219 protein-coding genes, 1 tRNA gene, 1 other RNA gene and 3 pseudogenes (2 of these 224 cut by a window edge) are annotated in these 228,669 nt (G+C 66.6%); 115 read left to right on the top strand and 109 right to left on the bottom strand.

Translation table 11 applies throughout. The features are described from left to right. On the top strand, positions 1–407 hold the 3' end of the coding sequence (locus tag BN973_RS18965; protein WP_051641345.1) for a hypothetical protein. Its footprint begins 475 nt before the window's first position; 407 of the gene's 882 nt are visible here — the last part of the coding sequence; its start codon lies off the left edge, out of view; the stop codon is at positions 405–407. Here the strand turns inward: BN973_RS18965 and BN973_RS18960 are convergent. Further along, complete coding sequence (locus BN973_RS18960; protein WP_036470127.1) at positions 394–1,014, bottom strand: TIGR03085 family metal-binding protein; 621 nt, start codon at positions 1,012–1,014, stop codon at positions 394–396. The genes BN973_RS18965 and BN973_RS18960 overlap by 14 nt on opposite strands. 71 nt (positions 1,015–1,085) lie before the next feature. Here BN973_RS18960 and htpG point away from each other — a divergent pair, with 71 nt between their 5' ends. Together htpG and BN973_RS18950 are read left to right on the top strand one after the other, a co-directional pair. Then, positions 1,086–3,011 (top strand): molecular chaperone HtpG, encoded by a 1,926-nt coding sequence (htpG, locus tag BN973_RS18955; protein ID WP_036470126.1) that lies wholly within the window; start codon positions 1,086–1,088, stop codon positions 3,009–3,011. A 74-nt stretch (positions 3,012–3,085) separates the two neighbouring features. Further along, on the top strand, positions 3,086–3,325 hold the full coding sequence (locus BN973_RS18950; protein WP_036470124.1) for a hypothetical protein: 240 nt from the start codon (positions 3,086–3,088) through the stop codon (positions 3,323–3,325). On the opposite strand, the gene BN973_RS18945 is transcribed toward BN973_RS18950, so the two are convergent. Further along, positions 3,322–5,091: a DUF3556 domain-containing protein gene (locus BN973_RS18945; protein WP_036470122.1), complete on the bottom strand. Its 1,770-nt coding sequence runs from the start codon at positions 5,089–5,091 to the stop codon at positions 3,322–3,324. The two genes, BN973_RS18950 and BN973_RS18945, sit on opposite strands and share 4 nt — an antisense overlap. A 175-nt stretch (positions 5,092–5,266) precedes the next feature. Here BN973_RS18945 and BN973_RS18940 point away from each other — a divergent pair, with 175 nt between their 5' ends. After that, on the top strand, positions 5,267–6,103 hold the full coding sequence (locus BN973_RS18940; protein WP_232232111.1) for a class I SAM-dependent methyltransferase: 837 nt from the start codon (positions 5,267–5,269) through the stop codon (positions 6,101–6,103). Between the two features lie 71 nt (positions 6,104–6,174). Here the strand turns inward: BN973_RS18940 and BN973_RS18935 are convergent, their stop codons facing one another. Continuing rightward, positions 6,175–6,894 (bottom strand): GntR family transcriptional regulator, encoded by a 720-nt coding sequence (locus tag BN973_RS18935; RefSeq protein ID WP_051641344.1) that lies wholly within the window; start codon positions 6,892–6,894, stop codon positions 6,175–6,177. 79 nt (positions 6,895–6,973) lie between these two features. On the opposite strand from BN973_RS18935, the gene BN973_RS18930 reads away from it, so the two are divergent. Then, entirely contained in the window at positions 6,974–8,278 is a 1,305-nt protein-coding gene (locus BN973_RS18930; RefSeq protein ID WP_036470121.1) for an MFS transporter, read from the top strand. Positions 8,279–8,301: 23 nt separating this feature from the next. On the opposite strand, the gene BN973_RS18925 is transcribed toward BN973_RS18930, so the two are convergent. Beyond that, the gene (locus BN973_RS18925; RefSeq protein ID WP_036470120.1) at positions 8,302–9,921 is read right to left on the bottom strand and encodes a GMC family oxidoreductase; all 1,620 of its coding nucleotides are present in this window, start codon (positions 9,919–9,921) and stop codon (positions 8,302–8,304) included. 128 nt (positions 9,922–10,049) lie between these two features. Here BN973_RS18925 and BN973_RS18920 point away from each other — a divergent pair, with 128 nt between their 5' ends. After that, positions 10,050–10,667 (top strand): TetR family transcriptional regulator, encoded by a 618-nt coding sequence (locus BN973_RS18920; protein WP_036470118.1) that lies wholly within the window; start codon positions 10,050–10,052, stop codon positions 10,665–10,667. A 3-nt stretch (positions 10,668–10,670) separates the two neighbouring features. Here BN973_RS18920 and BN973_RS18915 read toward each other — a convergent pair whose 3' ends face one another. The 5 genes from BN973_RS18915 to BN973_RS18895 all read right to left on the bottom strand — a co-directional run bounded on the left by BN973_RS18915 (position 10,671) and on the right by BN973_RS18895 (position 14,566). Beyond that, positions 10,671–11,525 (bottom strand): GNAT family N-acetyltransferase, encoded by an 855-nt coding sequence (locus tag BN973_RS18915; protein ID WP_036472693.1) that lies wholly within the window; start codon positions 11,523–11,525, stop codon positions 10,671–10,673. A gap of 152 nt (positions 11,526–11,677) precedes the next feature. Continuing rightward, positions 11,678–12,187 carry a hypothetical protein gene (locus BN973_RS18910; RefSeq protein WP_036472692.1) on the bottom strand — a complete coding sequence of 170 codons (510 nt, stop codon included), beginning with the start codon at positions 12,185–12,187 and terminating at the stop codon, positions 11,678–11,680. 98 nt (positions 12,188–12,285) lie between these two features. Continuing rightward, positions 12,286–12,792, bottom strand: coding sequence for a DUF2505 domain-containing protein (locus BN973_RS18905; protein WP_036470116.1), 507 nt, complete (start codon positions 12,790–12,792; stop codon positions 12,286–12,288). A 70-nt stretch (positions 12,793–12,862) separates the two neighbouring features. Beyond that, a complete protein-coding gene (locus BN973_RS18900; protein ID WP_036470114.1) occupies positions 12,863–13,624 on the bottom strand; it encodes a sensor domain-containing protein in 762 nt (253 codons plus the stop codon). 177 nt (positions 13,625–13,801) lie between these two features. Further along, the gene (locus BN973_RS18895) at positions 13,802–14,566 is read right to left on the bottom strand and encodes a sensor domain-containing protein (RefSeq protein WP_036470111.1); all 765 of its coding nucleotides are present in this window, start codon (positions 14,564–14,566) and stop codon (positions 13,802–13,804) included. Between the two features lie 92 nt (positions 14,567–14,658). Between BN973_RS18895 and BN973_RS18890 the strand changes: the two genes are divergently transcribed. Next, a complete protein-coding gene (locus tag BN973_RS18890) occupies positions 14,659–15,021 on the top strand; it encodes a bleomycin resistance protein (RefSeq protein WP_139830128.1) in 363 nt (120 codons plus the stop codon). An 11-nt stretch (positions 15,022–15,032) separates the two neighbouring features. Here BN973_RS18890 and BN973_RS18885 read toward each other — a convergent pair whose 3' ends face one another. Beyond that, positions 15,033–15,422, bottom strand: coding sequence for a DoxX family protein (locus tag BN973_RS18885; RefSeq protein ID WP_036470108.1), 390 nt, complete (start codon positions 15,420–15,422; stop codon positions 15,033–15,035). Positions 15,423–15,463: 41 nt separating this feature from the next. Next, positions 15,464–16,594 carry an NDMA-dependent alcohol dehydrogenase gene (locus BN973_RS18880; protein WP_036470106.1) on the bottom strand — a complete coding sequence of 377 codons (1,131 nt, stop codon included), beginning with the start codon at positions 16,592–16,594 and terminating at the stop codon, positions 15,464–15,466. 146 nt (positions 16,595–16,740) lie between these two features. Here BN973_RS18880 and BN973_RS18875 point away from each other — a divergent pair, with 146 nt between their 5' ends. Then, complete coding sequence (locus BN973_RS18875; protein ID WP_036470104.1) at positions 16,741–17,916, top strand: thiolase family protein; 1,176 nt, start codon at positions 16,741–16,743, stop codon at positions 17,914–17,916. Positions 17,917–17,998: 82 nt separating this feature from the next. Here the strand turns inward: BN973_RS18875 and BN973_RS18870 are convergent, their stop codons facing one another. Next, a complete protein-coding gene (locus BN973_RS18870; protein WP_051641343.1) occupies positions 17,999–18,559 on the bottom strand; it encodes a hypothetical protein in 561 nt (186 codons plus the stop codon). Positions 18,560–18,747: 188 nt separating this feature from the next. Here BN973_RS18870 and BN973_RS18865 point away from each other — a divergent pair, with 188 nt between their 5' ends. From BN973_RS18865 to BN973_RS18855, 3 genes are all read left to right on the top strand, one after another. Further along, positions 18,748–19,476: a 3'(2'),5'-bisphosphate nucleotidase CysQ gene (locus tag BN973_RS18865; protein WP_036470102.1), complete on the top strand. Its 729-nt coding sequence runs from the start codon at positions 18,748–18,750 to the stop codon at positions 19,474–19,476. A 153-nt stretch (positions 19,477–19,629) separates the two neighbouring features. Further along, positions 19,630–20,529 (top strand): metal-dependent hydrolase, encoded by a 900-nt coding sequence (locus BN973_RS18860; protein WP_036470100.1) that lies wholly within the window; start codon positions 19,630–19,632, stop codon positions 20,527–20,529. A 13-nt stretch (positions 20,530–20,542) separates the two neighbouring features. Beyond that, positions 20,543–21,667 (top strand): DUF7802 domain-containing protein, encoded by a 1,125-nt coding sequence (locus tag BN973_RS18855; protein WP_036470097.1) that lies wholly within the window; start codon positions 20,543–20,545, stop codon positions 21,665–21,667. Here BN973_RS18855 and BN973_RS18850 read toward each other — a convergent pair. Next, the gene (locus BN973_RS18850; RefSeq protein ID WP_036470096.1) at positions 21,639–22,895 is read right to left on the bottom strand and encodes a sulfotransferase family protein; all 1,257 of its coding nucleotides are present in this window, start codon (positions 22,893–22,895) and stop codon (positions 21,639–21,641) included. The two genes, BN973_RS18855 and BN973_RS18850, sit on opposite strands and share 29 nt — an antisense overlap. 79 nt (positions 22,896–22,974) lie before the next feature. Here BN973_RS18850 and BN973_RS18845 point away from each other — a divergent pair, with 79 nt between their 5' ends. Continuing rightward, positions 22,975–24,123, top strand: coding sequence for a DUF1214 domain-containing protein (locus BN973_RS18845; RefSeq protein ID WP_036472689.1), 1,149 nt, complete (start codon positions 22,975–22,977; stop codon positions 24,121–24,123). Here the strand turns inward: BN973_RS18845 and BN973_RS18840 are convergent. From BN973_RS18840 to BN973_RS18830, 3 genes are all read right to left on the bottom strand, one after another. Next, entirely contained in the window at positions 24,077–24,742 is a 666-nt protein-coding gene (locus tag BN973_RS18840; protein ID WP_036470095.1) for a TetR/AcrR family transcriptional regulator, read from the bottom strand. The genes BN973_RS18845 and BN973_RS18840 overlap by 47 nt on opposite strands. A gap of 85 nt (positions 24,743–24,827) precedes the next feature. Then, positions 24,828–25,283: a hypothetical protein gene (locus BN973_RS18835; RefSeq protein WP_036470094.1), complete on the bottom strand. Its 456-nt coding sequence runs from the start codon at positions 25,281–25,283 to the stop codon at positions 24,828–24,830. A gap of 63 nt (positions 25,284–25,346) precedes the next feature. Further along, positions 25,347–25,976 (bottom strand): TetR/AcrR family transcriptional regulator, encoded by a 630-nt coding sequence (locus BN973_RS18830; protein ID WP_036470093.1) that lies wholly within the window; start codon positions 25,974–25,976, stop codon positions 25,347–25,349. Between the two features lie 127 nt (positions 25,977–26,103). On the opposite strand from BN973_RS18830, the gene BN973_RS18825 reads away from it, so the two are divergent. From BN973_RS18825 to BN973_RS18810, 4 genes are read left to right on the top strand one after another with little or no spacing between them, the layout of a single operon-like run. Continuing rightward, positions 26,104–27,693 (top strand): bifunctional 3-(3-hydroxy-phenyl)propionate/3-hydroxycinnamic acid hydroxylase, encoded by a 1,590-nt coding sequence (locus BN973_RS18825; protein WP_036470090.1) that lies wholly within the window; start codon positions 26,104–26,106, stop codon positions 27,691–27,693. Continuing rightward, complete coding sequence (locus BN973_RS18820; RefSeq protein ID WP_036470088.1) at positions 27,690–28,541, top strand: alpha/beta fold hydrolase; 852 nt, start codon at positions 27,690–27,692, stop codon at positions 28,539–28,541. Before BN973_RS18825 ends, BN973_RS18820 begins: the two co-directional genes overlap by 4 nt. Further along, complete coding sequence (locus BN973_RS18815) at positions 28,538–29,542, top strand: VOC family protein (protein ID WP_036470086.1); 1,005 nt, start codon at positions 28,538–28,540, stop codon at positions 29,540–29,542. The genes BN973_RS18820 and BN973_RS18815 overlap by 4 nt, the downstream gene beginning before the upstream one ends. Before the next feature lie 26 nt (positions 29,543–29,568). Then, positions 29,569–30,600 carry an amidohydrolase family protein gene (locus BN973_RS18810; protein ID WP_036470083.1) on the top strand — a complete coding sequence of 344 codons (1,032 nt, stop codon included), beginning with the start codon at positions 29,569–29,571 and terminating at the stop codon, positions 30,598–30,600. Positions 30,601–30,606: 6 nt separating this feature from the next. Here BN973_RS18810 and BN973_RS18805 read toward each other — a convergent pair whose 3' ends face one another. Then, positions 30,607–31,512 carry a haloalkane dehalogenase gene (locus BN973_RS18805; RefSeq protein ID WP_036470081.1) on the bottom strand — a complete coding sequence of 302 codons (906 nt, stop codon included), beginning with the start codon at positions 31,510–31,512 and terminating at the stop codon, positions 30,607–30,609. 114 nt (positions 31,513–31,626) lie between these two features. On the opposite strand from BN973_RS18805, the gene BN973_RS18800 reads away from it, so the two are divergent. Beyond that, positions 31,627–32,355 carry a DUF2652 domain-containing protein gene (locus tag BN973_RS18800; protein ID WP_036470079.1) on the top strand — a complete coding sequence of 243 codons (729 nt, stop codon included), beginning with the start codon at positions 31,627–31,629 and terminating at the stop codon, positions 32,353–32,355. Positions 32,356–32,378: 23 nt separating this feature from the next. Here the strand turns inward: BN973_RS18800 and BN973_RS18795 are convergent, their stop codons facing one another. Together BN973_RS18795 and BN973_RS18790 are read right to left on the bottom strand one after the other, a co-directional pair. Further along, positions 32,379–33,572, bottom strand: coding sequence for a MalY/PatB family protein (locus BN973_RS18795; RefSeq protein WP_036470077.1), 1,194 nt, complete (start codon positions 33,570–33,572; stop codon positions 32,379–32,381). Positions 33,573–33,605: 33 nt separating this feature from the next. Next, positions 33,606–34,703, bottom strand: a complete 1,098-nt coding sequence (locus BN973_RS18790) for an NAD(P)H-dependent amine dehydrogenase family protein (protein WP_036470076.1) — start codon at positions 34,701–34,703, stop codon at positions 33,606–33,608. Positions 34,704–34,914: 211 nt separating this feature from the next. Between BN973_RS18790 and BN973_RS18785 the strand changes: the two genes are divergently transcribed. From BN973_RS18785 to BN973_RS18775, 3 genes are read left to right on the top strand one after another with little or no spacing between them, the layout of a single operon-like run. Continuing rightward, positions 34,915–35,895 carry an LLM class flavin-dependent oxidoreductase gene (locus BN973_RS18785; RefSeq protein WP_036472688.1) on the top strand — a complete coding sequence of 327 codons (981 nt, stop codon included), beginning with the start codon at positions 34,915–34,917 and terminating at the stop codon, positions 35,893–35,895. Then, a complete protein-coding gene (locus BN973_RS18780) occupies positions 35,895–36,956 on the top strand; it encodes an NAD(P)H-dependent amine dehydrogenase family protein (RefSeq protein WP_036470075.1) in 1,062 nt (353 codons plus the stop codon). Before BN973_RS18785 ends, BN973_RS18780 begins: the two co-directional genes overlap by 1 nt. Before the next feature lie 19 nt (positions 36,957–36,975). Continuing rightward, positions 36,976–37,950: an LLM class flavin-dependent oxidoreductase gene (locus tag BN973_RS18775; RefSeq protein ID WP_036470074.1), complete on the top strand. Its 975-nt coding sequence runs from the start codon at positions 36,976–36,978 to the stop codon at positions 37,948–37,950. 82 nt (positions 37,951–38,032) lie between these two features. Here the strand turns inward: BN973_RS18775 and BN973_RS18770 are convergent, their stop codons facing one another. Further along, on the bottom strand, positions 38,033–38,818 hold the full coding sequence (locus BN973_RS18770; RefSeq protein WP_036470072.1) for a spirocyclase AveC family protein: 786 nt from the start codon (positions 38,816–38,818) through the stop codon (positions 38,033–38,035). A gap of 208 nt (positions 38,819–39,026) precedes the next feature. On the opposite strand from BN973_RS18770, the gene BN973_RS18765 reads away from it, so the two are divergent. Both BN973_RS18765 and BN973_RS18760 read left to right on the top strand, forming a co-directional pair. Next, a complete protein-coding gene (locus BN973_RS18765) occupies positions 39,027–39,668 on the top strand; it encodes a TetR/AcrR family transcriptional regulator (RefSeq protein WP_036470071.1) in 642 nt (213 codons plus the stop codon). A 15-nt stretch (positions 39,669–39,683) separates the two neighbouring features. Then, positions 39,684–40,886, top strand: a complete 1,203-nt coding sequence (locus BN973_RS18760) for a cytochrome P450 (RefSeq protein WP_036470069.1) — start codon at positions 39,684–39,686, stop codon at positions 40,884–40,886. A 29-nt stretch (positions 40,887–40,915) separates the two neighbouring features. On the opposite strand, the gene BN973_RS18755 is transcribed toward BN973_RS18760, so the two are convergent. The 7 genes from BN973_RS18755 to BN973_RS18725 all read right to left on the bottom strand — a co-directional run bounded on the left by BN973_RS18755 (position 40,916) and on the right by BN973_RS18725 (position 47,977). Next, on the bottom strand, positions 40,916–42,130 hold the full coding sequence (locus BN973_RS18755) for an MFS transporter (RefSeq protein ID WP_036470068.1): 1,215 nt from the start codon (positions 42,128–42,130) through the stop codon (positions 40,916–40,918). 54 nt (positions 42,131–42,184) lie between these two features. Next, positions 42,185–43,684: a PPE family protein gene (locus BN973_RS18750; RefSeq protein ID WP_036470066.1), complete on the bottom strand. Its 1,500-nt coding sequence runs from the start codon at positions 43,682–43,684 to the stop codon at positions 42,185–42,187. 247 nt (positions 43,685–43,931) lie between these two features. Beyond that, on the bottom strand, positions 43,932–44,921 hold the full coding sequence (locus BN973_RS18745) for an alpha/beta fold hydrolase (RefSeq protein ID WP_036470064.1): 990 nt from the start codon (positions 44,919–44,921) through the stop codon (positions 43,932–43,934). 59 nt (positions 44,922–44,980) lie between these two features. Next, the gene (locus BN973_RS18740; protein ID WP_036470063.1) at positions 44,981–45,499 is read right to left on the bottom strand and encodes a lipoprotein LpqH; all 519 of its coding nucleotides are present in this window, start codon (positions 45,497–45,499) and stop codon (positions 44,981–44,983) included. A gap of 98 nt (positions 45,500–45,597) precedes the next feature. After that, positions 45,598–46,323 carry a hypothetical protein gene (locus BN973_RS18735; protein WP_036470061.1) on the bottom strand — a complete coding sequence of 242 codons (726 nt, stop codon included), beginning with the start codon at positions 46,321–46,323 and terminating at the stop codon, positions 45,598–45,600. Beyond that, complete coding sequence (locus BN973_RS18730) at positions 46,320–47,198, bottom strand: LLM class F420-dependent oxidoreductase (RefSeq protein WP_036470058.1); 879 nt, start codon at positions 47,196–47,198, stop codon at positions 46,320–46,322. Before BN973_RS18730 ends, BN973_RS18735 begins: the two co-directional genes overlap by 4 nt. Next, entirely contained in the window at positions 47,195–47,977 is a 783-nt protein-coding gene (locus BN973_RS18725; RefSeq protein ID WP_036470056.1) for an SDR family NAD(P)-dependent oxidoreductase, read from the bottom strand. The genes BN973_RS18730 and BN973_RS18725 overlap by 4 nt, the downstream gene beginning before the upstream one ends. A gap of 172 nt (positions 47,978–48,149) precedes the next feature. Here BN973_RS18725 and BN973_RS18720 point away from each other — a divergent pair, with 172 nt between their 5' ends. Next, positions 48,150–48,662 (top strand): TetR/AcrR family transcriptional regulator, encoded by a 513-nt coding sequence (locus tag BN973_RS18720; protein ID WP_232232110.1) that lies wholly within the window; start codon positions 48,150–48,152, stop codon positions 48,660–48,662. 9 nt (positions 48,663–48,671) lie between these two features. Here BN973_RS18720 and BN973_RS18715 read toward each other — a convergent pair whose 3' ends face one another. After that, a complete protein-coding gene (locus tag BN973_RS18715) occupies positions 48,672–49,505 on the bottom strand; it encodes an alpha/beta hydrolase (protein WP_036470055.1) in 834 nt (277 codons plus the stop codon). 68 nt (positions 49,506–49,573) lie between these two features. Here BN973_RS18715 and BN973_RS18710 point away from each other — a divergent pair, with 68 nt between their 5' ends. Further along, a complete protein-coding gene (locus BN973_RS18710; protein ID WP_084163453.1) occupies positions 49,574–50,461 on the top strand; it encodes a 5'-methylthioadenosine/S-adenosylhomocysteine nucleosidase family protein in 888 nt (295 codons plus the stop codon). Position 50,462: 1 nt separating this feature from the next. On the opposite strand, the gene BN973_RS18700 is transcribed toward BN973_RS18710, so the two are convergent. Further along, entirely contained in the window at positions 50,463–51,317 is an 855-nt protein-coding gene (locus tag BN973_RS18700) for a sulfurtransferase (protein ID WP_036470052.1), read from the bottom strand. Between the two features lie 112 nt (positions 51,318–51,429). Here BN973_RS18700 and BN973_RS18695 point away from each other — a divergent pair, with 112 nt between their 5' ends. Beyond that, positions 51,430–51,894 (top strand): hypothetical protein, encoded by a 465-nt coding sequence (locus BN973_RS18695; RefSeq protein WP_232232109.1) that lies wholly within the window; start codon positions 51,430–51,432, stop codon positions 51,892–51,894. Between the two features lie 154 nt (positions 51,895–52,048). Here the strand turns inward: BN973_RS18695 and BN973_RS18690 are convergent, their stop codons facing one another. The 5 genes from BN973_RS18690 to BN973_RS18670 all read right to left on the bottom strand — a co-directional run bounded on the left by BN973_RS18690 (position 52,049) and on the right by BN973_RS18670 (position 58,916). Further along, positions 52,049–53,179 carry a glycosyltransferase gene (locus BN973_RS18690; RefSeq protein ID WP_036470050.1) on the bottom strand — a complete coding sequence of 377 codons (1,131 nt, stop codon included), beginning with the start codon at positions 53,177–53,179 and terminating at the stop codon, positions 52,049–52,051. A gap of 291 nt (positions 53,180–53,470) precedes the next feature. Further along, entirely contained in the window at positions 53,471–54,619 is a 1,149-nt protein-coding gene (locus tag BN973_RS18685) for an AAA family ATPase (RefSeq protein ID WP_036470049.1), read from the bottom strand. 34 nt (positions 54,620–54,653) lie between these two features. Then, positions 54,654–56,243: a Na+/H+ antiporter gene (locus tag BN973_RS18680; protein ID WP_036470047.1), complete on the bottom strand. Its 1,590-nt coding sequence runs from the start codon at positions 56,241–56,243 to the stop codon at positions 54,654–54,656. Between the two features lie 91 nt (positions 56,244–56,334). Next, on the bottom strand, positions 56,335–57,408 hold the full coding sequence (locus BN973_RS18675; RefSeq protein ID WP_036470045.1) for a DUF5685 family protein: 1,074 nt from the start codon (positions 57,406–57,408) through the stop codon (positions 56,335–56,337). Between the two features lie 50 nt (positions 57,409–57,458). Next, positions 57,459–58,916, bottom strand: a complete 1,458-nt coding sequence (locus tag BN973_RS18670; protein WP_036470044.1) for a thioredoxin family protein — start codon at positions 58,914–58,916, stop codon at positions 57,459–57,461. Between the two features lie 68 nt (positions 58,917–58,984). Here BN973_RS18670 and BN973_RS18665 point away from each other — a divergent pair, with 68 nt between their 5' ends. The 3 genes from BN973_RS18665 to BN973_RS18655 are packed head-to-tail and all read left to right on the top strand — an operon-like array spanning position 58,985 to position 60,674. Next, the gene (locus BN973_RS18665; protein WP_036472684.1) at positions 58,985–59,419 is read left to right on the top strand and encodes a protease inhibitor I42 family protein; all 435 of its coding nucleotides are present in this window, start codon (positions 58,985–58,987) and stop codon (positions 59,417–59,419) included. A gap of 39 nt (positions 59,420–59,458) precedes the next feature. After that, the gene (locus BN973_RS18660) at positions 59,459–59,938 is read left to right on the top strand and encodes a hypothetical protein (RefSeq protein WP_139830120.1); all 480 of its coding nucleotides are present in this window, start codon (positions 59,459–59,461) and stop codon (positions 59,936–59,938) included. Between the two features lie 43 nt (positions 59,939–59,981). Beyond that, positions 59,982–60,674, top strand: coding sequence for a mycothiol-dependent nitroreductase Rv2466c family protein (locus BN973_RS18655; RefSeq protein WP_036470042.1), 693 nt, complete (start codon positions 59,982–59,984; stop codon positions 60,672–60,674). Between the two features lie 237 nt (positions 60,675–60,911). On the opposite strand, the gene BN973_RS18650 is transcribed toward BN973_RS18655, so the two are convergent. From BN973_RS18650 to BN973_RS18635, 4 genes are all read right to left on the bottom strand, one after another. Then, positions 60,912–61,925: a TIGR03617 family F420-dependent LLM class oxidoreductase gene (locus BN973_RS18650; RefSeq protein ID WP_036470041.1), complete on the bottom strand. Its 1,014-nt coding sequence runs from the start codon at positions 61,923–61,925 to the stop codon at positions 60,912–60,914. Positions 61,926–61,950: 25 nt separating this feature from the next. Continuing rightward, a complete protein-coding gene (locus BN973_RS18645; RefSeq protein WP_169718185.1) occupies positions 61,951–64,215 on the bottom strand; it encodes a putative bifunctional diguanylate cyclase/phosphodiesterase in 2,265 nt (754 codons plus the stop codon). Between the two features lie 228 nt (positions 64,216–64,443). Beyond that, the gene (locus tag BN973_RS18640; protein WP_036470039.1) at positions 64,444–65,829 is read right to left on the bottom strand and encodes an FAD-binding oxidoreductase; all 1,386 of its coding nucleotides are present in this window, start codon (positions 65,827–65,829) and stop codon (positions 64,444–64,446) included. Further along, the gene (locus tag BN973_RS18635; RefSeq protein WP_036472683.1) at positions 65,829–66,674 is read right to left on the bottom strand and encodes a phytanoyl-CoA dioxygenase family protein; all 846 of its coding nucleotides are present in this window, start codon (positions 66,672–66,674) and stop codon (positions 65,829–65,831) included. Before BN973_RS18635 ends, BN973_RS18640 begins: the two co-directional genes overlap by 1 nt. A gap of 70 nt (positions 66,675–66,744) precedes the next feature. Here BN973_RS18635 and BN973_RS18630 point away from each other — a divergent pair, with 70 nt between their 5' ends. Further along, entirely contained in the window at positions 66,745–68,079 is a 1,335-nt protein-coding gene (locus tag BN973_RS18630) for an adenylate/guanylate cyclase domain-containing protein (protein ID WP_036472681.1), read from the top strand. Here BN973_RS18630 and BN973_RS18625 read toward each other — a convergent pair. Beyond that, the gene (locus tag BN973_RS18625; RefSeq protein ID WP_051641341.1) at positions 68,076–69,326 is read right to left on the bottom strand and encodes a cytochrome P450; all 1,251 of its coding nucleotides are present in this window, start codon (positions 69,324–69,326) and stop codon (positions 68,076–68,078) included. The two genes, BN973_RS18630 and BN973_RS18625, sit on opposite strands and share 4 nt — an antisense overlap. Positions 69,327–69,373: 47 nt before the next feature. Here BN973_RS18625 and BN973_RS18620 point away from each other — a divergent pair, with 47 nt between their 5' ends. From BN973_RS18620 to BN973_RS30630, 3 genes are all read left to right on the top strand, one after another. Continuing rightward, complete coding sequence (locus BN973_RS18620; protein ID WP_036470038.1) at positions 69,374–69,835, top strand: VOC family protein; 462 nt, start codon at positions 69,374–69,376, stop codon at positions 69,833–69,835. 414 nt (positions 69,836–70,249) lie between these two features. Beyond that, entirely contained in the window at positions 70,250–73,618 is a 3,369-nt protein-coding gene (locus BN973_RS18615; protein ID WP_169718184.1) for a DEAD/DEAH box helicase, read from the top strand. Further along, positions 73,615–75,561: an AAA family ATPase gene (locus BN973_RS30630; RefSeq protein ID WP_084163451.1), complete on the top strand. Its 1,947-nt coding sequence runs from the start codon at positions 73,615–73,617 to the stop codon at positions 75,559–75,561. The genes BN973_RS18615 and BN973_RS30630 overlap by 4 nt, the downstream gene beginning before the upstream one ends. Before the next feature lie 176 nt (positions 75,562–75,737). Here BN973_RS30630 and BN973_RS18595 read toward each other — a convergent pair whose 3' ends face one another. After that, positions 75,738–76,214, bottom strand: a complete 477-nt coding sequence (locus tag BN973_RS18595) for a hypothetical protein (protein ID WP_139830118.1) — start codon at positions 76,212–76,214, stop codon at positions 75,738–75,740. Then, positions 76,196–76,423: a C-terminal helicase domain-containing protein gene (locus tag BN973_RS32100; RefSeq protein ID WP_330981741.1), complete on the bottom strand. Its 228-nt coding sequence runs from the start codon at positions 76,421–76,423 to the stop codon at positions 76,196–76,198. Before BN973_RS32100 ends, BN973_RS18595 begins: the two co-directional genes overlap by 19 nt. A gap of 277 nt (positions 76,424–76,700) precedes the next feature. On the opposite strand from BN973_RS32100, the gene BN973_RS18585 reads away from it, so the two are divergent. The 15 genes from BN973_RS18585 to BN973_RS18520 all read left to right on the top strand — a co-directional run bounded on the left by BN973_RS18585 (position 76,701) and on the right by BN973_RS18520 (position 96,732). Then, positions 76,701–77,468, top strand: coding sequence for a hypothetical protein (locus BN973_RS18585; protein WP_036470030.1), 768 nt, complete (start codon positions 76,701–76,703; stop codon positions 77,466–77,468). Further along, positions 77,465–78,028: a hypothetical protein gene (locus tag BN973_RS18580; RefSeq protein ID WP_036470028.1), complete on the top strand. Its 564-nt coding sequence runs from the start codon at positions 77,465–77,467 to the stop codon at positions 78,026–78,028. Before BN973_RS18585 ends, BN973_RS18580 begins: the two co-directional genes overlap by 4 nt. Beyond that, positions 78,025–81,492 (top strand): BREX system P-loop protein BrxC, encoded by a 3,468-nt coding sequence (brxC, locus tag BN973_RS18575; protein ID WP_036470026.1) that lies wholly within the window; start codon positions 78,025–78,027, stop codon positions 81,490–81,492. The genes BN973_RS18580 and brxC overlap by 4 nt, the downstream gene beginning before the upstream one ends. Positions 81,493–81,503: 11 nt before the next feature. Further along, a complete protein-coding gene (locus BN973_RS18570) occupies positions 81,504–84,680 on the top strand; it encodes a DNA methyltransferase (protein ID WP_036470025.1) in 3,177 nt (1,058 codons plus the stop codon). Further along, positions 84,677–86,992 carry a BREX-1 system phosphatase PglZ type B gene (gene pglZ, locus BN973_RS18565; RefSeq protein WP_036470023.1) on the top strand — a complete coding sequence of 772 codons (2,316 nt, stop codon included), beginning with the start codon at positions 84,677–84,679 and terminating at the stop codon, positions 86,990–86,992. The genes BN973_RS18570 and pglZ overlap by 4 nt, the downstream gene beginning before the upstream one ends. Beyond that, positions 86,989–89,451, top strand: a complete 2,463-nt coding sequence (brxL, locus tag BN973_RS29985) for a BREX system Lon protease-like protein BrxL (RefSeq protein ID WP_051641339.1) — start codon at positions 86,989–86,991, stop codon at positions 89,449–89,451. Before pglZ ends, brxL begins: the two co-directional genes overlap by 4 nt. Before the next feature lie 543 nt (positions 89,452–89,994). Further along, positions 89,995–90,135 carry a hypothetical protein gene (locus BN973_RS31115; RefSeq protein WP_156959182.1) on the top strand — a complete coding sequence of 47 codons (141 nt, stop codon included), beginning with the start codon at positions 89,995–89,997 and terminating at the stop codon, positions 90,133–90,135. 382 nt (positions 90,136–90,517) lie between these two features. Continuing rightward, positions 90,518–91,279, top strand: a complete 762-nt coding sequence (locus BN973_RS30620; RefSeq protein WP_330981740.1) for a uracil-DNA glycosylase — start codon at positions 90,518–90,520, stop codon at positions 91,277–91,279. 11 nt (positions 91,280–91,290) lie between these two features. Next, complete coding sequence (locus tag BN973_RS18550) at positions 91,291–91,974, top strand: 8-oxoguanine DNA glycosylase OGG fold protein (RefSeq protein ID WP_139830116.1); 684 nt, start codon at positions 91,291–91,293, stop codon at positions 91,972–91,974. 589 nt (positions 91,975–92,563) lie between these two features. Next, positions 92,564–93,601 carry an EcsC family protein gene (locus tag BN973_RS18545; protein WP_036470015.1) on the top strand — a complete coding sequence of 346 codons (1,038 nt, stop codon included), beginning with the start codon at positions 92,564–92,566 and terminating at the stop codon, positions 93,599–93,601. Between the two features lie 64 nt (positions 93,602–93,665). After that, a complete protein-coding gene (locus tag BN973_RS18540; RefSeq protein ID WP_036470013.1) occupies positions 93,666–94,136 on the top strand; it encodes an HD domain-containing protein in 471 nt (156 codons plus the stop codon). A gap of 36 nt (positions 94,137–94,172) precedes the next feature. Next, complete coding sequence (locus tag BN973_RS18535; protein ID WP_036470011.1) at positions 94,173–95,045, top strand: dioxygenase family protein; 873 nt, start codon at positions 94,173–94,175, stop codon at positions 95,043–95,045. Further along, the gene (locus BN973_RS18530) at positions 95,042–95,563 is read left to right on the top strand and encodes a carboxymuconolactone decarboxylase family protein (RefSeq protein WP_036470009.1); all 522 of its coding nucleotides are present in this window, start codon (positions 95,042–95,044) and stop codon (positions 95,561–95,563) included. Before BN973_RS18535 ends, BN973_RS18530 begins: the two co-directional genes overlap by 4 nt. Beyond that, positions 95,560–96,114: a carboxymuconolactone decarboxylase family protein gene (locus BN973_RS18525; RefSeq protein ID WP_036470007.1), complete on the top strand. Its 555-nt coding sequence runs from the start codon at positions 95,560–95,562 to the stop codon at positions 96,112–96,114. The genes BN973_RS18530 and BN973_RS18525 overlap by 4 nt, the downstream gene beginning before the upstream one ends. An 18-nt stretch (positions 96,115–96,132) precedes the next feature. Then, positions 96,133–96,732 carry a TetR/AcrR family transcriptional regulator gene (locus BN973_RS18520; RefSeq protein WP_051641338.1) on the top strand — a complete coding sequence of 200 codons (600 nt, stop codon included), beginning with the start codon at positions 96,133–96,135 and terminating at the stop codon, positions 96,730–96,732. Here the strand turns inward: BN973_RS18520 and BN973_RS18515 are convergent, their stop codons facing one another. Together BN973_RS18515 and BN973_RS18510 are read right to left on the bottom strand one after the other, a co-directional pair. After that, positions 96,733–97,902 carry an acyl-CoA dehydrogenase family protein gene (locus BN973_RS18515; protein ID WP_036470001.1) on the bottom strand — a complete coding sequence of 390 codons (1,170 nt, stop codon included), beginning with the start codon at positions 97,900–97,902 and terminating at the stop codon, positions 96,733–96,735. 39 nt (positions 97,903–97,941) lie between these two features. After that, on the bottom strand, positions 97,942–98,700 hold the full coding sequence (locus tag BN973_RS18510; protein WP_036472675.1) for a cutinase family protein: 759 nt from the start codon (positions 98,698–98,700) through the stop codon (positions 97,942–97,944). A 207-nt stretch (positions 98,701–98,907) separates the two neighbouring features. Here BN973_RS18510 and BN973_RS18505 point away from each other — a divergent pair, with 207 nt between their 5' ends. Next, on the top strand, positions 98,908–99,687 hold the full coding sequence (locus BN973_RS18505; protein ID WP_051641616.1) for an Rv3717 family N-acetylmuramoyl-L-alanine amidase: 780 nt from the start codon (positions 98,908–98,910) through the stop codon (positions 99,685–99,687). A 30-nt stretch (positions 99,688–99,717) separates the two neighbouring features. On the opposite strand, the pseudogene BN973_RS18500 reads toward BN973_RS18505, so the two are convergent. The 3 genes and pseudogenes from BN973_RS18500 to BN973_RS18490 all read right to left on the bottom strand — a co-directional run. Continuing rightward, positions 99,718–100,440, bottom strand: a pseudogene (locus tag BN973_RS18500) (lysophospholipid acyltransferase family protein); the annotation flags it as partial. Between the two features lie 163 nt (positions 100,441–100,603). Then, positions 100,604–100,936, bottom strand: a complete 333-nt coding sequence (locus tag BN973_RS18495) for a DUF202 domain-containing protein (protein ID WP_036469998.1) — start codon at positions 100,934–100,936, stop codon at positions 100,604–100,606. Continuing rightward, entirely contained in the window at positions 100,933–101,244 is a 312-nt protein-coding gene (locus tag BN973_RS18490; protein WP_139830127.1) for a YidH family protein, read from the bottom strand. Before BN973_RS18490 ends, BN973_RS18495 begins: the two co-directional genes overlap by 4 nt. Positions 101,245–101,415: 171 nt before the next feature. On the opposite strand from BN973_RS18490, the gene BN973_RS18485 reads away from it, so the two are divergent. Then, a complete protein-coding gene (locus tag BN973_RS18485; RefSeq protein ID WP_169718182.1) occupies positions 101,416–102,138 on the top strand; it encodes a haloacid dehalogenase type II in 723 nt (240 codons plus the stop codon). Between the two features lie 6 nt (positions 102,139–102,144). Here BN973_RS18485 and BN973_RS18480 read toward each other — a convergent pair whose 3' ends face one another. Both BN973_RS18480 and BN973_RS18475 read right to left on the bottom strand, forming a co-directional pair. Then, a complete protein-coding gene (locus BN973_RS18480) occupies positions 102,145–102,708 on the bottom strand; it encodes an ester cyclase (protein WP_036469991.1) in 564 nt (187 codons plus the stop codon). 40 nt (positions 102,709–102,748) lie between these two features. Next, entirely contained in the window at positions 102,749–103,789 is a 1,041-nt protein-coding gene (locus tag BN973_RS18475; RefSeq protein ID WP_036469989.1) for a phosphotransferase family protein, read from the bottom strand. An 87-nt stretch (positions 103,790–103,876) separates the two neighbouring features. Here BN973_RS18475 and BN973_RS18470 point away from each other — a divergent pair, with 87 nt between their 5' ends. After that, complete coding sequence (locus BN973_RS18470; RefSeq protein WP_036472671.1) at positions 103,877–104,752, top strand: alpha/beta fold hydrolase; 876 nt, start codon at positions 103,877–103,879, stop codon at positions 104,750–104,752. On the opposite strand, the gene BN973_RS18465 is transcribed toward BN973_RS18470, so the two are convergent. Further along, positions 104,712–105,272, bottom strand: a complete 561-nt coding sequence (locus BN973_RS18465; protein ID WP_036469987.1) for a TetR/AcrR family transcriptional regulator — start codon at positions 105,270–105,272, stop codon at positions 104,712–104,714. The two genes, BN973_RS18470 and BN973_RS18465, sit on opposite strands and share 41 nt — an antisense overlap. 86 nt (positions 105,273–105,358) lie before the next feature. Between BN973_RS18465 and BN973_RS18460 the strand changes: the two genes are divergently transcribed. Together BN973_RS18460 and BN973_RS18455 are read left to right on the top strand one after the other, a co-directional pair. After that, positions 105,359–106,255, top strand: a complete 897-nt coding sequence (locus tag BN973_RS18460; protein ID WP_036469985.1) for a metal-dependent hydrolase — start codon at positions 105,359–105,361, stop codon at positions 106,253–106,255. Positions 106,256–106,261: 6 nt separating this feature from the next. Then, positions 106,262–107,425 carry a hypothetical protein gene (locus tag BN973_RS18455; protein ID WP_036469984.1) on the top strand — a complete coding sequence of 388 codons (1,164 nt, stop codon included), beginning with the start codon at positions 106,262–106,264 and terminating at the stop codon, positions 107,423–107,425. 24 nt (positions 107,426–107,449) lie between these two features. Here the strand turns inward: BN973_RS18455 and BN973_RS18450 are convergent, their stop codons facing one another. Then, positions 107,450–108,742 carry a cytochrome P450 gene (locus BN973_RS18450; protein ID WP_036469982.1) on the bottom strand — a complete coding sequence of 431 codons (1,293 nt, stop codon included), beginning with the start codon at positions 108,740–108,742 and terminating at the stop codon, positions 107,450–107,452. Continuing rightward, positions 108,742–109,089, bottom strand: coding sequence for an MmpS family transport accessory protein (locus BN973_RS18445; protein ID WP_198048948.1), 348 nt, complete (start codon positions 109,087–109,089; stop codon positions 108,742–108,744). Before BN973_RS18445 ends, BN973_RS18450 begins: the two co-directional genes overlap by 1 nt. A gap of 98 nt (positions 109,090–109,187) precedes the next feature. On the opposite strand from BN973_RS18445, the gene BN973_RS18440 reads away from it, so the two are divergent. After that, positions 109,188–110,273 carry an NAD(P)H-dependent amine dehydrogenase family protein gene (locus tag BN973_RS18440; RefSeq protein WP_036469978.1) on the top strand — a complete coding sequence of 362 codons (1,086 nt, stop codon included), beginning with the start codon at positions 109,188–109,190 and terminating at the stop codon, positions 110,271–110,273. Between the two features lie 135 nt (positions 110,274–110,408). Next, entirely contained in the window at positions 110,409–112,190 is a 1,782-nt protein-coding gene (locus BN973_RS18435) for an Hsp70 family protein (protein ID WP_036469976.1), read from the top strand. Positions 112,191–112,193: 3 nt separating this feature from the next. Here the strand turns inward: BN973_RS18435 and BN973_RS18430 are convergent, their stop codons facing one another. Next, a complete protein-coding gene (locus BN973_RS18430) occupies positions 112,194–112,523 on the bottom strand; it encodes a hypothetical protein (RefSeq protein WP_036469973.1) in 330 nt (109 codons plus the stop codon). 146 nt (positions 112,524–112,669) lie between these two features. After that, positions 112,670–113,626, bottom strand: coding sequence for an SDR family oxidoreductase (locus BN973_RS18425; protein WP_036469971.1), 957 nt, complete (start codon positions 113,624–113,626; stop codon positions 112,670–112,672). A 114-nt stretch (positions 113,627–113,740) separates the two neighbouring features. Between BN973_RS18425 and BN973_RS18420 the strand changes: the two genes are divergently transcribed. After that, positions 113,741–114,412 (top strand): SHOCT domain-containing protein, encoded by a 672-nt coding sequence (locus BN973_RS18420; protein WP_407067553.1) that lies wholly within the window; start codon positions 113,741–113,743, stop codon positions 114,410–114,412. A 141-nt stretch (positions 114,413–114,553) separates the two neighbouring features. On the opposite strand, the gene BN973_RS18415 is transcribed toward BN973_RS18420, so the two are convergent. After that, positions 114,554–115,177, bottom strand: a complete 624-nt coding sequence (locus tag BN973_RS18415; RefSeq protein WP_036469967.1) for an MBL fold metallo-hydrolase — start codon at positions 115,175–115,177, stop codon at positions 114,554–114,556. Then, positions 115,178–116,263 (bottom strand): S-(hydroxymethyl)mycothiol dehydrogenase, encoded by a 1,086-nt coding sequence (locus BN973_RS18410; RefSeq protein ID WP_036469965.1) that lies wholly within the window; start codon positions 116,261–116,263, stop codon positions 115,178–115,180. 78 nt (positions 116,264–116,341) lie between these two features. Between BN973_RS18410 and BN973_RS18405 the strand changes: the two genes are divergently transcribed. The 3 genes from BN973_RS18405 to BN973_RS18395 all read left to right on the top strand — a co-directional run bounded on the left by BN973_RS18405 (position 116,342) and on the right by BN973_RS18395 (position 118,864). Further along, the gene (locus BN973_RS18405) at positions 116,342–117,400 is read left to right on the top strand and encodes a class I SAM-dependent methyltransferase (RefSeq protein WP_036472669.1); all 1,059 of its coding nucleotides are present in this window, start codon (positions 116,342–116,344) and stop codon (positions 117,398–117,400) included. Continuing rightward, a complete protein-coding gene (locus BN973_RS18400) occupies positions 117,397–118,224 on the top strand; it encodes a serine hydrolase domain-containing protein (RefSeq protein ID WP_036469964.1) in 828 nt (275 codons plus the stop codon). The genes BN973_RS18405 and BN973_RS18400 overlap by 4 nt, the downstream gene beginning before the upstream one ends. Positions 118,225–118,351: 127 nt before the next feature. Next, complete coding sequence (locus tag BN973_RS18395) at positions 118,352–118,864, top strand: DUF3145 domain-containing protein (RefSeq protein ID WP_036469963.1); 513 nt, start codon at positions 118,352–118,354, stop codon at positions 118,862–118,864. Between the two features lie 52 nt (positions 118,865–118,916). On the opposite strand, the gene BN973_RS18390 is transcribed toward BN973_RS18395, so the two are convergent. From BN973_RS18390 to BN973_RS18380, 3 genes are read right to left on the bottom strand one after another with little or no spacing between them, the layout of a single operon-like run. Beyond that, positions 118,917–119,438 (bottom strand): Rv2253 family sensor-like surface protein, encoded by a 522-nt coding sequence (locus tag BN973_RS18390; protein WP_036469961.1) that lies wholly within the window; start codon positions 119,436–119,438, stop codon positions 118,917–118,919. Positions 119,439–119,494: 56 nt separating this feature from the next. After that, a complete protein-coding gene (locus BN973_RS18385) occupies positions 119,495–120,403 on the bottom strand; it encodes a diacylglycerol kinase (RefSeq protein WP_036469960.1) in 909 nt (302 codons plus the stop codon). Continuing rightward, positions 120,400–121,977, bottom strand: a complete 1,578-nt coding sequence (locus BN973_RS18380; protein WP_036469959.1) for an FAD-binding oxidoreductase — start codon at positions 121,975–121,977, stop codon at positions 120,400–120,402. Before BN973_RS18380 ends, BN973_RS18385 begins: the two co-directional genes overlap by 4 nt. Positions 121,978–122,033: 56 nt before the next feature. Between BN973_RS18380 and BN973_RS18375 the strand changes: the two genes are divergently transcribed. Both BN973_RS18375 and BN973_RS18370 read left to right on the top strand, forming a co-directional pair. Continuing rightward, positions 122,034–122,597, top strand: a complete 564-nt coding sequence (locus BN973_RS18375; RefSeq protein ID WP_036469956.1) for a TetR/AcrR family transcriptional regulator — start codon at positions 122,034–122,036, stop codon at positions 122,595–122,597. After that, positions 122,597–124,135 (top strand): glycerol-3-phosphate dehydrogenase/oxidase, encoded by a 1,539-nt coding sequence (locus BN973_RS18370; protein ID WP_036469954.1) that lies wholly within the window; start codon positions 122,597–122,599, stop codon positions 124,133–124,135. Before BN973_RS18375 ends, BN973_RS18370 begins: the two co-directional genes overlap by 1 nt. A 59-nt stretch (positions 124,136–124,194) precedes the next feature. Here the strand turns inward: BN973_RS18370 and BN973_RS18365 are convergent, their stop codons facing one another. From BN973_RS18365 to aceE, 7 genes are all read right to left on the bottom strand, one after another. Beyond that, positions 124,195–125,616 carry an acyl-CoA carboxylase subunit beta gene (locus BN973_RS18365; protein WP_036469952.1) on the bottom strand — a complete coding sequence of 474 codons (1,422 nt, stop codon included), beginning with the start codon at positions 125,614–125,616 and terminating at the stop codon, positions 124,195–124,197. 48 nt (positions 125,617–125,664) lie between these two features. Then, the gene (gene kasB / locus BN973_RS18360; protein WP_036469950.1) at positions 125,665–126,918 is read right to left on the bottom strand and encodes a 3-oxoacyl-ACP synthase KasB; all 1,254 of its coding nucleotides are present in this window, start codon (positions 126,916–126,918) and stop codon (positions 125,665–125,667) included. Between the two features lie 26 nt (positions 126,919–126,944). After that, the gene (kasA, locus tag BN973_RS18355; RefSeq protein ID WP_036469949.1) at positions 126,945–128,195 is read right to left on the bottom strand and encodes a 3-oxoacyl-ACP synthase KasA; all 1,251 of its coding nucleotides are present in this window, start codon (positions 128,193–128,195) and stop codon (positions 126,945–126,947) included. Beyond that, positions 128,192–128,536 carry a meromycolate extension acyl carrier protein AcpM gene (acpM, locus tag BN973_RS18350; protein ID WP_036469947.1) on the bottom strand — a complete coding sequence of 115 codons (345 nt, stop codon included), beginning with the start codon at positions 128,534–128,536 and terminating at the stop codon, positions 128,192–128,194. Before acpM ends, kasA begins: the two co-directional genes overlap by 4 nt. 78 nt (positions 128,537–128,614) lie before the next feature. Further along, positions 128,615–129,523, bottom strand: coding sequence for an ACP S-malonyltransferase (locus BN973_RS18345; RefSeq protein ID WP_036469944.1), 909 nt, complete (start codon positions 129,521–129,523; stop codon positions 128,615–128,617). A gap of 140 nt (positions 129,524–129,663) precedes the next feature. Next, a complete protein-coding gene (locus tag BN973_RS18340; RefSeq protein ID WP_036469942.1) occupies positions 129,664–130,989 on the bottom strand; it encodes a PucR family transcriptional regulator in 1,326 nt (441 codons plus the stop codon). Between the two features lie 206 nt (positions 130,990–131,195). Beyond that, complete coding sequence (gene aceE, locus BN973_RS18335) at positions 131,196–133,985, bottom strand: pyruvate dehydrogenase (acetyl-transferring), homodimeric type (RefSeq protein ID WP_036469939.1); 2,790 nt, start codon at positions 133,983–133,985, stop codon at positions 131,196–131,198. 162 nt (positions 133,986–134,147) lie between these two features. Between aceE and BN973_RS18330 the strand changes: the two genes are divergently transcribed. From BN973_RS18330 to BN973_RS18315, 4 genes are all read left to right on the top strand, one after another. After that, a complete protein-coding gene (locus BN973_RS18330; protein ID WP_051641337.1) occupies positions 134,148–134,738 on the top strand; it encodes a hypothetical protein in 591 nt (196 codons plus the stop codon). A gap of 84 nt (positions 134,739–134,822) precedes the next feature. Further along, positions 134,823–135,245, top strand: a complete 423-nt coding sequence (locus tag BN973_RS18325; protein WP_036469938.1) for a DUF3052 domain-containing protein — start codon at positions 134,823–134,825, stop codon at positions 135,243–135,245. Continuing rightward, positions 135,245–135,706: a peroxiredoxin gene (locus tag BN973_RS18320; RefSeq protein ID WP_036469936.1), complete on the top strand. Its 462-nt coding sequence runs from the start codon at positions 135,245–135,247 to the stop codon at positions 135,704–135,706. Before BN973_RS18325 ends, BN973_RS18320 begins: the two co-directional genes overlap by 1 nt. A 48-nt stretch (positions 135,707–135,754) precedes the next feature. Further along, positions 135,755–135,829, top strand: a tRNA-Val gene (locus BN973_RS18315). A 19-nt stretch (positions 135,830–135,848) separates the two neighbouring features. Here the strand turns inward: BN973_RS18315 and phoU are convergent. Then, a complete protein-coding gene (phoU, locus tag BN973_RS18310; protein ID WP_036469935.1) occupies positions 135,849–136,496 on the bottom strand; it encodes a phosphate signaling complex protein PhoU in 648 nt (215 codons plus the stop codon). A 146-nt stretch (positions 136,497–136,642) separates the two neighbouring features. Between phoU and BN973_RS18305 the strand changes: the two genes are divergently transcribed. The 4 genes from BN973_RS18305 (at position 136,643) to BN973_RS30615 (ending at position 139,831) form a co-directional block, all read left to right on the top strand. Then, positions 136,643–136,945, top strand: a complete 303-nt coding sequence (locus BN973_RS18305; RefSeq protein ID WP_036472665.1) for a DUF3349 domain-containing protein — start codon at positions 136,643–136,645, stop codon at positions 136,943–136,945. A 131-nt stretch (positions 136,946–137,076) separates the two neighbouring features. Beyond that, positions 137,077–138,204 (top strand): glycosyltransferase, encoded by a 1,128-nt coding sequence (locus BN973_RS18300; protein ID WP_036469934.1) that lies wholly within the window; start codon positions 137,077–137,079, stop codon positions 138,202–138,204. A gap of 68 nt (positions 138,205–138,272) precedes the next feature. Next, positions 138,273–138,518 carry a hypothetical protein gene (locus tag BN973_RS18295; RefSeq protein ID WP_051641336.1) on the top strand — a complete coding sequence of 82 codons (246 nt, stop codon included), beginning with the start codon at positions 138,273–138,275 and terminating at the stop codon, positions 138,516–138,518. 440 nt (positions 138,519–138,958) lie between these two features. Continuing rightward, positions 138,959–139,831, top strand: coding sequence for a DUF732 domain-containing protein (locus tag BN973_RS30615; RefSeq protein ID WP_084163448.1), 873 nt, complete (start codon positions 138,959–138,961; stop codon positions 139,829–139,831). A 34-nt stretch (positions 139,832–139,865) separates the two neighbouring features. On the opposite strand, the gene BN973_RS18285 is transcribed toward BN973_RS30615, so the two are convergent. Next, positions 139,866–140,279 carry a hypothetical protein gene (locus tag BN973_RS18285; protein ID WP_036469933.1) on the bottom strand — a complete coding sequence of 138 codons (414 nt, stop codon included), beginning with the start codon at positions 140,277–140,279 and terminating at the stop codon, positions 139,866–139,868. 94 nt (positions 140,280–140,373) lie between these two features. On the opposite strand from BN973_RS18285, the gene BN973_RS18280 reads away from it, so the two are divergent. Continuing rightward, positions 140,374–141,486 carry an epoxide hydrolase family protein gene (locus tag BN973_RS18280; RefSeq protein WP_036469932.1) on the top strand — a complete coding sequence of 371 codons (1,113 nt, stop codon included), beginning with the start codon at positions 140,374–140,376 and terminating at the stop codon, positions 141,484–141,486. A gap of 92 nt (positions 141,487–141,578) precedes the next feature. Here BN973_RS18280 and BN973_RS18275 read toward each other — a convergent pair whose 3' ends face one another. The 3 genes from BN973_RS18275 to BN973_RS18265 are packed head-to-tail and all read right to left on the bottom strand — an operon-like array spanning position 141,579 to position 143,563. Further along, positions 141,579–141,980, bottom strand: a complete 402-nt coding sequence (locus BN973_RS18275; protein WP_036469931.1) for a VOC family protein — start codon at positions 141,978–141,980, stop codon at positions 141,579–141,581. Continuing rightward, positions 141,977–142,750, bottom strand: coding sequence for an SDR family NAD(P)-dependent oxidoreductase (locus tag BN973_RS18270; RefSeq protein ID WP_036469930.1), 774 nt, complete (start codon positions 142,748–142,750; stop codon positions 141,977–141,979). Before BN973_RS18270 ends, BN973_RS18275 begins: the two co-directional genes overlap by 4 nt. Then, positions 142,751–143,563: an oxygenase MpaB family protein gene (locus tag BN973_RS18265; RefSeq protein WP_036469927.1), complete on the bottom strand. Its 813-nt coding sequence runs from the start codon at positions 143,561–143,563 to the stop codon at positions 142,751–142,753. Positions 143,564–143,758: 195 nt separating this feature from the next. Here BN973_RS18265 and BN973_RS18260 point away from each other — a divergent pair, with 195 nt between their 5' ends. Next, positions 143,759–144,706, top strand: coding sequence for a cobalamin biosynthesis protein (locus tag BN973_RS18260; RefSeq protein WP_036469925.1), 948 nt, complete (start codon positions 143,759–143,761; stop codon positions 144,704–144,706). A 192-nt stretch (positions 144,707–144,898) separates the two neighbouring features. Here BN973_RS18260 and BN973_RS18255 read toward each other — a convergent pair whose 3' ends face one another. From BN973_RS18255 to BN973_RS18245, 3 genes are read right to left on the bottom strand one after another with little or no spacing between them, the layout of a single operon-like run. Then, on the bottom strand, positions 144,899–145,708 hold the full coding sequence (locus BN973_RS18255) for an SURF1 family cytochrome oxidase biogenesis protein (RefSeq protein WP_036469923.1): 810 nt from the start codon (positions 145,706–145,708) through the stop codon (positions 144,899–144,901). Beyond that, entirely contained in the window at positions 145,708–146,232 is a 525-nt protein-coding gene (locus BN973_RS18250; RefSeq protein ID WP_139830114.1) for a low molecular weight protein-tyrosine-phosphatase, read from the bottom strand. Before BN973_RS18250 ends, BN973_RS18255 begins: the two co-directional genes overlap by 1 nt. Then, on the bottom strand, positions 146,189–146,860 hold the full coding sequence (locus tag BN973_RS18245) for an HAD-IA family hydrolase (protein WP_198048946.1): 672 nt from the start codon (positions 146,858–146,860) through the stop codon (positions 146,189–146,191). Before BN973_RS18245 ends, BN973_RS18250 begins: the two co-directional genes overlap by 44 nt. 151 nt (positions 146,861–147,011) lie before the next feature. On the opposite strand from BN973_RS18245, the gene BN973_RS18240 reads away from it, so the two are divergent. Genes BN973_RS18240 through BN973_RS18215 form a run of 6 tightly spaced genes read left to right on the top strand, consistent with a single transcriptional unit; the run spans position 147,012 to position 152,545 of the window. Further along, positions 147,012–147,866: an alpha/beta hydrolase gene (locus BN973_RS18240; protein WP_036469919.1), complete on the top strand. Its 855-nt coding sequence runs from the start codon at positions 147,012–147,014 to the stop codon at positions 147,864–147,866. Between the two features lie 49 nt (positions 147,867–147,915). Continuing rightward, a complete protein-coding gene (gene cobC / locus BN973_RS18235) occupies positions 147,916–148,953 on the top strand; it encodes an Rv2231c family pyridoxal phosphate-dependent protein CobC (RefSeq protein ID WP_036469918.1) in 1,038 nt (345 codons plus the stop codon). Continuing rightward, complete coding sequence (locus tag BN973_RS18230) at positions 148,950–150,098, top strand: Nif3-like dinuclear metal center hexameric protein (RefSeq protein WP_036469916.1); 1,149 nt, start codon at positions 148,950–148,952, stop codon at positions 150,096–150,098. Before cobC ends, BN973_RS18230 begins: the two co-directional genes overlap by 4 nt. Further along, positions 150,095–150,832 carry a zinc ribbon domain-containing protein gene (locus tag BN973_RS18225; protein ID WP_036469914.1) on the top strand — a complete coding sequence of 246 codons (738 nt, stop codon included), beginning with the start codon at positions 150,095–150,097 and terminating at the stop codon, positions 150,830–150,832. Before BN973_RS18230 ends, BN973_RS18225 begins: the two co-directional genes overlap by 4 nt. Then, on the top strand, positions 150,829–151,938 hold the full coding sequence (locus BN973_RS18220) for a bifunctional RNase H/acid phosphatase (RefSeq protein ID WP_036469913.1): 1,110 nt from the start codon (positions 150,829–150,831) through the stop codon (positions 151,936–151,938). Before BN973_RS18225 ends, BN973_RS18220 begins: the two co-directional genes overlap by 4 nt. Before the next feature lie 16 nt (positions 151,939–151,954). Next, the gene (locus BN973_RS18215) at positions 151,955–152,545 is read left to right on the top strand and encodes a TetR-like C-terminal domain-containing protein (protein WP_051641335.1); all 591 of its coding nucleotides are present in this window, start codon (positions 151,955–151,957) and stop codon (positions 152,543–152,545) included. Positions 152,546–152,642: 97 nt separating this feature from the next. Here BN973_RS18215 and BN973_RS18210 read toward each other — a convergent pair whose 3' ends face one another. Both BN973_RS18210 and BN973_RS18205 read right to left on the bottom strand, forming a co-directional pair. Beyond that, on the bottom strand, positions 152,643–152,837 hold the full coding sequence (locus BN973_RS18210; RefSeq protein WP_036469911.1) for a ferredoxin: 195 nt from the start codon (positions 152,835–152,837) through the stop codon (positions 152,643–152,645). After that, positions 152,834–154,009, bottom strand: coding sequence for a cytochrome P450 (locus BN973_RS18205; protein ID WP_036469910.1), 1,176 nt, complete (start codon positions 154,007–154,009; stop codon positions 152,834–152,836). Before BN973_RS18205 ends, BN973_RS18210 begins: the two co-directional genes overlap by 4 nt. A 123-nt stretch (positions 154,010–154,132) precedes the next feature. Between BN973_RS18205 and rnpB the strand changes: the two genes are divergently transcribed. Continuing rightward, positions 154,133–154,542: RNase P RNA component class A (rnpB, locus tag BN973_RS30135), an RNA gene on the top strand. A gap of 80 nt (positions 154,543–154,622) precedes the next feature. Here rnpB and BN973_RS18200 read toward each other — a convergent pair. Both BN973_RS18200 and BN973_RS18195 read right to left on the bottom strand, forming a co-directional pair. Beyond that, a complete protein-coding gene (locus BN973_RS18200) occupies positions 154,623–156,200 on the bottom strand; it encodes a CYTH and CHAD domain-containing protein (protein ID WP_036469909.1) in 1,578 nt (525 codons plus the stop codon). A 166-nt stretch (positions 156,201–156,366) separates the two neighbouring features. Then, positions 156,367–156,609: a hypothetical protein gene (locus BN973_RS18195; RefSeq protein ID WP_036469907.1), complete on the bottom strand. Its 243-nt coding sequence runs from the start codon at positions 156,607–156,609 to the stop codon at positions 156,367–156,369. A 125-nt stretch (positions 156,610–156,734) separates the two neighbouring features. Here BN973_RS18195 and BN973_RS18190 point away from each other — a divergent pair, with 125 nt between their 5' ends. Next, on the top strand, positions 156,735–157,085 hold the full coding sequence (locus BN973_RS18190) for a heme-binding protein (protein ID WP_051641334.1): 351 nt from the start codon (positions 156,735–156,737) through the stop codon (positions 157,083–157,085). A gap of 1 nt (position 157,086) precedes the next feature. On the opposite strand, the gene panB is transcribed toward BN973_RS18190, so the two are convergent. Continuing rightward, positions 157,087–157,926 (bottom strand): 3-methyl-2-oxobutanoate hydroxymethyltransferase, encoded by an 840-nt coding sequence (gene panB, locus BN973_RS18185; RefSeq protein WP_036472655.1) that lies wholly within the window; start codon positions 157,924–157,926, stop codon positions 157,087–157,089. Between the two features lie 377 nt (positions 157,927–158,303). Between panB and BN973_RS18180 the strand changes: the two genes are divergently transcribed. Both BN973_RS18180 and BN973_RS18175 read left to right on the top strand, forming a co-directional pair. After that, positions 158,304–159,860, top strand: a complete 1,557-nt coding sequence (locus BN973_RS18180) for an alpha/beta hydrolase (RefSeq protein WP_036469905.1) — start codon at positions 158,304–158,306, stop codon at positions 159,858–159,860. Between the two features lie 83 nt (positions 159,861–159,943). Further along, positions 159,944–161,503: an alpha/beta hydrolase gene (locus tag BN973_RS18175; protein WP_139830113.1), complete on the top strand. Its 1,560-nt coding sequence runs from the start codon at positions 159,944–159,946 to the stop codon at positions 161,501–161,503. Between the two features lie 13 nt (positions 161,504–161,516). On the opposite strand, the gene BN973_RS18170 is transcribed toward BN973_RS18175, so the two are convergent. Both BN973_RS18170 and BN973_RS18165 read right to left on the bottom strand, forming a co-directional pair. Next, positions 161,517–161,699, bottom strand: coding sequence for a hypothetical protein (locus BN973_RS18170; protein WP_036469903.1), 183 nt, complete (start codon positions 161,697–161,699; stop codon positions 161,517–161,519). A gap of 123 nt (positions 161,700–161,822) precedes the next feature. Further along, entirely contained in the window at positions 161,823–162,020 is a 198-nt protein-coding gene (locus BN973_RS18165) for a hypothetical protein (RefSeq protein ID WP_036469901.1), read from the bottom strand. Between the two features lie 481 nt (positions 162,021–162,501). On the opposite strand from BN973_RS18165, the gene glnA (BN973_RS18160) reads away from it, so the two are divergent. The 6 genes from glnA (BN973_RS18160) (at position 162,502) to BN973_RS18135 (ending at position 169,376) form a co-directional block, all read left to right on the top strand. After that, a complete protein-coding gene (gene glnA, locus BN973_RS18160) occupies positions 162,502–163,842 on the top strand; it encodes a type I glutamate--ammonia ligase (RefSeq protein WP_036469899.1) in 1,341 nt (446 codons plus the stop codon). Positions 163,843–163,893: 51 nt separating this feature from the next. Beyond that, positions 163,894–166,878 (top strand): bifunctional [glutamine synthetase] adenylyltransferase/[glutamine synthetase]-adenylyl-L-tyrosine phosphorylase, encoded by a 2,985-nt coding sequence (locus BN973_RS18155; RefSeq protein ID WP_036469898.1) that lies wholly within the window; start codon positions 163,894–163,896, stop codon positions 166,876–166,878. Next, positions 166,875–167,516: a PaaI family thioesterase gene (locus BN973_RS18150; protein WP_036469896.1), complete on the top strand. Its 642-nt coding sequence runs from the start codon at positions 166,875–166,877 to the stop codon at positions 167,514–167,516. Before BN973_RS18155 ends, BN973_RS18150 begins: the two co-directional genes overlap by 4 nt. After that, entirely contained in the window at positions 167,513–168,373 is an 861-nt protein-coding gene (locus BN973_RS18145) for a TIGR03619 family F420-dependent LLM class oxidoreductase (RefSeq protein WP_036469894.1), read from the top strand. Before BN973_RS18150 ends, BN973_RS18145 begins: the two co-directional genes overlap by 4 nt. Positions 168,374–168,406: 33 nt before the next feature. Then, entirely contained in the window at positions 168,407–168,628 is a 222-nt protein-coding gene (locus tag BN973_RS18140; RefSeq protein WP_036469893.1) for a hypothetical protein, read from the top strand. A gap of 151 nt (positions 168,629–168,779) precedes the next feature. Beyond that, positions 168,780–169,376, top strand: coding sequence for a hypothetical protein (locus BN973_RS18135; RefSeq protein WP_036469892.1), 597 nt, complete (start codon positions 168,780–168,782; stop codon positions 169,374–169,376). Between the two features lie 54 nt (positions 169,377–169,430). On the opposite strand, the gene glnA (BN973_RS18130) is transcribed toward BN973_RS18135, so the two are convergent. Further along, entirely contained in the window at positions 169,431–170,867 is a 1,437-nt protein-coding gene (glnA, locus tag BN973_RS18130) for a type I glutamate--ammonia ligase (RefSeq protein WP_036469891.1), read from the bottom strand. Positions 170,868–171,083: 216 nt separating this feature from the next. Between glnA (BN973_RS18130) and BN973_RS18125 the strand changes: the two genes are divergently transcribed. Next, positions 171,084–171,500, top strand: coding sequence for an RDD family protein (locus BN973_RS18125; protein WP_139830125.1), 417 nt, complete (start codon positions 171,084–171,086; stop codon positions 171,498–171,500). On the opposite strand, the gene BN973_RS18120 is transcribed toward BN973_RS18125, so the two are convergent. Genes BN973_RS18120 through lipB form a run of 3 tightly spaced genes read right to left on the bottom strand, consistent with a single transcriptional unit; the run spans position 171,501 to position 173,919 of the window. Then, the gene (locus BN973_RS18120) at positions 171,501–172,253 is read right to left on the bottom strand and encodes a DUF4191 domain-containing protein (protein ID WP_036469889.1); all 753 of its coding nucleotides are present in this window, start codon (positions 172,251–172,253) and stop codon (positions 171,501–171,503) included. Between the two features lie 32 nt (positions 172,254–172,285). Then, positions 172,286–173,230, bottom strand: a complete 945-nt coding sequence (gene lipA, locus BN973_RS18115) for a lipoyl synthase (protein WP_036472654.1) — start codon at positions 173,228–173,230, stop codon at positions 172,286–172,288. A gap of 2 nt (positions 173,231–173,232) precedes the next feature. Further along, positions 173,233–173,919, bottom strand: a complete 687-nt coding sequence (gene lipB, locus BN973_RS18110; protein ID WP_036469888.1) for a lipoyl(octanoyl) transferase LipB — start codon at positions 173,917–173,919, stop codon at positions 173,233–173,235. A 179-nt stretch (positions 173,920–174,098) separates the two neighbouring features. Between lipB and BN973_RS18105 the strand changes: the two genes are divergently transcribed. After that, the gene (locus BN973_RS18105) at positions 174,099–175,475 is read left to right on the top strand and encodes an HNH endonuclease signature motif containing protein (protein WP_036469887.1); all 1,377 of its coding nucleotides are present in this window, start codon (positions 174,099–174,101) and stop codon (positions 175,473–175,475) included. Positions 175,476–175,546: 71 nt separating this feature from the next. Here BN973_RS18105 and BN973_RS18100 read toward each other — a convergent pair whose 3' ends face one another. The 3 genes from BN973_RS18100 to sucB are packed head-to-tail and all read right to left on the bottom strand — an operon-like array spanning position 175,547 to position 179,139. Continuing rightward, positions 175,547–176,446, bottom strand: coding sequence for an NAD(P)H-binding protein (locus tag BN973_RS18100; protein WP_036469886.1), 900 nt, complete (start codon positions 176,444–176,446; stop codon positions 175,547–175,549). Positions 176,447–176,448: 2 nt separating this feature from the next. Next, positions 176,449–177,360: a TIGR01777 family oxidoreductase gene (locus BN973_RS18095; RefSeq protein WP_036469885.1), complete on the bottom strand. Its 912-nt coding sequence runs from the start codon at positions 177,358–177,360 to the stop codon at positions 176,449–176,451. A 15-nt stretch (positions 177,361–177,375) separates the two neighbouring features. Continuing rightward, entirely contained in the window at positions 177,376–179,139 is a 1,764-nt protein-coding gene (gene sucB, locus BN973_RS18090) for a 2-oxoglutarate dehydrogenase, E2 component, dihydrolipoamide succinyltransferase (protein WP_036469884.1), read from the bottom strand. A 199-nt stretch (positions 179,140–179,338) separates the two neighbouring features. Here sucB and BN973_RS18085 point away from each other — a divergent pair, with 199 nt between their 5' ends. Beyond that, positions 179,339–181,105, top strand: a complete 1,767-nt coding sequence (locus tag BN973_RS18085; RefSeq protein ID WP_036469883.1) for an SDR family oxidoreductase — start codon at positions 179,339–179,341, stop codon at positions 181,103–181,105. 98 nt (positions 181,106–181,203) lie between these two features. Here the strand turns inward: BN973_RS18085 and BN973_RS18080 are convergent, their stop codons facing one another. Then, on the bottom strand, positions 181,204–182,751 hold the full coding sequence (locus BN973_RS18080) for a leucyl aminopeptidase (protein ID WP_036469881.1): 1,548 nt from the start codon (positions 182,749–182,751) through the stop codon (positions 181,204–181,206). Between the two features lie 40 nt (positions 182,752–182,791). After that, positions 182,792–183,877, bottom strand: coding sequence for an adenylate/guanylate cyclase domain-containing protein (locus tag BN973_RS18075; protein ID WP_036469880.1), 1,086 nt, complete (start codon positions 183,875–183,877; stop codon positions 182,792–182,794). 31 nt (positions 183,878–183,908) lie between these two features. Between BN973_RS18075 and gcvT the strand changes: the two genes are divergently transcribed. Next, a complete protein-coding gene (gcvT, locus tag BN973_RS18070; protein ID WP_036469878.1) occupies positions 183,909–185,012 on the top strand; it encodes a glycine cleavage system aminomethyltransferase GcvT in 1,104 nt (367 codons plus the stop codon). Positions 185,013–185,067: 55 nt separating this feature from the next. Further along, entirely contained in the window at positions 185,068–186,174 is a 1,107-nt protein-coding gene (locus tag BN973_RS18065; protein WP_036469876.1) for a branched-chain amino acid aminotransferase, read from the top strand. Positions 186,175–186,369: 195 nt separating this feature from the next. Here the strand turns inward: BN973_RS18065 and BN973_RS18060 are convergent, their stop codons facing one another. The 4 genes from BN973_RS18060 to BN973_RS18045 are packed head-to-tail and all read right to left on the bottom strand — an operon-like array spanning position 186,370 to position 189,379. Then, a complete protein-coding gene (locus BN973_RS18060) occupies positions 186,370–187,122 on the bottom strand; it encodes an adenosylcobinamide-GDP ribazoletransferase (protein WP_036469875.1) in 753 nt (250 codons plus the stop codon). After that, the gene (gene cobT, locus BN973_RS18055) at positions 187,119–188,183 is read right to left on the bottom strand and encodes a nicotinate-nucleotide--dimethylbenzimidazole phosphoribosyltransferase (protein WP_139830112.1); all 1,065 of its coding nucleotides are present in this window, start codon (positions 188,181–188,183) and stop codon (positions 187,119–187,121) included. Before cobT ends, BN973_RS18060 begins: the two co-directional genes overlap by 4 nt. Beyond that, positions 188,180–188,716: a bifunctional adenosylcobinamide kinase/adenosylcobinamide-phosphate guanylyltransferase gene (locus BN973_RS18050; RefSeq protein ID WP_036472648.1), complete on the bottom strand. Its 537-nt coding sequence runs from the start codon at positions 188,714–188,716 to the stop codon at positions 188,180–188,182. Before BN973_RS18050 ends, cobT begins: the two co-directional genes overlap by 4 nt. A gap of 27 nt (positions 188,717–188,743) precedes the next feature. Further along, entirely contained in the window at positions 188,744–189,379 is a 636-nt protein-coding gene (locus BN973_RS18045; RefSeq protein WP_232232215.1) for a DUF3043 domain-containing protein, read from the bottom strand. Between the two features lie 243 nt (positions 189,380–189,622). On the opposite strand from BN973_RS18045, the gene BN973_RS18040 reads away from it, so the two are divergent. Beyond that, positions 189,623–190,699: a glycerate kinase family protein gene (locus tag BN973_RS18040; protein WP_036469872.1), complete on the top strand. Its 1,077-nt coding sequence runs from the start codon at positions 189,623–189,625 to the stop codon at positions 190,697–190,699. Positions 190,700–190,769: 70 nt separating this feature from the next. Further along, on the top strand, positions 190,770–191,126 hold the full coding sequence (locus BN973_RS18035) for a HesB/IscA family protein (protein ID WP_025735110.1): 357 nt from the start codon (positions 190,770–190,772) through the stop codon (positions 191,124–191,126). 10 nt (positions 191,127–191,136) lie between these two features. On the opposite strand, the gene BN973_RS18030 is transcribed toward BN973_RS18035, so the two are convergent. Continuing rightward, a complete protein-coding gene (locus BN973_RS18030; protein ID WP_036469871.1) occupies positions 191,137–191,808 on the bottom strand; it encodes an Rv0361 family membrane protein in 672 nt (223 codons plus the stop codon). A 193-nt stretch (positions 191,809–192,001) separates the two neighbouring features. Between BN973_RS18030 and BN973_RS18025 the strand changes: the two genes are divergently transcribed. Beyond that, the gene (locus tag BN973_RS18025; RefSeq protein ID WP_036472647.1) at positions 192,002–192,976 is read left to right on the top strand and encodes a carbohydrate kinase family protein; all 975 of its coding nucleotides are present in this window, start codon (positions 192,002–192,004) and stop codon (positions 192,974–192,976) included. A gap of 149 nt (positions 192,977–193,125) precedes the next feature. Here BN973_RS18025 and asnB read toward each other — a convergent pair whose 3' ends face one another. Beyond that, the gene (asnB, locus tag BN973_RS18020; RefSeq protein WP_036472645.1) at positions 193,126–195,096 is read right to left on the bottom strand and encodes an asparagine synthase (glutamine-hydrolyzing); all 1,971 of its coding nucleotides are present in this window, start codon (positions 195,094–195,096) and stop codon (positions 193,126–193,128) included. A 153-nt stretch (positions 195,097–195,249) separates the two neighbouring features. On the opposite strand from asnB, the gene ctaC reads away from it, so the two are divergent. From ctaC to BN973_RS18000, 4 genes are all read left to right on the top strand, one after another. Then, the gene (gene ctaC, locus BN973_RS18015; protein ID WP_084163446.1) at positions 195,250–196,350 is read left to right on the top strand and encodes an aa3-type cytochrome oxidase subunit II; all 1,101 of its coding nucleotides are present in this window, start codon (positions 195,250–195,252) and stop codon (positions 196,348–196,350) included. A gap of 8 nt (positions 196,351–196,358) precedes the next feature. After that, entirely contained in the window at positions 196,359–196,778 is a 420-nt protein-coding gene (locus BN973_RS18010; protein ID WP_036469870.1) for a cytochrome c oxidase subunit 4, read from the top strand. A 182-nt stretch (positions 196,779–196,960) separates the two neighbouring features. Next, positions 196,961–197,914, top strand: a complete 954-nt coding sequence (locus BN973_RS18005; RefSeq protein ID WP_036469869.1) for an MmpS family transport accessory protein — start codon at positions 196,961–196,963, stop codon at positions 197,912–197,914. Continuing rightward, entirely contained in the window at positions 197,914–198,546 is a 633-nt protein-coding gene (locus BN973_RS18000) for a DUF2561 family protein (RefSeq protein WP_036469868.1), read from the top strand. Before BN973_RS18005 ends, BN973_RS18000 begins: the two co-directional genes overlap by 1 nt. 11 nt (positions 198,547–198,557) lie before the next feature. Here the strand turns inward: BN973_RS18000 and BN973_RS17995 are convergent, their stop codons facing one another. Then, positions 198,558–198,791, bottom strand: coding sequence for a hypothetical protein (locus tag BN973_RS17995; protein WP_036469867.1), 234 nt, complete (start codon positions 198,789–198,791; stop codon positions 198,558–198,560). Between the two features lie 212 nt (positions 198,792–199,003). Here BN973_RS17995 and BN973_RS17990 point away from each other — a divergent pair, with 212 nt between their 5' ends. Next, positions 199,004–199,450 (top strand): DUF5994 family protein, encoded by a 447-nt coding sequence (locus BN973_RS17990; protein WP_036472641.1) that lies wholly within the window; start codon positions 199,004–199,006, stop codon positions 199,448–199,450. On the opposite strand, the gene qcrB is transcribed toward BN973_RS17990, so the two are convergent. The 4 genes from qcrB to ctaE are packed head-to-tail and all read right to left on the bottom strand — an operon-like array spanning position 199,447 to position 203,789. Beyond that, positions 199,447–201,093, bottom strand: coding sequence for a cytochrome bc1 complex cytochrome b subunit (gene qcrB / locus BN973_RS17985; RefSeq protein ID WP_036469866.1), 1,647 nt, complete (start codon positions 201,091–201,093; stop codon positions 199,447–199,449). The two genes, BN973_RS17990 and qcrB, sit on opposite strands and share 4 nt — an antisense overlap. Next, on the bottom strand, positions 201,090–202,268 hold the full coding sequence (qcrA, locus tag BN973_RS17980) for a cytochrome bc1 complex Rieske iron-sulfur subunit (RefSeq protein ID WP_036469865.1): 1,179 nt from the start codon (positions 202,266–202,268) through the stop codon (positions 201,090–201,092). The genes qcrB and qcrA overlap by 4 nt, the downstream gene beginning before the upstream one ends. After that, entirely contained in the window at positions 202,265–203,137 is an 873-nt protein-coding gene (gene qcrC / locus BN973_RS17975; protein WP_036469863.1) for a cytochrome bc1 complex diheme cytochrome c subunit, read from the bottom strand. The genes qcrA and qcrC overlap by 4 nt, the downstream gene beginning before the upstream one ends. A gap of 40 nt (positions 203,138–203,177) precedes the next feature. Beyond that, positions 203,178–203,789 carry an aa3-type cytochrome oxidase subunit III gene (gene ctaE, locus BN973_RS17970; protein ID WP_036469861.1) on the bottom strand — a complete coding sequence of 204 codons (612 nt, stop codon included), beginning with the start codon at positions 203,787–203,789 and terminating at the stop codon, positions 203,178–203,180. Between the two features lie 138 nt (positions 203,790–203,927). Between ctaE and trpD the strand changes: the two genes are divergently transcribed. Then, the gene (gene trpD, locus BN973_RS30610) at positions 203,928–205,031 is read left to right on the top strand and encodes an anthranilate phosphoribosyltransferase (RefSeq protein ID WP_232232108.1); all 1,104 of its coding nucleotides are present in this window, start codon (positions 203,928–203,930) and stop codon (positions 205,029–205,031) included. Here the strand turns inward: trpD and BN973_RS17965 are convergent. After that, positions 204,969–206,822 (bottom strand): annotated as a pseudogene (locus BN973_RS17965) (DEDD exonuclease domain-containing protein); the annotation flags it as partial. The gene trpD and the pseudogene BN973_RS17965 sit on opposite strands and share 63 nt — an antisense overlap. Positions 206,823–206,836: 14 nt before the next feature. Further along, positions 206,837–207,907, bottom strand: a complete 1,071-nt coding sequence (locus BN973_RS17960) for an IS110 family RNA-guided transposase (RefSeq protein ID WP_198048944.1) — start codon at positions 207,905–207,907, stop codon at positions 206,837–206,839. Between the two features lie 348 nt (positions 207,908–208,255). On the opposite strand from BN973_RS17960, the gene BN973_RS17955 reads away from it, so the two are divergent. The 4 genes from BN973_RS17955 to pimB all read left to right on the top strand — a co-directional run bounded on the left by BN973_RS17955 (position 208,256) and on the right by pimB (position 211,960). Then, positions 208,256–208,510, top strand: coding sequence for a hypothetical protein (locus BN973_RS17955; RefSeq protein WP_036469858.1), 255 nt, complete (start codon positions 208,256–208,258; stop codon positions 208,508–208,510). Positions 208,511–208,695: 185 nt separating this feature from the next. Continuing rightward, positions 208,696–209,868, top strand: coding sequence for a peptidoglycan hydrolase RipC (ripC, locus tag BN973_RS17950; protein WP_036469856.1), 1,173 nt, complete (start codon positions 208,696–208,698; stop codon positions 209,866–209,868). Between the two features lie 49 nt (positions 209,869–209,917). Continuing rightward, positions 209,918–210,766, top strand: coding sequence for a hypothetical protein (locus tag BN973_RS17945; protein ID WP_169718168.1), 849 nt, complete (start codon positions 209,918–209,920; stop codon positions 210,764–210,766). Positions 210,767–210,820: 54 nt separating this feature from the next. Then, positions 210,821–211,960: a GDP-mannose-dependent alpha-(1-6)-phosphatidylinositol monomannoside mannosyltransferase gene (gene pimB, locus BN973_RS17940; protein WP_036469854.1), complete on the top strand. Its 1,140-nt coding sequence runs from the start codon at positions 210,821–210,823 to the stop codon at positions 211,958–211,960. A gap of 12 nt (positions 211,961–211,972) precedes the next feature. On the opposite strand, the gene BN973_RS17935 is transcribed toward pimB, so the two are convergent. Continuing rightward, complete coding sequence (locus BN973_RS17935; RefSeq protein ID WP_036469853.1) at positions 211,973–213,775, bottom strand: AMP-dependent synthetase/ligase; 1,803 nt, start codon at positions 213,773–213,775, stop codon at positions 211,973–211,975. Positions 213,776–213,926: 151 nt separating this feature from the next. Between BN973_RS17935 and BN973_RS17930 the strand changes: the two genes are divergently transcribed. From BN973_RS17930 to BN973_RS17910, 5 genes are all read left to right on the top strand, one after another. Beyond that, positions 213,927–214,316, top strand: coding sequence for a hypothetical protein (locus BN973_RS17930; RefSeq protein ID WP_036469852.1), 390 nt, complete (start codon positions 213,927–213,929; stop codon positions 214,314–214,316). Between the two features lie 105 nt (positions 214,317–214,421). Beyond that, positions 214,422–214,859 (top strand): SRPBCC family protein, encoded by a 438-nt coding sequence (locus BN973_RS17925; protein WP_036469850.1) that lies wholly within the window; start codon positions 214,422–214,424, stop codon positions 214,857–214,859. Continuing rightward, entirely contained in the window at positions 214,852–216,129 is a 1,278-nt protein-coding gene (locus tag BN973_RS17920; RefSeq protein ID WP_084163444.1) for an ArsA family ATPase, read from the top strand. The genes BN973_RS17925 and BN973_RS17920 overlap by 8 nt, the downstream gene beginning before the upstream one ends. Further along, entirely contained in the window at positions 216,126–216,512 is a 387-nt protein-coding gene (locus tag BN973_RS17915) for a hypothetical protein (RefSeq protein ID WP_036469844.1), read from the top strand. Before BN973_RS17920 ends, BN973_RS17915 begins: the two co-directional genes overlap by 4 nt. An 87-nt stretch (positions 216,513–216,599) precedes the next feature. Beyond that, entirely contained in the window at positions 216,600–217,337 is a 738-nt protein-coding gene (locus BN973_RS17910) for a lysophospholipid acyltransferase family protein (protein WP_036469842.1), read from the top strand. Between the two features lie 33 nt (positions 217,338–217,370). Here BN973_RS17910 and BN973_RS17905 read toward each other — a convergent pair. Further along, positions 217,371–218,649 (bottom strand): annotated as a pseudogene (locus BN973_RS17905) (glycosyltransferase 87 family protein); the annotation flags it as partial. Positions 218,650–218,754: 105 nt separating this feature from the next. Here BN973_RS17905 and BN973_RS17900 point away from each other — a divergent pair. The 3 genes from BN973_RS17900 to BN973_RS17890 all read left to right on the top strand — a co-directional run bounded on the left by BN973_RS17900 (position 218,755) and on the right by BN973_RS17890 (position 221,628). Next, positions 218,755–219,630 carry a hypothetical protein gene (locus tag BN973_RS17900; RefSeq protein ID WP_407067545.1) on the top strand — a complete coding sequence of 292 codons (876 nt, stop codon included), beginning with the start codon at positions 218,755–218,757 and terminating at the stop codon, positions 219,628–219,630. A 20-nt stretch (positions 219,631–219,650) separates the two neighbouring features. Further along, entirely contained in the window at positions 219,651–220,166 is a 516-nt protein-coding gene (locus BN973_RS17895; RefSeq protein WP_036469837.1) for a polyadenylate-specific 3'-exoribonuclease AS, read from the top strand. A 73-nt stretch (positions 220,167–220,239) separates the two neighbouring features. After that, on the top strand, positions 220,240–221,628 hold the full coding sequence (locus BN973_RS17890) for a class II 3-deoxy-7-phosphoheptulonate synthase (protein WP_036469835.1): 1,389 nt from the start codon (positions 220,240–220,242) through the stop codon (positions 221,626–221,628). Here the strand turns inward: BN973_RS17890 and BN973_RS17885 are convergent. Further along, the gene (locus tag BN973_RS17885) at positions 221,625–223,067 is read right to left on the bottom strand and encodes an FAD-dependent oxidoreductase (RefSeq protein ID WP_036469832.1); all 1,443 of its coding nucleotides are present in this window, start codon (positions 223,065–223,067) and stop codon (positions 221,625–221,627) included. The two genes, BN973_RS17890 and BN973_RS17885, sit on opposite strands and share 4 nt — an antisense overlap. A gap of 226 nt (positions 223,068–223,293) precedes the next feature. Here BN973_RS17885 and BN973_RS32020 point away from each other — a divergent pair, with 226 nt between their 5' ends. Continuing rightward, positions 223,294–224,520 carry a PPE family protein gene (locus BN973_RS32020; protein ID WP_051641331.1) on the top strand — a complete coding sequence of 409 codons (1,227 nt, stop codon included), beginning with the start codon at positions 223,294–223,296 and terminating at the stop codon, positions 224,518–224,520. 125 nt (positions 224,521–224,645) lie between these two features. On the opposite strand, the gene BN973_RS32015 is transcribed toward BN973_RS32020, so the two are convergent. Then, on the bottom strand, positions 224,646–224,768 hold the full coding sequence (locus BN973_RS32015; protein WP_269147646.1) for a hypothetical protein: 123 nt from the start codon (positions 224,766–224,768) through the stop codon (positions 224,646–224,648). A gap of 183 nt (positions 224,769–224,951) precedes the next feature. On the opposite strand from BN973_RS32015, the gene BN973_RS17875 reads away from it, so the two are divergent. Then, positions 224,952–226,037, top strand: a complete 1,086-nt coding sequence (locus tag BN973_RS17875) for a methyltransferase (protein ID WP_036472634.1) — start codon at positions 224,952–224,954, stop codon at positions 226,035–226,037. Between the two features lie 7 nt (positions 226,038–226,044). On the opposite strand, the gene BN973_RS17870 is transcribed toward BN973_RS17875, so the two are convergent. Both BN973_RS17870 and BN973_RS17865 read right to left on the bottom strand, forming a co-directional pair. Continuing rightward, positions 226,045–226,680: a TetR/AcrR family transcriptional regulator gene (locus BN973_RS17870; protein WP_036469830.1), complete on the bottom strand. Its 636-nt coding sequence runs from the start codon at positions 226,678–226,680 to the stop codon at positions 226,045–226,047. Positions 226,681–226,747: 67 nt separating this feature from the next. Then, positions 226,748–227,971, bottom strand: coding sequence for a protein kinase domain-containing protein (locus tag BN973_RS17865; RefSeq protein WP_051641330.1), 1,224 nt, complete (start codon positions 227,969–227,971; stop codon positions 226,748–226,750). An 82-nt stretch (positions 227,972–228,053) separates the two neighbouring features. On the opposite strand from BN973_RS17865, the gene BN973_RS17860 reads away from it, so the two are divergent. Next, the gene (locus tag BN973_RS17860) at positions 228,054–228,458 is read left to right on the top strand and encodes an Rv2175c family DNA-binding protein (RefSeq protein ID WP_036469827.1); all 405 of its coding nucleotides are present in this window, start codon (positions 228,054–228,056) and stop codon (positions 228,456–228,458) included. On the opposite strand, the gene BN973_RS17855 is transcribed toward BN973_RS17860, so the two are convergent. Continuing rightward, positions 228,455–228,669, bottom strand: the end of a protein-coding gene (locus BN973_RS17855; RefSeq protein WP_036469825.1) for an alpha-(1->6)-mannopyranosyltransferase A. It continues 1,321 nt past the right edge of the window; the window shows 215 of its 1,536 coding nt (coding positions 1,322–1,536); its start codon lies off the right edge, out of view; the stop codon is at positions 228,455–228,457. The two genes, BN973_RS17860 and BN973_RS17855, sit on opposite strands and share 4 nt — an antisense overlap.

Here is a 228,669-nt window from a genome sequence, read left to right as displayed (position 1 = left end):
TCACGCACCTCGCGCTCACCCTGGGTGATCAGCAGACGCACCAGCCACTGCAACCGTTGTGGGACTGGGCGAACCGGCTGCTGATTCCGCTACCGCTGGCGGTCCTGGTGGTGTGCGCCGCCGCGTGGTACCTCGGAATGTCAAGGCGGGGTTCGGAATCACCGCCCAGCCGGCTTACCCGACGCGTGCGCACGGTCGTCCCGTACATCACGGTCGCGGTCGTCGGCGTCGTGGTCGTTCGGTCCGTCGAGGCCTTGGGTTATGCCAACACGGCCACGCATATCGCCCCGGCCGAGGCCTGGCTGTGGGTGTCCGTGCTGACCGCCGCGTTGACGATTCAGAGCGCGGCGCTGTCGTTCCAGAAGGGGGTCGAAGTCCCGTTCGCTGCCGAGCCTACAAACCCTTAGGTGCATCGCGGACGGTCTGCACCGCCGACGGATCGCCGTCGAACTCCACGCGGGCCTCTCGCCCGACCGAGAACAGCAGCAGCTCTTCGGGCGCACCGGTCACCGTGACCGCCGGGCCGCTGCCCGCGATCAGCACCGTCTTGCCCTCCGGCAGGCGTAATGCGACCCGGCCGGGAACCTTCGCCAGCGTCATCCGGGCCATCAGCGGAAGCGTGCGGCGCAGGCTTTTGGCCAGGGCCGGCTCCAGCGCGCGCGGCGCCCAGTCCGGCTGCGCGCGACGCACGTCCTCGTGGTGGATGAACATCTCGCCGATGTTGGCCACCGGGTCGAGCAGCTTCAGCGGTGAGTACAGCGGCGGACCGGACGCGACCTTGTCCAGCAGCGCCTCCCACTCCGTCTGCTCAGCCACCGCGTTTTGCACCTTGGCGGTGTGGGCGGCGAAGAACGGGATGAGAATGCCGGGCGCGGCATCCGCGCGATATTCGCGAATCACGAGGTGGGCGGCCAGATCTCGGGTGGTCCAGCCGTCGCACAGGGTGGGCGCATCCGGTCCGACGGTGCGCATGGTGTCGACGAGGGCGGCACGTTCGCGTTGGGCAACAGACACCAGATGTCCCTTCGTCGGTGGGGCTGACCTGTTCAGGGTAGAGCCCGAGCGCAACGGTAGATTTGAATGCCATGAATGCCGGTGTTGAGCAATTGGAATTCCAGGCCGAGGCCCGCCAACTCCTCGACCTGATGGTCCACTCGGTCTACTCCAACAAGGACTCGTTTCTGCGGGAGTTGATCTCGAATGCCTCCGACGCGCTGGACAAGCTTCGGCTGGAGGCGTTCCGGAACAAGGACCTGAACGTCGACACGTCCGACCTCCACATCGAGATCGACGTCGACAAGGGCGCGCGCACCCTGACCATCCGCGACAACGGGATCGGCATGACCCGCGACGAGGTCATCGGCCTGATCGGGACGCTCGCCAAATCGGGCACCGCCGAGCTGCGCCAGCAGCTGAGGGAGGCAAAGAACGAGGCCGCGTCGGAGGAACTGATCGGCCAGTTCGGTATCGGCTTCTACTCGTCGTTCATGGTGGCCGACAAGGTCGAGCTGCTGACGCGCAAGGCCGGCGAGAGCGAAGCCACCAGGTGGGAGTCGACGGGTGAGGGCACTTACACGATCGAATCGGTCGAAGACGCCCCGCAGGGAACCGCGGTCACCCTGCACCTCAAACCCGAAGACGCCGAGGACGAGCTGCACGATTACACCTCGGAGTGGAAGCTCCGCAGCCTCGTCAAGCAGTACTCCGACTTCATCGCGTGGCCCATCCGGATGGAGGTCGAGCGGCGCACTCCTTCCGGAGAAGAGGGTGGCGAAGAGGTCGTCACGCTCGAAACCGAGACGTTGAACTCGATGAAGGCGCTGTGGGCCCGGCCCAAGGACGAAGTCTCCGACGAGGAGTACAAGGAGTTCTACAAGCACATCGCCCACGCCTGGGACGACCCGCTCGAGGTCATCGTGATGAAGGCCGAGGGCACTTTCGAGTACCAGGCCCTGCTTTTCATACCGTCGCATGCCCCGTTCGACCTGTTCACCCGGGACGCCCACGTCGGGGTCCAGCTGTACGTCAAGCGGGTGTTCATCATGGGCGACTGCGACCAGCTCATGCCGGAGTACCTGCGATTCGTCAAGGGTGTGGTCGACGCACAAGACCTGTCGCTCAACGTCTCTCGCGAAATCCTGCAGCAAGACCGGCAGATCAACGCGATTCGTCGCCGGCTGACCAAGAAGGTGCTGTCCACGATCAAGGATCTGCAGTCCGAGCGGCCCGAGGACTATCGCACCTTCTGGACCCAGTTCGGCCGGGTTCTCAAAGAGGGCCTGCTGTCCGATGTCGACAACCAGGACACCCTGCTGCAAATCTCCTCGTTCGCGTCGACGCACAGCGAGGAGGACGCCACCACTCTCGCCGAATACGTCGAGCGCATGAAAGAGGGGCAAGAGCAGATCTTCTACGCCACCGGCGAAACCCGGCAGCAAATCCTGAAGTCGCCGCATCTGGAGGCCTTCAAGGCCAAGGGCTACGAGGTTCTGATCCTCACCGACCCCGTCGACGAGGTCTGGGTGGGCACCGTGACGGAGTTCGACGGGAAACCGCTGCAATCGGTGGCCAAGGGCGAAGTGGACCTCGATTCCGACGAGGAATCCAGCGACGCCGAGCGCGAGGAGCGGGAGAAAGAATTTGCCGACCTGCTGACCTGGTTGAAGGAGACGTTGAGCGACCACGTCAAGGAGGTCCGGCTGTCGACTCGCCTGACCGAATCGCCGGCCTGCCTGATCACCGACGCCTTCGGGATCAGTCCGGCGCTCGCACGCATCTACCAGGCCTCCGGGCAGAACATCCCGATCGGGAAGCGGATTCTGGAACTCAACCCGGACCATCCGCTCATCACCGGATTGCGCCAAGCCCACCACGAGCGCGCCGACGATCCCACGGTCGCCGAGACCGCGGAATTGTTATACGGAACGGCGCTCTTGGCCGAGGGCGGTGCTCTCGAGGACCCGGCCAGATTCGCCGAATTGCTGGCTAGTCAGTTGACGCGCACGTTGTAAGCAGGCAAAACGCGGCCCCTTCGGTCGAAAATTGCGGGCGATTGAAACTTGACCGAAGTGGATAATTACTTCGCATGACCACCTTCCGAGCTATCGACCCGCATGGCGAGATAGTCGGGGCGAAGAATTTCGACAGCGCAGAAGCCGCATACGCATGGTTTGTGGACACCGTCGCGGACAGTTCTGAGCTGGGCTGGCGCATGGAAGTCGACGACGGCGGCGCATGGGCGCATTTCGACGACACCGGCGGGTTCACCGCCCCGGCCAGCCGTCGCCCCCGCAACGGTCGGATGCAAGCACCCAGGTACCGCTAGTCGGCCGTGGATAGCCGCTTGGCGTCGTCGCCGCGGGTCCGGTGGACGGGGAACTCGTCCCCGGGCTCGGGCCACGGCTGACGCGTCAGCATGTCCGCCACCGTGACGTAACCCTCCTCGATCACGCCGGCCTTGGCGTCGGCGATGCGATACCACTGCCGTTGGGTCGCAATGGGCTGGCCCTCCAGGATGACCACCCGGACATCGCCTTCCTCGAACTGACAGCGGCGCTGCAAGGCCTCCAGCAGTTGCTCGTTGTGCAGGTGGCCTTCGCCGAAGTTCCAGCCGACCAGGGGACCGGCCACGATTTCACCCTCGCGCATGCGATAGTCGGCTTCGTCGTCGATGGCGCGAGGCAGCAGCCCGTTGAGCGCGCGGCCGTGAGTGTGCATCGACCGAAACGCGCCGGCCTTGTCGATGGTGATCTCGGCGGTCGCGGCGTCGTAGAGCTTGGTCAGTTGTTTGGCGGCCAGCGCAGAGCTTTTCACGACGGTGGCTTCGATCTTCTCCTCGGCACCCGCACGGAAGCACCACACGCTGGTCGCCCAGTTACCGGCGTAGTAGCGCATCGCGGGCAGGAACGAAAACTGCTGAGGGAACAGGTTTCCCAGGATCGGCACCACGGCCAGCGCGACGACGAGGATCGCCAGCAGCAGCGGTGACTGGAGGTCGGTCACGTGAATCGAGCCGTAGTGCCCGAACAAATAGAACAGCGAGAAGATCAAGAAGACGTTCCACTCCAACGGAACTCCCATCGGGAGGTTGGAAATGATGTTGAGGTGGAAGATCACCATGAAGGCGATCAGGAACCAGGCCCAGCGGTGGCCGTCCGCGAAGAAGACCAGAACCAAGGGCACCAGGAACTCGGCCGTGGTGCCGCCGACGTGTGCCATGATTTTCGGCACCCACGACGGACGTATGTCGTTGACCGGGTCGCGGTAGAGCCGGTGTTTGACCCAGTTGAACAATTTGCTCCGCAACAGCGGATGGTTGCTGGTCATCACCGCCACGACGTACGGGAAATGATGATTGAGCTTGGAGGTCGCCGCGCCCCACCACAGCGCCAGCATGACGATTTTGAAGCCGGCTATTTGATCGGTGAAACCAAAGAAGAACACGAACAGGGTCAGCCAGTAATGCTCGCCGCGCGCCGCCAGGAACACCGTCTTGTCACGCAGGCCCAGCAGCGCCAGGGCGATGATCGCCGGCACCACCACCATCGGATCGAGCAGACCGACGTCGCCGTCCGAGGTGACCGGGCCGCCGCGACCGGGCGACAGCAGCGCCCAGATGCCCGAAGCCAGCACGACCGCGTAGAGGGCGACGTCGACCATCGAGCGACTATCGCCGCGGGTGAACGGAACCACACGCGGCCATGGTGGCAGACGAATCGTGTTGGGCCGCAACCAAAACAGAAAGCCCCCGATCGGCGGCCAGAACCTGGCCGTGAGTGGGCCGGACCCGCACCCCAGGCCGAGGACCTCGAACAGCAGCGTGAAGACGACGAGCTTCTGGTACACGATCGGTTGCGTCCACCACTGTTGGATGCGGTCCAGGCCGCCCAGACCCGGGGTCGACGCGATGACCGCTGCGGCCCCACCGGCGTAAGCCGCCATCTTCAGCACGTACAGCAGGTAGATCGCCGACGGGGTGCCGAAGCCGTGCTCCACCCAATGCCGGGTCACCACTTGCATTCGCGTGGACCGGGGCAGCGTGGGCCAGGTGTCGTGGTCGACATCTGGAAGGTCCGGCGTGATGAATCCCATGATGGCCTCGTTCCGCGTTGAACCTGGTAGGCGATGACTCAATGTAGCGCAACAGATCTGCGGCCGGAATTACCTTCGGCCGACGACACGGACCCGGCCGGCCACCTCACGCAGGCTTGTGGCCGGGACGCGCAGGATATCGCTTCGGCGTTCTCGTTGCGGCATACTTGGGAGCGTGCTCGACGACGGCACTCGCGCGAAAATGCATGCAAATATCCGCAATTGGGATGCGCGCACACCGATCCACGTGAACAGCGACTTCTACGGAATCGGCGATCGGGACCCGACGACGTGGTTCGCGCCGTTCGAGTGGCGCGACCTCGGTGGACTCGAGGGAAAAGAACTTGCGCACCTGCAATGCCATTTGGGCACGGAGACGTTGGCATTCGCGCGCAAGGGTGCTCGCGCCACCGGGCTGGATTTCTCCTCCGTCTCGGTGCGGGAGGCCCGGCGCATCGCGCGCCAAGCGGGTCTGACGATCGACTACGTCACCGCCGATGTCTACGACGCGGTGGCCGCCCTCGGGCCAGAACGGTTCGACATCGTCTACACGGGCAAAGGCGCCCTGTGTTACCTGCCTGACCTGACCGCATGGGCGCAGACGATATCGCGCTTGCTCAAGCCTGGCGGCTTCTTGTATCTGATGGAATTCCACCCGATGTTCAACGCCCTCGGTCCCACTCGAAAGCCTGATGCCCCAGACCATTTGGTTGTCAGCCACGACTATCTCGCCGGCCGTGGGGCCGTCGAGCGTGACAGCACCCACAGCTACACCGATGGCCCGGCGCTCGCTAGCGACACCGTGCACTACGAGTGGTCCCATGGCCTGGGCGAGGTCGTTACCGCGGTTGCGCGATCCGGACTGGTCGTCGAGAGCCTCACCGAAACGGAGATGCTGCCGTGGCGGCGCTGGCCGCTGATGGTGCAACGACCGGATGGGTGGTGGGCGATGCCGCCGGAAGAACCTCGATTCCCTGTCATGTATGGCCTGAAGGCCAGCAAGGTTTGCTGACCGGCACCGTGGTGCGGTCCGTCAAAAACTCTGTCTACTACCGCGATTCGGTATCGATCTTGGCGTTCCGGTCAACATTGCTCCCGGTTCGAGGACTCGGAGAGGAAGCGGTAGAGCAGCTCTCCGGTGTCGAGGAGATGCTGGGTGACCAGCGACTGGGCGGTGTCGACATCGCCCTGGCGGACCGCCTTGAGCAGCGCGGCGTGTTCGCGGTCGGAGGCTCGCTTGTAGGAGGGCAGCCCGAACTTGAGCCGAAGATAACGTTCACCCCGGACATGCAGCATGTCGATCATCTCGAAGAGCTGCGGTCGCGCGGCAGGCACATACAGGCTCAAATGGAAAGCCTGGTTGCGTGCGACGTAGAGCGCCGGATCCTTCTCGGCCGACGCCGCCTTGCAGAGTGCGGCCGCATTCCGCAGCGATGCCGGCGTGTGAGCGGGTATGGCCAGTCCGATCGCAAGGCTTTCCAGTGCGGCGCGGATTTCGTATATTTCCCGCGCTTCCTGCGCCGACAGCGGCGCAACGGTGGCGCCCTTGTTGATCTCGGCCTTCACCCAGCCTTCGCTTTCGAGCTGGCGCAAGGCTTCCCGAACGGGGATTGCGCTGACCGAGAAGTGCCGCGCGATCGTGTCCTGGCGCAACGGCGTGCCCGGGGCGAGGCTGCCGTCGACGATCGCGGCGCGCAACGCGTTGGCGATCATCCGCGACGTACTGCCGCGCTCCGCTAACGCGAGCGAAGCCGGCAGCGCTACCGGTCTGGCTAGGAGGGAATGAGTCGTAGCGTCGGACATCACTATATTATATATAATTTGGTACTCGCTCTAACGCACAAACTCGCGAGCCAATTCCGCTTCAGCCCGGGGGCACGGTATGAGTTCAACGACAGAACAGCGCACGGTGCCGAAACGCAACCGGACGCCACTGGATCGTTCGCAAATCCTCGGTTTTTGGGGGGCCTGGACCGGTTGGACACTCGATGGGATGGATTCGTTCATTTATGCGCTGGTGCTCACGCCGGCGCTGACTGAACTGTTGCCACGGTCGGGCATGTCCGCGACGCCGGCCAACGTCGGGGTCGCGGGATCGATCCTGTTCGCCCTGTTCTTGGTGGGCTGGGGGCTTTCCTTTATCTGGGGTCCGATCGCCGACCGCTTCGGGCGAACGAAGGTGCTGGCCGCGACGATCTTCACTTTCGCGATCTTCACCGGGCTTTCGGCGATGGCGCAAAACGTCTGGGAACTCGCCACCTTCCGCTTCATCGCGGGGGTCGGAATCGGCGGCGAATGGGCCCTCGCCGGGACCTACGTGGCCGAGGCATGGCCAGAGGATCGACGCAAGATGGGTGCCGGTTATCTGCAGACCGGCTACTACGCCGGCTTTTTCCTGGCCGCGGCGCTCAACTACACTATCGGCGTCCATTTCGGTTGGCGCGCAATGTTTCTGACCGGCGCCGTGCCCGTCGTGGTCGCGATCCTGATCTTGACGCGCGTGAAGGAGACCGAGAAGTGGCAGCGGGCCGATTCGGGCAGCTCCGTTCGCGTGAACCCCCTGCGCGAAATCCTGGGCGCGCGCTACCGGCGCCGAACCTGGGTGGCCTGCGCGTTGTTGACGATCGCGATCGTGGGCTTGTGGGCGGGCGCGGTGTACGAGCCGACGGCCGTGATTCAGCTGGCGCAGCACGCGGGAATGGGCAAGAGCGACGCCACCAGAACCGCATCGTGGGCAACGGGCTTGTTGTCGATCGGAACGATCCTGGGTTGTATTGCGCTGCCGGCGATCGCCGAGCGCATCGGACGCAGGAAGACGGCCGCGATCTATTTTGCGGGAATGGCGGTCGCGATCACCGGCAGCTTTGGTTGGGCGTTCTATCTGCCTAACGGCCTTGCGCCGTTTATCGCTTGGCTGTTCGTGCTCGGCTTCTTCGGCGGCAACTTCGCGCTATTCAGTCTGTGGCTGCCCGAACAGTTCGAGACACGGGTGCGCGCAACGGCGTTCGCGTTCTGCACATCGCTCGGCCGCTTCGTCGGCGCGGGCGTGAACTTCATGCTCGGCGCGGCGGTGCTGCACACCCATACCCTGGGCTTACCCGTTGCCCTGACGGCGATCGTTTTCGTGATCGGGCTGTTCATCATTCCGCTGGCGCCGGAGACGCACGGCGAGATGCTGCCGCAGTAGAAAAGTCGTCACCTAGCGCACCGTCAGCAGCGATTACCGGATTTCGGGCGCCGGGAATTCTTGATCAGGTCGGCGCCTTTCTCGGCGATCATGACCGTTGCCGCATTGGTGTTCCCGCTGATGATCGCGGGCATCACCGACGCGTCGACGACCCGAAGTCCGTCGATACCGCGAACGTTGAGATCGGGATCGACGACGGCTCGTTCGTCGACACCCATTGCGCAGGTGCCGACCGGGTGGTATTCGGTCTGCGACCAGTTTCTCGCGTGAGCGGCCAAAGCGGCCTCGTCCGGTTTCGCCTCGGTGGGGAGATTTAGTTCCTTGAGGAACTTCCGCAGCGAGGGCTGCTGTGCGATCTCGATCGCCGCGCTCAGGCCGGCGATGACGTCGTGCACGTCGGCCGGGTCGGAGAAGTAGGCGGGATGGATGCGCGGAGGCGCCAGTGGATCGGCAGAACCCAGCCAAAGCCGGCCTCGGCTCCGGGGGTGGGTTACCGCGGCGTTCATCGTGAAGTTGGGCAGTGGCGGGGCGAAGTGCCCATGGTCGACGAATGACGTTGGGCCACCGATGAATTGAACATTCGGAATGCCGTCCCCGGTGGTGCAGAGAAACCCGCCCACCTCGCCGCCGTTGGATGCGAAGGGGCCACCGCGCCGGCTTTGCCAGAGCGCAAAATTTTCCGGGCTGGCCAGCTCCAGCAGATCCGTTGAGCCCTCAGTCGCCCAGACGATCGGGGTCATCGTGTGATCGTGCAGGTTCTCCCCGACACCCGGCAGGTCTGATCTGACATCGATGCCCAGTGCGCGCAGTGGGCCGGCCGGACCGATGCCCGACAGCAGCAACAGTTGCGGGGAGTTGATGGTCCCGCCGGCCAGAATCACCTCGGACCCGGCATGCGCGTTGGCTTCCGCGCCATCGTGCACATAGGCCACACCGATGGCGCGGGTGCCATCCAACAGGATCCGGGTTGCCTGGGCATTGACCTGCACGGTGAGGTTGGGTCGGTCCAGCGCTGGTCTCAGATAGCCATCGGCACCCGACCACCGCCAGCCTTCGTGGCAGCTGACTTGGTAAGCGCCAGAACCGATCTGGGCGGCGCCGTTGAAGTCGTCGGTGTTCGCCAAGCCCCATTCACCGGCCGCGCTGACCCAGCTGTGCGACAGCTCATGGGTGAACATCCGGTCCTCGACGTGCAGGGGACCGCTCTGCCCATGCAACGGTTCGCCAAGGCGGCTGTTGTTCTCGGCTTTGATGAAGTAGGGCAGCACGCTGTCGTAATCCCAACCAGCGCAGCCACGTTCGCTCCAGGCATCGAAGTCGGCGCGGTCTCCGCGGATGTAGACCATCAGGTTGATCGAAGACGAACCACCCAGCGTCTTGCCGCGAGGATAGGTCATCGATCCCTGATAGTGCGTCTGCGGTTCGAGGCGATAATCCCAGTCGACTTCGGTTCCGAACAGGGAACCGAAGATCGCGGGGACCCGAATGGCGTCCTGTGTGTCCTCGGGTCCCGCCTCAAGCAAGAGCACTTGAACCGACGGGTCTTCGGACAGCCGATTGGCCAGCACGCAACCAGCGCTGCCGGCACCGACGATGACGTAGTCGAACGAATTATCTGGCGAAACTTGCCGTGAAGATGTCATAGGCCGAACGTACCTGTATCTGGAGGCAAGCGCAATCAGATGGTGATTGCCCTCACATTGCGTAGAGGAAAGACTGCAGGTTGGCCTACGCTTTGCATCATGGGACGCGTGCAATCAGAAGGTCTTGAATGAGGGATTACGACGGAAAGACCGCGGTGGAGCGGGTCGCCGAGCGCCGTGCCCGATTGGTCGATGCAGGCATCGAGCTGTTCGGCGAGCATGGCTATGCCGGCACCTCGATCCGCGCGGTGCTGCGACAGGCCGAACTGCGCGATCGTTACTTCGGCGAGAGTTTTGCCGACCTGGACGCGCTGCTGGCGGCCGCCTACGACCAACTCATCGACGAGGAAGTCAGTGCTTGCCGGGTCGCGATCGACGCCACCGCCGGAGCCTCCGAAGGTGCCCGGGCGATGATCGACGCGATCAGCCGCGCGCTGGACGGCAACCCCGGCCATGCGCGCATCAAGCTTCGCGAGGTGTTTTCCGGGGGGCCGACGGTTGCGGTCCGACGCCAAGAAGGACTGCGCAAGCTGGCCCAGCTCGTGGCCGACCTCTTGCCGACGGTGGACGGCGTCGATGACCGAACGCGGCTGTTGCTCGGCGTCGGTGTGGTAGCCGCCGCCGACGCCTACCTGCTCGCTTGGCTGGATGGGGCATTGGACGTGACGCGCGAAGAGGTGGTCGACCTCGTGACGCAGGTGTTCGACTCGGTGGCGGCCGGAATGACGGTCAGCACTTCGGGTTAGCCGTCAATAGCCGATGGACGCCAAGAAGGAACCGTGCGGCTCCTGGTAGTACCCCAGCGCCATCATGTTCAGCATGTAGACGATGCGCAAGCCGTGGTCGAAACACCAGCGCAGCAGGTCGGCGTTGCGCAACGGAACAAGGAATCCATTCCAGGAGAATTCGTCCGCGGCGGCGATCAACGCCATCAGATCTTCGTTGCTCACGGCAACCGAGTGACCGGTGAACCCGACATCGGTGGTATATCCGGTGATCTGGCCGTCGCGTTCGACGACCTTGGCGGATCCGTGTGCGATCGCATCGCGCAGCTCGCCGCTCCGGTCGTGGCCGTGCACCTGCAAACAGAGCTTGTCGCAGTCGGCCAAGTCCGCTTCGTGGGCTGCTCGCACGTCAAATCCGCTGATCTGCATCGACAATGGCTTGCCCTGGATCGCGGCCAGCGGTTCGCGGGTCTGAAATCCGAGCTTGGTGTAGAGGCTCATCGAACGGTTGTGATACGCGACCTGCACGAGTCGTACACCCAGTGCCTGCCGCTCGGCGCTTCGGTCCAACACGGCCTGCATCAAGGCGCGGCCGACGCGGCCGTCCTGAACGTCGGTGGCCACGCTGACCGGGCCCACCCCGAAGATCGCCGACCGTTCGTCGAGAAAGTTGCTGCCGACGACGCGGCCATCGGAGTCGGCTACGACGCTGAAGTATCCGGGGTGGGGCGCCAACGCGTTGACGAGATCGTGAGCATGTTGCACCGAGGGGAAATCGGACGGAAAGTTGTGCCGGGCGGCGATCGCGTTGAAGGCTTTGTAGCAGATCCGCGCGCACTCGTCGGTGTCTGCCTGCGTCATGATGCGTATGCGGGTCATCTGGTGTTCCTTCATCCGTCGCCTGCTCTAACGACGAAGCCTACCTAGTTGACCGGCGGCTAAACACCCTGCGGCTGAAAGGCTTACGCTTCCAGCAGGAAGCCGTTGTCTTTCACCGGATGCGAAAACGCAAGGGGGAGAATCGGATACGTTTAACCGCCGATCACGAAGCAGCGACCACCGCTCGTGACCAGCAGGACCTCTTGAACCGCGGACTTGTCGACCGTCGGGAACTCGAAGCGATGCGTTTGTTGGCCGGCCTCGATGGCGGCATCTTGAGACTCGGTGGTGCCGTCCTTCTTACGGACCACTGCCGTGACCTTGTCGGGTTTCGACAGATTCTGCGGCTCATGGAAATACCAGATTTCGATCCCGGCCCCGGCTGAATTGGCTTGCCAGCCATCGGAGTAGTAACACGCCGGGTTGCCCTCGGCGTCCGGTGGTGGTGGTGTGCAGATCGACAATCCGACGCAGTCGGGCGGTGCGCTACTCGTCCCCGCCGGTGCGACGGCCGTGTTGGGAGTCGGAGAAGCGGTCGTGCTGTTGCTCGCCGGCGGTTTCGCCGAACCCGATGTGGTCGGTCCCGACGCCTGGTGCGCGCCGCACGCCGCGGCGGCAATCCCTAGCGCCATTGCTGCTGGGGCGTACAAGCTACGAAGCATCGTCTTCGGCTTTCTGTCTGCCAAGCGGCGTTGGTTGCTGACGAATACAGAGCTAACACCTCGACGCACTCGCATGGCAACAGGCATCAGGCGAAGCGCTAGGGGTGTTCGGCAATCCAGCTGGTGGTGAAGCGCTGCACCGCGGGGATGCTCTCAGACAGATTCGCGCCGAGAGTCTTCTCGAGTTTGCCGCCCACCAAGGGGATTTTGACGTGCACCTTGATCGCGAATCGCAACTGCGTGCCGTCGCCGGTGGGCTCCATCCACGCCTCCGCCCGGGCGCCGCCGACCCCGGGCGAGGTCGAGACGTTGACCTGGCCGAGAACGTGACCGCCTCCGTTCGGTTTCCATGTCTCCTCGTGCACGAGTTTCAGCTCGCCGGGCGCGAATTTGGCAACCGGGCCGGGCAACAGCTGGCGACCCACATGCTGAGTTACCCGCACGGTCAGCCTGCCGTCGGGGTCGACATTCAGTGAATCCAGTGTGGTGGTCGCGGCGTCCCCCAGCGCGATGCGTGCCAGCCAATATTCCTCGCGACTGAACGCCGCATAAATCTGTTCAACGCTGGCAGGCGATTCGGTCGAGACATCGAAATTGCGCGGCATAGCAACCCATTCTTACCAAAGTCGCGGGCGTCGTCTCGGGCTTGCTCGAATCGCCTGAACGTCAAGGGAACTACTGCTTGTCGACCTTGCCGGCGATCTGTTTGGCGACGCTGACGCCCGCGTCCCCCGGATCCTTGCGGCAGGCCTCGACGTCGATCACAACATTGTTGCGTACCGTCAGCGCCCGTTGGCAGGTCTGGGAAATGGTGTCGCTGCCCTTGCCCAGGGTCACGCTCACGGTGGTGCTCAGTATTCCGTTGGCGTTGGAAACCGGACCCGCCTTCCACTGAATGTCCGGGCCGTCCGGGTCGCCGCTGGGAACGGTCTCCTGGTGGTTCGCGCAGGCCGGCCAGTGCTGGGACGACGTGTTGAAGAAAGCATTCGCCTGGTCGGCGGAGGGAAACAACACCACAAACTGGGTTACGTCGGGGTTGGGATCATTCGAATTCGGGGGAATGGGCGCAAGGTCGCGCTCACCGTGCACCGCGGTGTTGCCGCTGCCGGTGTAAATGGGTGTCAACGCCTCGCCGGTGATGTAGAGGCAATCGGCGGGGAACTTGTAATCCTTGGGAAACACCTCGGCGCTTTTGTCCTCTTGCAGCGCGTCGAACGTTTTGTCGACCTTCGAACCCGTGACACCCAGCACGCTGTCGACGTCGGCCGGGGTGAGCAGCAGGCTCGCCAGCGCCGCCTGCGCCAGTGGAGGCTTGGACGACGTCGTCGTGGTGGTCGTGGTCGAAGACGAAGCGGTGCCACCCCCGTTGCTGCCACCGCAGGCAGCGACCAGTATCCCGGTAGTGGCGACGGCGACGGCGACTGCACATTGGCGCATCGTTTGATGCCTTCCTGCTCGAGGCGGCTCGACAGCGTTTCGCGCATCCTGCGCGCGGGCTATTGAGAGGTTGTTTGCGGATGGAGCATACGACAGCGGCGAGGGTCCCGGGGCGTTTGCGGGAAGCGCCGCGAGATCCCGGTGGGAGCTGCTGAATTCGTGCGGACGGCGCGACGCCTACTGTTTGTCGACTTTGCCGGCGATCCGATTGGCGGCGTCGACGCCCACGTCACCGGGGTTTGGGCGGCAACCGACGACATCGATCGCGACGTTGTTGCGTACGGTCAGCGCCCGCTGACAAGTCTTGACGATGTTCTCGCCATTCTTGGTGAGGCTGACGGACACGGAAGTGCTCAGAACCCCGTTGGCGTTCGAAACCGGTCCCACCTTCCATTGGAAGCCCGGTGACTTGGGGCCGTCGGGAACCGTGCCTTGGCGGTTGGCGCAGGCCGGCCAGCGCTGGGCGGAGGTGTCGAAGAAGGTGCTCGCCTGCTGGGCGGACGAAAACATCACCACATATTGGTTGACGTCGGGCCTGGAATCACTCGACCCCGACCCTCCGGGCGAGGGCGGTGCGGAAATCCTCTCACCGTATGCCGAGGTGCTCCCGCTGTTGGCGTACACCGGCGCGAGGGCAGGACCGGTGATGTACAAGCATTCTTCGGGGAATCTGAAGCCGCTGGGGCCGACTCCGGCGGTTTGGTCCTCTTGCAGCGAGTCGGACAGTTTGTCAGTCCTCGAGCCGGTGACTCCCAGGATGGTGTCGACTTCGGCGGGGCCGAGCATCAGATCCTGTAGCGCGCCCGGCGCGAGCGCCTGTTTTGTAGAAGTCGCGGACGGCGGCCTTGACAACGTGGTGCCGGTGCCGCCCCCGTTGCTGTCGCATGCCGCCACTACCAGCGCGGTAGCAGCGACCGCGACGAAGCCCGGTAGCTGACTCATCGTTGAGCGCCTTCCTGCTGAGTCGACTCGGGTGGAGCATACGACAGCATTCGTCCGGCGCCGGCGAACTGACAGACTGTGGTGTGCCCGAAATCGATTTCGCCTCGGTCGCCCCGATCATCCCCGTCAGAGATCTCGACATCGCGTTGGATCGCTATCGCCGACTGGGGTTCGATGCCCGTGGCTACGAAGGTCCCGAGCGTTACGGCTTCGTCGACCGCGGCTCGGTGTCGATGCATATCAGCGAGTGGGCCGAACACGATCCGCTGCGCACCGCGGCCAGCGTGTACCTCTATGTCAGCGACGCCGACGCCCTTTACGCGGAATGGGCGGCGCTGCAGGATCTCGACGGCCGCTTGCTGCAACCGGTCGATACACCTTACGGCTTAAGGGAATTCGCCTACGTCGATCCCGACGGCACCGCACATCGCGTGGGTTCGCCGCTGTCGCGATGACGGCCCGCGGGCTAGCTGTTGCGCAAGATCTTCAACGCCGTGGTGATCATCGGAAGCTGCAGCGGCAACCGGGCGAAGGCGGCGATGCGCATCGGCCACGGCTTGTTCCACCACAACCGGCACATGTTGACGTTGGCCGGGAAGACCCCGATGAACAAAAAAATGGCGGCCAGCGCGGCGAACCGCCGTGTCTGTCGCGGTACCAGCAAGGCGCCGGTGGCGATCTCCGCGACGCCCGACGCGTAGGTGTAGAAGCGCGGATCGCCCGGCAGCTCGACCGGGACGATCGTGTCGAACGGCTTGGGAGCGAGGAAATGCACGGTGCCGATACCCATCAGCATCGCTGCGACTCGGTAAGCGGCGGTCTGGGCGTCACGCTGGGCTGCGGGGGTGGTGGTCATGGACTCATTGTGTCTGGTGCGCTGACGCGAGTTTGAGCGGGTTAGGCGCGGTCGGCGTCGGTGAATCGGATGACGCCTCGGATGTTGCGGCCCTCGAGCATGTCGCGATAGCCGTCGTTGATCTGCTCGAGGCGGTATTCGCGGGTCACCATGTCGTCGAGGTTGATCTGACCCAGCTGGTAGAGCTCGAGGATCGCCGGGATGTCGTGTTGCGGGTTGCCCCCGCCGAAAATGCTGCCCTGCAAGCTTTTCTGCAGCAGCGATAGTCCCGCGAGGTTGAGGGTCACGTCGGTGTCCAGCACGCCGCCCATCGCGGTCAGGCAGCAGACCCCGCCCTTGGCGGTCAGGCCCATCCATGATTCGACCTCGCTGCCGTCGGTGCGGCCGACGGTGACGATGACCTTGTGGCACATGAACCCGCGCGTGACCTCGGCGATGCGGGCAAAGGCGTCGGCGACATCGGCGAAAGTCTCTGCGGCGCCGAACTTCAACGCCTGCTCGCGCTTCCACTCGAACGGGTCGACGGCGAATATCCTTCGGGCCCCGGCGATTCGGGCGCCCTGCACGGCAGCAACGCCCACGCCGCCGATCCCGATCACCGCGACGTCTTCGCCGGGTTTGACCGCCGCGCTGCGCACCGCGGAGCCAAAGCCCGTGGTCACCCCGCAGCCCACCAGGCAAGCGACTTCGAAGGGGATCGTCGGGTCGACCTTGACCACCGAGGTGTGATGCACGACGACATAGGGCGCGAAGGTGCCCAGCAGCGACATCGGCAGCACATTGTGTCCCTTCGCCGTCACGCGAAAGGACCCGTCGGACACCGACTGGCCCGACAGCAGGCCCATCCCGAGGTCGCACAGGTTGCGCAGCCCGGTCTGACACGGCTTGCACGTCCCGCAGGACGGAATGAACGACATCACCACGTGGTCGCCGACGGCCAGATTCTCGACGCCCTCGCCGATCTCGGTGATGATCCCGGCGCCCTCGTGACCGCCCAGCACCGGAAAGCTCGGGATCGGGAAGTCACCGGTCAACAAATGTTGGTCGGAATGGCACAGGCCGGCCGTCTCCAGCTGGACGGTCACCTCACCGCGACGAGGATCGCCGATCTCGATCTCGTCGATCGACCACGGCTTGTTCAATTCCCAGACCAGCGCACCTTTGGTCTTCAACGGTTGGCCTCCGTGTTTACCCGAAACGCTTAATTGTTAGCGCCGTCACAGACCCCGGCGTACCGAATTTAGACCATTACTATTGCCTATACAGTATTTGATACGATTCGCGTCGTCTGACCGCCCACCGCAGCGAGGTTTAGAACATGGGTACACCCGTCATCGTCGGAGCTGTCCGGACGGCCATCGGCCGTTCGTTCAAGGGGACGCTGGTCAACACGCCGCCGGAGACCCTGATCACCGCGGTGCTCCCGGAGGCGGTCCGCCGGTCCGGCGTCGACCCATCGGACATCGATGACATCATCTTCGCCGAATCGCATTACGGCGGTGGTGATTTGGCCCGTTATGCCGCCACCGCCACCGGTCTCGAGCACGTTCCCGGCCAGTCGGTCAACCGCCACTGCGCGGGCAGCCTGACCGCCATCGGCAACGCGTCGGCCCAGATCGGCTCGGGTATGGAGCGGGTGCTGATCGCCGGCGGTGTGCAGTCGCTGTCGATGACGCCGCTGACGAACTGGCGCATCCCGGGGCCCGAGCTGCAGTTCGAGGAGCGGTGGATGCCGCCGACGCACGTCGAGACGCCGGATGCGCCCGCCAAGGACATGTCGATCACGGTGGGCTGGAACACCGCCCAGACCGTCGGCATCACCCGCGAGGAGATGGACGCCTGGGCGGCCCGCTCGCATCAGCGCGCCGTCGCGGCCCAGGACGCCGGCAAGTTCGCCGACGAGATCCTGCCCCTGAAGATCACCCAGTTCGACGGCTCGGTCACCGAGTTCGCCGTCGACGAGCACCCGCGCCGCGACACCACCATCGAGAAGCTCGCCGGCCTGAAGGTGTTGCACCCGGAGATCGAGGGCTTCTCGATCACCGCGGGCAACAGCAGCGGCACCAACGACGCCGCGGCGGCCGTCGCGCTCGTCGACAGCGACTACGCCAAAGCCAACAAGCTCAACGTGATGGGCACCGTCAAGGCCTGGGCCGCGGCGGGCGTGCCAGCTCGGGATTGCGGTCTGGGCGCGGTCAAGGTAATCGGAAAGGTGTTGCAGCGGGCCGGCTTGTCGCCGTCGGACGTGGCGCTGTGGGAGATCAACGAGGCATTCGCTTCGGTGCCGATCGCGGCCTGCCGCGAGTACGGCCTGGACGAGGAGAAGGTGAACTTCTCCGGTAGCGGCTGCAGCCTCGGCCACCCCATCGCCGCCTCGGGCGCGCGCATGGTCACCACGCTCGTCTACGAGCTGGCCCGTCGCGGTGGCGGCATCGGTGTCGCGGCAATGTGCGCCGGCGGTGGTCAGGGCGGCGCGGTCGTCGTCGAGGTCTAAGCGAGTTTCCACTTCGCCGAACGTGCTCTAGTGGCGGGATTTTGGGCCGACTTTTCCACCCTGAGAGCACGTTCGGCGCGTTTCAATTGCAGAACGTGTAGCCGATGAACTCGGTTTCGCGGGTGTCGCTGGGCGAGTAGTTGACGTAGTGCACCGCGGGCATCCCCTTGTACTGTGTGTCGATTCGTTGCGCGTTGGGCGGCGGGACGCCCTTGGGGAAGGCCAGGATCATGTCGCTGAAGATCTTGAGGCCCACCACGCAGATGGCGTCCGAGCGCGGCTGCTGCGCATTCCACGCGTGCACCACGACCGGCTCCGTGACTTGGGTGCCCGTCGCGCAATTCGGATCGCACAGCTTGAAAACGGCGGTGCCGGTCCCGTCCGCGCCCTGCGGCCCCCACTCACTCCATGACATGTCTTGCAGCGCAACGGCAACGCTCGCACAACCGAGGACATTGAGCTTTTTCGGGCGTGCGGTGGGCTGGACCGAAAGGTTGTAGCAGCCCGGAATGGCGTAGCTGTCCGGTGGCGGCGGTGGTTGGCTGGTGGACTGGGCTGTCGTGCTGTCCTGGCCATGGCCCAGCTTCACTACGGCGGTGATCAGCACACCTACCAGCAGAAGGGCCGCGGCGATGCCGATCACCGCTAGCCGCCCCCGCGGAATGTGCCGCAACCCGCCCGATGGGGGGACGTTGCCGCTCACGTCCTCCAGGTTATGTCAGATGTCCGTGTCGGGGCGCCGACCGCGCGGAGGATCGTGGCACGGTAAATTTGGTCAACGCTACCAACATAGGGAAGTATTGAGTGTCTCGCGACGTGTTAGGAGTAACGATGAATGACCACGCCCTGGCCGCACGCCTGGCCACCGAAGCGGGGCAGCTGTTGCTCGGGGTGCGGCAGGAATTCGCCGACGCGGACGCGAGCGAACGGAAAGCCGCGGGGGACAAGCGATCCCACGACTTTCTGATGCAAGCGCTCGGCGCCGAGCGCCCCGGGGACGCGGTGTTGTCCGAGGAGGGCGCCGACGACCCGGTGCGGTTGCGCTCGGAGCGGGTGTGGATCGTCGACCCGTTGGACGGCACGCGGGAATTCTCCGAGCTCGGGCGCGACGACTGGGCGGTGCATGTCGCACTGTGGCAGGCCGGCGAGCTGGTCGCGGGTACCGTGGCGTTGCCGGCCCAGGGTGTCACGCTGGCGACCCCCGAGGTAGCCGCACCTCCCGCCGCGCCGGCCAAGCCACGCATCGTGGTATCGCGCACCCGGCCACCGGCCATCGCGCTGGCGGTTCGCGACGCGCTGGACGGCACGCTGGTGGAAATGGGTTCCGCCGGAGCCAAAGTCGCGTCCATCGTCCAGGGTTTGTCCGACGTCTACGTGCACGCCGGTGGGCAGTTCGAGTGGGACTCGGCGGCTCCCGTGGCGGTGGCCCGGGCGGCCGGATTGCACACTTCCCGCATCGACGGGTCGGCACTGCTCTACAACCAGGCCGATCCGAAGTTGCCGGACGTGGTGGTGTGCCGCCCCGAGCTTGCGCAAGCGGTACTCGCCGCCACGGGCTGACACACCCGTCGAACTGATTAAGCGCCAGGTGATCTCCGCCCGGCGGCTGATTATTACGCCTCATGAGGCCTTGACTCATCCTCATGAGGCCGCAACAATCTGATCTTACACCAGATGCAACTCTGTATAATCACGTTCGGCGGGAATGGACCAGTGACTGATCTCGAGGTGCGACGGCCGAAGTTCGACTTCACCGACGACGTTCCCTGGGCTTGGCATCCGGAGAACCCGGCCTTCTCCTTCTTCATGAACGCCACGTCGATCATTGCCATCTGCTTCGAGCAGATGATCGTCGCCGCGGTGCAGGAGGCCAAACCGCTGATCACCGACGCCGATGCCGCGGCCGAGGCGACGGCGTTCCTGCGCCAGGAGGCGCAGCACTCCAGCTCGCATCGCAAACATGTCAACGCACTGATCAAGCGATATCCCGGTCTGCAGCAGACCTTCGACGATGCGATGGCGCGGTTTGACGCACTCACCGCGACGACATCGCTGAAATTCCGGTTGGCCTACATCGCCGATCTGGAGGCCACCTTCACGCCGTCGTTCAAACTCATGCTGGACAACGAGGCGACGCTGTTCCGTCCGGGAGACGACCGGGTGGCGTCATTGTTCTTGTGGCACTTCGTCGAAGAGGTCGAGCACCGCAGCTCGGCACTGCTGATCTATGACGCCGTGGTCGGCGACAACTGGTACCGCATCCGCGCGCTGCCCGGCGTGGTCAAGCATCTGTTGCAGGTGATGGCGGTCATCGCCGACGGTGTCAACGCGCACGTGCCATTGAGCGATCGCAAGGTCGACGCCCGAACGCTGCTGCCCGCCTACGGGGTGTGGCAGAACCTCAAAGGCAAGCTGTCATCGGGCAGTGAAGTGGCGTCGGCCTTCGCCAGTGTGCCGCGCAAGCAGATACTCGTCGCGGCCGGCCGGGTGCTGATGAGTCAAACCCCTTATCACAAACCGGAACACGAGCCGCTGCCGCGCTTCGCCGATCAGTGGTTCGAGCGCTGGCGGCGCGGCGAGGACGTCGCCCGCTGGTACACCGCGGTCGGCTAGGGAGGGTCGAGCGATGTCGCAGTGCAACGCGCGATTCGACGAAATCGCAGCGACGCTAGGCCATTTCACGTGTCAGGACGCGCCGCCCGTGGTCCACATCCGCAACCCGTTCGCATTGTCGCACCCGACGATGCCGGTGCTCGAACTGATGATGGTTGGCGGCGCGGCACTCGCGCTGTGGTGGGCGATACGACGGCTGCGGCGCGACAACGACCCCACCAACCTGGTGCTGTGGTTCGCGTCCATCGTGTACCTGCTCGTCACCGAGATTCCGCTGTACTTTCCCAACCTGTTCATGGTCGAAGATCAGATCGGCGTGGTCTTCGACCACAACGTCTTCACCGTTCAGTTCATGTACGAACGGCTGCCGCTCTACATCGTGGCGTTGTATCCCGCGGTCACCACGCTGGCGTTCGAAATCGTGCGCACGCTAGGGGTTTTCCGCTCCCGCGGGATTCTGGCCGGCTCGGTGTGCGTCGGCCTGGTGCACCAGTGCTGCTACGAAGTGTTCGATCAGCTGGGCCCGCAGCTGCGCTGGTGGGCCTGGAACACCGAAAACCCGCTCAACCGCCCGATGTTCGCGTCGGTGCCGATGACGAGCATCTTCATCTTCGCCACCCTCGGTCCGGCCGTACTCACCCTGCTGGTGATGCTGCTGGTCGGACGCAGGGCCGAAAGCGGTCTGAGCACGGTGAGCCTGCTGTGGCGCACCCTGGCCGCGGGCGCACTGGTCACCGTGGGCGTCGCGATCCTGAGCATCCCAACCTCGATTTTCGGTGGCAGCCATCCGAACACGACCGCTCAGGCCGTCGTCTTCGTTGTCGAGCTCGCGGCTTTCGCGGCATACGCGATTCCGGCCTTGATCGCGGCGTGGCGCGGTGGCGAAGCCCACGGGGAGCCAAACCAGTTCGTGCGGATCTTCGGGCCGATCTATCTGGCAGTGCTCGGAACTCTCTGGATCACAGCACTTCCCGACTACTTCGCCGCGAAGGACGGCATCACCGGCGGGGGAACCCCGACCGGCAACCTGCCCTACGCCGCGCTGTGTTTTGCGCTGGCGGTGCTGTGGGTGGCGCTGGCCGCCACCGCGACGGTGTCGCGCGACGTGGCTACGCCGAGCTCGCGCCGGCCGGCTTGACGAACCGCTCGACATACGGGGCGAAGCGGCGACGCAGATCGTCCTTGTCCAGCCCCAGGTCCTCGGCGTGGTACTCGACGCGGCCCAACCGGCCGCGCCCGTGGCTGGCCATGTATTGTGCCACAGCCTTTTTCGAATCCTCGGACGGTGAGTACCCGGCCGTGTCCCAGACCCGCTGCACCATGGCCAGGTCGTCGGCCATGAACTCGTCGAAGCGGACGTCGATGGTGCGGTCGGCCGGCAGCCGGTCATGGTCGCGCATGCAGGCGCTGAGCAGCTCGTCGATCCGGGTGATCCAGTACTCGGCCACCGTGTGCACGTCGACCTCGTCGACGCTCATGCGCATGGTGTAGGTCATCATCGTGGCCATCGACACGGCGACATCGACGGGGTCGCGGTGGGTGACGATGAACGTCGCGTCGGGAAATACGTTGAGGATTGGGATGAACTGCTCGAGATGCTGCGGCGACTTGAGCACCCAGCGGCGGTGGTAGCCGTCCTGGTGCTGCAGCACTTGCAGCATCATCCGCAGAAACTGGTAGCCGGGGGTCTGGTCGTGGTCGCGCAGGTAGTCCGACCAGCGGGGCAGATGGGTGAGCGTGGTGAAGAAACCGCTCGAGAAATCCTGGACCATCAGCCCGATGTCTTCGTGGATATGGTCGATCGTCATCTCGTGCATCAGCGTGAAATACGGCATCAGCGTGTTGGAGATGTTGAGGGCGTCGCCGGTGCGCTGGCGGCGAGGCTCGATGGTGCCCTCCTCTCCGGGCGCCGGCAGCGGTTCCTGGGCTTCCCAATACGGAAGTGACCGTAGCGCGGGGTCGGCCGCCAACAGGCTGTGCAGGTGCGTGGTCCCGGTGCGCGGCAGCCCGGCGATCACCAGGGGCGCTTCAATGCTGACATCGAAGATCTCGGGGTGTCGCTTGAGATGGTCGATGACCCGCAGTCGGCCCTTGAGAAAGGTCAGCATCAGCGAGAACGCATACGTGCGGCCGAACGGTGTCAGCCGCGGCAACTCGTGGAAGGCCTCGAGCAGCACCGCCATCCGCTCGCGATAGTCCTGCTCGCCGAAGTCGGTCAATCCGGTCTGCGCAGTGGCCTGCTCGTGCAGCGCGTCGGTGGTCAGCGGGCAGTAGTCGGCCATCGCGGCCATGCCGTCGATGATCGCCTGCGCTTCGGGGGAGAATGTCGGCTTGGCGAGATCGGTGATGTGGATGGCGTCGCTCACATCCGGACCATACCTACGTCGTTACACATTTTACAAGAGACGTTGTGCTGTATTTTGATGCGCGCATATGATGCTGCTCATGGCCAATTCCCAGAGCTCAGATGCGTGGCGCGAACTACTCACCGCCTTCGCGGATTTCGAGAATCTGTTCCTCGAAGGACCCAAGGCGGTGCGCGGAGAAATGGCCGTCGCCGAGGGCTACGAATTCCTCGCCACGATGCTGGGTTTGTCGTTGGACGTGACCTTGTTCGCGGACCCGGTGGCGCCGCGATTCCACGATGTGCTGACGCCGTTTCGCCGGGACCGCCGCTGGGGCGGGGATAACACCGACGCGTACTACAGCTACGTCGTCATCGACCCGCGGCGCACCTACCGCATCAGCGGAACTCCGAACGAGAGCGTGATGTACTCGGTCGCCGTCTACAACGAACCCGAACCCGGGGCATGGCCCAATCGCACCGTCGGCGTGCTCTACGACGAGGACATGCCGCTGCACGAGGACGGGCGCTTCTCCTGCGTCTTGGGCCCCGAACGGCCGCGGGACTACGACGGGCCCTTCATCGCTCTCGACGAGGACGCGCATGGCGTGCTCACCCGGGACTACCACGAAGACCCCGCGCACAGCCGACGCGTGGACTGGTCGATCGAGGTCATCTACCATGGCGGCTTGCCGGTGCGGCCGCCGAAAACCGATGCGGGAGTGGCGCAGTCGTTGCGTGCGGCGCTGCGCTACACCCAGGACATGCTCGCGATCGTGCCGTTGGTGCTACAGGAACGCAAACCGACCGAACTCGCCGACGGGCAAAACCTCTCCCACAATGTTCTTGCCCCGCCCTACCGGGCCGGTGCCGCCACGCACGGGTACTCGATGCAAAACGCCGTCTACAGCTTGGGCGCGTACGCCCTCGAGCCCGGCGAGGCGCTGGTGATCACGTCGCACCACCCGAAGTGCCGGTTCTGGAACCTGACGCTGTGGAACCAGTACATGGCGGCGCCCGACCTCGAATACGGCCGTGGCGGTATCAATTCCGGCACCGCCGTCCCCAACCGGGACGGCAGCATCACCATCGTGATCAGCCGCGAGGAGCTCGACCACCCCAACGCCATCTCGACCAAGGATCATCCGGAAGGGTTGATGTCGTTTCGCTGGTTCCACGCCGACGACCTGCCCGAACAGCCCGTCACCGAGGTCGTCGCGGTCGGCGACGCGCCGCGCGCGGTGTCCTAGCCCTGCTCGCGACCGAACGCGGGGGAGTCTTCACCACCGGACCGATCCAATGCCGCAGCACCGCACGCAATTCCGCTGCCGACCGGGGCGGGTCCGGGGGAACCAGCACCATCGACTGGATGATGCGCAGCAGATACTCGACGAGATCGTCGAAGTCCTTGCCGCGATAACCCAATGCGGCCCAGTCGATTTCGGTGCGCTCCAGAATCACCCGCGATCGCCGGATGGATTCACCCAAGACCATCTGCCGACTCATCAGCCGGCTCTGATCGGTTTCGAGCAACATCATCAGCACGGGCTCTTCGGGTAACTGCTCGACGAGGTAGGCGACGGCTTCCACGAGCAGCTCGACCGGATCACCATTGCCGGCGGTGAGATCGGCGATCCGGGCGGTCCAGCCGCCGAGGGCGACGTCGCTTGCCGCCGTGACCAGCTCGTCGAGGGTGGCGAAGTAGCGGTAGATGGTGGGGCGGGTGACGCCGAGGTCGTCGGCGATCACCGACAGGCTGGTGTGCTGCGGTCCGCGCCGTTCGATGCTGCGCAAAGCGGCATCGATGATGCGCTTGCGCGCTTCCTCGTCGTCAGCGGGTGGTGCTCCGCCCCAACCCTTTCGGCCCATCGCGAATGGTCCTAACGCAGTCCGGCACGGGAATCAGTGATCATACAGAGAGTTTAGTGTTGTCAAATTGATCTGGCCAACCGTGCTATCGCTCCCGGTTTCGCCTGCGGCGCCGACGCCCCTTCGCCTCTTCGGTCCACTCCGTTTCCACCCGTCCGATCTCGAGCGAAAGCCGCATCAGGGTCGGATTGTCGCAGTGCACTTCGTGAGCGGTGCGGAACTTGGCCGCTTCGCCGGTGGTGGATATGTGGGGCCGCAACCCTTCGAACCACTCGTCGCCCACGACGTTGGGCGGCTCGTCGACGCGAGGTCCGCAGGACCACTGCCGGTAGGCATCTCGCGCGCCGGCCAAGCCGCTGCGCCACTGTTGGATCGCTTCGCATCGCTGCGAATGTATTTGGCTGCGCATCTGATGCTTGTTGGTGCCGTTCATCGCCATTCCGGGGAGCAGGTTGTCGGCGGCCGACCTTGCGATGCCCGCGATGCCCATGGCCGACGCGCCCACGACCGTGCCCATCAGGCCCATCGTCATCATGTCCATCTGCTGATCGTTGCACTCGGGGACCCGCGACGACAGAAAAATTGTCGCATTCGGCGATCGGGATTACCGCTCGGCGACCATGCGGGTGGCGAGGTCGTAGAGGGCGCACGCGTGCATCTCGAACAATGCCGGGAGGTCGACCGAGTCGCCGCCGATCTCCTTGGCGACGAGGAGCCCGTCGGCTCCGGCCACCGCATAGGTAATCAATTGCTGCAGTTGCACATCGGTGAGGCCGGGGACGAGGTCGCGGAGATCGACGGAAAGCGTGGTCTGCATCTGTGTGCGGACATCGATGAACATCGCTCGTGCGCGCGGTTCGACGGGACGCCGCTCGAGGGCAAGCATCAGCCCAATGCGGAGGAAATCGGGGGAGTCCAAGAAGGCCTGGGCGATCTGCAGCGCCACCGCGGCGAGGCGCTCCGGGGCCGTGCCCTCGGCGGGCAGCTGCCATGCCGAACGCCAACGCGCGAAGCTGTGTTCGATGACGGCGGCCAGTAGGTCGTCCTTGTCCTTGAAGTGCCAGTAGATCGAGCTGGCCGGCAGGCCCGATTTGGCGCTGACCAGCGCGATGCTGGTGCCTTCGTAACCGCGCTCGCTGGCAATTTCGGTCGCCGCATCCAGGATGCGGATCCGGGAGGCTTCACCGTCGACCCGGCGGCGTCGCGGGGACGTCTGCGGCTTGGTGTCGGCCATCGGGACTCCTTGCGTTTGGGTCTTGACTCCGGCGGGTCTCCACCTTAGTGTAATAAACACTACATTACTGTAGTGATCACTACAGGTTCAGGCCCCGGTTACCGGGCGATGCGAATGAGAGACAGCGATGATCTCCAGCTACGACGTCGCAGTTATCGGCTACGGGCCGACCGGCGCTACCGCCGCCAATCTGCTTGGCGGCCTTGGCCTCAACGTGATCGTCGTCGAGCGCGATCCCGACGTGTACGGGCGGGCCCGCGCCATCTCCACCGACGACGAGGTGATGCGCATTTGGCAGTCGATCGGCCTGTCCGACCGACTGCAACGGGACATGTTGCCGGATCGGCCGCTGGCCTGGGTCGACGCCAACGGGGTGCCGTTCATCGAGACCACCATGACGCCGCGCGGCTGCGGGCACCCGGCGCAACAGTTCCTCTACCAGCCGGCGGTCGACCAGGTACTCCGCGAGGGCGTTGCGCGCTTCGGCAACGTCGAGATCCTCCTCGAGCACGAATGTCTGCGGGCGTTGAATGTTGTTGACGCACAATCCCGATACGTCGAACTCTTGCTGGCCGACCTGCGGTCCGACACCCTCGCGCGGATTCGGGCGTCGTATGTGATCGCCGCCGACGGCGGATCCTCATCGACGCGCGGCATGCTCGGAATCGGATACACGGGGCGCACCTATCGGGAGCGCTGGGTGGTCATCGACACCAAGATGATTCGCGAGTGGGACGCTCACGACCGGATGCGGTTTCACTGCAATCCGAAACGCCCGACCGTGGACTGCCCGACGCCGCTGGGGCATCACCGATGGGAATACCCGGCCCGCGCCGGTGAGGACGAGAAAAAACTCGTGACCGACGAGGCCGTGTGGGAGGTTCTGCACGAACAAGGTGTCACCGAAGACCAGGTGAAAATCCTGCGGGCCGTCGTCTACAGCCATCACGTGCGGGTGGCCGAACGCTGGCGCGTCGGCAACATCTTCCTGGCCGGCGACGCGGCGCACGCCATGCCGCCCTGGCTCGGGCAAGGCATGGCGGCCGGTGTGCGGGACGTGGCCAACCTGTGCTGGAAGCTCGCGGCGGTAGTTCGCGGCCACGCACCCGACTCGCTGCTCGACACCTATCAGGTCGAACGCCAACCGCACGTCACCGAGATCACCCGTCGGACGGTTCGTAACGGGCGGCTGATCACCGAACGACGAAAGCCGCTTGTGTTCCTGCGAAATCACCTGCTGCGCACGTTGACGCGCATACCCGGCGTGCTCGAAGCGGGGCGCGCGCTGATCTGGATTCCCGACGCGCACTACCGCGACGGGTTTCTCGCGCCGGATGCGCATGCCGCCACGGGCTGGCAGCTGCCACAGCCGTGGGTGACCGATACGACCGGGAACAAACTCCTGCTGGACGACGTGATCGGCGGGCGTTGGGCGGTACTGCATTTCGGTGCACGACCGGACGGAGTGGATGTCTGGGAGAGGTTGGGTGCCGTCTCGATGAGCATGACCAAGTACCACCCTCGCGCGGGTGCCATCTGGGACCACGACGGCGTACTGACTCGTTGGTTTGCGGACAAGAACGCCGCCGCAGTGGTGCCTCGACCGGACGGTTTTATCTACGCCGCCGCCGCTGCCGGGCAACGACTTCCGGCACCGCCGACCGGTTTCACAAATCTGGGTGTGGCCGCGCCGGAGACGATCGGAGTCAGCGCATGACCGCCGTCCAGCTCGCCGAGCGCATCGTCGACGTCGCGGGCAAACCGATCTTTCTGACCGAAGCCGGGACCGGGCCGCCCGTCGTCCTGCTGCACGGCGGCGGCCCCGGCGCGTCGGGCCTGTCCAACTACTCCCGCAATGTCGATGCCCTCGCGGCGCACTTCCGGGTGATCGTGCCCGACATGCCCGGCTACGGCAGGTCGGTCAAGGGCGTCGAACGGGACGACCCGTTCGGCTACCTGGCCGACATGATGCGCGGTCTCGTCGACGAACTCGGCATCGGCACAGCCCATTTCGTGGGGAACTCCTATGGCGGCGCGGCGGCACTGCGGCTGGCGCTGGACACCCCGGACCGCATCGGCAAGCTGGTGTTGATGGGGCCGGGCGGAATCGGAACCACCCGGAGCCTTCCCAGCGCCGGGCTGAAAAGCCTGCTGTCCTACTACGGCGGCGACGGCCCGAGCCGGGACAAACTCGCCACGTTCATCCGCCGCTACCTGGTGTACGACGGCGCGTCGGTGCCCGACGAACTGATCGACCTGCGTTACCGGGCGTCGATCGACCCGGAGGTGGTGGCGAATCCGCCGCTGCGCCGCCCGTCCGGCTTGCGCAGCCTGTGGCGGATGGATCTCAGTCGCGACCGCCGGCTTCGGCACCTCATGACGCCGACCTTGATCCTGTGGGGCCGTGACGACAAGGTCAATCGCCCCGCCGGTGGCCCGATGCTGCTGAACCTGCTGCCGAACGCCCAGCTGGTCATGACCGCGCGCACCGGGCACTGGGTGCAGTGGGAACGCGCCGAGTTGTTCAATCGGCTGGCCATCGATTTCCTGGACGGCGAACGATGACTCCGACGGTATTCGGCAACGTTCATTTGGGCTATGTCGTGATCGAGACCCAAAAGTTCGGCGACTGGCGTCGATTCGGCCGCGACGCGATCGGCATGCACCTCGACGAGGCGGTAGCGGGCGCGATGCGATTCCGCCTCGACGACCACGAGTGCCGCTTCCTGCTCGACCGCGGCGACGCCGAGGATGTCACCGCACTCGGTTGGCAGCTCGATGACCACGAGTCATTCGAGACGGTCCTCGCCCGTGTCCGGCAACACGGCGTGCCCGTCACCGAGGGCACTGACGACCAGGCCGCGCTGCGCGGGGTGGAGCGTCTGGTCCGCTTCCCCGGACCCAACGGTCTGGCCCAGGAGGTGTTCACCCGCGCTCGGCGCGCGGCCGCGCCGCCCCGGCTGGCCGCGAGCGGCGGATTCGTCACCGGGGCGGCAGGCATGGGCCACGTCGCGGTGACCACCACGCGACCGCATCAGGTCCGTGGGTACTACAGCACCGTGTTCGACGCGCGGCTGTCCGACTACATCGACGAGACGATCAGCGGCCTCAAGCTCAAGATCCGGTTCCTGCGGGTCAACGAGCGCCACCACTCCGTGGCGATCGCCGCGGTGAACCGGTTGCGGCTCAACCCGATTCGCACCCGGGTGCAGCACGTCAACATCCAGGTAGCCGCGCTCGACGACCTGACCGACGCATACCAGCGGGTCAAGGAACTCGGCTTCCGCATGGCGCTGGGGGTCGGCCAGCACACCAACGACAAGGAACTGTCCTTCTACGCGGTCACGCCATCGGGATTCGAATGGGAACTCGGCTGGAACCCCATCGTGGTCGACGAGGCGACCTGGAAGCCCACCACCCATCGGGGCATCAGCATCTGGGGCCACACCCCCGAGGGGCCTACGATCAGCGACAAGCTCGCCCAACTCAAAACCGGCGCCGCTTCGCTACTGCACAGCGAGGATGTCGTTCCCGCACTCGCCGGTGCGGGCATTCCGGACCGCTGAGCACGCCGATTACGTAAGGAGCCACGATGCCGCGTATCGACACCCACCATCATGCCGTACCGCATTTCTATCGAGAGCTGTTGCGTAAAGCGGGTATTGACGAAGCCGGTGGGCGCGCCGTGCCGGACTGGAGTCCGGAGGCATCGCTGGCGGCGATGGCCGACCTCGACGTGGGGACGGCGATTCTGTCGGTGTCCGCGCCGGGCACCACGTTCGTGCCGAATCCGGCCGACGCCGCGGCGCTGGCCCGCGAGGTCAACGAATACCTGGCCGCTGTCGTTACCGCTCAACCCGATCGGTTCGGGTTCTTCGCGACGATCCCGATGCCACATGTCAAGGAGTCCGCCGACGAGGTGGCGAGATCCCTCGACGAATTGCACGCCGACGGCGTGATCCTGCTGGCGAACGCGGCGGGCGTCTATCTGGGCCAGGACGGACAAGACGACTTGTTCGCCGCGCTGGATGCACGGTCGACGGTGGTCTTCATCCATCCGGCCGACCTGCCCGGGCCCGCGGTGCCCGGGGTGCTACCGTTCGCGACCGATTTCCTGCTCGATACCACCCGCGCGGCATACCTGTTGGTCCGCAACGAGATTCGCCGCAAGTACCCCAACATTAAATTCATCCTGAGTCATGCGGGCGGGTTCGTGCCCTACGCGTCGCACCGAATGGCGATCGGGATCACGAGCGACACCGGACGGGGCCTGACCGACATCCTGGACGACCTCGCCGGTTTCTACTTCGACACCGCGTTGTCGTCGACCGCCGCGGCACTGCCGAGCCTGCTTGCGTTCGCTCAGCCCGGGCATGTGACCTTCGGTTCCGACTTTCCCTTCGCGCCGATCGTGGCGGCAAAGCTGTTCACCGCGGGCCTGGAAACCTACCCCGGCCTGGACGCCGATGCCCGTGCGGCGATCGAGCGCACCAACGCGCTTCGCCTGTTCCCCCGTCTCGGGACGGCGGGCCCGCCGGCGGCCGCGTCGACGGTCGACCAGGTCCGCCACGCGGTCAGTCGTGCCGTCATGCGCGGCGTCGCGCGACTGGCCAACGCCCGGTGACGGGTTTCAGAGCAGGGGCTTCTGCCAGGCCAGGACGCGCTCGGCCAGTTCCGGTCCGCTGTCCTCCTGGATGAAGTGACTGGCCCTGATGCGGGCGTGCGGCTGGCCCGCCGCACCGGGGACGTGCTTGATCAGGGGACGGTCGGCCTGCCCCAGGATCGGGTCGCGAGCGCCGAAGATCGCCAGGAACGGTTTCTCCCATCGGCCCAGGGCATCCCAGGCCGCGCGATTGGCCGGAATGGCCGGGTTGTCGGGCGAAGTCGGCACCAACTGCGGAAATGCCCGGGCCCCGGCCTGATACGTCTTGTCCGGAAAGGGGGCGTCATACCCGGCTCGCACCTTGGGCGGCACCCTGCGGACGGTGCCGGCCGCGACGATGCGACCGGCCGGCAGCACGGGGGAGTAGCGCGCGAAGGCCCGCCACGCCAGAAACCCCGGAGACGGCTTGCGCTGCGCCGCGGGTAGAAAGCCGTTCGCGACCACGATGCGCGCGATCCGCTCGCCCTGTTCGGCGGCGATGCGCAGACCGATCAGCGATCCCCAGTCCTGGACGAACAGCGTGACTTCTTTCAGGCGCAGGCGCTCGAACCACGCCGTCACCCACTCGACATGCCGCAAGTAGGTGTAATCCTCGATCCGGCTGGGCTTGTCGGAGCGGCCGAACCCGATCAGGTCGGGTGCGAGCACGCGATTTCCCGACTCGACCAGCGGCGGAATCATCGTGCGGTACAGGTAGCTCCAGGTGGGTTCGCCGTGCAGCAGCACGATCGGCGGCCCGTCGGCCGGGCCCTCGTCGAGAAAGTGCATGCGCACCGGCGGGGTGTCGCTTGCCGCCACGTCGATGTAGTTCGCTACGAACGGATAGCCTTCCAGGTTTTCGAATCTGGAGTCCGGGGTTCGCAGCACATCCATATTCAGCTCCTCCGGTGGACGGGCACCCCTGCTAGCCTCTCTCCGCGACGCCACTTCGTCCAGTACGAAGTTTCATCGGGGAAGAACCTGGCAGGCCACTAAACTAGCGAATTTATGGCGATCCGGCGCGGCGTTCTGCTCATCGCGGATATCAGCGGGTACACGCACTACATGAACTGGAACCGGATGCACCTGGCGCACGCGCAATTGGCGGTGGCGCAGCTGCTGGAATCCGTCATCGACGCTGGCAAGGGCCTCAAAGTGGCCGAACTCGAGGGCGACGCGGTCTTCTTCTGGGGACCCGGCGGTGACCCCAAAGTGCTGGTTTGCGAGCGACTGTCGCAGATGCGCCAGTCGTTCTTCGCCCGACGCGAGCGGATCAAGAAGGACTTCGACTGCGGCTGCGACTCGTGCGCGCAACTGGACAATCTGACGATCAAATTCGTCACGCATGAGGGTGAGGCGGCCGAGCAAAAGATCAAGCGCCAGCGCAAGCTCGCCAGCGTCGACGTCATCCTGGTGCATCGCATGCTCAAAAACCAGGTGCCCGTCTCGGAGTATGTGCTGATGACGGACGCCGTCGTCCAGGGCCTCGACGACTCGGTACGGCAACGATGCCTGCCGTTGACGCACGATTTCGAGGGGATCGGAGAAACGCCGACGCACTACATCGACCTGTCGGACTCCGAAATGCCACCGTTGGTTCCGGAACGCAACCTGCCGGGACGCCTCGGCGCCAAGGCGAAATTCGAGTTGAATTCGTTGCGCGTCATGCTGGGCTTCCGGAAACCGGCCGGGGGATTCCGCAACCTGGGCCGCGGCGCCGAGGAAGTCAGCGCCTAGTCGAAAAGCATTGTTGCGCAGTGCTACTGGGTGAGCGCACGGCCCATCCGCGACACGGCCTCGGTGAGAATGGCCTGCGAGGTAGCGAAATTCAGCCGCACGTGCCCGGCTCCGCCGCTGCCGAAGACGTGGCCGGAGCTCAGCGCGACGCGGGCGTGGTCGAGAAACCAGCGAGCCGGCCCCGACAGGTCGGCCACCACCGCCAGGCCGTCGGCGGCGTCTTCGGTAAAGCCGAGCTGTCGGCAATCCAGCCAGGCGAGGTACGTGCCTTGGGTGCCTTGATATTTCACCTTCGGAAGGTGTTCAGCGATCAGGTCGCTCAGCAACGTCCGGTTGGTGTCCAGCCCTCGCAGCAGCGAGTCGAGCCAGTCGTCGCCGGTCCGGAACGCTTCGGCGTGCGCGATGATGCCCAGGTGGCTCGGCCCGTGGCTGACCTCCTCCGGCATCCGCCGCAGATCCGCGGCCGCCTCCGGCCCGGCGATCGCCAGGGCCGCCTTGAGCCCGGAAAGATTCCACGCCTTGGAGGCGGAGGTCAGCGCGAACGCGTCCTCGGCACCGGGGATGCTCAGGTACGGCGTGAATCGCGATCCGGACAAGACCACCGGTGCGTGAATCTCGTCCGCGACCACCCGCACCCGCGACCGCCGGGCGCATTCCGCCACGCTGCGCAGTTCGTCGACGGTGTGCACCGTCCCGGTCGGGTTGTGCGGATTGCACAGCAGGTACGCGACCCTTCGGCCCGACGCCCGCGCCCGGGTGAACGCTTCCTCCAACGCGTCCAACGCAATTCGTCCTTCGGCGTCGAGTGGCGCCTCGATCACCCGCCGGCCCGAGTGCGTCACGAACGCGTAAAACGGCGCATAAACCGGAGGATTGACGACAACCGCGTCGCCCGGGTCGGTGATAAGCCGCAGCGTCTCAACGATTCCGAGCATTACGTCGGGAACGATCGTCGTGCGGCCGACGTCGAGTCCGTGCCATTGCCAACGCCGCGAAGCGAATTCACCGACCGCCTCGGCGAGTGCGGTGCCCGACGGATAGCCGGTATCGCCGTTGTCGATCGCCCTACGCAGCGCTTCGGCGACGGTGGGCGGCAGCATGACGTCCATCTCGGCAACCCACAACGGCAGGACATCGGCCGGGTGCGCACGCCACTTCATGCTGGTGCGCAGCCGCAGTTGCTGCAGCGTGAGTTCCTCGAGTGGATTCGGCGTCACTCCCGCAGACTAGGCCGCGCGGTTGGGTCCTGGTTACCCGGTCACAAACGCGCCCTTGGGGATCGTCAAGGGCAGGTCGACCGAACTCAACAGGCCCGGCTCGGCGGCGACGACGTAGGGCACGGCGTTGACGACGCGCATCGCGGTGGCGACCATGGCGCCCGCCCCGGACGTCATGCCGCCCACCCCGGCCCGCTGCGGATCCTTCAGTGTTGCCGCCAGCGTGCAGTCGATATCGGGATCGCCGCTGATCTGGACGCGGTAGGACAGGTCGCCGATGCCTTCCGGCCAATCCGGGGCGACGTCGTGTGCCAGGCGGGTGACGTGCTCGATGATGATCGCTTCGCGGCCGTCGACCACGCCGGTCGCCCGCATCCGCAGCGCGCCGCAGGTTCCGGCCTCGACGGTGCCCATCGCGACCTCGAGCGTCCGGTCGGTGACCGCGCGGTCGAAGAACTCGCGGACTTCCTGGACCTCGACTCCCAGCGCGTCGGCGATCAATCGGATCTGTCCTTGCCATTCGCCGGCGATTGCGCCCGGGAAGCCGATCCACGGTTGGTAGTCGAGCGGGCGGCCGAAACCCAATGCGTCACTCATGATGTCGGGCACGCCGTAGTCGTCGTACAGGCCGATCTCCCACGCGTGCACCTTGTCGATGGACGACGATTGGGTGGAGAGCACCAACGGCAGATAGTCGGCGGCGAAGCCCGGCTCGATGCCCGACGCGTAGAGCGACACCTGCCCCTGTTTGGCCGCGGCGGCCAGCTGGTCGCGCCACTCCGCGGGTTCGTAGGCGTGCGGGTTGACCAGACGCGTGGTGCTCGTCGTGACGACGTTGATCCCGGCCTCGAGCAGCCGGACGTAGTCGGGGATGGCCAGGGCGTCGCGTTCCGGACCGCTGGCCGCATAGATCACGCAGTCCGGTTTCAGGGCGATCAGCGCGTCGGCGTCGGTGGTGGCCTTCAGCCCGATCGGCTCGCCGTTGGCGAGTTCGCCGGCGTCCTTGCCGTCCTTTTCCGGGGAGTGCACCCACACCCCGACCAAATCCAGATTGGGGCGCCGATCGACGGCGCGGATGGCGATCGAACCGATTCCGCCCGTCGCCCATACCACTACCCGCTGAGCTGTCATGTTGCTCCTCCTCAGTTGCGTGCGCGATGAAAGCTGAGGCGGCCGTTGCCCTTACGCCGGCAGTTACCCAACGTTCGACTCGGAAGCTAACAGCCGCGAGCCCGCACGGTCAAGGGTTTAAGAGAGTAACTACTATCCTAATGAACAAATTTTAGGTTAGGGTGCGGGATGTGAGGGCCGACCCCCGTTTTGCCCGCCGCCGGACTCGATGATGTTCACGCTGAGGTTCGACATGCGCGCCCCGGCGTGGGCCGGACCGGCCGCCGACCTGTACGCCGCGGCCATCGACATGTGCGCGTGGGCCGAGACCCGCGGCGCCGTACTGGCCGTGCTGTCCGAGCACCACGGTGCCGACGACGGCCACCTGCCGGTACCGCTCACGCTGGCATCGGCGATCGCGGCCAGGACGAACACTTTGGCGATTCTGCTGGCCGCCGTGCCGATTCCGCTGTGGGATCCGGTTCGGCTCGCCGAAGAGATGAGCGTGCTGGACCTGATCAGCCGCGGACGGGTGTCCTACGCGCTCGGCGTGGGACATCGACGCGAGGAATACGACCACTTCGGCATCGACATGAGCACGCGCGGCCGAACCGCCGACGAGATGCTGGACGTGCTGGGCCCGCTGGTGCGGGGCGAATCGGTCCAGTACCGGGGCCGTGAAGTTCGCGTCACCCCGCCGTGCGCGTCGCCGAACGGGCCGATGATGTTGATCGCCGGTGGCAGCAAGGCCGCCGCGCGGCGGGCCGGGCGGCACGGGCTTGGGTTCATCTCCCAGACCGCCTCGCCCGGGCTCAAGGATTACTACGAGGCGCAGTGCCGTGCGCACGGGCACCACCCCGGAATCATTCAGTTCCCCCAACCAGGTTCTCCGACAGCGGTTTTCGTAGCCGACGATGTCGATCAGGCGTGGGACGAGCTGGGGCCACACCTGCTGCACGACGCGAAAACAGCGGCGTCCTACCGGCCGCACGACGATTCGGTGGCCAGCATCACCCGCGCCGACAGCGTGGCGGCGCTGCGCGAGGACAACGGCCCGTACCGCATCTTCACGCCCGAGCAGGCGACCGACTACGTGCGCGGCGGGCAGCTGCTGCCACTGGCCCCGCTGTGCGGCGGCGTCGCGCCGGAGGTGGCGTGGCCGTATCTCGAGCGTGCCGCGGCCGCCGCCAAGATAGGTGAGGAGAACTCCTGATGCGGATCGTGGTGTGGTCGACCGGCGGAGTGGGATCGATCGCCATCGATGCCATCAGGCGTCGACCGGATCTGGAACTCGTTGGCGTCTGGGTACATTCGCCCGAGAAGGTCGGCAAGGACCCCGGCGAACTGGTCGGCGGCGAGCCGATGGGCGTCATCGCCACCAACGACGCCGACGCGCTGATCGCGCTGGCGCCCGACTGCGTGGTGTATGCGGCCAGCGGCCCCGACCGCGACGGCGCCGCCGTGCCCGACTACGTGCGGCTGCTGGCGGCGGGCATCAACGTGGTGTCGACGTCATCGACCAGCCTGGTGTACCCGCCGTCCTACTTCGCCCCCAACTGGCGTGACGATCTGGACGAGGCGGCCAAGGCCGGCCGGGCGTCGTTCTACGTGTCGGGCATCTTTCCCGGTTTCGCGTCCGATCAGCTGGCGTTGCTGATGACGACGCAGTCCAAGCGCATCCGCCGGATCACCGCCAGCGAGGTCGCCCTCAACGATCACTACCCGGTGGCCGACGTGATGATGGACGGGATGGGCTTTGGCCGGCCGCTGGATTTCGAGCCGATGCTCAAGACGCCGGGGTTCATCGAAATGGCTTGGAAAGCACCGATTTACCTGATCGCCGCGGGCCTCGGCGTCGAGGTGGAACAGATCCGCGGTTCGCTCGATCGGGAGCTGACGAATAGGGACATCGAGGTCGCGTTCGGCACCATCAAGGCGGGCAGCTGCGGTGCGGTCCGCACCCGGGCGGCGGGCGTCGTCAACGGTGCCGAGGCCATCGTCATCGAGCACGTCATCCGGATGGCGCGCGACGTCGCACCCGACTGGCCGACGTCGGACTGCGACGCTACGTATCGGGTCGACATCGAGGGAGATCCCGACATCCACTGCGAGATGACGCTCGGGGCGCCGGAGGGGCACGCCGCGGGCCACGCCGCGATGGCCGCCACGGCAATGCGCGTCGTCAACGCGATCCCGTACGTCGTGGACGCGCCACCGGGCCTGCTGAGCTCGCTGGACATCCCGACGACGCTTCCGCTTTACGCCTTCGGCTGAACGTGTAACGTGCATTGCCGTGTACACGCTGCGCTTCGACATGCGCGATCCCGAGTGGGCCGCGGCCCCGGCCGATCTCTACGCGGCCGCACCCGAAATGTGTGCCTGGGCCGAAGAACACGGCGGTCTGGCCGCCGTGTTGTGCGAGCACCACGGCTCCGAGGACGGTTACCTGCCGTCCCCGTTTCTGCTGGCCTCGGCGGTGGCCTCGCGAACCCAGCGGCTGGCGCTGAGCCTGATCCTGATCCTGCCGTTCTACGAAACCGTGCGCCTGGCCGAGGACATGGCGGTGCTCGACATCATCAGCGACGGGCGGGCGTCCTACATCCTGGCGTTGGGCTATCGGCCCGAGGAGTTCGAGCACTTCGGTGTGCCGATCAAGACCCGCGGTCGCGTCTGCGACGAGAAGCTCGCGCTGTTGCGGCGACTGCTGGCCGGGGAAACCGTCGAAGAAAACGGGCGGCGCATCGCCGTCACACCGCGGCCGCTGACTCCCGGCGGGCCGGGGCTGATGTGGGGTGGCGGAACGGTTGCCGCCGCGCGCCGGGCCGGCCGATACGGCCTGGGCATGCTGGGCAACGCCAACGAACCCGGCATGCAGGAAGCCTACGAGCAGGCCTGTCGTGAGCATGGCCATCAGCCCGGCCCGACGATGTTTCCCGACCGCAACACCCCCTCGGTCGTCTTCGTCGCCGACGACGTGGATCGGGCGTGGAAAGAGATCGGGGAGCATCTGCTGCACGACGTGAAAACCTATGCGGCGTGGAATCCCGGCGACGAGACGACGGCCGGCTTCTCGCACGTGAAATCCGTCGACGAGCTGCGCGCCGCGCCCACATCGCACATCATTATCTCGGTGCCAGAAGCGATTTCGCGGGTGAAAGCCGGCCAGGTGCTCAACCTGTCGCCGTTGTGCGGCGGGCTGCCACCCGACATCGCGTGGCCCTACCTCAAGCGGGTGGGCGAAGAGGTGTTGCCCGAAGCGCTCGGGTGACCGCTACTCCTCGGCGAGCGTCGAGTTGTTGGGAGAAATTCGCCAATTTTGGCGCAACAACTCGACGCTGGGCGCGAGGGTCTCACTTGGGTTGGTTCGGGACGCCCGGATACAGCTGCTCCGTCGGGCCCGCGGTCACATAGCCGCCCAGCTTCGTAATGAGGTGGGGCGCAAAGACCGACAGATACACCGCATGTCCGATGACGATGACGGCGACGATCGACAGCACCGCGGACTGCCCCCGGCTCTTCGATCGCTTGTCGGCCCACATGTCGATGACGTTGCGGCCTTCCGCATCGGTGCGGCCGAGCAGATAAGTGAAGACCATCATCTGAATGCCCATGGCGAGCGAGTCGTACAGCGGGTACTGGTGCCTGGTGCCTTCGAAGATCGCCAGGCCGGGAATCACGTAGCCGTAGTAGAAGTTGCCGAGCTGGGCCCCGGTGTAGGCGTTGAAGAACAACGCCCAGCAGAACCCGACGACTAGGCCGACGACGAGCAGGGTAATCGGCCTGCGCCAGTTGAACTTTGCGCTCAGCCAACGTCCGAGTGCCGCACCGGTCACGGCCGGGATGATGAAGTAGGAGACGTAGCCGATCGGCACCGCCAACGGCAACCCGCCCCACGTGACATTCAGCGGCCACCAGGACGGCATGCGGGGCAGCGCCGGCGGAAACTGTGCGTACATCGCCCAGTCGTAGGGGGACTCGATCCAGGAGAACGAGATCGCCGAGATGCCGAGCAGCAACAGCGGATGGATGCGGCGGCGACGGTAGCTCAAGTAGATCCCGATAATCAGGAACGTGATGCTCGCGGCGTAGGAAAAGTACTGAGCCCCGGCCATCACCGGCGTCATTTCGGTGTTCACGGGCGCCCCTCGTCGCTGCGCCGCGCCTCGGGATCGAAGCGGAGTACCAGCCCGAAAATTAGGATGATCAGGCCGAACAACGTGCCGAGCATGATGACAGCGCCCATGGTGTCACCCTTTCGATGATGCGCCTCCTTAAGGTAGTGGATACTATCCTATCTGGATAGTGGATACTATCCCCAAGGCGTTTTGGGAGGAGTGGACCTCGGTGTCCCAGCGAGCGATTAAGCAGGCGACGGTGGTGCGTCGGCCCCGTGGGGAGCCGCGCCGGCTGCTGTTGGACGCCGCCCGGGCGCTCTTCGCCGGACAGGACTATCGCAGCACCACCACGCGGGAAATCGCCCAGGCCGCCGGGGTCACCGAGCACCTGCTGTTCCGAAACTTCGGGTCGAAGGCGGCGCTGTTCCGCGAGGCGCTCGTCGTGCCGTTCGTCAGTTTCGTCGACGAATTCGGCAAGACCTGGCAGGCGGTGGTCCCCGAGGAGACCGACGAGCAGGAGCTGACTCGGCTTTTCGTGTCGCAGCTCTACGACGTGTTCGTCGAACATCAGGGTCTGCTGTTGACGCTGATGGCGGCCGAGAGTCTCAGCGAGGAGGAGAAGGCCGATGCCGGCATCGCCGAGATCCGCCGCGCCGTCACGGTGCTGGGCCAAATCAGCGTTGAGGGAATGCAATTGCGGGGGTTGCGGTCCGACCACCCCGACCTGCCGGCCCACTCGACTGTTTCGATGATCGCCGGCATGGCCGCGCTGCGTTCCACCTACTTCGGGGACACGCCACCGCCGCGGGAGGTCATCGTTGAGGAACTCGTTCAAGCGCTCCTGCACGGCTTCTTGCACCGCAACGACTGAGTTAGGGATCCGACTATGACAAGCGCCAATGCCGTCGAGTTGTATTACGACCCATTCGATGTCGAGATCGACTCGAACCCGTACCCGGTGTGGAAGCGGATGCGCGAAGAAGCGCCGTTGTATTACAACGAGAAGTACAACTTCTACGCGCTGAGTCGATACGACGACGTGGTCCGCGAACTGCCGAACTGGGAGACGTACCGGTCCGGCCGCGGGACCACAGCCGACATCTTGTTCGCGAATATCGAAGTGCCACCGGGCATTCTGCTGTTCGAGGATCCGCCGCTGCACGATTTGCACCGCAAGCTGCTGTCCCGGGTCTTCACGCCCCGGCGCATGCTGGCGGTGGAGGACCTGGTGCGCGGCTTCTGTGTCCGCGAGCTCGACCCGCTGGTCGGCGGGAACGGGTTCGATTTCATCGCGGACCTGGGCGCGATGATGCCGATGCGGACCATCGGCTACCTGTTGGGAATTCCCGAGGAAGATCAAGAGAAGATCCGGGACCGCAGCGTCGCCAACATCGAATTGTCCAGGGACAGCGACCCCGCTGCCGTCGACGCGAACGTCTTCGCGAATTCGATCGCGCTGTTCGCCGAATACATCGAATGGCGGGCCAGTCATCCGTCCGACGACCTGATGACCGAACTGCTGCGGGCCGAGATCGACGAGCCGGACGGTACGCGCCGGCCGCTGTCGCGCACCGAGGTGCTGGCCTACACGGCGATGATCGCGGGCGCCGGCAACGAAACCACCGCTCGCCTAATCGGTTTCATGGGACAGCTGTTGTCGGATCATCCCGATCAGCGCCGCGAACTCGTCGCGGACCCGTCACTGATCCCGGGTGCGATCGAAGAGACGCTGCGCTACGAGCCGCCGTCTCCGGTGCAGGCCCGCTACGTCGCGCGCGATGCCGAGCACTACGGTCGCGTGGTTCCCGAGGGGTCGTTCATGCTGTTGTTGAACGCGTCGGCCAACCGCGACGAAAACCACTTCACGGATCCGGATCGCTACGACATCCACCGCCGCGGAAGTCATCTCAGCTTCGGGCAGGGCCTGCACTTCTGTTTGGGCTCGGCGCTGGCCCGGCTGGAAGCCCGGGTGGCCTTCGAAGAAGTCCTCAAACGCTGGCCCGACTGGGAAGTCGACTACGCGAATGCCCAACGGGCGCACACCGCGAGCGTGCGTGGCTGGGCGCGCTTGCCGGTCGTGGTGGGCTAGCTTCACGCTCGAGCGACGAAGGCGGGGTGTCAGGTCCTCGCCGGACGCAGCATGCCCGAGGCGACGATCGCCAATACCATCCAGGCGGCGGCGTAGCTGAACGCCACCGCGGGCGAGGCCAGGGTGTAGAGCAGGCCCGCGACGACGGTCGCCACCACGTCACCGGCCGCCTGGACCGCTCCCAACACGCCGAACCCGCTGCCGCGCAGGCGATCCGGCAGTAGTTGAGACACGACGGCCGACTGGGTAGGCTCGGCCAGGCCGATGCCCGCCCCGGCCAGTGCGAAGCCGAGTGCGATGATCACCGGATTGTGCGCCCCCACCGCGAACGCCAGGTAGCCGACGACATAGACGGCCGCGCCGGTCGCGAACACCGCACGCGGCCCGGCCCGGTCGTACCAGCGTCCGGCGGCCAGCGAGGCAACCGTGGCGACCGCGTTGTGGCCCGCGTAGATCAGGATCGCCAGCGACGTCGCCGCGGTCACGGTTCGCTCCGGGGTGGTCAGCAGTTGGGTGGAGCGCAGGATCAGCAAAGTGGTTGCGATGTTGCCGAATTCGAACAGGGCCACCGGTAGCAGCGCTCGCAGCATGCCGGCGTCGCGCAGCGCCCCAAAGTCGAATCGTCGCCGGGCTGCCGGTTGGCCCGCCTGACGACGTTGGCGTGCTTCGCGGGCGGCGATCAGGATGGCCCCGGCCGCAAACAGACCCGGGATCGCGGCCAGGCAGAGGGCGGGCCGAATGCCGACCCACGCGACAAGCCCGGCCGCAAGCAGCGGGCCCACCACCGCGCCGAGGTTGTCGCCGGCGCGCTCGAGCCCGAATGTCCTGCCGCGCGCCCATTCTGGGCTCAGGGATGCCAGCAAGGCATCGCGCGACGGCGACCGCACACCCCGAGACATCCACGCCAGCGCGCGAAAGAAGCCGGCCTGCCAGACCGTGGCCGTCACGCCGATCGCTCCGGTCGCCACGGCCGTGGCCAGATAACCGCCGGACGCGATCCGTCCGCGACGTTCGGGGTCGTTGGCCAATGGTCCGCCGACCAGTTTCATCACGCCGATCAGCGCGTCGCTGATGCCGTCGACCACCCCGAGCGCCGCGGCGGACGCCCCGAGTGTTCCGGTCAGGAACGTGGGCAGCACCGAGGTGGTTACCTCGTGGCTGGCATCGGAGAAGAAGCTCGTCGCCCCGACGGCGCCGACGCCGCGGGTCAGCCACTTCCGCTCGTCATCGGCATCGACCGTCATGGCTGGCAGATAACCATGATTTGTTGGCTTCGGCCAGGGTTCGGCTCATGAATGCTATCCAGGCGGATCCCAGCTGCCCGGCAACATCGGAACAGTTGCGGCGCCGCCGAATGAGTCGTCAGCCAGTGTGGTCAAGCCGGCCGGCTGTCGTCCGGTTGTCCGGTTCACGGCCCCGGCGAAGCCGATCGTTCCCGCTCCGAGCTCCGAATCGATATTCGGTTCCAGGTATTCGTAACGACGGCCCGGCATGTCGACTCCTCGACGTCGTCTGGAGCCGGTGGGCTCGCGTGGGTTGGCGGCCGCTGCGGGTGTTTCGGTGCTGCGGACTTCCGCGGCCTTCTTGGACTTGACGGCAGCCCTCGACGGGGAAGGGGCAGCAAACTGAAACGCCCCGACGAGATAGGCGCTCGAAAGTCCCTCCGCACCGGTGACCGGTGCCGGTGGAGCCGGGGGAGGCGCGCCGTGGACGGACGTTGGGGCCGGGGCGGGGACGGGGGCGGAAGCCGCAGGCGGTGCCGGGATTGCCATGGTCGGCGATGCCGGGGTCACGACGGGAGCGAGGTGGGGAGCGAGAGGAACGGGAGCCGGCGCTACACCGGGTGCAATTGGATGCGGGAGCCCGGCCAAACCCGCCAGCCCCGCGAGTCCGCTCGCCGCCCCGGCGGGCACCGCCGCGAGCGGAGCGGCCAGCCCCAGGGTGTACGCCGGGTTGCTGAGCAGGAAGGAGGGGATCAGGAAGGGGTCGTAGAGCACCAGCCAGATCAGGTACATGGTGCGGTGGATGACGAATTGGACGCCCAGGTAAAGAATGGTCTCGAGTAGTTGTGCGGGGTTACCCGCATAGTTGGCGAGCATCGCCTCCAGGCGCGGAATGAACATCGTCAAGCTTGGGTGCACCGACGGAGACGTCGGCGAGAACGGATCGAACGGGAACAAATCATTGAGCAGCTCTTCGAGATTGGTGGGCAATTGAGTGCCCATCGGTCCGGTGGGATCTTTGCCCATTCCCATGCCCGAGTTCATGATCTGCGGAGCCGGGTTGGTTTGCGGGGCAGCCGCCACCGCGCTGGTCGCGACTGATTGGTAGACGGTCATCGTCGTGGCAGCCTGGACCCACATGCGCGCATAGTCCGCTTCGTTGACCGCGATCGGGATCGTATTGATACCAAAGAAATTCGTCGCCACCAGCGCCGCATGGATGGCGTGGTTGGCCGATAGTTCCCCCAACGTCGGCATGGCGGCCAGCGCGGCCGTATAGGCGGCGGCAGCGGTCTCCAGTTGTGCGGCCATTGCGGCGCTGTCGATGCCGGCTTGCTGTAGCGATGCGATATACGGTGCGTGCGCGGCGACGTATTGCGCCGCACTCGGTCCCTCCCACGCCGCGGCCTGGGTCGCGCCCAGTAGCGCGGTGAGTTCGCCTGCCGCCGAGTCATATTCAGCGCTAAGTGAGCTCCACACGCCTGCGGCGGCCGTCAATGGCCCGGGGCCGGGTCCGCTGGACAGCAGCGCCGAATGTACCTCTGGCGGAAAGGCCATCCAGATCGGCGAGGTCAAAGTTAACCCCGCACAACCAAACATGGCTCATTTCGGAAAGCAGCTATCGGAAGCTCCTTTCGGTGAAAGCGTCACGGGCCCAGGGCTGTTGGTAATCGGTCCGTTGCCGCGAGCTTAAGCGATCGTGAACCCTAGAAATAGATGCATTAGTGTCCTATACGGATTCGCACAGGCATCCACCAGGTAGCCACATCGTCGAGCGTGAAGCTACTGTCACGCTGGGCGTCGAACGTGACGCTCGAGCGGGTTATGACGTGCTCTGATCCACCAGCACCGCACCGTCGGGCTGATTCCCGAGCGTGTTCAGGGAGATGTCCTCTTCTTGGACGGTCAGCAGCACGATCTGAGCCAATTGCCGGGGATCGTCGCATTGCACGTAGTGATCGGCGCCCGGCACCACCCAGTAGCGATTCCGACCAGGCTTGGTTTTGAGGTAGGTCTGCCAAACGTAGTTCGGGACGCGCAGCGGCGCGATGTTGTCGTGCAGTCCCCACACCACCGTGGTGTGCACCTGGCTTTTGGAAAGCGCTTCGAGCCAATTGGTTTCGTCGGCGGCACGCTCGTTCAGATACTGGATTGTGTCCGGCAACACCCGGATTCCGTCGTTGTGGGCAAAGCACTTCGCCAGCGCGTCGATCTCGGGGTCGGTCAATTTCCGTCTCGGCATGAAGGTGCTGGCTCCCATGCCGGCCGCCAGGGTCTCGGGCGTGGTCGCTTCCGCGGTGGCCCGCCCGGTTTCGGGGTCGAGCAGCGCGGTTTGGAACAGCGTCAGATTCGCCAGCGGAAGGTAGATGTTGGCGTTGGTCAGGATGAGGTCGAGCGGGGCCACCGGCGGGTCCAGCGCCGCCAACATGCCCAGCGCGATCATGCCGACACTGCTGCCGCGATCGTGGGTGAGCATGCGAAATTCGGTCAGCTTCCACACGTCGGTGATCGCGTGCACGAGCAGACGCGCATCGTCGTACAACGAATAGACGTACGGCTGCGGTGGCTTGTCCGACAAGCCATAACCCGGAAAGTCCAACAGGTAGAGGTCGAAATCGGAGCTCAGCTCACGCGTCAACTCGTAGAAGTCGATGCTCGACGTCGGAAAGCCGTGAACGAGCACGAGTGGCGGTGCCCCGGCTGCGCCGCAGCGGCGACTGAACACCCCGACTTCCTGTCCGTCGTTGGCGGCGGTGGTCGACCGCCAGCGAAGTTCGGTACCGCCCTTTTGCCATTCCGCGAAGATGTCCAAGCTGCCAGCATCTCAGAGGCGATCATGGTTAGACAACCGATGTTTCGCCGCACGGGCGTTCACGGGCAGGTCACATGTATCCCGAATGTGATCTGTCGCATACCGGTTTGGCCCGGCATCGTCCCTTGGCCGGTTCCGGTGATCGTGTAACTCTTGCCGTCCTTGTCGACCATCACCTGGTTCACGGATTGGGTCGGTTGATAGGGCAGCTGGTACTGCCCGTTGCCGACTTTCAGGGAAATCGAAAAGCCGTCGACGCTTGGCGGCTTTTCGTCCGACAGGGCGAAGGACAGAGACGCTGAATCGTCGTGAACGGTGATGCGTGTCGTCAGATCGCCCGACTCGGGAGGCGTTGCGTGGGGCTCCGCCGCCGAGCTGATGCAGTTGACCTTGCTGGTAATCGTGTGCGAGTGCTGATCCAGCATCACGGTTGTGTTGGACGGAGCCGGACTCGAGCTCGTAGGGGACGCGGGTTTGCCCCCATTGCTGGAACAGGCCGACAGGCCGGCCACCAACACCACCACGCCGACGCCGGCGACACGGCGGCTGATTCGCCACCGGGCGTCCGGATTCTTCATCGCAAGTCCTCCTAGAGGTCTTTCTCCGAAGGCGCGCACCGCGCCGTGCCTACCGTAGCCGCATCGGCGCTGCTCAGCGCGTGCCGGCCCACCTCGGGCTACGGCCAGGCTTCCCAATGGATCATCGTGCGCAGCGGACCGGCGAATACGGGTCGCACCGCGCCCGATCGCCAGCGTGCCTCGACGAGCCGCGCGAGGGCAGCCGTTGTGCGCAGCGGGTCGCCGTCGAGGTAAACGACGGTGATGTATTGATGGTCGGCTCGCCAGCCGCGCGGTAAATGGCTCCACCCGGTGCTCGAACCGAACGTCCAGGCGCCGGCGGTGCCGGGGGTGGCGAGCAGCGCCGGAAAGTGTTCGGCGTGCAGCCATTGCAGCCATTCGTTCGAGCGGCCGTCGGTGGGCTCCTCGACGATCAACAGGATTCCGCGGTTTGGCCGGAACGGCACCACCTCGGCGGAGACGAGAGCGTGCGGTGCGGAGTGCCACTGCAGCAGGCGCAGTCCCGCGATTTGCAGCAGCGGGCGTGCCACGGGAAAGCGACCGTTCTCCCGCAGTTCGCGGCCGAGTGTCACAAAGTCATCGAAGGTTTGTTCAACGGGGTCGCTGACCAAATAGTGCACGACGTTGCCGATTTCGCCCAATGGTCCGTTGGCCGCAAGACGATGGTTGAGGTAATCGCCGTCGGCGATCCAGCGCAGTCCGTGCACGATGCCCGGGAGTTGATATTGCTCGGGCATGTGATCCAGCAAATGCCAACGCAGGTAACCGCTCTCGTCGTCGGACGGTGCGGTGAGGCTGAAAATGCCTGCCTTGACCCGGTTCATGCGGATCCACCGGGGGGATGCAGTTCGGCCAGGGCGTGCAGGTTCTCCAGATAGTGCTGCAGCGATCTATGAGTGAACCAGGTGGTGATCGTGGTCGCGCCGTGCGCGGCGGTATCGGCGAGTATCTCGCGGGTGCGGTCGGGGTCGTCGATCGGGTCCAACGGTGCCGGCGGTGGTAGCACGACCTCGAAGCCGGGTGGAAGTTCGAAGCGGCCCAACCATTCTCGGGCTTGCTGCGGCGTCACATTGAACGGGGCCCATCCGTCGGCCAGGGTGACGGCACGGCGCAGCGATCGCAGGGTGCGTCCACCAATCCAAATGGGGACGTGATCCTGGACCGCGCACGGGTCGACGACCATGCCATCGAACGAATAGAACTCGCCGTGGTAAGCGGGTTCGGGAACCGACAGGGAGGCGCGCAGCGCCCGCAGCGCGTCGTCGCCGCGCGGTCCGCGGTCGTCATAAGGCGCGCCGAGGAGGTCGAATTCCTCTTTGAGGCTGCCGACGCCGACGCCGAGGATGAGTCGCCCATTGCTGACTTTGTCCAACGTGCCGTAGCGCTTGGCGATTTCCAACGGGTGGTGGTAGGCGAGCACTAACACATTGGTAGCCAGCCGTATTCGCTGTGTACGCGCGGCCAGGTAGCCCAGCGTCGCCAGCGGGTCCCAGTACCGCATGCCCCGGCGCTGATGTTCTACTGCGGGCAGCGCGATGTGCTCGCTGCAGGTCAGGTGGTGATAACCCAGCCGGTCGGCCGTTTCGGCGATCGCCGCCAGCTCCCCGATCGAGGCGTCCTGCTCCCAGGCGGCGCTGGCCTGCGGCATCGTGATCACGACCGGCGTGGACAGCGAAAGCTTTACGGTCGGGGTACTCATCCCTGCATATACCCTCCGGCGTCGACAGGGATCGACTGCCCTGTGATGGTTCGGCTTTCGTCACTGGCCAAAAACAGCGCCAGGTTGGCCACGTCGTCCGGCGACGAAATATCGCGCAGGGCAACGTCTTTGAGCGACTTCGCGCGCACCGCCTCGACCTCGACACCCTGCTCGGCCGCGGTGCGCTGTAACCAATTGCGATATAGCTCTGTATCGATCGCGCCCGGCACGATGCAGTTGCAGCGGATGCCGTGCGGACCGACTTCGAGCGCGACGGTCTTGGTGAAGGCCCGCAGCGACGCCTTCGCGGTGACGTAGTGCGTCTTGCGCGCGATGCCGTGGTAGCCCGCGGTGGAGGAGAAGTTGAGGATGACTCCGCTGCGACGTTGCAGCATCGACTGGTTGAGTACCTCGCGGGTGCACAACATCGCCGCGGTGACGTCGATGGCGATCGTGGCGTTCCAGTTGTCGAGTGTCTGCTCCCAGATCCAGTGGTCTTGTCCGGGCGCCGCGGCGTTGTTGCAGAGGATGTCGACGTGCCCGAATTCGTCGACCGCGCGCCTCACCATCGCGGCGACGTCCGCCTCGTCGGTGACGTCGGCGCGCATCGCGATCGCGCCGGAGCCGGCCGCCGCGGCGGCCTCGCGGACCAGCTCCTCGCGCCGGGCGGCGAGCAGTACCCGCGCGCCTTCGCGGACGAATACCGAGCCGAGAACCGGTCCCAGGCCGGTGCTTGCCCCGGTGACAATCGCCACCTTGCCCGCTAGTCGGCCCGTCATTGCGCAAATATTACATAGCGGATTCATCGATTACGGCGAACCGATACCGGGTAAATTCGAACGGTGCTCGAATAAAGGCTGATTGGGGAATGACGCAGTGGTAGCAACGGGGAATAAGGTCACGACACCGGCCGGCGCACGCCGCACTTACGGGGGACTCGATCGCGACGAGGTGGTGGTCGCATTGCGTGACCTGGCGAAGCGCGTGGGCGTGCAGCGGGTGACGATGCGCGAACTCGCCGCCGAACTCGGGGCCGCCGTGCCTTCGGTGTACTACCACGTCCCCAGTAAGCAGACCGCTTTGGAGCTCGTCGCCGAGTCCGTACTGGAAGAAATCCCGCTTCGGGATAAGGGACGATGGGATACCAGGCTCATCGAGCTTTATTGCGCTGCCAGGGAAATCATCCTGGGTGTCCCCGGCGTCGCGAGCATCCTGCAAAACAGCGTCGGGAACGAAACGGCCCGCCGGCTGGATCGGCACAGCCGCGGCCTGCTCGCCGAGGCGGGACTCGCGAAAGCGGCTGCCGCCGCGGCTCATACGGTCTTGTACACGTACCTGCTGGGCTCGATAGCTCTGGAGGAAACCCGCGCCGCCGAGGCGACGCCTCGCGTTAAACGCCAGTTGGCCACACACTTTCGTGCCGGGCTCGATGTGATCGTTGCCGGAATCAAGTCATCGTCGTAGTCGAGCCGGCTACGCTCGTCGTTCTTCCACGGCATCGAGCGCCTGCCGTGCAGCACGCGGTGGGGTTTGGAGCCAGGCATGAATTCGTTCGGCCACCGACGCCCACTGGGGCTCGACCATCATGTTGTGGCCCATGCTGGGAAAGATCTCCGCTCGGGTGCGATAGGCACGCGCGGTGGCGTGGACTTCCCGCGGGGTGAAACACCCGTCGTCCTCGGCGCCCAGCACCAATACCGGGGTGTTGACGCGATCGGGTTTGGGCAGGTTGAGAAACAACATGTCGAGGAACCATCTGCCCGCATATTCTTCCCCCAACGCCGCGGTGTAGCGCACCACGTCGTCCTGCGGCGTGTATCGGGAATAGAAATGCTCGCGGGCTAATTCTGGTGTGCCGCCTATTCCGTGTAAAGACTTGGTAGTCAACAGGGTTCGTGCGGTGTGCCATGGGTGTCGCCTGCCGATGCGCAACATGAATCTGGTGACCCCGCTGGGCGGTGCGGAGGCAAGCAACACCGCGGCCGGTGCATCGTGTGACTCCAGGTACTTCTGCACGACGAAACCGCCCAGCGAGTGGCCGACCACGATCGGCGGGGTGGGCAGGTCGTTGGCGACGGATGCGACATCGTCGACGTAGTCGGCGATCGAACAGAAGAGATTTCGCTTCGGCTCGGCGCTCTTGCCGTGGCTGCGCAGGCTTAGCGCGAGCGACCGATAGCCCCGTTCGGCGAAGAAGTCCAGGAAGTACTCGTCCCAATACCAGGCGCCGTGCCAGGCGCCGTGGACAAACACCACCGGTGGTTTTGTCGAATCGCGGCACGGTCCCTTTTCGATCACCTCAAGCATGGGCAGACTCCTTTGTCGCGCCTTGAGATTAGCTTCTGGCCACCCGCGACGAGGGAAAAAGGACGATAATGGTGGTCGCCACCGAACCCGAGGAGTTGCCAGACGTGACGGTGGATTCGTCCGAACAGCGCACCCTGGTTTTGACGGCGTTTCCCGTCGAGGCCGATGAGGTGCTGTCCCACACCACGCTCGACCCCGACCCCGTGGTGATCGCCGACGGTCGGCATTTCTATCTCGGCTCGATCCGCGGCAAGAAGGTGATCGTGGCCATGACCGGCATCGGCCTGGTCAATGCGACCGATACCACCGAGACCGCGTTGACCTACTTCGCCAGCACCGTTGGCGCTGTGGTGTTTTCGGGTGTCGCGGGCGGTGCCGGGCGCACCGGCATCGCCGACGTCGCGATACCGGCGCGCTGGACGCTGGACCACGGCAAGACGTTTCATCCGGTCGACGCCGGCATGTTGGCGGCGGCCGAGACCCTCTCCGTCACACTGCAAAGCGCCAGACGGATGCGCCACGAGCCGCTGCTGCTGGTCGGTGGTGACGGCTGCAGCTACGACAACAACAACGGGCGAGCATTCCCGGGTATCCCGCACGGCGGCGGGGTGTTCGGCTGCCAGCCGCGAACGGCACCCGATCGCTCGTTCTTCTACACCGGCAACTTCTTCAGGGCGGCGTGGCCGTGGCTGAGGCACGGCCTGATCAACAACGCGAAGGTGGTGTCGGCGGCCGACCCGGCCTTCGATGCGACCGACAGCGAGACCGCCGCGGCGCAGGCCGTCGCGGATGCGCGTGGCGTGCCGTTTTTGGGGATCCGCGGAATGTCGGACGGCCCGGGTGATCCACTTCGCCTGCCGGGCTTCCCATTTCAGTTCTTCGTCTACAAGAAGGTCGCCGCGGTCAACGCCGCCCGCGTGACGGCGGCGTTTCTGCAGCGCTGGGCCGGCCCCTGATTTACTCGGCGCCGCGAGCGACGGGATGGGTTGGGTCCGAAGACCACTCGGACCACGACCCCGGATACAGCGCCGCCTCACATCCCATCGCCGCGAGAGCGGCGACCGCGATGGTTGCGGTCACGCCCGATCCGCAGTAGGCGCCCAACGGGGCGTCGCGATCGATGCCGCGGTCGGAGAGCTGCTGGGCGAGCGCGTAGTCACCGAGGAACGTGCCGTCGGCGGCCAGCACGGAGCCGCTGGGCAGATTCCGGGCCCCCGGGATGTGACCGGCGACGGCGTCGACGGGTTCGGTGTCGCCGCGATAACGTTCCGGCGCACGCGCGTCGAGCAGGGTCACGACGCCCGCGCCGGCTTGTTCGGCCGTCAGGGTGGGCCGAGCACCGGCATACAGATCATTATGGGGCACAACGACATTGCCTGCCGCGGGGGTGACCTCGCCGGTCTCGAGGCTACGCCCGGCCGCCCGCCACGCGCCCAGTCCGCCGTCGAGGATGCGAACGTTCGCCAGGCCCGCCGCGGTCAGCACCCACCAGGCCCGCGCGGAACCCGCCCGATTCCAGTCGTCATAGACCACGACCAGCGCGTCCTGCTGGACACCCCAGCGGCGGGCGGCGGCCTGCAGGCTTCGTCCCGACGGCAGCGGGTGGCGGCCGCGACCGGTGACGGTGTGATCGCTGAGGTCGTCGTCGAGGGACACATAGACCGCGCCGGGGAGATGACCGTCGAGGTAGGCCGCTCGCCCGTCGGACTCGTCGATGCGCCAACGGACATCCAATATGGTCGGCGGATCGTCGGCCTCGATCAGGTCGGCCAGCTCCGTGGCGGTGATCAGCACCCGGTCGCGCTTTTCCACGGTCCACCTCCTCGTCGTCTCCGACGAGCCTAGTCCCCGGGCCGAAAGTGGCTCGGCTCAGCAAACAACGGCGTAGGGTCCGATCATTACCGGGCCGTCGATGGGAGGCTGCATGGGCAACGTCTATCGAGCAGCGCTCGTGGCGGGCGTCGTGCTCGCGGTCGTGACGGCGATACCGGCCGACGCGATGCCGAATACGCAATGCACGCTGGCGACTCCGGTGACCGAAGTGCACAGCCTGTCGCAGCTACCGCCGGCGCTCGTCAAACTCCTGCCACCCATCGCGGACATCGGCGCGCCGTTCAACAAGACGGATTCGGTCAACGATCCGACGTTGCCGTTCCGGCGGCTGATCCGGGCCGGCAACCGGGACGCCGACTGGTTCGTCTGGTACGAGCACGGCGGCGTGGGCTACTTCTGGCAAGCGGTGGTGGCGCGCGTCGTACCGGGCAGCCCGCCGACGGTGATCGCGAATGCGGGAACCATTACCGACACGCTGTGCAGTCTCACCGACGGCGCGTTCGCCGGCCACGTCCCGCCGTACCCGCCGGGCTCCTGGGGCGCTTCCGACTTCTAGTGGCTACGCGGCTTGCTTTGGCTCGCCGAACGTGGGTGATATGCACGAAAAGTGCTGGAATTGAGTGCATATCACCCACGCTCGACGTTGCCTTGCGATGCCGCTGAACGGTATAGGCGGCTAATCGCGGATTAACGACCCACGACGCTAGCGGCTACGCGGCGTCCTCCGGGTCGCCGATGTCGGGTCCCAACGTCGCCAGCATGCCGGCCGCCGCCCGCTGCCAGGTGAAGTTCTCCGCACGGCGCCGCGCGGAGGTCCGGCGGTGATATTCGGGCAGGCTGATGACCGTGCCGACCGCCCTGGCGATGGCCTCCGGGTGGTTGTCGGCCGACGCGCCGCTGTCGGGGGTGATGATCTCGGTCAGCGCCGAGGTGCGCGACACCACGGCCGGCGTGCCGCACGCCAGCGATTCCAGCGCGGCCAATCCGAACGTTTCGTGCGGCCCCGGCGCCAGGGTGACGTCCGCCGAGGCCAGCAGTCCGGCCACGGTGTCCCGGTTGGAGACGAACCCGGTGAAGTCGATCGGCAGGCCGGTGGCCTGGCGCTGCAGCTTGGCCCGCATCGGCCCCTCGCCCATCACCACCAGTCGGGCGTCGACGCCGAAGTCGCACAGGGCGGCCAGGGCGTCGATGCTGCGGTCCGCCCGTTTCTCCACCGACAACCGGCCGCAGTGGACCAGCAGCAGCTGTTTCGGTTTGGCCCATTGCCGGCGAACCAGGGGAGAGTGCCGGCTCGGGTGGAAGGTCTTCAGGTCCACCCCGAGCGGCACGGTGACGACGTTCTTTGCCCCGATCCGGTCGAATTCCTCGCGGGCGAATCCGGTGGTGCAGACCACGGTGTCGTAGTCGGCGGCGGTGCGGCCGTTGGCGAAGTCGGCGAGACTGCGTGCCGGTCGCTTCGGAAGTATTTGCCCCGCAAGACGATCCAGACGCTCATGCGAGATCATCACCGTTGTGGCGCCGTGTTCGCGGCCCCAGCGCCCCAGCGATCTCAGCGTGAGCCGGTCGGAAACTTCCAGGGCGTCGGGTTGTAGTGCTTCCAGCAGCGCCTTGACCGGACCCGGCATCACCGCGCGGTAGCCGCCGGTGAAGGGAATCAACCAGGCGGGCATGGTGATTCGGACCACACCCGTCGGCAGCAGGGTACGTTCTGGGCGCGGACCGGGCACGATCAAGAACACCTCGTGGCCGTTTGCGCTGTATTCGGCGCCCAGTCGATCCACCGCGGTACGAAGGCCGCCGGACCGAGGGCCATAGAAATTAGCGACCTGTACAACGCGCATAAGCTGAGGACACGCGGCGCTTGTGTGCACTCAACGATGCAGACCTGACGTGTGCCTTAACAGTCCATGAATTCCCCTGATAGACGCCGGTAATGAGATTGGCTGTGCGTTCACGGCGTTGACTGTGCGGCCGCGGCGGCGAGTGTGCGTTCGCGGCGTTGGGTGTGCGGCTGCGGCGGCGACACGCCGAGCGACCCCGCCGCCGATGCACACGCAAAGCCGACGATGCACACGCAAAGCCGACGATGCACACTCGACGGCCAGGGCCAGGGCCAGGGCCGCAAAGCAAAGCTACCGCTTGCCCCAATCCCAACGCGGCGTGCTCAGCAGGTCCTGGCCGGTGATACGGGTTTCGCCCCAGTCTTTGTAGAGCTCGATCTCGACGGCCCCGTCGGACTGTTCCAGCAGCGACCGCGAGTGCGTGACGACCACAACCTGAGTCTGCTCGGCGGCGGCGCGGATCAGCGAGGCGAGCGGGCCCACCAGGTCTGGATGCAGCGAGGTCTCCGGCTCGTTGAGCACCATCAGCGACGGCGCTTCCGGGCTCAGCAGCGCGGCCGCCCACAGCATGAATCGCAGTGTCCCGTCGGATAATTCGGCCGAGCGCAGCGGTCGCAGCATGCCACGCTGGCGCAGCTGAAGGTCGAACAGCCCGTCGTGAATGGCGACCGAGATCGTGGCGCCGTCGAATGCCTCTGCGACGACCCGGCTTAACTCGTCGGACCCCGACTCGAGAATTGTCTGAATCGCCGCGGCCAGGTCGCTGCCGTCGTCGGAGAGCACCGGGGTACGGGTGCCCACCTGCGGATGCCGCGCGGGCGCCGCACTGTCGACGCGGAAGCCGTCGTAGAACCGCCACCCGCGCAACCGCTCCCGCACGGCCGCGAGTTCGGGCAGCGCGTGCGGGTTGGCGTACTCGGCGAGCACGCTGCGGTACAACGGCAACGATCGGCTCAGTTCGTCAAACCCGTTGTCGGCGTTGACGGCTTCGGCGAACGCTCGCGACCGGCGCACCAGCGTCGCGCTGGGTCGCAGCACCGGCCCCGCGAACAACATTTCCCGTTTGATCTCCGGGTCGCGAACGAAGACCGACGGCCCGGCCGACTGCGGGATGCCGAGGTCGACCAGGTAGCCGAAATCGTCTGCAGCAAAACCCATTTCGAGCGAGACGGGTCGGGTGCGGACCGTGCCCTCGGTTTTCTGCGAACGCCGCGCGCCCTTCAGCCCCTCCGGCCCGGCCCACAGCACCGATTGCAGCCCGCCCTCGCGGGCCAGCGAGCCGATGACCTCGCCGCGGCCGCAGTCCGCCAACAGTCGCAACGCGCGGTAGACCGACGACTTGCCCGCGCCGTTGGCGCCGGTGATGAGCGACAGCCGGCCCAGCGGCAGGATGACCTCGCGCAGCGAGCGGTACCCGCGGATGGCGACCGTCTGCAACATGCCGCCGACTGTACGGTCCACCCCTGACGCGTTGTCAGCTGTCGGCCGGGTCGAGCAGCTGCACCTCTTCCAGATCCATCTCGGACTGCAACTCGCGCAGCACGATGTCGTCGATGACCCGTTGATTGCGCAGCGAGATGATGGCCCGGCGTTTGTGCTCGAGCACCCCGAGACGCACCCGTCGCACCTTCTCGTCGCGCCTGGCCAGGTCGCCGGTCGAGGTGCCGTCTTCGCACTCCGTCACCAGCGCGGCGTGCTCGTCGTACTCCTTTTGCAGGCGGCTCAACATTTTCGGGCTGACGCCGAGTTCACCGGCCACCACCGGCAGCGCATCGAGGGCGGCCTTGGCGCCGACACTGCGGGCCAGCTGAAGCTCCGCGGCGTAGGTGATGTCTTCCGGCAGCTTTGCCCAGCGCACCACCGCGGGCAGTGAAATGCCTTGGACCAGGACGGTGGTCAGGATGGCGACGACCACGACGAAGATGAGCAGGCTGCGGTCGGGGAACGGCGCGCCGCTGAGCGTGGTCTCCGGCACGGCGAGCGCGGCGGCCAGCGACACCGCGCCGCGAAATCCGGCCCAGGCGGTCACGAAGCGCTGCCGCCAGGGAACCCGGCGGGCCCGCTGTACCTCGCGGCGGTCGATCATGCGCAACAGCAACGTGGTGAGCTCGCCCCAGAAAATCCGGGACCCGACGACGACCCCGGTGACGGCTAACGCGATGAACAACGCATGGCGGATTCCGCCGTCGACGCCGTTGATGCCGCGCACCGCGTCGGGGATCTGCACCCCGACGAACACCCACAGCGAACCGTTGATCAGGAAGGTCGCCATCTCCCAGAATCCGTAGGACATCAGCCGGGAGCGGGCCCGAATCACCACCGGCCCGGAGTACGCCAGCACCAGCGCCGACACCAGGACCGCGACGACGCCGCTGCAATGCAGCGCTTGGGCCAGCAAAAACGCCGCGAACGGCGTCAGCAGGCTCATGGCTCCTTCTTCTTGTGGCGCGTCGATTCGCTTGCGGGCCAGGGTCACCAATCCGCCGACCAGCAACCCGACGGCGATGCCGCCGAGATAGGAGCCGACGAAGCGCAGCACCAGATCGGGCGGGCCAATCTCCGCCCCGCCGATCGCGACGTGGACGGTCACGACGAACAGCACCAGCGCCGTCCCGTCGTTGATGAGGCTCTCGGCGCGCAGCACGGTCAGCGTTCGCCGTGGCAGCTTCTTGGCCAGGCCGGCGACGGCGGCGGCGTCGGTGGGAGACAGCACGGCTCCCAGCACCGCGGCCGCGTGCGATTCCATGCCGAGCGCCCGTGCGGTCCATGACACGGCGACCGCGGTGACGATCACCAAGATGACGGACAGCAAGACGATGATCCGCAGATTGGCGCGGACCTCGCGCAGGCTGGTGCCCAGGCCTTCCCAGTACAGGATGGCCGGCAAGAACAGCAGCAGCACGATCTCGCCGTTGATGTGAATGTGGGCGAAGGCGGGGATCAGACCCAGCAGCGTGCCGAGAAAAATGAGCAGCACCGGCGGGCCCACGCGATAGCGCCGGCCCAGCACCGTTCCGACGATGACGGCCGACACCAGCGCAACGATGACTTCTAGCCCAAACACGTGCCCATCCTGCCGTACGAGACGGCGTCTGGTTACCTGGGCCGAATCACATCACAAACACGTAATGGCACAACGAGTTCGACGAGCCACCTTATGAGCAGTCGCAGCAGTCTCCGCAATCGCAGCAGCAGTCGCAGCCATCGCAGCAGCAGATGCAGGCGCCGTCCCCGCCGCCACCCTTGCGCTTGACGCCCGCGCCGGGTGTTTGGCCCTCGGGGTTTTCGCCGATCGGGTAACCGGCGGCGCCGGCGACGGGTTGGTGGCCGAAGTTGATCCCGTCCTGCTGGCCGTGCGGGGTGCCGCAGCTGGGATGACCGGATCGGCTGAAGGTGCGCGAGATCGCCCGTCGTACCTCGCGGGTCAGCAACCGCTGCGCCAGCCGGCCGTCGCTGAATTCGACGTCGGCCAGCGCCAATTCGATGCCCAGCGCCGCGTCGTCACACAGGGCGCGGGCCTGGTCCATCGGAGTTTCGGTGGCGGCCAACGGGTTCCACTTGCCGCGCTTCAGGTCGTCGTCGTAGTCCTCGACCGCGTCGAGCAGATGTGCCACCCGCCCGAACAGCTGACCGATCTCGCGCAGCGGCGCCACGTTGCCCGGGCGACCGGCCAGCACGGCGGTGTGCGCGAAAGCCTCGGCGACCGCGGTCTCGGTCGGCTCGGTCACCGTGAGCAGCTCGCCGGGGCGTGCCGTCGCCTCGAGTGCGACCTGGCGGTCCATCGCGGCGATCAGCACGCCGGTGTCGAATCCCAGGGTGTGGCCGGTGTCGGTGCCCTGGCGCACCCAGCGTTCGGCGATGCGCCGCGCGGCCGGTCGCACACCGGCCGCCCCGACCATGCCGTCGTGGTCGTCGACATGATCGCGGACCCGTGCCGCGGCCAGGGCCAGCGACACGACGGCGGCCAGTCGCGCGCAGTCGCCGGTCGCCACGTCGGCGCGCCGCATGCCACGCCCCGGGCACGGCCCGGCCTTGCGGCGGGTGGGTTGTTCGGGTGACTGCGCCTCGACCAGCAGCGAAACCACCAGGCCGTCGTAGTTGGTGGCTATCCGCGCGGACTGGCCGTAGTCGTCGCGCAGGGCCAGACACAATCCACACAGTTGTGCGGTCCAGGCTGCCGCGAGCTCACTGCCGAGTCGATGACGGCAGGGCCGGATGATGCCGAACATGCACAGAAGCTACCCGACCCGCAGCAAACGCGTGCCCAAAAACGCCGGCCTTACTTTGGCGCGGGGCAAGGTTTGGGAAAGGTGACCGGCTTACCCACCCGATCCATCGCCGCCCGGAGCTGTCGCATGCCGTCCTGATACATCTCGGGGGTCGCGGCCGACCAGGTGGTCGAGGTGCAGGTGGCGGTGTCGCAGCCGCCGCCGAAGGTGATCGACGGGCCGGATTTCACCGTCACGCATTGGCACTTGGCGCGGGCGGGGTTGGTCGCATCGATCTCGCATTCCACGTCGAGGCAATTCGCCCAGGCCGCGCCGGACGGGCAGCTCAGCACAGCGAAGTTCGCGTTGATGTTGACCGTCGAGAAGGCCGAACGGATCTTGTTGCCGGATTGGGCCCGGTCGCTGCAGTTCTTGGATCCGATCGAGTTGCCGTTGACGACGACGCAGTCGCACACCGAAATGTTGGGATCGGTCGCAGACGGCACACACGGGGCGGTGGTGCATAGTGCGAAGGTTTGGTCGCACATCCAGACGTCTTCGACCTGGAGGGCTTTGACGTCGGTGGTGGGGCGGTCGGAATCGCAGGCAGCGGCGGTGGCCGCGACGACGGGAAAGGCGGTGGCCCGCTGCAGCAACCGCCGCCGGCTGAGTCTGGACTGATCGGAGATCCGGACCGCGTCGTCGACGAGGTCGCCGATCGCGCCGGCACCGCGCGCGACGTCGGACCTTCGGCCGTCGTCGATCAGCACGGCGCTGGGGGTGGCGGTGATGCCGAAGGCGGCAAACGCGGCCCGACGCTCGTCGATCAACTCGATCGGGACACGGTGGCCGGCGGGCCCCGCGTTGACGAGGGCGATGCTGACGCGCCCGGCCAGGTCGTCCTGCCATCGGGCCACCTCGGGCAGCAACAGATCGCATGCGCCGCAACCGGGTTGGCTGAAGACGAGCACGAGGGGACGACGAGGTTGGGCCAGCCTGTCCAGGGTCCAGATGTTGCCGGCCCGATCCGGCAGCGCCAAGCCGTCGGCAGCGCCCGCGCGCGCCATCCAGCGCCGCCGCGCCGCCGGGCCGAGCCACAGGGCGAGCATCACGATCCCGAAAGCCGTTAAGGGCCAGCCGAACTGCCCGTCGCATGCCACGAACGCGGCCAGCGCGGCGAAACACGCATTTCGGGCCAGCGTCGGCCACCCGAGGGGACCGGAGGACAGCCGCCCAAAGCAGTGGCACTCCGGGCGTCGGCCCCGCGCGAGATTCACCAGCACCGCCGCCGCGAATCCCGCCAGCAGGAGCAGGGCCGCCGGCGCGCCGGCTCGGTTCCCTGCGACCAGGAGAGCCGCGACGGCGAACTCCGTCGTTGTCAGCGCTGTTCCTACGATTGCCGCGGCCGTCTGCGGCACGCCGAATGCCGTCACTGCCCGCCGCGCCGCGCCGCGATCGGCCAGCTTCGCCAGCGCGGCGACGGCAAAGATTCCGGCCAGGAGCAGGCGTGCTACCAACACGGTGATCATCACAACCCTTCGGTCAACATGCGAACGGGAACATTCTGTGCACGGCCATAATGGAGGGGATGACTTTCGTGAAGATCAGGCTGTCCGTGACCGTCGCGATTATCGTCTCGTCGATGCTGGTGGGTTGCCACTTCGAGAGCAGAAACCCGCCGACGTCCCAGGCCCTCGTGGTGCCCATGGATCAGGTGCTGAAGCAGAACAACATCACCCAGAACGTCACGCTGTCGGTGGGCAACACGCTCAAAGTGCAGTTGGGGGCGAATTACAGCACCCCGTTCCGGTGGCAGGTCGACGCCAAGATCGCCGACGGGTCGATCATCGAGCAAACAAGTCACCAGTATGTGCAGCCGAGCACCGACGCCTTGGGAGCGCCCGGCACCGAGGTCTGGATGTTCACGGCGCTGAAGCCGGGCACCACGACCATTTCCACGTATTACTCCAGCTTTGTGGGCAAGAACACGACGCCGGTTTGCCAGTACACGGCGATCGTGACTGTGCGGTAAAACGCTGCGAACGAGCAGCGCCTCAGCTACCGTCTGGCTGTGCTTGGCTTACTCCGCAACTGGTCGCAGCTAACCAACGTGCCCGACGAGCTGCACGACGAGCTCGAGGCCGAGGGGCTGATCTTTCTGGCCAACCGGGTCGGCGTCATACGGCATTTCAGCGGACATGTCCCGGGTGTGTTTTCGGCCTCAGGCGTGTCGCGCTATATGGGCGCGTTCGCGTTCAGCGCCGCGCGCGTGGTCGCCACCTTTCCCACGCGCGGCGACTCCACGCTGCGGTCCATCGACTGTTCCTGGGATGTGAACAAGGGCCCGGCCGCCGCGACGGTCACCAGGAAGGGCCTGCTGATCGACATCGACCTGCGGGGTGTGGACCGCGCTTTCAGCGGGTCGATGAGGCTGCACTACAAGAGAAAAGTTCCCGACGAGGTGCTGCAGGCACTGCCGGCCACCTCGCTGCGGTTCCCGGTCGATCCGGTCTTCGTGTACCGCGCCGCCGGAGTGCGGCCCAAGTCGTAGCTCGATGGTTGAGCGAACGACGTCGTCGGAGAATGCTGTGGGGATGAACACCGTGGTGGACTTCCACTTCGACCCGATGTGCCCCTTCGCCTTTCAGACGTCATTGTGGATTCGTGACGTCCGCGACCAACTGGGCATCACCGTCGATTGGCGGTTCTTCAGCCTGGAAGAGATCAACCGGGTCGAGGGCAAGAAGCACCCGTGGGAGCGGGACTGGTCCTACGGCTGGTCGTTGATGCGGATCGGCGCGCTGTTGCGTCGAACCGACATGTCGCTGCTCGACCGGTGGTATGCCGCGATCGGCCGCGAATTGCACACCCTCGGCGGCAAGCCGCACGAGCCGGCGGTGGCGCGACGCCTGCTGCGCGACATCGGCGTCGACGACGCGATTCTCGATGCGGCACTTGACGACCCGAGCACCCACGACGACGTTCGCGTCGAGCATCAGCGAGTGGTGGATGCCGGCGGTTACGGTGTCCCGACGCTGTTCATCGACGGGCAATGCCTGTTCGGTCCGGTGTTGGTGGATCCGCCGACCGGGCGGGCCGCGCTGAAACTGTGGGACGTCGTGATCGGGATGGCCGAGCTGCCGCATGTCTACGAACTGCAGCGGCCCAAGTCAGCCGCCGATGCCGAGCTGATCGGCAAGAGTCTGCGCCCGTATCTCGATGGTCGCGATTGGGTCAGCATCAATCGCGGTGAGGTCATCGATGTGGAGCGGCTCGCCGGGGGCTGATGTCCCGCTCGACGGCTGGAACACACTTCTGATTTGGCGCCAGTGGCGCGAAATTGGCGTCATGCCCACGGTGCATCAAAGACGTTCCCGCAGACACCCGTCGAGTCCCGCGGGAACTCGAGGTGGTTGCCGTGCCGCTTAGACCGTTCAGCGGCATCGCAAGGCAACGTCGAGCGTGGGGGATATGCACGCAATTCCAGCACTTTTCGTGCATATCCCCCACGTTCGGCGAGGGCGTCACTGACGCAGCCGGCGGGCGACCTCTCCGTACCGTTCGAAGCGCTCGTCGTCGCCCAGGGCGTTGTAAAGGGCTACGCGCGTGGCGATTCCGCCGTACTTCCGGGTCAGCGCGTCGGCCAGGCCGTCCCACGTCGACTCGGTGGCGAACGCCGCGATGTGCTCGTCGGAGATCTGGGCGGCCATGCCCGCGAGATCGCCGGCCTTCTGCTTCTCGCGGATGCGGGCGGTGGTGCCCTCGAACCCGGCCTCGTCCCAGATGAACGCGTAGTTGGGGGTGCTGCCGTAGAAGGCCATGCTGACGCGCACCGTCTCGCGCTGGGAGTGCAGCTCCTCGTCGCTGTCGCCGACGATCGTCATCGCCGGGACGATGACCGCGATGTCCGCCGGTGAGCGCCCGGCCTTCTCCGCGCCCGCGGCGATGTTCGGCAGCACGTGACGTTTCAGATAGCCGAGCTCGCCGAGCGGATGGACGTGCACCCCGTCGGCCACCTCGCCGGCCATCCGCAGCATCCACGGATTGACCGCCGCGACATCGACTTTCGGATCCGGCGCGTCGATGGGGCCGGCGCTCCACTGCGGGGTGATGAAGTCGAGGTCGTAGAACTCGCCGTGGTGATCGAGCGTGCCGGTGCGAAACGCCGAGAAGCACGCCTTGACCGCCAGCACGTAGTCGCGCAGCCGCGGGCCGGGGCGTTCGAACGGGACACCGTAGCGGCGCACCACGTGCGTGCGCACCTGGGTGCCCAGGCCCAGCCGGAAGTTGCCGCCGGTCGCCTCCTGCAGCTCCCACGCCTCGGCGGCGGTGACGAAGGGACTGCGCGGGAACGCGACCGCGACACCGGTGGACAGCTCGAGTCCGGGAGCGGCTTGGGATGCCACGGCGGCGTTGAGGTAGGCGGTGCGGCCGGTCTCGGTGAACAGCAGGCCGGAGAACCCCGCGGCCTGCGTCCGCTGGGCCACGCCGCCGATCTGAGTCAACGGTTGCGGAACCGTCATCACGTCAATGTGCACGGCGCCACCCTATGCCCTGGCGTGATTACTGGGCCGCGAGCGTCGCGTTCTGCGGGACATGCGGAATCTCGGAGGCGGGCACCGGCGGGCAGAAGAAGTTGCCCTGCACGGCGTCGCAACCGTATTCCTTGAGCCGGCGGGCCGTTTCCGCGTCGCCGACGCCCTCGGCGATCGTGGCGATGCCGAACGTCGTCGTCAACTCGATCACCGATCGCGCAATCGTGGCGGCGCGTTCGTCGTGCAGAATCGGCGCGATGAACAGCCGGTCGAGTTTGACGTCGTCGATGGGCAGTTCGCGCAGATACGTCAGCGAGGCGTAACCGCTGCCGAAGTCGTCGATCGCCACCCGGATGCCGGACTCGCGCAGCCGATTGAGCACCGTGCGGGCCTTCACCAGGTCGGCCACTAACAGGTCCTCGGTGATTTCGATCGTCAGCGAATCAGCGGACACGCGGCGCGCCTGTAGCACCGACAGGATGCGGTCGGGCAGGGCGTCGTCGTCCAGGGAGGGCGCCCACAAGTTGATCGCCACGGGGATGGCGGCGCCGGTCGCGTACCACGCCGACGCGTCGGCGACCGCCCGTGACAGCACCAGGTCGGTGACGGCATTCATCAGCCCGTGGTCGCGGACCAACGGTAAGAACTCGCCGGGTTCGAGCGTGCCGAGTTCGGGGTGTTCCCATCGCACCAATGCTTCGGCGCCACACACGGATCCGGTCGCCATGTCGAATTTCGGTTGGTACAGCAGGGTCAGCAGCCGGTCGTCGATGGCCCGCCGCAGTTCGCCGAGCAATTGCAGACGGGCCATGCTGTCGTCGTGGGTCGGCTGTTTGCTCCGCCGGGCAGCCATGCCGGGGGTGAACGTCTGCACCTCGGTCGAGCTGGCCTGCTGGGCCCAGCTGCGGGCCGCGGCGGCCTGCTCGAGCAGCTCGCCCGGCATCAGGGCCGAGCCGCCTTGCGGTCCGGCCGAGGCCACGCCGATGTTGAGATGTACGTGCAGCCGGTGATTCTCGAGGTCGAGCGGTTCATCGAAGGCATAGACGAGTTTCCGGGCAACCTGTGCCGCGACTTCGGGGCGGTCTTCGACCAGGATGGCGAAGTCGTCTCCGTTTATTCGCGCGACCGTGTCGGGGGAGCGGACATTCGCTTGGAGCCGCTCGCCGACGCCGCGCAGCAGCTCGTCGCCGACGGCATAACCGAGCGTGTCATTGACCATCTTGAAATCACTGATATTGAGCGCAATTACGCTGACCGGGATGGCGTGATGAATGTGCAATCGGACCGCGTGCGCCAGCCGATCGCCAAATAGTCGCTGATTGGCCAGCCCGGTCAACGAGTCCCGCAGGGCGGCGTCGGACAGTGCGGCGGCCAGATGTTGCTTTCGGTCGAGCAGCAACAAATGGCGGGCGACCGTGGTGATGAAAAGCACCACGCAGACCACGAAGATGAACGCGTCGGCCCGGTTCGCCGGCCAAAAGTGCACCGCGCCCACCGCAATCGCCAACAGCACCGGCCCGTATGGCAGCCACAGCGATGTTCGCGACAGTGGCTGGGAGAAACCGAGGTCGAGCTCGGGGCCGGGCCGAGACGCAATGGCCGACAGTGCGACGAAGTAAATGCCGACGGCCCAACCGAAAATAACGAGATTATTGGGCACTCGTTCGGGATGGTCTTCGCAGATGCGAATTATCCCGGCTACCGCGATGGTTCCCCACCCGAGAGTCATGAACGTCGGTGAGAGTTTGCGGCGCGGCTCGGCTTTCCGCACGGTAATGATCGACATGACGAAAAGTCCGACATAAACGGCGGCGGCGACGGCCAGCATCATCTGGGGCAGGGTGACGATTTCTGAAGGCCGGCGGAAGTGGCCCAGCACCAGAATGGCCAGCACGATCAATAACGACGCCGCGACGAGGACGCCGTCGAGCAGCAGGCCGATGCCGAATTGGGCGTCGTCGCGGCTGGGGATGGTGACCGCGGTGGCCAACGCGCAGATGGGCAACACGACGAAGCCCAGGTTGGCCGCCGACACACCCGCCATCGGCGGGATGCCGCCCGACGCGACGTACCACCACACCGCCTGCCCGGCCGTCCACGCAGCCAACGCGATGCTCAGCACCGTCCATGCGAGCCGTTGCCGTCCTCGAGAGACGCGGGCGGCCACGACCGCGCAGCCGTTGGAAAATACGCTCAGGATCCAGAGCCCGACCGGACCGGTGAGCGCGCGATCCGAGGGAGCACTTCTGGTGAACAACAGCACACCGAACACGAGCAGACCGACAGTCGCCAACAGAGCGAGCGCAGTTCGGCGTCGTGTCAGTGAGAACATTTCTCCTGCCCTGTCGTATGCGGTTGTCCGATGCAGGATAAGGCACGGTGCGGGCCTGGGTGATCTAGATAGCGGCCCTTTTCACAATTTCGGGGAAATGTCTTCGGGTCGTTACGAGGCGCCATACCAGAACTGATCGCGTGATGGCGATTCGGGAATGAATTCGAAATCGGTGATGCGCACCGCGGGCTACTCGTCTGCGGCGGCGAAGACGACGTCGGGGTTGAGAATCCCGGCCGGATCGAAGCTCTGCTTGATCCGGCGCAGCAGGTCGACCTTCACCGGGTCTTCCAGCTCGCGCCAATACGGGGCCTTGGCCCGGCCGAGCCCGTGCTCGCCCGAGATCGCACCGCCCAATTCCATTGCCAGAGAGAAGATGTCGGTGAGCAGCCGTTTGCGTTTGGCCGGGTCCTGGCAAAAGATCGCCAGGTGCACGTTGCCGTCGCCGGCATGCCCGCAGCCCGCCGCGCCGCCACCGGCCGCCGTCGCCAGACCGCGCACGGCCTCCAGGAACTTCGGCATGGCGCCGCGCGGCACGACGGTGTCGATCAGGTCGTCGGCGCCGATCGCCTTCAGCGTCCAGAACGCGTTCTCGCGCGCCTCGATCAGCTTGCGCGCCGAACCGCCTTCCAGCACATAGGCATCCACGGCGCCCAACTCGGCGAGCAGCTCGCCGGCTTTCTGGATGTCTTCGTCGAGCCGGTCCTCGGTCCGGTTCTCAAGGGCCACAACGAGATACGCCTTACAGTTGTCGCGGATCTGGTCGGGGATGCCGAGTTCGAGGTTCTGGGTGTGCACGAGCGCGGCCATCGTCAAGTTGTCGACGTATTCCAGGATGTAGGGCCCCAGACCGCTGGCGATGACCTGCGGCACCGCCTCCATCACCTGGTCGAAGTCGGCGAACGGGGCGAGCACGGTGGCGCTGTGGTCCAGGCGTGGATGCAGCTTGACGATCACCTCGGTGGCCAGGGCCAGGGTGCCCTCGGAGCCGACGATGAGCTGGGTCAGGTCGTATCCGGTGGACACCTTGGCGATCTTGCCGCCGGTGCGGATGATTTCGCCGGTCGGCAGCACGGCTTGCAGCCCGAGCACGTTGTGCCGGGCGATGCCGTACTTGACCGCGCGCATGCCGCCGGCGTTGGTGCCGACGTTGCCGCCGACGCTGGAGGACAGCTCGCCGGGCTGCACCATGTAGCGCAGGTGGTGCGGGGCGGTGGCGGCGTCGAGCTCGAGCAGCGTCACGCCGGGCTGGACGACGGCGACCTGATTGGTGGTGTCGACCTCGAGGACGGCGTTCATCCGCTCGAACGAGACGACCAGTCCGTCCTCGCGGGGCAGTGCCGCACCCGACAAGCCCGTCCCGGAGCCGCGGGCGGTCACCGGAACCCGGTGCTCCGTGGCCACTTTCAGTAGCCGCGAAACCTCCTCGGCGGTGGCCGGTTTCGCGACGTACGCCGGGCGTTGCGGCGGATGGTTCAATTCCTCGTCGTGCCAGTAGTCGTCGGGGATGGCGTCGCCTGTCAACAGGTAGTGGCTGCCGACGATTTCGGTGAGTCTTTCGGTGATGTCGCTCATTACGGTTGCTCGAGCAGCCGCAACGGGTGCAGGCCGTCGACCGCGCCGACGAACGGTGGATGGATGCTGTAGCCGATCATGCGTCGAATGTCGTCGGAGACGGTGCGGGCGACGTCGCGCGGGATCGACAGGGTGAACGATTCCATCGGCCGCAGCCACGGTTGGCAGTACTGGGCGGTGACGGCGAGCCGGGCGTGGTCGGTGGTGTTCGCGCCGCCGCCGTGCCACAGCGTGCCGACGAAAAAGACGCACGAGCCGGCGGGCATCACGACGGGTATGGACGGGTCGTCGGGCCCGGGTGGACGCGCCGGCCAGCGGTGGCTGCCAGGGAACACCACCGTCGCGCCGTTGTCGGGGGTGAAGTCGTCGATCGCCCAGATGGTCGCGGCGGCCAGCGGCGGCCGCGGCCGCGGGATCGGGTAGAACCCGTCGTCGTGGTGGGGCAGCTGCGCGGTTTCGCCGGGCTGAATGTTGATGGCCTGCAACGCCGATAGCAGGTAGTTGGGCATCAACAGCCGATCGAGCACCGCCAGCACCCGCGGGTGATCGACGAGCCGGTCGCAGGCGCGGGTGCGGCTCAGCACGCTGTAGATGCGCTGGGTTTGATGGCCTTCAAAGGCATTGCGTCCGGTGTGGTCGAGCCACGGGCCGACGGTTTCGCGGATCTGTCGGCATTCGTCGGCGCTGAGCAGGTTTTCCCAGACGAGGTAGCCGTCGCGATCCAGGGCCGCCATGTCGGCGTCGACGAGCGCGGGGTCGACTTGTGCGCCGCTGCTCGGGGTCCACTTGTGCCGGCCGGCCAGGTCGTTCTTGAGGTCGTCCAGCGTCGTGACGGGGTCGTTCATGTATCCGACAGTGGCCCTGCTTTGACCGCCGGTCAAGGACTTGACGTGGCGCGGTGGCATGCTTCTGTGCATGGCGACCGTCCCCGAAACGGTCTACGCGCGAGACGGCGATGCCCATCTCGCCTATCAGGTGGTGTCCGACAACGGTCCCGATCTGCTATTCGTGCCCACCGGTACGTTCCCGATCGACCTGTTGTGGGAGGAGCCCAGTGTCGCGGGGCACCTGCGTCGGCTGGGGTCGTTCAGCCGCCTGATCATGACCGACCTGCTCGGGGTGGGCAGCTCGGATGTGGTGCCGATCAACGATCGTCCGGCGATGCAGGCGTGGACGGACGGGCTGGTCGCGGTGCTGGACGCGGTCGGCAGCGAGTGTGCGACGGTGTTCGGGATGTCTGAGTCGGCGCTTCCGGTGATGCTGCTGGCCGCGAGCCATCCGCACCGGGTGCGGTCGCTGGTGTTGTGCAGCGCGTACCCGCGCTTTCTGCGGGCCGACGACTACCCGCACGGGATGCCCGAGCCGGCCTTCAGCCGGTATGTCGATTCGTTCGGCGACACCGTCGGCAGGGGTGGGGTGACGGATAACTTGGGGCCCAGTTTTGCTCGCGATGCCGGCAAGCGGCGGTGGTGGGCGCGCGGCGAGCGGTTGTCCGGTGGTCCCGGCTATTTCAAGGAGATCTTCGATCTGTTCCTGCGCACCGACGTTCGGCCCGCGGTGCAGAGCATCCAGGCGCCGACGCTGCTGCTGCATCGCGTCGGCGATCGCCATGTGCGCGGCGGGCATGGGCGCTACCTCGCCGACCACATTCCGCAGGCGCGGTTGGTGGAGCTCGACGGGGACGACGACGTGTGGTTCGCTGGCGACGCCGACCGGGTGGTCGACGAGATCGAATCCTTCGTCACCGGCGGGCGCGCGGCCGCGCCCACCAACCGGGTGCTGTCGACGGTGATGTTCACCGACATCGTCGGGTCCACCGAACGCGCCTTGGCGCTGGGCGACGACGCGTGGACCGTTGCGCTGGACGCGCACAACGAGATCGTGCGCAAGCACGTCTCGAGCGCGCGGGGTGAGGTGGTGAAGTTCACCGGCGACGGCGCGTTGGCGACTTTCGACGGGCCGGCGCGAGCGATCAACTGCGCGTGCGCGATTCGCGACTCCGTGCAAGACCTCGGGCTCGACATCCGCGCCGGCCTGCATACCGGTGAGGTGGAGGTCGCCGACGGCGACGTGCACGGGATCGCGGTGCATGTCGCGGCGCGGATCATGGCGATGGCCGGGCCCGGGGAGGTGCTGGTGTCCGGAGTGGTGCCGCCGTTGGTGCTCGGGTCTCGTATTGCGTTTGACAGCCGCGGGACTCACGAACTGCGCGGTGTGCGGGGTCGTTGGCCGGTGCTGGCGGTGGCCTAAGTTTTCGGTGTGAAGGTGACCGGGAGTTTGGCTAGGCCCGTCATGCTCGGGTTGCCGAGATATTGGTGGGCTCCGTCTTGGACTTGGTAGTCGGGGATGCGGTCGAGGACGGCCTTGACCATCACCTCCGACATCAGCCGCGCCAGGTGCGAGCCGATGCAGCGGTGAGGGCCGAGCCCGAAGGCCAAGTGACGGTTGGGTGTTCGATCGAGGATGACCTCGTCGGGACGTTCGAATTCTTTTTCGTCGTGGTTGGCGGAGAGCCAGCTGATGATGAGCCGGTCGTTTTTGCGGAGGTGTTGGCCGTGGAGCTCGACGTCTCGGGTGACGGTGCGGCTCAAGGAGCGGTTGACGCTGAAGTAGCGCAGGAATTCGTCCGTGGCGGTGCGGTAGAGCCCGGGGTTGTCGATGAGCTGTTGCCGCAGGTTCGGGTGCGTGCCCAGATGTCTTAGCGTGAGCGCGGTTTGGGAGGTGGTGGTGTCGACGCCACCGGCGATCAGGTTCCACAGGATGTTGAGCAGCTGTTCGTCGGTGAGGTGTTGTCCGTCGAACTCGAATTGGATCAGGAAGCCGGTCAGGTCTTCCTTGGGCTTGGCCCGTCTGGTGGCCGCGTACTCGAGGACTTCTTGCATCATGGCCGGCACTTTGCTGATGGCGTCGGCGTATTCGGGGCTGTCTTGCGGGACGGCCATGACATTGTGAAAGAGCGTGGCGTACAGGTGCCAGTTGTCCAGCGGCAGGCCCATCAGCTTCATCGTCAGGATGGCCGGGACCGGGCTGGCGTAGTCGAGCACCAGGTCCATGTGGCCTTTGTCGATGTGCCGGTCGAGGAACTCGTGGGCCTTGTTTTCCATGAAGGGCTGGAGTTTCTCGACGGCGCCGGGGGAGAAGAACGGGGCCAGCGCGTGTCGTAGGGCGAGGTGGTACGGGCCGTCTATTTCACCGATACCCAGGGCCGGTTGGCCTTCTGGGCGCGGGACGCCCATCTCGCCCTGATAGTTCACGCCGTTGTCGGCGTTCGGTTCGTATTTGTGGGAGAAGGTGGCGTCGTCTTTCGCGGTTTGGCTGACGGCGTCGTAGCTGGTGAGATACCAAAACCCGCCGTAGTTGGTGTTCCAGGCGACCGGGCATTTCTGCCTGAGGATGGCGTGGACGGCTTCTTGGTTGTCGTTGAAGGCGTCGGAGTGATGGTCGAAGTCGACGATCGCGTCTTCGGCGACGTCGGGGCGCGGCGATTGCTTTCTCACTATCTTTGCATTATTAAGCTTCTGGGGCCGCAACTGAAGTAGGAGCGATGACTGAGCATCGAACGGTTTTCAACCACGTCGGCTTGTGCGTCTCCGATACCACGCGGTCGCGCCGGTTCTACGAGGGCCTGCTCGGTTTCCAGTTCTGGTGGGAGCTTGACCCGCCCGACGGCCCGACCGCCAAGCTTGTGCAGCTTCCGGAGCCGCTCGGTGTGCACGCGACCTACCTAGTGCGGGATGGCTTCGTGCTCGAACTCATGGACTACTCTGCCCGCGAGGTCCACGCCGGCGCGGAGCGCGTTATGGATCAGATTGGGCTGACACATATTTCACTCTCGGTGTCCGACCTTCTGGGTGTGCTGGCTCAGGTTGCGGAGTTCGGGGGAGCGGTAGTCGACGGGACGGTGACCGACGCGATGGCGATGATCCGGGATCCGGATGGTCAGCTGCTGGAACTTCTTTCGGACGGGTGGTTGGCGGCGTTGCCGCCTCGGCCTGCACAGAAGTAGAGCGGCCGCATCAGACGTCGTTTGAAAACCGATGCGTTAATCAGCCGCACCCCCACCGAACCCGAGCCCTGGGCGCGCCGCCTGACTCGGCGTGATGGATTTAGAAGCCTAAAGCGATAGTTGGTCGTCCGAGTCACCGCCTTTGGACGTACAACTCGTAGAGCCAGGCCATGACTGTATCGATGTGCCGCAATACGGCACGAAGCCGGCGTAATCATGGTTTCATGACGCGGACCGCATCGTGGCCTGAAATCCATGCTGCTCAAGCGCTCGACAGTGTCGGTTTCTGCAACGCATTGCAATCGAGGGACTACAGGTTGACAAGAGACGCTCACCCAAGCCAAGGCGTATTGCCCCGTCGGTATGTCCTTGCGGGTTGTGGGTGCCGATATGCCGGCAAGGACTAAGAGATCGATGACGTCGTTGACTTCATCAATCGGCGGGACGGCGCCTTCGTTTGGCTACCATCCGGACTGCGACCGAATCGACGCCGCGTTGAGCCGCGGGAATTTCACGCGTGCACTAGTTCTTGATGGGCCGATCCGCGACCTTGTTAGCCGTGTCGCGGAATGTCGGTTGATTTGGCAGCCCGGAGTGGAGCTGCCTGAGGGTCTGTATTGGTTCCAAGGCATCGACGAAGGCGCACTCATCCTCCAGGTGGTCGCCGGCGCATCGCCGGGTGATGCCATGGTCACACCAGTCGACGAGCTAAACGATGGCCATCCGCTTATGGCTGCGTGGGGCTGGGCTGAGCAACTCTGGCCGAATGCGGTGCCGGTGCCACATCCGCTCTTCAACATCAACGAAGCGGCTGTGACCCACCCACGTAATGACGACGTCGTAATCCGCGATCGCAAGTTTCTGAGTAACCAATGGTCGTACACGGTGATTATCGACGGGCATCAGCAAAACGTCGTCGAGTCGTCGCTCAATCCGCGGCCCCAGCTCGACGACCCTCGAACGTGGGTAACCGCTGACCCGACTCCGGCGCGCCGATTCGGCGCCACCCTCACTCGGGCAAAGCTACAAGGGAAATTTGCCAACACCTTGTTCTCGTTTCGCGCCACCCGCACGACATTCCGCCCGTATCAGTTCAAGCCCGTCATCAAGCTCTTGCAAAGTGGCAAAGCACGTCTTTTGATCGCCGACGAAGTGGGTCTCGGAAAGACCATCGAGGCAGGCTTGATCTGGACGGAACTCGAAGCACGACGAGAGGCCGACCGCGTGCTCGTCGTCTGTCCCGCAAGCCTAGTCGGCAAGTGGACAGAGGAGATGGAGGACCGGTTCGAGTTCGAACTGACCGAACTGGACAGCGACGGGCTGCGGAACTTTCTCGCGCGGCATCGCCAGAACCGGCTGCCCGGCCGGCAGGCTTACGTCTGCAGCCTCGAACGTCTACGTACCTGGGGAGGACTCGATGAACTTGATGACCTCCCCCCGGAATTCGACCTGATCATCGTCGATGAAGCGCATTCCATGCGCAATCAGGACACGAAGAGCTACACGCTGGGAACCCGCCTCGCCGAATGGGCCGACAGCCTGGTGTTTCTAACGGCGACGCCCATCAACCTCCGCCAAGAAGATTTGCTGAACCTACTGGAGTTGCTTGCCCCAGAAGATTTTGGCGACATCCGCGACCTCGAACTTCGGCTGGAGCCCAACCGCATCATCAACGCCGTCGCGGCTCGCCTGGTGGAGAAAGGGGTCAAAGGTAGCGAACTGCTCGCCCAGCTCAACAAGCTGACAACGACGGTCCTTGGCGGAGCACTGATGCGCCGTCCCGATTTCGAATTGTTGGCTGGACTGCTAGCCAAAGACGATCTGACACCACGCGACATTGTGGACGCGAAGCGCTATCTGGCTGACCTCAACACTCTGTCGACCGTGATCACCCGGACCAAGAAGGTCGAGGTCGACGACCGCAAGGCCAAGAGAACATTAGACAGAGAAGAAGTCACCTGGGTCCAGGCCGAACTCGACTTTTACGAGGAATACCTGCGGTGGTGCAGGGACAGGGCCGCCGAGATGGGAATGCCGCTGCACTTCGCCATGCAGATGCCACTGCGGCTCGCCAGCGCTTGCCTGCCCATGGCCCGTCGTGCAGTACTTGACCCGCAAGCGTTTGGAGACATCTCCGATGCCGACTCGGACGAATCCGCAGGACGCCTTGAGCCGCACCCGGAACTGGTGGCGGCGGCTCTACGCCTCCCTGAAAATGTCGACACGAAGTTCGACGTATTGCGTGGAGTGCTGGGCATGCTGCACGGCCAGGATCGGCAAGCGTTGGTGTTTACCCACTCCCGGCCCACCCTCGCGTACCTCATGCAGCGGCTTGACAGCGACTTCCGCGTTTCGGTCATGCACGGCGGCGTGAGCCGCGAACAACGCCACCGCATCATGGCCGACTTCCGTTCCGGTGCATACGATTTCGTGCTCGCTAACCGCGTCGCCAGCGAGGGCTTGGACTTCGAATTCTGTTCTGCAGTCGTAAACTACGACCTGCCGTGGAATCCCATGGAAATCGAGCAACGGATCGGGCGCATCGACCGGATCGGCCAGAAAGAAGAGACCATCCTTGTGGTCAACTTCGTGAACGAGGCCACCATCGACGAACGCATCCTGTCTCGCCTGCTGGACCGGATCGGCATCTTCGAATCCTCGATCGGGGCACTCGAACCGATCATCGCCGCGGTCGCCCCGAAAGTTCTCGAAGCTGGCTTCGACTTCACGCTGACTCCCGCGCAGCGTGAGCAGAAGTTGCACGAAGCGCTGACGGCAATCGAGGAGCAGCGCGCCGGGCTACAGGACCTAACTGACGCTTCGAGTGCCCTGCTGGTGAGCAATGACGTTGACGTCGCCGGTTTGGAAGACGATCTCATCAGAACGGGGCGCTACATTGGCCAGCACGAGCTCGCACACCTGCTCGATGACTGGGCACGAGTCGACGGTGCCGCTGGGATCCACTTCGCCGGCGACAGGCGGACCGCCGAATTGCGCGGCAACCCCGCCATGGCCGCGCGTGTCGACGAGCTAGCCAGGTCAGCCCAGCGGACCCGTGCAGAGACCAGCGCGATCGCGATGCAACTGCGCGACGAAACCCCTATATCACTGGTACTCGACCAGGAATTGGCTCGAACAGGCGGCGGCATGCTTTTAACCGCGACAAGTCCCCTGGCGATGGCGGCGGCCGCGGTGCCGGGCCACCGGCAAGCACGGTTTGCTTCACTTCGACTTGCCGCAACGTCCGAAGATGTCGTACCCGGTGTTTATGTTGTCGTCATGGCGAAGGCTGTAGCTGCATCGCGGGGCGGCGACGAGATTTGGGGCGCCGCCGTTACAGAAACTGGACGGGATGCCGGAGACGGGCCAGTCAACGCGTTATTGGCAGCCTTAGCAGAGGGCAAACTCGTCGACGGCCCGTGGCGGGCTATTGATCGGCTCGACAAACTTGCAGAGCGAGCTTTGAACCAGCTGCACCGCCGCCATTCATATGAACAAACTAAGCGAGACCATGAGTTCCGCGCGCTTCAAGACGCAAGAGCAATCACTTTGCAGTCCCAGCATCAACGCAGGATTCAAGCAATCGACAACCGCATCGCTACTGCCATCTCGCGCGGTCGCGGCAGCCGGTCAATCGCGCTGTTTCAAAGTCAAAAGCGCAGGGCCCAAGAGCGTTTCGCACGCTTATCGGCCGAATTGCAAAACGACGTACAACCGGAAATCAGGCTCGAGCCGTTGGCCGCTTGTGTCATCGACGTCACGTCGTCAATGGAACACTTATGAGTGCCGCGCGAAAGGACCTCGAACTCGAAGACGAGCGTACGGCTGAGAAGCGATACGCCAAGATGCTGAGGGAAAAAGCAAGTCGCCCCACCACATTTGATGGACCGCGGAACTTGTTATGGACCCGCGACGGCTTGCCACGACAACGCCAAGTCCCAGTCGGAGAGCTCGTCGGCCGTATCGCCTTGCAAGCGCCAGACCATTCGGTGCTCGACGGCGGTAGTGACTTCTACATTGGCGAGAAACACCTTGAGCTTGACGGCATCGAAGTATTCAGCTGGGCAGCGCCGATCGCGTGTACTTTTTTCCGGGGCACCAACCACCACCCGTTGTGCGAGGGTGTCGCCGTCATCCGGTCTTTCGTCCACCGTAACGGCCAGATTGTTGATTTTACAGACGATGTGGTGCGCGATGATGCTCCTACGCAGCCATTCCGCAAGCGTGGGCTTTCGATCCCTGCGCCGCCAAACCGGGCGAGTCTGCCTTCCCGAGACCTGCCGAATCCAGCGAGTTCGGGGCTGCGCGGTGACGAAGTGTCGGCGCGAGAGCACCCTCCTGAAGCTTTCCCTTCTCAACAGCGTCGTCATCCCGACCACGGAGTAAGACCCGTGCGGGCTGAGTCGGCGCTGCGTGCACAACTGCAGGCGCCCAGAACCAAAAGCCTTGCGCCGGTGTTGTCGACACTTCAGCCGGACCAATATGAACTTGTGACGGTTCCGGCGATGGACAGCATGATAATCGAAGGCAAGCCTGGGACCGGGAAGACGATCATTGCGTCGCATCGAGCCGCATATCTCGTCGACCCACAGACGCCGCCTGAGAATACGCTTGATGGCAACGTCTTGGTCGTCGGCCCGACCACGCGGTATTCCAGACACATACGCGACATCATCAATCGTCTTACGGGTAGCTCGGAGCGCATCAAAGTGATGTCGCTACCCGAGCTGATGCAACACATCCTTGACCTCAAAGGGATTCCGCGAGGGCCGATTTCGACTGTCTGGCGAGATGTCGACTGGGAACTGGGGCGTTTTGGGCGCAGAGGAATCGGTCGTCTGAAAGATGCAAAGGGAGTCGTGCCGACGACCGAGCAAGTATATGAGTTTCTTCGTTTGCAAGGCGGGAAGGTAACCGAAGACACGGACTGGATAGGTTATTTCCGCGGGCTTCCGCCGTACAAGGACGCGTTACCGCTAATGACCCATTCGCCGTTGCTGGCGTTCATCCGTTGGCAAGTGGCTGCGCCCGACGACCTCAAGGGGGTCGAACATATCATCATTGACGAGGCGCAAGACGTAACGCCGCTCGCGTGGTTTCTGCTGGACGAGATCAACGAGGCCAATGCATGGACGATTCTCGGCGACTTGAATCAGCGCCGGTCAGATCACACCCTGTCGAGCTGGGCGCATGTTCTCGAGCTGATCGCGATCGCCGAGGACACCCCAGTCCGCCAGCTAGAGCGTGGATATCGTTCCACGCGGCGCATTTTGGAGTTCGCCAGTCGCCTCCTTCCGCGTAGCGAGCGCTTAGTTGTCGCCTTTCAGGAGGACGGTCCTGCGCCGACGGTCGAGAAGGTGCAGCCAAAGGAGCTTGGCGCAGCCGTCATTGGCCAGGCGGATCGACTTCTGGCCGCATACCCAATGGGCACCGTCGCCGTGATCACCGTTAACCCAGTTGTCGTCACTAAGACGCTGCGATCTAAGGGTTGGAAGGCAACTGGGTTTGACGCACAGCTTTGGGAGCAGGACGGACGCGAGGTGACTGTGCTCGAGCCCGACGCGGCCCGGGGCTTGGAGTTCGACGCGGTCGTGGTGGTAGAGCCCGCCGACTTTCCCCAGAACTACGGACGTCTGGGGCCGCTGTACACGGCCCTTACAAGGCCGAACCGCGAACTTGTCGTGCTATACAGCAAGTCGCTGCCGGACGCGCTGCGGCGAAGATAGCTGTCAGCAATCCACACAGACAGCAGTTCGCTGGCGAATCCGTGCGGGCGGGAAATCCGCTCGAATGTGTGCTCCGACAGCGACTCTCACGGAATTGAAAGAGACCATGAGGCCTTCGGACGGAAGAGCGGCGTACCCCATGGCACGGGAAGTGTTGCCAGGTGATTGGGCAGAAGTTATTCCAACGCTAACCGTATGCGCTCAACGACTTTCGCGATCGAATCCATATCGAGGCCCTGCTGCTCCTGTGTGGTGAAGAGGTTCTCGCCCTCGATATATCCGTTGTCCCGGTACCAATCCCTCTTCCACTTCCACGACTCCTTGTAGTTGGTCCGATCCAACATTCCAAGGTGTTCGAGGATGACAACGTCCCCGCTGTCGTCGATGAACGAGAAATCGGGCCGTAGGCGACCCGGTCTGGAGAGACCGTCGAGAGGTCGCTCGTAGTGGTATTGCAGGCCTGCGCTGTGAAGATAGTTGGCGATCACCAACTCTGACTTACTGCGGACGAGTTCACCTCTGAGAGTTCGGTGTACGAGATGCTCCGCATACGGCGCACGCTCTAGGTCCTGCCTTACTCCGCCCGTGAAGAGGTTGGTATTGCGTCGTGCGGTTTCTGAGCGCTCGGGTCTGGTCAGGTCGTAAAAAAACAAGCGTCGGATCCTTCGATGGGCAGGACCAGCCGCGAGCGTGACCTCGTGAGCGCGGTGTACAGCAGTTCGCGTGTCATGAGTCGGGAGTTTTTCGGCAGCACTACGAAGACTGTATTGAATTCACTGCCTTGGGCTTTATGCACGGTCAGTGCGTACGCGAGTTGGAGCGGTCCTGAGCCGACGCTGAACTGGCGTTTTCGGTAATCCAAACGGATGTCGGTTCGAGGGAGAGATCGACCAAAGCGTAGCCGAAATATGTCTAGACATCTAAACTCAATCGCCTATGGGAGATGTAGTCGACACAGACGACTTGATTGGCGCGGCCGAAGTCGCTGCGATACTGCGTCTCTCGCACCCGAACAGCGTCACGACGTACCTCCATCGATACCCAGACTTCCCGAGGCCTGTCGTCGACCTCGCGGCGAGCCGTGTTCGCCTCTGGCGACGGCAGGACATTGAGGACTGGCATCAGCGGAGGACACAGCCATGACCACGGCCGAGATAGTGCGAGGTGACCGGAGTGGCGGGGCGACCACGAGCCACACCATCCTCGTGCCCGCCCTCGAGCTTCTACTTCGCGAGGTCGGCACGCATGCGGCCGCTTCTGACTATGAGCAGGCCGTGCTGGAGGACAACATCCTGGGTAAAGGCACCATCGAGTCCCGTCGACGGACTCTTCGATACCTTCGCGAGCTCTACGTCCTCCGAAATAATTCGTTGCTCTTTCGGGCGCTGAGTGGTCTCTGGACCGACGACCCCGTCGGCCAGCCTTTGCTAGCCGGGCTCTGTGCGCTCGCGCGTGATCCGGTGTTCCGGGCAAGTGCTCAAGCAATCTTCGACAGCGAACCAGGCGATCCGGTCACGAGTGCCAATCTGGCCGAGGCGGTCGGGAAGACGTTTCCAGACGCCTACAGTGACTCGACCCTGGCGAAAACCGGTCGCAACACCTTCTCGTCTTGGGAGCAAACGGGACATCTCCGCGCAGTCGCGAGGACCGGAAAGGTTCGCCAGCGAGCGATGTGTACACCGGCGACCACGGCTTTTGCCCTATTACTCGGACACCTGGAGGGTGCGTCGGGAGCTGCGCTATTCGATACCTTGTGGGCGCGTGCGCTGGACCGGCCCAAGGCTCACCTCATTGACATGGCGGCCGCTGCCTCAAAGCGATCGCTCATCGATTTCCGCCACAGCGGCGGTATCTCAGAAGTGACGTTCACCGAGTTGCTTCGTCCGATGGAGGAACACCTGTTGTGAGCCGCACCGACGATCTCATTGGCAACTATCAGCGCTTCGCGCGGCTGCCATGGTCATCTGGCCTCGCCCCAGCGCAGCGGGTTTGGATGGCCGTCTACGCACCGGAGGACGAGCGCCGACTGCGACTTCACTTGCCAGAGTTTGAGACTGCATCGACGGCCGCCGGTCACGAGTGGGCGCAAATCGATATCACGAACGCGTTTGAGGAATGGATGGCGGCGCACGAATACCGCGACGCATACTTTGCCAACCCGAAGCTGATCCAGCCTGAATTAGCCGGCTTCCTAGATGCTCTTGTGACGAATGTGCGCGAGCAGCTCGAAAAGTCCAGCACACCGAACACTGTCGTCGGGCTGGTAGGCGCAGGCAGTCTCTTCGGTCTCGGTGACCGAGTGAAGGTGTCGGCGTTAGTCGACCGGATCGACGACCTCATTGCGGGCAGGTTGCTCGTGTTCTTCCCAGGTGAAGTAGATCAAAACAACTACAGACTGCTGAACGGGCGTGACGGCTGGAACTACCACGCCGTCCCGATCACTGCCGACAAGGGGACGCTGCTGTGACTTTTAGCAACCGCGATGTTTTCGCGATCGATCCGACCGAGCGCGACATTCCCAACCTCGGCGTAGCGAAGGTGAAGAAGCCCGAGGACGATCGCGATTGGGAGACCCTGGAGTGGGAGCTACGTAGCTTCGTCTGCGACGGCGAGTACGAACGCGGCCTAGAGCGAATCCTCGATCAGTTTCTCAGCCATCTGAGCCAGGCAGAGCAGCCGGCGGCATGGGTCAGCGGTTTCTACGGCAGCGGCAAGTCCCACCTAATGCGCGTTCTTGAGTACCTTTGGCGCGACTATGCACTCCCATCAGGAACATCGGCGCGTTCGCTAACCACGCTCTCGTCGGAGATCCAGGCACATCTAAAGGAACTATCTGTAGCCGCCAAACGCGCCGGGGGCCTGTGGTCTGCCGCGGGAACTCTCGGGTCAGGCGCTTCGGGGTCCGTGCGGCTCGCATTCCTAGGGGTTGTCTTTGGCGCGGCCGGACTACCTCAACAGTATTCGCCAGCCCGCCTCGCGCTTTGGATGCACCAAGAGGGCCTCTACGGCAATGTCCGAGCAACAATCGAGGCAAACGGCAAGGAATTCGAGCACGAACTTCGCAATTTGTATGTATCGCCTGTGCTTGCCCAGGCCTTGATTGAAGCCGGCGCCAGCTTCGGTGAGAACCCCGCAGCAGTAAGCACCGCTTTGCAGAACCAATTCCCGTTGGTCGACGACGTCACCAACGACGAAACTCTTGACACCTTCGAGGAAGTCCTGCGCCTTCAGAGCGATGCGGGTGGCAAGCTGCCGCTCACACTCGTCATCTTGGATGAGATGCAGCAGTACATCGAGGATGACAACGTAAAGGCTTTGCAGGTCCAGGACCTCGTCGAAGGCTGCTCATCCCGTTTCAACAGCCAGGTGCTCGTCGTAGCCACTGGTCAAGCTGCACTCACGGCTAATCCCACTCTCCAGAAGCTCATCGACCGGTTTCCAGTCCCGGTTGCCCTGTCGGACACCGACGTCGAGACAGTTGTCCGCGAGGTCGTTCTTCGAAAGAAACCCGACAAGGTGGCCGATATCGAGGCGGCACTCGAGCAGGTTACGGGAGAAATCGACCGACAACTCGGCGGCACGCGCATCGAAGCCAAGGGCGCCGACAAGGCTACGATCGTCGCCGACTACCCGCTTCTGCCCACCCGGCGCCGGTTCTGGGAGCGGGCGTTGCGGGCCATCGATAAGGCGGGTAAGGCCGGGGTCCTGCGCACCCAGCTAAAGATCGTGCACGAGGCCGCTCGCAACGTCGCCAACCAGCCGCTCGGCACCGTGATCGGCGGCGACTTCGTGTTTCACTCCGAGTCCGCCAGCATGCTGCAGAGCGGCGTGCTCTTGAAGGAGATCGACGAGCTGATCCGCGGTCTTGACGACGGTTCCGCGGAAGGTGAACTGAAGGCACGAGCCGCTGGGCTGGTGTTCCTCATTTCCCAGCTCCCACACGAGGGTGTTGGAGACACTGGTTTGCGCGCCACTGCGCCGATACTCGCCGACCTCCTAGTCGAAGACCTCGCATCCGACGGCGCCAAGCTCCGCAAGGACGTCCCCCGAATAATGGAGGTATTGGTCGAGCAGGGCCGGGTAATGAAGCTCGGCGACGAGTTCCGGCTCCAGACCGCCGAGGGCGCCGAGTGGACCCAGGAGTTCAATCAGCGGCGCGCCTCGATTCGCGCTGACGCTGCGCGCATGTCTTCGCTCCGCACCGACTGGCTTCAGCGCGCGGTCGACGCGGAGCTTGCCGGCCTGAAGTTGGTCCACGGCAAGAGCAAGACCCCTAGGAAGCTGAACCGGCACTGGGGCGATGACCTTCCGGCGACTGATGGCACCACGGTTCCGGTGTGGATCCGCGATGAGTGGGGAGTGACCGAAGCTAAGGTTCGCGAGGCGTCGGCAGCCGTGGGCAACGACAGCCCGATTGTGTTTGTGCTCCTGCCGAAGATCGATGCCGAGGCCATCGCGGACACGCTTGCCAGCTACGCGGCGGCGACCGACGCGGTGAGCCAACGTCCTGAACCGCAGACCGACGAGGGGCGTCAGGCCAAGCAGGGCATGCAGTCTAGAGTGCTCGAGGGCCAGCAGCGGCTGGACAATCTGTTCGCTACGGTGATCGCCAAGGCGAGGGTGTTCCAGGGCGGCGGCAATGAGCTCACCACCGGTTCTATGCGAGCCGGCGTCGAAGCCGCAAGCAACCATGCCCTGGCCCGCCTGTTCCCGAAATTCCCCGCCGCTGATGACCCCGGGTGGAGCAAAGTCATCGCCAAGGCTCGCGATGGCGCGCCCGACGCACTCGCAGTGGTCGGCTGGCAGGGCGAGGTACCCGCCAACCCGGTTTGCAAGGAAGTCCTTGCGCGTACATCCGGGTCCGGTACCAAGGGCAGCGACCTCCAGCGCGATCTTGGCGACGCGCCTTTCGGCTGGCCCAAGGACGCAGTTGACGGCGCGCTGCTCGCACTGTTGGCCAGCGGCAATATTCGCGCCGAACGAGACGGCCATCCCGTCGACGGCCCCAAGGAGCTTCCTGCCACCCAGGTCGGCAAGGCAACGTTTTTCAAGGAAGACGAACCACCAACCAAACAAGAGCAGCTTGCGGTGCGAAGCGTCCTCACCGAGGCAAAGGTCGCCTACACCTCCGGGAAGGAGGGTGCGGCCATCAGCGGGCTCGTACAGCACCTCCTCGACCTCGCAGCTCGGGCAGGCGGGAGTCCGCCCCTGCCTGAACCACCGGATACCTCGCACCTCGATGGAATCGCCGCGCTCGCCGGAAATCAGCAGATTCGCGCCGTCGCTCAGGGGGCCGCGCAGCTGCGCCAAGACATCAAGGCATGGTCGGCCGCCAAGGCGCAACGAGCCGACCGGGAAGCAGCGTGGCACACACTGGACCGACTACTTCTGCATGCGTCCACACTCGACCTCGCCGCTGCGATCAAGGCGCAGCGCGACGCGATAGAGGCCGAGCGGCTCCTCCTGCACTCCCCGGATCCGGTGGCACCATTGATCAAGACGCTGTCTGATGCTCTTCGCGCGGCGGTGCTCGACGCGGCAACTTCGGCAAGAGATGCTCAGGCTAGGGCTATTGCGGACATCGAAAGCTCGGCCGAATGGCAACAACTCGACCCGGTCGACCGCTCGCCGATACTGAAGGATGCGGGGCTCAGCGCTGTCGCTGTTCCAGCTGTCCATACCGACGATGAGCTGCTTAAGGCGCTAGATGCAACCCCGTTAAACGCGTGGGCCGAACGCCGCCAGGCCATCCCCGCCAAGGTCTCAGCTGCAAGAGCGGCCGCGGCCAAGAAGCACGAACCCAAGTCCGTCACCTTCACGCCACCGGCCGCCACTCTTCGTACAAAGGCTGACGTCGATAACTACCTGGCTGCGTTGAAGGAGCAGCTCCTTCAGCACGTCGTCGGCAACGACGAAACCGTCATCATCTGAGGACTGGAACGGTGCCGATACTCACCTCGCAACAGCGCACACTCCTCGAAGGCGCTTGCACCAAAGGCCGACGGGCCTCCGAACACGCCGTCCGCGCCGCACTTGCCGGGCTGGCTGTCACCGCGGAACGGCCCCCCGCCCACCTCAACGAGGACGACCGACAGATCCGCCGCGGACTTCGGGCCAAAGCACGCCAGCTCGGCGACCACGGCGACGGTCTCCCCCTGCTCGTCGCGGAATGCGCCTACGAGCAATGGCACCGCCTTTTGTTCGCCCGCTTTCTCACCGAGAACAACCTGCTCATACACCCCGAGTACCGGGTGCCGGTCACGCTCGCTGACTGCGAGGAACTCGCGGAGTCGCTCGGAGCGCCCGACGGCTGGTCCGTCGCTGCCCGCTTCGCCGCCGAAATTCTGCCCGGTATTTTCCGCCAGGATGACCCCTGCATCCGACTGCGCCTCGCGCCTGAAGGCCGGCTGTCTCTTGAAGGTGTCGTCGCGGCCGTACCGGCGGAGGTGTTCACTTGCGACGACGCGTTGGGGTGGGTTTATCAGTTCTGGCAGAAGGATAAGAAGGCCGAGGTCAACGCCTCGGAGCGGAAGATCGGTGGAGCCGACGTCGCTCCGGTGACCCAGCTCTTCACAGAGAATTACATGGTCCGATTCCTCCTCGAGAATTCCCTGGGCGCCTGGTGGGCGTCCCGACACCCAGACAGCTCGCTGGTCGAGGATTTCGAGTACCTGCGATTCAACGACGCTGGCAAGCCCGCGGCGGGGACATTCGATAGCTGGCCTGACCGCATAAGCGAAGTCACAGTGATGGATCCGTGCTGCGGATCGGGCCACTTCCTCGTCGAGGCATTCTCGATGCTGTGGCGGATGCGGGCCGAGGATGACGGACTCGCGCCGGTCGACGCGCAAGATGCGGTGTTGCGCGACAACCTCTTCGGCCTGGAGCTTGACCCCCGCTGCGTTCAGATCGCGATGTTCGCACTGGCGCTTCAGGCGTGGAAGTCGAGCGGGGAATGGCGCGAAATCCCAGTGCCGAACGTCGCGTGTTCTGGTATCCCCGTGAAGGCACCAGCTGAGGAGTGGCGGGCACTGGCTAACGGTGATCAACGACTGGAAGACGCCCTTGTACGGTTGCACATCCTCTTTCAAGACGCCGACACGCTGGGTTCTTTGATCGACCCGAGGCGCGCTGCAGAGATCAGCGGTCCGACCGGGTCGCAAATCTCGCTTGAAGACGTCGACTGGGAAGAATTGCTGCCTTCTGCACAGCGGGCATTCACGAAGGAGGGACACGACCCCGCGGCGTCGGTCCTCGCCGCAGACGTGTCGGGCGTTTGGCGCGCAGCAGAACTGCTCACTCGCAGCTTCACGCTCGTCGCGACAAACGTGCCGTTTCTCAGCCGTGGGAAGCAATCGGCGGTGCTGCGGACGTACTGCGACTCGCATCTGGCCGAAGGTCGTGGCGACCTTGCGACTGCGATGCTGTTGCGGTGGGCGCGGGTGGCGACAGTGGCGCTAGTTACACCCCAGAACTGGCAGGAGAAGTCGACTTATTCCGATCTGCGACAATGGGTCTTACACAGTTCCAGTTACAGGCTTTTCGCCCGGATTGGCAACAACGTCTGGCAGACGCAGTCGAGTGGCCAACCTTTCAAGATGCCGACAGTGCTGTCCGTTCTTGAGCATCAACAGCCCAGCGACAAGGCAATGACATCCGTCATTGACATTGGAAACGGATCGCTTGCGACGAAGGCTCGGGACCTGGCCAAGTCAGACACCGCAGCCTTTCTGCAGAGCGCACACCAAGACAATCCCGAGAGTCGGATACTGCCGGTACCGGTCGCCACTTCGTCGGTGTTGCTCGGTTCTATCGCGCGGTGTCTTCAAGGAACAAGTACGGGTGACACACCGCGGTACGTACGGCAATTTTGGGAGCTGCCGCATGTCGACCGGCCATGGCATCGTTTTCAGTCCTCGACTGCCGTAACCGCGCCATATGTTGGTCGAGAATCGGTGGTGCGTTGGGATCGGCCAGGCGGCGTCGTCGATGAACCTGGGTCCGCGGTCAGGGGGGAAGAGGCTTGGGGGCATCTCGGCGTGTCCGTGACGCAGATGGGCAACCTTAGTCGGACGCTATACCTTGGTGATCGGTTCGACACAAACGCCGCAGCAGTCGTTCCCCATGATGCTGAGTTGGTCCCCGCTTTGTGGGCTTTCTGCACGTCTGATCAATTTGTCCCTACCGTTCGTTCGGTCGCTTCGTCTACTCAAGTAACCAACGGCGCTCTTGAACTTGTGCCATTCGATGTCGAGCACTGGCGCAAGGTTGCCGAGGACGATGGGCCACTCCCGGAGCCAGATTCCACTGATCCGACACAGTGGCTTTTTGGGGGCCGACCCGACGCTTCGACGGCTCCACTTCATGTGGCCGTCGCGCGGCTGTTGGGCTATCGGTGGCCTGAACAGTCAGACTCAGATGATCTCAGTGCGTTCACCGACGCCGACGGGATCGCCTGTCTTCCCTCGGTCGCAGGTGAGCCGCCGGCCGCCGAGCGGCTCGAGCAACTGCTTGCGACGGCATTCGGCCAATCCTGGTCCTCAGCCAAGCAGAAGAACCTCTTGGAATCGACGGGAAGCAAGAAGAACAACCTAGACGACTGGCTACGGGATGACTGCTTCAAACAGCACTGTGCACTTTTCGGCCACAGGCCGTTCGTGTGGCACATCTGGGACGGCCAGCGCAATGGCTTCGCGGCGCTGGTGAACTACCACCGGCTCGATCGCAAGATGCTCGAGAAACTCACCTACACCTATCTCGGCGACTGGATCGAACGCCAGCGCGCGGAAGTGCGCGACGACGCGGTTGGGGCGGAGGCTCGACTGGCAGCCGCATCGGAGCTGCGAAAGTCGCTCGAACTGATCCTCGACGGCGACCCGCCGTATGACATCTACATACGCTGGAAGTCATTGGCAGAACAGGCCATCGGATGGGATCCAGACCTCAACGATGGCGTGCGTATGAACGTGCGGCCGTTCGTCGAGGCCGGGATTCTGCGCTCTTCATTCAGCATCCATTGGCGGAAGGATCGCGGCAAGAATGCTGATGGATCGGAGCGACTAAACGATTGCCACCTCACGACTGCCGAGAAGCGAGCATCACGAGGTGGTTCTGTATGACAGAGACCGTCCTCGACCGCCTCGGTGTTGCTCTGGACGAAGCGGCAAGCAGCGACAGCAATGTCTTCGTGCCACCGGTCGCAATCCTGTGGCCGGACAAGGGCAGACAGTGGGAGGGTTTGATTGAACGGCTTCGCCAACGACGGCGAGTACTGACACTTGGTCCACATAACCCGTCCGCGGGTACTGGCCCGGCGTATTGGCTTCGATGCGTCGTAGCCGGCGCGCTTGAGGTCGACGGCCCGGGCGGTCTTCCCGTCATCTATCTGCCGGGTGTCGCGCGCGATGACCTTCGGTCCGTGGCTGCAAATGATCAGACTCTTGCCCCGCTGGCTTCGGTGCAGCACCGAAGCCAGTGGTTCACACAGTCGAGTGGCAAAGACTGGACGGTACGTGCGCTGCTGATCAATCAGGAGCGCGGGCTCGGCCTTAATGTCGCTGGTGACGACCCGACGACGCAAGCTCTGATCGCTGGGCTAGACAATGTGGTGCAGTTACCCATTACGCGTTTGAAGGAGCGCTACATCGATGCAGCGTTTCTCAATGGTCTGCTCAATCCCGATCCTATCCGGCTGCTGCTGCAGTGGATCGATGACCCCGGAGGTGTGCGGCAGGAACTGAGCGACGTTGCTTGGAACGCCTTTGTTGCACAGTGCAAGTCAGATTTTGACTTCGCCCCGGAAACAGCCGGGGTGATTGAAGCAGCCCGCAGACTTGGCGCAGCGGAAGGCTCTTGGGAGCAGGTGTGGCAGCGTTTCCGAGAATCGCCGGGCGATTATCCGGGCATCCAGCAGCGACTGCGCGACGCAAGACCAATGGAGCTGTTCACCCCGTCCGGTTTGGCCTGGCCGCAAGACAACGAGGCGGCCGAACATCAGCTTCGGAATCGATTACTTGATCTGCCTTCTCTAACAGCCGCTGGCGCAGCTAGGGAGATCGCACAGCTCGAGCAGGCTCACCGTGAGAGGCGCGGATCGGTGTGGGCGCAACTGGGACAGTCGCCCCTTGCTTTCGCCGTTGAGCACCTGGCCGCCTTAGCCGCGGAATGCACCTCGGCTCCACCGACGGGCAGCGTCGAACAACTTCGCAAGAGCTACGCGACGGATGGGTGGAGGATCGATCGCGAAGCGCTGCAGGCACTCATCGAGGTCGATCAGCAGCCCGACGTGAAAGCCATCGCTGCAGCGTTGGAAGCGGTGTACAGGCCCTGGCTCGAAGCTGGTGCGAAAGCGCTTCAGGATGCGGTCGGCCCCGAGGCGAATTCGGGCACCTATGCGTCGAGCGGTGCACCGAATCCCTCGGCGGGCCAAGTTGTGATGTTTATCGACGGTCTGCGACTCGATGTCGCTCACCTGCTGGTCGAGCGGCTTGAAGGCGCTGGCGCGAGAGTCACAACGGACGTTGGCCTGGCAGCGTTACCGACAGTCACCCAAACGGCAAAGCCTGTCTTGGTGCCGATCAACCAGGCGCTCCTGGGACCAGGTGAGGCGCTAGACGCTTGCCGGATCTCGAGTGGGGCGGCGGCCGGCGTTCAGACTTTGCGTTCCTTGCTGGCCGAGGCGGACGTGCAGGTACTCACCTCACAGGAGGTCGGAGACCCTTCCGGGCGTGCGTGGACGGAGACCGGAGAGATCGATCACAAGGGCCACCACGCCGGCACTCGGCTTGCCCAAGAGATCGAGGGCGAGGTCACCAGGATCGCACGGCGGACTCGCGAGTTGCTGGACGCCGGCTGGTCCGTCGTCACTATTGTTACCGACCATGGTTGGGTCCTTTTGCCGTCGGGCCTGCCCAAGAACGAGAGCCTCCCAGTTGCCGCGACTGTCATGAAGAAGGGCCGCTGCGCTCGCCTGAAGGACGGTGCGTCTGTCGAAGTTCCAACCGTGCCGTGGCAGTGGGACAACGATGTCCGAATCGCCATCGCGCCTGGCATCTCATGCTTCGAGGCAAACCAGCCGTACGAGCACGGCGGAGTAAGCCCACAGGAGTGTTTCGTGCCCCGGCTAACCGTCACGGCTTCGGCAACGAAGGTGAGTACGCGCGCAGAGATCACCAGCATCAAGTGGCGAGGGCTCACCCTTGTCGTCGAGTTCGCCGACCTGCCGGATGGCGCCAAGGTTGACCTACGCCGCCAGGCCGGCGACGCGGCATCGAGCATCGCTGACGCGGCTCGGTTTACGACCGGAAGTGGCAAGGTCATTCTGCTGGTTGAAGACGAGGACCTCGAGGGCGTAACGGCTCAGCTCGTTGTCGTCGACGCCGACGGCACGAATCTCGTTCAACGCGAAACCACCGTGGGACAGAACCGATGACCCAGCTCGACGACCTCGACTTTCTTGCCTCACAAGCGTTCGACGGCTATCTGGTCAAGAAAGACCTAGCCCAACAATTCCGAGGCCAATACCCAGTCCCAACTTACGTCGGCGAGTTTCTACTCGGACGCTATTGCGCGACAACCGATCCCGACGAAGTCGCAGCGGGACTGGAGATGGTGCAGCGTTCGATGAAGGAACGCACTGTCCGCGCAGGGGAGGAAGAACTATTCAAACACCGCGCCCGGGACAAGGGACGGGTGAAGATCATCGATCTTCTTCGAGCGCGTCTTGACGCTCGCAGCGACTCCTACAAAGCCGAGTTACCGAGCCTGCAACTCAACGACATCCACATCTCGGCTGAGTTGGTCAATGAGCACCAACGGATGCTGACTGGCGGCTTCTACGCCGAGGTGACCTTGGAGTACATCGCCGCGCTCGCCCAGCAGCAAGGCGGACAGCCGTTCCGCGTCGAGGCGATCCGACCGATCCAGATGTCCACTCATGACGCAGTCGGCGTATTCACCTCGGGTCGAAAGCATTTCACTTTGGACCAGTGGAGGAACCTACTGCTGCGCAGTGTTGGCTTCGACCCTCAGCGCTTCGCTCCACGGCAGCAGGACATCTTGCTGCTGCGGATGGTCCCATTCGTCGTCAACAACTACAACGCTGTTGAACTGGGTCCGCGTGGAACTGGCAAATCTCACTTGTTTCAACAGATCTCGCCATACGCCCACCTCGTGTCTGGCGGTAAGGCGACCATCGCGAACATGTTCGTCAACATGAACACGGGGCGACGCGGCTTGGTCGCACAGTACGATGTGATCTGCTTTGACGAGGTGTCCGGCATCTCCTTCGATCAGAAGGAGGGAGTCAATATCTTGAAGGGCTACATGGAGTCCGGAGAGTTCAGCAGGGGCAAGGAGTCGATCCGCGCCGATGGCGGTATCGTCATGGTGGGAAACTTCGACGTTGATGTTTGGCACCAACTCCGGACCGGCCACTTGCTCGGACCATTGCCCAAAGAGATGCGCGATGACACCGCCTTTATGGACCGCATCCACGCGTACATACCGGGCTGGGACGTCCCGAAGCTCGACCCCAGCTACTTCACCGATCATTTTGGGTTCGTCAGCGACTTTCTAGCTGAGGTGTGGAGCCGGCTCCGTCGGGCATCCCGCCTTGACGCCACCCAAGGTCGACTCGAGTGGGGCAACCAATTGAGCGGCCGCGACCGCAAGGCAGCGAATAACACCGTCGACGGGCTACTTCGACTCCTCTACCCCGATCCGGAGATGGAGGTACCCGCCGAGTTTCTCGCCTGGGCGGCAACCATCGCCTTGGAGTCACGCCGGCGCGTCAAGGAAGCCCAGGCTTTCATCGGTGCCGACGAATTCGGCCAAACAGACCTGTCTTTCAGCATCGGAGGCGCGCCAGAGGTCATCGTCTATTGCGACGAGTCGCTCACGCATCGTGCGCAACTCGAACGCGAAACTCGAGACGGGCAGACCGGCGCCCGCGCAGCGAGTAGCGAGGTGCTCCCAGCCCCGGACCCCGGCGAGGTCACCTCGAGCGTGCACGCTCGCGACTACGCCGTAGGTGACACGATCGGCGGCCGATTCGAAGTTGAGGAAGTACTGGGCAGCGGCGGATTCTCGAAGGTCTACCGGGTGCGCGACGTTGTCGAGGGCGAGCAGCGTGCGCTCAAGTTGTTCGATAGCGCTGCCGGATACGACGCTGTGCGACGCGAGATCGGCGCACTCCGCAAGGTCGACCATCCGAACGTCGTGAAGGTCATCTGGGCCGACCGTACCGACCACAGCGAGTGGTACCTCATCATGGAATACGTCGAAGGCGAGTCACTCGCCGACTACGTCGACGGAAGTAAGCATCTCCGGGGCCGTGAGGCAGTCGATGTAGCGCTGGACGTACTCGACGCGCTGGCCGCATTTCATCCAGACACAGAACGAATCGAAGTGCTCAACCACAAGAAGAGTGAAGGCGAGATCAGCGCCGACGAGTACGACGAGCTGATGTCGCTACACGAGAAAGCGCTCGTTCATCGGGACATCAAGCCGCAGAACATCATGCTCACACGGGCTGGAGCCAAACTCCTCGACTTCAACATCGCCTCGCGTGTTGGTGACCCAGTGAAGACTGTATCGGGGACACCGCCCTACCAACCCCCAGATGCCGACCTAACGCGGTGGGACGTCTCCACCGACCTATTCGCTGTGGGCGTCACACTTTATGAACTGCTGTGCGATGGCCAGCACCCATTCCCTCACGCTCGACCAACCTTAGATTCGGACCCACGAGATCCACGTCAGTTCCGAAGTGACCTCGCCGGAGGCCTCGCGGAATTTCTGGGGAAAGCTTGTGCGCGCGATCGCAAGAGTCGATTCCAGACCGCCGCGGAGATGAGGTCTGTGCTCGCCACGCTGCGCTCGTCGCTGTGATCGAATCCATCGAGAAGCGGCGTGGCCGCGCATCGATTTGGTAGTCAAAGCCGGCCTGCGCGTCAGTTGATTACACACGGCTAATTGTTGATCCAAGTGATGTGCTTGAAGGCGAGCTTCGTCGTCAAGTACTACGACTGTGCCGATGAACATGGGGTCCCGTTCGAAACGACCCAACAGCGTCGTAGCCCTCGGCGACGAGAGCTCTAGCGCCGGCCAAAGAGCAGGACGGGTAGGGGTGCCAAAGTTGCGGCGGCGGCGCGTCTTTGGACCAACCCGGATCGTGTTTCTACCCCCGGAGTATTGGCACTGATGCTCAGGAATCATCCTGTTCGCCGTGGCCTACGCCGAGAGCTGCCACTGGCAACCTGCGCGCGGGCGGGCAGTGCCGCCGTCTGCTCGACGAGCTGGCCCGCGTGTACGGGCTGCACGTCGGAAGCGGTGACAACGCATGCTCGAGCGCGCTGATGACAGCGACGACCTCGGCGCGGACGCACTGGATGACCCGGAGCGGTTCAGGTTGCGATCCCAAAAGGTGACCCGATGACGCACAAGAAGGATCGCGAGCTCACGGGCGGCGCGCGATGCGAAAAAGCCGGCGCTTTGGATGGCCTAACAGAAGGGGCCAAGGTGCGTGTGCGGACATCCGCAGCCCTTTCACTGCGGGATGGCGCAGGTGAATGAATGTTTCGGCGAGTGCGGAGTTGGTGGTTGCCGGTACGACTTGTTCAACGATGACGTCTTCGCTGGCATACCTTCGCTCTTTACGAGCCGAGCGCGACGAGCGACGGAACCGACCGCGACCCTGGGAACAGGCGGTGGTTTCGGAGACAGCGCGCGCGAATCACGATAATGAAGACGCGTGGGATCTGGCAGCAATGCTCTGCGGCACAATGCGCTCAAGTAACAAGAAGGCCCGGTCCGGGCGGTCGTCCAAGCGCGATCCAGCTGTGCTCGATGCGCTCCAAGCGCTTGGCGGGGAACCGAAAGACCTCTCTCCGCATGACGCGGTCTACGTCCGATACTGCCTTCCCGCCACCGGTGCAGTCGGGGCAGCATGGTTGGCATGGCTGAATACGGGCGAAATGCGGATCCGGAAGTCCTTGCTGCGAAGCATCTCCGCATTCGTGAACTTCATGTAGCGCCGTTGAATGAACTCGCCGACACCATCGCTGACGTCAGAGGTCTGCCGCGCAGCTATATCCCGTATGTCGATCCAGATTGCGGCGGTGTCCACGCCCGCGCACTCGTGATGCTCGACAACCCATCGACCAATGCCGAAGCAGGCACTGGCTCAGGTCTGCTCAGCCTCGACAACAATGACCGCACTGCTCGCAACTTACGCCAGGCTTTCCAACGTCACGACATCGCGTGGAAAGACGTCGTGCCGTGGAACGCGGTTCCGTTCCCTGTAGCCGGAAAGAACGGCGGGCCAACCGCGGCCGAACGACAGCAGGGCGCCCCGTGGATCAAAGAATTTGTCAGTCGCTGCCCGAACCTCGAGATCGTCCTGCTGCTCGGCCGCGCGGCAGAGGACGGTTGGAAAAGGGCTGGTGTGGCGACCGCCTTTACGCTGGTTCCAGGACCGGTACCGCACTGCTCTCCACGTGGGCTAACGACCGCTAATGCCAGGCAGCGGTTCGATGACGCGATTGCGTATCTGGCTAACGTGCTGAAGAAGGCCCGAAAAGCTAACCAGCATTTCTCAGGCGGTTTGGCCAGCGCTCCGGAGGGAGAGGTCCACCCTCGGCCAGGCCCTGCTGGCGCCCTTAACTCGGAAGGTGTCTTGCCCGCCAAAGCTACTGTCGTACCAGGGTCACGCCATTAAGGTACTCAGCTATGACCGGTTCCCGGGACCCGCACGCTGCTTGGATCACGCGGGTATGCGCCAATTGCGGCCCCGGGATACTGTCCCGATTTGATCCTGCGGCACAGCGAACGATGACGTTCCATCCCAATGCGTGGTTGAAGTGGAACCCAGACGACGTCGACGTGGCTTGGGCGCTCGATCACTACAGGAATGGCATCCACCGTCGCGATCTCTGGAGGCTCGGACAGGACCTGAGTACGCCGACGAACCGCCGCAAGGCTTTCATCGCCACGCTTCTTTGGGGAGTAGGGACGACAAACCGGTACTACGGTCGGCACGCAGAAGCTCTTTCGTCGGAAGACCTTCAAGCGATTCTCGATAAGACGGTTGTGCAGATCATTCGGAACGATCTCGAAGGGGCTTGGTCTACCGCGGCCCACATACCTGGTCTCGACTATCGCTTCTTCACGAAGTGGCTGTGGGTAGCCGGCGTAGACGCGCGCCTGCAAGCACCGCCGCTAGTTTTCGATAGCCAGGTTCGCCTCGGTCTCCAAAAGACAAAATGGCCGTTCCACCCGCGACGCATCAACGATTGTCAGCGCTGGGTCAACTACTGCATTGACGCAGCAGTGGTGGGCAGGAATTTAGGTGTCACCGGGGAATGGGTTGAATACTGGCTGTTCAGCGGCGCGCCAGGTGCGCCTTGCGAGTGATCGTTAATTAGTGGGTCGCAGTGGCGTGTGACGATGCGCTGGTATGCCCAACCCGAAGGCGAGTCGACTGCTGAGGGTCTCGCCTCGGCCGTGGTCAATGGATAAGGCCAATGATGCGAACCCAGATTCGGCTGCGAGCGTTCTCGACGACACGGAAGAGCTTGCCACCTCACGGGTCGACAGACCTTGGGCACTGCGACCCTATGTCGGGATCCAAACGGGCAGAACCTTCTACACCTGTCCGACCTCGACAACTACGCTAAGGCCGCTTGCGTTTCGGCTGAAGGATGGCCGCCTCGTGGCGATGTGGTGCACCGGGTAGTACGGCGAACAGTCATAGGTGTCGGTCGAGGCTGCCCACAAAGGTCCCTCCGCCGTCGGCCGACATAGCGGTCGCGACGACGACTGCTTCGTACGACAAGCCCGGTGGACTTTACAAAGAACAGGTTGTGCGGCTGTCGGCGCCGCTGCAGAACTATCGGTTGGACCTGTCCGGCTAAACCTCGCGTTCGTGGTTGGGTTCACAGGGTGCCCAGCGCGCAAGCCCGGGAGATGATGTCCCTGGGCACAATCACGTCGGGAGCATCGGGTGGCGCTATCTGAGTACGAGCAAGAGCAGCTGGGGAAGGTCAATGCGCAGAAGAAGCGCACCCTGAAGCGTTCGTCACGTCGACTGATGCCCTTCACGGTCGGCGGGCTGGGCTCGGGGGTGGTCAACACGCTGCTGAAGCTGCCGGTGCTGCGCGAGGTGAAAAAGCCGGGCGCGGCGGTGCTGGACAGCGCGGCCGCTGGCGCCGGCAAGTTCATGACCAGGACGGGTCAACTGGCAACCTCCGATGCTCGCGTCATCGGCGCCTACGCGAAGAAGGGCCACCGGGTCGAGCATCTCGACGACATCCGGAAGCTCGACCTGCGAACCATTGACGAGGTGGCGTCCTTCGGTCTCCGGCATCGCGCCTACTCGGCATCGGCGGCGGCGGAAGGCGCGGCGGCGGGCCTGGCCGTCAGCAGCGGTGAGGCGGCGGCAACCGCCGGTGCGGCGGCCACCGCGGGCGCCGCGGCCGGGCCGGGATTGGGCACGGTCGCCACGGCGATGGGCGTCGACGCCGCCGCGCTCTTGACCGCCTGCAGCGCCGTAGTGGCGCACGATGCACTCTATTACGGCTACGACCCGCTCGACCCCGCCGAAGAGATCTTCATGATGCACGTCATCGCCTTGGGCCTCGCGGAGACAACGCCGGCGAAAGTCGCTGCCTACCAACAGCTTACGTTGTTGACCGAAAGCCTCGCCCGCAACGCGGCGTGGCAGCAACTCGACCGGCAGGTAGCCGTCAAGGTCATCCAGAAGTTCGCCGTCAAATTCGCCCAGGACCTGACGCTGAAAAAGCTGGTGCAGCTGGTCCCCGGCCTCGGCGTCGGACTCGGCGCGGCCCTGAACTGGACGACGGTCGGCGAGATCGCCGATGCCGCCTACTGGGCCTACCGCGAGCGCTTCCTATACGAAAAGGGCGCCGAATTCGAGCCCATCGCAACCGATGTCGAGGGGGCCAAGAACGAGGATCGACTATCGCTCGATCTCGAAGACATCCTCAAGTCGGAAGGCATCCAGCTCGACGGCGAACGCTAGCCACGGTGACCCGACCGCGCCCAGACATTATCGTGACGTTCAAGCAAACAAAGGACGGGCGCCCGTGGACCACATCGCAACAGCGGACGCGATCGCGGCCGCCGCCCATGCCGGCCAGGTCGACAAGGCCGGCCTGCCCTACATCGGACACGTCCGCCGCGTCGCCTCCTACGTCGACCCCGCCAACACCGACGCCGTCGTCGCGGCCCTGCTGCACGACGTCATCGAGGACACCGGCCTCACCGCGGCCGACCTGGCCGAGCACGGCATCCCGCAGCCGGCGATCGACGCGATCAAACTGCTCACCCGCCGCGACGACCAGCCGTCCGCCGATTACTACCGGCGCATCAGCGCGCACCCGACCGCCCGGGAAGTCAAGCTCGCGGACCTGGCCGACAACACCGATCCCGAACGGATGGCAAACCTGACCGAGTCCGACCGGGCACGGCTGACCCAGAAGTACGCGGGCGCCTACGCCGCGCTCGGCGCCGACTTCGACGACGGGGCCAGGCGCAGATCCCGTGCGGCACAGTGAAACCCGCCGGTTAGCCGTCGACGTGAAAGGCAGCCCATGCCAGATCTCAACGAACACACGATCACCGAAGCCGTACAGAAAACCTTCGACACCTCCACCGACGACCGGTTCAGGCAACTGCTCCAAAGCCTGGTTCAGCACCTGCACGACTTCGCCCGCGAGGTGCGGCTGACCGGCGACGAATGGTTCACCGCAATGGATTTCATCGAACGGCTCGGCAAAATCTCCAGCCCGACGCGCCAGGAGGTGGTGCTGGCCTCCGACATCCTCGGCCTGTCGATGCTGCTGGACACGATGAACGAGAGCCCCGGCGGCTCGGCCACCGCCTCGGCGCTGCTGGGCCCGTTCTACGTCGAGGGCCGACCGACCGCCCCCAACGGCGCCGACATCTCCAACGGCGTCGCGGGCACACCGATGTTCGTCACCGGCCGCGTCGTCGACGAACACGGCCGGCCGATCGCGAAAGCGCACGTCGACATCTGGCACAGCGACGGCGACGGCGCCTACGACGTCCAGCTGACCGAGCAACTGCACGGCGAGTTCGCGATGCGCGCGCTGCTCACCACCGACGCCGACGGCCGATTCTGGTGCCGCTCGATCACGCCGCGCTACTACCCGGTGCCCACCGACGGCCCATGTGGGGAGATCATGCGCGCCGCCAACCGATCCGTGATGCGCCCGCAGCACGTGCACTTCTGGTTCCAGGCCGACGGCTACCACCCGCTGATCACCCAGCTGTTCCTCGACGACGACCCCTACATCGGGCGCGACGCCGTCTTCGCCGACCGGGCGTCGCTGCAGGCCGACTTCGTGCGCCACGAGCCGGGCGTCGCGCCGGACGGAACCCAAGTCGACGAACCGTTCGTCACGCTGGACTGGACGTTCACCCTCGCGGCCGAGCGCCCATGACCCGCATCGCGCTCGCCGACCTCGACCGGCAGCCCGAACCGATCCGCGAGTGGGCGGCCCGGCGCGGCAACCTCAATGTCTTTGCTTTACTCGCCAACGCGCCCAACGTATTTCCCGGTTGGTCGCAAATGGTCGACGAGCTGTACGCCAGCCCGACCTTCAGCGCGCGCATGCGGGAAGTGGTCGTCGTAAGGGTCGCGCATCTGCAGGGCTCGGACTATGAGCTCGCCCAGCACGTACCGCTCGCACAAGCCGCCGGGCTCACCGAACACGAGCTCGACGCCCTGGCCACCGGAGACCTCGAAGGCTTCAGCGCCGACGAACGCGCGGCCCTCGACGTCGTCGACGAGTTGTGCACCACCCACCACCTGACCGACGACTCCTTCGCCGCCGCCCGGGCCGTCTTCGGCGACGCGGCGCTCACCGAATTGCTGATGCTCGTCAGCTGCTACTACGGGCTGGCCCTGGTGCTCAACGCCGCCGACCTGGAGATCGACGTTCCGGGCCCGAGCCGATGACCCGAATTCCGTACCGCCGCCCCGAGGACATGACCGACCGGGCCCGCGAATTGACCGAGGAGCGCGGCAATCTCAACGTCTACCGCACCCTGGCCAACGCCGAGAACGTCTACACCGGCTGGATGCTGGCCGGTCGCGACGCCCTGACCAGCCCGGTGCTGACCCGGCGACTGCGCGAACTGGTGACCCTGCGCACCGCCTATCTGATGGACAGCGCCTACGAGCTGGGCCAGCACCGCGACATCGCTCAGACGGCGGGGGTCGGCGTGGCCGAGATCGACGCCGTCACCTCCGAATCCGATTGGCAAACAAGCGATTTCAACGAGACCGAGCTTGCGGTTTTGCGGTTGACAACCGAGCTTGTCACCACCCGCGGCGTCGCCGCCCCGCTCGTCGAACAGGTGCAGCAGGCGCTGGGGCCGGAGGCCGCCGTGGAGATACTGCTGGTCATCGGCCGCTACGCCGGTCTGGCGCTGATGTTGAACGCGCTCGACGTCGACCTCGACGAAACCGCGCGGCTGCCGACGCTGCCAACTGAACGCCGGCGTTAATTTCGCACAAGTCTAACGATGCGGGCCCTATTGCCACTAACGTTGCACGACGTGGCCGCGCGTAAGCCCTCGACGCGCCTGTCAGCCGACGACTGGCTGCAGGCCGGCTATACATTGCTCGCCGAGGAGGGCGCACGCGCCCTCAAGATCGAACGGCTCTGCCAGCAGGTCGGCGCCACCCGGGGCAGCTTCTACTGGCACTTCGAGGACATGGACGGCTACCGGGCCGCGCTGGTCGAATCGTGGAAGACGTTCCGGGAGCAGGATCGACAATCGTTGAACGAGATCGACACGCTGCCGCCGCGAGAACGGTTGTCGGCCATGATGGTTTCGTTGGTGCGGCCGCAACACTGGATACTCGAACGCGCGATGCGGGAGTGGGCCCGCACCGACGAGGCCGCCGCCGCCAACATTCGCGACGCGGATCGGCGCCTGCTGCGTTCGGTCGCAAAGGCCTACGGCGACTGCGGATTCAGCCCCGAGGACGCCAAGCTGCGCGCGGAGCTGACGTTCGCGGCCGGAATCGGACTGCTCCACCTCACCGGCTCGGCCAGCCAGGCGCAAAAGCTGGCCAACCACGAGCGCTTCCTGGACATGATGCTGGGCGAATCGAAGTAATCACACCATCGCGATCGGCGATACCTTGGCGCCAATCGCTAACGCCCCGGCCAACTCCCGGCTCACGTCGTAGTCGAACACCACATGGCCCGCCGCGATGTCCACGTCGCGCTTGGCGCGCTGCAACGGGCTGGACAAGTTATGGGCACTGGCACCGGCGGCCTCCAGCAGATCGGCGATGATCGCCCGGGACTCGTGCACGGTGTACGCCGCGGCCAGCCGGGCGTTGGCCCGCACCGATCGCCGCACGCGTTCACCGCTGACCACGAGTTCGTCGATCTCGGCGGCGATCTCGGCGACCAGCGAACGCAGCGCGCGCAGCCGCACCGTGGCATCGGCGAGCCGGATCTGGGCGGCCGGCTGATCCTTTTGCGCCACACCGCTATACGCCAGCACGCGGTCGCCGAGCCGCTCGGCGAACAGCTCGGCCACCCGTTCGGCGGTACCGAGCACCGGCATCGACGCCACCAGCGCCAGCGCGGGCACCAGCGGCCACCGGTAGCTGGCCACCCCGTGCACCTGCGCGCCCGGGGCGGTGCCGCCATAGATGTCGGCCACGCCGGCGATGCGATGCGCGGGGACGAACACATCGGTGGCGATCAGATCGTGAGAGCCGGTGCCGCGCATGCCCGCGGTGTGCCACACGTCGTCGACCTCGACGTGGCCGGCGGGCAGCACCACCAGCGACGGGGTGATGGCGTCGTCGCGCTCGATCAGCGCGCCCACGATCACCCAGTCGGCATCCATCGCACCCGTCGCCCAGGACCATCGACCGCTCAGGCGCACGCCGCCGTCGGCCGGGGTGCCACGGCCGGTCGGAGCCAACGGAGCCGGCGCCAGCACCGGCCCCGAGGCGAACACTTCTTCCTGCAGCCGCGGGTCGAACAGCGACAGCAGCCAGTTGTGCAGCGCGTAGAACCCCAACGTCCACGCACTCGACGCGCAGCCGTGCGCCATCAACCGAATCGGTTCCAGCAGTTCGGGAAACGCTGCTTGCAGACCTCCGAACCTGGCCGGCAGCAGCAGCCTAAACAAGTCCGTCTGCCGGAATTCGCTGACCGTGGCCGCGGGCAGCCGGCGCAGCCGCTCGGCTTCCCCGGCGCGCTGCGCTAACCGCGCGACGAATTCGTCGGTGATGCCGTGCAGCGAGCGGCTCGCGACCGCGGACATGCGGTCACCGTAACATACTTTTTAGTACGTAAGGCTGGGTCAGTTGCCGAAGCCGCCGGTAGGCGGGTGCGGTGCCGGTCCGGGGGCGGGGCCGAGGTCCAGTCGGGCGGCGGCGAAGGCGGCGCCCTTGTCGATCATGGTGGCGTCGTCGGCGTAGGTGTCATGAGCGGCGAAGTTCATGCCGTCCGAGCAGACCGGGTCCTCGTTGGCGCAGACCTTCATGGTCTTGGCCTGGTAGGCCGGCCCGATGACCAGCTGCGGTTGGCCGAGGAAGTTCATGGCCCGCGTGTTCGGCGTTCCGAAGAGCACCACCGCGGCGACGTGGTCGGCGATCTCGGGTGCCAGCGGCTTGGGCACGGTCGCGGGATCGACCCCGGCGGGCACCGCCGCCGAGGTGACAAAGCCCATCACGGCCGCGCCCTGGGAGAACCCGCCGAGCACCATCTTGGTCGTGGGGCAGCTGGCGGCCATCGACTCGATATGAGCGCCGGCGTCCCGGATGCCGTCGAGCCCGGTGTCCCACTCGTTGCTGGCGGGGTAGTTGACCGCGTAGACGTCGATGGATTTTCCGGCCTCGCGCCCGCGCAGATTGTCGACGAAGGCCTGCCCGGTCGGGCCGATACCTTCCGGCTCGCCGGTGCCGCGGGCGAACACCACTTGCGCATCGGGGCACGGCTCGGCCGTTGCCGACGGCGTAGGGGAGACAAGGAAACTAGTGCCAAGACCGACGGCTGCTATTGCCGCGGGCTTGACGAATCGAATGACGTGACCGGCGATCATGCCGAAATATGTGCCCATCGGTGCCCATCCCAAACCTTTGAGTGCCAAGACCAGTTCACCACCGTTGCCAACGACCACAAAAGCGACACGCAGAAGTTTGGAGTGGTCTTGGTTGGCCCGCCATCCCCGGTCGATACCGAAGGCTTGCTGGCCGATCCCGACGTCGTGCCTTACAAATCAATCGGCTTGAACTCGAGAATACCGCGGGATTGTTACCATCGCGCGGTGAGCGATCCGCCCGCGCATCGCGAATTCGGCCGGCTGAAATCCGTTTCCAGACGCCAGGTCCTGAAACTTGCCGGGGTCACGCCCGCGCTGCTCGGTGTGACAACACTCGTTTCCCCGTGCGCATCGGCCGGCGTCGCCGGCTCATCCGTGTTTCTGGACGCGGGCCACAACGCGGTGAACGACGCCTCGATCAATCGGCAAGTCCCGAATGGCCGGGACGGCACCAAACCGTGCCAAACGTCGGGCGCCGCAGCCGACGACGGCTACCCGGAGCACGCGTTCAATTGGGCGGTCGTCGGCCTCATCGCTGATTCGCTGCGACAAATGGGCGTGAACACCACGCTTTCGCGCGACAACGACAGTTCGGTCGGGCCCTGCGTCGACGAGCGCGCCGCGCGGGCCAACGCGCTGCATCCCGACGCGATCGTCAGCATTCACGCCGACGGGGGACCCGCGTCCGGCAGCGGGTTTCACGTCAACTACTCCAGCCCGCCGCTCAACGACGTCCAGGCCGGCCCGGCCGTGCAGCTGGCGCACACGATGCGCGATGCCCTGGCCCAGGCGGGTTTTCACCCGTCGACCTACCTGGGGTCGGACGGCCTCTACGGGCGCGCCGACCTCGCCGGGTTGAACCTGGCCCAGTACCCGGCGGTGCTCGTCGAACTCGGCAACATGAAAAACGCGGGCGATGCGGCGCTGATGGAAAGCCCGGATGGGCGGGCGAAGTACGCCGCGGCCGTCACGCAGGGGATCGTCGTGTTTCTGAACGGCCGCTGAAACCTAGCCTGCGACAGACTCTTTGGGAAGATCCGTCGGCCACTGGGCCAGCGTGTCCAGATAGAGCTGACGGACCCCGGCGATGCGATCCGGCAGCGTCTCCAGCGTCCAGTCGTCGACCGGGATCGGCGCCAGCACGGCGACATCGACTGTGCCGGGGGTGATCTTGAGGGAGTTCTTCGCGGCGATGATCTCGGCGTTGCGGATCACGATCGGCACGATCGGAATGCCCGCGGCCATCGCGATCCGGAACGCCCCCTTCTTGAACGGCCCCACCCCAGTGTCGCTGTCACGCGAGGTGCCTTCCGGGGCGATCAGGATGGACAGGCCGTCCTTGGCGCGCTCCTCGACTTCGTGCAGGGTTTGCACCGCCGCGGCGGGGTCGTCGCGGTCGATGAAGACGCCGTCGTTCAGCTTGAGCAGCGTGCCGATGATCGGGTCGTTCGCGAGTTCCTTCTTCGCGATTTTGATCCAGTTGTCGCGCAGCAGTGCGGCGGCGATGAACGGGTCGACGCCGTTGCGGTGGTTGTAGAGGAACACCGCCGGGCGCCGCGCCGTCAGGTTCTCGGTGCCGATGACGCGATAGCGAATGCCGTTGGTGGCCAGCAGCAACTGGGGCCAGGTGGACCTGAAGAAGTTCAGCCCGCGGCGACGGCTGCGGGTCAGCAGGCCGACGCCGAGTGCGGCCGCGCCGACCGGAAGGGCCAAGCCGAAGCCGGCGACCAGGTTTGCGTTCCGGCGCAGGCGCACGCCGCGCGGCGTTTCCGGCAAACCCGTCGTCGTCATTCAAGCCTCCCTGGTTGGATCCCAATGGCACGCCGATTGTAAGGAGCTATTCAACGCGGCCGCATCCGCAGGGTCGTGGCGAAAAGTTATGGTAAACAGCAGGTTTGGCGATGGTAAACGCAGCGGGCGGTTACACCAGCAGCGCGGCCGTGGCCATGGCGATGAGCAGCAACGTGGCCACCCCGATGACGTACACGGGGCGACGAGGACTGATGCGCACCGGAAGCGGTCTGCGTTGCAGTGTGGCCTGGCGCCGGAACGCGATCACGTAGGTACCCATTGCCGCGAGCAGCGCCACACCCGCCGGGATCAACGGCATCCAGCCGCGGGCGCCGTGGATTTCCTTGATCGCCAGCAACACGCCGTTGGCCAGGAACGCGAACGACGTCCGGCTCCAGGCGAGGACCGTGCGTTCGGCCTGTAGCCCGCGGAACGGATCGCCGGCCGCCGTCGACTGGGTCAACCCGACACAACCTTCAGCACGACCAACCCCAGCGCGACCAGACCGACCAGGCACAGCCCCACGGCGAGGTAGACCGGCGAGGGATGCCGGGGCAGGGGATCGCCGCGGCGCATGGCGTGATCGGCCTGCTGCCAGCGCAGCAGCCCCATCCCGCTGGTCAGGATTGCCAGCACCACGAGGCCGAGGCCGAGCAGCCGGCGGGCGCCCGGCACCGTCATCTCCGGAACGAGTTGCACCAGGGCGACCGCCGCCGCGAGCAGTCCCAGCGCGGTGCGTTGCCACGCCAGGAATGTGCGCTCGTTGGCCATCGTGAACCGATAATCGGGCTCGGATTCCTGCCCGCTGTCGGCGTGACGCTCGGTGATGCTGGGGTCGGACACGACCTACCTCGCAGGGCAGATGGGAACAAGCTTTTCGTTACCGATGATTTTAACCAACCGCGCGGCCCGCCACCGCGGCTTCCGCTGGGCGGCTGCATGATGAAGGTTGTGGTTAGGGCGTTGTTGTTCGACGTGCAAGGCACCGCGACGGATTTCCATTCGACGGTCTGCAACGAGGCGCAGCGGATCAGCGCGGGGCGTCACCCGGATGCCGATTGGCCCGATCTGGTCCGGCGTTGGCGCGCGGGCTACTTCACCGCGTTGGCGGCCGCGCGCACTCGGCAGAGCGGATGGGTTTCGGTGCACTCGGTGTACCGCGCCGCGCTGGACCCTTTGCTCGACGAGTGCGGGATCACCGGATTCACGGAGGCCGAGCGCGAGGAGCTCACCCTGGCCTGGCAACGACTCGAGCCCTGGCCGGATGTGGCACCGGGGCTGTCCTGGCTGAAGAGCGACTTCATTTTGGCGACGCTGTCGAACGCCGACGTGTCCGCGGTCATCAACATCTCCAAACGCGCCCGACTGCCCTGGGATGCGATCTTCGCCGCCGAGATGGCCGGGGTGTTCAAGCCGGACCCGGCGATCTACCGGATGGCCGCGACCTACCTGGGTCTGGAGCCCGCCGAGATCATGATGGTGGCCAGCCACAAATACGACATCCGCGCGGCGGCGCAGCTCGGCTTTCGCACGGCGTTCATTGCGCGACCGCTGGAGTTCGGGGCCGACGGCGATGCCGATGTGGAGTATTCCGACGAGTTCGACATCAACGCGTCGGACTTCCTCGACCTTGCCGATCAGCTCGGCGTCTGGTGGCCGTCTTAACGCGCTTTAGCCCTCGGGGAAAGCGGGCGGCACGGTGTTGGTCAGGGTGGGGTCCGGCTTTTCCGCGGACATCGACAACAGCCCGCGCACGGCGCGGGCGGCCAGCAGCCAGTTCGACGGCTTCTTCATGTCCAGCCCGCCGAGGAGCTGTTTGATCATGGTCAACGTGTCGAAGTAAATGCGTTCGCAGACAAGGGTTTCGGTGTCGTCGAAGACGAAGTACGCGGTCATGCGGACCCGGAACCGGCTGCCGGTGGGCGGAACCTTGCCGAGGTAGCCCCGATGCGTGCCCATCAGCCAGAACTCGACGATCACCGCGTCGGCGCTGTGCCGCAGCGCGATGATCTCGTGGTCCTGATCGGGGAACGCGGTGCGCGTGTAGTTGTAGTAGCCGCGCACCGCGTCGTCTCCGTCGTGAACGACCAGCTGCGGGATCAGCTCGTAGTGCGGGTGCGGAAACGTCGCCAGCACGTCGTCCCAGTCCTGGCGGACCTCGTCGTGAAAGTGGTCGAGCACAAGTTTCTGGCGCGCGGCCAGCACCTCGGGGGCGGGAAACGCGGGGGCTGTCATCTGGCCAGCGTAAGCCCGGGATTTGGCGGGGAGCGCCGGGCTACTCGCGGATCGCCTCGATGGCCCACGCCGGCATCACCGGGGCCCGAGTTAGGCCGTGGTCGACCTGGCCCATGCTGCGCAACAACCACTGCACGCGCAGAATGCAACACCCCATCCGGACCATCGCGAAGATCTCGTACCACCTCAGGTCGACCAGCGGGCGCCCGATCAGCTCCTCGAACCGACGAACGATCCGTTCCTGGCTGTCGAAGCCGGGGAGTTCGGGGTCGGCGTCGATCCCGTTGACCTCCATGGTCTGTCGACGCGTGGCCAGCCACCAGGCGAAGTCGGTCTCCGCCGGGCACAGGCAGGCCTGTTCCCAGTCCAGCACGCCGACGATCTGGCCGACGTCGTCGAAGATGGCGTTGGACAGCCGAGCATCACCCCAGCAGATCGCGAGTTGCGGCTGCTCCGACGGCTGATGCCGGTATAGCCAGTCGAAGGCGTCGGTGATCAGTGCGGGCACCTGCCGGTCGGTGGCCCACTCGATGTAGTCGCGCCACCAGCCGAGCTCTCCGTCGTTGCCCACACCTTGCGGGCGCTCGAGCCAGGGCGCCTCGTCGATCGGAACCCGTTGCAGCGCAACGAGTGTGTCGAGAAACGAATCGTGTACTCGGCGCTGCACATCGACGCCGGCCCCGTGCAGCCAGCCCTTCGACGCGTACGACGTGTCCGACGGGGTGTGTCCGACGATGCGGGGCATCACCAGAAAGCTCGACCCCAGCCACGAGGTGTCGGCTTCGTAGTAAATGGGGGAGGGAGTCGCGATCCCGTGGTGGTTCAGCAGCTGCTGGGTTCGGGTCTGACCGGCCAGGTCGTATTCGGCGTAGATGCCGCCACCGGTCGGCGGGATGCGCACGACGAACTCCCTTGCGTCGTCGACGCTGAACAACAGGCTTACGCTCGACCACCCCGCTGCCCGGTTGGCTGGGCGCATTTCGCCGATGGCGACGGCATTGCCGAACTTGTGCTCGAACCACCGGCCGAGTTGTAGACGAGTGGTGGCCAAGTCGCGTTGGCCCAGAGACAGTCCAGCCATGGACAAACATTTACATATGGATTATCAAATGTAAACACAGCATCTCTTACATCTACGATGTCACATGTCAACCCAAAGGAGATCCCGATGGCCATAGACGTTCCGCTGACGTTCGGGGACATCGCTGACACCAGGCGGCCGCTGGCCATCGCCGTCCACGGTTTTCCGGACACTCCGCACACCTGGCGGCACCTCGGTCCGGTGCTCGCCGACCGCGGTTACCGAGTGGCGGCCCCCTGGCTGCCCGCCTATGACGCACCGGCGAGCGGGCCGGTCAGTGTCGGCACGTATGTGCGGCAGATCCGCGCCGTGCGCAAGGCGTTAAAGGCTGACGACCGAGCAATATTGATCGGCCATGATTGGGGCGCGCACGCTTCGTACGGACTGGTGGCTACCGATCCGACCGCCTTTAGCCGGCTGGTGACATTGGCGGTGCCGCCATCGGCGGCGCTGGCGGAGTCGATGTTCAGCTATCCCCAGCTCAAGCGGTCGTTCTACATCTGGCTCATCCAGCTGGTGGGACTGGCCGAGACGCTGGTACTCGCGCCGGGGTTCTGGGAGTCGTTATGGGCGGATTGGTCGCCGGGATACGATGCCCACCAAGATATTTCGTGGCTACGCGAACACGTCACCGCCGAGAACATCGCCGGGGTGATCGGTCCCTACCGCGCCACATTCAACCCCGAGTTCGCCGACCCCCAAGCGGAAACGGAAGCCGCCGCCACGCTGGTCCCGCCCTCGATCCCCACCCTGTATCTGCACGGCACCAATGACGGCGGGCTGGGCGCGGAGGTCGTCGCAGGCGCGGCCGAGTACCTACCGGCGCCCGGATCGTCATTCCAAATGATCGACGGTGTCGGCCATTTCCTGCATCTCGAGCAGCCCGACTTGATCGCCGAACGGATCTGCAGTTGGCTGGACGCTAAGCCGTCGCAGACCGCGACGCCTGGCGCCGTGGACTGATCCCGGCGGCATAGCGCAGCTCGGCGAGAAATCGTTCCCGGTCGTCATCGCCAACCAGGTAGTGGCATACCGCAACTCGCACCACCGTCGCCGCGGCCAGATCGGCGTTGTCGCCGTCGATGAGCCGCTCGATGCGCCCGTGCAGGATCGGCATCACCCGCTTCATCTGGAACAGCACATGCTCGGGCTCGGTGTCGACCAGGAATCCCAGCGAATAGGTGCGCTGGAAGTCGACCACGAATTGTAAAGCCGCATCTAGTCTTTCCACACCGCGCAGGCCCGCCATCGCCGAGGAAATGCCGGCATCGAAATTGTCCTGCTCGTAGAGGCCGAACGCGTCGAGCAACGCCTCCTTGGAGGGGAAGTAGCGGTACAGCGTCGGCCGCGACACCTTGGCTTCGGCGGCCACCTCCGAGAGCAGCAACTTCTTGCGCCCACTGCGGGCGAGCACCACGAACGTGGCGGCCAGGATGCGGCGCCGGGTCGACTGCTCGGCGCTGGGCGGTACGCGGGTGGCCACCCCGAGTACTTTACATCTTGAGGTCTAAATGTCACACTGCGAATCGTTACATCCGGACCTTGAACGTCAACCCGAGGCAGTCACCGATGACAGACCTGGTCGTCCGCAAGATGGCTTTCCAGTTCGACGCGACGGTGCCGTTTCTGTGGCAACCGGCCAATCCGCAATTCGGGATCTTCTGCAACGCCTTCACTTTCATCGCGGTGCCGTTCGAGAAGTACATCATCGCCGCGCTGCGCCAAGCGCAGGACCGGCTCAGCACCGACCCCGAGGTGGCTGAAGAGGCCGAGGCCTTCCTGCGGCAGGAGGCCCAGCACGCGGCGGCGCACCGCAAGCACATGATCGCGCTGATCGAGCAGTACCCGGGCCTCGAGCAGTGCTACGACGAAACGGTGGAGTCCTACAACAACCTGATCGAAACGCATCCGGTCGAGTTTCACGCCGCCTACATCGCTAACCTCGAGGCCACGTTCACGCCGATGTTCAAGGTGATCCTCGACCATCGGGGCTCGCTGTTCGGTGGTGGCGACCCGCGGGTGGCGTCGCTGATGATGTGGCATTTCGTCGAGGAGATCGAGCATCGCAGCTCGGGGTTGAAGCTCTACCGCCATCTGATGCCGGATCCCTGGTACCGCGTCAAACACGTGCGCCAGACGTTCCGGCACGTCGGCGAGATTGCCGCCACGATCGCCAAGGCCATCGACGAACACGTTCCGCTGCCCGAGCGGGGCGGCTGCGCGCAGGACGTGATGGAGTCCGCGCTGCGCAGCGAACTCCGGTACCGGATCGGCAAACGTTCTGGTTCGCGGCCCGCCTTACACGCCGTCCCGTCTTCGGATCTGCTCCGGATGGTGTGGAGGCTGGCGCTGTCGCAGTTGCCTCACCACGATCCGGCCGACCAGCCGCTGCCCGCCTGGGCGGAAACCTGGATGCGCGAATACGACCGCGGTACCGATATGACGACCTTCGTTCCGAAAGGCTGAACGCTTGTGCTGTCCACCAACTACGGCGGTTTGGTCCCCGAGGACGAGCTGCTCACGCATCAGATCGTCGACACCTTCGCGACGGTGAGCCAGTCGGATCCGTCGTGGACGGAGAAAATCTGGTCGACGGCCCACGCGCGTGACAACTCGCTTCAGGTCGTGCTCGGCATCGGAAAGTACACCAACAGAGGCGTTTTCGACGGTGCGGCCGGCGTGTGCCGGGGGACCGAGCAGTGGACGGTGCGGGGTGGTCGGCGGCTGTCGTCCGATCCGTCGGGCACCGACGTCGGGCCCATCCACTACAGCGTCGTCGAACCGCTGAAGGCGATCCGGATCCGGCTCGACAAGACCGAACACGCCCCGATCGCGTTCGACGTCGAGATGCGGGGCAGCTTTCCGGCGGCGTTGGAGGATCCGTGGCCTGACCGCAGTCCCGACGGCTACCGGGTCACTCATAATGTGTTGCGCTACCACCAGATTGGTGTGGCATCGGGTTGGGTCGAACTCGACGGCGAGCGCACCGAAATAAGGCCCGACGAATGGATTTCGATCCGTGACCACTCGTGGGGCCTGCGCCCCGGGGTGGGCAAACCCATCCCGGGGCTGCCCCGCGGTGGTCGCCGTATCGACCAGATGTTCATGACGTGGTGTCCGATGACGATGACGCGGCCCGACGGATCGGCCTACTCGCTGTTCGTGTTCTTGCAGCAGGAGAAGGGTGACGGATTCGAATCGACGCGCTACCAAGCCGAGCAGCAGAACGGCGACGGAACTGCCTTCCGCTTCGCCGCCGTCGACCAGGATCTGCATTTCGAAGACGCCAATCGCCGCCTTACCCATGGAACGATCACCCTCACCGAAAGTGACGGAAGGAAGCGGCCTTTGGCGATCACCGCTGCCGGGCCGACGGGATTTCATCTCGGCACCGCCGGTTACTACGGCTGGAACGACTGGGTTTACGGGCAGTGGGTCGGCGACTTGAAGGTGGAGGGATACCACACACCGAACTGCGACCATCCCGAAACCGCCCGCAAGGTGCACCAGTTGCGGGACCTGCTGGTGCGCGTCGAGGATCCCGTCGGCGGCGGGGTTGGGCTGGGCAACGCGGAGACATTCGCGTTCGGTGCGATTCCCGAACTTGGCCTCAGCGCGGAGAATTCGTTCCTGTAAGGACACAACCGGGCAAGGGCGACCCTAATGGCTCGGCGAAGTCCAGGACACCGGCAGGGTCTTGATGCCGTGAATGAATTGCGACAGCAGTCGCGACGGCTTGCCGGTGACGGTGATGTCGGGGATTTCGCGGCGCAGTTCGTCGAAGACGACCCGGATCTCGCGTCGAGCCAGGTTGGCGCCCAGGCAGAAATGTGCGCCGCCGCCGCCGAAACCCAGATGCGGGTTGGGATTACGGGCGACGTCGAAAGCCCACGGATTGTCGAACCGTGCTTCGTCGCGGTTGGCCGAGTTGTAGTACAGCGCAACCTTGTCACCGGCCGCCATCTTGACGCCGCTCAACTCGAAGTCCCGGGTCAGGGTGCGGCGCATGTAGATCACCGGAGACGCCCACCGCACGATCTCCTCGACCGCGGTGGGGGTCAGCTCGTCGAAGTTGGACCACCACTTTTCGCGTTCCTCGGGGAAGCAGGACAACGCCAGCACCCCGTGGCTGATCGCGTTGCGCGTGGTTTCGTTGCCGGCCACCACCAGCAGGATGAAAAACGACGCGATCTCCTGTGAGGTGAGCCGATCGCCGTCGACCTCGGCTTCGACCAGGGCGGTGGTCAAATCGTCGTGATGGTTGGACCGGCGGTCCTCGGCCAGCGCGGTGGCATAGGCGCCGATGTCCATCGAAACCTGCATGAACTCTTCGAAATCGGTGGTCAGGTCCGGGTCGCCGAACCCGAGAATCACGTTGGTCCAGTGGAAGACTCGCTGATGGTCCTCCTCGGGAATGCCCATCATGTCGCAGATGACCTGCAGCGGCAGCGGTCCGGCGAGCTCGGTGACCAGGTCGGCCCCGCCGTCGGGATGGTTGGCGCTCAGCGAGGTCACCAGCCGATGCGCCCGCTCGCGCACCGAAGCCTCGATGCGGGCAACCACTTTCGGGGTGAACGCCCTGCTGACGATCGATCGCAGCCGCTGGTGCCGCGGGTCGTCGAGCACGATCATCGAGCCGAAATACTCAGCCAATTCCGGGGTTTGGTCGTTGACCGTGATGCCGCCGGCGGAGCTGAAGATGTCGGGATGACGGCTGGCGAAGTGCACGTCGTCCAGCTTGGTCAGCGCCCAATACCCGGCGCCGGACTCGAACCCCTCCATCTCGATCGCGGGCCAGAACGAGATCGGGGCTTCCCGGCGCAAGGTGGCGAAGGCGGCGTCGCGAACGTCGTCGTTGCGCACCCAGAAATCGAGGGACTGCAGCTGGACTTCGGCGAGTGGGAGCTCGGGCGGCGGTGTCCCGTTCGGTCGCGTCGCGATACCGAGGCTCATCAGTGCGTACAGACCGTTCGCGCCGGAGTGCCCGTCGTCGCCGTCGCGGCGCTGACCACGTTGCCGTCCATCAGGATCTTGCAGGAGATGGGACCCGGCCCCTGGGCGCTGATCGTGAACACCTGCCCGCCGAACGCGGTGAACTCCGTCGACCAGGGCAGCGGCGCGTTCACCTGGTGCAGCTGCCCGGTGTCGGTTTGGTAGTAGATGAATTGGGCGACCGCGGGGCCGTTGACCTCGTAGCGGACCTGGGGCATCTGGGGTATGGCGTGGGCGACGCCGCAGGCATTCGCGAACCCGAAACCGATAGCCAGCAACATCGACGGTGCGGCGAGGTGCGTTCTCATGAATTGCATCGTGTCACCTAGCGGGACGGGGTGCTAGAGGTCACAGTGTGCGCGCTTAGTGTGAAGCGAAGCGGGGGCCGGCGAACGGAAGGTTGGGTATGTCGATTAGCGGCTCGAAGCGTGTGGTGGTCTATGGCACGGGCTTCGTGGGCAGGATGGTGATCCCCGAGATCGTCAAGCACCCGCTGTTTGAGTTGGTGGGCGTCGGCGTCAGCAATCCGGACAAGGTCGGCCGCGACGTCGGCGACATCTGCGGGATGCCGGAGAAGGTGGGCGTGGTCGCCACCGACGACGTCGACGCGCTGATCGCGCTGAAGCCCGACGCCCTGGTGCACTACGGCCCGACGGCGATGCACGCCAAGGAGAACATCAAGCTGATCACCGCCTTCCTGCGGGCCGGCATCGACGTGTGTTCGACGGCGATGACGCCGTGGGTGTGGCCGACGATGCACCTGAACCCGCCGAACTGGATCGAGCCCATCACCGAAGCGTGCGAGCTGGGCCAGTCGTCCTGCTTCACCACCGGCATCGACCCCGGATTCGCCAACGACATGTTCCCGATGACGCTGATGGGCCTGTGCTCCGAGGTGCGGCGGGTCCGGGCCTCCGAGCTGCTCGACTACACCAACTACGAGGGCGACTACGAGTTCGAGATGGGCATCGGGCGCGAACCCGAATTCAAGCCGATGCTCGAAGACCGCGACATGCTGGTCTTCGCCTGGGGCGCGACGGTGCCGATGATCGCCCACGCCGCCGGGATCATGCTCGACGAGATCACCACGACCTGGGACAAGTGGGTCACGCCGACCGAACGCAACTCCGCCCGGGGCGTCATCAAGCCCGGGCACGTCGCCGCCGTCCGGTTCACGATCAACGGCGTCTACAAGGGTGAGACCCGCATTCAGCTCGAGCACGTCAACCGCATCGGGCTCGACGCCGCCCCCGACTGGCCGACGGGACATGACAACGACGTCTACCGGGTCGATATCGAGGGGACCCCGAGCATCTTCCAGGAGACGGCGTTCCGGTTCACCGACGGCTCCGGCCGCGACGCGGCCGCGGCCGGGTGCCTGGCCACCGGCCTGCGGGCGCTGAACGCCGTGCCGGCGGTCAACGAATTGCGGCCGGGCTGGGTCACTCCGCTGGATCTTCCGCTGATCGCAGGCGCCGGCAACATACGGTGACCAGCGGTTATACTGAGCCCGATCGGTTATACAGCTCACGCATAGCTAACGCAGAGATTGGCTATATGTGTAACCGTCAAAATCGGGGATAGGCGGATGCGGGGGGCATACCGCTCAATAACGGGGATTGGGGCCATGGCAGACGGAGCTAAGCCCGCGCTGGGGCTCTCGATCGGCGCCACCAACTTCGCCGCGGTCACCGCGGAGCAGGCCGTCACTCGCAAGCCCGTGATGACGCTGTTTCGCGAGCGTTTGCCCGAGATCGGGGTGCCGGGGGAGAACCCGCGGCTGGACCAGCCGGGCCTGGTGATCACCGACTTCGTGGATCGCGTCGGCGACCCGATCGGCATCGTGGCCGCCGACGGCTCCGTGCACCGCGGCGAGGTCCTGGCCGCCGACGGGTTGCGTGCCCTGGCCTACGCCGCGACCAAAGGCGCCGGCCTACCGGACAACGTCGCGGTGACCCACCCCGCGCATTGGGGATCGAGCGCGGTCGACGCGCTGGGTTCCGCGCTGAGCCGGGTGCCCGAGTGGGCGAACCGCGACCAGCCGCTGACGTTGATCCCGGATGCCGCCGCGGCGCTGTTCGGGGCGCGGGCCAACCCCGGCATCCCCGCGCGCGGCACCGTGGCGGTGTGCGACTTCGGTGGCAGCGGCAGCAGCATCACGCTGATGGACGCCGCGGGCGACTACCAACCCCTGGCCCCGACCGTGCGTCACCTCGACTTGTCCGGCGACCTGATCGACCAGGCGCTGCTGACGGCCGTGCTGGCCAACCTGCCCAGCGCCGACTCCTTCGATCCGTCCGGCACCTCGGCGATCGGACCGCTGAGCCGGCTGCGCACCGGATGCCGAAACGCCAAGGAGCAGCTCTCGTCGAGCACGGTCGCCACCCTGGCCGAGGGTCTGCCGGGGATACCCGGCGAAATCCGGTTCACCCGAAACGAACTCGACGACGCCATCCGCACGTCCCTGACCGGATTTGTGGCTGTGCTGGACGAAACGTTGGCGCGCAACGGGATTCGAGATCTGGTCGCGGTAGTGTCGGTCGGCGGAGGCGCGAACATCCCGGCGGTCACCACGATGCTCTCCGGCCACCTGCTTGTCCCGGTGGTGACGACGCCGCGTCCGCACCTGGCACCGGCCATCGGCGCGGCGTTGCGTGCGACGCGTCGGCCGGGCGAAACCAGCGCGACGTTGCTGACCCCGTCCGTATCCCGCGCGACGGCGGCCGCCGTGGCGGCGGCAGCACCGGTGGCGGTTGAAGAGCGCCCGTCCGTGCTGACCCACGCCTCGGAGCCGGTTTCGAGCCTGATGCCCGCGCTGGCGTGGTCGCAGGCCGGCGACGAATCGCGCGTGATGCCCGTCGCCGGCGCGAATCATGGTGGTGGATCAGGCTATACGTCGGCGCGCCCGGCGTTGAATTTCCGGCAGCCCGTGCAGCCGCGCCGGGAGAAAAAGACTCGGGTCGTTCCCTGGTCGCGGGTGCCGGGCTTGGTGATCATCGGCACGGCCGTCGCGGTGCTGCTGGTCGGCATCGCCCTGGCGATGGCGCTGTCCGACGACAAGCCGGCGCCGGTCATCAAGACGCCCCCGGTTTCCGCGCCGCCCGCCACCGGCGCACCCGCCCAACCCGCACCGCCGAGCCAGGCGCCCGGCACGGGTCAGGCCGCACCCGAGCCGGCCGCGCCGCCGCCGAGTGCTGAGGCTCCGGCTCCCGCCGAGGTCGACGCACCCCCGCCCGCGGCGGTGGATACGCCGGTCCCCGCGGCGCCCCCGGCGCCGGTCGAGGCTCCGCCGGTCCCGCCGATACCTCCGATACCGGCGGGACCACCCCACGTGCCGCCGATCCCGGCGATTCCGCCTATTCCGCGCATCCCCGGAATCAGCTTGCCAATTCCCGGATTTGGTCAATAAGGGTTATCCGGGCCGGCGCTTTTCGCCCTTGTTTTCCTCGGCCGCCAGTTTCTTGAGTTTGACGTTGAGGGCCTTGTCTTTCTCGATTTGGTCCTGATCGGTGTCGTCGTTGGACCCGTCGCTGTTCTTGGGGTTGCCGTCCTCGTCCAGCCAATCGTTGACCGCGGTGCCCGACACCGCTCCACCGGAACCCGGCAGCACCAGGGTCGGCCGGTCCTCGTAGGCCACCATCATGTCGGCGGCTCTTTGTTTCTGGTCCTCGTCCGGCTCCGGCTTTTCCGTTGCCTGCCGGTCGCCTTCGTCACCAGCTGTCTTGTCGTCCTGCACGCTCATGTACTTCCCCCTTTTGAGTTGCAGTCCGATTTCGGTTACCCGTAGCCGCACTGTGTCGAAACTCTCGTTTTGCCTGACCAGCGGTCACGCGCGGCTGCTCTTGGGCAGGTGTGCCGGTGGCGCGACGAAAAGCTTTGTGCCAGTTGTCAGTTGGTTGCCGGGTAGCTGACGCCGGTGAGCTGCTCGGAAATCTCCCAGAGCCGTCGGCAGTCGTCGTCGTTGCGGGCCCGCGCGGGGGTGTTGGCCACCTTTACGCCGCCGCCGGCGAGCTCCATGAAGCCACGCGGTCCGTAGAACTCGCCGCCCTCGGCCTGCGGCGTGGCCGCCGCGTACAGGGCGGGCAGGATGCCGTCGTCGATCTCCTGCCACAGGAACGGCGTGAAACGCCACGACGCCTTGTACAAGCGCTCCATCAGCGCCGGCTTTTCGCGACCGTACGACGGTCCGCTGATCTGCAGGTTCGTCTTGGTCAGACCGGGGTGGGCGGCGTTGGAGACGATGCCCCAGCCGCCGGCGCGGCTGCGCCTGTCCAGCTCGCGGGCAAACATCAGCACCGCGATCTTCGATTGGCCGTAGGCCGACATCGCCGCGTAGGACTTTTCGAACTGCAGGTCGTCGAAGTGGATCTTGCCGCTCTGGCTGGCCGCGAGGCTGCTCAGCGACACGACGCGGGCCCGCTGCGCGGCGCGCAACAGCGGCAGCACATGCCCGGTCAGCGCGAAGTGCCCGAGATGGTTACTGCCGAACTGCAATTCGAAGCCGTCGGCGGTGGTGTCGCGTTCCGGCGGCGTCATCACCCCGGCATTGTTGATCAGAATGTCGATCGGGCGGCCCTCGGCGTTGAGTTGCTCGCCCAGCGCGGCGACCGACGCCAGCGACGACAGGTCGAGGGATTTGATGGTCAGCTTCGCGTCGGGCACGCTGCGGCGGATCTCTTCGATCGCCGCCTCGCCCTTGGCCTGATTGCGGATCGCCATTATCACCTCGGCGCCCGCCGCGGAGAGCCGTCTGGCCAGCCCGAAGCCCAGGCCGCTGTTGGCTCCGGTGATGACGACCAGCTTCCCGGACAGGTCAGGCACGGTTGCGACGAGATCGTTGGACATGGGTATCAGTGTGCTCTTTCGGTGGCCCCAGGTCACTAGCGGTGACACACTCCGGGGATGTGGAGCAAACTGCCCGCCAGGATTTCCTTCGCCTCAGCCGTCGTCGTGACGATCATGTCGCTGGTAGGCATCGTCGTCGCCATCGTGCTCAACGTGTTTTTCCTGGACGAGTACAACGCGTACGGCGAGATACCGATCCCGGGATCGGCCAGCCTGCATCTGCCCCAGGGCGAAGTCACCGTCAGCCTGCACACCGTCGTGATCGGCAGCCCCAATGGCGGCTTGCCGGTGCCGCCGCTCGGCATCACGATCAACCCGCCCGATGGGACCGCACAGCCGTCGATGACCGAAAGTATCGGCAGCACAACAATCGTCAACAATGACGCACACGTGCGGGTGTGGGTGGCGCAGATTCCCGCCGACGGTACCTACAACATCACGACCGACGGCCAGGTCAACGGATACATCCAGCCGAGGCTGGCCTTCGGCCACTCCAGCTCGTACGGATTCCTGATCTGGCTGTTCGTCGGCACATTCGTGACGGGCCTGGCCGCCTCGATTGCGGCCTGGCGGTGGTTGCGGGGCACGCGGCGCCGGGCGGCGGCGGCCTACGTGCAGGCGGCCTCACCGGTTATTAGTGTGGCGACACCGCAGCAGCCCCACGAGCCCACCGACGAGGCCGTCCGCCTGGAGAGGCTCAAAACGCTGGCGGCGCTGCGGGATTCCGGAGCATTGACCGAAGAGGAGTTCCAGACCGAAAAGCGGCGGATCCTGGACGGGCACTAGTAGTTGGTTGCCGGTTTTGTCGCGAGCGTAACGCCACGGCGAATTTGGTGGCCGAATTTCACCGTGGCGTTACGCTCGCGGATCGCTCGCGGGCCCAGCTCGCGGATCGCTCGCGGGCCCAGCTCGCGGAACGCTCGCGGATCAGTGACCGCGGGCCACCCACTCCTCGTAGTGCACGATCTCGTCGCCGATGGTGGTGCTGTCGCCGTGGCCGGTGTGTACGACGGTCTCGCCGGGCAGCTTGCCGAGTCGCTGCGAGATCGAGTGCAGAATCGTCGGGAAGTCGGAGTAGGAACGCCCGGTCGCGCCGGGACCGCCGGCGAACAAGGTGTCGCCGCTGAATACGACGCCCAGGTCGTGCACGTACCAGCACACCGAGCCGGGGGAGTGGCCGGGGGTGTGCAGCGCGGTGAGCTCAGTGCCGGCGATGTCCAACTTGTGCCCATCGGACACGGTGTGAAAGTCCTTGTCCGGGTGGGTCATTCGCCACAGCACCTCGTCGGCGGGATGCAGCAGGATCGGCGCGTCGAGGGTCTGGCTGAGTTCGGGTGCCACCGTGATGTGGTCGTTGTGGCCGTGCGTGCAGATCACCGCCACCACGTGGCGGCCCTCCACCGCCTCGACGATCGGCGCCGCTTCGTGAGCGGCGTCGAACACCACGACATTGGAGTTGTCGCCGATCAGCCAGATGTTGTTGTCGACTTCCCAACTGCCGCCGTCGAGTTCGAACGTTCCGTGGGTGACGACCCGCTCGATGTCGACCATCTACAACATCACCACCGAGCGCAGTACTTTGCCGCCGTGCATCTTGTCGAACGCCTCCTCGATGTCGGTCAGCCCGATGCGTTCCGAGACGAACTTCTCCAGCGGGAGCCGGCCCTGCAGATACAGGTCGATCAGGGTGGGGAAGTCACGTTCGGGCAGGCAGTCGCCGTACCACGACGACTTCAGCGATCCGCCGCGGGAGAAGAAGTCGACCAGCGGCATATCCAGCTTCATGTCGGGTGTCGGCACGCCCACCAACACTACGGTGCCGGCCAGGTCGCGGGCGTAGAAGGCCTGCTTCCAGGTCTCGGGCCGGCCGACCGCGTCGATGATCACGTCGACGCCGAAGCCGTCGGTGAGGTCCTGGATCGTTTTGATGACGTCGAATTCGCGGGCGTTGACGGTGTGCGTGGCGCCGAACTTGCGCGCCCAGTCCAGCTTGGTGTTGTCGGTGTCCACGGCGATGATCGTCTTCGCGCCGACCAGCGCGGCACCGGCGATCGCGGCGTCGCCCACCCCGCCGCAGCCGATCACCGCGACGGTGTCGTCCCGGGTGACCGCGCCGGTGTTGATCGCGGCGCCGATCCCGGCCATCACGCCGCAGCCCAGCAACCCGGCGACCGCCGGGTCGGCCTCGGGATTGACCTTGGTGCACTGCCCGGCGGCCACCAACGTCTTGTCGGCGAACGCCCCGATGCCGAGCGCGGGTGTGAGCTCGGTGCCGTCGGTCAACGTCATCTTCTGGGTGGCGTTGAACGTGTCGAAGCACAGCTGTGGCTTGCCGCGCTTGCAGGCCCGGCACTGGCCGCACACCGCGCGCCAGTTCAGGATCACGAAGTCGCCCGGCGCCACCGACGTCACGCCCGGCCCGACGGCCTCGACCGTGCCCGCGGCCTCGTGGCCGAGCAGGAATGGATACTCGTCGTTGATGCCGCCCTCACGGTAAGTCAGGTCGGTGTGGCACACCCCGCAGGCGATGACATCGACCAGGGCCTCGCCGGGCCCGGGATCCGGGACGACGATGTCCACCAACTCCACGGGCTGGCCCTTCTTGCGTGAAATCACTCCTCGCACTGTCTGACTCATGGGCTACAACCTACTGTTCGCCGCCATACATCTCCCGTCGGGCTGTCCACCCATAAACCGGGTGTAGCGTCCGTGAGCGTGACGGCTGTGGAGAATGTCGAAGAATTCGCCGGACGCGTGGTCTCGGCAATCGACGATGCGAGCCTGGTGATCCTGCTGAGTATCGGACACCAAACGGGCCTGCTGGACACGATGGCCGAAGTCGGGCCGGTCACCAGCGCGCAGCTCGCCGACGCGGCAGGTCTCAACGAGCGCTACGTCCGGGAGTGGTTGGGCGGCATGACGACCGGGCATGTCGTCGACTACGACGCCGACACCGGAACCTACTCGCTGCCCGCCCATCGTGCGGCGGTGCTCACCCGTGCCGCCGGCCCGGACAACCTGGCCGTGGTGGCCATGTTCCTCCCGCACCTCGGCGAGGTCGAGCAGAAAATCCTCGGCTGCTTCCGCGAGGGTGGTGGGCTGCCGTACAGCGAATTCCCGCGCTTCCACGCGCTGATGGCCGAGCAAAGTGCGATGGTGTTCGACATCGCGCTCGTCGACGTCGTGCTGCCGTTGGTCGACGGCCTACCGGACCGCCTGCGCTCCGGCGCCGACGTCGCCGATTTCGGGTGCGGCAGCGGCCACGCGATCAACGTGATGGCCCAAGCGTTCCCGTCGAGCCGGTTCACCGGCATCGACTTCTCGGATGAGGCCATCGCGACCGGCGTCGCCGAGGCGGCTCGCCTGGGGCTGACCAATGCGACTTTCGAGAGCCACAATCTGACCGAGCTGGACAAGACGGACGCCTACGACGTGATCACGGTGTTCGACGCCATCCACGATCAGGCGCAGCCGGCGCGGGTGCTGGAGAACATCCATCGCGCGCTGCGACCCGGTGGCGTGTTCTTGATGGCCGACATCAAGGCATCCAGCCGGCTCGAGGAGAACGTCGACGTCCCCATGAGCACCTACCTCTACACCGTGTCGCTGATGCACTGCATGACGGTGTCGCTGGCCCTCGGCGGTGCCGGGCTGGGCACGGCCTGGGGAACGCAGCTGGCCGTCTCGATGCTCGGCGACGCCGGATTCGCCGACGTGCGGGTGGCCGAGATCGAGTCGGACCCGATCAACAACTACTACATCGCGACGAAGTGACGCGCGCTGCTCTCGATGCCCTCGACGATTGGCCGGTGTCGGCTGCTGCCGCCGCGGTGATCGGACCCGCCGGGTTGCTGGCCACCCACGGCGACACCGAGCGGGTGTTCACGCTGGCGTCGGTCACCAAGCCGCTGGTCGCGCGCGCCGTGCAGGTCGCGATCGAGGAGGGCGTCGTCGAGCTGGACACCCCGGCCGGTCCGCCCGGCTCGACGGTTCGGCACCTGCTGGCGCACGCGTCGGGTCTGGCAATGCTGGACGGTCGGGTGCTGGCCAAGCCGGGCACTCGGCGGGTGTATTCCAACTACGGCTTCGCCGTGCTGGCCGAGACCGTGGAACGCGCGTCGGGCATCGACTTCAGCCGCTACCTCGCCGAGGCGGTGTGCGAGCCGTTGAACATGGGCGCTACCCGGCTGGACGGCGGCGCGTCGGAGGCCGGATACGGGGCGACCTCGACGGTCGCGGACCTGGCGGCGTTCGCCGGTGACCTGCTGCGACCGTCGACCGTGTCGGCCGAGCTGCACGCCGAGGCGACGGCCGTGCAGTTTCCCGGCCTGAACGGCGTGTTGCCCGGCTACGGCGTGCAGCGGCCCAACGATTGGGGCCTGGGTTTCGAGATCAGGGACTCCAAGACGCCGCATTGGACCGGCGCCCGCAACTCGGCGCGCACCTACGGCCATTTCGGCCAGGCAGGCGGCTTCATCTGGGCAGATCCCGCCGCGGAGCTGGTGCTGGTGGCCCTGACCGACCGCGATTTCGGCGACTGGGCACTGGACTTGTGGCCGGCCGTCGCCGACGCGGTGCTAGTCCAATACATGAAATAGGCATCGAGCACTAGCGCAACACGGGTATCACAGGGCACAATAGACACGCACGAAACAAAAGCATCTGCTTGTCGGTCCGCCAGGTCGTTGGGGAAGACGTCCCTCGTGGAACCGAAGGAGCAGGTAGATGCGTGCGTCGAACCAATTTGCCGACGTGACGGCTGGTGTGGTGTACGTCCACGCCTCGCCCGCGGCGGTATGCCCGCATGTCGAGTGGGCGCTGTCGTCGACCCTGCAGTCCAAGGCCAACTTGGTGTGGACACCGCAGCCGGCGATGCCCGGACAGCTGCGCGCTGTCACCAATTGGGTCGGTCCGGTGGGTACCGGTGCCCGGTTGGCCAACGCGCTGCGGTCCTGGTCAGTGCTGCGGTTCGAGGTCACCGAGGACCCCAGCCCCGGAGTCGACGGCCACCGGTTCAGCCACACCCCGCAATTGGGCCTGTGGAGCGGGTCGATGAGCGCCAACGGCGACGTGATGGTCGGGGAGATGCGGCTGCGGTCGATGATGGCGCAGGGCGCCGACACCCTGGCCGCCGAGCTGGACTCGGTGCTGGGAACGGCGTGGGACGAGGCGCTCGAGGTCTACCGCGACGGCGGCGACGCCGGCGAAGTGACCTGGCTCAGCCGCGGCGTCGGCTAACCTCCGTCGTGATCGCAAGCGCGGCGTAGCCGGGCGCAGCGGGTCACGACCATCAAACGGTAGGTGGCACGGTCGGCGGGTTCGCCGGCGCGGCGGACACCGGCATGTCGACATTGCCCTGACATGCGCCACTTTTGATATCGGTGTGAAAGACGCCGGTCAGCACGCCATTCGCCCCGGGCGTGTAGGCCGTGATCGATTTCGCCGGGTCGGATTCGGTTGTCCCGTCGGGCAACAGGCAGTCCCATTGCCAGGTCATCTCGCGCACCCACTGGGACCCGTTCCAGGTGAATTCGATCGCGCGCGGCATCGAGTCGTTCTTGGGCGGCGGCGGGTCGTTCACCGTGGCGGTGCAGACGCCCGCCGCGCATTTCGAGGTGATCGAGACGCTGGCCCGGTGGGCGAATTCGGGTTGGCGGGCCGCCATGCTGGTGCCCACCTTCGCGTTGGCCGACAGCGTCAGGATGTACTGCCCGTTCCACAGCGGATCGGCTGCCTGCGCGGGGGCCTTGGCCAGCGCGCCGCCGAGTGCGACGGCCACGGCGACCAGCGTCATTGTGCGATGTCCCGACATCGTTCCTCCCAGGGCGGCCCATATCTGCCCTGATGTCGCGTTTGTCGCAGCGTTTGTTACACGGCCGCGCGCAGGATCTGCAGCGCGCCGGGCACCGCGGAGAGTTCCGCCGGCAGCGGGCAGGCGAAGTCGCCGTCGGCGTAGACGTTGATGCCGGGACATTCGATGTGGATCGTCTTGGCGCGCGCGGTGCTGACCTCGTCGAGGTCGACGTGGGTGCCCTTGAGCACGGTCGGGAACAGCCGGACGAATTTCGTCCGGGATGCGGTGTGCACCATTGTGATGTCCAGCAGGCCGTCGGTGTAATCGGCGTTCGGACAGACCAGCAGCCCGCCGCCGTAGCTGCGGGTGTTGCCGACGGCCACCATGGTGATATCGGTGTCGATCTGCTTGCTGCCGTCGAGCACCAAGCGGAACGGCAACATCCGCAGTTGCGTGAGTTCGGCGAGCATCGCGAGGTAGTAGCGCAGCCGCCCGTGCGGCCAGCTCATCCGATTCGCGCGATCGGTCACCAAGGAATCGAATCCGGCGGCCGCCACGGTGCCGAACCACTTTTCGCGGCCGTCGGCGGCCCGGATGCGGCCCAGATCGATCGTCTGGGTCCAGCCGTCGACGACGATGTCCGCGGCGGCCTCGGGATCCTTTGTGGGGATACCGAATTCACGGGCATGGTCGTTGCCGGTGCCCGCCGGGATGATGCCCAGCGGAATGTCGGTGCCCGCCAACAGTTGCAGCGCGTTGGAGATGACGCCGTCGCCGCCGGTGGCCACCAGCGCGTCGGTGCCGCGTTCGATGGCCGCGGCGGCCAGATGCCGGGCGTCTTCGGCGTTGTCGCCGATGATCTCGTTGACTTCGACACCGCGCTCGTGCAGCCGCGCGATGGCGGCCTGCGCCGCCTGCACCGCGGTGCCGTGGCCCGAGAGGGGATTGGTCAGCGCGGTGACCTTGCTGATCTCGCGTTTCACGGAATCAGCTTGCCGGGATTGAGGATTCCCGCCGGATCCAGGGTCGCCTTGACCGCGCGCAACACCTGCACACCCAGGTCGCCCACCTCGTCGCGCATCCAGGGCCGGTGATCGGCGCCGACCGCGTGGTGATGGGTGATGGTGCCGCCGGTCGCGACGATCGCGTCCGACGCGGCCTTCTTGGCGGCCTGCCACTGCTCGATCGGATTTCCTCGCTGCCCGGCGACGACGGTGAAATACAGCGATGCGCCGGTGGGGTACACGTGCGAAATGTGGCACATCACCAGCGCCGGCGTACCGGATTCGGCCAACGCGGTCGTCAATGCCTCGGTGACGGCGGCCTTGAGTGCCGCGACGTTGGACCACTCGGTCGCGGTCTCCAGCGTCTCGCAGAGCGCGCCCGCGGCCAGCAGCGAGTCGCGCAGATATGGCGCGCCGAACCGGCCGCGCTCCCAGGCCTGCGCGGGACCCTCACCCAGTGACGTGCCGCCCTTAGCGCTTAGCAATTCACGGGTTTCGGCGTGCCGGCTCTCGACGTGTTCCTTGGTGCCTTCGAAGACGGTGATGCCCAGGCAGCCGCCGGTGATCTGGTTTTCCCCGATCGCCTCGGTGGTGGCCAAGTTGACTCCGGTCTCCGCTTCGTCGGACAGCCGAATCACGGTGGGGCCGGTCGCATTCTGGGTGACCGCCCGCAAGGCCGCCGCTCCGGTCGCGAAATCGGCGAACGACCAGGCTTCGTAGCGGACGGCTTCCGGCGTCGGGTGCACTCGCAGCCGCACCTGCGTGATCACCCCGAAGGTTCCCTCCGACCCGATCAGCAGCTGACGCAGGTCGGGGCCGGCGGCCGACTCCGGTCCGCGGCCCAGGTCCAGCGTTCCGGCCGGGGTGATCATCCGCAGGCCGCGCACCATGTCGTTGAACCGGCCGTAGCCGGCCGAATCCTGACCCGACGAGCGGGTCGCGGCGAAGCCACCGATCGTGGCGTATTGGAAGCTCTGCGGGAAGTGCCCGAGCGAAAAGCCTTGCGCGCCAAGCAAACGTTCGGCGTCCGGACCCGTCAGGCCCGCCCCCAGGACGGCCTGCCCGGACACCTCGTCGAGCTCGAGGAGTTGGTCGAAGCGACGCAGATCCAGCGAGACGACGGCTTCGAAGTCGCCGCGGATGGGGTCGAGGCCGCCGACCACGCTGGTGCCGCCGCCGAACGGGACCACGGCGATGCGATGCTCGGAGCAGTAGCGCAGTATCTTTGCGACGGCGTCTTCGTCGCCGGGCAGCAGGACGGCGTCGGGCGCATCTTGCGCTTTAAGTTTTCGCTTCAGCAGGTCGAGGGTGGACTTGCCGCCGGCGTGCAGCAGCCGATCGCGGTCGTCGGTGCGGCAATACTCGTCGCCGACGATCCCGGCGAGCGCGTCCTTGTCCCCTTGTGACAGCGCCGAGGGGCGCAGCTGTACCTGCTCGGGAGTGAGCTCGGCGTGATCCGAATCTTGCAGGCCGACAGCCTGTTTCAGCAGCGACCGGATGCCGTCGGAGAGTGGTTTGGCGCTAGCGGGATCTCCCCACGCGTTCCATTTCATCGGCGGAAGGAGTTGCTCGGTCCCAGGATCAGGCGTCATGCGTTACAGTATTACACATGCTGTCAATCAGTAAACTGGATGTGGCCGACCGAATCCTCGCGGCGGCGGCCAGCTGCGTGGTCGATTTCGGGGTCGACCGGGTGACCCTCGCCGAGATTGCCCGGCGCGCGGGCGTGAGCAGGCCGACCGTGTACCGCCGCTGGCCGGACACGCCGTCGATCGTGGCGGCGCTGCTGACCCAACGGATCACCGGTGTGATGCACGAGGCGCCGCTGCTGGGTGAAGACCGCGAATCGCTGGTGCGCCAAATCGTTTCGGTGGCCAACCTGTTGCGTCGCGACGAGCTGATCATGTCGGTGATGCATTCGCACCTGGCGCCGATCTACATCACCGAACGCCTCGGCGAAAGCCAGCAGATGCTGATCGGCGCGCTCGCCGACCGGTTGCGGGTGGCCCAACGCACCGGCAGCGTGCGGGCGGGGGATCCGCTGCAGATGGCCACCATGGTGTTGCTGATCGCGCAGTCGACGATTCAGTCCGAGCGGATCGTGCGCCCGATCCTCGATGCCGACGCACTGGCCACCGAACTTGCCCACTCGCTGAACGGATACCTGTCGTGATGACCGCTTCGTTGAACGCGGTGCGGCGCACCGCCGACCTCAACGCGCTGGCCGACGGCGTGCCGCTCGATGTGCTGGTGATCGGCGGCGGTATCACCGGGGCCGGGATCGCACTGGACGCCGCGTCGCGCGGGCTGCGGGTGGCGCTGGTGGACAAGCACGATCTGGCGTTCGGCACCAGCCGCTGGAGCTCCAAACTGGTCCACGGCGGGCTGCGCTACCTGGCGACCGGCAACGTGGGAATCGCGCGGCGCAGCGCCATCGAACGCGGAATCCTGATGTCGCGCAACGCTCCTCATCTTGTGCGCGCGATGCCGCAATTGGTTCCGCTGCTGCCGGCGATGAGTTCTGGTAAGCGCGCGTTGGTGCGCGCCGGGTTCCTCGCCGGGGACGCCTTGCGGATGCTGGCGGGAACCTCGTCGTCGACGTTGCCGCGCTCGCGTCGGGTGGGGGTTGCTCAGGTGCTGGAGATGGCGCCGATGGTGCGCCGCGACGGCCTCGACGGTGGATTGCTGGCCTACGACGGGCAATTGATCGACGACGCCCGCCTGGTCACCGCGGTCGCCCGCACCGCGGCTCAGCACGGCGCCCGGATCCTGACCTACGTCGCGGCATCCGAGGCCACCGGCACCTCGGCGCGGTTGACCGATCAGCGCACGGGGCAGTCGTTCGACGTGTCGGCCGCCGCGGTGATCAACGCGGCCGGGGTCTGGGCGGGGGAGATCGACGGCTCACTGCGGTTGCGGCCCAGCCGCGGCACCCACCTGGTCTTCGACGCCAGTGCGTTCGGGAATCCGACTGCGGCGCTGACGATTCCGATTCCCGGCGAGCTCAATCGTTTCGTGTTCGCGATGCCCGAACAGTTGGGCCGGGTCTACCTCGGGCTCACCGATGAAGCCGCGCCCGGTCCGATCCCCGATGTGCCGGAGCCGTCTTCGGGCGAGGTGGAGTTCCTGCTCGACACCGTGAACACCGCGCTGGGGACCGCGCTGCGGGCCACCGATGTGATCGGCGCCTACGCCGGGCTGCGGCCGTTGATCGACACCGGGGAGGGTCGCACCGCCGACGTGTCGCGCGAGCACGCCGTCGTCGAGTCGCCGTCCGGGGTCATCAGCGTGATCGGCGGCAAGCTGACCGAATACCGCTTCATGGCCCAAGACGTCCTGGACCGCGCCGTGAGCCTGCGACATCTACCGGCCGCGAATTGCCGGACTCGCAACCTGCCGCTGATCGGGGCGCCGTCCAACCCCGGGCCGGTCGCAGAGCCGCCGTCCGAGCTGCCCGCCTCCCTGGTGGCCCGCTACGGCGCCGAGGCGCCCAACGTCCTCGCGGTTGCCACTTGCGAGCGCCCGACCGAGCCGGTTGCCGAGGGGATCGACGTGACCCGCGCGGAGTTCGAATACGCGGTCACCCATGAATGCGCCCTGGACGTCGACGACATCCTCGATCGCCGGACCCGGATCGGCCTGGTGCCCCGCGATCGCGAGCGGGTCGAGGCCGTGGCGGCTGAGTTCGTGATCGGCCATTCGCGAGCGTAACCGCACGCCGAGATTCGGCGTTGTCTGCCGGCGTGACGTTACGCTCGCGCGCTGAGAGACTACAGCGGGATGTTCTTGTGGCGACCGCGACGGGCGGGCGCCTCGGCCAGCGCCTCGCAGAGCTTGCTGCGGGTGTGCGCCGGGTCGATCTTCTCGTCGACCACCCCGATCTCGATGGCGCTGTCCACGCCGCCGGCGATCCGCTCGTGCTCGGCGGCCAACTCGTCGTGCAGCGCTTCGCGCTCGTGGTCGGGCGCGGCGGCCAGCTTGCGTTTGTGCAGAATGCCGACCGCGGCCTTGGCGCCCATCACGGCCACCTCGGCGTCCGGCCACGCGTACACCTTGGTCGCGTTCAGCGAGCGGGAGTTCATCGCAATGTAGGCCCCGCCGTACGTCTTTCGGGTGACCAGCGTGACCCGCGGGACGGTGGCCTCACCGAACGCGTGCAGCAGTTTGGCGCCGCGGCGAACCACACCGCCCCACTCCTGGTCGACACCGGGCAGGTAGCCCGGAACGTCGACGATGACAATCAGCGGAATACCGAACGCGTCGCACAGCCGCACGAAACGGGCTGCCTTCTCGGCGCTTTCGGAGTTCAGGCAGCCACCCAGCCGCAGCGGGTTGTTGGCCAGCACGCCGACCGTACGGCCCGACAGCCGGCCCAGGCCGACCACCATCGACGGCGCCCAGTTGGCCTGGAACTCGTCGAACGGGGTGTCGTTGTCGAGGATCGCGGTCACGATCGGGTGCACGTCGTAGGCCCGCCGCGCCGATTCCGGCAGCAGCGCGTGGATATCGGTGTCACCGGCCTCGGCCTTGGTGCGGTCGAAATGGCCTTGCTGGCAGAACAATCCGACCAGGCGGCGACCACGCTCGTAAGCGTCGAGCTCGTCCTCGGCGACGATGTGGCACACGCCGGACTTCTTGTGGTGGGTTTCCGGACCGCCCAGCGAGCACATGTCCACGTCCTCACCGGTGACGCTGCGCACCACGTCCGGCCCGGTGACGAACACCCGGCTTTCCGGCGCCATCACGATGACGTCGGTCAGCGCCGGCCCGTACGCCGCGCCGCCGGCGGCGAAGCCGACGACGACCGAGACCTGCGGGATGTAGCCCGACGCCCGGATCATCGCCTCGAACACCAGGCCCACCGCGTGCAGCGCCTTGACGCCCTCGGCCAACCGGGCACCGCCGGAGTGCCAGATGCCCACGATCGGGCTCTGCTCTTCGATGGCGGTGTCGTAGGCGTTGACGATGTGCTGGCAGCCCTCGATGCCCATCGCGCCGCCCATCACGGTTCCGTCCGTGCAGAACGCGATGGTGCGCACACCGTTGACGGTGCCCGCCGCGGACAGCACGCCGGAGCGGTCACGCTCGTGCAGCAGCTCGACGCTGCCGTCGTCGAAGAAGTTGCTCAGACGCAGCAACGGGTCGCGGGGGTCGAGTGACTCGCCGACCGCCTCGGGGGCCATGAGTGTCATCGCAGATCTCCTGTTTCCGGTGAGCTCGGGGTTCAATACCGCTGGGTTCTAATACCGTCCAAAGGTGATCGCCACGTTGTGACCGCCGAATCCGAACGAGTTGTTGATCGCGAACCGGTAGTTGCCCGGCCGCGGTTTACCCGCCACCACGTCCAAATCGATTTCTGGATCGAGGTTTTCCAGATTCAGTGTCGGCGGGATGACCTGCTCCCGCAACGCGAGGACCGTCAAGATCGATTCCAGTGCGCCGACCGCGCCGACCGAGTGGCCGAGAGCGGATTTGGGCGCGTAGACCGCCGGCTGGTTGCTACCGAGGGCCTTGTTGATGGCCTTGCTCTCGGCCAGGTCGCCGACCTGGGTGCCGGTGGCGTGGGCGTTGACGTGGTCGATTTCGTTGGGGGTGATGCCCGCGAGCTGGATCGCCCGCGTCATCGCGTGGCCGGCACGTTCGCCGTTGGGGTCCGGCGCCACCATGTGGAAGCCGTCGGAGGTGACGCTGGCGCCCATGATCCGGGCCAGGATGTTCGCGCCGCGAGCCTTGGCGTGCTCCTCGGTCTCGATCACCATCAGCGCGCCGGCCTCGCCGAACACGAACCCGTCGCGGTCCTTGTCGAACGGACGGCAGGCGCCGGCGGGGTCGTCGTTGTTGGTCGACATCACGATGCGCATTGCGGCGAACGCCGCGATCGGCACCGCCTCGATTTGGGTCTCGACGCCACCGCAGATTGCGATGTCGGCCTCACCCAGCACGATCTGCTGCCAGGCCCGGGCGATGGCCTCGCAGCCGGACGCGCACGCCGAAACCGGTGTCATCACACCGGCTTTGGCATGCCGTTCCAGTCCGATCGCCGCGGCCGCACCGTTGGGCATGTACTTCTGCACGCCCAACGGGGAGACGGCCTTCATGCCACGAGCGCGCATGTCGTCGTAGCTGAAGACCATCTCTTCCGACGAACCCATTCCGGTGCCGACAGACACCGCCAGGCGGTTGGTGTCGACTTCGGGTGAACCGGTGTTCTCCCACACCCGGCGGCCCAAGATGGTGGACATCCTCTGCAGGTAGCCGGTGCGGCGCAGCTCAACACGAGTGAGTTGATCGTCGAACGACTCCACGAGATGCCCGCCGATGCGGACCGGCAGGTCGAACTCCTCAACGAACGGGTCGGTGAGGGTGCGGATCCCACTCTGGCCGTCTAGCAACAACTTCCAGGTGTTTTCCACATCGGGTGCGAGGGCGGTCGTCGCGGCGATGCCGGTGACGACCACATTGGGGAAGGCTTTCCCCGTAACCAGCTCTGTCATGGCTGTGGCGAATATTCCTCTCGTGCTCAGTAACGCCCGAAGGCGAGGGCCACGTTGTGGCCGCCGAACCCGAATGAGTTGTTGATCGCGTAACGGAAATCGCCGGTGCGAGGTTCGCCCGCGACGACGTCCAAAGAGATCTCGGGATCGGGTGTTTCGTAATTAAGGGTTGGCGGAATGACGCCATCCCGCAGTGTCAGCACCGTGAGCACCGATTCGAGCGCCCCGACTGCGCCGATCGAGTGCCCCAGCGCCGACTTCGGCGCATACACGGCGGCCCGCTCGCATCCGGCGACGCGGATGGCATTGGCCTCGGCGGTGTCGCCGATCGGCGTCGCCGTCCCGTGTGCGTTCACGTGGTCTATGTCCTTGGCGGATACGCCCGCCAGCTCCAGCGACCGGGTCATTGCGCGACCGGCGCGCACGCCGTCCGCCGCGGGCGCCACCATGTGGAAAGCGTCCGAGGTGATGCCGGCACCCATCAGCCGGGCCAACGGCTTGGCGCCGCGGGCCTTGGCGTGCTCTTCGGTCTCGATGAGCATCAGGGCTCCGGCCTCGCCGAACACGAAGCCGTCGCGGTCCTTGTCGAACGGCCGCGACGCACGCTCGGGCTCGTCGTTGCGAGTCGACATGGCCCGCATCATCGAGAACGCCGCGATGGGCAGCGCCTCGATCGGGCCTTCGACACCGCCGCAGACGGCGACGTCGGCGTCACCCATGACGATCTGGCGCCACGCGTGAGCGATTGCCTCGGAGCCCGACGAACACGCCGACACCGGGGTGATGACCCCGGCCCGCGCTCCGAGCTCCAGACCGACTACGGCAGCGGCGCCGTTGGGCATGATCATCTGAACGGCGAGCGGGGACACCTTGCGGGGGCCACCCTCGTTCATCAGGTCATAGCTCTCGACGATCCGCTCGGCGCCGCCCAGGCCGGTGCCAACGACGACGCTGAACCGGTCCGGATCGAGCTCCGGGTTGCCGGCCGACTCCCACAGCTGGCCGCTGAGATATTTGGCCAGGCGCTGGACATACGACATGCGCCGCAGGTCCAACCGCCCCATGTGGTTGTCGATCGGCTCCTTGAGGTGCCCCCCGATTTTTACGGGCAGATCCCATTTGTCGACGAATTCGTCTTCGAGGACACGGATGCCGCTCTCGCCGGCCAGCAAGCCCTTCCACGTGCTCTCGATGTCCGGCGCGATCGACGTCGTCGCCGCGACAGCGGTTACCACAACACTGGGGTAACCGCCGTTAGCAGTGGAAGGCCTGGTCACTTGTCCGCTTCCGCCCTTGCCTGGACGTTGGCGACAGTGTCGGGGTGCTCCGACTCCAGCTTGGCCCGCAGCGCCTCGGCGGCCTCGGGGTTCTCTTCCTCGAGCTTCTGGATGTAGGAGACGACGTCACCGACGGTGCGCAGACCGGCGAGGTCCTCGTCCGGGATCTTCACGCCGTACTTGTCCTCGGTCTGAACGGCGATCTCAACCATCGACAGCGAGTCGATGTCCAGGTCGTCGACGAACGACTTCTCCGGGGTGACCTCTGAGGGCTCAATACCGGTGACCTCTTCGATGATCTCGGCGATACCGGCGATGATTTCTTCCTGCGAAACGGCCACGGCCTTTTCCCTTCGTAATGTGTTGTGTTGCAATCGGTTTGATGTGCTCTTATGCGGTTGTACCTAGCCGCGCCGACGTCAGATGTCGGCCAGCGCGTCCAGGTCTGCGGGCGTCTTGACGGCACGTACCGTCACCCCCCGAAGCTCACGCTTGGCGATGCCGGCGAGGGTGCCCGCGGGGGGGAACTCCACAATCGCCTCGACATCGTGCTCAGCCAGCGTCGCGGTGCACAGGTCCCACCGCACCGGCTGGATCAACTGAGCGACCAGCGTTTCCATCGCCACCGCCGCCGAAGCGACCGGCTTTCCGTCGCGGTTGGACAGCAGCGTGGCAGTCGGCTCGGCGGTCGCGATGGCGGCCGCCGCGGCGGCGTAGCCCTCCAGAGCGGACGCCATGTACTTGGTGTGGAATGCTCCGGCGACGCCGAGAGCCCGCACCCGGGCCTTGGCCGGCGGGTCTTCGGCCAGCTTCTCCAGCGCGGTCAGCGGGCCGGCGGCGACAATCTGCCCGGCGGCGTTGCGGTTCGCGGGGAACAGATCCAGCTGCTCGAGGCGGGCCAGGACTTCGGTCTCGTCCCCGCCCAGCACCGCGGACATGCCGGTCGGCTCGGCGGCACACGCCTTGGCCATCTCGGCGCCACGGGTGGCGGCCAGGGCGACGGCGTCATCGGCGGCCATCACGCCGGCGATTGCGTAGGCCGCGATCTCGCCCACCGAGTGACCGGCCACGATGAAGTCCTTGCCGCTTAGCAGCCCCCGCTTGGTCAGCTCCTGGTGGGCGAGCAGGGTGGCCGCGACGACCAGCGGCTGAGTGACCGACGTGTCGGTGATCTCTTCGTTGGATGCGGTGGTGCCCAGTCGCACCAGGTCCAGACCGCTGGCCTTCGACCACAGAGTCAGCTGCTCTGTCGCCCCCGGCAATTCCAGCCACGGCGAGAGCATTCCCTCTGTCTGCGAGCCCTGTCCGGGCGCGAGTAATGCAATCACGTGTCTAAGAGAACACTGTGGAAACGGTTTTGGCGGGTGTAACAGATTATGAACCTCGTCTTAGGTTTTTGTAGAAACCAAACAAAACCGCTCCACAAGCTACGTATTCGATACCGCGCCGCGATCTGTTGGCTGAATCACTACCGCACAGACGGTGCCGCAGAACTCCCTCTGACCGGCAGCGGAACCGCCGTTACCGCGCTGTTACCAACACTAGAGGGGTTGGTGGGGTAGTTGAGTTGGCCGACCGTCGCCGCCACTCGCAACACGTACGCGTCGCGAGGTTGGGTGGGATCGCGCCCGGTGAAGTCGGTGATGCGCTTGAGCCGGTAGCGCACGGTGTTTGGATGAACGAACAACTTGCGTGCGCAGGCCTCGATCGCGCCGCCGCAATCTAAGTAAGCGTCAAGAGTTTCAATAAGGGTGGGTCCGGCGTCGGCCAGGGGTCCCATCACGTCGGTGTGCAACGCCACGATGGCCGAGGCGTCGCCCATCAGGGCCCGTTCCGGCAACAGCTCCCGGGCGTGCACGGGCCGCGGGGCACCGGCCCACCCGGGGGCGGCGTTCATCCCGGAGATGGCCTCGCTGGCGCTGTGATAGGCCGCGGTCAGCATCGGGGCGGTGGGCCCGATGACCACGGGGCCCGGGGCGAATGCGCTCAGCAGATCGCCCAGGAACTTGTCGGTTGGCGACAACTGACCCGACACGATGGCCACCAGCCAGGTGCCGTGCACGTCGGTGAGGGCGGCGCGCCCGTGATGAGCGGCCGTGTCGCGGACGATTTGGCTGGCCCGCTCGCTGGCGACCTCGCCGTTGGTGTTGTCGCGGCTGGGGGCCGGGCTGCCGACGACGACCGTCGCCGGAGCGGTGGTGTCCCAGTTCAGCGCCGCCGCGCGGGACAACAGCTCCGGGCCGGTGTCGCCGCGCACCACGGCGTCGACGACGCTGGCCTCCATCCGGCTGTCCCAGCTGCCCCGCGCCTCGGCCGCGTCGGCGTAGGCCGAGGCGAAGCTGAACGCCAGGTCGCGGCTGTATTTCAAGATGCCGACCGTCAGCGCGGTCAGCTGCTCCTCGGAGCGGGCCAGCAGCGGCACGACCTCCTCGAAGAACTCCATGGTCACCCGCACCATGTCCACGCTGTGGCGCAACGCGATGCGGCGGGTGAGCTCCTGGGGGACCAGTTCGAAGGCCTGCGCGGTGTAGCTGACGTTGCTGTGCGGGTCCTGCATCCACTCGACGAAGTTGACGACGGCCGTCTGCACGACCAGCGCCACGCTGGCCCGCTGGGAGGCTTCCAGCTCGGCGAAGAACGGCAATCGCTCCTGCATGGCCGTCACCGCCTCGGTCGCCAGCCGCCCGGAGTACTGCTTGAGCCGCCGCAGCACGGAGTCGGGGACCGTGTTCAAGGATTCGAGCGGCGACCTCGGATGCTTGGCGAACGGGCCGGCGAAGGGGTTGTCAGTCACCCCTAAAAGCTACGCCCGATTTCTGGAACTTTCCGCTAAAGGCCCGGCGGGTCTTGCTGGTGGGCTCGTGCACCCGGGCTCGAGCGTGACGCTGCAGTCACGCTCGGGGCCCAACGTGACTGCAGCGTCACGTTGGGCGGCTGGCCGGGCGGTCGGGGCCCAACGTGCGGCTGGCCGGGCGCTCCGTGTGAGGCGAGGCGAGGCCGTTATGCGACGCCGGGGTCGGACGTCTGCTTCGGGGCGGCCTGCACGTCGTCGATGCGGTACTGCCGGGCCGCCGCGACCGGCACCGACGGGTCGATCTCGCCGTCGCGGGCCAGCGCCTCGAGCACCGCCACCACCTGCGACTCCGCGTCGGTGTTGAAGTACCGCCGCGCGGCCGGCCGGGTGTCGGAGAAGCCGAACCCGTCGGTGCCCAGCGTGACGAAGGTGTTCGGCACCCACGGCCGGATCTGCTCGGGCACTCCACGCATCCAGTCCGACACGGCGATCACCGGACCGGTGGCCCCTTCGAGCGCCTTCGTGATGTACGGAATGCCGGCCGGCTTGTCGGGATGGCGCAGCTGAGCCTGCTGGACCGCGAGCCCGTCGCGGTTGAGCTCGCCCCAGCTGGTCACCGACCACACGTCGGCGGCGACATCCCACTCGGCGGCCAGCATCTCGGCGGCCTTCACCGCCGACGGCATCGCAACCCCGGAGGCCAGGATCTGCGCGGTGTTGGTGCGTCGCTCGCCGGCCGCCTGGTAGCGGTAGATCCCGCGCAGCACGCCCTCGGGATCCAGGTTGTGTGGCTCCGGCGGCTGCACATACGGCTCGTTGTAGATGGTGATGTAGAAGTAGATGTTCTCTGGGTTCGGGCCGAACATCCGCGCCAGCCCGCTCTCGACGATGTAGGCGATCTCGTAGGCGAATGCCGGGTCGTAGGAGACCACCGCCGGGTTGGTGGCGGCCAGCAGCAGCGAATGACCGTCGGCGTGCTGCAAGCCCTCACCGGTCAGGGTGGTGCGCCCCGCGGTGGCCCCCAGCACAAACCCGCGCGCCATCTGGTCGGCCGCGGCCCACAGGCCGTCGCCGGTGCGCTGGAAGCCGAACATCGAATAGAAGATGTAGAGCGGGATCATCGGCTCGTTGTGCGTCGCGTACGACGTGCCGGCCGCGGTGAACGACGCCGCCGAGCCGGCCTCGTTGATGCCCTCGTGCAGGATCTGGCCGACTTCACTTTCCTTGTACGCCAACATCAATTCGGCGTCCACGGCCGTATACAGCTGGCCGAGGCGGTTGTAGATCTTCAGCGACGGGAACCACGAGTCCATGCCGAACGTGCGGGCCTCGTCGGGAATGATCGGCACGATGCGCGGGCCAATCTCCTTGTCCCGCAACACTTCTTTGAAGGTGCGCACCAGCGCCATCGTGGTGGCGACTTCCTGGGTGCCCGAGCCTTTCTTCAGCGCCTTGTAGGTGTCGCTGCCGGGGAGCTTGAGCGCCTTGGTTTTCGTCGGGCGCTCGGGCAGGAAGCCGCCCAGCTGGCGACGCCGGTCCAGCATGTAGCGGATCTCGGGGGCGTCGGGTCCGGGGTGGTAGTAGGGCGGCAGGTACGGGTCTTCCTCCAGCTGCGCGTCGCTGATCGGAATCCGGATGGCGTCGCGGAAGTACTTAAGGTCTTCTATCGCAAGCTTTTTCATCTGATGCGTGGCGTTGCGGCCCTGGAAGTGCGCGCCCAGCGAGTAGCCCTTGATTGTCTTGGCCAGGATCACCGTCGGCTGTCCCTTGTGGTCGACGGCCGCGCGGTAGGCGGCGTAGACCTTGCGGTAGTCGTGGCCACCGCGCTTGAGGTTCCAGATCTCCGAATCGGTCATGTGCTCCACGAGCGCCTTGGTGCGCGGGTCGCGGCCGAAGAAGTGGTCGCGCACGTAGGCGCCGTCGTTGGCCTTGTAGGTCTGGTAGTCGCCGTCGGGCGTGGTGTTCATCAGGTTCACCAGCGCGCCGTCGCGGTCGGCGTGCAGCAGCGCATCCCACTCGCGGCCCCAGACCACCTTGATGACGTTCCAGCCGGCGCCGCGGAAGAACGACTCCAGCTCCTGGATGATCTTGCCGTTACCGCGCACCGGGCCGTCGAGACGTTGCAGGTTGCAGTTGATGACGAAGGTCAGGTTGTCCAGCGCCTCGTTGGCGGCCACCTGGATCAGGCCGCGGCTCTCCGGCTCGTCCATCTCGCCGTCGCCGAGGAACGCCCACACATGCTGATCCGAGGTGTCCTTGATGCCGCGGTCGTGCAGGTAGTGGTTGAAGCGGGCCTGGTAGATGGCGTTCATCGGGCCAAGGCCCATCGACACCGTCGGGAACTCCCAGAAGTCGGGCATCAACCGCGGGTGCGGGTAGGACGGCAGCCCGCCACCCGGGTGGCTGTGCTCCTGCCGGAAGCCGTCGAGCCGGTCGGCGGTCAGCCGGCCCTCCAGAAATGCCCGTGCGTAGATCCCCGGGGACGCGTGGCCCTGGATGAACACCTGGTCGCCCCCGCCGGGGTGTGCCTTGCCGCGGAAGAAGTGGTTGAACCCGACCTCGTACAGCGCCGCCGACGAGGCGTACGTCGAAATGTGGCCGCCCACGCCGATTCCCGGACGCTGGGCGCGGTGCACCATGATCGCGGCGTTCCAGCGGATCCAGGCCCGGAAGCGACGCTCGACGTCCTCGTCGCCGGGGAACCACGGCTCCAGCTCGGTCGGGATCGTGTTGACGTAGTCGGTCGACGTCAGCGCCGGCAGCGACACCCGCTGTTCGCCCGCGCGTTCCAGCAACCGCAACATCAGGTAGCGGGCCCGCGCCGGACCCGAGCGCTCCAGCAGCTCGTCGAAGGACTCCAGCCACTCCGAGGTTTCCTCGGGGTCGATGTCGGGCAGATACGACGCGACACCGTCCCGGATCACCCGGACGCGATCGGGTTCGCTTCCGTTGCTTGGGGTTTTGGCCAGATCGTGGCGTGCGAACTCGGTCGTCAACGCACTACTCCTGTTGTCGGCGGTACCTGCATGCGTGTTCGACTTCCTATCGTGCCGTACCGGCGGCTCGGGCGGGTAGCCGCAATCGGATCGCCCGCCAACGACACGAAACATCAGTGCGTTAACGGCGTCGGCAATCGGCACCCGGTAACGTCACAAACTGTGCTCACCGGATGGAAAGTCGCCCCGGACCCGCGTGGGGCAGAGCTCCCCAAGCGTGGCGTGCTGGCGCTCGGCTGCATCGCCACCGTGCTGATGGGCATCGTGGGCTGTACCACCGTGACCAACGGCACGGCCACCCCCGACACGAAGGTGGCGCCGGCCTACCGGCAATCGGTCTCGTCGTCGGTGTCCGCCTCGATCGCGACGTCCAGCGTCCGGGAGTCGCAGCGGCAACAATCGTTGACCACCAAGGCGGTGCGCGGCTCGTGCGACTCGCTGGCCACCACCAGCAAGGAAGCCATCGACAAGGTCAATGCCTATGTCGGGGCGTTCAACGGCGGCCGTGGCACCGGCCCGTTCGAGGGCCCGGCCATCGACGCGCTCAACAACAGCGCCTCGACGGTGAGCAACAACTTCAACGATGCGTTGTCGTCGCAGCTGAAGGACGCGTTCAACGCGTATATCGACGCTGCGCGCGGCGTGGCGAACGCGATCGGCACCCACGCGGGGACCGGCGAATTCAACCGTCGGGTCGATCAACTCAACGACACCAAGACCAAGGCGCTGAAATTGTGCCTGGCGTCCTTCTGAGGCGGAGTGTGAACCAGGTTCTGGCTGTGCGACGATAATCCCCAATCGCATGGCGCGCAGGTTGTCTTGTTAGGAGGTCCCACGGTGGTCGCGGCGGATGACGCCTCGAACTACGCTCGCAAGCTGGGCGTCCAACGAGATCAGGTTGTCCAGGAGTTCGGCTGGGACGAGGACACCGACGACGACATCCGCGCGGCGGTCGAGGAAGCCTGCGGCTCCGAGCTGCTCGACGAGGACACCGACGAGGTGGTCGACGTCGTATTGCTCTGGTGGCGAGACGGCGACGGCGACCTGGTGGACACCCTGATGGACGCGATCAGCCCGCTGGCCGAGGACGGCGTGATCTGGGTGCTGACGCCCAAGACCGGCAAGCCCGGCCATGTGCTGCCCGCCGAGATCGCCGAGGCGGCGCCGACCGCCGGCCTGATGCCGACCTCGTCGGTCAACCTGGGCGACTGGAGTGCCAGCCGGCTGGTGCAACCGAAGTCGCGCGCCGGGAAGCGGTAATGCTGCCGGTCGGGACGACAGCCCCCGATTTCACCCTGCGCGACCAGAACCAACAGCGCGTCACCCTGAGCGGCTATCGCGGCGACAAGAACGTGCTGCTGGTGTTCTTCCCGTTGGCGTTCACCAAGATCTGCCAGGGCGAGCTGGATGAGCTTCGGGATCGTCTGCCCGACTTCGAAAACGACGACAGCGTGGCGCTGGCGATCTCGGTGGGGCCGCCGCCGACGCACAAGGTCTGGTGCACCGAGAGCGGGTTCACGTTTCCGGTGCTGTCCGACTTCTGGCCGCACGGCGAGGTCAGCCAGGCCTACGGCGTGTTCAACGACCACGCCGGCTATTCCAACCGCGGTACCTTCGTCGTCGACCGGTCTGGGATCATCCAGTTTGCCGAGATGAAAGTGCCCGGCGAGGCGCGCGATCAGCGACTGTGGACCGAGGCGCTGGAGGCTTTGCGGGCCTGAGAGTTTGAGCTCCCGGCCGACGGGCGTGTAGCCTGCGGCGGGCATAGAGGGCGCGTAGCTCAGTGGTAGAGCTCTGGTTTTACACACCAGCGGTCGGCGGTTCGATACCGTCCGCGCCCACCATTGAAATCCGAGGTGAAGGTCACTCGCTGGGAGTTTCGCCGGTCGTTTGGAAGATGACGCGACGCCCGATCTCGACGGCGTGGTCGGCGAAGCGCTCATAAAAGCGGCCCAAGAGGGTGGTATCGACGGCGGTCGATACACCGTGGGGCCAGTCTTCCCCTTTGAGGACGGTGAACAGGCGTTGATACAGCTGATTCATCTCGACGTCATCGTGACGGATCTGTGCGGCCTGGTGCGGATCGCGGGATAGCACGGCGTCTCGTGCGCTTCGGCCCAAATCCACCGCGATCCGCCCCATCTCGGCAAAGTCGCGATGCACCTCTTCGGGTACTGCGCGGTCTGGATGGCGGCGGCGCACGATCTTTGCGACGTGCAGCGCCAAGCCGCCCATCCGTTCGGCGTCAGCGACGCTCTGCATGCACCCAACTACCGTCCGGAGATCGCTGGCGACGGGCGCTTGCAGGGCCAGCAGCGCAAATGCCGCGTCCTCGGCCTCGCTTCGCATCTGTACAAGGTGCGCGTGGTTGGTGAAAACTGCTTCGGCCTCAGCCAGATCCGCCTGCAGCAGCGCCTGAGTCGCCTCTTCCATCGCCAGACCTGCGAGGCCGCACATCTGGCTCAGGGTCTCGCTGAGCAAATCGAGCTGCTCGTGGAACGCCGTGCGCACATCGCAACCTTAAGGGGCCAAGTACAGCCGGTGGGTCCGTTGGACGCATGATTAACAGAGAGTTTCTGATGGGTGAAAGGGGTTCCGCAGTCGTGGTGGGACCGGAAAGGGTTGTTGGCCCAGGGAGTCGTAGAGCGGGGATGTTGATGACGCTGTCGGATTTGGTGATGCGATTTGTCGGGTTCCTGCGTGCCGGCTACCCCGAAGGCATTCCGACGCGCGACTATGTCCCCCTGCTGGCGTTGCTTCGCCGCCGCCTGTCCGACGATGATGTTATCGCTGTCGCCGCGGCGGTGATCTCTCGCAACGACAGGCCGATTGACGTCAACGACGTGCGGGTGGCGATCACCAAGCTCACCGACGAAATGCCGTCCCCAGAAGACACCGAGCGAGTGAAGCGACGATTGGCCGCAGTCGGCTGGCCAGTCGATGACGTGGCCGACCGGTGACCTGCGGGCCTGGCGGTCACGTTGTGCCACTTGCCCTTTCGCGATACGGCGAGCCCGGGTGGGCCGACGCTCCTGCCGGCTTCGTCGCCTCGGCTGACGACGTGCGCGCCTGGCCGCCTTAAGCTCCGTTGGTGAAATTCGTGCTGGCCGGCTACGGTACCCGCGGCGATGTCGAGCCGTTCGCCGCGATCGCCCGCGAGCTGCGGGCCCGGGGGCACGACGTGCGCCTGGCGGTGCCGCCCTGGATGCTCGGCTTCGTCGAGTCGGCGGGGCTGGCCGCGGTCCCGTTCGGCACGAATCCGACGCCGCTGGGCGCAGTGGACGACGTCGCGCGCCGCGTCACTCAGATCCTGACCGACTGGAGCACCGGCTTCAAAACGCTGGCGGACGGGGCCGACCTGCTGGTGACGGGCAAGGGCGAGCAACGGGTGGCGGCAAACGTCGCGCAGTACTACGGAATCCCGCAGGCGGCATTGCACTTCTTCCCGGGCGACCCCGCGATCACGGGTGGCGTGATCGGGGCGCTGACGCGGCAAGCCGAGCAGGCTCAACGTCGGGATCTGGGCTTGCCGGATGTCGCCGCGCCCGCACGAGAACCGTTGGAGATCCAGGCATATGACGAGGTCTGCTTTCCCGGCCTCGCGGCCGAATGGGCGGCGCAGGGTAAGCGACGCCCCTTTGTCGGTGCGCTGACGCTGGCGTTGCCGACCGACGCCGACGCCGAGGTCTTGTCGTGGATTGCCGCGGGCACACCGCCGATCTTCTTCGGTTTCGGCGGCGCCATCACATTGCCCAATCCCGCCGAGACGCTCGCCATGATCACCGCGGCCTGCGCGCAGTTGGGGGAGCGGGCGTTGGTCAGCGGCGTATCCGGCGTTACGCGATCCGACCACGTGAAGCTGGTGAGCGCGGTCAATCACGCGGCCGTCTTCCCGGCCTGTCGCGCGGTCGTGCACCACGGTGGCGCCGGGACCACGGCCGCCGGCCTGCGAGCCGGGATCCCGACGTTGATCCTGTGGCACGCGGCCGACGACCAACCGGTGTGGGCGGCGGCGATCACCCGGCTGGGAGTCGGCTCCGGCCACGAATTCCGTTCCACCACAACGGATTCGCTGGTCATCGGACTGCGTTCGATGCTGGAGCCGGACCGCGTCGGGTGGGCCCGGGAGCTGGCCGCCAAGATGACCGAACCCGCCGAAAGCGTCGCCAGGGCAGCCGATCTCCTCGAAGAGGCTGCCGGGGCCGGCCGCCCTGCGTAGTAGGCATTCGGATGAACGCGAGGCGAACCGTTGTTGCCAATGACCGGGGTATGGCATTGTCTGGGGGCGTGAGCGAGCAACCCGGTTTTGAGAGCGCCCGCGCGGGCCAGGCGGGCGCTGCCGTTGGGCCGCTATCGGCGGCGCATCAACCGGCGACCAAGGCCGATCTGTATGCCGCGGTCGACGCATTGCGCGCAGACATGCGTGAGCTGATGGATGCCGTCCACAAGTTGGTTCAGGAAGCGGATCGTCGGGTTACCGAGGCCGAGCGCGTCAAGGGCGCCGACCGCGCCGATGGCGGCGATGCGTGGTGATGGGTCTCACTCGGCGAGATCGTCGCGCTGTGCCGGTGTTGTAGCACCCTAACCAGCCGATCCGTCGCGTCGAAAGACGCTCGTTCAGTTGATGTTTCACGCAGCTCGGACTTACAGCCAGCCAACGCCGAGCGCCGGCGGTACGATCTTGCTATGTCGTTGGCCAGCGGCAGTGCGATTGCTAGGCGCATCGTCCTGCGGCTGCTGGGATGTATTGAGATGGACGAAGTTCACTTCGTCCATCATCTCCGTTTGCCCGACGGCACATCGCTCAGAGTATTGACCACCGGCGTCTTCGCCGGACGACGCCTACTACCGATGTCTCCTGAGAGACGGATCCGGCGCCCGTCAACGACGACACCCGCAGGCGATCACACCTGTGGCCTAGGTGATTATCCGAAGTCCGTCGGGACGGGCTCTTGCAGAACGGAAGCCCTCTCATGTTGACCGGTACCTCCAGATTCACTGGCATTACCAGCCATGTCGGCATTTCGATTGCCGCCATCGCGTTGCTCAGCGGCGTTGCAATATTGCGCGGCGGTGCAGCAGCGGCTGACCCAAACGACGACAAATTTCTGGCGCTTCTCGATGATGAAGGCGTCCCCGCCGTGTCAGGCGTGCCAAGCCTCGTCGAGACGGCTCACAAGGTTTGTCAGGCACTGGATAACGGCACGCCTGCGAACCGCGTTGTGGACGCTTTGGTTGACAATGCCGTGAGCGATGATCCGGCCCAGAGCCAAATCGCCCGCGGCCCCCTCACACGCACCGAAGGGCGCTTCGTCATTGCGGCAGTGGGGGCCTACTGCCCATACGACAAGAGCAAGCTCGCGGTCCTCATCACCCGTCCCAAAGCGGGATGGAATGAGCCGACCCACCGGGCCGCCGACGGCATTCGCCCGGCGGGTTTTCAGGTTCATGGCAGCGCGCCCGTCTCGCTGATCGGAATTGTTCTCCCCGCAGGGATCGCCGATCCGGAGCCGCCGACGATTCCCGAACCACCGCCGTTGGCGCACTTCCAGGCACCACCGCCGCCGATCGCGGCACCGCCTCGACCACAGCAGCCGTTACCTCAACGTTTGCCTGCGTCTCCGCCAGAGGAGCCGCCGCCTCCGCAACAGTTGCCTGCGCCTCCGCAACAGTTGCCGCCCGCGCCGCAGGAGCCGCCGCCGCCTCCGCAACAGGAGCCGCCTCCGCCACAGGAGCCGCCGCCTCCGCAACAGTTGCCGCCGTCGCCGCCACCCTCGCCGGCGGCGCCACCGCCTCCGCCGACTTCGCCACCGAAGGCGCCCGGGTACATCAGGGTCGCACCGTGAGACCGGGCAGTGCCAACCCGACCAGCAGCCCGCTCTATTCGGGGAGATCGTCGGCCGGCGGACGCACCGCCGCTGTGTGGAAGATCGATAACAGCGATCCGGCGTCTCCCACCCAGGGCAGGTCCGACAGCTGACGGCGGCTGCGTCGTCCGCCGAAGGCCCGCAGCGCCTCGAAATCGCTGAGCTGCACCGTGATTGCGCCGGGGGACTTGGCGGGGTCGCCGAGTTGGATGGTGCCCGTCGTCGGAGTCGTCAGTTGGCGGCCACCGCGAATGCCGGATCCGCTGTGCGAGAACCGGATTCGCCCAGCGCCGCGCGGATATCGTGCTCGTGTGTGAGGGCGTCGAACCGCTTGGGCTGCGCGGCGCTGCACCGTGCGGTATGCCGCGGCGGCGTCGACACCGGGGCGCAGGTGACGCCTCGCGCCGGTGGCGATCGCTTCGGCCATGGCGGACACGCTACCAAATATTAAGGAAACAGTAAGAGAGGCGGCCCGGTGGGGCGGCTGTCGGCCGGTTCACCCACGGCGGCACTATGAACGCGTGAAGCCGTTTCGAATCGACGTTTCCGACGACGTACTCGACGATCTGCGGTCGCGCCTCGCGCGCACCCGATGGCCGGAAGCCGAATGTGTGGACGACTGGAGTCAGGGCATTCCGCTGGCCTACACCCGCGAACTGGCCGAGTACTGGGCCAACGACTACGACTGGCGGTCACGTGAGGCCGCGCTCAACCGCTTCGACCAGTTCGTCACCGACATCGACGGGCTGGACATTCATTTCATTCACCAGCGATCCCCGCATTCCGAAGCGTTCCCGCTGGTGATCACGCATGGCTGGCCGGGCTCAATTGTGGAGTTCCACAAGGTGATCGAGCCGCTGACCAACCCGGCGTCCGGGCGTGGCGAGGACGCTTTCCACGTCGTGTGTCCGTCGCTGCCCGGATACGGCTTCTCCGGCAAGCCCACCCGCACCGGGTGGGGCGTGGAGAAGACCGCGGCGGCCTGGGAGGACCTGATGTTGCGCCTCGGCTACGACCGCTACGGCGCGCAGGGCGGGGATTGGGGTGCGGCGGTCACCACGCAGATCGGCCGAAACGGCGGCCACTGCGCGGGGATTCACCTGAACATGCCGATCGGTCGTCCGGGCAACCTCGACAACCCGACCGAGGAGGAGAAGGCGGCCCTGGCCGCGCTGGCCAACCACCGCAAGTGGGGCACCGGCTACTCCAAGCAGCAGTCCACTCGGCCGCAGACCCTCGGCTACGGCCTGGCCGACTCGCCCGTCGGACAACTGGCGTGGATCGTCGAGAAGTTCTGGGACTGGGCCGATTGCGACGGTCACCCGGAGAACGCGGTCAGCCGAGACGAACTGCTCGACAACGTGATGGTGTACTGGGTGACCAACACGGCCGCGTCGTCGGCTCGCCTGTACTGGGAGAGCTTCAGCGTCTGGGGCGGGGGAGGTCGCGTCGAATTGCCCACCGGCATAGCCGCTTTCCCCGGTGAACTGCTGAAGTCACCGCGGACGTGGTGCGAGCCGAACTACAACATCACGCACTGGACCGACATGCCGCGCGGCGGTCACTTCGCCGCGTTCGAACAACCCGAGTTGTTCGTCGACGACGTCCGCGCGTTCTTCGCGACGGTGCGCTAGGACGCCGGCGGCGCATCGAGATCGACGTCAGCGTGTCCGCTTCTCGCACTTTTCCGCGCTCGCGTCGATTTCGATGACCGGGCGACGGTGCGCTAGGACGCCGGCAGGGCGAAGAACTCCAAGGCAATACCGTCGGGGTCGCGGAAGCTCAGGCCTGACCCGTAGTCCGCATCCACGATGCCGCCGTGCGCGATGCCCAGCTCGTTCAGCCGCGTGACCCAAGTCTCCAGCTCGGCGCGGTTGGCGCAGCCGAATGCGACGTGATCCAGGCCGACGCGGTGCTCGCTGAAATCCTCGTCGGGGGCGCCGCGATCGTGTTGGTGGATGCCGAACAAGGTACCGCCGTTCAGCAGCCACACCTGATGCCGGTAGCCGGCCTCGGCGTCGTGCTCGTCGGCGAGCGGGTCGGTGTCGAAAAGGCGGCGATACCACGGCCCGCTGACTGCGACATCGCGCACCGTGACCGCAACGTGGTTAATTGCCGGGAAGGTCATGGCTTGACCTTACGCGCGGCGAGCATCGGGCCGCTGGCCGAGTAGCCACCGTCGACGGCCAGCGCGGCGCCGGTGACGAACGACGCCTCGTCGCTGGCGAGAAACAGTGCGGCGGCGGCTAATTCGGCGGGCTCGCCCCAGCGGGCCATCGGCGTCGGCAGATAACCACCCGGCGGTACTTCGTCGTCGGGTTTGGCTCCGGCCAGACCGGTGTAGGTCATGCCGGGACAGATCGCGTTGATGCGCACGTTCGTCTTGGCGTAGTCCAGCGCCGCGGATTTCGTCATCTGCACCACCGCCGCCTTGGCCGCGGCGTAGCACGACAACCCTTTCCACCCGACCAGCCCGGACGCCGAGGCGGTGTTGACGATCGCCCCGCCACCGTTATCCAGCATGGTCGGGATCGCGTATTTCATGCCGAGGAACACGCCCTTGAGATTGATCGCCAGGATCTTGTCGAACAGCGCTTCGTCGGTGTCGGCCAGGGCCAGGTGCGGCCCGCCGAACCCGGCGTTGTTCAGCAGTACATCGACCCGACCGAATCGGTCGACGGCGGTGGCGACCATGTGTTGGACGTCGGCGCCGTTCGTGACGTCGACATGCACCGGCACGGCGACGTCACCGAGCCGCTCGGCGATGTCGTTCTCGCAGCCGCTGATGTCGGCACACACGACGCGGGCTCCTTCGTCGGCGAATCGGTTGGCCGCCGCCCACCCGATGCCGGAGCCGGCGCCGGTGATGATGGCGACCTTGCCTTCAAGACGGCCCATCTAGACGATCCGCCAGCCGCGGCGCGCCCGAAATCGCATGTCCCACAAGTAAAGCTGATACCCGAGGATCCATGCGCGGTGCGGAATGAACAGATCGGCCAGCCGCAGCGCGGACAACAGCCGCTCGAACCGGCGCTGCTGACGCTGCGACCAGTCCAGCTGCATCATCGCCCGAAACTCCGGGGCCAAGAACCCCGTCGTCGCGAACAGGTTGAGCGGACCGGCCAGCACGCGCAGCGGCCAGGGCAGAAACGCCATTGCGGCCACGCCGTGCAGATGCTCGCGCACCGGCGGATCGATGCGCAGCTCGTCGAGCGAACGCTTCCAGTACTCGTCGAACGCGACGAGGTCCGGCGGCCACATCCGCTCGGGCACCTGCAACGTCGTACCCAGCCGCTTGGCGTCGCGATAGACCGCCTCGGCGCTGGCCTCGTCGAGTGGGCCATGCAGGAACTCGTGCTGATCGACGAAGTAGCGGTACAGGCAGGCGGCCACCCACAGCTGCAGTTTCGGGTCGAAGGCGTTGTAGGACACCGGGCTGGATGACGTGGACCGCACCTGGCGGTGTGCGACGTCGACGGCATTGCGGATCAGCTCCCGGTCGGACTCGGTCCCGATGGTCGCCACCGCGAGATAGGTGCCGGTGGTGCGGGCCCGCTTGAACGGATGCTTGTAGACATTGCCGCTGTCCACCGGGCTCTCCAGCACGCCGTAACCGACGCCCGGCAACGACAGCTGCATGATCACGTTCGCGGCGGGCAGCAGCGGTGCTGCCGCGTTGAGCAGGTCGGCGACCCGTGTCACGGGCTTCATATAGGCGAGTAGACCACGTCGGCGGCCCGGACGTTAGTTCCCGCCGAAAGTGGGCACGCTGGGACTCATGGACCTGGATACGTCCTCGCTGCTGTGGTGGGTGCTGGCCGCGATCGCCGTCGTGGCTGCGGTGCTGATCGTCGTGTCGATCGCCTAGCAAGCAGGTCCGTGCCGAGCGTGTGAGACGCTGCCGAAATGATTGCGACGCGGATCCGGATCGCCGGTGTGCTGGCCGGCTGCCTGGCCGACCTCGCGCTGGGAGACCCGAAAAGAGGCCATCCCGTCGCGGCGTTCGGCCAGGCCGCCGCCAAGCTCGAGCAGTTCACCTACCGCGACGCGAAGATCGCCGGCGCGCTGCACGTGAGCCTTGCGGTCGGCACGGTGGGGCTGCTCGGCACGGCCGTGCAGCAGGCCGCCGCACGCCGCAACCCGCTGCTGACGATCGCCGCCAGCGCCACGGCCACCTGGGTCGCGCTGGGCGGAACGTCGTTGGCGCGCACCGGCCTGGAGATGGCGCGGCTGCTCGACCGCAACGACATCGAGGCCGCGCGCCGGCTGCTGCCGTCGCTGTGTGGACGCGATCCGGCCCGGCTGGACGGCCCGGGGCTGACCCGCGCCGCGGTGGAATCCGTCGCGGAGAACACCTCTGACGCGCAGGTGGCGCCGCTGCTGTGGGCGGTCGCGGGCGGAGTGCCGGGCGCGCTGATGTACCGCGCGATCAACACGCTGGACGCGATGATCGGCTACCGCTCCCCGCGCTATATCCGATTCGGTTGGGCCGCAGCACGATTGGACGACGCAGCGAACTACGTCGCGGCCCGGGTGACGGCGGCACTGGTGGTGGCATGCGCGGCGCTGGTCGGCGGTTCACCGTTGGGTGCGGCCCGGGCCTGGCGCCGCGACGCGACCCGCCATCCCAGTCCAAACGCCGGCGTCGTCGAAGCGGCGTTTGCCGGGGCGCTGCGGGTGCGGCTGGGCGGGCCCACGCAGTATCGCCACGAGCTGCAGATCCGCCCCACCCTCGGCGACGGGCGAGCACCCGCGGCGGCCGATCTGCGCCGCGCGGTGGCGCTGTCGCGGATCGTGCAGCTGGGCGCCGCCGCATTGGTGGCCGCGCTGTCGAGTGTGTCGTGGCGGCGTTGAGTGTGCGGCTGGGGCGTTGAGTGTACGACTGGGGCGTGACGGGTCGGCGTGTCTCCGCCGTGAGCGCACACGGAAAGCCGTGAGCGCACAAGCGAATGCCCAGGCGCACACTGAAACCGGCCAACGGTCTGAGCGGCGGCGGCCTCTGCGGCCAACGGTCTCAGCGGCGGCGGCCTCAGCGGCTGAGCGGCCTCAGCGTCGCCGGCCGTAGCGGTCGGCGAGTTTCTCCTCGACGGTCATCGGGGTCTCGGTCTTCGCCTGCTTTTCCTGACGCCGGATCCGGATCTCCGAGTACGCGAAATAGCCCAGCCCGATCGGGGCCAGGATGCCGAACGAAATCCATTGGATGCCGTAGGACAGGAACGGCCCGGCGTCCAAGTGCGGTACGCCGATCACGCCGAGCCCGCCGGGCTGGTTTTCGACCAGTTGCAGATAGGACCCGGCCAGCGGCACCTTGGTCAGCACCGAAACTTGGCCGGTGTTGATTGAATACACCTGCTGCACACCGTCTCTGGAGAACGGCTCCTTGTCCTGTACCGCCGGCTCAGAGTCTCGCAGCCGCGCCGTGATGGTCACGGTGTCTTGCGGCGGGCGGGGGATCGGCGGGACGTGCGAGCCGGGCAGCGGGCGCACGTAACCGCGGTCGACGAGAACGGTCGGCCCGTCGTCGACCACAAACGGGGCCAGCACCTCAAAGGCCTGATCTCCCTCGACGACGCGCAGTCGGGCCAGCACCTCGACGTCGGGTAGGTAATGGCCGGTTGCGGTCACCCTGCGCCACTGCGCATTCGGCGCCGACGAATCCTGCTGTGGTAACAAGGTTTTCAACGACACCGGTGGGGTGTTCAGCGAGTTCTCGATCTGATGGTTCTCCCGTGACGTGCGGGAGTTCTTGCCCAGCTGCCACGGTGCGAGCACCATGAAACACAGGTAGGTAAAGGCGATGACCACCAGGATCAGCGCTATCCAGCCTGGCCGCAGCAAAAATCCCAACCGACGCATCAACCGTGCCCATTTTTCGCCAGTTGCTCGTCGACCCAGTCGTGCAGGCCGGGCAACGCCGCCTCGATGACGGCCAACACCTCTTCGAAGTCGGCGTGATCGCCGTAGTAGGGATCCTCGACGTCGAGGGCATGGGCCCCCGAGCGCGGGTCGAACGAGCGCAGCATCCTGATCCGGTCGGCTTCCACACCGAGTTGTTGCAGCATCCGAAAATGGTTGCGGCCCAACGCCACCACCAGATCGGCAGCCAGGTGGTCGTCGTCGAGCTGCGCGGCGGTGTGGTCGGTGGAATAGCCGTGGGCGCGCAGCACCTTGGCTGCCCGCTCGTCGGCGCCGCTGCCGACATGCCAGTTTCCGGTGCCCGCACTGGTCACGCGCACCGCATCGGCCAGACCGCGCTGCCGCAGCTGGTCGGCGAACATTTTCTCGGCCATCGGTGAGCGGCAGATGTTGCCGCTGCAGACGAAGGTCACATGCAACTCAGACACCCAGGGCCTTCCGCAGTTCGGAGATCGTCGCGGCATGCGTCACGCCGGTGACGGCGTAGCCGTCGGCGAAGTCGGCCTTGCCGTAGCCCCAGCCGACGACGACGGTGTCGATGCCGTGCGCGGCGGCCCCGTCGACGTCGTGGCTGCGGTCGCCGACCATCAGCACGCGCTCCGGCAGCGGTTGCAGCTGGGCCAGCGCGTGCGCCAGCACCTCCTCCTTGCTGCGGCGGGTGCCGTCCGGGCAGGCGCCGGCGATGACTTCGAAGTGGTGGTCGAGCGCGAAGTGGGCCAGGACGCGGCGCGCCGTCGGCTCCAGCTTGGAGGTGGCCACGGCCAGCCGCACGCCGGCGGCCCGCAGATCGGCCAGCAGCGGCTCGATCCCGTCGAACAGGCTGTTGTTGGACCAGCCGCGCTCGCCGTACTCGGCTCGGAACGCCGCGAACGCCGCATCGGCGCGCTCGCCGAGCATCAGCTGGAACGTTTCGTCCATCGGCGGGCCGACGATCCGGGCCGCCAAATCGCCCTCGGGCACCGGTTCGCCGATGTGCTCGAGGGCATGGGTGAAGCTGGCGACGATCCCCGCCGCGGAATCGGTCAGCGTGCCGTCGAGATCGAAGATCACCAGCTGGGGCGCCTGCGCGTCGGCCGAAACTGCTCCTGTCACCTCACCATTGTCGTTGATGGCGGGTGGCGCGGAATCGAGGGCCTCGCTGGAGATGCGCCGAGTTCGCTTCTAGGGGATTCTTAGTCTGGCTGGCAACAGGATTCGTTTCCTCTCGTTTTTGCTAGCGCCTGCGACTGCGGAAGGAAGCGCGATGACCGGCAGCACTCTCACCGATTGGGAAAAGGCGGAGATCGACAGGGCCAACGCCTCCGGGTTGACTCCGGTGGTTTTCGTGCATGGTCTGTGGCTGCTCTCCAGCAGCTGGCAACGTTGGCGCGAGCTCTTCGAAGGCAACGGCTACACGACCATTGCTCCCGGCTGGCCCGACGATCCGGCCACCGTCGCCGAGGCATTTGAACATCCAGAAGTGTTCGCGCACAAAAAAGTTCAAGACGTTACGGACCACTATCTGGAAGCGATCGGGCAGCTGACGAAGAAGCCCGCCGTCGTCGGGCACTCCTTCGGCGGTCTGATCTCGCAGAAAATCGCCGGCACCGGTGCCTCGGTGGCGACCGTGTCGATCGACAACGCGCCATTCAGAGGGATTCTGCCGCTGCCGATCTCGGCGTTGAAGTCGTCGTTCCCGGTGCTGGGCAATCCCGCCAATTACGGCAAGGCCGTTGCATTGACGTTCGATCAGTTCAAGTACGGCTGGGCCAACAATCTCGCGGACGCCGAGGCCAAGGAGCTGCACCAGACCTATCACGTGCCCGCGCCGGGTCTGCCGCTGTTTCAGGCGGCGATTGCGAACTTCAACCCGGTCAGCCAGACCCGGGTGGACTCCAAGAACCCCGACCGCGGGCCGCTGCTGATCATCGCGGGGGAAAACGACCACACCGTGCCGCTGGCGGTCACCGAGGCCACCTTCAAGCTGCAGTCCAAGCACAACCCGGGCGTTACCGAGATCGAGCGGATTCCCGGCCGCGGGCACTCCCTGGTCATCGACAGCGGGTGGAAAGAAGTCGCCGACATCTCCGCGAGGTTCATCCGGCGCTTCGTGAGCTGATCGAGCGGTCGGGTGAGCGCCGCCGCGACGGCGCACTAGTGTTTCACGGATGGCGAGTCCGGAATCGATGGCGCGCTATCACGGTGACCAGGCCGCCGCGCCGGGAATGCTCGACTTCGCGGTCAACGTCCGGCACGCGCGGCCACCACAATGGCTGATCGAGCGGTTGGCCGCGCGGCTGCCGGACCTGGCGCGCTATCCCGGCGTCGAGGACCTGCACCGCGCTCAAGACGCGGTCGCGCGGCGGCACGGCCGGGCGCGCGAGGAGGTGCTGCCGCTGGCCGGGGGCGCCGAAGGGTTCGCGCTGCTGCCCTGCCTGCGCCCGGCGCGGGCGGCGCTGCTGGCGCCGTCGTTCACCGAGCCGGCCATCGCGTTGGCCGCAGCAGGGGTGCCGGTGCACCACGTCGTCGTCGACCCGCCGTTCGCCCTCGATCGCGTGGACGTGCCCGAGGACGCCGACCTCGTCGTGGTGGGCAATCCGACCAACCCCACCTCGGTGCTGCACCGCCGCGAGCAGCTGCTTGCACTGCGCCGGCCCGGACGGATCCTGGTGGTCGACGAGGCGTTCGCGGATTCGGTTCCCGGCGAACCGGAGTCGCTCGCCGCCGACTCGCCGGCCGACGTGCTGGTGCTGCGCAGTCTGACCAAGACCTGGGCGCTGGCCGGGCTGCGGGTGGGCTATGCCCTGGGAGCACCAGAGGTGTTGGCGCGGTTGACCGCTCACCGTGCGCACTGGCCGGTGGGCACGCTGCAACTCGAGGCCATCGCCGCCTGCAGCGGGGCCGCCGCGGTTGCCGACGCGCAAGCCGGCGCGGTGCGGTTGGCGCAGGTGCGCGCCGAGATGGTGGCCGGCCTGACTTCGATAGGCGCCGAGGTGGTCGACGGCGCCGCCCCGTTCGTGCTGTTCCGCCTTCGGCATGCCGACGAAATACGAAACAGGCTGCACGACAAGGGTATTGCCGTGCGCCGGGGTGACACGTTCGTCGGCCTGGACGGCAGTTACCTGCGGGCCGCGGTGCGGCCGGAGTGGCCGCTGCTGGCCCAGGCGATCTCGGAAACCATGCCCGTCGGCGGGAGGCAGGGGTGAGCGCACGGCTATCCGACGTGATCGAGGTCCTGGACCAGGCCTACCCGCCGCGGCTTGCCCAATCATGGGATTCGGTGGGCCTGGTGTGCGGCGACCCCGACGACCTGCTGGATTCGGTCACGATTGCCGTCGACGCCACACCGGCGGTGGTCGACGAGGTCCCCGAGGCCGGCCTGCTGCTGGCTCACCACCCGCTGCTGCTGCGCGGCGTCGACACCGTCGCGGCCAGCACGCCGAAGGGCGCGCTGGTGCATCGGCTGATCCGAAGTGGGCGTTCGCTGTTCACCGCGCACACCAACGCCGACTCGGCGTCGCCCGGTGTCTCCGATGCGTTGGCGGATGCTCTCGGCCTCACTGTCGAAGCAGTGCTCGAACCGCTGTCGGAGCCGGCCGATCTCGACAAGTGGGTGATCTATGTGCCGCGAGCGAACGCAGAAGCGGTGCAGGCGGCCGTGTTCGAGGCCGGTGCCGGCCACATCGGCGACTACTCGCACTGCAGTTGGAGCGTCAGCGGTATCGGCCAGTTCCTGCCGCACGACGGTGCCACACCCGCGGTCGGTAGCGTCGGCACCGTCGAACGGGTGGACGAAGACCGGTTCGAGGTCGTCGCACCCGCGCGGGCCCGGCCGGCGGTGCTGGCGGCGATGCGCGCCGCCCACCCGTACGAAGAGCCGGCCTTCGACATCTTCGCCCTGGTGCCCCCGCCCGGCGACGCCGGATTGGGCCGCATCGGCACGCTGGCGCGACCCGAATCGTTGCGCGCCTTCGTCTCCCGCGTCGGCGCCGCGCTGCCCCAGACGTCCTGGGGGGTCCGGGCGGCCGGCGACCCCGACAAGGTCGTCTCCCGGGTCGCGGTGTGCGGCGGTGCCGGCGACTCGCTGCTGAGCATCGCGGCCCGCGCCGACGTACAGGCCTATGTGACCGCCGACCTGCGCCACCACCCGGCCGACGAGCATTGCCGGGCCTCGGACGTGGCGCTGATCGACGTCGCGCACTGGGCCAGCGAATTCCCCTGGTGCACGCAAGCTGCCGAGGTGCTGCGATCCCGGTTCGGTGCGGACCTGCCGGTGCACGTGTCCACCACCCGCACCGACCCTTGGAATATGGGGCATCTCGGCCACGAATCATGTGGAGATCAATCATGAAAGCCGAAGTAGCACAACAGCGTTCGCTGTTGGAGTTGTCCGAGCTGGATGCGGAGCTGTCTCGGATCGCGCATCGGGCCACCCGTCTGCCGCAGCGGGAGGCCATCGAGCGGATGCGAGCCGAGCACGACGCCGCCAACGACCGGCTGGGTGCGGCGCGAATCGCGTTGGAGGATTTGGACACTCAGGTGTCGCGGTACGAGTCGGAGATCGCGGCGGTGCGCCAGCGCGAAGATCGTGACCGGTCGTTGCTCGCCTCGGGGGCCACCGACGCCAAGCAACTGACGGATCTACAGCACGAACTGGAAACCCTGACCCGCCGGCAAAGCAGCCTGGAAGATTCGCTGCTGGAAGTCATGGAGCGCCGCGAGGAGCTGCAGGCCCAGATGACCGCCGAGCAGGATGCGATGGAGGCGCTGCAGTCCGAGCTGGCCGACGCACAGCAGGGCCTCGATGCCGCCCTGGCCGAAATCGACGAGACCCGGCAGGCGCACGCGACGCAACGAGACCGGCTCGCCGCGGCCCTGGACCCCGATCTGTCCGCACTCTACGAGCGACGGCGCACCGGGGGAGGGCCCGGCGCCGGGCCGCTGCTGGGACATCGGTGCGGCGCGTGCCGGATCGAGATCGACCGGGGAGAGCTGGCCCGCATCTCGGCGGCGGCCGACGACGACGTGGTGTGCTGCCCCGAATGCGGTGCGATCCTGTTGCGTGTCAAGGGGCCCGGGCAGTGAAGGTCGTCATCGAAGCCGACGGCGGATCCCGCGGCAACCCCGGACCGGCCGGCTACGGCGCGGTGGTGCACACCGAGGACCGCGCGACCGTGCTGGCCGAAAACAAGCAGGCCATCGGCCGGGCCACCAACAACGTCGCCGAATACCGGGGTCTGATAGCCGGTTTGGAGGACGCAGTGAAGCTCGGTGCCAGCGAGGCCGACGTGTTCATGGATTCCAAGCTGGTGGTGGAGCAGATGTCGGGGCGGTGGAAAGTCAAGCACCCCGACCTAATCGAGCTGCACGCCCGGGCCCGAGAATTGGCGGCGCGCTTCGACCGCATCACCTACACGTGGATACCGCGCGAACGCAACAAGCATGCCGATCGGCTGGCCAACGAGGCGATGGACGCCGCGGCCGAAGTCGACGCCTCGACGGTCGCCGAGCCTGCGAAGGACCCCGTCAAATCTGTTGCGCCGCAACCCTCGTCGCCGCCCGGGTGGACCGGTGCGCGCGGCGCCCCGACCAGGCTGCTGTTGCTGCGCCACGGGCAGACCGCGTTGTCGGTGCAGCGCCGCTATTCCGGGCGGGGCAACCCGGAACTGACCGACTTGGGGCGTCGGCAGGCCCAGGCGGCGGCGCGGTACTTGGCCGAGCGTGGCGGCATCGCCGCGGTGATCTCCTCGCCGTTGCAACGCGCCTACGACACCGCGGCCGTGGCGGCCAAGGCGCTGGGCCTGGACGTGACCGTCGACGACGACCTGATCGAGACCGACTTCGGCGGTTGGGAGGGGCTGACGTTCGCCGAGGCCGCCGAACGCGATCCCGAACTTCACACCCGCTGGCTGCGCGACACCAGCACGGAACCGCCGGGTGGGGAGAGTTTCGATGCCGCACTCGAGCGGGTGTGCCAGGCGCGGGAACGAATCATCGCTGCCCATCAAGGCGAAACGGTGTTGGTCGTTTCGCACGTCACGCCGATCAAGATGTTGTTGCGCCTCGCGCTGGATGCCGGGCCCGGCATCCTGTACAGATTGCACCTTGACCTGGCATCCTTGAGCATCGCGGAGTTCTATTCGGATGGGGCATCTTCGGTGCGACTCGTGAATCAGACCGGCTATCTCTAGCCGCTAGGAGCAGCACATGCCGCCGGATCAACGACCCGAGGCATCGCCGGGCGCCGTTCCCGCAGAGATTCGGGCGCAGGTGATGCCGGCGGTGCTCGACGAGTTGGCCCGCTGGGGCGTCGAACGGTTCAGCGTCGAGGCCCTGGCCGAGCGCCATCGCATCGATGCCGAGACGATTTACCGCCACTGGGGCAACCGTCAGCGGCTGATCGTCGATGCGGCGCTGGCCGATCTCGAGACCTGGGGCGAGGTACCGAACACCGGGTCGTTGCGCGGGGACCTGGAAGCGTTGGCCATCAACGTCGCCAAGCGCATCAACGACGAGGTGGGCCGCGCGTTCTTGCGGGCGCTGGTGATGGGGCCTCGTGGACGCCACGACGAAGAGACCCGAATGATGTTCTGGCGGGCCCGTTTCGCGATAGTGCGCCAGATCGTCGACCGGGCCAAAGACCGCGGTGAACTGCGCGATGGAATCACCACCGTGGCTGCCACTCAGATTCTCTTGGCGCCGATCAATATTCGCGCGCTGTATTCGGATGCTCCGATCGACGACGAATACTGCATGGACATTGCCGACATGGCCTACCACGCGATTGCCCGCAAATAGCCGCTGCGGTCCTGCTTCTGCCGTACGCCGAACGTGCTCTGGTGGCGGGATTTCGGCGATTTTCTCGCTCCGAGAGCACGTTCGGCGATACGGGACCTCAGCGCGACAACGTGATTGCCTGCTCCGGGCAGTTCTTCTCCCCGGTCGCGGCCTGCTCTTCGAGCTCGCCGGACACATCCGCGACGAGCACCACACAGTGGCCGACGTCGTCGGCGTCGAAGACCTCGGGCGCCAGGCTGTAGCAGCGCCCGTGGCCGGTGCACAGGTCGGCGTCGACCGCCACGCGAGTCATGAGACTGCGAAGATCAGCGGCAGTGATTCCACCGATCGCAGCGCCGCCGTATAGGCCAGTTGGGTGCCGGGTTTGATCTCGTAATCCGGTATGCGCCGGTGGAATTCGCGCAACGCCACCCGCAGCTCCATCCGGGCCAGATGCGACCCCAGGCAACGGTGCGGGCCGCCACCGAACGCGCGGTGCCGGTTGGGGTTGCGGGTGAAATCCACCACTTCGGGGTCGGGGAACTCGGCGGGGTCGGTGTTGGCCGCGCCGAGCAACGGGCTGACCCGCTCACCCTTGCTGATCGGGCATCCGCCCACCTCGACGTCTTGCATCGCGACCCGGGCGACACCGGGAACCGGTGTCTCCCAACGCAACAACTCTTCGACCGCGTGCGGCAGCACATCGGGCTGCTCGACGAGTTGATGACGGTGCCCGGGGTGACGCGCCAGATAGACGAAGAAGCAGTCCAGCGAGTCGGTGACGGTGTCCAGGCCGGCGATCAGGAACAGGAAGCAGATGTCGAGCAGCTCCTCGCGCGACAGCGGCCGGCCCTCGGCGTTCAGGTTGGCCGCGATCATCGCGGACAGCACGTCGTCGCGCGGGTTGGCGATGTGGTCGTCGATGGCGCGCTCGAAGTAGTCGTAGATCTGTTGTGCTACGGGGGCCGAACTTTCGTGTCGGCGGTTGAACCCGGAGTCGCCTTCGGGGCGGATCACGCCGTCTTTCCACTCCAGGAATTTGTCGAGGTCTGCCAGTGGCAGGCCGAGCAATTGCAGGAAGACGGTGCACGGCAGCGGAACCGCGAATTCGGCGTGGAAGTCGCATTCGCCCCGCCCGGCGAAGCGATCGATCATCTCGTTCACCAGCTCGGTGACGCGCGGTTCGCGTCGGGCCATCTCCCGCGGGGTGAACAGCGGGTCGAGGACGCGTCGATACTTCGCATGCTCGGGAGGATCGATTTGCAGCGGAATCAGCGGCCGAATGTTGCCGAGGTTGACCGCATCCATGTTCGACGAGAACAGCTCAGTGTGCTTGAGCGCCATCTCGATGTCGGCGAGACGGCTGAGCACCACCGCCTGGTCCGACCGGAACACGGGGCTCGACTCCCGCAACGTCTTGTACATGGGCTGCGGCTCCGCGATCCCCATCATCGTCTGATCGACGAACCCTTGGGCTTCTGTCATGCGGTCAGCGTCGCACCAACTTCTTATTTAAGCAATGATGCGAAAAATTGGGCAATAGCCGCGCGAGCGAGTGCTTGGGGCGCTGGCCAGGAGGTTGACCAGCGAGTACCGTGTTCGTGCGGACGAGTTGGCCGGGCGGCCGCGGCTCGCGCTCATAGAGCGACGAGTCGAGGAAAGTCCGGACTTCACAGAGCAGGGTGATTGCCAACAGCAATCCGAGGCGACTCGCGGGAAAGTGCCACAGAAAGCAAACCGCCACCCTCGCGGTGGTAAGGGTGAAACGGTGCGGTAAGAGCGCACCAGCATCCCGGGTGACCGGGGTGGCTCGGCAAACCCCACCCGAAGCAAGGTCAAGAAGGCCGCACCGAAAGGTGCGGCCGCGCAGGCGATTGAGGGTTGCTCGCCCGAGCCTGCGGGTAGGCCGCTCGAGGCACCCGGCAACGGTGTGTCCAGATGGATGGTCGCCGCCGCACCGCCGTTGCTTACGCCGCGGCGGTGGGGAACAGAATCCGGCTTACAGGCCAACTCGCCCGCCCTCAGCGCGAAACTGTAACTGGCAACCCATCGCCCGAGAGGCGGCGTCGCCAGTCACAGTCTCGCGACGCGCTGTAGGTCAGCGCGCCTTTTTCACCGACTTGTCGAGCTTGCGCAGCGCCTCGTCGAGCTGCTGACGGCAGCTCTCGGCCAGGTCGGCCTCCTGCTGGTAGAGCAGACCGTAGGTGAAGGTGTCTTCGCCCGCGGCGTACGCGGCGTCGGCCTGCTGAATCAGATGCTCGCGGCTGACGACGCTGTCCTGGTGATCGCCGAGCAGTGACTGGATGGCCTTGGCCTGCTTGGAGACGTCCTCCGCGCCGGTGGCCGCCGCGGTGTAGCGAAGTCGCTTGGCGCGCTTACGAATTACGTGCAGCGCCTCGTCGCGATCGTGTTCTTCGTCGTCGTGATCCTCGGCGTCGGCGGACGGCTCGGCGTGCTCCTCCTGGGCGGCCTGGGCGGCCTGGGCGGCCTCGTCGGCTTGGGCGGCGGCCTTGGCGGCCTTGCGTACCTTCTTGTAGGCGGCGTCGATGGTGACCGGCGGCGGCTGCTCACCGGTTGCGGTGGCCGGGCTTTCGGCCACGATCGAATCGAGCGCGTCGAGCAGCCGGAAGTAGCGCTGCGAGCGCATCGCGATCAACGACCGCCGCAACCCGGACTGGTAGCGGCGTTTGGCGCCCTCGATCAGGCGTTCGCGCACCGGTCCACGCACCAGCTCCGGCGACAGCCGGTCCAGCTCTTGCTCGTAGCGCTGCGCGAGCACCTCGGCATCGCGCGCCACGCCCAAGATGCCGGCGAGCTCGCGCAGTTCGTCGAGCACCCAGGCGTGGGTGTCGTCGGACAGTCCCGCTTGGGCGTCCTTGAGCAGGCTGCGGATTTTGCGGGTGGTGACCCGCATCTGGTGCACGGAATCGTAGACGTCGGCGCGCACCGCGCGGTCCCACACCATCAGCTCGTCGATCTGCTCGGCGATCGCCCGCTGGACCGGATCTTCGGGTGGCTCGGCGCCGTTGGTCGGCGCCGTCGTCCCGAGCACCCGCGCCAGCTTGGAGGCGTGGTTCGCGGGTTCGCCGCCCGCGTCCAGCAGCCGGTTGCTCAACCGGCTCAGCAGTTCGGTGTCGGACGCCCCCCGGGACTCGTCGAGCTCGAGTTCCCATTCGCGCCACTCCTGCACGACGGGTTCCGAGTCGGGGTGGTCGGTCGCATTCGCCGCCCACGCGCGGACGTGGTCGTTGCTGAACTCGGCGAAGGGCGCGCCCTCGATGCTGTACAGCACCTGGCTCTCGCGTTGGGTCGTGATCCGGGCGACGGGTTTGAGCGGCCGGTCACGAACGATCCCCAGCACCACGTCCAGCAATTCGCTGGGGACGTTGTCGTCGTCCGCGGAGCCCAGGGGCGTGCGAATCTCGGTGCGGGCGTCGGGCCCGGCCGGCAGCTTGAGATGCCAGCCGGCGTCGTGGCCGCCGGTGCGGCGTCGCAGCGTGATCTTGTTGCGGGCGAGGTCCTGCGTCGGCGTGTCGAAGTATGTCGCGTCCAACGATTGCGTCGGCAATTTCTCCACCCGGGCCACCGCCGCGATGCCTTCGAACGACGGTGTGACCGTGGAATCGAGGACGTCGAACTTGCGCTCCACCTCCAGGTGGCGCGAGGGCTCAGGCATTTCTTTTCGGCTCCGTAGGGGGCGCGCCGACGCGGCATGGCATGGTCATCGACGCTCGTAACTGGTTACCCATAGCGTGCCACACCACACACCCACCGCCGGCAGCGATCGTTGCTGCGGCGTGTCCGCCACCGCTGGCCTGGGAGAACGAATTTCGCCGGATCGGCTACGGGGGTGGGGGAGGCGGCGGAGTGTCCTCCGGCATCGGCGCGTAATCCGCCGGCGGCGGCACGTAGCGCTGAATGGCGTCGGCGACGTTGGCGCAACCGCTGACCGACACACGTCGCCCGGCGCCGACACAGACGGTGGCCTCGGCTTGCCCGGCAGAGTTCATCGCGATCACGATTCCGGGAATTGAGGTGATCGCCAGCACTGCCAGCAGTGCCCCGATCCAGCGACGCCGATTCATTTCGCAAGCATATCGACCTCCGCGGCCGTCACGGCGGGATTTTGCTTGTTTGCCACATGAATGGATTTGGTCCGCTTATGGTTTGCCTGCGGGTAAGTATCGGATAGCTGATGGAGGAGCTACCAATGGTGTTTTTCGCTCTCGCTACTTCGCGCGCGGTCGCTGCCGGCGCCATTGGCGGCGCAATGCTTTTCGTGGCCGTCGGCGCGGCTCAGGCGGACCCCGAGCCGGCGCCACCGAACTGCACGGCGGCCGATCTCGCGCAGGTTTCGTCGGGTGTCGCCGCCGCGACGTCCGTGTATCTGTTCAGCCATCCGGACGTCAACGCCTACTTCACCAGCTTAAAAGGCCAGCCGCGCAACGAGATTGGCGATCAAATCAAGCAGTACATGGACGCCAACCCGCAGGCGCACGCCGATCTCGAGGCAATTCGGCAGCCGCTGACCGATTTCAAGGCCCGCTGCGGAATGCAGTAGCTCAGAAGCAGTGTTCGTCGGCGGGGAAAACTCCGCCGGCCACTTCTTCCGCGTATTGGGTAGCGGCCCGGCGCAATTCGTCGCCGACGTTGGCGAATCGCTTGACGAATCGCGCCGACTTGCCGCTGCTCATCCCGGCCATGTCCTGCCAGACCAAAACCTGCGCGTCGCAGTTGGGCCCGGCGCCGATCCCGACGGTCGGGATGGTCAGCTTGCCGGTGATCTGGGTGGCCAGTTCGGCGGGCACCATTTCCATGACGACGGAGAACGCGCCGGATTCTGCGACGGCGATCGCATCGTGCACGGTCTGCTCCGCGGCGTCGCCGCGGCCCTGAACCTTGAATCCGCCGAGGCTGTTCACGCTCTGCGGGGTGAAGCCGATGTGGGCCATCACCGGGATGCCGGCCGCGGTCAGGCAGGCGATCTGCTCGGCGACCCGCTCGCCGCCCTCGAGCTTGACGGCGTGCGCGCCGCCTTCCTTCATGAACCGGGTGGCGGCGGCCAGCGCGGCGGTGGGCCCGGCCTCGTAGCTGCCGAACGGCAGGTCCGCGACGACCAGCGCGTGCGGCGCCCCCCGGACCACGCCGCGAACCAGCGGGATCAGCTCGTCGATGGAGACCGGCACCGTGGTGTCGTAGCCGTACACGACGTTGGCCGCCGAGTCGCCGACCAGCAACACCGGGATGCCGGCGTCGTCGAACACGCGGGCGGTCGAATAGTCGTAGGCCGTGAGCATGGCCCACTTGTGGCCTTCGGCCTTCATCTTCTGAAGGTGATGGGTGCGGATTTTGGTTCGGGGCGCGTTGGACGCGTTTGCACCGTAAACGTTCTGCTCAGACATCATTGTCCCTAAATGGTGGTCGGGTCGATCCTCGTGGCCGCATGTGGTCCCCGGGTTCGTCTGACTTGCGCCATTCTGCCATCTCTGCTGCGCAGTTGGAACGTCGCGCCAGTGTGAGACGCGCCATGGTGCGCGACGGTCGGCGTGTGCTGCTTGAGCTCGTGTCGCCTCGGTCCGCTTCATCGCGTGTGCGCTGACGGCTTTGGGTGTGCGCCGATGGCGGCGACACGCCGGGGTGGCGCCGCCGCAGCCGCACACTCAACGCCGCGCCCGCACACTCAACGCCGCGCCCGCACACTCAACGCGGTGGGCAGCGGCTCCGACTGGGCGGTGGCGCTCACGAAAGTCTCAGGTTGTCTCTGGCAGCATGTGTTGGCATGAGTCTGACTCGCCGCGACAGGTTCGCGCGCATGCTTGTGGTCTCGACAGCGATCGCTGCCGTGGCGATCGTGCTGGGGGGCTGCGTGCGCGTCGTCGCCGGACACCCGCTGCTGGCGGGGCCCAAGTTGGGGCAGCCGGTGGAATGGACGCCGTGCCGGGTCGCCAGTGGCTCGGTGAAGCTTCCCGGCGGCGCCATGTGCGGCAAGCTGGCCGTGCCCGTCGACTACGACCACCCCGGCGGTGACGTCGCGACGCTGGCGATGATTCGTTTCCCCGCGACGGGTGACAAGCTCGGCTCGCTGGTGATCAACCCGGGTGGGCCCGGCGAATCCGGCATCGAAGCCGCGCTCGGCGTTGTGCAGACCCTGCCCAAGCGGGTCCGCGAGCGGTTCGACCTGGTCGGGTTCGACCCGCGCGGCGTGGGGTCGTCGCGGCCGGCGATCTGGTGTAACTCCGATGCCGACAACGACCGGCTGCGCACCGAGCCGAACGTCGACTACAGCCCGGCCGGCGTCGCGCACATGGAGGGCGAGACCAAACAGTTCATCGGCCGCTGCGTGGACAAGATGGGCAAGGACTTCCTGGCCAACGTCGGGACCGTCAACGTCGCCAAGGATCTGGACGCGATCCGCGCGGCCCTCGGCGACGACAAGCTGACCTACCTGGGCTACTCGTACGGCACCCGGATCGGCGCGGCCTACGCCGAAGCGTTCCCGCACAACGTGCGGGCGATGATCCTCGACGGCGCCGTCGACCCCAACGCCGACCCGATCGAGGCAGACCTGCGCCAGGCCAAGGGATTCCAGGACGCGTTCAACGATTACGCCGCCGACTGCGCCAAGCAGGCCAGCTGCCCGCTGGGCACCGACCCGGCCAAGGCCGTCGACGTCTACCACAGCCTGATCGATCCTATGGTCGACCCGAACAACCAATTGGTGGGCAGGCCGGTCCCGACGAAGGACCCGCGCGGGCTGAGCTACAGCGACGCCGTCGTGGGCACGATCATGGCGCTGTATTCGCCGACGCTGTGGCACCACCTCACCGACGGCCTGCGGGAACTGACCGACAACCACGGAGACACGCTGCTGGCCCTGGCCGACATGTACATGCGCCGTGACCAGAAGGGGCACTACTCCAACGCCACCGACGCGCGGGTCGCGATCAACTGTGTCGACCAGCCGCCAGTTACGGACCGCGCCAAGGTAATTGACGAAGATCGCCGCTCCCGCGAGATCGCCCCGTTCATGAGCTACGGCAAGTTCACCGGCGACGCGCCGCTGGGCACCTGCGCGTTCTGGCCGGTGCCGCCCACCAGCAAGCCGCATTCCGTCTCGGCGCCCGGTTTGGCCCCGACCGTCGTGGTGTCGACGACGCACGATCCCGCGACGCCGTACAAGGCCGGCGTCGATCTGGCCAACCAGCTGCGCGGCTCGCTGCTCACCTTCGACGGCACACAGCACACCGTCGTCTTCCAGGGCGACAGCTGCGTCGACGACTACGTGACGGCGTATCTGATCGGCGGCACCACGCCGCCGAACGGCGCCGAGTGTTAGTGGCCGCCGATCGCTGATCGGCCCGGCGACGAGACCAAGGCGTGACCGATTCGCGCCGTCACAGGTACCCGAGGCTGCGACGATTGACAGCCATGTCGCGCCTGAGATCGCTGAGCTCGGCGCTGCTGTCGTTAGGCCTGTTGGTTGCCGTGCAACCGGCACTGCCCACCGCCGGAGCAACTCCGGAACCCGGTGCCGGTCAGACCCCGAAGCCGGCGCCGCCGGCCATGGCGACGCCGCCGAGCTGGGGCAGCTGCAGCCAAATGGTCACCGACAGCAGCGACCTCCCCACCGCCCAGTGCACCACCGTGTCGGTCCCGGTTGACTACAACAATCCCACTGGGGCCCAAGCGAAGTTGGCGGTCATTCGGGTGCCGGCCACCGGCCAGCGGATCGGGTCGCTGTTGATCAATCCGGGCGGGCCCGGCGGCTCGGCCGTCGACATGGTGGCCGGGATGGCACCGGATCTGCAGAACACCGACATCACCCGCCACTTCGATCTGGTCGGGTTCGACCCACGCGGGGTGGGCCACTCCACGCCGTCGCTGCGCTGCCGCACCGACGCCGAGTTCGACGCCTATCGGACCGAACCGATGGTCGATTACAGCCCGGCGGGGGTGGCGCACATCGAGCAGATCTACCGGCAGCTGGCGTCCGAATGCGTGAGCCGGATGGGCAAAGACTTCTTGGCCAACGTCGGCACCGCGTCGGTCGCGCGCGACATGGACATGGTGCGTCAGGCACTCGGTGAGCAACAGATCAACTACCTCGGCTTCAGCTACGGCACCGAGTTGGGCACCACTTACCTGGAGCATTTCGCCGACCACGTGCGCACGATGGTGCTCGACGGCGCGATCGACCCGACCGTCGACCCGATTCAGGAAAACATCAGTCAGACCGCGGGATTCCAAACGGCTTTCAACGACTACGCCACGGACTGCGCGCGCTCGCCGGCCTGCCCGCTGGGCACCGACCCCGCCCAGTTCGTCAACCGCTACCACGCGCTGATCGACCCGCTCGTCGCGAAGCCGGGCCGCACCTCGGACCCGCGCGGCCTGAGCTACGCCGACGCGACCACCGGCACGATCAATGCCCTCTACACCCCGCAGCATTGGAAGTACCTGACGAGTGGTCTGCTCGGGTTGCAGCGCGGCACCGATGCGGGCGACCTGCTGCTGCTCGCCGACGACTACCAGGGCCGCGACAAGCAGGGGCATTACGACAACGACCAGGATGCGTTCAACGCCGTCCGGTGTGTCGACGCCCCGGCGCCGACGGATCCGGCGACCTGGATATCCGCCGATCGACAGATCCGCCAGGCCGCGCCGTTCCTGAGCTACGGGCAGTTCACCGGCAACGCGCCCCGCGATCTGTGCGCGCTGTGGCCGGTGCCGGCGACGTCGGCGCCGCACACCGCGCCGGCGATGCCGGCCGGCAAGGTCGTCGTCGTCTCCACCACGCACGACCCGGCAACCCCGTATCAGGCGGGCGTGAGCCTGGCCCGGCAGCTAGGTGCCCCGTTGGTCACCTACGACGGCACCCAGCACACCGCGGTGTTCGGCGGGAACCAATGCGTGGACGGCACGATCATGCGCTATTTCATGACGGGCACACCGCCGCCGGCGTTGCGCTGCCGGCCCTGAGCCGACCTGGGCGTCAGCGCGCCTGAGCGTCCTGAAGCCCCCGGTTGATCTGCTCTTCGACGAAGGGGCCGTGGCCGGGGGAAGGCGCTTGGCAGGCGCAGTGGAGCTGGTTGAACGCGGGGTCCGCGACGGCCGGCGCCGCCAGCCCCAGTGCGGCGCCGACGACGGCGGCACCTGCCACGAGTTTGCCGATCATTCGTAAGCCTCTCTAGATCGGGGCGTACCTGCCCCGATTAGCCAAGGTGACAGGCGCTGACGCGGCGGACAAGCGACACACCGTGGCGCCGGCCGGATTCATACGAATTCGCTGCCAGGTAAATCACCTGTTGAGCGCGTCCTGCAGGCCCTGATTGATCCGGTCCTCCGTCGTCTGACCGGGGACCGGCGGCGGGGCCTGGCAGGTGCAGCTGAGGTCGTTGAACACCGGGTCGGCCAGCACGGGTGCGGCTTGGCTCACGGCTTGTCCCATGGCGACACCTGCGCCGATAGCTCCGATGGCCAGAAGTTTGGTGAACACGATAAGTACCTCCTGCTAACACAACTCGCTCTATGTAACCATCTTAACAGGTTACGTATTTCGACGAAGCTCCCTCACCGCACGAGTCGGTTACGGCTTTCGCGGCTGACGCGGTGAGCTCGTGCAACCCGGGTGTTGCTCCTAGCGCCCGACGGTACGGATTCGTAGCTGAGCCGGCGCTGAGGAATCATCGGAATTCGGCCTGTACCAGCTTCTGTGCCGATGGGCGCGATTGTCGCCGGTAATCCCGGGCTTCTTGGCGGCATTTGCTGTGGCGGCTCGGCGACGTTCCCGGCAGCCGCTCGTCGGCCCCGTGGGCGTGGTTGCGTGATCGGCGCGGGCGACACGCCAGGCGTCTCGGAACCGGCAGCGCTGCGCGGGCGCCAAGGGGAGCCGTTTGTGCTGGTGGCTGTAACAGCGGTGCCCAGCACTAAGCACCCGTGTAACACAGAATTAACAGCAATTGCCTACTGTTCGTCGTATGGATCGACAGAAGGAATTCGTCCTCCGCACGCTGGAGGAACGCGACATTCGCTTCGTCCGGCTGTGGTTCACGGACGTACTCGGTTACCTGAAGTCGGTCGCCATCGCCCCGGCCGAACTCGAGGGCGCTTTCGAAGAAGGCATTGGGTTCGACGGATCTTCGATCGAGGGTTTTTCGCGCGTCTCGGAATCCGACACCGTGGCCAACCCCGACCCGTCGACCTTCCAGGTGCTGCCCTGGGCCTCGCCCAGCGGCCACCACCATTCCGCGCGGATGTTCTGCGACATCACCATGCCGGACGGGTCGCCGTCCTGGGCCGATCCGCGGCACGTGCTGCGCCGCCAGCTGCAGAAGGCCAACGACCTCGGCTTCTCCTGCTACGTGCACCCCGAGATCGAATTCTTCTTGCTGAAGCCCGGCCCCAACGACGGCACGCCGCCGGTCCCCGTCGACGACGCCGGTTACTTCGACCAGGCGATCCACGACTCGGCGTCCAACTTCCGCCGGCACGCCATCGAGGCCCTCGAATTCATGGGCATCTCAGTGGAGTTCAGCCACCACGAGGGCGCACCCGGCCAGCAGGAGATCGACCTGCGTTTCGCCGACGCGCTGTCCATGGCCGACAACGTGATGACGTTCCGTTACGTCATTAAAGAAGTCGCGATCGAAAATGGTGCGCGGGCGTCGTTCATGCCCAAGCCATTCGGCGAACACCCCGGCTCGGCGATGCACACCCACATGAGCCTGTTCGAGGGCGACGTCAACGCCTTCCACAGCCCGGACGATCCGCTGCAGCTTTCCGATGTGGGCAAGTCGTTCATCGCCGGGATCCTCGAGCACGCCTCGGAGATCAGCGCGGTCACCAACCAATGGGTCAACTCGTACAAGCGCCTGGTGCACGGCGGCGAGGCGCCGACCGCGGCGTCGTGGGGCGCGGCCAACCGGTCCGCGCTGGTGCGGGTGCCGATGTACACCCCGCACAAGACGTCGTCGCGGCGCATCGAAGTTCGCAGCCCCGACTCGGCGTGCAACCCGTATCTGGCGTTCGCCGTGCTGCTGGCCGCCGGACTGCGCGGGGTGGAGAAGGGCTACGTGCTGGGGCCGCAGGCCGAGGACAACGTCTGGGATCTCACTCCCGAAGAGCGCCGCACGATGGGCTACCGCGAGCTGCCCACCAGCCTCGACAGTGCGCTGCACGCCATGGAGGCCTCCGAACTCGTCGCGGAAACGTTGGGGGAGCACGTCTTTGACTTCTTCCTGCGCAACAAGCGCACGGAGTGGGCGAACTACCGGAGCCATGTCACGCCCTATGAGCTGAGCACCTACCTGTCGCTGTAGCTCACAGCGGCTGCCGGCTGATCTGAGAGATCGGCAGCTTGCGCTACCGTTTTGGTCGTGACCAAACCCACCACCGAGCGTCCCCGGCTGCCCAGCGTCGGCCGACTCGGCTTGGTCGATCCGCGCGCGGGTGACCGCCTGGCGCAACTGGGCTGGACGGCCCAGGACGACAAGGCGCACGTCGACCTGCTGTGGGCGTTGTCGCGGGCACCCGACCCTGACGCCGCGCTGCGGACGTTGGTGCGGCTCGCGGAGAACCCGGACACCGGTTGGCATGAACTGAACGCCGCGCTGCTCCGCGAACGCCCGCTGCGTGGCCGACTGTTCTCGGTGCTGGGTTCGTCGTTGGCCCTGGGCGACCATCTGGTCGCCAATCCGCGGTCGTGGAAGCTGCTGCGGGGCACGGCGAAACTGCCGACTCGCGACGAGCTGCACGACGCGTTCATCGGGTGCGTCGAAGACGCGCTGGCCGTGCCGAATTCGGTGGTGCCCCGGCTGTCCGCCCTGTACCGCGACCACCTGCTGGTGCTGGCGGCGCTGGACCTGGCCGCGACGGTCGAGGACGAACCGGTGCTGCCGTTCACCGTGGTGGGCGCCCAGCTGTCGGACACCGCCGACGCCGTGCTGGCGGCCTCGCTGCGGGCCGCGGAGGCGACCGTGTGCGGCGACCGGACGCCGCCCCGGCTGGCGGTCATCGCGATGGGCAAATGTGGTGCCCGCGAATTGAACTACGTCAGCGACGTCGACATCATCTTCGTCGCCGAGCAGGCCGACTCGCTGTCCACCCGGGTGGCCACCGAGATGATGCGGGTGGCGTCGACGGCATGCTTCCAGGTCGATGCCGGGCTGCGGCCGGAAGGCCGCAGCGGCGAGCTGGTCCGCACGGTCGAATCCCACGTCGCCTACTACAAGCGCTGGGCGAAAACCTGGGAGTTCCAGGCGCTGCTGAAGGCCCGCGCCGCCGTCGGAGATGGGGAACTCGGCAAGCGCTATCTCGACGAGCTGATGCCGATGGTCTGGATCGCCTGCGAGCGTGAGGACTTCGTGGTCGAAGTGCAGGCGATGCGCCGGCGGGTGGAGCAGCTGGTGCCGTCGGAGGTGCGCGCTCGCGAGCTCAAGCTGGGCAGCGGCGGGCTGCGCGATGTCGAGTTCGCCGTGCAGCTGCTGCAATTGGTGCACGGTCGCAGCGACGAGTCCCTACACGTGGCGTCGACGGTCGATGCGCTGGCCGCGTTGGGCGAGGGCGGTTACGTCGGCCGCGAGGACGCGGCGAACCTGACCGCCTCGTACGAGTTTCTGCGATTGCTCGAGCACCGGCTGCAGTTGCAGCGGCTCAAGCGCACTCATCTGCTGCCGGAGGCCGACGACGAGGAGGCGGTGCGCTGGCTGGCCCGCGCGGCCCACATTCGTCCGGATGGCCGCCACGATGCGGCCGGGGTGCTGCGTGAGGAGCTCAAGCACCAGAACGTGCGGGTATCCCAGCTGCACGCCAAGCTCTTCTATCAGCCGTTGCTGGAATCGATCGGGCCGCGGGGTCTGGAGATCTCGCACGGCATGACGTCGGAGGCCGCCGAGCGCCAGCTGGCCGCGCTGGGCTACGAGGGACCGCAGACCGCGCTGAAACACATGTCCGCGTTGGTCAATCAGAGCGGTCGTCGCGGGCGGGTGCAGTCGGTGCTGCTGCCCAGGCTGCTGAACTGGATGTCGTACACCCCGGATCCCGACGCCGGGCTGCTGGCCTACCGGCGGCTGTCGGAGGCGCTGGCGTCGGAGACGTGGTATCTGTCCACACTGCGCGACAAGCCCGCGGTGGCCAGGCGACTGATGAACGTGCTGGGGACTTCCACCTACGTGCCCGACCTATTGATGCGCGCGCCCAGGGTGATTCAGGACTACGCCGACGGGCCGGGCGGACCCAGATTGCTGGAGACCGAGCCGGCCGCGGTGGCTCGCGCCCTGATCGCCTCGGCGGCCCGGCACCAGGACCCGGTGCGGGCCATCGCCGCCGCCCGCACGCTGCGCCGCCGGGAGCTGGCCCGCATCGGTTCGGCCGACCTGCTCGGCATGCTCGAAGTCCGGGAGGTGTGCGAGGCGCTCACGTCGGTGTGGGTGGCTGTGCTGCAGTCGGCGCTGGACGCGCTGACCCGGGTCAACCTGCCCGAGGACGGCCACGCGCCCGCGACCATGTCGGTGATCGGGATGGGCCGGTTGGGCGGCGCCGAACTCGGCTACGGCTCGGACGCCGACGTGATGTTCGTCTGCGAACCGGCCAGCGGCGTCGAGGATTCCGCGGCGGTCAAATGGGCGACGTCGATCGCCGAGCAGCTGCGCACCCTGCTCGGAACGCCCAGCGTCGACCCGCCCCTGGAAGTCGACGCCAATCTGCGACCCGAGGGCCGCAGCGGCGCGCTGGTCCGCACCCTGGATTCCTACACCGCCTACTACGATCAGTGGGCACAGCCGTGGGAGATCCAGGCGCTGCTGCGGGCGCACGCGGTCGCCGGCGACGAGGATTTGGGCCAGCGCTTCCTGCTGATGGCCGACAAGACGCGCTATCCGCCCGACGGTGTGTCCGCCGAGACTGTGCACGAGATCCGCCGGATCAAGGCCCGCGTCGAGTCGGAACGATTGCCGCGCGGCGCCGACCCCAAGACGCACACCAAGCTGGGCCGCGGGGGACTGGCCGACATCGAGTGGACGGTGCAGCTGCTACAACTGCAGCACGCGCACGAGATCCCGGCGCTGCACAACACCTCGACCCTGGAATCGCTCGACGTGATCGCCGAGACGGGGCTGGTTCCCGCCGACGAGGTGGAGCTGCTGCGCCAGGCCTGGTTGACCGCCACGCGGGCGCGCAACGCGCTGGTGCTGGTGCGGGGCAAGGCGACCGACCAGTTACCCGGGCCCGGACGTCAGCTCAATGCGGTCGCGGTCGCGGCCGGCTGGCACAACGATGATGGAAGTGAGTTCTTGGACAACTATTTGCGAGTGACGCGACGTGCAAAAGCGGTGGTGCGCAAGGTGTTCGGGAGTTGAGCCCGGACGCGGGCGCGTTCGACGCAATGTTCGAGATGCTCAGCACCGCAGAGGCCGATCGGGTGACGGGTCGCTATGCTCCGTTGGCCGATGCGGTCCGCGAACTCATCGATGCCACCATCCGGACCGAGGCCGACGACGACGTCGTCGATAAGGCGTGCACCGAGATTCGGGCCATCACCCAGCAGTTGCGCCGGCGGACCAGGCCGGTCGGAGTGAGTTTTCGCGTCGACGGCCGTCCACTGCCGTTGGGTAACGCGGTGATCGGTGTGTGCAACCCGATCGCCCCGCCGGTCGTCGTGCACCACGACGGCGGGCGCTGCTGGAGCGAATTCGTGCTGGGATGCGCCTACGAGGGCCCGCCCGGCCGGGTGCACGGCGGCGTCAGCGCACTGGTGCTCGACCACATGCTCGGCGAGGCGGCCAGCGAAGGATTGTCCAGGGCCCGCTTTACTGGAACGATCAGCGTGAAGTACCTGCGCGGTACGCCGTTGGGCCCGCTTCGTTGCGACGCGTGGATCGACCGGGTGGAGGGCGTCAAAGCCTTTGCCAGGGGCACGATTTCGGACGCAGAAGGGGTGACCGTGGAGGCCGAGGGCGTCTTCATCGAACCGGCTTGGGCGCGAGACGGCCGATGAAGTTCTACATCAGCAGCGCGTTTCTGAACACCCGGGAGATCATCGAGATCGCCAAGGCCGCAGATGAACTCGGCTACGACGGCATCGGCATCCCCGATCATGTGGTGAACCTGGAGAACCTGGAAACGCCGTACCCGTACACCAAGGACGGCCAGCGGCGCTGGCAGCCGTTCACCGACTGGCTCGACCCGTGGGTGCTGGCCGGCGCGCTGGCTCAGGTCACCACCCGGCTGCGGTTCGTCACCACGGTATACATTCCGGCGATGCGCAATCCGTATTCGGCGGCCAAAGCCATTGGCACCGCGGCGGTTTTGGCGTCGGGACGCATCGAGCTCGGTATCGGAGTCGGCTGGTGCCGCGAGGAATTCGAGTTGATGGGCGAACAATTCGATGCTCGGGGCAAGCGCACCGACGAGATGATTCAGTTGATGCGGGAGCTGTGGTCGCCGGGCTGGAGCGAGTTCGACGGCGAGTTCTACCAGACGCCTCGACTGGAGATGCAGCCGACTCCGCCGCCGATCCCGGTCTACGTCGGTGGGCTCAGCGACGCCGCATTGCGCCGCGCCGCGCGGAACGACGGCTGGATCGGTGATCTGATCAAGACCGACCGTGCCATCGAAGCGGTGGGCAAGATACGCGAGCTGCGCGCTCAAAAGGGTTTGACGATGGACGATTTCACAATTCTGACGCCGTTGACCGACGCCTTCACCACCGCCGACTATCAACGCGTCGCCGACGCCGGTATCACCGGCATCATCACGATGCCGTGGATGTTCTACTCGGGACCCGACGCGTCGCTCGACGACAAGATCGACGGCATGCAGCGCTTCCGCAAGGATCTCGCGCTCGGCAGCTAGACGGCGAGTGCGGCCGCGGCCATACTCGAACGCATGCCCTTCACGGTGGTGTTCAGCAACGGCGAACCGCGCGACTACGGCGCGTTCGACAAATACGAAGTCACCGACGCTGGCGTGCTGGTGATCGACATGCACCGCGAGGACGTCAAGCGGCACTACATCGCTCCGGGCAGTTGGCTGGAGCTCGTCGACATGGCCGACGGCCAGCAGCCCGGGGCATCGCGCGGCATCTTGGGTGTCAGACCTACTCGTTGAGCGTGCCCGGGGAGGGACTACCTGGCGCCAGCGGACACTAAATCCGGGCTAACTGGGGATTACCAGCGGCGGAAGATTTCGCGATGTCGCTGTCCGGTTTCGTTGTGCGGGCTAGGTTTTCGCGCAACACCACGACAGCGGAGGACGGTAGATGAGTCACGTGTCGCGCGGCCGCACGGTCGGGCTGGGGCTGGCGGTCGGCTCCATCGTCGCCGCGGCGATCATGGTGGCGGCAGACCCGATCGCGGGGGCCGACCCGACGAAGGATCCGAACCCCACCCCGGCGCCGGCGTCGACGGCAAAGCAGCCGCCGCCGTCTGCCGGGGCAACGCCGGCACCGGTGCCCGCGGAACCGGCTCCGACTCAGAAGAGCGGCGACATCAGCCAGCAGGCGACCCAGCAGCAGGCGACGACGCAGCCACAACAACCGGCGGGGCAACCGCAACAGCAGCAGGTGACCCAGCAGCAGGCCCCGCCGGCGACTCAGACTCCGAAAGGCGCTCCGCCGCCGGCCGAAGCGGCCGAGGCCTCACCCCAACCGGCGGCGCCGGCGCGGCAGGCCCCCGACGGTTCCGGTCCGTTTCAGGGCCAAGGTCCCGGTCAGGGCAACGGTCCGCTTCAGGGCAACGGTCCGCTTCAAGATGCCCCCGGTGACGGTCCCGGCCCGGGCGTTGGCCCGGGCGGCGGTGGCCGCGGCCCCGGTGGCGGCGGAATCGGCCCGGGCCGCCGAGGAGGACCCGGCCGCTGAAAACGAAACCACCCGCGCGGCGATCCGCACGGGTGGTGTTCGTCTAGCGCGTGGTTACACGTCGTAGTACAGCGCGAACTCGTAGGGGTGCGGCCGGATCTGGACCGGCAGGATCTCGTTCTCGCGCTTGAAGCTGATCCACGTCTCGATCAGGTCGGGCGTGAAAACGCCTCCCTCGGTGAGGTATTCGTGGTCGGCTTCCAGCCGGTCGATCACCGCGGACAGCTGGGTGGGTGCCTGCGGAATGTTGGCGGCCTCTTCCGGCGGCAGCTCGTAGAGGTCCTTGTCGACCGGCGCCTGCGGCTCGATCTTGTTCTTGATGCCGTCCAGGCCGGCCATCAGCATGGCCGAGAACGCCAGGTACGGGTTGCCCGACGAGTCGGGGCAACGGAACTCCAGCCGCTTGGCCTTCGGGTTGCTGCCCGTGATCGGGATACGCACACACGCCGACCGGTTGCGCTGGCTGTAGACCAGGTTGATCGGCGCCTCGAAGCCGGGCACCAGCCGCTTGTAAGAGTTCACCGTCGGATTGGTGAACGCCAGCAGCGACGGCGCGTGGTGCAGCAGGCCGCCGATGTAGTGCCGCGCGGTGTCCGACAGGCCGGCGTAGCCGGTCTCGTCGTACATCAACGGGCTGCCGTCTTTCCACAGCGACTGGTGGGTGTGCATGCCGGAGCCGTTGTCCCCGAACAGCGGCTTGGGCATGAACGTCACCGTCTTGCCGTTCTGCCAGGCCGTGTTCTTGACGATGTACTTGTACAGCATCATGTCGTCGGCCGCGTGCAGCAGCGTGTTGAACTTGTAGTTGATCTCGGCCTGGCCGCCGGTGCCCACCTCGTGGTGGCCCTTCTCCAGGCTGAAGCCGGACGCGATCAGGTTGGTCAGCATCCTGTCGCGAAGGTCGACGTAGTGGTCGACCGGGGCGACCGGGAAGTAGCCGCCCTTGGGCCGGACCTTGTAGCCGCGGTTGGGGCTGCCGTCGTTCTCGGTCGGCTCGCCGGTGTTCCACCAACCCGAAATCGCGTCGACTTCGTAGAACGAGCCGTTGGTGCGTGAGTCGAAGCTGACCGAGTCGAAGATGTAGAACTCGGCCTCGGCGCCGAAGTACGCAGTGTCGGCGACGCCGGTGCTGACCAAATAATTCTCGGCCTTGCGGGCGATGTTTCGCGGGTCGCGCGAGTACGGCTCGAGGGTGAACGGGTCGTGCACGAAGAAGTTCAGGTTCAGCGTCTTGGCCTCGCGGAACAGGTCGATCTGCGCGGTGGCCGGGTCGGGCAGGAGCAACATGTCCGATTCGTGGATCGACTGGAATCCGCGAATAGACGAGCCGTCGAAGGCCAAACCGTCTTCGAAAACGCTCTCGTCGAAAAACGAAATCGGAATCGTGAAGTGCTGCATGATGCCGGGCAGGTCACAGAACCGGACGTCGACAAACTCGACGTTTTCGTCCTTGGCGAGCTTGAAGACGTCGTCGGGCGTCTTTTCCGTCACTGATTGCTCCTTTGCTTGATAATCCGCGGCCTGACGCTATGAAGATGATGTTGCCCGCCCGTCAACCCAATGTTGCGCGGAGGTTACGTGACCACGCGTCCCACAAATCTCAAGGGGTGCAACGGCGGGTTCTATTGTGAGGCCCATGGACCGCAAAAGCGTATCTGGTCGGCCGCGCGGATGCAGCAGCCTATCCCGGCCCTTCGCCGGGGCGAGCTGATGGCGGAGTCGCGCCCGGCCTACCCGGGGGAGATGCTCGGCTTGCCGAAAAGCGGTTCGGGGTCCCTGGCGTCGATGGGGCGGCGCCTGGCGGCGTTGATGGTCGATTGGCTGATTGCCTACGGTCTGGCGGCGCTGGCCATGGCGTTCGGCATGTTCTCCGAGCGGATGCTGTCGACGGCGGTGCTGGTGATTTGGTTTCTGCTCGGCGTGGTCGCGGTGCGGCTGTACGGATTCACCCCCGGACAGCTGGCGCTTGGTCTGCAGGTGGTCGCGCTGGACGGACGGCTGGGGGTGGGCCGCGTGGTGGTCCGCGGGCTGCTGGTCGCCCTGGTGGTTCCGGCGCTGTTCACCGACTGGGACGGGCGTGGCATTCAAGACCGGGTGACCAACACGGCCGTCGTCCGGCGTTGATCACTTGCGGCGCACGGTGCGCTGCACGCCGCGCATCTTGCCGGCGCCCGGCAGCGGCCCCTTCGGCATCACGGCCGCACCGGCGCGCGATCCCAGCGCGGCCAGTCGGGACTCCAGGGCGTCCATCTGCTTGACGCTGATGTTGGCCGGCAGCTTGGTCAGGTAGCGCTCCAGCTTGGACAGCGGAACCTCGCCGTCGCCGTTGCCGACGACGATGTCGTAGATCGGTATGTCGCCGACCAATCGTGCGGTGCGCTTCTTCTCTTGGGCCAGAAGCGGTTTGACGCGGCCCGTCGCGCCCTCGCCGACGAAGACGACGCCCGGCCGGCCGATCACCCGGTGCACCGCGTCGAAGTGGCCGGTGGCGGCCACGCCCGGGGTGACCCGCCACTTGCCGCGCAGGTTGTCCAGCACCCAGGCCGCCGCACCGGTCTGCCCCTCGGCCTGGCGGTAGATGGATTTCTGGGCCCGGCGACCGAAGATGATGAACGCCACCAGCGCGCCCAGCATCACGCCGAGCGGGATCAGGGTGATCATGGCGAACCCGCCGACCAGCACACCCACCGTCACCGAGACGGCCACGATCGCGACGAAGGCGCCGATCATGTAGGGGAGCAGGCGCTTGTCCTGCTTGCGCTGAACGTTGAATGCCTGCCACAGCTGGCTGCGGCGCTCCTTGGCCGCGGCCTTGCGCTCGGCGGCCGCCGCTGCCCGGGCGGCCTTGTTCTCGGCGGTGGTGCGGGGTTTAGCCATAATCACCAAGGATACGAGGCGGCGGCCCCGAGTTACCCCAGGGCGTCCGGGGTGCGGCTGCGCACGGCTTGCTGGTAGAGGCGGCCGGCGCGGTAGGACGAGCGCACCAGCGGGCCGGCCAGCACGCCGGCGAAGCCCAGTCCCTGGGCGTAGTGCGCGAACTCGTCGAACTCTTCGGGCTTGACCCAGCGCTGCACCGGGTGATGCCGGGGCGACGGGCGCAGGTACTGGGTGATGGTGACGATGTCGGCGCCGGCGTCGTGCAGGTCGGCCAGCGCGACGCGCACCTCGTCGGGGGTCTCGCCCAGGCCCAGGATCAGGTTGCTCTTGGTGACCAGCCCGGCCTCGCGCGCGGCGGTGAGCACGCCCAGGCTGCGCTGGTAGGTGAAGGCGGGGCGGATCCGCTTGAAGATGCGGGGGACCGTTTCGACGTTGTGCGCCAACACTTCTGGGCGCGACGCGAAGACTTCGGCCAGCCGCTCGGGTGCGCCGTTGAAGTCGGGGACCAGCAACTCGACACCGGTCGATGCGTTGAGCTCCTTGATGGCGCGCACGGTTTGGGCGTACAGCCACGCGCCGCCGTCGGGCAGGTCATCGCGGGCCACACCGGTGACGGTGGCATAGCGCAACCCCATCGCCTGCACGCTTTGGGCGACGCGGCGGGGCTCGTCGCGGTCCAGCTCGGCGGGCTTGCCGGTGTCGATCTGGCAGAAGTCGCAGCGGCGGGTGCACTGATCGCCGCCGATCAAGAAGGTGGCTTCCCGGTCCTCCCAGCATTCGAAGATGTTGGGGCAGCCGGCCTCTTCGCACACGGTGTGCAAACCCTCGCGCTTGACCAGGCTTTTGAGTTCGGTGTACTCCGGTCCCATCCGGGCCCGGGTCTTGATCCACGGCGGCTTGCGCTCGATCGGGGTCTGCGCGTTGCGCACTTCCAGCCGCAGCAGCTTGCGGCCTTCGGGAACTGCGAACTCTTGCAAAGTCACTTGGCCGATGCTACGCCGGCGACGTCGTGTGCCCCCACCGGCAAGACCCCGTCGAGCGCGTCGCACACGGCCGCCGCGACCGCTTCGCGGACGTCGTCGACGGTGACGGTGCGCCCGAGTTCGGCCGACAACGACGTCACCCCGGCATCGGTGATGCCGCAGGGCACGATGGCCGCGAACGCGCCCAGATCGCAGTCGCAGTTGAGCGCGAACCCGTGCAGGGCGGTCGCCCGCGAGATCCGCACACCGATCGCGGCGATCTTGCGCGCCGGCCGGCCGGGCAGCCACACCCCGGAGCGGCCGTCCACCCGCCCCGCGTCAAGGCCCAGATCGCGACACACCTTGATCAGCGATTCCTCAAGGCGCCGAACGTAATTCACCACATCGAGGGGTTCGGCCAGGCCGATGACCGGGTAGCCGACCAACTGCCCCGGCCCGTGCCAGGTGATCTTGCCGCCGCGGTCGGTGTTGACGACGGGCGTGCCGTCCACCGGTCGCTCGTGCGGCTCGGTGCGCCGGCCGGCGGTGTAGACCGCGGGGTGCTCGAGCAGCAGCAGGGTGTCGGGGCCGCCGGCGACCCGGGTGTCGGCCAGGTCACGCTGCAGCTGCCAGGCGGTGCGGTATTCGACCGTCCCCAGTTGGCGGACGTCGATCGCGGTGGCCTGCGACCGGATGGAGATCATGGTCGCGAGGTTACTCGGGTGCTGCCTGGCGGCCCAATTGGCCGGATGGGGATGCGCTTGTATGCGCCTTCGAGCGACAACCCGCCACCAGCGCACACCGTAAAATCCCTTGTGTCACTTTGGTTTCAGTGGTTTCTCGGCGGGGTTTTTTGTCGGTGGGTCGGTCTAGCGTCGCGAGTATGAGTTCGGGTGTGCTTGCGGATGGCGAAACCGCGACGAAGGCGTTCGACGCGTTGGACGCCGACATCGACGCCATGCTCGGGCTGGATACGCAGATGCTGTGCAATCGCGAGCGCTTGGCGCTGCTGGCACGCTACGAGCGCGCGCGACGGCGCCTGTCCGCCGGCGAACATTGCCTGATCAACCAACTGCAACAGGAAGCGACCCCGCAAGAGCTGGGCGGCAAACTCTCCCATGCGATTGCCGACTGGGCTCAGATCAGTCGCGCCGAGGCCGGACGCCGGGTCCGCGAGGCTGCCGATCTGGGTGAGCGGCGTGCGCTGACCGGCGAGCCGCTGGCACCGGTGTTGGCCGCGACCGCCGCGGCGCAGCGCGACGGGCAGTTGGGCCGCGAGCATGTCGCGGTGATCCGCCGCTTCTACCACCAATTGCCCGGCTGGATCGACCAGCCCACCCGCGACCGGGCCGAAGCTGATTTGGCGCGGCTGGCCACCCAGTACCGCCCCGACCAACTCGGCGGATTCGCCGACCGCCTGGCCGACTGCCTGAATCCCGACGGCAACTACACCGACGACGACCGCGCCCGCCGCCGCGGGGTGACCCTGGGCAAGCAGCAGGCCGACGGCATGTCCGCCATTAACGGCTGGGTGACGCCCGAGCTGCGGGCCACCCTGGAGGCAGTGTTGGCCAAACTGGCCGCCCCCGGCATGTGCAACCCGAACGACGAGACCCCGTGCGTGGACGGTACGCCCAGCCAACGCGCCATCGACCACGATCTCCGCAGCGCCGCCCAACGCAACCACGACGCGCTCAACGCCGCCATGCGTGGCTTGTTGGCCTCCGGCGAGCTGGGCCAGCACAATGGGCTGCCGGCGACGATCATCGTGTCCACCACGCTGGCGGAATTGGAAGCCGCCGCCGGCAGCGGTATTACCGGCGGGGGTACCCGGCTACCGATCAGCGACGTGATCCGTTTGGCGCGTCATGCCCATCACTACCTGGCAGTGTTCGACAACGCCAAACCGGTGGCGCTGTATCACACCAAACGCCTCGCGTCGCCCGGTCAGCGGATTGTGTTGTACGCCATGGGCCGTGGCTGCAGCGCACCCGGCTGCGACGTCGGCGGCTACTACTGCGAGGTGCACCACATCACCGACTACGCCACCTGCCGCGAAACCGACATCAACGACTTGACCTTCGGCTGCGGCCCGCATCACCGGCTGCTGCAAGCCCGCGGCTGGAGCACCCGAAAGCGCAAAGATGGTGCCACCGAATGGATCCCCCCGCCCCACCTCGACCGCGGCCAACCCCGCACCAACACGTTCCACCATCCGGAGAGGCTGCTACACGACCCAGACGACGATGAAGCCCGGTAGCGATGAGAACCGGTCGCGGCACGCGAAGTGTGTGCTGGAACTGGGAACGGGCGAGCGGGTGGAGCTCGTCGCTACGCGAAAAGCTGGGGGTTCGCCGCGACGTACTGCTCGACGCTCAATGCCGGATGGCCGGTGATCCGTTCGACGTCGTCGGTGGAGCGGTCGTAGCGGCCCGCGCGGTGCAGCTTCGCCATCGTCGCGAGGTGTTGCTGCACGTGTGCGGGCAGGCCCAACGGCTGCAGCACCTGCGCGACCCAGGTGTCCTGCGCGATGTCGGCGCCGGTGATCGGGCGCTGCAATGCGCGGGCGTACGCCGCGGCCAGCCCGTCGATGTCCAGGCTCTCCGGGCCGGTCAACTCGTAGACGGCGCCGATGTGATCGGCCGGGTTCAGCAGCACCGCAGCGACCACGCGGGCCACGTCGCTGGCCGCGATCGGCGAGGTCCGGCCGGTCCCGAACGGCAGCACCAACAGATTCTGTTTGCGCAACAAGGGCGCGGCCAGCGAGGTCAGGATCGGATTGTCCAGAAACACCGTCGGCCGCACATGCACGGCCGGCACGCCAGACCAGTTCACCACGTGCTCGGCCAGCCAGTGCAGGCGATGCTGACGCGACTCGTCGGTGCTCGTCAGCGTCATCTGCGACACCGTCATCTGCGACATGTTCACGAGCACCTCGAGGCGACCCGATTCCAGCGCGGCGGCACACACCACCGCCGTCGCCTGCAGGTAGTCCGGCGAGACGCTCATCGAGAAGAACATCCGGTCGGCGCCGGCCATCGCGTCGACGACGTCATGCGGCTCGGTCAGATCGCCGACCACCACCTCGGCGCCCACCGCGCGCAGCGAGTCGGCCCGTTCGTCGTCGCGGTGCACCATCGCGCGGACTTGCTCGCCGCGGGAGCGCAATTCGTCGACCACCAACCGGCTGACCCCGCCGATACCGCCGCCCGCGCCGGTAATCAAATACATGACTAGTCGTGCTCGCGCCGGGCGGTGGCGTACGCCAGCGCTTCGCCAATTGTGTTGTGGTGGAACTGAAATCCCGCACGCTCTAGCGCGGACGGGATGGCGCGCTGACCGGTCAGCAGTCCCTCGTCGGCGAATTCGCCGAGCGCGGCCCGCACCGCGAAGGCCGGCAGCATCATCGGGGTCGGACGGTTGACCGCGCTGCCGAAGGCGGTGGTGAACTCGGCGTTGGTGACGGGCGCGGGCCCGGTCATGTTCACCGGGCCGGACAGCGACGGGTGCGCGATCGCGAACAGCAGGGCGCGCACCTCGTCTTCCAGGCTGATCCACGACATGTACTGACGGCCGCTGCCCAGCCGGGCGCCCAGCCCCAGCGAGAACAGCGGGCGCATCCGGCGCAACGCGCCGCCGGCCGCGGCCATCACCAGGCCGGTGCGGGCCAGCACCACGCGGGCGCCTCCGTATTGGGCCGGCAGCGTCGCGGCCTCCCAGTCCTCGCACAGCCGGGCCAGGAAACCCGTTCCCGCGCGGTCGTTTTCGTCGACGACGCGGTCCTTGGTGTTGCCGTAGTAGCCGACGGCGCTGGCGTTGATCAGGGTTTCGACGCCGGCGTCGGCGACCGCGGTGGCCAGCACCTCGGTCGGAGTGATGCGGCTATCGCGCAGGCTCTGCTTGAACGCGCCCGACCACCGGCGCCGACCGACGTTGACCCCGCACAGGTTGACGACCGCGTCGACCTCGCTGAGCGCGTCGGGATCGAAGTCACCACTGTCCGGATTCCAGTGCAGCTCATCGGGATTCGCCGGTGTGCGGCGCACGATCCGCAGCACCCGATGGTCGGCGGCGCGCAGGGCCGCAGCCAAGGCGGAGCCGATCAGGCCCGAAGAACCCGCAATCGCGACGACGGGCTTGGCCAATGCGCCACAGCCTTTCTACAGCCCCAGGTCGGCCTCGAACGCTCCCTCTTCAAGCCGGTGCTTGATTGTGGTGAGGAATCGTCCGGCGTCGGCCCCGTCGATCAGCCGATGGTCGTAGGTCAGCGGCAGGTAGCAGATCGAGCGCACCCCGATCGATTCGTTACCGCTTTCGTCGACCACCACCCGCGGGCGCTTGACGATCGCCCCGGTGCCCAGCATGGCGGCCTGCGGCGGAACCAGGATCGGGGTGTCGAACAACGCGCCCTGGCTGCCGATGTTGGTGATGGTGAAGGTGCCGCCGGACAACTCGTCCGGTTTCAGGTTGCCGGTCCGGGCGCGCTCGGCGATGTCGGCGATCGCGCGGGCCAGCCCGGCCAGCGACAGGTCGCCGGCGTTGTGCACCACCGGGGACAGCAGGCCCTGCTCGGTGTCGACGGCGAAACCGAGGTGCTCGGCGTCGTAGTAGGTGATCTCCTTGGAGTCCTCGTTGTAGCTGGCGTTGACGTTGGGGTGAATCTTCAGCGCGTCGATCACGGCCTTGGCGATGAACGGCAGGTAGGTCAGATTCACGCCCTCACGCTCGGCGAACGACGCCTTGGCCCTGGCACGCAGCCCCACGATCCTGGTCATGTCGACCTCGTGGGTCTGGGTGAGCTGCGCGGTGGCCTGCAGGGATTCGCGGGTCTTCTTGGCGGTGATCTGGCGGATGCGGTTGGCCTTCTGCGTGGTGCCGCGCAGATGAGCCAGCGCGGGTGCCGGCGTCGGCGCCTTGGCTGCCGGGGCTTCGGCCGCCGGGGCTTGGGCGGCGGCGGCTTCGGGCGCCTTCTTGGCCTTCTTCTCCTCGGCGGCGGCCAGCACGTCCTGCTTGCGGATGCGGCCACCGACGCCGGTGCCCTTCACCGCGGTCAGGTCGATGTTGTTTTCGGTGGCCAGTTTCCGCACCAGCGGGGTCACGTACGGGCTGCCGTCACCTTGGGCCTCGGCGGCCGGCCGGGCGGCTGCCGGAGCCGGCGTCGGCTCGGGCTTGGGGGCGGGCTCGGGAGCGGGCTTGGGGGCCGGTGGGGCCTCCGCCTTGGGCGCCGGCGCCGGTTCGGGCTTGGGCTCCGGTTTGGGGGCCGGCGGTGGCGGGGCGGCCGCGGCGGCGCCGGTGCCGATCCGGGCCAACTCGCCGCCGACCGGCACCGTGGCGTCCTCGTCGGCGGTGATGCTGACCAGCACTCCGGCCACCGGTGACGGGATCTCGGTGTCCACCTTGTCGGTGGACACTTCCACCAGCGCTTCGTCCACCTGGACCGAATCGCCGACCTTCTTCAGCCAGCGCGTCACGGTGCCCTCGGTGACCGACTCGCCGAGCTCGGGCATCAGCACCGGGGTCGCGGCGCCGCCATTGGAACTCGGCGGGGCGGCCTGGGCGGCCGGTTCGGGTTGACGCTCAGGCTCCGGTTGCGGCGTGGGCTCGGGTTCCGGCTCGGGCTCGGGCGCGGCTTCGGCCGCCGGTTGGCTGGGCGCTTCGGCGGGCGCCGCCGAGGCGCCGTTCTCCGAGGCGTCGCCGATGACGGCGAGCTCGCCGCCGACCTCGACGGTGTCGTCTTCCTGGGCGACGATCTTGGTGAGCACACCCGCGGCGGGCGACGGGATTTCGGTATCGACCTTGTCGGTGGACACCTCGACGAGCGGTTCGTCGAGTTCGACCGTGTCGCCTTCCTGCTTGAGCCAGCGGGTGACCGTCCCCTCGGTGACGCTTTCACCGAGTGCCGGCATCTGGACGGAGAAGGCCATGTCTATTGACTCCTCGATTGCTCGTGGGTCGGCGCAGGTCAACATCTGACTTACCACACCGCGGTGTACTGCAAGTTGACGTCGAAACTATCCTGTCATTGCCTCGGCGTCGGCACACATCCAGGGCTGACCCGTTCGCTACGGTGGGCCGAATCGCCAGGGGGCGGCCATCGCCAGATCGCGGGGAGGCGGAAGTTCGATGCCGGCAATACAGCAGTTCGTCGACAGCGTGGACGGGGTCCGCATCGCGGTCTACGAAGAAGGCAATCCCGAGGGCCCCACGGTCGTCCTGGTGCACGGCTGGCCCGATTCACACGTGCTGTGGGACGGCGTCGTCCCGCTGCTGGCCGAGCGGTTCCGGATCATCCGCTACGACAACCGCGGTGTCGGGCGGACGGGCACGCCCAAGAAGGTCTCGTCGTACACGATGGCCCACTTCGCCGATGATTTCGCGGCGGTGACGAGCGCACTGAGCCCGGGCCGGCCGGTGCACGTGCTGGCCCACGATTGGGGTTCGGTGGGTATCTGGGAGTACCTGAAACGACCCGGCGCCGGTGACCGGGTCGCCTCGTTCACGTCGGTGTCCGGCCCGAGCCACGAGCAACTGGTCGAATACATCTTCAGCGGTCTGCGCCAACCGTGGCGGCCGCGCCGGTTTGCCCGCTCGATCAGTCAGGCGTTGCGGCTGACCTACATGGTCTTCTTTTCCATCCCGGTGCTGGCGCCGCTGTTGATCCGGGCGGCTTTCTCGGTACGCGCGCTGCGCCGCAGCGTCGTCGACAATATTCCCGATGAGCAGATCCATCATTCCAACAACCTCGCCGCGGATGCGGCCAGCTCCGTTAAAACCTATCCCGCCAACTACTTTCGTTCGTTCTCGGTGCGCGGTCAGCCCATCCACGTCGTCGACGTGCCGGTGCAGCTGATCGTCAACACCCGCGACAAATACGTCCGGCCGTACGGCTACGACGAGACCGCGCGGTGGGTGCCGCGGCTGTGGCGGCGCGACATCAGGGCCGGGCATTTCTCGCCGATGTCACACCCGCAGGTGATGGCGGCCGCGGTGGGTGAGTTCGCCGACCTGACCGAGGGCAAGCCGCCGAGTCGCGCGCTACTGCGCGCGCAGGTGGGCCGGCCCCGCGGCGGCTTCGGCGACACCCTGGTGTCGGTCACCGGCGCCGGCAGTGGGATCGGGCGCGCGACGGCCTGCGCCTTCGCGCGCGAGGGTGCCGAGCTGGTCGTCAGCGACATCGACGAAGCCGCCGTCAAGGAGACCGCGGCCGCGATCGGCGCACGCGGGGGCGTCGCGCACGCCTACGTGCTCGACGTGTCCGACGCCGACGCGGTCGAGGCGTTCGCCGAGCGGGTCTGCACCGAACACGGCGTGCCCGACATCGTGGTCAACAACGCCGGTATCGGGCAGGCCGGCCGGTTCCTGGACACCCCCGCCGAACAATTCGACCGGGTGCTCGACGTCAACCTCGGCGGCGTGGTGAACGGCAGCCGGGCGTTCGGGCGGCGCCTGGTGCAGCGCGGCACCGGCGGGCACATCGTCAACGTGTCGTCGATGGCCGCCTTCGCGCCGCTGCAGTCGCTGAACGCCTACTGCACCTCCAAGGCGGCGACCTACATGTTCTCCGACTGCCTGCGCGCCGAACTCGACGCCGCCGACGTCGGGCTGACGACGATCTGCCCGGGTCTGATCGACACGAACATCATCAACGCCACCCGGTTCGACGCGCCCGCCGGCAAGCGGGACGGGCATGTCGACGGCCGGCGGGGTCAGCTGGGCAAGATGTTCGCGCTGCGCCGGTACGGGCCCGACAAGGTTGCCGATGCGATCGTGTCGTCCGTGCAGAAGAACAAGCCGATCCGCCCGGTGACGCCGGAAGCCTATGCGCTGTACGGGGTTTCGCGGCTGTTTCCGCAGGCGCTGCGCAGTACGGCGCGGTTGCAGGTGATCTGAGCCGATCGGGCCGCGGGTGCGCTCGGACGGCGCCCGCGGACGCCGCCCCCGGACGAGCGTGAAGTTAGTTTCACGTTCGGCAGGGCTCTAGCCGTTTTCTAGCCGTTTTCGCAGATGTCTTCCAGCACCGCGAACATCGTCCGGGTCGGTACACCGGTGGAGCCCTTCGGCGAGTACCCCCACGGGCTGCCGGTGTTGAACGCCGGGCCGGCCACATCGATGTGCGCCCAGCTCACGCCGTCGGCGACGAACTCGCGCAGAAACACCCCCGCCACCAGCATGCCGGCGAAGCGTTGCCCGCTGATGTTGGAAAGGTCGGCGACCGTGGACTTCAGGTCCTCCTTGAGCTCGTCGGGCAGCGGCATCGGCCAGCCGTTTTCGCCCACCTGCTGGGAGATCGCCGCGACCCGGTCGCGGAAATCGTCGCTGCCCATCACGCCGGGGATGCGCGCGCCCAGCGCGACCGTCTGCGCACCCGTCAGCGTGGACGTCTCGATCAGATAGTCCGGCTTGTCCTCGCACGCCCGCACGATGGCGTCGGCCAGGATGAGCCGGCCCTCGGCGTCGGTGTTCTGCACCTCGACCGTGATGCCGCCGTACTGGGTGAGCACGTCGCCCGGGCGCTGTGCGGTCGCCGACGGCATGTTCTCGGCCATCGGCACGGTGGCGATCACGTCGATCGGCAGCTCGAGCCGCGCAGCCAGCGTGACGGTCGCGATCACCGCGGCGGCTCCACCCATGTCCGAGGTCATGTGATGCATTGAGGCAGCGGGCTTGATCGAGATACCGCCGGTGTCGAACGTGACGCCCTTGCCGACCAGGGCCACCCGCTTTGCCTGCTTCGGCTTCTTGGCCAGCTTCGAACCGCGGTGGATCAGCCGCACCAGCCGCGGGGGCCGCGACGAGCCCTGGCCGACACCGACAATGCCGCCGTAGCCTTCCTTTTGCAGCGCCTTGTCGTCGAGGACCTCTACTTCGAGGCCTACCGACTCGCCCAAAGTCCTTGCGCGCTTGGCGAATTCGGCGGGGAACAGGTGATTCGGTGGGGTGTTGACGAAGTCGCGCGCGGTGGCGACCGCGGCCGCGACGGCCGCACCGTGCGCGGCCTGCTTCTTGGCGTCTTTCGCGGTGGCAAGCATCGTGATCTTGCTCAGCCCTTTGTCCTTGGGCGCGGTCTTGTCGCTGCGGAAAGCGGTGAACCGGTAGCTGCCCAGGATCAGTCCTTCGACCGCGGCGGAGGCGACGTCCGCGCCGGGCAGCTCGGCCAGCGTGGTGATCACCGATTCGGCCTTGCCCAGCGAGCGCGCGGCCACCCCGGCGGCGCGCCGGACGGTGTCGGCCGGCCATTCGGACTGCGGCTTGCCCAGACCGATGGCGAGCACGCTGGCCACCGGAAGCGACGACACCACCAGCCGGTGGACCTGCTCGCTGCCCCCGGTGGCGTCCAGCGCCTGCAGGCCGGCGAGGATCTCGGCGACGGCTTCCTCGGACAGGAAGGGTTCGACGGCCACGACGGTTGCGCCCGGCCGGTCCTCGTCGCCGGTCGAGACGACCGGCACGATCAATACCGACGAACCCGCGCCGCGTTTCGACAGCGACGAGGCGACAGTGACAGCAGGAGCCTGGTATCCCGGTTCAATACTCACGCGCAATAACCCTAGTCACCGGGGGTGGGGCCTGGGTCGGCTACGTCCCGGTGTGCAGATCGAACGCGGTGACCGGGGCGTCAAAACCCTTGAGCGTCAACGGGGGTTGGGCGACGGCGGGGCAATCGGGCAACGCCTCGCGCAGCTCGGGGGAGGCCAGGATCTGTTCTGGCGCCGCGGCGGCGACGAGTCGGGCGGCCAGGTTGACCGGGTTGCCGAAGTAATCGCCGTTGATGGCCACGACCGTGCCGAAGGCGAGGCCGGCGCGGACCTGCAGGCCCTCCTCGCGCGCCTTGGGGTGTTCGACGAGATGAACCGCCGCCTGCAGCAGCCGCTCGGGCGCCGAACTGACCCACATCACCTCGTCGCCGATGAACTTCACCACCCGGCCGCCGTCGGCGTGCACGACGTCGGACACGGTGCCGGCGAACTCGTTGAGCAGATGCGACAACTGCGCGGGGGTCAGGGCCTGCGTCAACGCGGTGAAGCCGGACAGGTCCGCGAATCCCACGCCGCACACCACCGACGCCGAGGTGTCGCGCAAGACTCCCTCGAAGTGCGTCCGGGCGCTGGTCAGGTGATGGCGGTGCACGATGTCGATCAACGCCCCGAGCCGGGGGACGAACTCGGCGACCGAGCGGTAGGCCTGCGCGGTGGCGAGCTCGTCATGGGTGTGGGTCATCTGGATGTCCGGCGTCCCGGCGCGGATCATCGTCGACTCGGCCTCCGCGAGCCGGGCCATCGCGGCGCCCAGCACTCGCAGCAGGCCAAAGGCGCCGTCCTGGCCTACCACCGCCCGTACCGCGAGCCAGGTCGCCAGGGCGTCGACGTCGGCCTGGCTCAGCACCGGGATATCGGGACCGGCGGCGGTCAGGCCGAGCAAGGCCCAGGCGCGGGCGACCTCTTCGGTGGCGATGCCGAGTTGCTCGGCCGCCGTCGCAAACGTGTAGATCGGCCGTCCCGACCACGACAGGACATCCCCGGCCAGGCCGAACAGCCGGCCGCGCTGCTCGGCTTCCACCATCTCGTCGACCGTGAAGCCGAGCTCGTCCAGGTACTTGATCAGGTCGGCCCGTTCGCGTGGGTTGGCGATTCCGGCGGCCTCCAGCTCATCGAAATCGAACACCTATCGAAGTCTGCCACTAGGGTGGGTCGTCGTGAGCGACGCGCCGGAGCCGATCAAGGGACCGCTGGAAGACCGTCATCGTCAGCTGGGGGCTAGTTTCGCTGAATTCGGCGGCTGGCTGATGCCGGTGTCGTATGCGGGCACCGTCAGCGAGCACAACGCGACGCGAAATACCGTGGGCCTGTTCGACGTCAGCCACCTGGGCAAGGCGTTGGTCCGGGGCCCGGGGGCCGCGCAGTTCATCAACTCCGCGCTGACGAACGACCTGGGCCGGATCCAACCGGGCAAGGCGCAATACACGTTGTGCTGCACCGAATCCGGTGGCGTCATCGACGACCTGATCGCCTATTACGTCGACGACGACGAGATCTTTCTGGTGCCCAATGCCGCCAACACCGCCGCGGTGGTCGAGGCGCTGCAGGCCGCAGCTGAAGCCGGTTTGACGATCACCAACGAGCATCGCTCCTATGCGGTGCTGGCGGTGCAGGGACCGCGATCGTCCGACGTGCTGGCCGAGTTGGGGCTGCCGACCGACATGGATTACATGGCCTACGCCGACGCCTCGTTTTCGGGAGTGCCGGTGCGGGTCTGCCGCACCGGGTACACCGGCGAGCACGGCTACGAACTGCTGCCGCCCTGGGACAGCGCCGGTGTGGTGTTCGACGCGCTGGTGACGGCGGTGTCCAACGCGGGCGGCGAGCCGGCCGGCCTGGGCGCCCGTGACACCCTGCGCACCGAGATGGGTTACCCCCTGCACGGGCACGAGCTATCGCTCGACATCTCGCCGCTGCAGGCCCGCTGCGGCTGGGCGATCGGCTGGAAGAAGGACGCGTTCTTCGGCCGGGACGCGCTGCTGGCCGAGAAGGCGGCGGGACCGCGGCGGCTGCTGCGGGGCCTGCGGATGCTGGGCCGGGGGGTGTTGCGGCCCGGGCTGACGGTGCTCGCCGGGGAAAAGCCGGTGGGCGCCACCACATCCGGCACGTTTTCGCCGACGCTGCAGGCCGGGATCGCGCTGGCCCTGATCGACACCGACGCCGGGGTCGAAGACGGCCAGCGAGTCACCGTCGACGTACGCGGCCGCGCCGCGGAGTGCGAAGTGGTGCGCCCGCCGTTCGTCGAGCTGAAAACGCGCTAGCCACCGCCGCTTCACACGGGAAAAACCAATTGGTACGCGCATATACAATCGGCGCATGACGAGCGGCCTTCTCGAGTTCACCGTCGAACGCGCGTCCAATCCCGCTAGCGACGCCGAACGTGACTCCATCCTGGCCGACCCCGGATTCGGGACGTTCTTCACCGACCACATGGTGTCGGTCGACTACGACGAGGGCCAGGGCTGGCACGACGCGCGGGTTATCCCATACGGCCCGATCCAGCTGGACCCGTCGGCGATCGTGCTGCACTACGCGCAAGAGGTGTTCGAGGGCCTCAAGGCGTACCGCTGGGCCGACGGCTCGATCGTGTCATTTCGCCCGGACGCCAACGCCGCCCGGATGCGCGCGTCGGCCCGGCGGATCGCGATCCCCGAGCTGCCCGACGGGCTTTTCCTCGAATCCCTGCGCCAGCTCGTCGCGGTCGACAACGCATGGGTGCCCAAGGCCGGCGGCGAAGAGGCGCTGTATCTGCGGCCGTTCATCTTCGCGACCGAGCCCGGACTGGGCGTACGGCCGGCCAAGCACTACCGCTACCTGCTGATCGGTTCGCCGGCCGGCGCGTATTTCCGCAACGGCATCAACCCCGTCGACGTCTGGGTGTCAACGGATTACGTGCGGGCCTGCCCGGGCGGTACCGGTGCGGCCAAGTTCGGCGGCAACTACGCCGCGTCGCTGGTGGCTCAGGCCGAGGCCGCGGAAAACGGTTGCGACCAAGTGGTTTGGCTCGATGCCGTCGAGCGTCGGTTCGTCGAAGAGATGGGCGGCATGAACCTGTTCTTCGTGCTGGGCAGCGGCGGCACCTCGCGGCTGGTCACCCCGGAGCTGTCCGGCTCGCTGCTGCCGGGCATAACGCGGGACTCGTTGCTGCAGTTGGCACTTGACGCTGGGTTCACGGTCGAAGAGCGCAAGATCGATATCGACGAGTGGCAGAAGAAGGCGGCCGCGGGGGAGATCACCGAGGTATTCGCCTGCGGCACTGCGGCCGTCATCACGCCGGTCGGGCGGGTGAAGTACGCCGATGCCGAGTTCACCATCGCCGACGGTCAACCGGGTGAAGTGACGATGGCCCTGCGCGACACGCTGACCCGCATTCAGCGGGGGACTTTCGCCGATACGCACGGCTGGATGACGCGCCTCGGCTAGCGGCCCCTTGCCTCACCGAGCGCGTCTGCCTCGCCGAGCGCGTTTGTCTGCCGGGCGCCTTCTGCCTCGCCGAGCGCCCGGTCAGCCGGGCATTCAGGCGTGAGCGCCCCCCTGGCCGGGCGTTCGGCGCAAGAGCACTAGCTCGAGCGTGAAGCTGGTTTCACGCTCGGCGCAAGAGAACGGCCGACGGGCCGGCTAGCAGCGGATCAGCGCCGCGAGCGTCACCGCGCTGACCGTCGTGGTCAGTTCGATCGCGGCGCCCAGCACGTCGCCGTTGATGCCGCCGAAGCGGCGCACGCAATGCCGCACCAGCACGCCGCCGCAGCACAACGCCAACACCACCGCGGCGGGCCCCTGCCACGGTCGTGGGCCCGCCACCACCGAGACCCCAAGCAGCACCACGACCCAACCGGCGACGACGGGCAGCGGCTGCGTGCCCGCGACGTGCACGCCCAGGGCGCTGCCGTCGGCCGCGGGCACCGAGCGACGGCAGGCCAGCACGGCGCTCACCCGGCCGGCGGTCACCGCCACGAGGATCGCGGAAAGCCCGTGCGGCCACGTCGACCCGAGCGCGGAAAATGCCAAGCCCTGCAACACGATCACCAGCACGACGGCCGCGACACCGAACGGCCCCGTCGACCCGTCGCGCATCACGGCCAGGGCGCGCGGCGGCGGCCCGTAGCAGCCCAGGCCGTCGGCCGTATCGGCGACGCCGTCGATGTGCAGCCCGCGGGTCGCGAGCAAAAGTGCTGTCACCGCAAGCAATCCCGGCAGCGGACTGGAGGCACCGAAAGCCAGCGAGCCGCCCCAGACGATGCCCGCGGCCAGCGCTCCGAGGGTCGCCCCGACCACCGGCAGCGCGGTCATGGCGCCGCGGCTCATCGTGCCGGAAGCCGGTACAGGCAAGACCGTTCCGAACGCGAAAGCCGTTGCCAGCGAACGAATCACGGGGACGTTACTGTCTCGCCGGGTCGGTCGGAGACGCCGGCCTCGGTGAACGTCGCCATCGACGACAGCGTGGCCACCGCAGCGCGCAGCACCGGCAGCGCCAGCGCCGCGCCGCTGCCCTCGCCCAACCGCATCCCCAGGTCCAGGATCGGGTCCAAGTCGAGTGCGGTCAGGGCCAGCGCATGCCCCGGTTCGGTGGATCGGTGACCGGCCTGCCACCACTGCCGCGCGCCCGGTGCCAGCCGTTCGGCGACCAGGGCGGCGGCCGTTACCGCCATGCCGTCAAGCAGCAGCGGGGTGCGTCGCACCGCGGCTTGGGCGCAAAAGCCCGCCATCGCAGCCAGATCCGCGCCGCCGCACGAGCGCAGCAGCGCGACGGGGTCCGGCAGCACCGGCTTCGACCGGAACAACGCGTCGCGGACCGCGGCCGTCTTGCGGGCCCAGCCGGCGTCGTCGATGCCGGACCCGAAGCCGACCACCGCGACCGGCTCGGCGTTAGTCAGCGCCGCGACCAGCACCGCCGCCGCGGTGGTGTTCCCGATGCCCATGTCGCCGGCGATCAGCAGGTCGGCGCCCGCGTCGACCTCTTCGTCGGCGATGCGCTGGCCCGCCGCGATCGCGCCGGCGGTCTCCTCGTCGGTCAAAGCGTCCCGTACGGCGATATCGCCGCTGGCCCGTCGCACCTTGTGCGCGCCGATCTGCTCCGAGAGCGGCTCGGCGTCCACCGCGAGGTCGGCGACGCGCACGGTCGCGTCGGCGATCGCGGCCAGCGTGTTGATCGCCGCGCCGCCGGCGTCGATGTTGGCGACCATCTGGGCGGTCACCTCCGGCGGGTACGCCGACACCCCGGACCGGGCGACGCCGTGGTCGCCGGCGAACACCACCACCCGGGCACGCTCGAATTGGGTTGGCGGGCAATGCCCTTGGCATGACGCGATCCAGACGGACAGGTCTTCGAGACGGCCCAGGGCGCCGCGCGGCTTGGTCAGGGTGTCCTGGCGCTTGCGGGCAGCGGCCGCGGCGGCGGCGTCGGGCGGGGAGATCGGCGCGAATGCCATCATGCCCCTGGCGGTTTGATCGAGAGCGGCTGACCGGCGACCACCAACACCACCCGCTCGCACAGGGCCGCGACGCGCTGGTTGAGGGCGCCCAGCTCGTCGGCAAACCGGCGCCCGGATGCGGTGGCGGGCACCACGGTCAACCCGACCTCGGGACTGACGAGCACCAGCGTGGCCTCGAACGCACCGACCGCGCCGAGCATCTCCTCGACGGGAGCGGCCACCGACCCGGTCTCCCAGGCCCGGTGGCGATCCAGGGTGCCGGTCAGCCAGCTGCCGAGGTCGTCGACGAGGGTCGGGGTGTCCGGTGACCGCCGCAATTCGGTTGTGATGCACTGGGTTTCGACTGTCGACCAGTGCGCGGGCCGACGGACGCGGTGTTTGGCAATCCGCTGTGCCCAGTCCTCGTCGGCCTGGTCGCCGCGCCCGGAAGCCAGGTAGCGGACCGGCTGCCCGGGTGGCAGCGACGCGGCGATGGCCTGCTCGGCCCACTCGGATTTGCCCGACCTGATCCCGCCGAGCACCAGCGTGCGCACCGGGTTCAGCAGGCTTTCCGGCAACGGTTATGCGACATTGCTGCCGCGCTCGACTTGAGGCCGGGGGGCCCGCATCCGGCGCATCTGCGAAGCCCGGCCGGCAGCGTAAAGGCCCAACTTCCATCGGCTTTCGGTGTTGCTCGGGAACTTCGCGTCGACCAGCCTGCTGACCTTGCGGCCCAGGATCAGGGCGTCGATGCCCATGATCGCGGTGATCACCAGCATCGCGGGCGAGATGTAGATCTGCAGCTGCGGAGCGCCGAACATGATGAACAGCAGCGCCAGTGTCGAGGGCATGAACAGGCCGAGCACGTTGCGTCGGGAATCCACCACGTCGCGCACGTAACGGCGGATCGGACCCTGGTCGCGCGGCAGCAGGTACGCCTCTTCGCCGGCCATCATGCGTTCGCGGCGATCCGTCATCCGGGCCCGGCTGGCGGTGCGCTCGGCCTTGCGCTCCTCGCGGCTGAGTTTGGGTCCGGCCAGCGATTTGCGGCGGGCCCGCGCCTCGGCGGCGGTCTTGGGAGCCGGCGCGACGGGGCCCTTCTTGGCATTTCGCCGGGCGGCTTCGCGCTTGGGCGTGGGCCGGCCCTTGGGGCCGGTCCTGGCCGACCCGCGAGACGCCGTGTCGAGGACGGCGTCGGGTTCGGCGGGCGCCACCAGACCGTCTTCGCCGACCTCTGCTTGGGTTTTCTTACGGCCCAACAACTTCACAACCGCCAGGTTACTTCGCGGCCGGCCCCGTTCGGTGAATGGGCCCGTCAGGCATCGCGATAGCTCTGCGGCCGCGCGATAGTTGGACCTACCCTTAACGGTGATGAACGGCTACGGGTGATGGATGACGGCTCGATGGCCTCGGATGATGTTGCCAATGGTGTTTCTCCGGGTCGTTTGCAACTGCCGGCTATGCGGGTATTGGTGGCCCCGGATTGCTACGGCGACAGCCTTTCGGCGCTAGAAGCTGCCGCCGCCATCGCGACCGGATGGACCCGCTCTCGCCCCGGCGACCAGTTCATCGTCGCCCCGCAGTCCGACGGCGGCCCGGGGTTCATCGAGGTGCTGGCCAATCGGATAGGGCAGAAGCGGCACATCGAGGTCATCGGGCCGCTGGACGCCATGGTGGATGCCGAGTGGGTCTGGGATCCGGAGACGGCGACCGCCTACCTGGAGATCGCGCAGGCCTGCGGCCTGGCACTGCTGGGCCGGCCGGCCGACTCGGAGACCGCGCTGACGGCGCACAGCAGGGGAGTCGGCCAGCTGATCGCCGAGGCGCTTCGGGTCGGAGCCAAGCGGATCGTGGTGGGCCTGGGCGGCAGCGCGTGCACCGACGGCGGGCAAGGCATGATCGCCGAGCTGGGCGGCCTGGAAGTCGCTCGGCACCAACTGGCCGATGTCGAGCTGATCGCCGCCTCGGACACCGAGTATCCGCTGGTGGGCCCCTGGGGCGCGGCCCGCGTGTTCGGCCCGCAGAAGGGCGCCGACACCGCCACCGTCGCGGCGCTGGAAGTCCGTCTCGAGGCGTGGGCGCTGCACCTGGAGGCCGTGGCCGGGCGCGACGTCAGCTCCGAGCCGGGGGCCGGGGCGGCCGGCGGTATCGGGGCGGGCCTACTGGCGCTCGGCGGCCGCTGCGAGTCCGGCGCCGCGATCATTGCCGAGCACACCCATTTGGCCGACGACCTCGATATCGCCGAGCTGATCGTCACCGGCGAAGGCAAGTTCGACGAGCAGTCGCTGCACGGGAAGGTGGTCGGCTCGCTGGCGGCGGCCGCCGGCCCGCTGGGAATTCCGGTGATTGTGCTGGCCGGGCAGGTCGGACTGGAGAAAACCGCGGTGCGAACGGCGGGCATCATGTCCGCGCTGTCGATGGCCGAGTACGCGGGCTCGGTGGGCTTGGCGCTGGCCGACGCGGCAAACCAGCTGATGGGATTAGCGTCACAGGTGGCGGCGCGACTCGGGAATAGCGGTCCTGCGAGGTACCGTTGAGGCATTGGGTTTTACCCGAGTGGTTCGGGTGCCCGGGCACCTACCCAACAACAGGCATGTAGGAGAAGCAATGACGGTGCAGAACGAGTCGACCGCCAAGACCCATGGCGTAATCCTGACCGAGGCCGCCGCCACCAAGGCGAAGTCCCTGCTGGACCAGGAGGGACGCGACGACCTGGCGCTGCGCATCGCGGTTCAGCCGGGCGGATGCGCCGGCCTGCGCTACAACCTGTTCTTCGACGACCGTTCGCTGGACGGCGACCTGACCGCCGACTTCGGTGGTGTGACGCTGACGGTGGACCGGATGAGCGCGCCCTACGTGGAAGGCGCGTCGATCGACTTCGTGGACACCATCGAGAAGCAGGGCTTCACCATCGACAACCCGAACGCCACGGGATCGTGCGCCTGCGGGGACTCCTTCAACTGAGCCGGACGGGCTAGTACGAGCCCCCGGTACGCAGCACATACGAGCACACCAGCACGTTGCCGCGCTGGAACAACAGCTGCGCGACGCCCTGGACCTGGCCGCGCATCGGGCCGCCGGCGGCAGGCGACACCTGCATCGTGAACAGCGCCTGAGCCTGGTATTGCGACAGGTACACGATCTTGTCGATCGAGGTCACCTGGACCCGCGAGAACTGCTTGCGGAACGCGTCGCTGCTCAGCTTGGCCAGCGCCTGGTCCGACCGGCGATCACGCACCCCGTCGTAGAGCCCGCATAGCGCGTTGCGGGCGATCTCGTCGGTGTTGCGGTTCCCCAGCGCGTCCAGGTAGCCCTGGATCGCCGTTTTGGCCGAGGCCTCGGAGAACGCGGCCCCGGTGTTGGCGCCGTTGGTGCGGACGCCGTACACGATCGCCGCCGTCATCGCCGCGACCAGCGCAACCGCCGCCAGTACCCCGATAATCAGCCGTCGCGTGGAGCGCCGTTTCGGATAGTCCGGTGGCGGCGCGGGCGGGCCGGGGTAGGGGCCGGGCGGCGGTTCGCCGGGTCCGGCGGCCGGGAACGGGGCCTCGCCGACCGGAGGGTCGTGCGGAAAGTCGACCGGCTCGGTGTAGGGCACGGGTCCGTCGCCGCCGACAGCGTGATTCGGCGAGTGCGGACCGCCCATTGTGGTTCTCCTAGTTGGTAGACACCGACCACGAGCGGGTACCGCCCGAGTATTCGGTCCCGGCGACTTGAGTGAGTTCCCTAGGGAGGCTAGCGCACACCCGTTCGCCGACTGCGGACGCTGGCGGTGTCTGCCGGGGGGGCGAAACGCGTGGGTAGGCTGGACGCGCTTACCGATGAAGGGTGGAATTTTCGTGACGATCGCGGTGACCGGTTCGATAGCGACCGACAATCTGATGCGTTTTCCCGGCCGGTTCTCCGAGCATCTGCTGGCCGAGCATCTGCAGAAGGTATCGCTCAGCTTCCTGGTCGACGACCTGGTGATCCATCGGGGCGGCGTGGCGGGCAACATCGCCTTCGCCATCGGTGTGCTCGGCGGCGACGTCGCTCTGGTCGGCGCGGCCGGCGACGACTTCGGCGAATACCGCGAATGGCTGGAGCGCCACGGCGTCAACTGTGAGAACGTGCTGATCTCCAAGACCGCGCACACCGCGCGGTTCACCTGCACCACCGACGAGGACATGGCCCAGATCGCGTCGTTCTACCCGGGTGCGATGTCGGAGGCCCGCAACATCAAGCTCGCCGACGTCGTCTCGTCGGTGGGCAAGCCGGATCTGGTGATCATCGGCGCCAACGACCCCGACGCGATGGTGGTGCACACCGAGGAGTGCCGCAAGCTCGGCCTGGACTTCGCCGCCGACCCGTCCCAGCAGCTGCCGCGGCTGTCCGGGGAAGAGATCGACAGGCTGATCGACGGCGCCGCCTACCTGTTCACCAACGACTACGAGTGGGAGCTACTGCTCAACAAGACCGGCTGGTCGGAGAACGATGTGCTGGAGAAGGTCGGTCTGCGGGTCACCACGCTGGGTGCCAAGGGCGTCGACATCGTCGACAAAGACGGCACCACCACGCACGTCGGCGTGGTGCCGGAGAACAGCCAGACCGACCCGACCGGCGTCGGTGACGCGTTCCGGGCCGGCTTCCTGACCGGGCGCACCGCCGGGCTGAGCCTCGAGCGCTCGGCCCAGCTGGGCTCGCTGGTGGCCGTGCTGGTGCTCGAGTCGACCGGCACCCAGGAGTGGACGTGGGATCACGAGGTTGCCAAGACGCGGCTGGCGGGCGCTTACGGCGACGAGGCGGCCGCCGAGATCGCCGCGGTGCTGGCCTAAGCCGCTCGGGCCTCATTCAGTGTGAACTCACGGCTTTGGGTGTGCGCTGAGGGCGGCCGGTGTGCGCTGGCGGTGGCGACACGCCGGGCGGTCGCGCCCAGGGGTCACACCCAAAGCCGTGAGTTCACACCGAACGCCGAGCCCGCGCGCTAGAGCTGGACCGGATATACCGGCTCGCTGATTTGGGGCACCACGGTGTGCTCGACGAAGATCGCGTGCCAGAGCATGAAGATCAGCACCGTCCACAGCCGGCGGCTGTGATCGCTGACGCCGTTGCGATGCTCATCGAGCATCCGGCGCACGGCGGCGGTGTCGACCAGGTGCCCGGCCTGCGAGGCGTCCGCCGTCGCGTAGGCCCACTCCAGCAGCTCGCCGGCGCGCAGCCAATGCCGGATCGGCACCGGGAACCCCAGCTTGGGCCGGTGCAGCACGTGGGCGGGGACGATGGGTTCCAGCGCCCGCCGCAGCGCGTACTTCGTCGTCGTGCGGGTGATCTTCGCCTCGACGGGTAGCCGGGACGCGACGGCGAACACCTCGGGGTCCAGGAACGGCACCCGAAGCTCCAGCGAGTTGGCCATCGTCATCTTGTCGGCCTTGACCAGAATGTCGCCGCGCAGCCAGGTGAACAGGTCGACATGCTGCATGCGCGCCACCGGGTCCCAGCCCGCCGATTCGGCGTACACCGGGGCCGTCACGTCGGTGTGCGTCCACTGTTCGCGGAACCCGGGCAACACGTCGCGCAGCTGGGCGTCCGAGAAGCTGCGGGCATTGCCGTAGTAGCGCTCCTCGAGCGTCAACGAACCGCGATGCAGCAGACTCTTGCCGCGCATGCCGTCGGGCAGCGGCTTGGAGACCCGGCCCATCGAACGCCGCAGCGGCCGCGGCAGATAGTCAAAGGGCTTCAGCGACAACGGTTCTCGGTAGATCGTGTAGCCGCCGAACAGCTCGTCGGCGCCCTCGCCGGAGAGCACCACCTTGACGTGCTTGCGGGCCTCGCGGGCGACGAAGAACAGCGGGACCAGTGCCGGGTCGGCGACCGGTTCGTCGAGGTACCAGACGATCTCGGGCAGGGCGGCGACGAACTCGCCCGCGCTGACCACCTTGGCGATGTGGCGGGCGCCGATCGCTTCGGCCGAGGCCACCGCGACGTCGATCTCGGAGAATCCCTCGCGCTCGAAGCCGGTGGTGAACGTGATCAGCCGGGGGTTGTGCCGGATGGCCAGCGCCGCGATCGCGGTGGAGTCGATGCCGCCGGACAGGAACGCCCCGACGGTGACGTCGGCTCGCATGTGCTTGGCCACCGAATCCTCGAGCACCGCGGTGATCTCGTCGTAGCGGGCCTGCTCGGTGTCGCGGGTCAACGGCACCGCGGCGAAGCGCGGCGCGAAGTAGCGGGTGACCCGCGGCGCTGACCCGGGCCGGATCCGGGCGTAGCAGCCCGATTCGAGCCGGCGCACCCCGCGGTGCAGCGTCTCGGGCTCGGGCACGTACTGCAGCACGGTGTAGTGCTGGACGGCTCGGGTGTCGATCGCGGTGTCGAACCCCACCAATTCGACGAGATCCAGCAGACATTTCTTCTCGCTGGCCACCGCCGTGCCGCCGGCGCCGGTCGCCATGAACAGCGGCTTGATGCCGAAAGGGTCACGGGCACAGAACAATTCGCGGGTCACGGTGTCCCAGAGGGCGAACGCGAACATGCCGCGCAGCCGGGTCAGCACCTCGGAGCCCCAGTGGTGGTAGCCGGCGACGATCGCCTCGCCGTCCCCGTCGGTGGCGAACGCGGCGCCGTGCCGGGCGGTCAGCTCGTCGCGCAGCTCGAGGTAGTTGTAGATCTCGCCGTTGAACACCAAAACGTAACGGTCGGGCGCGTCGGGCGGCCCCCAGCGCAGCGGCTGATGCGAATGCTCGATGTCGATGATCGACAGCCGGTTGAAACCGAACACGACCGACCCGTCGGCGCCGGGATCCGTCCAGGTGCCCGGCTCGTCGGGGCCGCGGTGGCGCATCAGGTGCGACGAGCGGGCGATGGCGCTGTCGGCTCGGGCCGCGGCGGCCGCGTGATCGGAGCCGGTCGCATCCAGGCCGGCCGGGTCCGCGACGAACGCCAGCAGTCCACACACGGCCACCAATATGCCGTACTTCGGCGATGGTTGGGGACACCGCACCGGGCCGGTCGCGACGACGCGGCGCCCGACCGGTCGGGGTTTAGTCGCCGGGCCGAGCGGCGTGGTCTACGCTGCGTAGTATTCGACGTTCGAGCAGGAGGCGCCAACGTGACACCCGGCGGGCAGTTCCGTTCGCAGCGTTTGTCGCAGGGCATATTTCAGCGCCGTTCGCCAGACGCACCCAGGGGTCTTTCCCGTCGACTTCGACCGCTGGCGCTGGCCGCGACGCTGGGCTTGCTGGCACTGACCCTCAGCGGATGCAGCTGGCAGACGGTGTTTGCTCTGGGCTGGCCCGAGGGCATCACCCCGCAGGCCCACCTGAACCGGGAGCTGTGGATCGGCGCGGTGATCGCTTCGCTGGTCGTCGGGGTCATCGTGTGGGGACTGATCTTCTGGTCGGCGGCTTTCCACCGCAAGAGGGCGACGGACACCGAGCTGCCCCGGCAGTTCGGCTACAACATGCCGCTCGAGCTGGTGCTCACGGTGACGCCGTTCCTGATCATCTCGGTGCTGTTCTACTTCACGGTCGTGGTGCAGGAGAAGATGCTGCATCTGGACAAGAACCCCGAAGTTGTGATCGACGTCACGGCCTTCCAGTGGAACTGGAAGTTCGGCTATCAGAGCGTCAACTTCAAGGACGGCACGCTCAGCTACGACGGCGCCGACGAGGCCCGCAAGAAGGCGATGGTCTCCAAGCCCGAGGGCAAGGACGAGCACGGCGAGGAGCGCGTCGGGCCGGTGCGCGGCCTGAACACCGAGGACCGGACCTACCTGAACTTCGACAAGGTCGAAACCCTTGGGACCCCTCAGGAAATTCCGGTGCTGGTGCTGCCGGCCGGCAAGCGCATCGAATTCGTATTGAACTCAGCCGATGTCATCCACGCTTTCTGGGTGCCGGAATTCCTCTTCAAGCGCGACGTGATGGCCTACCCGAAGCAGAACAACTCGGTGAACGTGTTCCAGGTCGAAGAGATCACCAAGACCGGGGCCTTCGTCGGGCATTGCGCCGAGATGTGCGGCACGTATCACTCGATGATGAACTTCGAGGTCCGAGTCGTCGAGCCCAATGACTTCAAGGCTTATCTGCAGCAGCGGATCGACGGAAAGACGAATGCCCAAGCGTTGCAGGCGATCGCCCAGTCACCGGTGGCGGTGACCACTCATCCGTTCGACACCCGCCGCGGCGAACTGACCCAACCAGTAGGTTAGGACACGCAATGCATATCGAAGCGAGGCTGTTCGAATTCATCGCCGCGTTCTTCGTCGTCACCGCGGTGCTCTACGGGGTGCTGACCGCGATGTTCGCCACCGGTGGTGAAGAGTGGGCGGGCACCACCGCGCTGGCGCTGACCGGCGGTCTGGCGTTGATCACGGCCACCTTCTTCCGGTTCGTGGCCCGTCGCCTCGATACCCGGCCCGAGGACTACGAGGGCGCCGAAATCAGCGACGGTGCAGGAGAATTGGGATTCTTCGCCCCGCACAGCTGGTGGCCGTTGATGCTCGCGCTGTCCGGCTCGGTCGCCGCGGTGGGCATCGCGCTGTGGCTGCCGTGGCTGATCGTCGCCGGCGTCGCGTTCATCCTTGCTTCGGCCGCCGGATTGGTCTTCGAGTACTACGTAGGCCCCGAGAAGCACTGATTTGCATCTCAAAGGTAACAATCCGGGCATCAGTTGAGCTGTCGCCCGTTCGCCAAGACTTCTTTGCGCCACTCGGTTCGGTAGGGTTTGCGCAGGCACATGAGAATCTCCGGATCGCGCGCGACACGAGGTACCCCTGAAGCCCCGTGCGCAGGTGAGGCAGTTGGACAGGGCAGGCAGACATGAGCGGGCCGAAACACCCGGGATGGGAACCCGACGAATCCGATTCCGCCAGGGCGGTCGACGACGAACCGCATTCCGGTAGCGAGCCCGGCGACGAATTAGACGAGCACGACCACGCATTGGACGCCGAACCGTTCGGCGACAGCGGCGCGATCCCGGCGCCAGAGCAGACCGGCCAGACCGACGCGTATTCGCGCGCGTACTCCGCTCCCGAGTCCGAGCATTTCATCAGCGGCCCCTATCTGCCGGCCGACCTGAGGCTCTACGACTACGAGAACTACGACGACGCACCCGACGACGACGATGACGACGACGGCGCGCCACGCTGGCCGTGGGTGGTCGGCGTGGCGGCCATCGTGGCCGCGATCGCGCTGGTGGTCTCGGTGTCGCTGCTGTTCGCTCGCACCGACGCCAGCCAACTCGCCAATCCGGGCACCAGCACCTCGTCGACGCCGCCGGTGCAGGACGAAATCACCACGACCAAACCGCCGCCCCCGCCGACCACCACCGAACCGCCGCCACCGCCCCCGACAGCTACGGAGACCCAGACTGTGACGGTGACGCCACCGCCCCCGCCTCCGCCGCCGCCACCTCCCGCGCCGTCCACCACACCCGCGCCGGCTACCACGTCGGCCACCGCGGCCCCGCCACCGGCGCCCCCGCCGCCGACGACGCCGGCCGGTCCGCGACAGGTCACCTATTCGGTGACGGGGACCAAGGCGCCGGGCGACATCATCTCGGTGACCTACGTCGACGCCTCCGGCCGCTCCCGCACCCAGCACAACGTGTACATCCCGTGGTCGATGACGGTCACACCGATCTCGCAATCCGACGTCGGCTCGGTGCAGGCGTCCAGTCTGTTCCGGGTCAGCCGGCTCAACTGCTCGATCACCACCAGCGACGGAACGGTGCTGTCGGCGAACAACGCCGACCAGCCCCAGACGAGCTGCTGATGGTCAGCAGATACTCCGCGTATCGACGCGGGTCCGACACCGTTCCGCCGGATGTCATCGATCGACTTCTGCTGGGCACCTGCGCCGCGATCTGGCTGCTGTTGCTGGGCGTCAGCGTGGCCGCTGCCGTCGCGCTGGCCGAGCTGGGCGGCGGCCTGCACAGCGCGGCCAGGAACACGCACAGCACGCCGTGGGTGTTGTACACGGTGATCATCGTGTCCGCCCTGATCATCGCCGGGGCCATCCCGGTGCTGTTGCGGGCCCGCCGGCTGACCAAGACCGAACCGCCGATCGTCCGGTCGACGGCCCTGCAGGGACGCCCGCCCGTCCGCCAGTCCACCACCCGAACCGTCGTCGAGCGGGTGCGCCCGCAGCGTGCCCAGAAAACCGGCGACACCGGGGAGTGGTCCGGCGAGGCCGTGGACCGAATCTTCTTGCGCGGCACCGTCGTTTTGACCGGCACGATGGGCATCGCGCTGATTGCCGTCGCCGCCGCGACCTATTCGATGGCCGTCGCGCAGGACGGTCTGTCGTGGGCCGGCTACGGACTGGCCGCGGTCGTCACCGCGGCGATGCCGGCGCTCGAGTGGCTCTACGTTCGGCAGCTACGCCGCGAAATCGCCGCGACCTAGTCGGTCGGTGGTCACGACGCTTTGGTGTACCTGCGGACCAACTCGTCCTCCCGGAACGTGCTGGTGTGCTGCAGACCTCCGTCGTCACGGCAGAAAAACGTCCACTGCCGCGGACCCGTGTGCGGTGAGCCGATCATCTTGACCGTGTAGCGAAGAGCGGTGGGACGAATCGTGCCGATGACGTCACCCACTCGAATCTGCGACGGATGAATCTCGGGTGCGTCGTTCCAGTCTTGAATCGCCATCAAACAGCCATCCCCACTTTTGGGCCGCTTCACACAGTCACGTTCGGTAGCCGCCTACCTGTGGCGTAGCGTCAAGCGTGAGTTGGCCAGGTTGTCAGCGGTGGTACACCGCATCGGCGCCCCGCTCCGCCGCCCCCAACCGCGGGGGCGATGTCGACGGCGAAGGGAACGCCCGTGAAGTCTACAACCCCCAGCAGCACAAGACCTCTGCGATGAGCCGTCCGTTCGGCGGTCGGGGCCGAGCCAAACCCGTCCGGTTGTCGGTGGCTCGTGAGCTTGGCCGCGTCATCGACGGCGCGTGGTGGCCGCGCGCTGACCGCATGAGCAACGAATTGCCCGACCTGGTCGCCATTCTGACTCCCATGCTGGGGGACATCACGTCGATCAACGTCAATTGGCAACCGCTGCAACGGCCACCCGACTTCAATTGGCCGGGATGGGACCAGAAGCGCCACCATGTGATGACGATCGGTGCCGGAGACCGTTGCGTCAATCTGCTGATCATCCCGTACGCGACCTACAGCGCGCTGGCGCTGATGGTAATGCGGTGCGCCGCCGACTTGCCAGTCTGTGCCGCCGACCGGGACAAGCCGGCCTTCGTGACCGCGGGGTCAATCCTGCGCGCCGCCCAACAGCAACGCGCCGCCAGCTGTAGCTAATGCTCGCCGTTCGAGGACCCGTTGGTCTCCTGGCGTTCCCGCAGCGCGGTCAGCGCACGCTGCTCGGAGGCGTGGGCCGCCTCGCGCAGCGCCGCATCCTCGGACGGCGGGTCGGCGAACAAGAAGCTGCCGCTGCCCGGCGAACCGGCCGAACCCAGCTTGTTCATCTTGTTGGGTATCGGCGCCCCCTGGTACTCCAGCGGGAGCGGGTGGCCGTGGTCGTCGACCGGGCCGAGCGGCTGGTGCAGCTCGATGTAGGCACCGTGCGGCAGCCGCTTGATGATGCCGGTCTCGACGCCGTGCTCGAGCAGAGCGCGGTCGCTGCGCTGCAGCCCGATGCACCAGCGGTAGCTGATGAAGAAGACGAACGGCGGCAGGATCACCATGCCGATACGCCCGATCCACGTCGTCGCGTTCAGCGAGATGTGGAACGTGAACGCGATGATGTCGTTCATCGCGCACAGCGTCAGCAACATGTAGAAGGCAATCGCCATCGCGCCGATCGAGGTCCGCACCGGCACATCACGCGGCCGCTGCAGCAGGTTGTGATGCGCCCTGTCACCGCTGAACCGCTTCTCCAGGAACGGATACACGATCAGCAGGGTGAACACCCCGCCCATGATCAGCGCAACCCAGACCACCGCGGGGATGGTGTAGTGCCCGATGTAGAACTCCCACGGCGGCCAGATACGTGCCAGGCCTTCCGTCCACATCATGTAGAAGTCGGGCTGCGAGCCGGCCGACACCTGAGATGGCTTGTAGGGCCCCAGGTTCCAGATCGGGTTGATCTGTAGCAGGCCGCCCATCAGGCCAAGCACACCGACGATGGCGGCGAAGAACGCGCCGGACTTGACCGCGAAGACCGGCATGACGCGCACGCCGACGACGTTGTGCTCGGTGCGTCCCGGGCCGGGGAACTGGGTGTGCTTCTGGAACCACACCATGGCCAGGTGCAGCCCGATCAACGCCAGGATGATGCCCGGGATCAACAGGATGTGCAGGGCGTACATCCGGGGGATCAGGATGGTGCCGGGGAAGTCACCGCCGAAAAGTGCCCAGTGCAACCAGGTTCCGATCACCGGCATGCCCAGCGTGATCGACGAGAGCGCGGCCCGCAGACCGATACCGGAGAGCAGGTCGTCGGGCAGCGAGTAGCCGAAGTAGCCCTCGAACATGGACAGGATCAGCAGCAGCGAGCCGATCACCCAGTTCGCCTCGCGGGGCCGGCGGAACGCGCCGGTGAAGAAGATGCGCGCCAGGTGCACCATGATCGACGCGGAGAACATCAGCGCGGCCCAGTGGTGAATCTGGCGGACGAACAGGCCGCCGCGCACCTCGAAGGAGATGTCGAGCGCGGACTGGTAGGCCCGTGACATCTCGACGCCGCGCAGCGGCTGGTACACGCCGTTGTAGGTGACGTCGACCATCGACGGGTCGAAGAACAGCGTCAGGTACACGCCGGTGATCAGCAGCACGAAGAAGCTGTACATCGCGATCTCACCGAGCAGGAACGACCAGTGCGTCGGGAAGACCTTGTTGAGCTGCCGGCGCACCGCGGCCGACGGGTGATACCGGCTGTCGATGTCCTCGCCCTGGCGGGCCAGCACATCACCGATCTTCGGGGGACTCAGTTTCGGACTCATGTTGTCGTCCTCTCCCAGAATGCAGGACCGACGGGCTCGATGAAGTCACCGTTGGCAACCAGATACCCGTTTGAGTCGATGGTGATCGGCAGTTGCGCCAACGCGCGGGCCGCCGGTCCGAAGATCGGCTTGGCGAAATGCAGGGCGTCGAACTGCGATTGGTGGCAGGGGCACAGGATTCGGTAGGACTGCTGCTCGTACAGCGACGACGGGCAGCCCAGGTGCGAGCAGACCTTGGTGAAGGCGAAGAACTCGCCGAAGTTGAAGCTCTCCTGCTTCTGACGCTTGACCACCCGCGGCATGTCGGTGGGCCGAATGCGGATGAGCATCACGGGATTACGCACACCCAGCTTGATGGCGACCAGCTTCTCGTGCGATTCGACCGTGGTGCCGTCGCCGTCGGACTCCCGCCACGGGAACACCGTCTCCATGCCGCCGGCGTCGATGTCTTCGGGTCGCATCTTGACGAACGGCGCGCCATCGGTGGCGCCGGTGGCCCGCGCCAGGTAGATGGTCTCGCCGTGGTAGCGCGGGGTCCAGCCCGACGTCCACAGCACGGCTTTCATGCCGTCGGCGGTGGGCACGACCGGCTTCCACGGGTTTTTGATCAGGCCGCCGGCAAACGCCACCAGGGTACCGAGGCCGAACGCGCCCAGGCCCAGGCCGAACGACGCCCCGATCAGCTTGCGGCGCCCGATCGTCGACGTCTGATACGCGTCGGTCAGGTTCGCGACGACCGTCTTGCGGTCGAGGTCGCGGGAGGCGCCGTCGTGGCGGTCCTGAATCGAAATCTCTTCTGGGATAAAGCGTTTCTGGAACAAGATCGCGCCGACGGCAATCGACAGGATGGACATCCCGAAGGTGAGGCCGTACAGCGGCGTGGTCAGCGAGTAGACGAAGCTGCCGGCCTGCTCGTTGCCCTTGTACTCCCACGGCCAGAACAAGAAGATCAGCAGCAGCGCCAGCCCGAAGCCGCCGCCCAGCAAAAGCCACATGGCGACGCCGCGCTCGGCGCGCTTTTCGGCCTTGGTGCCCTCGACCGGCCAGCGCGGCTCCTTGAAGACGGTCTCGACGCCGTCGATCTTGCCGCCGAGGGCGAGCAGTTCCTGGTTGGACATCGCGGCCAGTGCGGCCTGGTCCGGCTCTTTACCGACTCCTGTGCTTTCCGAGCTCATGCTCGCGCCCCAATCCACAGTGCCAACGCGATAGCGGCGACCATCCCGATGATCCACATCGCCATGCCCTCCGGCGCGGGTCCGAAACCGCCCAGGCCGTAGCCACCCGGCGAACGCTCCTCGGTGACGCTCTTGACGTAACCGATGATGTCCTTCTTGGCCTCGAAGGACAGCTGGCGGTCGGCGAACTTCGGCATGTTCTGCGGGCCGGTCAGCATCGCCGTCAGGATCTGCTGCTCGTTGGCCTCACCGAGGTCGGGCGCGAACTTGCCCGACGACAGCGCGCCGCCCTTACCGGTGAAGTTGTGGCACGAGGCGCAGTTGAGCCGGAACAGATCCCCGCCGCGGCCCAGGTCGTCGCCGCGCAGCGAGTGCATCGCAACGCTGCCGTCGGGGTTGCGCACCACGGTGGGGCCGCCACCGTTGGCCTGCACGTATGCCCCGATCGCGTCGGTCTGGGCCTCGTCGAAGATCGGCGCTTTGCGCGGGGCCTGGGCCTCGCCGCGCATGGCCGGCATGCGGCCGCTGGACACCTGGAAGTAGACGGCGGCCTCGCCGACGCCGATCAGGCTGGGCCCGTGATCCGGCACGCCTTGCAGGTTGGCGCCGTGGCAGGACACGCACGAGGTGTCGAACAGCTGCTTGCCGTTGCGCAGCAGCGCCGAGCTCGACTCGTCGGCGACGGCGACCTGGGGAGTCGGGGTCAGCACCGCGGCCAGCCCGCCGGAGATGGTCAGCGCGATCATCAGCAGCAGGCCGCCGGACAGCCGACGGCGCAGCCGCCGCCTGCTCTGCTCTTTCCCGGCCTTTTTCCCAAGCTGACTCTGCGGCTTGCGGCCGCGGGATCGGGTGAATCCCAGTTTCTTCAACCGAGCACTCCTGTTCATTCCTCTTTGAAAGCGCCGGCCTTCAGCGGATGAAATAGATCACGGTGAACAGCGCGATCCACACGATGTCGACGAAATGCCAGTAGTAGGAGACGACGATGCTGGCCGTCGCCTGGGCCGGCGTGAACTTGCTCATCCCGGTGCGCACCAGCAGGAATATGAAGGCGATCAGTCCGCCGGTGACGTGCAGGCCGTGGAAACCGGTGGCCAGATAGAACACGCTGCCGTAGGCGCTGCCGTGGATGGTCGTCCCGTGGGTGCCCAGGTGGAAGTACTCGTAGGCCTGCCCGAGGACGAAGAACAGTCCCATCAGGAAGGTGACCACGTACCAGCGGCGCAGGCCGAACACGTCGCCGCGCTCGGCGGCGAACACGCCCATCTGGCAGGTGAACGACGACGCGATCAACACCAGAGTCACCGGCACGGCTTGGTACAGATTCAGCTCGGTGGGCGGCGGCGGCCAGTTCCCGCCGGCCTGCGCCCGCGCCGTGAAATAGAACGCGAACAGGCCAGCAAAGAACATAAGTTCACTGGACAGCCACACTATGGTGCCGACACTGACCATGTTGGGCCGATTCAGCGAATGAACTCGCGACGTGATCGCGGTCCCCGAGGTCCCTACAGCACTCGTCACATCCGCAAGTATGACGCTTTGTAGTTGTTGAACTCTACCCGGGGCGGAAATTCGCCCCCGCGCGTCGTTTTTGTGGAACTTTTCCGGGCGCCGAAACGACGGTTGGGTGTCGGTTGCTCCGCGTGGGACCATCGGCGCGTGGCTCTGTCATCTGAGGCTCCGCCGCCCCGGGCGTTTTCCGCTACCGCTCCCGGGGCCACGCCGACCTGGCCGCAGTTGCTGGCCCGCCTGACCGACGGGCAGAACCTGGCCCGCGGCCAGGCCGCATGGGCGATGGACCAGATCATGACGGGCAACGCGCGCCCGGCCCAGATCGCGGCCTTCGCGGTCGCGATGAAGATGAAGGTGCCCACCGCTGCCGAGGTCAGTGAGCTGGCCGAGGTGATGCTCAGCCACGCGCACCGCATCCCCGCCGAGGCGATCCGCGGTGACGCCGTCGACATCGTCGGTACCGGCGGCGACGGCGTCAACACCGTCAACCTGTCCACGATGGCCGCGATCGTGGTCGCGGCCGCGGGGGTGCCGGTGGTCAAACACGGCAACCGGGCGGCGTCCTCGCTGTCCGGCGGTGCCGACACGCTCGAGGCCCTCGGGGTGCGCATCGATCTGGGGCCCGACCAGGTCGCGCGCAGCCTGGCCGAAGTCGGGATCGGGTTCTGCTTCGCGCCGGCGTTCCATCCGTCCTACCGGCACGCGTCGGCCGTGCGCCGCGAGATCGGTATCCCGACGGTCTTCAATCTCCTTGGGCCGCTTACCAACCCGGCTTTGCCGCGGGCCGGCCTGATCGGCTGCGCGTTCGCCAACCTCGCCGAGGTGATGGCCGGGGTGTTCGCCGCGCGGCGGGCCAGCGTGCTGGTCGTGCACGGCGACGACGGCCTGGACGAACTGACCACGACGACCACCAGCACGATTTGGCGCGTGCAGGCCGGCACGGTGGACAAGCTGACATTCGATCCCGCGGGATTCGGGTTCGCCCGCGCCGAGCTGGACCAGCTGCTGGGCGGCGACGCCTACGCCAACGCCGAAGAGGTGCGCGCCGTGCTGGGCGGGGTCAAGGGGGCGGTCCGTGACGCCGTCGTGCTCAACGCCGCCGGCGCGATCGTTGCGCATGCGGGCCTATCCAGCCGCGCCGAATGGCTGCCGGCGTGGGAGGACGGGCTGGAGCGGGCCGGTGCGGCCATCGACTCCGGGGCCGCCGAGCAGCTGCTCGCGCGTTGGGTGCGGTTCAGCCAGCAGGCCTGAGTCCGGTCCGCGCGCCGGATCCTGTTGCCACGCCAGCCGCGCCGAGCGCGCCGCTGCCGCCCACCCCGCCCAGGCGCCGGCCGAGCGCAGCGGCGACGCCCAGCCGAGGTCGTCGGCGACCCGCACGATGCGCACCCCCGGGGCGGCCAGCCACCGCGCGATCAGCGCGGTCTCCTCGACCAGCGCACCGCCCAGCGGGGCCTCGGCCGTCAAAATCGCTTGTGCGCCAGCGTGAATCGCGTCGATGACCGGCATCGGTGGCACCCCGCGCCTGGCGGTTCCGGCCGCGGCGAGCTGGCCGTAGCGGATGACGGCGAGGTGGTAGCCCCCGTTGCCGTCCGGGGCCGCGGCGATCAGCTCGGGCAGCGCGGCCAGCGCCCGCAGCCGCTGGCCCCGCCACAGCGCGTCGACGGCGGCGGCGGTGCGGTCGCGCAGCCGCGCCGCGCTCTCGAAGTGGCGATGCTCGGCCAGCGCCGTGACCTGATCGACGGCGGCGGCCAACGCGCTGTTGTCCGCGCCGTCGATCAGTGCCGCGGCGCGCCGCGTCGCCTCGGCGTACTGCGCGGCGGTCAGGTCGCGGGCGGCGGGGCAGGGGGACACTTCGACCTCGGGGCAGGCCGGCCCGTGCCGGGCGCAGCGGCCGAGTCGTGTTGTGCAGGTGCGGATTCCGGTGAACCGTGCCAGCAGCCGCGCGGTGTCGGCGGCGTCGCTGCGGGACCGAAACGGCCCGATGACGCGGTCGTGCCGCGGGGCCCGCACCACCGACAGCCGCGGGAATGCCTCGTCGCTGAGCGCCACCCACCACCAACGGTGCGGGAACCTCGAGCGGCGGTTGTAGGGCGGCGCGTGCGCGGCCAGCATCCGCAGCTCGCGCACCCCGGCCTCCAGCGCGTGCGCGCACTCGACGTGGTCGACCGCGGAGGCCAGCGCGACCATCTCTTTCATCCGGCCGCGCGGGTCGGCGCCGGTGAAGTACTGGCTTACCCGGCGGCGCAGGTCGACGGCGGTGCCGACGTAGAGCACCTCGCCCGACGGCCCGCGGAACAGGTACACCCCGGGCCGGCGCGGCAGGTGCGCGGCGAGCACCCGCTTGCGGCGCTGGGTCGGCGTCACGTCGGGCAGATACGAGCGCAGGTCGGAGTAGGTGTGCACGCCCTGGTTGCCCACCCGCTCGATCAGCGCGTGCAGCACGTCGACGGTCGCGCGCGCGTCGTCGAGGGCGCGGTGAGTGGGTTGGGCGGCGACCGCGAACAGCCGCGCCAACGCGGCCAGCGCCACACTGGGTGCCTCTTCCCGGCTCAGCACCCGGCGCGCCAGCCGGACCGTGCACAGCACTTGGGTTCTGGGCCAACGGATTTCGCAGTGTTCGGCGGCCGCGCGTAGAAATCCGACGTCGAACCCCGCGTTGTGGGCGACCAGCACCGCCCCGCTGTCCAGGCCGGCGAACTCCAGAAACATCGGCAGCACCGCGTCGATGGTCGGGGCGTCGCACACCATCGTCGTCGTGATGCCGGTCAACTGCACGATCTGTGGTGGGATGCTGCGCTGCGGGTCCACCAGGGTGCCGAATTCGCCGAGCACGACGCCACCGCGGACCTTGACCGCCCCGATCTCGGTGATGGCGTCGGCGGTCGCACCGTGTTTTCCGCGGCTGCGTCCGCCGGTCGTCTCCAGGTCCACCACCACGAACGTGGTCTCCCGCAGCGGGATGTCGTCGGTGGGCGCCCAGGTCGAGTCCCCGCCGGATGCCAGGTCGGCGAAACTCAACTGAGTCCCACCAGTCACACCCATGGGTTTCTCCTATGTCAAGCCGCTGCCGGTTGGCAAGGCTGATTGCGGGTTTGGTCGTCGGTGTGGAGGTGGTGGAACACCAGGCGGGCCAGGCGGCGTTTGAGGCAGCGCAGGGCCTCGGTGCTGGAATCTCCGTCGGTCAGTCGCTTGCGGTAGTAGGCCTGGCCGAGTCCGTCGATGCGAATCTGGGTGACCGCGATGCGATGTAGCGCGGCATTGAGTTGCCGGTTGCCCGAGCGGGTCATGCGCACCCGACCGGCGGTGTTTGCCGACCACACTGGGATCGGTGCCACGCCGCTATGGCGGGCGAAGGCGGCCTCGCTTTTGAATCGGGTTACGCCGGCGGTTTCGCCGACCAGTTTGGCTGCGGTCAGCTCGCCGCAGCCGGGCATCGCCAACAGTGCCGGAGCGATCGCACGGACGCGTTCGCCGATGCGTTTGGTCAAGGCATTGATGGCTTCGGTGAGTCGGGTGACGTCGGCCAGCTCATCACGAGCCAATTCGGCCACCAAGCCGGGCACGGTGTCCAACCACGCCCGCAGCACGTCGCGGTGCTTAGCCAGATCCAACGAAGCGGCCTTGGGTGCATGGGAAGGATCGAGTTCGTGAACTCGCCACAACAGCCGGTTGATCGTCGAGGTTCTCTGTGCCACAAGATCTTCACGCCGATCCACCAACAATTTCAATTCCCGCGATGTCTCGTCATGAGAGGCCACCGGCAAATCCGGTTCACGTAAGAACGCCCGCGCCACCGCCAACGCGTCGATCGGATCGGACTTACCCCGGGTCCGCGCCGACTTACGGGTCAGCGCCATCAACTTCGGTGGTACCCGCACCACCTTCTGACCGGTAGTCAACAGGTCGCGCTCCAAACGAGCAGACAGGTGCCGACAATCCTCGATCGCCCAGACCAGCTCGACCCCGAACTGATCGCGGGCCCACCGCAATGCCCGGCGATGGCCGGCAGTTGTGGCGTCCACGACCTTCTCGCCGAGCTTTCGGCCAACCTCGTCGACGGCGACAAACGTGTGGGTGCGCTTGTGGACATCGGCTCCAACAACAACCATGGTGGTTGCCTCCTTCACTGTGAGGTGACGGTTGGGCCGGTCGGCGGACACATCTCAGTCGGGGGCGGTGCCACGCTCCTATCAAGTCACGCCGGCCGGTCCTTCACACCTGATGCCGACAAAACCCATGAACGCCAACCCGAGGGCGGCAGCGACGCTACGAGCCAGACACCAGGTGATCAGGATCCAACCACCGCTCTACGCGGCAACCTCACCCTGACACTGAGTTTGACGCTAAGCGTCGGGACCGACACGCGCGGCGTTCGGCCGCCGGGTCGCGCTCGCCAAAAGATGTCGGTGCCCGCGGTTACCGTTCGGGTCAGGACGAGTTGAGTTTTGACAGGCCGGATGAGAGGACCGATTCCGATGGCCCACAGCAGCGGAACCCACAGCAAAGGCGGCGCCGCGTCAGGACCGGGTGAACCGGTGGTGATCGACTGCGACGACTGCGCGGCGCGCGGCCCGGGATGCCGGGACTGCGTGGTCAGCGTGCTACTCGGGGTACCGGAAACTTTGTTGCAGGATGAGCGGGCCGCGCTCGAGGTACTTGCGGAGGTCGGGTTGGCGCCGCGGTTGCGGCTGGTGCCGATTCATCGAAATCGCGGCACGGGGGTCGCCTAATGGCCCCGAGTGCCAAAACCCCTGGACCGCCGCGCTTGGCCGTCTCGTTCACATACTTATGACATAAATCTTTCCATTTTCTTAACGATCTGGTTTGGACAAACGCCGATATCGTTTCGTAACCTGTTTGAGACCTAAACCCAGCTCGACCTCGAACGTCGATGGCAGTTTAAGGAAGCAATACTTTGAGTTTCGGCTCCGCGCATTCGATCTCGCGTGTCATCACGCGGTCAGTCATCGGGACGCTGGCAGGCCTAACGGTCTTATCGGGTGTGTACGCCGCGAATGTCTCGGCCGATCCAGCTGACGACGCCCTGGCAAAGCTCAGTGAGCTGTCCCGGCAGGCCGAGCGGACCACCGAGGCCATGCACAGTGCGCAGCTCGACCTCAACGAGAAGCTCGCCGCCCAGCGGGCCGCCGACAAGAAGCACTCGGATGACCAGGCCGCGGTGGATGCGGCGCGGGCCCGGCTGGCCACCTTCCAGAACGCCGTCAACAAACTCGCCGCCGCGACCTACATGGGTGGCCGCGTCGACGGCATGGAGGCGATGCTGACCGCGCAATCGCCGCAGGGGCTGATCGACAAGATGGCCGTGCAGCGCGTGATGGCGACCCAAATGTCAACTCAGATGGCAAGTTTCCGCGTTGCGGGTGAGCAGGCCGCCAAGGCCGAGCAGGCTTCGGCCCGCTCCGCCGCCGACGCCAAGAGCGCGGCCGAGCAGGCCGCCGCGGTGCGGGCCAGCCTGCAGTCCAAGCAGAGCCAACTGCAGGTTCAGATCGCCGTCGTGAAATCTCAGTACGTGTCCCTGTCGCCGCAGCAGCGCACGGCGCTGGCCGACCCCGGGCCGATACCCGCCGCGGCTCCGGCCCCCGGTGCGCCGGCGCCCGACGCGTTGCCGCCCGGCGCCCCGCCGGCTCCCGGCGCGCTGCCGCCGGGTGAGGCTCCGCAGCCGGCCGGAATGTTCCCCGGGATACCCGGCATGGCTCCCGGTGGTCCCGGCGGCATCGGTGGCGACCGCGCCAACGTCGTGCAGGCGGCGCTGACCCAGGTCGGAACGCCGTACTCGTGGGGCGGTGCGGCCCCTGGCGGGTTCGACTGCTCAGGTCTGGTGATGTGGGCCTTCCAGCAGGCCGGCATCTCGTTGCCGCACTCCAGCCAGGCGCAGGCCAACGGCGGTCAACCGGTGGCGCTGTCGGACCTGCAGCCCGGCGACGTGGTGACCTTCTACTCCGATGCGTCGCACAGTGGCATCTACGTCGGCGACGGCATGGTGGTCCACTCCTCGACCTACGGCGTCCCGGTGCGGGTAGTGCCGATGAATGCCGCCGGCCCGATTCACGACGCCCGCCGTTACTGACCGTTCTCGGCGCAGGCAATACCGTCGGCACCGCCGGTGGCTTCCGGTCCTGCTGGCCTGGGTCTTCGTCGTCGAGATCGCGGTGGCGGCCGCCGTGCCGCTGGACGCGCGCAACGGGCGGATAAGACCCGCACAACTCGTCGCGCCCGCTCACAGTCGCCCGACCGCCGGGCGGGCACCCCTGATCGTCGGCGACCGGCAGGTCCGCCTGATCGGCCCGGGCGGGCCGACCGCCGACCGCCTGCTGGCCCGTATCGCATCGGAGATGCGCACCGCGATCGAGAAGGTGGAGGCGTTCTGGGGCGTCGACTGGTCGCGCGACATCTCGGTGCTGGTCGCCGGCTCCGACGACGAGTTTCGTGCCGCCGCCGGCGGCGGACCGCCGTCGCAGTGGGCGGACATCGCGGCGGTCACCGTCGCCGATCGCATCGATCCCGCGCACCGGGTGGTCGCCGGCCAGCGGATGGTGTTCGCGCCGGGCGCGGCGACCATGAGCGACTCGGCTTTGCGAATTGTGTTGACACACGAGCTTTTTCATTACGCGTCGCGCGCCGACACCGCGCTCGACGCGCCGCAGTGGCTGGCCGAAGGCACCGCCGATTTCGTAGCTCGGCCCGACACCCCGGTCCCGGCCGAGGCGCGCTCACAACCCGTGTCGTTGCCCTCGGACATCGACCTCAACACGCCCGGGCCGCAGCGCTCGGTGGCCTACGACCGCGCCTGGTGGTTCGCCCGCTTCGTCGCCGGCACCTTCGGGGCGCCGAAATTGCGCGCCTACTATCTGGCCGTGTGCGGTGTCGCGCACGTCGAGCCGTTCACTGCCGCGCGCGACGTCCTGGACATCGACTCGGTCGGTCTGCTCGGGCGCTGGCAGCAATGGATGGTCGGCGGGGCCTGACTTCTTTTCAGACCACTTGGCGGTCTGCATCGTCGTCAGGCTAGCCTGAGGCAAGTGAGCCGGGTCCTGCTGGTAACCAACGACTTTCCGCCCCGGCGTGGCGGCATCCAGTCCTACCTGCGCGAGTTCGTCGCCCGGCTGGTGAACACCGGGTCGCACGCGGTGCTGGTGTACGCGCCGCAATGGAAGGGCGCCGAGGTCTTCGACGCGGAGGCGGCCGGCTATCGGGTGGTGCGCCACCCGGGCACCCTGATGCTGCCGGGGCCGGCCGTCGATGCCCGGATGCGCCGGCTGATCGGTGACCACGGCATCGACACCGTGTGGTTCGGCGCGGCCGCACCCCTGGCGCTGCTGGCGGCGCGGGCCCGGCGGGCCGGCGCGAGCCGGGTGCTGGCCAGCACGCACGGCCATGAGGTGGGCTGGTCGATGCTTCCGGTGGCGCGGTCGGTGCTGCGGCGCATCGGCAACGACACCGACGTCGTGACGTTCGTCAGCCGCTACACGCGGTCGCGGTTCGCGACGGCCTTCGGGCCCGCGGCGTCGCTGGAATACCTGCCGTCGGGGGTCGACACCGACCGGTTCCGGCCCGACCCGGCCGGCCGCGCGGAGCTGCGCAACCGCTACCGGCTGGGGGAGCGGCCCACCGTCGTGTGCCTATCAAGGCTGGTGCCGCGCAAGGGCCAGGACATGCTGATCAAGGCGTTGCCGTCGATCCGGAACCGCGTCGACGGCGCCGCGCTGGTGATCGTCGGCAGCGGCCCCTACCTTGACACGCTGCGCCAGCTGGCCGCCGACCGCGGCGTGGCCGACCACGTGACGTTCACCGGCGCGGTGCCGTCGGCGGAGCTGCCCGCCCACTACGCGCTGGCCGACGTGTTCGCGATGCCGTGCCGCACCCGCGGCGCGGGCATGGACGTCGAGGGCTTGGGCATCGTGTTCCTGGAGGCTTCGGCGACCGGAGTGCCGGTGATCGCCGGGGATTCGGGCGGCGCCCCGGAAGCCGTGCAGCACAACAAGACTGGACTCGTCGTCGATGGAAACTCGGTGCAAGAGATCGGCGACGCCGTCACCGAGTTGCTGGCCGACCCGGCCCGGGCCGCCGCGATGGGCACGGCGGGACGCGCGTGGGTGACGTCGCAGTGGCGCTGGGACACACTCGCCGCCCGGCTGGCGGGGCTGCTGACACCGGTGTGAGCGCCCGGGGCGTTATTCCGTCCGGTAGAGCGCTTCGATATCGGAGGCGAACTTCTCGGCCACCACGTTGCGCTTGAGCTTCATCGTCGGGGTCAGCTCGCCGGTGTCCTCGGTGAAGTCGACCGGAAGAATGCGGAATTTGCGGATCGACTCGGCATGCGACACCGACAGGTTGGCCTGCTTGACCGCGGCGTCGACCTCGGCGACCAGATCGGGATCGGTGGCCAGATCGCCCACCGACGAGCCCTCGGCCTTGCTGTTGCGTTCCTTCCAGCCGCCGAAGGCCTCGGGGTCGATCGTAATCAGTGCGCCGACAAAGGGTTTGGCGTCGCCGACCACCATCGCCTGGCTGATCAACGGGTGCGCCCGCAGCTGGTCCTCGAGCACGGCGGGGGCAACGTTCTTGCCACCGGCGGTGACGATGATCTCCTTCTTACGTCCGGTGATCTTCAGGAAGCCGTCCTCGTCGAGCGCGCCGAGATCGCCGGTCTTGAACCAGCCGTCGGCGAACGCCTCGGCGGTGGCCTGCTCGTTGCGCCAGTAGCCGCTGAACACCACGCCGCCGCGCACCAACAGCTCACCGTCGTCGGCGATGCGCATGCTGTTGCCCGGCAACAACGTTCCGACGGTCCCGATCTTGACCCGGCCGACCTGGTTGACCGTGATGGCCGAGGTGGTCTCGGTCAGGCCGTAGCCCTCGTGGATGGTCAGGCCCACCCCGCGGTAGAAGTGGCCGAGCCGCGCGCCCAGCGGTGCGCCGCCGGACACCGACGCGTGGCAGTCGCCGCCCAGCGCCGCACGCAGCTTGTGGTAGACCAGCCGGTCGAACAGCGCGTGCTTGGCGCGCAGCAGCAGCCCGGGCCCGCCGTTGTCGTGGGCCTCGCTCCAGTCGACGGCGGTTTGCACGGCCCGCGCGAAGATCGGCCCCTTGCCGTCGTTGGCGGCGTTCTGCTCGGCCGTGTTGTAAACCTTCTCGAACACCCGCGGCACCGACACCACGACCGTCGGCTTGAACACCGCGAACATCGGCAGCAGGTTTTTGATGTCGCTGGTGAAGCCGACGGTCACCTTGTTGGCGAACGCCGACAGCGTCAGCGCGCGGGCCAACACGTGGGCCAGCGGCAGGAAAATCAGCAGCCGCTGCCCCTCGTTCAGCAGGGTCGGCAGGCACTCCTTGGCGCCCCGCGTCTCGTAGAGCAGGTTGGAATGCGTCAGCTGGCACCCTTTGGGACGTCCGGTGGTTCCCGACGTGTAGATCAGCGTCGCGGGATCGTCCGAGCGCAACGCGGCCAGCCGGGCGGTCAGCTGCTCGGGATCGACCGACGCGCCCTCCTCGACGAGCTGGTCGAGCGCCTTGGGGCCCGCGCCGTCGATGTGCAGCACCCGGCGCAGCGCCGGAAGTTCGCCGGTGAGCTCGGTGATCGTCGCGGCGTGCGCGTCGGTTTCGGCGAACGCCACGACCGCTTCGGAGTCCTGCAGCACCCAGCGCACCTGCTCGGCCGAGGAGGTTTCGTAGATCGGGACGGTGACGGCGCCGATGGACAGGATGGCCAGGTCGAGGATCGCCCACTCGTAGCGGGTGGCCGAGAAGATCGACACCCGGTCGCCGGCCTGCACGCCCAGCGAGATCAGGCCCAATGCCGCCGCGCGAATCTGCTGGGCCGCCTCGGCGCACGTGACGTCGGTCCATACCCCGTCGATCTGACGTTGATAGATGACAAAGCTTGGGTCGTCGCGCTCGTGCTCGAAGACCATGGTCGCGATGTTGTCGTGCTCGCCGACAGAGAAGCGGGCAGGAACGCTGTACTCACGCACGGTTTTGACCTCGATTGACCTAGTGACCGGTGGCCGGGTTGCTGTAGCCCAGCCTAATCGCGACATTCGCGCAGCAACCAAGCGGTCGGTTGGGCGACGTCGGCGTCGACTCGGCGGCGAGCCGCGCATATTGATGTGTGAAGCTGACACGATGCACAGCATCCAGATCGCGGACCAGACGTATGTCGCCGCCGACGGCGCACTGGTCGGCGCCGCGATCGGCGATCGGTCGAGCTGGCAACGGTGGTGGCCGGATCTGCGGCTCAAGGTCGTCGAGGACCGGGCCGAAAAGGGCATCCGCTGGGCGGTCACCGGGGCGCTGACCGGCACCATGGAGGTGTGGCTGGAGCCCTCGCTGGACGGAGTGGTGTTGCACTACTTCCTGCACGCCGAGCCCACCGGCGTGGCCGCCTACCAGCTGGCCAAACTGAACCTGGCGAAAATGACGCATCGCCGCCGGGTGGCGGGCAAGAAAATGGCTTTCGAGCTCAAGACGACGCTGGAACGGTCACGACCGGTCGGTGTTTCTCCGGTAGTTTAACTCCGGTCAAGGTTCGCCCGGAGAGTACCGTTTCGGTCCGAAGGCGGGGTACTACCGGAGATGACCGGGGGTGAACCCCCTTGCGGGAGAGAAGGTAGCGGCCAGGTGGCGGAAAAGACGACCCAGACGATTCACATCGAGGCAGATCCCGGCACGGTGCTGCAGGTGATCGCCGACATCGACTCTTACCCGGACTGGATCTCGGAGTACAAGGAAGCCGAGGTGCAGGAGCGCGGCGCCGACGGCTACCCGAAGACCGTGCGATTCGTGATGGACGCCGGGGTCATCAAGGACACCATGGTGATGTCCTACCAGTGGCCGGCCGACCACAAGTCGCTGAGCTGGACCCTGGTGTCCAGCTCGCTGCTGCGGTCGCTCGAAGGCTCATATCGGTTGGCGGCCAAGGGTTCTGGAACCGATGTCACCTACGAACTCTCGGTCGATCTGGCTATCCCGATGATCGGGTTGCTCAAGCGCAAGGCCGAGCGCCGGCTGACCGACACCGCATTGAAGGATCTCAAGAAACGAGTCGAGGCTGAGTGAGTTCGTTTCACCCACCCCTCCCTTCTCCAGGGCCAGGATCAGTCTCTTCGTTGGGAAGGGCGGGGTAGGAAAATCCACCCTCGCTGCTGCCACCGCGGTCTGTGATGCGATCGAGGGGCAGCGCGTGCTGGTGGTGTCGACCGACCAGGCGCACTCGCTGGGCGACGTGCTCGGCATTCCCGTGCCGCCCAGCGGTCGCGGCGAGCCGGTTCGGGTGCTGGCCGACGAGACCGCTGAGACGGGCGGTGGCTCGCTCGACGCGATGGCGCTGGACACCCTGGCACTGCTCGAGGCCCGGTGGCACGAGGTGGTCACCGCCCTGGATCGGCGGTTCCCCGACTCCGAGCTGAGCAGCATTGCTCCCGAAGAACTCTCGGCGTTGCCGGGCATTCAGGAAGTGCTCGGACTGCACGCGGTCGGCGAGCTCGCGGCGTCCGGACAATGGCATCGGGTCGTCGTCGACTGCGCCTCGACCGCGGACGCGTTGCGCATGCTCACGCTGCCCGCCACGTTCGGGCTCTACGTCGAGCGCGCCTGGCCGCGCCACCGCCGGCTGTCCATCACCGCCGACGACGCCCGCTCCGCCGCGGTGGTGGAGCTGATCGAACGCATCAGCTCCAGCGTCGAGCGGCTCGGCGCACTGCTCACCGACGGGGATCAGGTCAGCGCGCACCTGGTGCTGACGCCCGAGCGTGTGGTGGCCGCCGAGGCGGTCCGCACGCTGGGCTCGCTGTCGCTGATGGGGGTGCGCGTCGAGGAGCTGATCATCAATCAGGTTCTGGTCGAAGACGAGTCCTACGAGTACCGCAACCTGCCCGAGCACCCGGCCTTCTACTGGTATGGCGAGCGCATCAGTGAGCAGCGGGCGGTGCTCGAGGAGCTCGACGCCACGATCGGCGACGTCGCGCTCGTCATGACGCCGCACTTGGCCGGGGAACCGATCGGCCCCAAAGCGCTGGGCGGATTGCTTGACAGCGCCCGACTTCGGCGTGGAGCGGCCCCACCAGGCCCATTGCGTCCTATTGTGGATCTCGAATCGGGGTCGGGACTTGGGTCGATCTACCGGATGCGGCTAACGTTGCCCCAGCTCGACCCCGGATCGCTGTCGCTGGGCCGGGTGGACGACGACCTGATCATCAGCGCCGGCGGGTTGCGGCGCCGGGTCAGGTTGGCGTCCGTACTACGACGGTGCACGGTCCAAGACGCGCATCTGCGGGGCGGTGAGCTGACAGTACGTTTTCGACCAGATCCGGAGGTGTGGCCTAGGTGAGTAAGGCACACCCCGATATCGGTCCGGAACTGCGCAAGCTCGCCGAGGCCATCCTCGACGGGATCGACCCCGCCGTGCGCGTGGCCGCCGCGATGACGGCGGGCAACGGCGTCGGGACCGGCAAGTGTCAGCAGATCTGGTGCCCGGTGTGCGCGCTGGCCGCGCTGGCGACCGGCGATCAGCACCCGCTGCTGACCGTGATCGCGGACCACAGCATCGCGCTGCTGGAGGTGATCCGCGCGATCATCGACGACATCGACCGGTCCGCGCAACCGCCTCCCGACGGGCCACCCGGCGGCGGCGCACCGGCCGAGGACGCCCCCGCGGGCCCCGCCGACGCGCGGACGCGATACCAGCCCATCCCGGTCACGATCGAAGAGTGATCCACAGGGTTTGAAAGTGGTCCCCTCCGTCGCGGATGGGTACAGTTGGCGCAGAACACCAGCGGGTTTCGGGCGAGAGGGAGGGCCATGTGGTACTGGCTATTCAAGTACATCCTCCTGGGCCCGCTGCTGCAATTGCTTGGCCGTCCGAAAGTCGAAGGCCTGCAACATCTTCCGACTAACGGCCCGGCGATCCTAGCCAGTAACCACCTCGCGGTGATGGACAGCTTCTATCTGCCGCTGGTGGTGCGGCGGCGGATCACCTTCCTGGCGAAGTCCGAATATTTCACCGGCACCGGAATCAAGGGCTGGTTCAGTCGGTGGTTCTTCACCGCCGTCGGGCAGGTGCCGATCGACCGCAGCAATGCCGATACCGCTCAGGCCGCACTGGACACCGCGCAGCGGGTGCTGGGCGCGGGCAAGTTACTGGGCATGTACCCAGAGGGCACCCGCTCGCCGGACGGCAGGCTGTACAAGGGCAAGACGGGCCTGGCCCGGCTGGCACTGGAGACCGGTGTTCCGGTGATTCCGGTCGCGATGATCGGCACCGACGTCGTCAACCCGCCGGGCACCACGATGCTGCGCTTCGGCAAGGTGACGGTCCGGTTCGGCAAGCCGATGGACTTCTCCCGATTCGACGGCTTGGCCGGGAACCGATTCATCGAGCGGGCCGTCGCCGACGAGGTCATCTACGAGCTGATGGGGCTGTCCGGTCAGGAGTACGTCGACGTCTACGCCGCCACGGTCAAGAACCGCGGCAACGCGTCGAACGGTCAGGGCCCCGACGACGACGCCGCGCGGATCCCCGAGACCGCAGCCGGCTGACCGACTAACTGGCGACGTTGACGTCGCTGAAGAACTGACGTCCGGCCTCGGAGTCGTTGCGCACCTGCGCCTCCCGAGCGCTGACCCGGGCGGTGACGGTGAGTCCGGCCGCGACGATCACCGCCAGCGCCCACCACACGTAGGACATCCCGAGCAGCTGACGCCACCAGTTGGCGGTCTCCTCATGGTGCTTGGGCATCAGCTCGAGTGGCTCCCAGACCATCAGTCCCACTCCGGCGGCGGTGAGCACGCCCAGCGCGATGTTGCGGCGCCGCCAGCCCAGGATCGCGGTCACCAGCAGCGCCGGCAGCGCCCATACCCAATGGTGTGACCACGACACCGGCGACACCATCAGCCCGAACAGGGCCACGCAGATGACCGCCAGGGTCGTCTCGCCGGCCTGCAACACCCGTCGCATCGCCCAGACGGTCAGCGCCAGCACCGCCAGGCACAGGCCCACCCACAGCAGGAAACGCAGCTGCTCGGAAAGCCCGATCCGGGCCAGTGCGCCCGCGATGTTCTGGTCGGTGTTCAGCGCCGCGGAGCCGATCCGATCGGTGTGGTGCACGGTGTGCGTCCAGTACTCCCACGAGTCGCTCCAGGCCAGGATGAACCCGACCAGCGTCGCCGCGGCGAAAGACGTCACGGTCGTCAACGCACTGCGAAAGTCCCGACGCACCAGGAAATACAGCAGGAACACCGCGGGGGTGAGTTTGAGCGCGATGCCCAACCCCAGCAGCAGCCCGCGGGGCCACGGCGTGCGGCGCGGCACGCAGTCGGCGACCACCAGCGTCATCAGCACGACGTTGATCTGGCCGAAGGCGAAGTTCGAGGCGATGGGCTCCAGCCAGATCGAGGCCTGCGCCACCACGAGCACCGCCAGCCACCATCGGCGCAGCCAGGCCGGCCCTCCCACCAGCGACGAGGTGCTCCACACGTCGAGGCGGGTCAGCACGATCACCGTCGAGACGATCAGCAGCACCAGGGTCAACACGGTGATCGCGACGCTGGCCGCCGGCATCTGCAGCCAGGCGAAGGGGCTGAACACGATCGCGGCCAGCGGGGGATAGGTGAACGGCAGATTCAGCCCGATGGGTGTGTGGAACAACACGTCGCCGCGGTACAGCGGACGGCCGTCCAACCACGTCTGGCCGCCCATCTGATAGATGTCGATATCGATGCGGTACGGGATGTGCGCAAACAGGCCCCAGGCCGTGTAGCCCAGCGTCGCGGCGGCCAGCAGCCACAACAGACACCACAACAACGCCCGCCCCGGTCGGCTGCCCACGATGGGTGCCTGCGAATTACTCATGTTGCAGAACAGCGTAATCGGTGCCCACGGCCGTCAGGTCGCGCAGCGCGGCTCCCGCGTCGCGGGGATGGCCGGGCGTACGTTGCAAAGGTGTTCGACTGGTTCCTGCACAGAGTGGCCCACTGGTTCTCCCAAGATATCGTCCACGGCGGCCGGTTACCGTTGCTGTGCTGCCTGGTCGCCTTCATCCTGACCTTCTTCGTGACCCGAACTTTCGTGCGCTTCATCCGGCACCGCGTCGAGCGCGGCCTGCCCGCCCGGTGGTGGCAGCCGCGCAACGTCCACATCGGGGGAGTGCACATCCACCACGTGACGTTCGGGGTGGTGCTGGTGATGATCTCCGGGCTGACGCTGGTGACGCTGTCGGACAACGGCCAAGAACCCGAAAACACAGTGTCGGCAATCATTTTCGGCATCGGTGCGGCACTGGTGCTCGACGAGTATGCGCTGATCCTGCACCTGTCGGACGTGTACTGGGAAGAGGACGGCCGCAGTTCGGTGGACGCGGTCTTCGCCGCGGTGGCGGTGGCCGGATTGCTGATCATGGGCCTGCACCCGTTGATGTTCTTGTTCCCGGTCGCCCGTGACACGGAGTCGTCCGCTTGGCACGTCGCGGTGGTCGGCGCGCTGGTGATGACGCTGCCGCTGGCGATGGTCGTCCTGCTCAAGGGCAAGGTGTGGACCGGCCTGCTCGGCATGTTCATCGTGGTGCTGCTGGTCATCGGGGCGATCCGGTTGTCGCGACCGCATGCCCCGTGGGCTCGCTGGCGATACACCACCACACCGGACAAGATGCGGCGCGCATTGCAGCGGGAGCGCAAATGGCGTCGGCCCGTCGTGCAGGCCAAGCTGTGGTTGCAGTGCGCGATCGCCGGTACGCCGCGGGTGCCCGACGATCGCCTGGTCGACGCCCAGCTCGACCACGACGTCCATCCCGCGGCGCCACCCGAGGGGACCGAGCCCATCCTGCTCGCCAGATAGCCGGGACCTAGGCTTTCTTGGTGCGGTACTTCTACGACACCGAGTTCATCGAGGACGGCCGCACCATCGAGTTGATCTCGATCGGGGTGGTCGCCGAAGACGGTCGCGAGTACTACGCCGTGTCCACCGAATTCGATCCCGAGCGTGCCGGGGCCTGGGTGCGCGCCAACGTGCTGCCCAAGCTGCCGCCACCGGCCTCGCAGCTGTGGCGCTCGCGCCAGCAGATTCGGCACGACCTGGAAGAATTCTTCGGCATCTCCGGCGGCCAGGCCGCCGAACCGATCGAGCTGTGGGCCTGGGTGGCCGCCTACGACCACGTCGCGTTGTGCCAACTGTGGGGGCCGATGCCGGGACTGCCGAAGGCGATACCGCGCTTCACCCGGGAGCTGCGCCAACTGTGGGAGGACCGGGGATCGCCGCGGTTACCGCCGCGGCACCGCGACGTCCACGATGCGCTGGTCGATGCCCGCGATCAGATGCGCCGATTCAGGCTGATAGTGTCCGGCGACGATGCGGGCGCGAAAGCGACCCGATAAATAGCCCCGGCCGGAGCTGCTGCGCGCACGACGAGTGGCGTTAGCCCAGGCTGGCCACAGATATCATGGACCGATGAACTGGACCGTCGACATACCGATCGACCAGCTGCCGGCACTGCCGCCGCTGCCCGCTGACCTGCGGACCCGGCTGGACGCCGCGCTGGCCAAGCCGGCCGCTCAACAGCCGGCCTGGCCCGACGAGCAGGCCGCGGCGATGCGCACGGTCTTAGAAAGCGTCCCGCCGGTGACGGTGCCGTCCGAAATCGTGCGGCTGCAGGACCAACTCGCCCAGGTCGCCAAGGGCGAGGCGTTTCTCTTGCAGGGCGGCGACTGCGCCGAGACCTTCGTCGACAACACCGAGCCCCACATCCGCGGCAATGTCCGCACCCTGCTGCAGATGGCGGTGGTGCTGACCTACGGCGCCAGCCTGCCGGTGGTCAAGGTGGCCCGCATCGCCGGTCAGTACGCCAAGCCCCGCTCGGCCGACATCGACGCGCTGGGCCTGAAGTCCTACCGCGGCGACATGATCAACGGCTTCGCCCCGGACGGCGCCGCGCGCGAGCACGACCCGTCGCGGCTGGTGCGCGCCTACGCCAACGCCAGCGCGGCGATGAATCTGATGCGGGCGCTGACGTCGTCGGGGTTGGCCTCGCTGCACGGCGTGCACGACTGGAACCGGGAGTTCGTCCGGACCTCGCCGGCCGGCGCCCGCTACGAGGCGCTGGCGGCCGAGATCGACCGCGCGCTGAGTTTCATGAGCGCGTGCGGCGTGGCCGACCGCAACCTGCAGACCGCCGAGATCTACGCCAGCCACGAGGCCCTGGTGCTCGACTACGAGCGGGCGATGCTGCGGTTGTCCGAATCCGAGGGCGGCGAGGCGCAGCTGTACGACCTGTCGGCGCACACGGTGTGGATCGGGGAGCGGACCCGGCAGCTCGACGGCGCGCACATCGCGTTCGCCGAGGTGATTGCCAACCCGATCGGCGTCAAGCTCGGCCCGACGATGACGCCCGAGCTGGCGATGGAATACGTCGAGCGCCTCGACCCGCACAACAAGCCGGGCCGGCTCACCCTGGTCAGCCGGATGGGCAACAACAAGGTCCGCGACCTGCTGCCGCCGATCATCGAGAAGGTACAGGCCACCGGTCACCAGGTGATCTGGCAGTGCGACCCGATGCACGGCAACACCCACGAGTCCTCCACCGGGTACAAGACCCGCCACTTCGATCGCATCGTCGACGAGGTGCAGGGCTTCTTCGAGGTGCATCGCGCGCTGGGCACGCACCCGGGCGGCATCCACGTCGAGATCACCGGCGAGGACGTCACCGAGTGTTTGGGTGGCGCACAAGACATTTCGGACCACGACCTGGGTGGCCGCTACGAGACGGCGTGTGACCCGCGGCTGAACACCCAGCAGTCGCTGGAGCTGGCGTTCCTGGTCGCCGAGATGCTGCGCGACTAACTTCGCACGGTAAGCGGCTCGAATTGCGGGGCGTCCGCAGAAGCGGCCGGGCGCTGCGGTGCCCGCGTGAACCGGGCTCGAAGGTTGCCCCACATGATGCGCGGTATCAAGGCGGGATCCCGCAGCCGCGACGGTGGGTCGATGAAGTTGGAGACCCGAAAGAAGCGTTCGGTCAGCACAACATCGTGGGCGGCGGCTTTGAGGGCGGCCCTGGACATCCAGCGGGATAGCCGCTGCCACATGGAATTCCGGTCGTGAGTCGGGGAAGTGACTCGCGACCTGGCTTGATCGGCGGCCCACGTCTCGGCGATGTAGTTCGCCGTCGCGCGGAAATAGCGTTGTGCCAGGCCGGTTCTGCCCACGGCGAGGCAGTCGCGCAGGGTCAGCGCTTCCAGGGCGGCGATCGTCATGCCCTGGCCGTAGGTCGGGTCGAGGCTGCACAACGCGTCGCCGATCACCAGCAGCCCCGCGGGGAACCGGGGCATCCGGTCATAGCGCCGCCAGACCGCCGCGGTGTGGCGATAGGTGACGGCCTCGCCGAGGGGCTGGGCATTGCGCAGCCCCTCGGCGATCGCCGGGGGAAGACTCTGCTCGGCGATCGCGAGCATCGAGGCGAAATCAGTTGGCGGCTTGCCGGTTTCGGCCGGTTGGCCTATCGCCAGCATCCACATGTCGTGCTCGCAGGCGAGCAACAGGCCACCCGGCTTGCCGCCTCCCGGGTTGAACAGCACCAGCCGCTGGGCGATGGAGCCGTCGGGGATGCTCAACTGTTGGGTCGAGTAGCCCAACCTGGTCTGCGCCCGGTGCTCGGCCGGCCGTTCGAATCCCAGCTTCTCCAGAAACAGCGGGGTGCGCGCCGCCCGACCCGTGGCATCCACCACCAGATCGGCGTCCAGCGTCGTGAGAAACCCGTTGTAGCGCCTGATGATTCGCACGCCGTTGACGATGTCCGCGGTGGTGACGAGTTCAGACACGTCGTGTCCGTCGAGGAAGGTCACGTTGGGCAGGGCCTTGACGCGCCGGCGCAGGTGATACTCCACAAACGGCCGGCTGGCCAGATGAATCGCCAGCGCGGCCGGATCGGCGAATCTGCCGGACGTTTTCATCTCGTAGCGCCCGAACCGCACGTAGAAGTTCGACAGCTCGCCGTCGTCGACGACGACCGCCCCGGCTCGGGCCAGGTCGGGCAACAATCCGGGAAACAGTTCCTCCAGCACCTGCAGGCCGCGGCTGTGGAAATTATGGACATGGCGGCCCTGGGGGATGCCCCTGCGATGGCACGGATAGTCGGGCAACCTATCCCGCTCGACCACACTGACCGAGTCGTAGAACTCCGAAAGTACGCGCGCGGCAAGTAAACCCGCCATTCCGGCACCCAGTACGACTGCGTGCTCGCCGAGCCGGTTCGGCGAGTCGACGCCGAGCATTGTCGAACCCATGCAGCAGCACGCTACACCGAAAATAAGAAAAATAAGAGATTCTTGAGGTTATATTAAGATTCGTGTCGCGAACGTGACGTCGGGCAACCACACCGGGTGCTGGCCGTCACGCGGCGTCAACGAGGATTTGCTGGTGCCCGATCGTCATCGGGGTTATTCTATCGCCGTTGAAAAACATTCAATGACCATTGAAATAACTCGCCCGTCCTCGGAAAGGGCCGACGACATGGACTTCGCGTTGCTACCTCCGGAGGTCAATTCCGGGCAGATGTATGCCGGCCCCGGGTCGGGGCCGATGCTGGCGGCCGCGGCGGGTTGGGACGCATTAGCGGCCCAGCTGGAAGCCACCGCCAGCGGCTACGCAGCCGAGCTGGCCGGACTGACCGGCCACGCGTGGTCCGGCCCCTCGGCGCTGCTGATGATGAGCGCGGCCACGCCCTATGTGGGGTGGCTGTCGGCCACCGGGGCCGCGGCGGTGCAGACCGCCGTCCAGGCCCACGCGGCGGCGGCGGCCTACGACACGGCGTTTGCGATGACGGTGCCACCGCCGGTGATCGCGGCCAACCGGGCGATGTTGATGGCGTTGATCGCGACCAATTTCTTCGGGCAGAACACCCCGGCGATCGCGGCCACCGAAGCCCAGTACGCACAGATGTGGGCCCAGGACGCCACCGCCATGTACGGCTATGCGGCAGCGGCCGAAACCGCCAGCACCCTGCAAGCATTCGACGAGCCACCGCAGACCACCAACTCGACAGCGCAGGGCGCCCAGGCCCAGACGGTGGCGCAGGCGACCGGTAACGCCACCCAGCAACTGGCCACGAGCAATGCCACAATGCATGCCCTCGGCTCCAGCACGGTCGATTCGGTCGGGCCGGTTGCTCCGGGCCAAACCGTGATGGTCGCGCCGGGCGGCACTATCAACATCGGCACCGACACCGGCATGTTGCTCAACAACGGCGAGATCACGGTCATGGGCGCCGGCACCAACCTCATCACCTACGGCTCCGTGATCGTCAACCCCGGCAGCACAGTTCAGACGATTATCGACTGCACCGAGGGCGGTGTGGTGATTCCCGCCGGCACGAATGTCACTGCCGGATCAACCCCCGTCATCCTCACTCCCGGACCGTTCTCGGAGGTTCTGGTCACCCTGGTCGACGGCTCCGCCACCCTCCCCGGTGTCGGGTTGGGGCAGGTCGCCGTCCAGACCTTTGCAAACACCGCCACCGTCATCGTCGGCCCCGCGGGTGCGTCCATCACCAACGCGTTCGGTTCGATCAGCATCGCCTCCGTCGCCCCCATCCTGCCCAGCTCGTCGAGCGCGGTGGCGGCCCCGTTAGGCGGGCTGGCCGCGCCGGGCCTGGCGGGTACCGCGGGAATTCAGCCTCAGTTCGATGCAAATGGCTTGGCGCAGTGGGCGTTAGCCGTTGTGGATGCCGGTTGGGGGTAGCCGCATCGCGTTGGTAGGCGATACGGCCGACAAACAGAGGCGCCGCCTACCGGGCTGCGCCAGGGCACCCGATAGGCGGCGCGTAATTCACCAAGTGCGGCCTGGGCATTCGGCCGCGACGCGGCTTACCCCGCCGCGACACCCAGGGGTGGTTCGACGCTGGCCGCGGTGGGAACGCACCCGGTCGCGGCTACGGCGGTGAAGGCGAGGATCGCCGCGACGGCGACCTTCGTGGCTAGACGTGACATGACGACTCCGTTCTTCTGGCCCCCTGCCAGTACTGTAGCCGCAGCGGAGCCGTATTTCAATTACTATTGAAATATGGATAGTTTGCGGGCATGGTGCTCGTTGAACGGGTTTCGGGTGCGCTGGCCGGTCGAGAACTCGGCCGCGCAACGCGTCTGGCGAATGTGAGCGAGAGGGGTAGTCACTTGACGTCTAAGGTTCCGCCGACCAAGGTCGTACGCGCGGTTGAACTGGCCCGCCAGCACCTGGCGCGGCTGCGCCAACGCTTCGCTCCGCCTCCGGCGGTGATGCTGGAATTGATCCTGAATGCCTGGGTCGCACAGGCGATCACGACCGCGGCGGATCTCGGCGTGGCGGATGCCCTGGCCGCCGGCCCGCTGTCCGGCGAGCAGCTGGCAGACCGGGTCGGTGCCGACGCCGACGCGCTGCGGCGACTGCTGCGCGCGTTGATCGGTATCGGGATCTTCCGCCGGCGCGGCGACGGGCGGTACGCGCTGACCCCGCTCGCGGCGGCGCTGCGCACCGACGCGCCGGTTTCCATGGCCGGGATGGCGCGGTGGGTCGGGTCGCCTCAGCATCGCGAGCACTGGAGCCACTTGACCGACGCGGTCCGGACCGGCAACCCGGTGCTCCCGGAACTGCGCGGCAAACCGGCCTTCGAGTACCTGATCGACGAGGCCGAGCTGGGTGCGATCTTCAACTCCGCCATGACCAACATCTCCGAATTCGCGACCGTGCCGTTGACGGCGGCCTGCGACTTCAGTGCGTTCGGCACGATCGTCGACGTCGGAGGCGGACATGGTCGGCTGTTGGCGGCGATCCTGCAGACGGCGCCGAATTCGCGCGGTGTCCTGTTCGACCTTCCGGAGGTGGTGGCGGACGCCGGCGAGTTGTTTCGCAAGCACGGTGTCGACGATCGCGTCCGGATCGAAGAGGGCTCGTTCTTCGAGTCCGCCCCGGCGGGTGGCGACGCGTATGTGCTCAAGAACATCATCCACGACTGGCCCGAGCAAGACGCGATCCGCATCTTGGCGAACGTCCGGGCCGCGGCCCGCACGGGCGCGCGAATTTTGCTCTGCGAGTTCGTCATTCCCGACCACGACCGCGACTTCCACGGCAAGTGGGTGGACCTCGAGATGCTGGTCGTCGCGGGCGCGCGCGAACGCACCGTGGACGAGTACGGCGAGCTGTTCGACCGAGCCGGTTTCCGGCTGAACCGGGTCGTCGACACCGTGTCGCCGCTGTCCATCATCGAGGCGACCGCGGTGTAGGCGAAAGTTATTGCGGCGCCACGTCCAACCCCAGCTCGTCGGCGGGGGCAGTCAGAAACCGGTGCACCGCGGGCCCGACGAACCTGACCACTTCGTCGACCGTGAGCGACGACAGTGGCGGCACCCGCATGATGTACCGCAGCATCGCGATGCCGACCAGGTTGGTCGCGGCCAGCATCGCGCGCAGCCGCGCTTCCTCGCCACCGCCCAGAACGCTGGACACCGCCGCGAGCAGGTAGTCGTGCACGAAACCGCGAAACGCGTCCTTGGCATCGCTGTTCGACGTCGCCGACGCCACCATCGAGGCCATGCTCGCGGCCGTGTCGGGATGCTCCCAGATGCCGAGGTAGGCCCGCACGATGCGGCAGCCCAAGTCGTCGTCCTTCTCGGCGAGCGCGGTTGTCAGCAACTCCGACGGCAGCACCAACTTCATCGATTCGCGAAACAATGCCGCCTTCGAGCCGAAGAGATAGAGGATCATCGACGGATCTACTCGCGCGTCGTCGGCGATCGCCCGCAGCGGCGTCTTGTCATAACCGTGCACGGCGAACTGCCGCTTCGCCGCGCGCAGGACCACGTCGCGTGAGACCGGCTCGCCTTGGCGTCTGCCGCGCCGCTTTGTCGTCTTCCCAGGTGACGGCACCTGCGAACGATATCATTTCAACCTGTATTGAAAAGGTAATCGGCAGCTCGTTTCGGCTTGCCGGCCGTCACAGCAGGCCGTTGAGGTTGCTGCCGATCGTCCAGCCGGCCGTCGCGGCCAGGCCGGTCAGCGCCAGCACCAGCGCCACCCAGATCAGCACCATCCGGCGGTTTTGCTGACGGGCGAGGGCGAATTCACTGATCGCGATGCCGGCGAATTCGCCTGCGACGGGCTGGTATTCGGCTTCGCTTTGGCTCCCGGGTTCGGGTTCCGGCCAGTCGCCGGGTCCGCGGGTCAGCTGGCGGGTGGGCTGGCGCACCGCAGCCGGCGGGGGCGGCGCCGCGGGCCGCTGCTGCGTCATCCGGCTGTGGTGCAGTGCCGCCGAGCGGTGCTGGGCGGAGTTGCGTGGCGCCGGCACCCGGAAGTCGGGCAGATCCAGCTCCTCGGCGATCGCCTCGACGTCGGCGAGCATCTCGATGGCGTCGGCGTACCGCTGCGCGGGATCGCGCGCGGTCGCACACGCCACGAGGTCGTCGAATTGGGTTGGCACACCTGCGATCACGCTGCCGGGACGCGGCACATCGTGGTCGAGTCGCTGGTAGGCGACCGACAGCGGGGAGTCGCCGGTGAAGGGCGCGCGGCCGGTCAGCAGTTCGTAGGTGAGGATCCCGGCGGAGTAGACATCGCTGCGCGGGCCGGCATTGCCGTCGCGCACCTGCTCGGGCGACAGATAGGCCGCGGTGCCCAAAATGACACTGGTAGAGGTGATTCCGGCGGCCGCGACCGCACGCACCAACCCGAAATCGGCGATTTTGACGTCGCCGTCATCCGAGATCAGCACGTTCTCGGGTTTGACGTCGCGATGCACCAGCCCGGCGCGGTGTGCGGCGGCCAGCCCACCCAGCACGGGGCGCAGCACCGCCACCACGGCATGCGGCGGCATCGGGCCGCGTTCGGCCAACAGCTCGCGCAGCGTGCCGCCCTCGATGAGCTCCATCACCAAGAACGGGTGCCGCGCGTCCAGTCCCTGGTCGTAGACCGCGACCAGCCCCGGATTCTTCAGCCGGGCGACCGTGCGGGCCTCCAGCTGGAAGCGAGTCAGGAACTCGCTGTCACCGGCGTAGCGCGAATCCATCACCTTCAGCGCGACCGGGCGGTCGAGCCGGACATCGAGGCCGCGGTACACCGTCGAGGTCCCGCCGCTGGCGATCTTGCCCTGGACCAGGTAGCGACCGTCCAGCAACGTGCTGTCCAACGGGTCGCCCGTGCCGGGTCTGCTCACGGGGGCCATCGTAGGTGCGGGTCGGCGATCGGCGGGCGGAACATCGGGTCAAGGCGCCTCCGCGCCGGCTACCACGGCCTACACTGTCGCCGTGGGCAGTATTCCGGCCGGCGACGATGTTCTGGATCCCGACGAGCCAACCTACGACCTGCCCCGGGTCGCCGAATTGCTCGGCGTGCCGGTGAGCAAGGTGCAGCAGCAGCTGCGAGAAGGTCACCTGCTTGCGATCCGCCGCGCCGGGGGTGTGGTGATCCCGCAGGTCTTCTTCACCACGAGCGGGGAAGTCGTCAAGAGCCTGCCGGGATTGCTGACCATCCTGCACGACGGCGGCTATCACGAGACCGAGATCGCGCGCTGGCTGTTCACCCCCGACTCGTCGTTGACGGTGACGCGCGACGGCAGCCGCGACGCGCTGAACAACGCCCGTCCCGTCGACGCGCTGCACGCCCACCAGGCCCGCGAGGTGGTGCGCCGGGCCCAGGCCATGGCGTATTAAGCGGCGAGAGGTTCTTCGGCCTGCTCGGCGGGTGCTTCCGGGGCCCGGTACAGCGCCCGCCAGGCGATCAGCGCGGCCAGGGTCGCCATCGAAAAGTGCACCCAGGAATACATCCCGTGGGACCCGTCGGGCTTGAAGATCACCATGGCCCAGGTCGAAAGCCCGCCGATGACGGCGATCGCCCGTCGGGACTGGGCCAGCGGGGAAGCCA

It is taken from the genome of Mycobacterium triplex, from assembly GCF_000689255.1.
In the GTDB taxonomy this organism is placed as follows: Bacteria; Actinomycetota; Actinomycetes; order Mycobacteriales; family Mycobacteriaceae; genus Mycobacterium; species Mycobacterium triplex.
This window is presented reverse-complemented; position numbering and strand designations above follow the sequence as displayed.

Excerpts from the sequence above, each read along its gene's own strand:
- BN973_RS18140 (WP_036469893.1), top strand. The coding sequence starts at position 168,407 with ATGCCCTTCACGGTGGTGTTCAGCAACGGCGAACCGCGCGACTACGGC.
- BN973_RS30630 (WP_084163451.1), top strand. The coding sequence starts at position 73,615 with ATGAGTGCCGCGCGAAAGGACCTCGAACTCGAAGACGAGCGTACGGCT.
- brxL (WP_051641339.1), top strand. The coding sequence starts at position 86,989 with ATGACCCAGCTCGACGACCTCGACTTTCTTGCCTCACAAGCGTTCGAC.
- BN973_RS32020 (WP_051641331.1), top strand. The coding sequence starts at position 223,294 with ATGGACTTCGCGTTGCTACCTCCGGAGGTCAATTCCGGGCAGATGTAT.
- BN973_RS18925 (WP_036470120.1), bottom strand. The coding sequence starts at position 9,921 with ATGACATCTTCACGGCAAGTTTCGCCAGATAATTCGTTCGACTACGTC.
- BN973_RS18530 (WP_036470009.1), top strand. The coding sequence starts at position 95,042 with ATGACCCGCATCGCGCTCGCCGACCTCGACCGGCAGCCCGAACCGATC.
- qcrB (WP_036469866.1), bottom strand. The coding sequence starts at position 201,093 with ATGAGTCCGAAACTGAGTCCCCCGAAGATCGGTGATGTGCTGGCCCGC.
- BN973_RS18915 (WP_036472693.1), bottom strand. The coding sequence starts at position 11,525 with ATGACCCGCATACGCATCATGACGCAGGCAGACACCGACGAGTGCGCG.
- BN973_RS18135 (WP_036469892.1), top strand. The coding sequence starts at position 168,780 with ATGAGTCACGTGTCGCGCGGCCGCACGGTCGGGCTGGGGCTGGCGGTC.
- BN973_RS18585 (WP_036470030.1), top strand. The coding sequence starts at position 76,701 with ATGACCACGGCCGAGATAGTGCGAGGTGACCGGAGTGGCGGGGCGACC.
- BN973_RS18395 (WP_036469963.1), top strand. The coding sequence starts at position 118,352 with ATGCGTGCGTCGAACCAATTTGCCGACGTGACGGCTGGTGTGGTGTAC.
- BN973_RS18865 (WP_036470102.1), top strand. The coding sequence starts at position 18,748 with ATGAATGACCACGCCCTGGCCGCACGCCTGGCCACCGAAGCGGGGCAG.
- BN973_RS18695 (WP_232232109.1), top strand. The coding sequence starts at position 51,430 with ATGGGCAACGTCTATCGAGCAGCGCTCGTGGCGGGCGTCGTGCTCGCG.
- BN973_RS18900 (WP_036470114.1), bottom strand. The coding sequence starts at position 13,624 with ATGCGCCAATGTGCAGTCGCCGTCGCCGTCGCCACTACCGGGATACTG.
- BN973_RS18640 (WP_036470039.1), bottom strand. The coding sequence starts at position 65,829 with ATGAGCGACATCACCGAAAGACTCACCGAAATCGTCGGCAGCCACTAC.
- BN973_RS18105 (WP_036469887.1), top strand. The coding sequence starts at position 174,099 with ATGAGTTCGGGTGTGCTTGCGGATGGCGAAACCGCGACGAAGGCGTTC.
- BN973_RS31115 (WP_156959182.1), top strand. The coding sequence starts at position 89,995 with ATGACGCACAAGAAGGATCGCGAGCTCACGGGCGGCGCGCGATGCGAA.
- BN973_RS18845 (WP_036472689.1), top strand. The coding sequence starts at position 22,975 with ATGGCCAATTCCCAGAGCTCAGATGCGTGGCGCGAACTACTCACCGCC.
- BN973_RS18520 (WP_051641338.1), top strand. The coding sequence starts at position 96,133 with ATGCGGGCCCTATTGCCACTAACGTTGCACGACGTGGCCGCGCGTAAG.
- BN973_RS18305 (WP_036472665.1), top strand. The coding sequence starts at position 136,643 with ATGACGCTGTCGGATTTGGTGATGCGATTTGTCGGGTTCCTGCGTGCC.
- BN973_RS18445 (WP_198048948.1), bottom strand. The coding sequence starts at position 109,089 with ATGAGAACGCACCTCGCCGCACCGTCGATGTTGCTGGCTATCGGTTTC.
- BN973_RS32015 (WP_269147646.1), bottom strand. The coding sequence starts at position 224,768 with ATGTCACGTCTAGCCACGAAGGTCGCCGTCGCGGCGATCCTCGCCTTC.
- BN973_RS18215 (WP_051641335.1), top strand. The coding sequence starts at position 151,955 with ATGCCGCCGGATCAACGACCCGAGGCATCGCCGGGCGCCGTTCCCGCA.
- cobC (WP_036469918.1), top strand. The coding sequence starts at position 147,916 with ATGGCGAGTCCGGAATCGATGGCGCGCTATCACGGTGACCAGGCCGCC.
- BN973_RS18195 (WP_036469907.1), bottom strand. The coding sequence starts at position 156,609 with ATGAATCGGCGTCGCTGGATCGGGGCACTGCTGGCAGTGCTGGCGATC.
- BN973_RS17955 (WP_036469858.1), top strand. The coding sequence starts at position 208,256 with ATGGCCCACAGCAGCGGAACCCACAGCAAAGGCGGCGCCGCGTCAGGA.
- BN973_RS30620 (WP_330981740.1), top strand. The coding sequence starts at position 90,518 with ATGGCTGAATACGGGCGAAATGCGGATCCGGAAGTCCTTGCTGCGAAG.
- BN973_RS18805 (WP_036470081.1), bottom strand. The coding sequence starts at position 31,512 with ATGGATGTGCTGCGAACCCCGGACTCCAGATTCGAAAACCTGGAAGGC.
- BN973_RS18630 (WP_036472681.1), top strand. The coding sequence starts at position 66,745 with ATGGCGACCGTCCCCGAAACGGTCTACGCGCGAGACGGCGATGCCCAT.
- BN973_RS17885 (WP_036469832.1), bottom strand. The coding sequence starts at position 223,067 with ATGGGTTCGACAATGCTCGGCGTCGACTCGCCGAACCGGCTCGGCGAG.
- BN973_RS18930 (WP_036470121.1), top strand. The coding sequence starts at position 6,974 with ATGAGTTCAACGACAGAACAGCGCACGGTGCCGAAACGCAACCGGACG.
- BN973_RS18085 (WP_036469883.1), top strand. The coding sequence starts at position 179,339 with ATGCCGGCAATACAGCAGTTCGTCGACAGCGTGGACGGGGTCCGCATC.
- BN973_RS18920 (WP_036470118.1), top strand. The coding sequence starts at position 10,050 with ATGAGGGATTACGACGGAAAGACCGCGGTGGAGCGGGTCGCCGAGCGC.
- BN973_RS18210 (WP_036469911.1), bottom strand. The coding sequence starts at position 152,837 with ATGACTCGCGTGGCGGTCGACGCCGACCTGTGCACCGGCCACGGGCGC.
- BN973_RS18755 (WP_036470068.1), bottom strand. The coding sequence starts at position 42,130 with ATGACGGTCGATGCCGATGACGAGCGGAAGTGGCTGACCCGCGGCGTC.
- BN973_RS18205 (WP_036469910.1), bottom strand. The coding sequence starts at position 154,009 with ATGACAGAAGCCCAAGGGTTCGTCGATCAGACGATGATGGGGATCGCG.
- BN973_RS18430 (WP_036469973.1), bottom strand. The coding sequence starts at position 112,523 with ATGAGCGTGCAGGACGACAAGACAGCTGGTGACGAAGGCGACCGGCAG.
- BN973_RS18190 (WP_051641334.1), top strand. The coding sequence starts at position 156,735 with ATGGTGTTTTTCGCTCTCGCTACTTCGCGCGCGGTCGCTGCCGGCGCC.
- BN973_RS18690 (WP_036470050.1), bottom strand. The coding sequence starts at position 53,179 with ATGCGCGTTGTACAGGTCGCTAATTTCTATGGCCCTCGGTCCGGCGGC.
- BN973_RS18460 (WP_036469985.1), top strand. The coding sequence starts at position 105,359 with ATGACAGACCTGGTCGTCCGCAAGATGGCTTTCCAGTTCGACGCGACG.
- BN973_RS18935 (WP_051641344.1), bottom strand. The coding sequence starts at position 6,894 with ATGTCCGACGCTACGACTCATTCCCTCCTAGCCAGACCGGTAGCGCTG.
- BN973_RS18200 (WP_036469909.1), bottom strand. The coding sequence starts at position 156,200 with ATGCCTGAGCCCTCGCGCCACCTGGAGGTGGAGCGCAAGTTCGACGTC.
- BN973_RS18380 (WP_036469959.1), bottom strand. The coding sequence starts at position 121,977 with ATGAAATGGAACGCGTGGGGAGATCCCGCTAGCGCCAAACCACTCTCC.
- BN973_RS18760 (WP_036470069.1), top strand. The coding sequence starts at position 39,684 with ATGACAAGCGCCAATGCCGTCGAGTTGTATTACGACCCATTCGATGTC.
- BN973_RS18390 (WP_036469961.1), bottom strand. The coding sequence starts at position 119,438 with ATGTCGGGACATCGCACAATGACGCTGGTCGCCGTGGCCGTCGCACTC.
- BN973_RS18620 (WP_036470038.1), top strand. The coding sequence starts at position 69,374 with ATGACTGAGCATCGAACGGTTTTCAACCACGTCGGCTTGTGCGTCTCC.
- BN973_RS18145 (WP_036469894.1), top strand. The coding sequence starts at position 167,513 with ATGAAGTTCTACATCAGCAGCGCGTTTCTGAACACCCGGGAGATCATC.
- sucB (WP_036469884.1), bottom strand. The coding sequence starts at position 179,139 with ATGGCCTTCTCCGTCCAGATGCCGGCACTCGGTGAAAGCGTCACCGAG.
- BN973_RS18670 (WP_036470044.1), bottom strand. The coding sequence starts at position 58,916 with ATGATCACCGTGTTGGTAGCACGCCTGCTCCTGGCCGGAATCTTTGCC.
- BN973_RS18100 (WP_036469886.1), bottom strand. The coding sequence starts at position 176,446 with ATGTATTTGATTACCGGCGCGGGCGGCGGTATCGGCGGGGTCAGCCGG.
- BN973_RS18000 (WP_036469868.1), top strand. The coding sequence starts at position 197,914 with ATGGTCAGCAGATACTCCGCGTATCGACGCGGGTCCGACACCGTTCCG.
- BN973_RS18320 (WP_036469936.1), top strand. The coding sequence starts at position 135,245 with ATGCTGCCGGTCGGGACGACAGCCCCCGATTTCACCCTGCGCGACCAG.
- htpG (WP_036470126.1), top strand. The coding sequence starts at position 1,086 with ATGAATGCCGGTGTTGAGCAATTGGAATTCCAGGCCGAGGCCCGCCAA.
- BN973_RS18435 (WP_036469976.1), top strand. The coding sequence starts at position 110,409 with ATGGCAGACGGAGCTAAGCCCGCGCTGGGGCTCTCGATCGGCGCCACC.
- BN973_RS18440 (WP_036469978.1), top strand. The coding sequence starts at position 109,188 with ATGTCGATTAGCGGCTCGAAGCGTGTGGTGGTCTATGGCACGGGCTTC.
- BN973_RS18950 (WP_036470124.1), top strand. The coding sequence starts at position 3,086 with ATGACCACCTTCCGAGCTATCGACCCGCATGGCGAGATAGTCGGGGCG.
- BN973_RS18790 (WP_036470076.1), bottom strand. The coding sequence starts at position 34,703 with ATGACAGCTCAGCGGGTAGTGGTATGGGCGACGGGCGGAATCGGTTCG.
- glnA (WP_036469899.1), top strand. The coding sequence starts at position 162,502 with ATGGATCGACAGAAGGAATTCGTCCTCCGCACGCTGGAGGAACGCGAC.
- BN973_RS18835 (WP_036470094.1), bottom strand. The coding sequence starts at position 25,283 with ATGGACATGATGACGATGGGCCTGATGGGCACGGTCGTGGGCGCGTCG.
- BN973_RS18010 (WP_036469870.1), top strand. The coding sequence starts at position 196,359 with ATGCATATCGAAGCGAGGCTGTTCGAATTCATCGCCGCGTTCTTCGTC.
- BN973_RS18255 (WP_036469923.1), bottom strand. The coding sequence starts at position 145,708 with ATGCGTCGGTTGGGATTTTTGCTGCGGCCAGGCTGGATAGCGCTGATC.
- BN973_RS18030 (WP_036469871.1), bottom strand. The coding sequence starts at position 191,808 with ATGGGCGGTCCGCACTCGCCGAATCACGCTGTCGGCGGCGACGGACCC.
- BN973_RS18715 (WP_036470055.1), bottom strand. The coding sequence starts at position 49,505 with ATGCTTGAGGTGATCGAAAAGGGACCGTGCCGCGATTCGACAAAACCA.
- BN973_RS18490 (WP_139830127.1), bottom strand. The coding sequence starts at position 101,244 with ATGGCCAACGAGCGCACATTCCTGGCGTGGCAACGCACCGCGCTGGGA.
- BN973_RS18855 (WP_036470097.1), top strand. The coding sequence starts at position 20,543 with ATGTCGCAGTGCAACGCGCGATTCGACGAAATCGCAGCGACGCTAGGC.
- BN973_RS18470 (WP_036472671.1), top strand. The coding sequence starts at position 103,877 with ATGGCCATAGACGTTCCGCTGACGTTCGGGGACATCGCTGACACCAGG.
- BN973_RS18425 (WP_036469971.1), bottom strand. The coding sequence starts at position 113,626 with ATGTCCAACGATCTCGTCGCAACCGTGCCTGACCTGTCCGGGAAGCTG.
- BN973_RS18275 (WP_036469931.1), bottom strand. The coding sequence starts at position 141,980 with ATGACCTTCCCGGCAATTAACCACGTTGCGGTCACGGTGCGCGATGTC.
- BN973_RS18785 (WP_036472688.1), top strand. The coding sequence starts at position 34,915 with ATGTTCACGCTGAGGTTCGACATGCGCGCCCCGGCGTGGGCCGGACCG.
- pglZ (WP_036470023.1), top strand. The coding sequence starts at position 84,677 with ATGACAGAGACCGTCCTCGACCGCCTCGGTGTTGCTCTGGACGAAGCG.
- BN973_RS17910 (WP_036469842.1), top strand. The coding sequence starts at position 216,600 with ATGTGGTACTGGCTATTCAAGTACATCCTCCTGGGCCCGCTGCTGCAA.
- BN973_RS18875 (WP_036470104.1), top strand. The coding sequence starts at position 16,741 with ATGGGTACACCCGTCATCGTCGGAGCTGTCCGGACGGCCATCGGCCGT.
- BN973_RS18415 (WP_036469967.1), bottom strand. The coding sequence starts at position 115,177 with ATGGTCGACATCGAGCGGGTCGTCACCCACGGAACGTTCGAACTCGAC.
- BN973_RS18035 (WP_025735110.1), top strand. The coding sequence starts at position 190,770 with ATGACGGTGCAGAACGAGTCGACCGCCAAGACCCATGGCGTAATCCTG.
- BN973_RS18270 (WP_036469930.1), bottom strand. The coding sequence starts at position 142,750 with ATGGGCCGTCTTGAAGGCAAGGTCGCCATCATCACCGGCGCCGGCTCC.
- BN973_RS18945 (WP_036470122.1), bottom strand. The coding sequence starts at position 5,091 with ATGGGATTCATCACGCCGGACCTTCCAGATGTCGACCACGACACCTGG.
- BN973_RS18370 (WP_036469954.1), top strand. The coding sequence starts at position 122,597 with ATGACCGCTTCGTTGAACGCGGTGCGGCGCACCGCCGACCTCAACGCG.
- BN973_RS18285 (WP_036469933.1), bottom strand. The coding sequence starts at position 140,279 with ATGGCCGAAGCGATCGCCACCGGCGCGAGGCGTCACCTGCGCCCCGGT.
- BN973_RS18120 (WP_036469889.1), bottom strand. The coding sequence starts at position 172,253 with ATGGCTAAACCCCGCACCACCGCCGAGAACAAGGCCGCCCGGGCAGCG.
- BN973_RS18365 (WP_036469952.1), bottom strand. The coding sequence starts at position 125,616 with ATGACACTCATGGCCCCCGAGGCGGTCGGCGAGTCACTCGACCCCCGC.
- BN973_RS18710 (WP_084163453.1), top strand. The coding sequence starts at position 49,574 with ATGGTGGTCGCCACCGAACCCGAGGAGTTGCCAGACGTGACGGTGGAT.
- BN973_RS18735 (WP_036470061.1), bottom strand. The coding sequence starts at position 46,323 with ATGAACCGGGTCAAGGCAGGCATTTTCAGCCTCACCGCACCGTCCGAC.
- BN973_RS18170 (WP_036469903.1), bottom strand. The coding sequence starts at position 161,699 with ATGATCGGCAAACTCGTGGCAGGTGCCGCCGTCGTCGGCGCCGCACTG.
- BN973_RS18250 (WP_139830114.1), bottom strand. The coding sequence starts at position 146,232 with ATGCCGCGACGATCTCCGAACTGCGGAAGGCCCTGGGTGTCTGAGTTG.
- BN973_RS18065 (WP_036469876.1), top strand. The coding sequence starts at position 185,068 with ATGACGAGCGGCCTTCTCGAGTTCACCGTCGAACGCGCGTCCAATCCC.
- BN973_RS17890 (WP_036469835.1), top strand. The coding sequence starts at position 220,240 with ATGAACTGGACCGTCGACATACCGATCGACCAGCTGCCGGCACTGCCG.
- BN973_RS18420 (WP_407067553.1), top strand. The coding sequence starts at position 113,741 with ATGTCGCTGGTAGGCATCGTCGTCGCCATCGTGCTCAACGTGTTTTTC.
- kasB (WP_036469950.1), bottom strand. The coding sequence starts at position 126,918 with ATGACAGAGCTGGTTACGGGGAAAGCCTTCCCCAATGTGGTCGTCACC.
- BN973_RS18005 (WP_036469869.1), top strand. The coding sequence starts at position 196,961 with ATGAGCGGGCCGAAACACCCGGGATGGGAACCCGACGAATCCGATTCC.
- BN973_RS18040 (WP_036469872.1), top strand. The coding sequence starts at position 189,623 with ATGCGGGTATTGGTGGCCCCGGATTGCTACGGCGACAGCCTTTCGGCG.
- BN973_RS18225 (WP_036469914.1), top strand. The coding sequence starts at position 150,095 with ATGAAAGCCGAAGTAGCACAACAGCGTTCGCTGTTGGAGTTGTCCGAG.
- BN973_RS18180 (WP_036469905.1), top strand. The coding sequence starts at position 158,304 with ATGAGTCTGACTCGCCGCGACAGGTTCGCGCGCATGCTTGTGGTCTCG.
- BN973_RS18815 (WP_036470086.1), top strand. The coding sequence starts at position 28,538 with ATGACTCCGACGGTATTCGGCAACGTTCATTTGGGCTATGTCGTGATC.
- BN973_RS18615 (WP_169718184.1), top strand. The coding sequence starts at position 70,250 with ATGACGTCGTTGACTTCATCAATCGGCGGGACGGCGCCTTCGTTTGGC.
- BN973_RS18480 (WP_036469991.1), bottom strand. The coding sequence starts at position 102,708 with ATGACAGCCCCCGCGTTTCCCGCCCCCGAGGTGCTGGCCGCGCGCCAG.
- BN973_RS18375 (WP_036469956.1), top strand. The coding sequence starts at position 122,034 with ATGCTGTCAATCAGTAAACTGGATGTGGCCGACCGAATCCTCGCGGCG.
- BN973_RS18685 (WP_036470049.1), bottom strand. The coding sequence starts at position 54,619 with ATGTTGCAGACGGTCGCCATCCGCGGGTACCGCTCGCTGCGCGAGGTC.
- BN973_RS18635 (WP_036472683.1), bottom strand. The coding sequence starts at position 66,674 with ATGAACGACCCCGTCACGACGCTGGACGACCTCAAGAACGACCTGGCC.
- BN973_RS18240 (WP_036469919.1), top strand. The coding sequence starts at position 147,012 with ATGACCGGCAGCACTCTCACCGATTGGGAAAAGGCGGAGATCGACAGG.
- BN973_RS17865 (WP_051641330.1), bottom strand. The coding sequence starts at position 227,971 with ATGGCCCCCGTGAGCAGACCCGGCACGGGCGACCCGTTGGACAGCACG.
- cobT (WP_139830112.1), bottom strand. The coding sequence starts at position 188,183 with ATGATGGCATTCGCGCCGATCTCCCCGCCCGACGCCGCCGCCGCGGCC.
- BN973_RS18535 (WP_036470011.1), top strand. The coding sequence starts at position 94,173 with ATGCCAGATCTCAACGAACACACGATCACCGAAGCCGTACAGAAAACC.
- qcrA (WP_036469865.1), bottom strand. The coding sequence starts at position 202,268 with ATGAGCTCGGAAAGCACAGGAGTCGGTAAAGAGCCGGACCAGGCCGCA.
- BN973_RS18780 (WP_036470075.1), top strand. The coding sequence starts at position 35,895 with ATGCGGATCGTGGTGTGGTCGACCGGCGGAGTGGGATCGATCGCCATC.
- BN973_RS18820 (WP_036470088.1), top strand. The coding sequence starts at position 27,690 with ATGACCGCCGTCCAGCTCGCCGAGCGCATCGTCGACGTCGCGGGCAAA.
- BN973_RS18800 (WP_036470079.1), top strand. The coding sequence starts at position 31,627 with ATGGCGATCCGGCGCGGCGTTCTGCTCATCGCGGATATCAGCGGGTAC.
- BN973_RS18910 (WP_036472692.1), bottom strand. The coding sequence starts at position 12,187 with ATGCTTCGTAGCTTGTACGCCCCAGCAGCAATGGCGCTAGGGATTGCC.
- BN973_RS18730 (WP_036470058.1), bottom strand. The coding sequence starts at position 47,198 with ATGAGTACCCCGACCGTAAAGCTTTCGCTGTCCACGCCGGTCGTGATC.
- BN973_RS18515 (WP_036470001.1), bottom strand. The coding sequence starts at position 97,902 with ATGTCCGCGGTCGCGAGCCGCTCGCTGCACGGCATCACCGACGAATTC.
- BN973_RS30615 (WP_084163448.1), top strand. The coding sequence starts at position 138,959 with ATGTTGACCGGTACCTCCAGATTCACTGGCATTACCAGCCATGTCGGC.
- BN973_RS18725 (WP_036470056.1), bottom strand. The coding sequence starts at position 47,977 with ATGACGGGCCGACTAGCGGGCAAGGTGGCGATTGTCACCGGGGCAAGC.
- panB (WP_036472655.1), bottom strand. The coding sequence starts at position 157,926 with ATGTCTGAGCAGAACGTTTACGGTGCAAACGCGTCCAACGCGCCCCGA.
- BN973_RS17995 (WP_036469867.1), bottom strand. The coding sequence starts at position 198,791 with ATGGCGATTCAAGACTGGAACGACGCACCCGAGATTCATCCGTCGCAG.
- BN973_RS18885 (WP_036470108.1), bottom strand. The coding sequence starts at position 15,422 with ATGACCACCACCCCCGCAGCCCAGCGTGACGCCCAGACCGCCGCTTAC.
- BN973_RS18525 (WP_036470007.1), top strand. The coding sequence starts at position 95,560 with ATGACCCGAATTCCGTACCGCCGCCCCGAGGACATGACCGACCGGGCC.
- BN973_RS18905 (WP_036470116.1), bottom strand. The coding sequence starts at position 12,792 with ATGCCGCGCAATTTCGATGTCTCGACCGAATCGCCTGCCAGCGTTGAA.
- BN973_RS18895 (WP_036470111.1), bottom strand. The coding sequence starts at position 14,566 with ATGAGTCAGCTACCGGGCTTCGTCGCGGTCGCTGCTACCGCGCTGGTA.
- BN973_RS18840 (WP_036470095.1), bottom strand. The coding sequence starts at position 24,742 with ATGGGCCGAAAGGGTTGGGGCGGAGCACCACCCGCTGACGACGAGGAA.
- BN973_RS18265 (WP_036469927.1), bottom strand. The coding sequence starts at position 143,563 with ATGAAGCCCGTGACACGGGTCGCCGACCTGCTCAACGCGGCAGCACCG.
- BN973_RS18740 (WP_036470063.1), bottom strand. The coding sequence starts at position 45,499 with ATGAAGAATCCGGACGCCCGGTGGCGAATCAGCCGCCGTGTCGCCGGC.
- BN973_RS18475 (WP_036469989.1), bottom strand. The coding sequence starts at position 103,789 with ATGGCTGGACTGTCTCTGGGCCAACGCGACTTGGCCACCACTCGTCTA.
- BN973_RS18550 (WP_139830116.1), top strand. The coding sequence starts at position 91,291 with ATGACCGGTTCCCGGGACCCGCACGCTGCTTGGATCACGCGGGTATGC.
- BN973_RS18825 (WP_036470090.1), top strand. The coding sequence starts at position 26,104 with ATGATCTCCAGCTACGACGTCGCAGTTATCGGCTACGGGCCGACCGGC.
- BN973_RS18830 (WP_036470093.1), bottom strand. The coding sequence starts at position 25,976 with ATGGCCGACACCAAGCCGCAGACGTCCCCGCGACGCCGCCGGGTCGAC.
- BN973_RS18450 (WP_036469982.1), bottom strand. The coding sequence starts at position 108,742 with ATGAGCCTCGGTATCGCGACGCGACCGAACGGGACACCGCCGCCCGAG.
- BN973_RS18485 (WP_169718182.1), top strand. The coding sequence starts at position 101,416 with ATGAAGGTTGTGGTTAGGGCGTTGTTGTTCGACGTGCAAGGCACCGCG.
- BN973_RS17990 (WP_036472641.1), top strand. The coding sequence starts at position 199,004 with ATGAGCCGTCCGTTCGGCGGTCGGGGCCGAGCCAAACCCGTCCGGTTG.
- BN973_RS17930 (WP_036469852.1), top strand. The coding sequence starts at position 213,927 with ATGCACAGCATCCAGATCGCGGACCAGACGTATGTCGCCGCCGACGGC.
- BN973_RS18260 (WP_036469925.1), top strand. The coding sequence starts at position 143,759 with ATGATTGCGACGCGGATCCGGATCGCCGGTGTGCTGGCCGGCTGCCTG.
- BN973_RS18810 (WP_036470083.1), top strand. The coding sequence starts at position 29,569 with ATGCCGCGTATCGACACCCACCATCATGCCGTACCGCATTTCTATCGA.
- BN973_RS18410 (WP_036469965.1), bottom strand. The coding sequence starts at position 116,263 with ATGAGTCAGACAGTGCGAGGAGTGATTTCACGCAAGAAGGGCCAGCCC.
- BN973_RS18675 (WP_036470045.1), bottom strand. The coding sequence starts at position 57,408 with ATGTTCGGCATCATCCGGCCCTGCCGTCATCGACTCGGCAGTGAGCTC.
- BN973_RS18510 (WP_036472675.1), bottom strand. The coding sequence starts at position 98,700 with ATGGGCACATATTTCGGCATGATCGCCGGTCACGTCATTCGATTCGTC.
- BN973_RS18655 (WP_036470042.1), top strand. The coding sequence starts at position 59,982 with ATGAACACCGTGGTGGACTTCCACTTCGACCCGATGTGCCCCTTCGCC.
- lipB (WP_036469888.1), bottom strand. The coding sequence starts at position 173,919 with ATGATCTCCATCCGGTCGCAGGCCACCGCGATCGACGTCCGCCAACTG.